At 61.2% G+C, this 228296-nt stretch carries 196 protein-coding genes and 4 tRNA genes (2 of these 200 running past the window's edge); 116 read left to right on the top strand and 84 right to left on the bottom strand.

The window, feature by feature from the left end; genetic code table 11:
- The 3 genes from mutY to ACZ3GY_RS00540 form a co-directional block, all read right to left on the bottom strand.
- Positions 1-545: the 5' portion of an A/G-specific adenine glycosylase gene (mutY, locus tag ACZ3GY_RS00530; protein WP_465908562.1), read on the bottom strand. Its footprint begins 523 nt before the window's first position; the window shows 545 of its 1068 coding nt (coding positions 1-545); the start codon lies at positions 543-545; the stop codon falls past the left edge of the window.
- Positions 542-2773 carry an AsmA family protein gene (locus ACZ3GY_RS00535; RefSeq protein WP_465908563.1) on the bottom strand — a complete coding sequence of 744 codons (2232 nt, stop codon included), beginning with the start codon at positions 2771-2773 and terminating at the stop codon, positions 542-544. Before ACZ3GY_RS00535 ends, mutY begins: the two co-directional genes overlap by 4 nt.
- A gap of 67 nt (positions 2774-2840) precedes the next feature.
- Positions 2841-3947, bottom strand: coding sequence for an NAD(P)/FAD-dependent oxidoreductase (locus ACZ3GY_RS00540; protein ID WP_465908564.1), 1107 nt, complete (start codon positions 3945-3947; stop codon positions 2841-2843).
- Between the two features lie 360 nt (positions 3948-4307).
- On the opposite strand from ACZ3GY_RS00540, the gene ACZ3GY_RS00545 reads away from it, so the two are divergent.
- From ACZ3GY_RS00545 to ACZ3GY_RS00585, 9 genes are all read left to right on the top strand, one after another.
- Positions 4308-5966: an OFA family MFS transporter gene (locus ACZ3GY_RS00545; RefSeq protein WP_465908565.1), complete on the top strand. Its 1659-nt coding sequence runs from the start codon at positions 4308-4310 to the stop codon at positions 5964-5966.
- 184 nt (positions 5967-6150) lie between these two features.
- Entirely contained in the window at positions 6151-6744 is a 594-nt protein-coding gene (gene hisB / locus ACZ3GY_RS00550; protein WP_042555462.1) for an imidazoleglycerol-phosphate dehydratase HisB, read from the top strand.
- Positions 6744-7382, top strand: a complete 639-nt coding sequence (hisH, locus tag ACZ3GY_RS00555; RefSeq protein ID WP_465908566.1) for an imidazole glycerol phosphate synthase subunit HisH — start codon at positions 6744-6746, stop codon at positions 7380-7382. The genes hisB and hisH overlap by 1 nt, the downstream gene beginning before the upstream one ends.
- Positions 7382-7636 carry a DUF2164 domain-containing protein gene (locus ACZ3GY_RS00560; protein ID WP_465908567.1) on the top strand — a complete coding sequence of 85 codons (255 nt, stop codon included), beginning with the start codon at positions 7382-7384 and terminating at the stop codon, positions 7634-7636. Before hisH ends, ACZ3GY_RS00560 begins: the two co-directional genes overlap by 1 nt.
- A 38-nt stretch (positions 7637-7674) precedes the next feature.
- Complete coding sequence (hisA, locus tag ACZ3GY_RS00565; RefSeq protein WP_225835664.1) at positions 7675-8412, top strand: 1-(5-phosphoribosyl)-5-[(5-phosphoribosylamino)methylideneamino]imidazole-4-carboxamide isomerase; 738 nt, start codon at positions 7675-7677, stop codon at positions 8410-8412.
- Positions 8413-8454: 42 nt separating this feature from the next.
- Complete coding sequence (locus tag ACZ3GY_RS00570) at positions 8455-8751, top strand: chorismate mutase (protein WP_225835663.1); 297 nt, start codon at positions 8455-8457, stop codon at positions 8749-8751.
- A 22-nt stretch (positions 8752-8773) separates the two neighbouring features.
- A complete protein-coding gene (gene hisF, locus ACZ3GY_RS00575; protein WP_131179645.1) occupies positions 8774-9544 on the top strand; it encodes an imidazole glycerol phosphate synthase subunit HisF in 771 nt (256 codons plus the stop codon).
- Positions 9545-9757: 213 nt separating this feature from the next.
- A complete protein-coding gene (locus ACZ3GY_RS00580; protein WP_465908568.1) occupies positions 9758-10513 on the top strand; it encodes a substrate-binding periplasmic protein in 756 nt (251 codons plus the stop codon).
- A 187-nt stretch (positions 10514-10700) separates the two neighbouring features.
- Positions 10701-11453 (top strand): substrate-binding periplasmic protein, encoded by a 753-nt coding sequence (locus tag ACZ3GY_RS00585; protein WP_463563467.1) that lies wholly within the window; start codon positions 10701-10703, stop codon positions 11451-11453.
- A gap of 270 nt (positions 11454-11723) precedes the next feature.
- On the opposite strand, the gene ACZ3GY_RS00590 is transcribed toward ACZ3GY_RS00585, so the two are convergent.
- The 3 genes from ACZ3GY_RS00590 to gpmI all read right to left on the bottom strand — a co-directional run bounded on the left by ACZ3GY_RS00590 (position 11724) and on the right by gpmI (position 16109).
- Positions 11724-13037, bottom strand: a complete 1314-nt coding sequence (locus ACZ3GY_RS00590; RefSeq protein ID WP_463563468.1) for a S41 family peptidase — start codon at positions 13035-13037, stop codon at positions 11724-11726.
- A 32-nt stretch (positions 13038-13069) separates the two neighbouring features.
- Entirely contained in the window at positions 13070-14314 is a 1245-nt protein-coding gene (locus ACZ3GY_RS00595; RefSeq protein ID WP_463563469.1) for a murein hydrolase activator EnvC family protein, read from the bottom strand.
- A 259-nt stretch (positions 14315-14573) separates the two neighbouring features.
- Positions 14574-16109, bottom strand: a complete 1536-nt coding sequence (gene gpmI, locus ACZ3GY_RS00600; protein WP_465908570.1) for a 2,3-bisphosphoglycerate-independent phosphoglycerate mutase — start codon at positions 16107-16109, stop codon at positions 14574-14576.
- Positions 16110-16324: 215 nt separating this feature from the next.
- Between gpmI and ACZ3GY_RS00605 the strand changes: the two genes are divergently transcribed.
- Genes ACZ3GY_RS00605 through secB form a run of 3 tightly spaced genes read left to right on the top strand, consistent with a single transcriptional unit; the run spans position 16325 to position 17506 of the window.
- Entirely contained in the window at positions 16325-16738 is a 414-nt protein-coding gene (locus ACZ3GY_RS00605; protein ID WP_463563471.1) for a rhodanese-like domain-containing protein, read from the top strand.
- A gap of 1 nt (position 16739) precedes the next feature.
- Positions 16740-16994: a glutaredoxin 3 gene (grxC, locus tag ACZ3GY_RS00610; protein ID WP_463563472.1), complete on the top strand. Its 255-nt coding sequence runs from the start codon at positions 16740-16742 to the stop codon at positions 16992-16994.
- Between the two features lie 47 nt (positions 16995-17041).
- Entirely contained in the window at positions 17042-17506 is a 465-nt protein-coding gene (gene secB / locus ACZ3GY_RS00615) for a protein-export chaperone SecB (protein WP_463563473.1), read from the top strand.
- A 158-nt stretch (positions 17507-17664) separates the two neighbouring features.
- Here the strand turns inward: secB and trmL are convergent, their stop codons facing one another.
- A complete protein-coding gene (gene trmL, locus ACZ3GY_RS00620) occupies positions 17665-18120 on the bottom strand; it encodes a tRNA (uridine(34)/cytosine(34)/5-carboxymethylaminomethyluridine(34)-2'-O)-methyltransferase TrmL (RefSeq protein WP_465908571.1) in 456 nt (151 codons plus the stop codon).
- On the opposite strand from trmL, the gene ACZ3GY_RS00625 reads away from it, so the two are divergent.
- The gene (locus ACZ3GY_RS00625) at positions 18119-18559 is read left to right on the top strand and encodes a hypothetical protein (protein ID WP_465908573.1); all 441 of its coding nucleotides are present in this window, start codon (positions 18119-18121) and stop codon (positions 18557-18559) included. The two genes, trmL and ACZ3GY_RS00625, sit on opposite strands and share 2 nt — an antisense overlap.
- Positions 18560-19184: 625 nt before the next feature.
- Here ACZ3GY_RS00625 and ntrC read toward each other — a convergent pair.
- From ntrC to glnA, 5 genes are all read right to left on the bottom strand, one after another.
- Positions 19185-20621, bottom strand: coding sequence for a nitrogen regulation protein NR(I) (gene ntrC, locus ACZ3GY_RS00630; RefSeq protein WP_463563476.1), 1437 nt, complete (start codon positions 20619-20621; stop codon positions 19185-19187).
- Positions 20618-21703, bottom strand: a complete 1086-nt coding sequence (glnL, locus tag ACZ3GY_RS00635; RefSeq protein ID WP_465908574.1) for a nitrogen regulation protein NR(II) — start codon at positions 21701-21703, stop codon at positions 20618-20620. Before glnL ends, ntrC begins: the two co-directional genes overlap by 4 nt.
- Before the next feature lie 446 nt (positions 21704-22149).
- Positions 22150-22776 (bottom strand): DUF4124 domain-containing protein, encoded by a 627-nt coding sequence (locus ACZ3GY_RS00640; protein WP_465908575.1) that lies wholly within the window; start codon positions 22774-22776, stop codon positions 22150-22152.
- 5 nt (positions 22777-22781) lie between these two features.
- Positions 22782-23309 carry a DUF4124 domain-containing protein gene (locus ACZ3GY_RS00645; RefSeq protein ID WP_465908577.1) on the bottom strand — a complete coding sequence of 176 codons (528 nt, stop codon included), beginning with the start codon at positions 23307-23309 and terminating at the stop codon, positions 22782-22784.
- 170 nt (positions 23310-23479) lie between these two features.
- Positions 23480-24886 (bottom strand): glutamate--ammonia ligase, encoded by a 1407-nt coding sequence (gene glnA / locus ACZ3GY_RS00650; protein WP_070880561.1) that lies wholly within the window; start codon positions 24884-24886, stop codon positions 23480-23482.
- Between the two features lie 330 nt (positions 24887-25216).
- On the opposite strand from glnA, the gene thiI reads away from it, so the two are divergent.
- The 4 genes from thiI (at position 25217) to ACZ3GY_RS00670 (ending at position 33584) form a co-directional block, all read left to right on the top strand.
- Positions 25217-26671 carry a tRNA uracil 4-sulfurtransferase ThiI gene (thiI, locus tag ACZ3GY_RS00655; protein ID WP_465908578.1) on the top strand — a complete coding sequence of 485 codons (1455 nt, stop codon included), beginning with the start codon at positions 25217-25219 and terminating at the stop codon, positions 26669-26671.
- A gap of 173 nt (positions 26672-26844) precedes the next feature.
- A complete protein-coding gene (typA, locus tag ACZ3GY_RS00660) occupies positions 26845-28665 on the top strand; it encodes a translational GTPase TypA (RefSeq protein WP_465908579.1) in 1821 nt (606 codons plus the stop codon).
- A gap of 294 nt (positions 28666-28959) precedes the next feature.
- On the top strand, positions 28960-32217 hold the full coding sequence (locus ACZ3GY_RS00665) for a DUF2339 domain-containing protein (protein WP_465908580.1): 3258 nt from the start codon (positions 28960-28962) through the stop codon (positions 32215-32217).
- Positions 32214-33584 carry a DUF3999 domain-containing protein gene (locus tag ACZ3GY_RS00670; RefSeq protein ID WP_465908581.1) on the top strand — a complete coding sequence of 457 codons (1371 nt, stop codon included), beginning with the start codon at positions 32214-32216 and terminating at the stop codon, positions 33582-33584. Before ACZ3GY_RS00665 ends, ACZ3GY_RS00670 begins: the two co-directional genes overlap by 4 nt.
- Positions 33585-33641: 57 nt before the next feature.
- Here the strand turns inward: ACZ3GY_RS00670 and ACZ3GY_RS00675 are convergent, their stop codons facing one another.
- The 3 genes from ACZ3GY_RS00675 to ACZ3GY_RS00685 form a co-directional block, all read right to left on the bottom strand.
- The gene (locus ACZ3GY_RS00675) at positions 33642-34700 is read right to left on the bottom strand and encodes a serine hydrolase (protein ID WP_465908582.1); all 1059 of its coding nucleotides are present in this window, start codon (positions 34698-34700) and stop codon (positions 33642-33644) included.
- Between the two features lie 10 nt (positions 34701-34710).
- Positions 34711-35781 (bottom strand): serine hydrolase, encoded by a 1071-nt coding sequence (locus ACZ3GY_RS00680; RefSeq protein ID WP_465908583.1) that lies wholly within the window; start codon positions 35779-35781, stop codon positions 34711-34713.
- Positions 35782-35878: 97 nt separating this feature from the next.
- On the bottom strand, positions 35879-36271 hold the full coding sequence (locus ACZ3GY_RS00685; RefSeq protein ID WP_042554281.1) for a YkgJ family cysteine cluster protein: 393 nt from the start codon (positions 36269-36271) through the stop codon (positions 35879-35881).
- Between the two features lie 361 nt (positions 36272-36632).
- Between ACZ3GY_RS00685 and ACZ3GY_RS00690 the strand changes: the two genes are divergently transcribed.
- The 5 genes from ACZ3GY_RS00690 to ACZ3GY_RS00710 are packed head-to-tail and all read left to right on the top strand — an operon-like array spanning position 36633 to position 40837.
- A complete protein-coding gene (locus ACZ3GY_RS00690; protein WP_465908584.1) occupies positions 36633-38321 on the top strand; it encodes a histidine kinase N-terminal 7TM domain-containing diguanylate cyclase in 1689 nt (562 codons plus the stop codon).
- Positions 38322-38356: 35 nt separating this feature from the next.
- Positions 38357-39367 (top strand): class 1 fructose-bisphosphatase, encoded by a 1011-nt coding sequence (locus tag ACZ3GY_RS00695; protein ID WP_463563487.1) that lies wholly within the window; start codon positions 38357-38359, stop codon positions 39365-39367.
- Between the two features lie 8 nt (positions 39368-39375).
- The gene (locus ACZ3GY_RS00700; RefSeq protein ID WP_463565987.1) at positions 39376-39975 is read left to right on the top strand and encodes a DUF924 family protein; all 600 of its coding nucleotides are present in this window, start codon (positions 39376-39378) and stop codon (positions 39973-39975) included.
- 44 nt (positions 39976-40019) lie between these two features.
- Entirely contained in the window at positions 40020-40274 is a 255-nt protein-coding gene (locus ACZ3GY_RS00705) for a lipoprotein (protein ID WP_042554284.1), read from the top strand.
- Positions 40274-40837: a lipocalin family protein gene (locus ACZ3GY_RS00710; protein WP_463563488.1), complete on the top strand. Its 564-nt coding sequence runs from the start codon at positions 40274-40276 to the stop codon at positions 40835-40837. The genes ACZ3GY_RS00705 and ACZ3GY_RS00710 overlap by 1 nt, the downstream gene beginning before the upstream one ends.
- 96 nt (positions 40838-40933) lie before the next feature.
- On the opposite strand, the gene ACZ3GY_RS00715 is transcribed toward ACZ3GY_RS00710, so the two are convergent.
- Positions 40934-41365, bottom strand: a complete 432-nt coding sequence (locus ACZ3GY_RS00715; protein ID WP_465908585.1) for a hypothetical protein — start codon at positions 41363-41365, stop codon at positions 40934-40936.
- 102 nt (positions 41366-41467) lie between these two features.
- Between ACZ3GY_RS00715 and pip the strand changes: the two genes are divergently transcribed.
- From pip to ACZ3GY_RS00780, 13 genes are all read left to right on the top strand, one after another.
- Entirely contained in the window at positions 41468-42439 is a 972-nt protein-coding gene (gene pip / locus ACZ3GY_RS00720) for a prolyl aminopeptidase (RefSeq protein WP_465908586.1), read from the top strand.
- Complete coding sequence (gene dtd, locus ACZ3GY_RS00725) at positions 42436-42873, top strand: D-aminoacyl-tRNA deacylase (RefSeq protein WP_465908587.1); 438 nt, start codon at positions 42436-42438, stop codon at positions 42871-42873. Before pip ends, dtd begins: the two co-directional genes overlap by 4 nt.
- A gap of 351 nt (positions 42874-43224) precedes the next feature.
- The gene (locus tag ACZ3GY_RS00730) at positions 43225-44016 is read left to right on the top strand and encodes a transporter substrate-binding domain-containing protein (protein WP_225835610.1); all 792 of its coding nucleotides are present in this window, start codon (positions 43225-43227) and stop codon (positions 44014-44016) included.
- A gap of 85 nt (positions 44017-44101) precedes the next feature.
- Positions 44102-45064 (top strand): amino acid ABC transporter permease, encoded by a 963-nt coding sequence (locus ACZ3GY_RS00735; RefSeq protein ID WP_465908588.1) that lies wholly within the window; start codon positions 44102-44104, stop codon positions 45062-45064.
- Positions 45057-45791, top strand: a complete 735-nt coding sequence (locus tag ACZ3GY_RS00740) for an amino acid ABC transporter ATP-binding protein (protein ID WP_073263853.1) — start codon at positions 45057-45059, stop codon at positions 45789-45791. The genes ACZ3GY_RS00735 and ACZ3GY_RS00740 overlap by 8 nt, the downstream gene beginning before the upstream one ends.
- A 279-nt stretch (positions 45792-46070) precedes the next feature.
- Positions 46071-46571, top strand: a complete 501-nt coding sequence (gene rloA2, locus ACZ3GY_RS00745) for a retropepsin-like aspartic peptidase RloA2 (protein ID WP_465908589.1) — start codon at positions 46071-46073, stop codon at positions 46569-46571.
- 106 nt (positions 46572-46677) lie between these two features.
- Positions 46678-48708, top strand: coding sequence for a methyl-accepting chemotaxis protein (locus ACZ3GY_RS00750; RefSeq protein WP_465908590.1), 2031 nt, complete (start codon positions 46678-46680; stop codon positions 48706-48708).
- 754 nt (positions 48709-49462) lie between these two features.
- Positions 49463-50140 carry a two-component system response regulator CreB gene (gene creB, locus ACZ3GY_RS00755; protein ID WP_463563494.1) on the top strand — a complete coding sequence of 226 codons (678 nt, stop codon included), beginning with the start codon at positions 49463-49465 and terminating at the stop codon, positions 50138-50140.
- A gap of 30 nt (positions 50141-50170) precedes the next feature.
- Positions 50171-51592, top strand: coding sequence for a two-component system sensor histidine kinase CreC (gene creC, locus ACZ3GY_RS00760; RefSeq protein ID WP_465908591.1), 1422 nt, complete (start codon positions 50171-50173; stop codon positions 51590-51592).
- Positions 51593-51683: 91 nt separating this feature from the next.
- Positions 51684-52121 carry a CBS domain-containing protein gene (locus tag ACZ3GY_RS00765; protein WP_463563496.1) on the top strand — a complete coding sequence of 146 codons (438 nt, stop codon included), beginning with the start codon at positions 51684-51686 and terminating at the stop codon, positions 52119-52121.
- A 192-nt stretch (positions 52122-52313) separates the two neighbouring features.
- Entirely contained in the window at positions 52314-53666 is a 1353-nt protein-coding gene (gene creD / locus ACZ3GY_RS00770; protein ID WP_463563497.1) for a cell envelope integrity protein CreD, read from the top strand.
- Positions 53667-53712: 46 nt separating this feature from the next.
- On the top strand, positions 53713-54015 hold the full coding sequence (locus ACZ3GY_RS00775; RefSeq protein ID WP_463563498.1) for a hypothetical protein: 303 nt from the start codon (positions 53713-53715) through the stop codon (positions 54013-54015).
- Positions 54012-54218 (top strand): hypothetical protein, encoded by a 207-nt coding sequence (locus ACZ3GY_RS00780; RefSeq protein ID WP_463563499.1) that lies wholly within the window; start codon positions 54012-54014, stop codon positions 54216-54218. Before ACZ3GY_RS00775 ends, ACZ3GY_RS00780 begins: the two co-directional genes overlap by 4 nt.
- Before the next feature lie 82 nt (positions 54219-54300).
- On the opposite strand, the gene ACZ3GY_RS00785 is transcribed toward ACZ3GY_RS00780, so the two are convergent.
- Positions 54301-55005, bottom strand: coding sequence for a 3'-5' exonuclease (locus ACZ3GY_RS00785; RefSeq protein ID WP_465908592.1), 705 nt, complete (start codon positions 55003-55005; stop codon positions 54301-54303).
- Complete coding sequence (locus tag ACZ3GY_RS00790; RefSeq protein ID WP_463563501.1) at positions 55002-56933, bottom strand: putative nucleotidyltransferase substrate binding domain-containing protein; 1932 nt, start codon at positions 56931-56933, stop codon at positions 55002-55004. The genes ACZ3GY_RS00785 and ACZ3GY_RS00790 overlap by 4 nt, the downstream gene beginning before the upstream one ends.
- A 245-nt stretch (positions 56934-57178) precedes the next feature.
- Between ACZ3GY_RS00790 and ACZ3GY_RS00795 the strand changes: the two genes are divergently transcribed.
- Entirely contained in the window at positions 57179-58219 is a 1041-nt protein-coding gene (locus tag ACZ3GY_RS00795; RefSeq protein WP_465908593.1) for a glycoside hydrolase family 5 protein, read from the top strand.
- 86 nt (positions 58220-58305) lie between these two features.
- Positions 58306-59349, top strand: coding sequence for an acyltransferase family protein (locus tag ACZ3GY_RS00800; protein ID WP_465908595.1), 1044 nt, complete (start codon positions 58306-58308; stop codon positions 59347-59349).
- Between the two features lie 152 nt (positions 59350-59501).
- Here the strand turns inward: ACZ3GY_RS00800 and ACZ3GY_RS00805 are convergent, their stop codons facing one another.
- Positions 59502-61679: a malate synthase G gene (locus ACZ3GY_RS00805; RefSeq protein WP_465908596.1), complete on the bottom strand. Its 2178-nt coding sequence runs from the start codon at positions 61677-61679 to the stop codon at positions 59502-59504.
- Positions 61680-61992: 313 nt separating this feature from the next.
- Here ACZ3GY_RS00805 and ACZ3GY_RS00810 point away from each other — a divergent pair, with 313 nt between their 5' ends.
- Both ACZ3GY_RS00810 and ACZ3GY_RS00815 read left to right on the top strand, forming a co-directional pair.
- Positions 61993-62439 (top strand): GNAT family N-acetyltransferase, encoded by a 447-nt coding sequence (locus tag ACZ3GY_RS00810; protein ID WP_465908597.1) that lies wholly within the window; start codon positions 61993-61995, stop codon positions 62437-62439.
- 23 nt (positions 62440-62462) lie between these two features.
- Positions 62463-62981 (top strand): glycine cleavage system transcriptional repressor, encoded by a 519-nt coding sequence (locus tag ACZ3GY_RS00815; RefSeq protein ID WP_465908598.1) that lies wholly within the window; start codon positions 62463-62465, stop codon positions 62979-62981.
- 77 nt (positions 62982-63058) lie between these two features.
- Here the strand turns inward: ACZ3GY_RS00815 and ACZ3GY_RS00820 are convergent, their stop codons facing one another.
- The 7 genes from ACZ3GY_RS00820 to ACZ3GY_RS00850 form a co-directional block, all read right to left on the bottom strand.
- Complete coding sequence (locus ACZ3GY_RS00820; RefSeq protein ID WP_463563505.1) at positions 63059-65515, bottom strand: TonB-dependent siderophore receptor; 2457 nt, start codon at positions 65513-65515, stop codon at positions 63059-63061.
- Positions 65516-65601: 86 nt separating this feature from the next.
- On the bottom strand, positions 65602-66573 hold the full coding sequence (locus ACZ3GY_RS00825) for a FecR family protein (RefSeq protein WP_465908599.1): 972 nt from the start codon (positions 66571-66573) through the stop codon (positions 65602-65604).
- Positions 66570-67091, bottom strand: coding sequence for an RNA polymerase sigma factor (locus ACZ3GY_RS00830; RefSeq protein WP_463563507.1), 522 nt, complete (start codon positions 67089-67091; stop codon positions 66570-66572). Before ACZ3GY_RS00830 ends, ACZ3GY_RS00825 begins: the two co-directional genes overlap by 4 nt.
- 165 nt (positions 67092-67256) lie before the next feature.
- Positions 67257-68141, bottom strand: coding sequence for an EamA family transporter RarD (gene rarD / locus ACZ3GY_RS00835; RefSeq protein WP_465908600.1), 885 nt, complete (start codon positions 68139-68141; stop codon positions 67257-67259).
- A gap of 89 nt (positions 68142-68230) precedes the next feature.
- Positions 68231-69205, bottom strand: a complete 975-nt coding sequence (locus ACZ3GY_RS00840; RefSeq protein ID WP_465908602.1) for a serine/threonine protein kinase — start codon at positions 69203-69205, stop codon at positions 68231-68233.
- A 212-nt stretch (positions 69206-69417) separates the two neighbouring features.
- Entirely contained in the window at positions 69418-71382 is a 1965-nt protein-coding gene (locus ACZ3GY_RS00845) for a methyl-accepting chemotaxis protein (RefSeq protein WP_465908604.1), read from the bottom strand.
- Positions 71383-71609: 227 nt separating this feature from the next.
- Positions 71610-73223 (bottom strand): diguanylate cyclase, encoded by a 1614-nt coding sequence (locus tag ACZ3GY_RS00850; protein WP_465908605.1) that lies wholly within the window; start codon positions 73221-73223, stop codon positions 71610-71612.
- 341 nt (positions 73224-73564) lie between these two features.
- Here ACZ3GY_RS00850 and ACZ3GY_RS00855 point away from each other — a divergent pair, with 341 nt between their 5' ends.
- The 8 genes from ACZ3GY_RS00855 (at position 73565) to ACZ3GY_RS00890 (ending at position 79963) form a co-directional block, all read left to right on the top strand.
- On the top strand, positions 73565-74632 hold the full coding sequence (locus tag ACZ3GY_RS00855; RefSeq protein ID WP_465908606.1) for a DUF2333 family protein: 1068 nt from the start codon (positions 73565-73567) through the stop codon (positions 74630-74632).
- Positions 74633-74635: 3 nt separating this feature from the next.
- Entirely contained in the window at positions 74636-75169 is a 534-nt protein-coding gene (locus ACZ3GY_RS00860; protein WP_465908608.1) for an NUDIX hydrolase, read from the top strand.
- Positions 75170-75308: 139 nt separating this feature from the next.
- The gene (locus ACZ3GY_RS00865) at positions 75309-75680 is read left to right on the top strand and encodes a translation initiation factor Sui1 (RefSeq protein WP_463563514.1); all 372 of its coding nucleotides are present in this window, start codon (positions 75309-75311) and stop codon (positions 75678-75680) included.
- A gap of 135 nt (positions 75681-75815) precedes the next feature.
- Positions 75816-77729: an arginine decarboxylase gene (gene speA / locus ACZ3GY_RS00870; RefSeq protein ID WP_465908609.1), complete on the top strand. Its 1914-nt coding sequence runs from the start codon at positions 75816-75818 to the stop codon at positions 77727-77729.
- Positions 77730-77950: 221 nt separating this feature from the next.
- The gene (locus ACZ3GY_RS00875) at positions 77951-78370 is read left to right on the top strand and encodes a DUF4174 domain-containing protein (protein WP_465908610.1); all 420 of its coding nucleotides are present in this window, start codon (positions 77951-77953) and stop codon (positions 78368-78370) included.
- A 96-nt stretch (positions 78371-78466) separates the two neighbouring features.
- Positions 78467-78916: a GNAT family N-acetyltransferase gene (locus tag ACZ3GY_RS00880; RefSeq protein WP_465908611.1), complete on the top strand. Its 450-nt coding sequence runs from the start codon at positions 78467-78469 to the stop codon at positions 78914-78916.
- Complete coding sequence (locus tag ACZ3GY_RS00885; protein ID WP_465908612.1) at positions 78913-79527, top strand: FMN-dependent NADH-azoreductase; 615 nt, start codon at positions 78913-78915, stop codon at positions 79525-79527. Before ACZ3GY_RS00880 ends, ACZ3GY_RS00885 begins: the two co-directional genes overlap by 4 nt.
- 4 nt (positions 79528-79531) lie before the next feature.
- Positions 79532-79963, top strand: a complete 432-nt coding sequence (locus ACZ3GY_RS00890; RefSeq protein ID WP_465908614.1) for a carboxymuconolactone decarboxylase family protein — start codon at positions 79532-79534, stop codon at positions 79961-79963.
- Between the two features lie 191 nt (positions 79964-80154).
- Here the strand turns inward: ACZ3GY_RS00890 and ACZ3GY_RS00895 are convergent, their stop codons facing one another.
- Both ACZ3GY_RS00895 and ACZ3GY_RS00900 read right to left on the bottom strand, forming a co-directional pair.
- Positions 80155-80865, bottom strand: coding sequence for an NUDIX hydrolase (locus ACZ3GY_RS00895; protein ID WP_465908615.1), 711 nt, complete (start codon positions 80863-80865; stop codon positions 80155-80157).
- The gene (locus ACZ3GY_RS00900) at positions 80862-81443 is read right to left on the bottom strand and encodes an adenylyltransferase/cytidyltransferase family protein (RefSeq protein WP_465908616.1); all 582 of its coding nucleotides are present in this window, start codon (positions 81441-81443) and stop codon (positions 80862-80864) included. The genes ACZ3GY_RS00895 and ACZ3GY_RS00900 overlap by 4 nt, the downstream gene beginning before the upstream one ends.
- A gap of 99 nt (positions 81444-81542) precedes the next feature.
- On the opposite strand from ACZ3GY_RS00900, the gene ACZ3GY_RS00905 reads away from it, so the two are divergent.
- From ACZ3GY_RS00905 to nadE, 3 genes are read left to right on the top strand one after another with little or no spacing between them, the layout of a single operon-like run.
- A complete protein-coding gene (locus ACZ3GY_RS00905; RefSeq protein ID WP_465908617.1) occupies positions 81543-82196 on the top strand; it encodes an isochorismatase family protein in 654 nt (217 codons plus the stop codon).
- The gene (gene pncB / locus ACZ3GY_RS00910) at positions 82189-83394 is read left to right on the top strand and encodes a nicotinate phosphoribosyltransferase (RefSeq protein WP_463563523.1); all 1206 of its coding nucleotides are present in this window, start codon (positions 82189-82191) and stop codon (positions 83392-83394) included. The genes ACZ3GY_RS00905 and pncB overlap by 8 nt, the downstream gene beginning before the upstream one ends.
- 16 nt (positions 83395-83410) lie before the next feature.
- On the top strand, positions 83411-84238 hold the full coding sequence (gene nadE / locus ACZ3GY_RS00915; RefSeq protein WP_465908618.1) for an NAD(+) synthase: 828 nt from the start codon (positions 83411-83413) through the stop codon (positions 84236-84238).
- Positions 84239-84296: 58 nt separating this feature from the next.
- Here nadE and ACZ3GY_RS00920 read toward each other — a convergent pair whose 3' ends face one another.
- Entirely contained in the window at positions 84297-85061 is a 765-nt protein-coding gene (locus tag ACZ3GY_RS00920; RefSeq protein WP_465909206.1) for a TOBE domain-containing protein, read from the bottom strand.
- A 57-nt stretch (positions 85062-85118) separates the two neighbouring features.
- The gene (locus ACZ3GY_RS00925; protein ID WP_463563525.1) at positions 85119-85856 is read right to left on the bottom strand and encodes a ComFC family protein; all 738 of its coding nucleotides are present in this window, start codon (positions 85854-85856) and stop codon (positions 85119-85121) included.
- Positions 85857-85938: 82 nt separating this feature from the next.
- Here ACZ3GY_RS00925 and bioB point away from each other — a divergent pair, with 82 nt between their 5' ends.
- From bioB to ACZ3GY_RS00975, 10 genes are all read left to right on the top strand, one after another.
- Positions 85939-86991 carry a biotin synthase BioB gene (bioB, locus tag ACZ3GY_RS00930; protein WP_463563526.1) on the top strand — a complete coding sequence of 351 codons (1053 nt, stop codon included), beginning with the start codon at positions 85939-85941 and terminating at the stop codon, positions 86989-86991.
- A gap of 68 nt (positions 86992-87059) precedes the next feature.
- A complete protein-coding gene (bioF, locus tag ACZ3GY_RS00935) occupies positions 87060-88238 on the top strand; it encodes an 8-amino-7-oxononanoate synthase (RefSeq protein WP_465908619.1) in 1179 nt (392 codons plus the stop codon).
- Positions 88231-88950 carry an alpha/beta fold hydrolase gene (locus ACZ3GY_RS00940; protein WP_465908620.1) on the top strand — a complete coding sequence of 240 codons (720 nt, stop codon included), beginning with the start codon at positions 88231-88233 and terminating at the stop codon, positions 88948-88950. Before bioF ends, ACZ3GY_RS00940 begins: the two co-directional genes overlap by 8 nt.
- Positions 88934-89725, top strand: a complete 792-nt coding sequence (gene bioC / locus ACZ3GY_RS00945; protein ID WP_465908621.1) for a malonyl-ACP O-methyltransferase BioC — start codon at positions 88934-88936, stop codon at positions 89723-89725. The genes ACZ3GY_RS00940 and bioC overlap by 17 nt, the downstream gene beginning before the upstream one ends.
- The gene (bioD, locus tag ACZ3GY_RS00950; RefSeq protein ID WP_465908622.1) at positions 89722-90405 is read left to right on the top strand and encodes a dethiobiotin synthase; all 684 of its coding nucleotides are present in this window, start codon (positions 89722-89724) and stop codon (positions 90403-90405) included. The genes bioC and bioD overlap by 4 nt, the downstream gene beginning before the upstream one ends.
- Positions 90406-90495: 90 nt before the next feature.
- The gene (locus tag ACZ3GY_RS00955) at positions 90496-90762 is read left to right on the top strand and encodes a hypothetical protein (RefSeq protein ID WP_225835535.1); all 267 of its coding nucleotides are present in this window, start codon (positions 90496-90498) and stop codon (positions 90760-90762) included.
- 44 nt (positions 90763-90806) lie between these two features.
- Complete coding sequence (locus ACZ3GY_RS00960; protein ID WP_465908623.1) at positions 90807-91550, top strand: putative metalloprotease CJM1_0395 family protein; 744 nt, start codon at positions 90807-90809, stop codon at positions 91548-91550.
- A gap of 159 nt (positions 91551-91709) precedes the next feature.
- Positions 91710-93515: a phenylacyl-CoA dehydrogenase gene (locus ACZ3GY_RS00965; protein ID WP_463563533.1), complete on the top strand. Its 1806-nt coding sequence runs from the start codon at positions 91710-91712 to the stop codon at positions 93513-93515.
- 178 nt (positions 93516-93693) lie between these two features.
- A complete protein-coding gene (locus ACZ3GY_RS00970) occupies positions 93694-94983 on the top strand; it encodes a GGDEF domain-containing protein (protein ID WP_465908625.1) in 1290 nt (429 codons plus the stop codon).
- Between the two features lie 107 nt (positions 94984-95090).
- Positions 95091-96869, top strand: coding sequence for an acyl-CoA dehydrogenase C-terminal domain-containing protein (locus ACZ3GY_RS00975; protein WP_465908626.1), 1779 nt, complete (start codon positions 95091-95093; stop codon positions 96867-96869).
- Between the two features lie 314 nt (positions 96870-97183).
- On the opposite strand, the gene ACZ3GY_RS00980 is transcribed toward ACZ3GY_RS00975, so the two are convergent.
- Entirely contained in the window at positions 97184-97744 is a 561-nt protein-coding gene (locus ACZ3GY_RS00980) for an NADPH-dependent FMN reductase (RefSeq protein WP_465908627.1), read from the bottom strand.
- A 211-nt stretch (positions 97745-97955) separates the two neighbouring features.
- Between ACZ3GY_RS00980 and ACZ3GY_RS00985 the strand changes: the two genes are divergently transcribed.
- The 9 genes from ACZ3GY_RS00985 to ACZ3GY_RS01025 all read left to right on the top strand — a co-directional run bounded on the left by ACZ3GY_RS00985 (position 97956) and on the right by ACZ3GY_RS01025 (position 107874).
- On the top strand, positions 97956-98114 hold the full coding sequence (locus tag ACZ3GY_RS00985; protein ID WP_042553324.1) for a YqaE/Pmp3 family membrane protein: 159 nt from the start codon (positions 97956-97958) through the stop codon (positions 98112-98114).
- Between the two features lie 429 nt (positions 98115-98543).
- Positions 98544-99698 (top strand): mandelate racemase family protein, encoded by a 1155-nt coding sequence (locus ACZ3GY_RS00990; protein WP_463563537.1) that lies wholly within the window; start codon positions 98544-98546, stop codon positions 99696-99698.
- Positions 99699-99767: 69 nt separating this feature from the next.
- Complete coding sequence (locus ACZ3GY_RS00995) at positions 99768-101381, top strand: ABC transporter substrate-binding protein (RefSeq protein WP_465908628.1); 1614 nt, start codon at positions 99768-99770, stop codon at positions 101379-101381.
- A gap of 65 nt (positions 101382-101446) precedes the next feature.
- On the top strand, positions 101447-102484 hold the full coding sequence (locus ACZ3GY_RS01000) for an ABC transporter permease (RefSeq protein ID WP_225835503.1): 1038 nt from the start codon (positions 101447-101449) through the stop codon (positions 102482-102484).
- Positions 102485-102697: 213 nt separating this feature from the next.
- Complete coding sequence (locus ACZ3GY_RS01005) at positions 102698-104308, top strand: ABC transporter substrate-binding protein (protein ID WP_465908629.1); 1611 nt, start codon at positions 102698-102700, stop codon at positions 104306-104308.
- 58 nt (positions 104309-104366) lie between these two features.
- Positions 104367-105281, top strand: a complete 915-nt coding sequence (locus tag ACZ3GY_RS01010) for an ABC transporter permease (RefSeq protein WP_465908630.1) — start codon at positions 104367-104369, stop codon at positions 105279-105281.
- 9 nt (positions 105282-105290) lie between these two features.
- The gene (locus tag ACZ3GY_RS01015) at positions 105291-106130 is read left to right on the top strand and encodes an ABC transporter ATP-binding protein (protein WP_465908631.1); all 840 of its coding nucleotides are present in this window, start codon (positions 105291-105293) and stop codon (positions 106128-106130) included.
- A 10-nt stretch (positions 106131-106140) separates the two neighbouring features.
- The gene (locus ACZ3GY_RS01020) at positions 106141-106905 is read left to right on the top strand and encodes an ABC transporter ATP-binding protein (protein ID WP_042553331.1); all 765 of its coding nucleotides are present in this window, start codon (positions 106141-106143) and stop codon (positions 106903-106905) included.
- 234 nt (positions 106906-107139) lie between these two features.
- On the top strand, positions 107140-107874 hold the full coding sequence (locus ACZ3GY_RS01025) for an oligogalacturonate-specific porin KdgM family protein (protein WP_465908632.1): 735 nt from the start codon (positions 107140-107142) through the stop codon (positions 107872-107874).
- A gap of 249 nt (positions 107875-108123) precedes the next feature.
- Here the strand turns inward: ACZ3GY_RS01025 and ACZ3GY_RS01030 are convergent, their stop codons facing one another.
- Entirely contained in the window at positions 108124-108867 is a 744-nt protein-coding gene (locus ACZ3GY_RS01030) for a FadR/GntR family transcriptional regulator (RefSeq protein ID WP_465908633.1), read from the bottom strand.
- A 251-nt stretch (positions 108868-109118) separates the two neighbouring features.
- A complete protein-coding gene (locus tag ACZ3GY_RS01035; RefSeq protein WP_084305362.1) occupies positions 109119-109622 on the bottom strand; it encodes a GspH/FimT family pseudopilin in 504 nt (167 codons plus the stop codon).
- Positions 109623-109779: 157 nt separating this feature from the next.
- Between ACZ3GY_RS01035 and ACZ3GY_RS01040 the strand changes: the two genes are divergently transcribed.
- The 7 genes from ACZ3GY_RS01040 to thiO all read left to right on the top strand — a co-directional run bounded on the left by ACZ3GY_RS01040 (position 109780) and on the right by thiO (position 116586).
- The gene (locus ACZ3GY_RS01040) at positions 109780-110226 is read left to right on the top strand and encodes a GspH/FimT family pseudopilin (protein WP_465908634.1); all 447 of its coding nucleotides are present in this window, start codon (positions 109780-109782) and stop codon (positions 110224-110226) included.
- Positions 110226-110717: a type IV pilus modification protein PilV gene (gene pilV / locus ACZ3GY_RS01045; RefSeq protein WP_084305125.1), complete on the top strand. Its 492-nt coding sequence runs from the start codon at positions 110226-110228 to the stop codon at positions 110715-110717. The genes ACZ3GY_RS01040 and pilV overlap by 1 nt, the downstream gene beginning before the upstream one ends.
- A complete protein-coding gene (locus tag ACZ3GY_RS01050; protein WP_084305123.1) occupies positions 110704-111417 on the top strand; it encodes a PilW family protein in 714 nt (237 codons plus the stop codon). The genes pilV and ACZ3GY_RS01050 overlap by 14 nt, the downstream gene beginning before the upstream one ends.
- A 10-nt stretch (positions 111418-111427) precedes the next feature.
- Entirely contained in the window at positions 111428-111904 is a 477-nt protein-coding gene (locus tag ACZ3GY_RS01055; protein WP_244158162.1) for a pilus assembly PilX family protein, read from the top strand.
- Between the two features lie 22 nt (positions 111905-111926).
- A complete protein-coding gene (locus tag ACZ3GY_RS01060; RefSeq protein WP_465908635.1) occupies positions 111927-115034 on the top strand; it encodes a pilus assembly protein in 3108 nt (1035 codons plus the stop codon).
- A gap of 11 nt (positions 115035-115045) precedes the next feature.
- Complete coding sequence (locus ACZ3GY_RS01065; protein WP_279615855.1) at positions 115046-115426, top strand: type IV pilin protein; 381 nt, start codon at positions 115046-115048, stop codon at positions 115424-115426.
- Positions 115427-115488: 62 nt separating this feature from the next.
- On the top strand, positions 115489-116586 hold the full coding sequence (thiO, locus tag ACZ3GY_RS01070; RefSeq protein WP_465908636.1) for a glycine oxidase ThiO: 1098 nt from the start codon (positions 115489-115491) through the stop codon (positions 116584-116586).
- 60 nt (positions 116587-116646) lie between these two features.
- Here the strand turns inward: thiO and ACZ3GY_RS01075 are convergent, their stop codons facing one another.
- From ACZ3GY_RS01075 to ACZ3GY_RS01090, 4 genes are all read right to left on the bottom strand, one after another.
- Positions 116647-117987, bottom strand: coding sequence for a sigma-54-dependent transcriptional regulator (locus ACZ3GY_RS01075; RefSeq protein WP_463563551.1), 1341 nt, complete (start codon positions 117985-117987; stop codon positions 116647-116649).
- 4 nt (positions 117988-117991) lie between these two features.
- A complete protein-coding gene (locus ACZ3GY_RS01080) occupies positions 117992-119584 on the bottom strand; it encodes a two-component system sensor histidine kinase NtrB (RefSeq protein ID WP_463563552.1) in 1593 nt (530 codons plus the stop codon).
- Entirely contained in the window at positions 119574-119816 is a 243-nt protein-coding gene (locus ACZ3GY_RS01085; RefSeq protein WP_465908637.1) for a PP0621 family protein, read from the bottom strand. Before ACZ3GY_RS01085 ends, ACZ3GY_RS01080 begins: the two co-directional genes overlap by 11 nt.
- Before the next feature lie 139 nt (positions 119817-119955).
- Entirely contained in the window at positions 119956-120957 is a 1002-nt protein-coding gene (locus tag ACZ3GY_RS01090; RefSeq protein ID WP_465908639.1) for an outer membrane protein assembly factor BamD, read from the bottom strand.
- A gap of 147 nt (positions 120958-121104) precedes the next feature.
- On the opposite strand from ACZ3GY_RS01090, the gene rluD reads away from it, so the two are divergent.
- The 3 genes from rluD (at position 121105) to clpB (ending at position 125551) form a co-directional block, all read left to right on the top strand.
- Complete coding sequence (gene rluD, locus ACZ3GY_RS01095; RefSeq protein ID WP_463563555.1) at positions 121105-122079, top strand: 23S rRNA pseudouridine(1911/1915/1917) synthase RluD; 975 nt, start codon at positions 121105-121107, stop codon at positions 122077-122079.
- Positions 122076-122816 carry a peptidoglycan editing factor PgeF gene (gene pgeF, locus ACZ3GY_RS01100; RefSeq protein WP_465908640.1) on the top strand — a complete coding sequence of 247 codons (741 nt, stop codon included), beginning with the start codon at positions 122076-122078 and terminating at the stop codon, positions 122814-122816. Before rluD ends, pgeF begins: the two co-directional genes overlap by 4 nt.
- 170 nt (positions 122817-122986) lie before the next feature.
- Positions 122987-125551: an ATP-dependent chaperone ClpB gene (gene clpB / locus ACZ3GY_RS01105; RefSeq protein WP_465908641.1), complete on the top strand. Its 2565-nt coding sequence runs from the start codon at positions 122987-122989 to the stop codon at positions 125549-125551.
- 329 nt (positions 125552-125880) lie between these two features.
- Here clpB and ACZ3GY_RS01110 read toward each other — a convergent pair whose 3' ends face one another.
- From ACZ3GY_RS01110 to ACZ3GY_RS01125, 4 genes are read right to left on the bottom strand one after another with little or no spacing between them, the layout of a single operon-like run.
- Positions 125881-126510 (bottom strand): ABC-type transport auxiliary lipoprotein family protein, encoded by a 630-nt coding sequence (locus ACZ3GY_RS01110; protein WP_465908642.1) that lies wholly within the window; start codon positions 126508-126510, stop codon positions 125881-125883.
- The gene (locus ACZ3GY_RS01115; protein WP_463563559.1) at positions 126507-127424 is read right to left on the bottom strand and encodes an MlaD family protein; all 918 of its coding nucleotides are present in this window, start codon (positions 127422-127424) and stop codon (positions 126507-126509) included. Before ACZ3GY_RS01115 ends, ACZ3GY_RS01110 begins: the two co-directional genes overlap by 4 nt.
- A complete protein-coding gene (locus ACZ3GY_RS01120; RefSeq protein WP_465908643.1) occupies positions 127424-128206 on the bottom strand; it encodes an ABC transporter ATP-binding protein in 783 nt (260 codons plus the stop codon). Before ACZ3GY_RS01120 ends, ACZ3GY_RS01115 begins: the two co-directional genes overlap by 1 nt.
- Complete coding sequence (locus ACZ3GY_RS01125) at positions 128203-129333, bottom strand: MlaE family ABC transporter permease (RefSeq protein WP_465908644.1); 1131 nt, start codon at positions 129331-129333, stop codon at positions 128203-128205. Before ACZ3GY_RS01125 ends, ACZ3GY_RS01120 begins: the two co-directional genes overlap by 4 nt.
- 272 nt (positions 129334-129605) lie before the next feature.
- Here ACZ3GY_RS01125 and ACZ3GY_RS01130 point away from each other — a divergent pair, with 272 nt between their 5' ends.
- Both ACZ3GY_RS01130 and ACZ3GY_RS01135 read left to right on the top strand, forming a co-directional pair.
- Positions 129606-130208, top strand: a complete 603-nt coding sequence (locus ACZ3GY_RS01130) for a nitroreductase family protein (RefSeq protein ID WP_465908645.1) — start codon at positions 129606-129608, stop codon at positions 130206-130208.
- Positions 130209-130322: 114 nt separating this feature from the next.
- Entirely contained in the window at positions 130323-130745 is a 423-nt protein-coding gene (locus ACZ3GY_RS01135; RefSeq protein ID WP_465908646.1) for an HPF/RaiA family ribosome-associated protein, read from the top strand.
- A 121-nt stretch (positions 130746-130866) separates the two neighbouring features.
- Here the strand turns inward: ACZ3GY_RS01135 and ACZ3GY_RS01140 are convergent, their stop codons facing one another.
- Entirely contained in the window at positions 130867-131370 is a 504-nt protein-coding gene (locus tag ACZ3GY_RS01140; protein WP_225835455.1) for an ATP synthase subunit B family protein, read from the bottom strand.
- 404 nt (positions 131371-131774) lie between these two features.
- Between ACZ3GY_RS01140 and ACZ3GY_RS01145 the strand changes: the two genes are divergently transcribed.
- Together ACZ3GY_RS01145 and ACZ3GY_RS01150 are read left to right on the top strand one after the other, a co-directional pair.
- On the top strand, positions 131775-132938 hold the full coding sequence (locus tag ACZ3GY_RS01145; RefSeq protein WP_465908647.1) for an iron-containing alcohol dehydrogenase: 1164 nt from the start codon (positions 131775-131777) through the stop codon (positions 132936-132938).
- An 87-nt stretch (positions 132939-133025) separates the two neighbouring features.
- Entirely contained in the window at positions 133026-133460 is a 435-nt protein-coding gene (locus ACZ3GY_RS01150) for an acyl-CoA thioesterase (protein WP_465908648.1), read from the top strand.
- A gap of 40 nt (positions 133461-133500) precedes the next feature.
- Here the strand turns inward: ACZ3GY_RS01150 and ACZ3GY_RS01155 are convergent, their stop codons facing one another.
- From ACZ3GY_RS01155 to ACZ3GY_RS01180, 6 genes are all read right to left on the bottom strand, one after another.
- Positions 133501-133935 (bottom strand): glycine zipper domain-containing protein, encoded by a 435-nt coding sequence (locus ACZ3GY_RS01155; protein ID WP_465908650.1) that lies wholly within the window; start codon positions 133933-133935, stop codon positions 133501-133503.
- 203 nt (positions 133936-134138) lie between these two features.
- Positions 134139-134858, bottom strand: coding sequence for a TorF family putative porin (locus ACZ3GY_RS01160; RefSeq protein WP_463563566.1), 720 nt, complete (start codon positions 134856-134858; stop codon positions 134139-134141).
- A gap of 357 nt (positions 134859-135215) precedes the next feature.
- The gene (locus ACZ3GY_RS01165) at positions 135216-137537 is read right to left on the bottom strand and encodes an FdhF/YdeP family oxidoreductase (protein ID WP_465908651.1); all 2322 of its coding nucleotides are present in this window, start codon (positions 137535-137537) and stop codon (positions 135216-135218) included.
- Positions 137538-137539: 2 nt separating this feature from the next.
- The gene (gene fdhD, locus ACZ3GY_RS01170) at positions 137540-138385 is read right to left on the bottom strand and encodes a formate dehydrogenase accessory sulfurtransferase FdhD (protein ID WP_465908652.1); all 846 of its coding nucleotides are present in this window, start codon (positions 138383-138385) and stop codon (positions 137540-137542) included.
- Positions 138386-138534: 149 nt separating this feature from the next.
- The gene (locus ACZ3GY_RS01175) at positions 138535-138879 is read right to left on the bottom strand and encodes a PilZ domain-containing protein (RefSeq protein ID WP_465908653.1); all 345 of its coding nucleotides are present in this window, start codon (positions 138877-138879) and stop codon (positions 138535-138537) included.
- A 9-nt stretch (positions 138880-138888) separates the two neighbouring features.
- Positions 138889-141192 carry a DUF1631 domain-containing protein gene (locus ACZ3GY_RS01180; protein WP_465908654.1) on the bottom strand — a complete coding sequence of 768 codons (2304 nt, stop codon included), beginning with the start codon at positions 141190-141192 and terminating at the stop codon, positions 138889-138891.
- A gap of 209 nt (positions 141193-141401) precedes the next feature.
- On the opposite strand from ACZ3GY_RS01180, the gene ACZ3GY_RS01185 reads away from it, so the two are divergent.
- From ACZ3GY_RS01185 to ACZ3GY_RS01195, 3 genes are all read left to right on the top strand, one after another.
- Positions 141402-141477: transfer RNA gene (locus ACZ3GY_RS01185), tRNA-Asn, on the top strand.
- Between the two features lie 10 nt (positions 141478-141487).
- A tRNA-Pro gene (locus ACZ3GY_RS01190) sits at positions 141488-141564 on the top strand.
- Between the two features lie 5 nt (positions 141565-141569).
- Positions 141570-141645, top strand: a tRNA-Lys gene (locus ACZ3GY_RS01195).
- A gap of 422 nt (positions 141646-142067) precedes the next feature.
- Here the strand turns inward: ACZ3GY_RS01195 and ACZ3GY_RS01200 are convergent.
- The 7 genes from ACZ3GY_RS01200 to pilB form a co-directional block, all read right to left on the bottom strand.
- Entirely contained in the window at positions 142068-143366 is a 1299-nt protein-coding gene (locus tag ACZ3GY_RS01200; RefSeq protein WP_465908655.1) for an NAD(P)/FAD-dependent oxidoreductase, read from the bottom strand.
- 251 nt (positions 143367-143617) lie between these two features.
- The gene (locus tag ACZ3GY_RS01205) at positions 143618-144124 is read right to left on the bottom strand and encodes an MOSC domain-containing protein (protein WP_465908656.1); all 507 of its coding nucleotides are present in this window, start codon (positions 144122-144124) and stop codon (positions 143618-143620) included.
- A 161-nt stretch (positions 144125-144285) separates the two neighbouring features.
- Positions 144286-144486: a DNA gyrase inhibitor YacG gene (gene yacG, locus ACZ3GY_RS01210; RefSeq protein WP_225835420.1), complete on the bottom strand. Its 201-nt coding sequence runs from the start codon at positions 144484-144486 to the stop codon at positions 144286-144288.
- Positions 144483-145091, bottom strand: coding sequence for a dephospho-CoA kinase (coaE, locus tag ACZ3GY_RS01215; protein WP_463563573.1), 609 nt, complete (start codon positions 145089-145091; stop codon positions 144483-144485). The genes yacG and coaE overlap by 4 nt, the downstream gene beginning before the upstream one ends.
- Before the next feature lie 177 nt (positions 145092-145268).
- Positions 145269-146141, bottom strand: a complete 873-nt coding sequence (locus ACZ3GY_RS01220; RefSeq protein WP_465908657.1) for a prepilin peptidase — start codon at positions 146139-146141, stop codon at positions 145269-145271.
- 2 nt (positions 146142-146143) lie between these two features.
- The gene (locus tag ACZ3GY_RS01225; RefSeq protein WP_465908658.1) at positions 146144-147364 is read right to left on the bottom strand and encodes a type II secretion system F family protein; all 1221 of its coding nucleotides are present in this window, start codon (positions 147362-147364) and stop codon (positions 146144-146146) included.
- A gap of 2 nt (positions 147365-147366) precedes the next feature.
- Positions 147367-149073 carry a type IV-A pilus assembly ATPase PilB gene (gene pilB / locus ACZ3GY_RS01230; RefSeq protein WP_465908659.1) on the bottom strand — a complete coding sequence of 569 codons (1707 nt, stop codon included), beginning with the start codon at positions 149071-149073 and terminating at the stop codon, positions 147367-147369.
- 260 nt (positions 149074-149333) lie between these two features.
- Here pilB and ACZ3GY_RS01235 point away from each other — a divergent pair, with 260 nt between their 5' ends.
- Together ACZ3GY_RS01235 and ACZ3GY_RS01240 are read left to right on the top strand one after the other, a co-directional pair.
- Positions 149334-149777, top strand: a complete 444-nt coding sequence (locus tag ACZ3GY_RS01235; RefSeq protein ID WP_465908660.1) for a pilin — start codon at positions 149334-149336, stop codon at positions 149775-149777.
- Positions 149778-149954: 177 nt separating this feature from the next.
- Positions 149955-151832, top strand: coding sequence for a sulfatase-like hydrolase/transferase (locus ACZ3GY_RS01240; protein WP_465908661.1), 1878 nt, complete (start codon positions 149955-149957; stop codon positions 151830-151832).
- Between the two features lie 500 nt (positions 151833-152332).
- On the opposite strand, the gene ACZ3GY_RS01245 is transcribed toward ACZ3GY_RS01240, so the two are convergent.
- The gene (locus tag ACZ3GY_RS01245) at positions 152333-153916 is read right to left on the bottom strand and encodes a peptide chain release factor 3 (RefSeq protein WP_465908662.1); all 1584 of its coding nucleotides are present in this window, start codon (positions 153914-153916) and stop codon (positions 152333-152335) included.
- A 154-nt stretch (positions 153917-154070) separates the two neighbouring features.
- Between ACZ3GY_RS01245 and ACZ3GY_RS01250 the strand changes: the two genes are divergently transcribed.
- The 5 genes from ACZ3GY_RS01250 to ACZ3GY_RS01270 all read left to right on the top strand — a co-directional run bounded on the left by ACZ3GY_RS01250 (position 154071) and on the right by ACZ3GY_RS01270 (position 157583).
- On the top strand, positions 154071-154508 hold the full coding sequence (locus tag ACZ3GY_RS01250) for a DUF192 domain-containing protein (protein ID WP_465908663.1): 438 nt from the start codon (positions 154071-154073) through the stop codon (positions 154506-154508).
- Positions 154509-154647: 139 nt separating this feature from the next.
- Positions 154648-155265 carry a GTP cyclohydrolase II gene (gene ribA / locus ACZ3GY_RS01255; RefSeq protein ID WP_225835397.1) on the top strand — a complete coding sequence of 206 codons (618 nt, stop codon included), beginning with the start codon at positions 154648-154650 and terminating at the stop codon, positions 155263-155265.
- On the top strand, positions 155262-155678 hold the full coding sequence (locus ACZ3GY_RS01260; RefSeq protein WP_465908664.1) for an MFS transporter: 417 nt from the start codon (positions 155262-155264) through the stop codon (positions 155676-155678). Before ribA ends, ACZ3GY_RS01260 begins: the two co-directional genes overlap by 4 nt.
- On the top strand, positions 155678-156475 hold the full coding sequence (locus tag ACZ3GY_RS01265) for a helical backbone metal receptor (protein WP_465908665.1): 798 nt from the start codon (positions 155678-155680) through the stop codon (positions 156473-156475). Before ACZ3GY_RS01260 ends, ACZ3GY_RS01265 begins: the two co-directional genes overlap by 1 nt.
- Positions 156476-156572: 97 nt before the next feature.
- Positions 156573-157583 (top strand): AI-2E family transporter, encoded by a 1011-nt coding sequence (locus ACZ3GY_RS01270; protein ID WP_225835394.1) that lies wholly within the window; start codon positions 156573-156575, stop codon positions 157581-157583.
- 210 nt (positions 157584-157793) lie between these two features.
- Here ACZ3GY_RS01270 and ACZ3GY_RS01275 read toward each other — a convergent pair whose 3' ends face one another.
- From ACZ3GY_RS01275 to ACZ3GY_RS01290, 4 genes are all read right to left on the bottom strand, one after another.
- Positions 157794-160034, bottom strand: a complete 2241-nt coding sequence (locus ACZ3GY_RS01275) for a methyl-accepting chemotaxis protein (protein WP_465908666.1) — start codon at positions 160032-160034, stop codon at positions 157794-157796.
- A 98-nt stretch (positions 160035-160132) separates the two neighbouring features.
- Positions 160133-162019, bottom strand: a complete 1887-nt coding sequence (dxs, locus tag ACZ3GY_RS01280) for a 1-deoxy-D-xylulose-5-phosphate synthase (RefSeq protein ID WP_465908667.1) — start codon at positions 162017-162019, stop codon at positions 160133-160135.
- Between the two features lie 120 nt (positions 162020-162139).
- Entirely contained in the window at positions 162140-163027 is an 888-nt protein-coding gene (gene ispA / locus ACZ3GY_RS01285) for a (2E,6E)-farnesyl diphosphate synthase (protein WP_465908668.1), read from the bottom strand.
- Positions 163024-163266, bottom strand: a complete 243-nt coding sequence (locus ACZ3GY_RS01290; protein WP_225835389.1) for an exodeoxyribonuclease VII small subunit — start codon at positions 163264-163266, stop codon at positions 163024-163026. Before ACZ3GY_RS01290 ends, ispA begins: the two co-directional genes overlap by 4 nt.
- 141 nt (positions 163267-163407) lie before the next feature.
- Here ACZ3GY_RS01290 and ACZ3GY_RS01295 point away from each other — a divergent pair, with 141 nt between their 5' ends.
- Both ACZ3GY_RS01295 and ACZ3GY_RS01300 read left to right on the top strand, forming a co-directional pair.
- The gene (locus ACZ3GY_RS01295; RefSeq protein WP_465908669.1) at positions 163408-165363 is read left to right on the top strand and encodes a DNA topoisomerase III; all 1956 of its coding nucleotides are present in this window, start codon (positions 163408-163410) and stop codon (positions 165361-165363) included.
- A gap of 842 nt (positions 165364-166205) precedes the next feature.
- Entirely contained in the window at positions 166206-167618 is a 1413-nt protein-coding gene (locus ACZ3GY_RS01300; protein WP_463563588.1) for an amino acid permease, read from the top strand.
- A 72-nt stretch (positions 167619-167690) separates the two neighbouring features.
- Here ACZ3GY_RS01300 and ACZ3GY_RS01305 read toward each other — a convergent pair whose 3' ends face one another.
- Positions 167691-168743 (bottom strand): gamma-aminobutyric acid-binding protein, encoded by a 1053-nt coding sequence (locus tag ACZ3GY_RS01305; protein ID WP_463563589.1) that lies wholly within the window; start codon positions 168741-168743, stop codon positions 167691-167693.
- Between the two features lie 318 nt (positions 168744-169061).
- Between ACZ3GY_RS01305 and ACZ3GY_RS01310 the strand changes: the two genes are divergently transcribed.
- A complete protein-coding gene (locus ACZ3GY_RS01310; protein ID WP_465908670.1) occupies positions 169062-169985 on the top strand; it encodes a LysR family transcriptional regulator in 924 nt (307 codons plus the stop codon).
- A 356-nt stretch (positions 169986-170341) separates the two neighbouring features.
- On the opposite strand, the gene argE is transcribed toward ACZ3GY_RS01310, so the two are convergent.
- From argE to ACZ3GY_RS01335, 5 genes are all read right to left on the bottom strand, one after another.
- A complete protein-coding gene (gene argE, locus ACZ3GY_RS01315; RefSeq protein ID WP_465908672.1) occupies positions 170342-171505 on the bottom strand; it encodes an acetylornithine deacetylase in 1164 nt (387 codons plus the stop codon).
- Positions 171498-172175: a DUF1028 domain-containing protein gene (locus ACZ3GY_RS01320; protein WP_465908673.1), complete on the bottom strand. Its 678-nt coding sequence runs from the start codon at positions 172173-172175 to the stop codon at positions 171498-171500. Before ACZ3GY_RS01320 ends, argE begins: the two co-directional genes overlap by 8 nt.
- A gap of 10 nt (positions 172176-172185) precedes the next feature.
- The gene (locus tag ACZ3GY_RS01325) at positions 172186-172611 is read right to left on the bottom strand and encodes a RidA family protein (protein ID WP_042554711.1); all 426 of its coding nucleotides are present in this window, start codon (positions 172609-172611) and stop codon (positions 172186-172188) included.
- Positions 172611-173912 (bottom strand): flavin-containing monooxygenase, encoded by a 1302-nt coding sequence (locus ACZ3GY_RS01330; protein ID WP_465908674.1) that lies wholly within the window; start codon positions 173910-173912, stop codon positions 172611-172613. Before ACZ3GY_RS01330 ends, ACZ3GY_RS01325 begins: the two co-directional genes overlap by 1 nt.
- Before the next feature lie 194 nt (positions 173913-174106).
- Complete coding sequence (locus ACZ3GY_RS01335) at positions 174107-175642, bottom strand: sensor domain-containing diguanylate cyclase (protein ID WP_465908675.1); 1536 nt, start codon at positions 175640-175642, stop codon at positions 174107-174109.
- 658 nt (positions 175643-176300) lie between these two features.
- Between ACZ3GY_RS01335 and ACZ3GY_RS01340 the strand changes: the two genes are divergently transcribed.
- Both ACZ3GY_RS01340 and ACZ3GY_RS01345 read left to right on the top strand, forming a co-directional pair.
- A tRNA-Ile gene (locus ACZ3GY_RS01340) sits at positions 176301-176377 on the top strand.
- 217 nt (positions 176378-176594) lie between these two features.
- Positions 176595-177230, top strand: coding sequence for a LuxR C-terminal-related transcriptional regulator (locus ACZ3GY_RS01345; protein WP_465908676.1), 636 nt, complete (start codon positions 176595-176597; stop codon positions 177228-177230).
- Between the two features lie 3 nt (positions 177231-177233).
- Here ACZ3GY_RS01345 and ACZ3GY_RS01350 read toward each other — a convergent pair whose 3' ends face one another.
- Positions 177234-178865 (bottom strand): hybrid sensor histidine kinase/response regulator, encoded by a 1632-nt coding sequence (locus tag ACZ3GY_RS01350; RefSeq protein WP_465908677.1) that lies wholly within the window; start codon positions 178863-178865, stop codon positions 177234-177236.
- Positions 178866-179157: 292 nt separating this feature from the next.
- Between ACZ3GY_RS01350 and ACZ3GY_RS01355 the strand changes: the two genes are divergently transcribed.
- Entirely contained in the window at positions 179158-179454 is a 297-nt protein-coding gene (locus ACZ3GY_RS01355) for a hypothetical protein (protein ID WP_465908678.1), read from the top strand.
- 180 nt (positions 179455-179634) lie between these two features.
- On the opposite strand, the gene glyA is transcribed toward ACZ3GY_RS01355, so the two are convergent.
- Together glyA and ACZ3GY_RS01365 are read right to left on the bottom strand one after the other, a co-directional pair.
- Positions 179635-180888 (bottom strand): serine hydroxymethyltransferase, encoded by a 1254-nt coding sequence (gene glyA / locus ACZ3GY_RS01360; RefSeq protein WP_225835335.1) that lies wholly within the window; start codon positions 180886-180888, stop codon positions 179635-179637.
- A gap of 137 nt (positions 180889-181025) precedes the next feature.
- Positions 181026-185204 carry a sensor domain-containing protein gene (locus ACZ3GY_RS01365; RefSeq protein ID WP_465909207.1) on the bottom strand — a complete coding sequence of 1393 codons (4179 nt, stop codon included), beginning with the start codon at positions 185202-185204 and terminating at the stop codon, positions 181026-181028.
- A 474-nt stretch (positions 185205-185678) separates the two neighbouring features.
- Between ACZ3GY_RS01365 and ettA the strand changes: the two genes are divergently transcribed.
- From ettA to ACZ3GY_RS01385, 4 genes are all read left to right on the top strand, one after another.
- The gene (ettA, locus tag ACZ3GY_RS01370; RefSeq protein WP_465908679.1) at positions 185679-187343 is read left to right on the top strand and encodes an energy-dependent translational throttle protein EttA; all 1665 of its coding nucleotides are present in this window, start codon (positions 185679-185681) and stop codon (positions 187341-187343) included.
- 268 nt (positions 187344-187611) lie between these two features.
- Positions 187612-188946, top strand: coding sequence for an NADP-specific glutamate dehydrogenase (gdhA, locus tag ACZ3GY_RS01375; protein ID WP_465908680.1), 1335 nt, complete (start codon positions 187612-187614; stop codon positions 188944-188946).
- A 266-nt stretch (positions 188947-189212) separates the two neighbouring features.
- Positions 189213-189677 carry a hypothetical protein gene (locus ACZ3GY_RS01380; RefSeq protein WP_463563610.1) on the top strand — a complete coding sequence of 155 codons (465 nt, stop codon included), beginning with the start codon at positions 189213-189215 and terminating at the stop codon, positions 189675-189677.
- Positions 189678-189922: 245 nt separating this feature from the next.
- Positions 189923-192445 (top strand): PepSY domain-containing protein, encoded by a 2523-nt coding sequence (locus ACZ3GY_RS01385; protein ID WP_465908681.1) that lies wholly within the window; start codon positions 189923-189925, stop codon positions 192443-192445.
- Here the strand turns inward: ACZ3GY_RS01385 and ACZ3GY_RS01390 are convergent.
- From ACZ3GY_RS01390 to ACZ3GY_RS01415, 6 genes are all read right to left on the bottom strand, one after another.
- Entirely contained in the window at positions 192442-193410 is a 969-nt protein-coding gene (locus tag ACZ3GY_RS01390) for a peptide ABC transporter ATP-binding protein (RefSeq protein WP_465908683.1), read from the bottom strand. The two genes, ACZ3GY_RS01385 and ACZ3GY_RS01390, sit on opposite strands and share 4 nt — an antisense overlap.
- Positions 193410-194384 carry an ABC transporter ATP-binding protein gene (locus tag ACZ3GY_RS01395; protein WP_465908684.1) on the bottom strand — a complete coding sequence of 325 codons (975 nt, stop codon included), beginning with the start codon at positions 194382-194384 and terminating at the stop codon, positions 193410-193412. The genes ACZ3GY_RS01390 and ACZ3GY_RS01395 overlap by 1 nt, the downstream gene beginning before the upstream one ends.
- A gap of 129 nt (positions 194385-194513) precedes the next feature.
- Positions 194514-195422, bottom strand: a complete 909-nt coding sequence (locus tag ACZ3GY_RS01400) for an ABC transporter permease subunit (RefSeq protein WP_225835321.1) — start codon at positions 195420-195422, stop codon at positions 194514-194516.
- 127 nt (positions 195423-195549) lie between these two features.
- On the bottom strand, positions 195550-196560 hold the full coding sequence (locus ACZ3GY_RS01405) for an ABC transporter permease subunit (protein ID WP_465908685.1): 1011 nt from the start codon (positions 196558-196560) through the stop codon (positions 195550-195552).
- Between the two features lie 150 nt (positions 196561-196710).
- The gene (locus ACZ3GY_RS01410; protein WP_465909208.1) at positions 196711-198300 is read right to left on the bottom strand and encodes an ABC transporter substrate-binding protein; all 1590 of its coding nucleotides are present in this window, start codon (positions 198298-198300) and stop codon (positions 196711-196713) included.
- Positions 198301-198476: 176 nt separating this feature from the next.
- Positions 198477-199043: a cupin domain-containing protein gene (locus ACZ3GY_RS01415; RefSeq protein WP_465908686.1), complete on the bottom strand. Its 567-nt coding sequence runs from the start codon at positions 199041-199043 to the stop codon at positions 198477-198479.
- Between the two features lie 187 nt (positions 199044-199230).
- On the opposite strand from ACZ3GY_RS01415, the gene ACZ3GY_RS01420 reads away from it, so the two are divergent.
- Entirely contained in the window at positions 199231-200460 is a 1230-nt protein-coding gene (locus ACZ3GY_RS01420; RefSeq protein WP_465908687.1) for a M24 family metallopeptidase, read from the top strand.
- 278 nt (positions 200461-200738) lie between these two features.
- Here the strand turns inward: ACZ3GY_RS01420 and ACZ3GY_RS01425 are convergent, their stop codons facing one another.
- Positions 200739-202337 carry an ABC transporter substrate-binding protein gene (locus tag ACZ3GY_RS01425; protein ID WP_465908688.1) on the bottom strand — a complete coding sequence of 533 codons (1599 nt, stop codon included), beginning with the start codon at positions 202335-202337 and terminating at the stop codon, positions 200739-200741.
- 244 nt (positions 202338-202581) lie between these two features.
- Positions 202582-203292: an SIMPL domain-containing protein gene (locus ACZ3GY_RS01430; RefSeq protein ID WP_463563618.1), complete on the bottom strand. Its 711-nt coding sequence runs from the start codon at positions 203290-203292 to the stop codon at positions 202582-202584.
- 252 nt (positions 203293-203544) lie between these two features.
- Between ACZ3GY_RS01430 and ACZ3GY_RS01435 the strand changes: the two genes are divergently transcribed.
- Positions 203545-204804 carry an ATP-binding protein gene (locus ACZ3GY_RS01435; RefSeq protein ID WP_463563619.1) on the top strand — a complete coding sequence of 420 codons (1260 nt, stop codon included), beginning with the start codon at positions 203545-203547 and terminating at the stop codon, positions 204802-204804.
- Positions 204805-204819: 15 nt separating this feature from the next.
- Positions 204820-205380, top strand: coding sequence for a response regulator transcription factor (locus ACZ3GY_RS01440; protein WP_463563620.1), 561 nt, complete (start codon positions 204820-204822; stop codon positions 205378-205380).
- 34 nt (positions 205381-205414) lie between these two features.
- Here ACZ3GY_RS01440 and ACZ3GY_RS01445 read toward each other — a convergent pair whose 3' ends face one another.
- Positions 205415-206350: a LysR family transcriptional regulator gene (locus tag ACZ3GY_RS01445; protein WP_465908690.1), complete on the bottom strand. Its 936-nt coding sequence runs from the start codon at positions 206348-206350 to the stop codon at positions 205415-205417.
- A 140-nt stretch (positions 206351-206490) separates the two neighbouring features.
- Between ACZ3GY_RS01445 and ACZ3GY_RS01450 the strand changes: the two genes are divergently transcribed.
- Positions 206491-207705 carry a cation:dicarboxylate symporter family transporter gene (locus ACZ3GY_RS01450; protein ID WP_465908691.1) on the top strand — a complete coding sequence of 405 codons (1215 nt, stop codon included), beginning with the start codon at positions 206491-206493 and terminating at the stop codon, positions 207703-207705.
- Between the two features lie 19 nt (positions 207706-207724).
- Here ACZ3GY_RS01450 and ACZ3GY_RS01455 read toward each other — a convergent pair whose 3' ends face one another.
- Genes ACZ3GY_RS01455 through ACZ3GY_RS01465 form a run of 3 tightly spaced genes read right to left on the bottom strand, consistent with a single transcriptional unit; the run spans position 207725 to position 211178 of the window.
- Positions 207725-208261 (bottom strand): hypothetical protein, encoded by a 537-nt coding sequence (locus ACZ3GY_RS01455; protein ID WP_465908693.1) that lies wholly within the window; start codon positions 208259-208261, stop codon positions 207725-207727.
- A 41-nt stretch (positions 208262-208302) separates the two neighbouring features.
- Positions 208303-209901, bottom strand: coding sequence for an argininosuccinate lyase (locus tag ACZ3GY_RS01460; protein WP_465908694.1), 1599 nt, complete (start codon positions 209899-209901; stop codon positions 208303-208305).
- Positions 209902-209936: 35 nt separating this feature from the next.
- Positions 209937-211178, bottom strand: coding sequence for an OprD family porin (locus ACZ3GY_RS01465; protein ID WP_465908695.1), 1242 nt, complete (start codon positions 211176-211178; stop codon positions 209937-209939).
- Positions 211179-211465: 287 nt separating this feature from the next.
- Between ACZ3GY_RS01465 and ACZ3GY_RS01470 the strand changes: the two genes are divergently transcribed.
- From ACZ3GY_RS01470 to ACZ3GY_RS01510, 9 genes are all read left to right on the top strand, one after another.
- Positions 211466-212407, top strand: coding sequence for an AEC family transporter (locus tag ACZ3GY_RS01470; RefSeq protein ID WP_465908696.1), 942 nt, complete (start codon positions 211466-211468; stop codon positions 212405-212407).
- A gap of 345 nt (positions 212408-212752) precedes the next feature.
- Complete coding sequence (locus ACZ3GY_RS01475) at positions 212753-213508, top strand: YfaP family protein (RefSeq protein WP_465908697.1); 756 nt, start codon at positions 212753-212755, stop codon at positions 213506-213508.
- A gap of 30 nt (positions 213509-213538) precedes the next feature.
- Complete coding sequence (locus tag ACZ3GY_RS01480) at positions 213539-215182, top strand: DUF2138 domain-containing protein (RefSeq protein WP_465908698.1); 1644 nt, start codon at positions 213539-213541, stop codon at positions 215180-215182.
- Between the two features lie 26 nt (positions 215183-215208).
- Complete coding sequence (locus ACZ3GY_RS01485) at positions 215209-215841, top strand: DUF1175 domain-containing protein (RefSeq protein ID WP_463565991.1); 633 nt, start codon at positions 215209-215211, stop codon at positions 215839-215841.
- Positions 215838-220367, top strand: a complete 4530-nt coding sequence (locus tag ACZ3GY_RS01490; protein WP_465908699.1) for an alpha-2-macroglobulin family protein — start codon at positions 215838-215840, stop codon at positions 220365-220367. Before ACZ3GY_RS01485 ends, ACZ3GY_RS01490 begins: the two co-directional genes overlap by 4 nt.
- A 52-nt stretch (positions 220368-220419) precedes the next feature.
- Positions 220420-222018, top strand: a complete 1599-nt coding sequence (locus ACZ3GY_RS01495; RefSeq protein WP_465909209.1) for a DUF2300 domain-containing protein — start codon at positions 220420-220422, stop codon at positions 222016-222018.
- Positions 222019-222022: 4 nt separating this feature from the next.
- The gene (locus tag ACZ3GY_RS01500) at positions 222023-222820 is read left to right on the top strand and encodes a YfaP family protein (protein ID WP_465908701.1); all 798 of its coding nucleotides are present in this window, start codon (positions 222023-222025) and stop codon (positions 222818-222820) included.
- Positions 222821-223159: 339 nt separating this feature from the next.
- Complete coding sequence (locus tag ACZ3GY_RS01505) at positions 223160-224293, top strand: HPP family protein (protein ID WP_465908702.1); 1134 nt, start codon at positions 223160-223162, stop codon at positions 224291-224293.
- 89 nt (positions 224294-224382) lie between these two features.
- The gene (locus tag ACZ3GY_RS01510) at positions 224383-225243 is read left to right on the top strand and encodes a LysR family transcriptional regulator (RefSeq protein WP_465908703.1); all 861 of its coding nucleotides are present in this window, start codon (positions 224383-224385) and stop codon (positions 225241-225243) included.
- Between the two features lie 225 nt (positions 225244-225468).
- Here the strand turns inward: ACZ3GY_RS01510 and ACZ3GY_RS01515 are convergent, their stop codons facing one another.
- The 3 genes from ACZ3GY_RS01515 to gatA form a co-directional block, all read right to left on the bottom strand.
- Complete coding sequence (locus tag ACZ3GY_RS01515; protein ID WP_465908705.1) at positions 225469-225840, bottom strand: septal ring lytic transglycosylase RlpA family protein; 372 nt, start codon at positions 225838-225840, stop codon at positions 225469-225471.
- 65 nt (positions 225841-225905) lie between these two features.
- Positions 225906-227354: an Asp-tRNA(Asn)/Glu-tRNA(Gln) amidotransferase subunit GatB gene (gatB, locus tag ACZ3GY_RS01520; RefSeq protein WP_465908706.1), complete on the bottom strand. Its 1449-nt coding sequence runs from the start codon at positions 227352-227354 to the stop codon at positions 225906-225908.
- 14 nt (positions 227355-227368) lie between these two features.
- Positions 227369-228296: the 3' portion of an Asp-tRNA(Asn)/Glu-tRNA(Gln) amidotransferase subunit GatA gene (gene gatA, locus ACZ3GY_RS01525; protein WP_465908707.1), read on the bottom strand. It continues 524 nt past the right edge of the window; the window shows 928 of its 1452 coding nt (coding positions 525-1452); its start codon lies beyond the right edge, outside the window; its stop codon occupies positions 227369-227371.

Consider the following 228296-nt stretch of genomic DNA (forward strand, 5'->3'; position numbering starts at 1 on the left):
TGGGTGTAATGGTTGACGCGCTCCTCGGGCAGGAAGCGTTCGGCCACGGCCCACAGCTGCTTGGCCACTTTGGGCTCGCCCGGATAGCCTTCCTGGGCCACGTAGCGGGCCAGCACGCGTTTTACGTTGCCATCGAGAATCGGCGCCCGCAGGCCCATGCTCAGGCTGGCGATGGCGCCGGCCGTGGAGCGGCCGATGCCGGGCAGTTCGATGAGCGCTTCGATGTCGCGGGGGAATTCGCCATCGTGGTCGCGCATGACGATTTGTGCGGTCTTCTGCAGGTTGCGTGCGCGGGTGTAGTAGCCCAGCCCCGTCCACAGGTGCAGCACTTCGTCTTCGGGGGCTTCGGCCAGATCACGCACGGTGGGCAGTGCGCTCATGAACCGGTCGAAATAGCCGAGCACGGTACTGACCTGGGTCTGTTGCAACATGATTTCCGACACCCACACGCGATACGGCGTGATGTCCTGCTGCCAGGGCAGATCCTTGCGTCCGTGCGTGTCGTACCAGCGCAGTACCGCGCTGGAGAATTGCTCGGGTGTCATCGGTTGAACAGGCCCTTGAGTGCGTCTTTCAGTTCAGGGCTGACCTTGTCGCCAAGCTTCTCTTCGAGTTTCTCGTTGATACGGTCACCGGCCAGTTTGGCGGCGACCTTGCCCAGGCCTTCCTGATCCAGGCGGCAGGCCTTGGCGCCGAGTTCCAGCGGGCCGCGGCAGTGCAGCGGCCAGGCGATGCCAACGTAGCGGCTGTTGACCTCGCAGGCGGGGTCGGGCATTGCGCGCTGGTCGCCTTCGATGGTGATGCCTGCGCGGTAGTCCAGGCCCAGCACGCGCAGGTCGAGGTCACCTTCGCCGGTCACGCTGAGACCCGGGATGCGCGCTTGCAGATCCGGGTTGCTGGCCACGCCGTTACGGATGTTGAGACTGCCTTGCAGGCGCTCGAATGGCGTGTCTTTGCTGCGCGGATCGCTGCTCAGGGTTTTGCGGTTGAGGGTGGCGATGCCGCGGCACAGTTGCTGTTCGAGGTTGGCGTCGACCAGTACGCCGTCTTTGAGCAGGAAGCTGGCGGTGCCGTTGAGCGCGTCGATCCAGGCCTTCTGACTGTTACCGCTGGTGGTCAGATCGCTTTTCAGGTCAAGCAGGCCCTTGAGCGGTGAGGGGCGCTGTTCGTCCTTGAGGAATGGCTCGACCGGGATGCCGTTCAGTTGCGTATGCAGGCTGAGCACCGGCACGGCCGGGCGTACGTCGGCATCAGCCTTGAGGGTGAAGCTGCCGTTGCCGAGGTTGCCGCGCAGTTCTTCCAGATTCAGGGCGCCGCCCTGGCTGCGCGCTTTCAGGCTGACATTGCTGAGCGCCTGTTTTTGCAGCGTCATCTGCTCGAGGGTCAGGTTGGTTTGCAGGTCTAGCTTGCGCAGGGTCGGGATCGGCAGCACTTCGCTGGAGCTCCAGGCCTGCTGGGTCGGCGCGTTGGGCACTGGTGTTGTGCCGGCCTGGCCTGCGTTGGCGACGGTTTCGCGCACTTCGGCCTTGCGAGCTGTATCGCTGTCCTTCTTGTCCTTGCTCGCCGGTGGCAGGTAGCGGTCGAGGTTGAGCTTGTCACCCTTGAGTTGCACGCGCAGCGCCTGCTTGGCGAAATCGGCGACGGCGATCTTGCCGGTAAAGGTGCTTTCGTCGAGCTTGAGGGTCAGTTCATCCAGCGACAGGCTGTTTGGCGTGCCGCCGAGCTGGGTCACCAGTTCGAACTGCGACAGGGTCTTGTCGTCGCTCATCGGCGGCAGCTTCTGGCCAAGGCTGGCGAGGAATTCACGCAGGTTGACCGGGGCTATGGACAGGCCGCCGGACAGCTTGGGTTCGCTCTGCAGATCGCGAATCTTCAATTCACCCAGGGCGCGCAGTTGGTTGGCCGAGAGCTTCAGGCCGTTCCACTCGGCCACTTGGGCCGCCAGGTCGACCAGCAGTTGGCCCTGGGCTGCGTAGGTGAGGGTCTGGCCATTGAACGGCTCGCCGGAGGCTTCACCGGACAGGCGCGCGTCTTCGAGCTGGTAGCGCTTGAGTGCGCGGTCGAAGCGCAGCTCGCCTTGCAGTTCAGTGCGTGCGCGCATTACTGGCTGGTTGCTGCCGAAGAAAGCACTGAGTTTGATCGGTACGCCTGCGCCTTCGCGAATCGCGCCGGTGGTGAGCTGGATACTTTCGGCGCTGAATTGCTGGCCCTTCTGGGCGTCGCGGTAGTCCACACGGGCGCCGTTGACGATCAGGCTGTCGATGTCCAGTTTGATCGGCTGGGCGCTGCTTCCTTGGGCGGGTGCGGATTCTGGCTGCTGCGGGTCATTGGCTGCGGTCTGCTCGGCCGGCGTTTCGCCAGGCTTGGCGGCAGGGCGGCCAACGTCTTCCCAGTTGCCGTGGCCATTTTCGTCGCGCTGCAGGTCGAGGTTGAGGCCGTCGACGCGGATATCGCTCATCTGTACTTCTTTGTGCAGCAGCGGTAGCACACGCACTGACAGACCGAGCAGGCGCAGGTTGGCGAAGGGTTTGTCCGGCGTGCTGGCGCTGGCCAGGGTGGCGTCGGTCAGCTCCAGGCCCAGCCAGGGGAACAGGCTCCAGCCGATATCGCCGTTGAGGGTCAATTCGAGGTTGGCCTTGTCCCGCGCCAGTTGGCGGATTTCATCCTTGTAATCGTTGGGATCGAACAGATGAGTCAGGGCAAAGCCCAATGCCACGATGATCAGCAGCAGTCCGAGGAAGAACAGACCCAGGATTTTGCCGAGCGCTTTCATGGACGAGTCCTTTGCAGTGACGAGAAATTTGAAGCCGCGAGTATAACGCGCGACGGCGTGGCTAGGGCTAAAGCCTGTGGGCGATGCGTTCGGCGATGGCCAGGCTGGCAGTCAGGCCAGGCGATTCGATACCAAACAGATTCACCAGCCCTGGTAGACCATGATCTGCCGGCATTTGCAGCATGAAATCTTCCGCCGTAGCGCCAGGCCCGCTCAGTTTTGGTCGTATGCCGGCGTAGCCGGGTACCAGGCGCGTGCTGTCGAGCGTCGGAAAGTAGCGGCTGATAGCGCTGGCGAAGGCGTCGCGCAAGGCTTCGTCGACGCAGTAATCGATGCTGCTTATATAGCGTGTATCGGGGCCGAAGCGCAGTTGGCCGGCCAGATCCAGGGTAGCGTGCACGCCAAGACCGCTGGTGTTGGCCTCCGGCATTGGGTAGACCAAATGGCTGAACGGCGATTTGCCGTTGTAGTTGAAGTAGTTGCCCTGGCACATGTGCAACGGCGGAATTTGTTGTGGCGCCAAGCCTTGAGTGCACAACGCTAATTGCTGGGCGAACAGGCCGGCAGCATTGATCACGCGCTGGGCTTTCAGGCTGAACGGCTCGCCAGCGCTGGTGCCGCTGGCGATCCAGCCATCACCGTCATGGGTGAGGCTGTCGACGCGGGTCTGCAATACCAGTTCAGCACCTTGGCGTTCGGCGCAGGCGAGTAGCGATTGCAGATAGGCGTGGCTGTCGATGATGCCGGTATTGGGCGAGAGTAGGGCGGCAACGCCCCGCACTGCGGGCTCCAGGACGCTGAGGCGAGCACTGTCGATGGGCTGCAGCTCGTCCACGCCACTGGCCAGGGCATTGTTGGCCAGGGCATCGAGCTTGCCGCGCTCCTGGTCGCTCACTGCCACCAGCAGTTTGCCGAGGCGCCGGTAGGGCACCTGCCATTGTTCGCACCAGGCATACAGCCGCTCGCGGCCTTCCAGGCACAGTTCGGCCTTCAGTGAGCCAGGCGGGTAGTAGATGCCGGCGTGGATGACTTCCGAGTTGCGGCTGGAGGTGTGGCTGCCCACCAGGGTTTCCTGCTCGACGATCAGCGTACTGCGCCCAGGTTCTGCCAGGCGCGCGGCACAGGCCAGGCCAAGGACGCCTGCGCCGATTATCAGGGTGTCGATGCTGTCCATGGCTACCTTCCTGTTGGTGTGAGGTGCAGGGCTGATCGATCCGATTCAATCGTCATGACGCCGATTGTTATACCGCCTCGGCGCTGATTGGGGGGCAATGATCGATCATCACCAGTGCCAGCAATTGCCGGCTGTCGGTAAATTCATTGGATAAGGCTGAGAAAGGCGTCGCAGACCGCCAAAAGTGCTGTTTGGGTAGGTGCACAAGCACTATGGCTATGTGACACAATGCCGCGGGAACTCTAGCATTCTGCTAGCTGCGAATGACTCGCCGAGCAATATTTGCTGTTAAACGCTGTTTTTAAAGGCGTATGCAAAGAATCGTATGTGTTTGCCAACCTAAAATTCAGAGAAGAAAAAATGACTGACGCCATCGTGCAAAACGGTGCTTCAGCGACTCCTGCGTTCCTTTCCAAGGCGCGCATCATCGCGAAGCCCGGTTTCAACCGCTGGCTGGTTCCGCCAGCTGCCCTCGCTATTCACCTGTGCATCGGCATGGCCTACGGATTTTCCGTATTCTGGCTGCCGCTGTCGAAAGCCATCGGCATCGATGCTGCTGTCGCCTGTGCGCCGGATATCGGCTTCTTCGAGCAGATATTCGCCAGCAACTGCGACTGGCAGATCTCCATGCTGGGCTGGATCTACACCCTGTTCTTCGTATTCCTGGGTTGTGCGGCTGCCGTGTGGGGCGGCTGGCTGGAACACGCGGGCCCGCGCAAGGCCGGTCTGGTTTCAGCCGTGTGCTGGTGTGGCGGTCTGCTGATTTCCGCGTTCGGTATCTACACACACCAGATCTGGTTGATGTGGGTGGGTTCCGGCGTGATCGGTGGTATCGGTCTGGGCCTGGGCTATATCTCCCCGGTATCGACCCTGATTAAGTGGTTCCCGGACAAGCGCGGTATGGCCACCGGCATGGCCATCATGGGCTTCGGTGGCGGTGCGATGGTCGGTGCACCTCTGGCTGCAGCGCTGATGGGCCACTTCTCCAGCGAAACTGACGTCGGTGTATGGCAGAGCTTCGTTGTGATGGCGGTGATCTATTTCGTCTTCATGGTCGGTGGCGCTCTGTCCTACCGCGTTCCGCCAACTGGCTGGAAACCGGCAGGCTGGGTTGCTCCGGCAGCTAAGGCCAATAACGCGATGATCACCAAGGGCCACGTACACGTGAACACCGCGTGGAAAACCCCGCAATTCTGGCTGGTCTGGGCCGTTCTGTGCCTGAACGTATCCGCTGGTATCGGCATCATCGGCATGGCTTCGCCCATGCTGCAGGAAGTATTCGGCGGCAAGCTGATCGGCGTTAACGTGCCTTTCAGTGAGTTGAGCAAAGATCAGCTGATGCAGATCGCGGCAATCGCTGCCGGCTTCACCGGCCTGCTGAGCCTGTTCAACATCGGTGGCCGCTTCTTCTGGGCATCTTTCTCCGACTTGATCGGCCGTAAAGCGACCTACTTCGTGTTCTTCGCGCTGGGTTTCACCCTGTACGCGCTGGTTCCGTGGACCGGTCACCTGGGCAGCATCGCGCTGTTCGTGTTCGCCTTCTGCCTGATCTTGTCCATGTACGGCGGCGGCTTCGCAACCGTTCCGGCCTACCTGGCGGATCTGTTCGGTACCCAGATGGTTGGCGCCATTCACGGTCGCCTGCTGACCGCTTGGGCGTTCGCTGGCGTGCTGGGTCCGGTGCTGGTGAACTACCTGCGTGAATATCAGCTGAGCATCGGCGTCGAGCGCGCAGCTGCCTATGACATCACCCTGTACATTCTCGCCGGCCTGCTGGTTCTGGGCTTCGTCTGCAACCTGCTGGTTCGCCCAGTGGATGCCAAGTACTTCATGACCGAAGAAGAGCTGGCCGCTGAGCGTGCCCATGGCGAGAAGTCCGCGCCGAGTGCCGCAGAGCTGGAGTGGGCTGCCGATCCGTCGAGCAAGCCGCTGGTGATCGCTGCCTGGCTGGCCGTGGGTATCCCGCTGGCCTGGGGTGTGTGGGTAACCCTGCAGAAGACAGTCGTCCTGTTCCAATAACAGTTCGTCGTTCTTGAAAATCCCGCTGGCGCCCCGTGCGCCAGCGGGATTTTTTATGTCTGGTGCTTTTGGGCCGCCGGGCCTCGAGCGTTTTTCGTCCATTTTTGCCGTGTGCCTTTATAGGTTCGCTGCTTATCAGCCTATAATGGCGGCCCTTTCGCCCAACGATTTTGTGGAGCAGGTGATGGCCGAACGTACGGCATCCGTCGAGCGCAATACCCTGGAGACCCAGATCAAGGTCTCGATCAATCTGGATGGTACCGGTAAGTCCAAGTTCGATACCGGTGTACCGTTTTTCGAGCACATGCTTGACCAGATCGCCCGCCATGGCTTGATCGACCTCGACATCTTCTGCAAGGGTGATCTTGAGATCGACGATCACCACACCGTCGAAGACGTCGGTATCACACTCGGCCAGGCGTTCGCCAAAGCGGTCGGCGACAAGAAGGGCATGACCCGTTACGGCCATTCCTACGTCCCGCTGGATGAGGCGTTGTCGCGCGTGGTCATCGATTTTTCCGGTCGTCCGGGCCTGCAGATGCACGTGCCGTTCACCCGCGCAGTAGTCGGCGGCTTCGATGTCGATCTGTTCCAGGAATTCTTCCAGGGCTTCGTCAACCACGCCCAGGTCAGCCTGCACATCGATAACCTGCGTGGCGTGAATACCCACCACCAGATCGAAACCGTGTTCAAGGCCTTTGGCCGCGCGCTGCGCATGGCCGTGGAGCTTGATCCGCGCATGGCCGGGCAGATGCCGTCTACCAAGGGCGTGCTCTGATGCAGACGGTTGCAGTCATCGACTATGGCATGGGCAACCTGCACTCGGTGGCCAAGGCCCTGGAGCACGTCGGTGCTGGCCGGGTATTGGTGACCAGCGACGCGCAAGTGATCCGTGAAGCGGATCGCGTGGTGTTCCCCGGTGTCGGTGCGATCCGCGATTGCATGGCCGAGATCCGCCGCCTGGGCTTCGATGAGCTGGTGCGTGAAGTCAGCCAGGATCGTCCGTTCCTGGGTATCTGCGTCGGCATGCAGGCGCTGCTCGAGCGCAGCGAAGAGAACGACGGCGTCGACTGCATCGGCCTGTTCCCCGGCCAGGTACGCTTCTTCGGCAAAGACATGGTCGAAGATGGCGAGCCACTCAAGGTACCCCATATGGGCTGGAACGAAGTGAGCCAGGCGGTCAATCACCCTCTGTGGCACAGCATTCCGGATCTGGCGCGCTTCTACTTCGTGCACAGCTATTACATCGAAGCCGGCAAGGCGCAGCAGGTCGTTGGCCGTGGGCATTACGGCAAGGATTTCGCTGCTGCCCTGGCCGATGGTTCGCGCTTCGCCGTGCAGTTCCACCCCGAGAAGAGCCACACCCACGGCCTGCAACTGCTGCAGAACTTCGCCGCCTGGGATGGTCGCTGGTAATGGCCAGGCTCAAGAGCCCGATACTCACGCTCACGCCCGAGCAGGAAGGCGATGCGGTGCACAAGCTGCAGCGCTTCCTGGCTGACCGCTACGAGCTGGAGCTGGGTTCCTTCGAGGTGCTAGAACTGCTCGAACTGTTTGGCCGCGAAGTGGCGCCGCATTACTACAACCGGGCGGTCAACGACGCGCACGGCCTGCTGCGCGAGCGCTTCGAAAGCCTCGAAGTCGACCTGTGGGCGCTCGAGAAAGATTGATTCCAGCCAACGCTGATTGAACTGAACAAGGTGTACAGATGCTGATTATCCCCGCTATCGACCTCAAGGACGGCGCCTGTGTGCGTCTGCGTCAGGGCCGTATGGAAGACTCCACGGTGTTCTCCGATGATCCGGTGAGCATGGCTGCCAAGTGGGTCGAGGGCGGCTGCCGTCGTCTGCATCTGGTCGACCTCAACGGCGCGTTCGAAGGCAAGCCGGTCAATGGCGACGTGGTCACTGCCATCGCCAAGCGCTACCCCAACCTGCCGATCCAGATCGGCGGTGGTATCCGCTCGCTGGAAACCATCGAGCATTACGTCAAGGCCGGCGTCAGCTACGTGATCATCGGCACCAAGGCGGTAAAAGATCCGCAGTTCGTGACCGATGCGTGCAAGGCCTTCCCGGGCAAGGTCATCGTTGGCCTGGACGCCAAGGACGGCTTCGTCGCCACCGACGGCTGGGCTGAAGTCAGCACCGTACAGGCTACCGATCTGGCTCGCCGCTTCGAGGCCGATGGCGTCTCGGCGATCGTCTACACCGATATCGCCAAGGACGGCATGATGCAAGGCTGCAACGTCGAGGCCACCGCGGCCCTGGCTGCCGCCAGCCGTATTCCGGTGATCGCCTCGGGCGGCATCCACAACCTGGGTGATATCGAGAAGCTGCTGCTGGCCCGTTCGCCAGGCATCATCGGTGCCATCACCGGCCGCGCTATCTACGAAGGCACCCTGGACGTCGCCGAGGCTCAGGCTTTCTGCGATTCCTTCAAGGCTTGACGTTACCTCAGGCGACAGCCTAGCTCGGACAAGGAACTTGCAATGATCGAATGCCATTCAATCGATGAAGTGCGTACGCAGATCGATGCCCTTGATCGGCAGATCGTCCAGTTACTGGCTGAGCGCGGTGGCTATGTGCGTCAGGCCGCTCAGTTCAAAGCTGACAGCGATGCCGTGCGTGCGCCGCAGCGGGTCGAAGAGGTGGTTGCCAAGGTCAGAGAGCTGGCGCGTGATTCGGGGGCCTCTCCCGAGGTGATCGAGCACGTCTACCGTGCCATGATCGCTGCCTTTATCGAGACCGAATTGACCGAGCATGCAGGCCTGAACCCATCCGCCTGACGTCGTATTCCGGAGAAACCCCATGGCATTGGCCAAACGCATCATCCCCTGCCTCGACGTGGACAACGGCCGTGTGGTCAAGGGCGTCAAGTTCGAGAATATCCGCGATGCCGGTGACCCGGTGGAGATCGCTCGTCGTTACGACGAACAGGGCGCCGACGAGATTACCTTTCTCGATATCACCGCCAGCGTCGATGGTCGTGATACCACGCTGCACACCGTCGAACGTATGGCCAGCCAGGTATTCATCCCGCTGACCGTGGGCGGCGGCGTGCGTACCGTGATGGACATCCGCAACCTGCTCAATGCCGGTGCCGACAAGGTATCGATCAACACCGCTGCGGTATTCACCCCCGAGTTCGTCGGCGAGGCTGCCTCGCGCTTCGGCTCGCAGTGCATCGTCGTCGCCATCGATGCCAAAAAGGTCTCCGGGCCAGGCGAAACGCCGCGCTGGGAAATCTTTACCCACGGCGGTCGCAAACCCACCGGCCTCGACGCTGTGGCCTGGGCGCAGAAGATGGAAGGCCTGGGCGCAGGCGAGATCCTCCTGACCAGCATGGATCAGGACGGCGTCAAGAGTGGTTACGACCTCGGCGTGACCCGTGCCATCAGCGAAGCCGTGGGCATTCCGGTGATCGCCTCCGGCGGCGTCGGTAACCTGCAGCACCTGGCCGATGGCATCATCGAAGGCAAGGCTGCTGCGGTATTGGCAGCGAGCATCTTCCACTTTGGTGAATACACCGTGCCCGAAGCCAAGGCCTACATGGCCAGCCGCGGTATCGTGATGCGTTGAGCACCTCATGCGCCGGCTGGATGTGTCATGCGTCCAGTTTGGTGCATTTGCGCTTTTGGATGCCCGCTAATGGCGCTAAGCTAGCACCCGTGTGACAGGGATTGGTCGAGTCAGGGCGTCTAGCCCGGTATTTCCGATTGAATCGTCTGGTCGCTCCGGGCGTGACCTTTCTGGCCGCCCGTCAACGCTTTGAATTGACAGGTAGTCGAGTACATGTGGAAACGTCTGTGGTTGGCAGCGGCGGGCGCCCTGCTTTTGATGACATCGGCAGCACGCGCCGAAATCGACCCGAACTACAACGTGGTGTTGCTAACGGAAAACTTCCCGCCGTACAACATGGCCATCAATGGCAAGAACTTTGCGCAGGAAGACAATATCGACGGTATCGCCGCCGATGTGGTGCGCGAGATGTTCAAACGTGCTGGCGTGTCCTACAGCCTCACTCTGCGTTTCCCCTGGGATCGCATCTATAAACTCGCCATGGAAAAGCCCGGCTACGGTGTGTTCGTAACCGCCCGGCTGCCTGAACGCGAGGAACTGTTCAAATGGGTCGGCCCGATCGGCCCGGACGACTGGATATTGCTGGCGCGTGGCGACAGCAGTCTGGTGGTGAACAACCTTCAGCAGGCCAGGCAGTACCGTATCGGCGCCTACAAGGGCGATGCCATCGCCGAGCACCTGGAGAAACAGGGGCTGCAGCCGATCACTTCGTTACGCGATCAGGAAAATGCCAAGAAGCTCGAGAGCGGTCAGATCGACCTGTGGGCTACCGGTGATCCTGCCGGCCGTTATCTGGCGCGCCAGGAAGGTGTCAGCGGCCTGAAAACCGTGATGCGTTTCAACAGTGCACAGCTCTATCTGGCCCTTAACAAGGACGTGCCGGACGAGGTGGTACAGAAGCTGCAGTCGGAATTGGACAAGATGCGCGCTGAGGGCTATGTCGACAAAATCCTCAACAGCTATCTTTAGGCATGAAGGTCATTTAGCTGCACGCCGCGAGCGCTACCGAGGGGGCGCTCGCGTGGTCAAGATCTGGCGTTCATGCTGCATGCAGTGTGCCTTCGGCACGCGGTAGTCATTGCCATGGAAGGTGATGGTGCGGGGATTCGGCAGGAAGCCGCCAACCATAATCATAACCACGCGGCGGGGACGACTGATGTTGAACACTTTGAAAGCGCTTGTGCTGTTACTCACTTTTGCGGCCTCTGCCGCCAGGGCCGAGTTGCCACCTGACTACAAAATGGTGTTGCTGACCGAGAATTTCCCGCCGTTCAACATGGCGGTCGACGACAAGAACTTCGCCCGTGATGACGGTATTGACGGTATCAGCGCCGAAATTGTTCGTGCGATGTTCAAACGCGCCGGCATTGAGTACACCCTGACCCTGCGCTTCCCCTGGGATCGCCTCTACAAACTGACTCTCGACAAGCCAAACTACGGCTTGTTCTCCACCACCTTTACGCCTGAGCGTCAGCCGCTGTTCAAGTGGGTCGGCCCACTGGCCAAGACTGGCTGGGTACTGCTTGCCGCGCCCGGCAACAACCTGACCGTCAACAGCTTGAAGGAGGCCAGTCAGTACACTATTGGCGCCTACAAGAACGATGCGGTCAGTCAGCACTTGGAAAGCCAGGGCCTAACGCCAGTCAACGCCTTGCGTGACCAAGAAAACGTGAAGAAACTCACCAGTGGCAAGATCGACCTGTGGGCAACCACTGATCCGGTCGGTCGCTATCTGGCCAAGCAGGAAGGTGTCAGCGGCCTGAACACCGTACTGCGTTTCAACGATGCCGAGCTATACCTGGCGCTGAACAAGGACACCCCGGACGAAGTCGTGCAGCGTTTGCAGAAAGCGCTCGACGAACTGCGCAACGAAGGCTTTATCGACGAGATGACCAACAGCTATCTGTAAGAGTGTCGCCAGTAAAACCGGTATATGACCAATGCCGATCAGAAACGCATCTGTTGATGCAGGATCGCCTGCGCAGGTTCGGTAAGGCGAGGAGCCCACTTGCGGGCGATGCGATGGTGGTCATTGCGCAATTCGCGCCATGGCTGCCACTCGCCGGCAAGGGCTAGGCGCCCCCCGGCTCCTACACGGTCGGATGTGTCACCAATCTATAGCCAAGAAAAAGCCCCAGTGCAGTCGCCTGTACTGGGGCTTTTTCGTTGCGTCTGACGCTTAGTCAGCGCGGGTGACGTTCAGGCCTTTGAGCAGGTTCAGCGCCTGGCTCAGTTGGTAGTCGTCATCCTGCGGGCGAGCTGGTTTGCCGGTATTGCCCTGGCTCGGCCGGTCGGCGCCGCCGTTGCCGTTGCCCAGGTGACCTTGCAGGTCGGCTTCCTTGAGGCTCGGGTCGTCGCTCTCTCGGGTCAGCTTGGCACGCGCCACCTCTACGTCCGGGACGATGCCCTGAGCCTGAATGGAGCGGCCGTTGGGGGTGAAGTACAGCGCGGTGGTGATCTTCAGCGCGCGGTCGTTGTTCAGCGGCAGCACGGTCTGTACCGAGCCCTTGCCGAAGCTGTCGGTGCCCATTACCACGCCGCGTTTGTGATCCTGCAGGGCGCCGGCGACGATTTCCGAGGCAGACGCGCTGCCGCCGTTGATCAGCACCACCAGTGGAACACCTTCGCTGGCGTCGAGCGGATCGGCGGAGAAGCGCAGCTCCGAGTTGGCGATGCGGCCTTTGGTGTAGACGATCAGGCCCTTCTTGAGGAAGTGATCCGCTACCTCGACAGCTGACTGCAATACACCGCCCGGGTTGTTGCGCAGGTCGAGCACCATGCCGCTGAGCTTTTTGCCGTTCTCTTTACGCAGTTTATTCAGCGCTTTGCCCACTTCCTCGCCGGTGTTGACCTGAAACTGGGTAACGCGAATGTAGCCATAGCCCGGGTCGATCATCTGGCTACGCACGCTGGTGACCTTGATCACCGCACGGGTCAGCTCGACGTCGAACGGTTTGCCGCCTTCGCGCACCAGGGTCAGGAGGATCTTGCTGCCGGCCTTGCCGCGCATTTTCTCCACGGCTTCCATCATCGACAGGCCCTTGGTCGGCTGGCCATTGATCTTGATGATCAGGTCACCGGGGTGGATGCCGGCTTTGGATGCCGGGGTGTCGTCAATCGGCGATACCACTTTGATGAAGCCGTCTTCAGTGCCGACTTCGATTCCCAGGCCACCGAACTCGCCGCTGGTACTTTCCTGCAGCTCGGCGAAAGCCTTGGGATCAAGGTACGCCGAATGCGGGTCAAGGTTGCTGAGCATGCCTTTGATGGCATTCTCCAGCAGTTCCTTGTCGGTGACTGGTTCCACGTAGGCGGCTTTGATGCGATCCATCACCTCGGCGAAGGTGCGCAGCTCGTCGAGCGGCAGAGGCGCTACGCTTTCGTCGGCGGGCGGCGCTGGGCTGATCGGCGTCTGATCAGCATGCAGCACAGGTGCGCCACCGAGCAGGGCTATCGCCAGGGCCAGGGAGGTGAGGCGGGACAGTTGCGGCATATCGAACTAACTCCTACGGAATGAGGTGGCGCTTATCCTTGCGCTCGACACCATTGTGCCGGATCGCTGGCACGGCCCTGCTGACGAATCGCGAAATACAGGGCCGGTGTATCCTGCCCGCCGCTGGTACCAACGGTGGCGATGGGGTCACCGGCTTTGACGATGTCTCCGGCATCTTTGAGCAGACTCTGGTTGTGCCCATACAGGGTCAGGTAACCATTGCCATGGTCGAGGATGACCAGAAGCCCGGAGCCGCGCAACCAGTCTGCGAAAACCACACGACCGCCATGCACGGCGCGTACCTGACTACCGGCAGAGGCGCCAATTAGCACGCCATCCCACTTAGTCCGAGCGTCTTCGCCGCGAGGGGTTCCATATCTCGCCACCAGGCGGCCATTAACCGGCCATGGCAGTTTACCCTTGGCGTTGGCGAAGGGGCCGCCATAGCTGGCGCCGGAGCTGACCAAAGGGCCATCAGCCTGGGGCTTGGCGGCTGGCGCTGCGGGCCTTTCACGAGCAGCGGTGAGGGCGCGCTGGCGCTCCTGCTCGGCTTCGCGGGCTTGGCGTGCGAGGGTTTCCTCGATGGTCTTGAGTACCCGGCCGAGCTCGGCCTGTTCCTGTTCGCGGGCCTTGAGGCGCTCACCGCGGGCGGCGTAATCCTTGTTCAGCTTGGCCAGGGTGATCTGGCGTTCCTTGCGTACGGCCGCCAGCTCGTTACTGCGCGTATCCAGCTGGCTTTTCTGTTCCTGCAACTGCGCCTGGTGGTGCCCGATGTCTTTCTCGACGTTGGCCAACTGGCGTAGCGTTTCGTTGAAGGCCGTCAGTTGTTCCATGCGGGCTTCAGCGAGGTAATCGTAGTAGGTCAGGGTGCGGGAGAACTTCTCTGGATTCTGCTGGTTGAGCAGCAGCTTAAGGTATTCCTGACGACCACCCTGATAGGCCGCCCGAGCCTGGATGCCGATCAAACGCTGCTGCTCAACGCGCGCGTCCTGGAGTTTTTTTTTCTCCTGATCGAGGCGCTTGAGTTCCTCTTCGCTCTCTTGCAGCTCGTCACGCAGGCCCTTGACCTGGTTTTCCAGTTCGCCCATTTCGGTTTCTGTGGATTTGAGCTGCTTCTGGACGCCAGACTTTTCCTGCTGCAGTTGCTCCAGCAGTTTCTTCAACTCGCCGACGTCGGCGCGCGCTGCCTCGAGCTGTTTTTGCGTGTCGGCTTTCTGATCGGCGAAAGCGGGCACCAGCAGGCTGGTCAGAAGGATAAGGGCGAGGGCACGAAACATGGGGCAGGCGGTACCTGGCGGGGAACATTAGGGGCTGTTGATGTTTCAGCGTACGCCGCAGGGCTCGGCGCTGTCGCGCTGAAACGTCGACAGGCCCTAGTATGCCCTTGGTGCGGGGTAAAAAAAACGCCTTGAGTGGCGAATGCCGACTCAAGGCGTCTGGTGGTCGACCGGTGGGTAGCGCGGGCGATGCTTTTCATCTCGCTCCACTACCGCAGGCGGTGCGTTGAAGCGCTATTCGCCCAGGTCGATGCTGTGCTCAGTTGAAGGTGACGATACTGGTGCCGGTCATTTCCTTCGGAATCGGCATGCCCATCAGTGTCAGCAAGGTCGGCGCTACGTCGGCGAGTACGCCACCTTCGCGGATGCTGACATCGCGCTTGCCGACATAGATGAACGGTACGGGCTCGCAGGTGTGGGCGGTGTGCGCCTGGCCGGTGCACTCATCCTGCATCTGCTCGACGTTGCCGTGATCGGCGGTGATCAGCGCCTCACCACCGACCTTGTCGAGTGCTTCGACGATGCGGCCGACGCAGGTGTCCAGGCACTCCACAGCCGCCACGGCGGCCTCGAATACACCGGTATGGCCGACCATGTCGCCGTTGGCGTAGTTGACCACGATGACGTCGTAACGCTGGTTGTCGATGGCATCGACGATTTTGTCGGTGACTTCGGGAGCATTCATCTGCGGCTGCAGATCGTAGGTGGCGACATTCGGCGACGGGATGAGGATGCGCTCTTCGCCGGGGAACGGCTCTTCACGGCCACCGGAGAAGAAGAAGGTGACGTGCGCGTACTTCTCGGTTTCGGCGATGCGCAGCTGGGTCTTGCCGTTGTTGGCCAGGTACTCGCCAAACACGTTGACCAGCGGTTCTGGCTTGTAGGCGCTCGGCGTGTCGATGCTCGCTGCGTACTGGGTGAGCATGATGAAGCCGGCAGTCTGCGGCACGCGGGCGCGTTCGAAGGCATCGAAGCCCGGCTCGACGAAGGCGCGGGTCAGTTCGCGGGCACGGTCGGCCCGGAAGTTCATGAACACCACGGCGTCGCCGTCTTCAACGCTGACCGCTTCGCCGATGCTGGTGGCTTTGACGAATTCGTCACTCTCGCCACGAGCGTAGGCGGCTTCCAAACCAGCGACTGCTGTCTTGGCGCTGAACTGGCTCTGCCCGGCGGCAATCAGGTTATAGGCCTGGGCAACACGATCCCAGCGGTTGTCGCGATCCATGGCGAAGTAGCGGCCGATCAACGAGGCGATGCGACCCTTGCCGAGCTTGGCGAAGGTGGCGTCGAGCAGCTCGATGGAGCCCTGTGCGCTTTTCGGCGCGGTGTCACGGCCATCTAGAAAGGCGTGCAGATAAATCTTCTCGGCGCCGCGGCGGGCCGCCAACTCTGCCATCGCCACGAGATGATCCTGATGGCTGTGTACGCCGCCATCCGACAGCAGACCCAGGATGTGCACGGCCTTGCCTACACCGACTGCCTTGTCTACCGCTGCGGTGATCGTCGGGTTCTCGAAGAAATCGCCATCGCGAATCGCCTTGGTCACGCGCGTGAAGTCCTGGTACACCACACGCCCAGCCCCAAGGTTCATGTGACCGACCTCGGAGTTGCCCATCTGCCCGTCCGGCAGGCCAACGTCCATGCCGCTGCCGGAAATCAACCCGTTGGGCTGAGTGGCGCGCAGGCGGTCATAGACCGGCGTGTTGGCGGCGAAGATGGCATTGTGTTCGGGCGTGTCGCTGTGGCCGAAGCCGTCGAGAATGACCAGAACCAAGGGTTTGGGCGTTGCGCTCATACTGGGCTCGCTCTGCTTGAGTGACCAAAAGATTGCCGGCAGCGACTTTCACGTCGCCCGCGACGATCCGGGGGATGCGCGCCAAGAATGGCGATACACCAAAAAAGATCAGACATTCTACGGCCAAGGAAAGATCCCGTCACCGCCGTACGGCCTTTGGTGGACTTGCGGGCCTGTGTATACTGGCCGGCATTTTACAGCCCCGGAAACGCGTGATGCTTGCCAACCTGATTGAATTCGCCACGACCCATTTCATCCTCAGCGGTCTGTTCGTCATCATCCTCGCGCTGCTGGTCTTCACCGAGCTGCGCAAGGGTGGACAAAGCCTGAGCAGCCGCGAGCTGACCGCGCTGATCAATCGCGACGAAGGCGTGGTGATCGACATCCGCAACAAGAAGGACTTCGCCAGCGGCCATATCGTTGGCGCCCTGAATATCCCCAACGACAAGCTGACTTCGCGCATCACCGAGCTCGAAAAGCACAAGGCCAAGACCCTGATCATCGTCGATGCTCTGGGCCAGCAGGCGGGTTCTGTCGCGCGTGATCTGAAGAAGGCCGGTTATAACGCGGCCAAGCTGGGCGGTGGTATCGCCACTTGGCGCAGCGACAACCTGCCTGTGGTGAAGTGATATGACCAAGGTCGTCATCTACTCCAGCGACTGGTGCCCCTACTGCATCCGAGCCAAGCAGCTGTTGACCAATAAAAGCGTGTCGTTCGACGAGATCCGCGTCGACGGAAAACCGGATCTGCGGGCAGAAATGACTCGCAAGGCCGGCCGCACTTCGGTGCCGCAGATATGGATCGGTGAGACCCACGTGGGTGGCTGTGATGAGCTGTATGCCCTGGAACGGGCGGGCAAGCTCGATGCGCTACTCCGTGCCTGATAGACCCAGAACCTTTCTTTAAGTCCATACAGCAGAAGGCTTTGCCCATGACCGAACAAGTTACCGGTGCCGCCCAAGGCGAGCAGAATCCACAGTTCTCCCTGCAACGCATCTACGTGCGTGACCTGTCCTTCGAGGCGCCTAAGAGCCCTGAGATCTTCCGCCAGGAGTGGACACCGAGTGTTGCGATGGATCTCAATACACGGCAGAAGCCCCTGGAAGGCGACTTCCATGAAGTGGTGTTGACCCTGTCGGTGACCGTGAAGAACGGTGAAGAAACCGCGTTCATCGCTGAAGTACAGCAAGCGGGCATCTTCCTGATCAAGGGGCTGGACGCCGGCTCCATGAGCCATACGCTGGGTGCGTTCTGCCCGAACATCCTGTTCCCATACGCGCGCGAAACCCTGGACAGCCTCGTGGTACGCGGCTCGTTCCCAGCGCTGATGCTGGCGCCGGTGAACTTCGATGCGCTGTATGCCCAAGAGCTGCAGCGTCAGCAAGCGGCCAACTGAGTCATCGGTCTTTGCAGAAAAACGCCCTTCGGGGCGTTTTTTTATGGGCTCACCCAGGTCTCCGCAAAGTCGTAGCCTGCGGTTGAGCGAAGCTATACTCAGGGATGCCGTTCCCGGGTATCGCTTCGCTCAACGCCGGGCTACCAAGGCTGCTCAGCTCATTTGAAGCCGTGCTGCCGCCAGGCCTCGTAGACCGCCACCGCTACGGTATTGGACAGGTTCAGGCTACGACAGCCCTCGCGCATCGGTAAGCGGACACGCTGGTGCTCTGGCAGGGCGTCGCGAACCTCCTGAGGCAGGCCGCGGCTTTCCGGACCGAACAGGAAGGCGTCACCCGGCTGGTAGGTAACTTCGTGGAAAGGCTGCGAACCCTTGGTGGTGAAGGCGAATACGCGTGGCTGATCGAGGCTTTCCAGGCAAGCTTCCAGGCTGGCATAGCGCTGCAGCGTGGCGTATTCGTGGTAATCCAGCCCGGCGCGGCGCAGGCGCTTGTCATCCAGTTCGAAGCCGAGCGGTTCGATCAGGTGCAGGTGGCAGCCGCTGTTGGCACAGAGCCTGATAATGTTGCCGGTGTTGGGCGGAATTTCCGGTTGAAAAAGGATTACATGAAACATGCACGGCTCCGAGCCAGAAGACGGTGCGTATTCTACGCCCGATAAGCCATCAAGACCGCGTCCGTGGCTTCGGGTCATCTGCTCGCTGGCGATCTTCGGCTTTCTGGTCGGTTTGATGATCGGTCGTCTGTTCCATCCCGATGCGATGCATCTTAAGGATGTGGAGGCGGGCGATGATCAGTTGGTGCTTTGGTTCAACGTCGAGCCGCAGGTGCAGGTCCGGGATTTCCAGGGCACGTTCCTGCTACGTTTCGAGGGGCTGGGGCGTGAGCAGCAGGGCCAGCTGCAGGTCGCTGGGCGAGCCGCCAATTGGCGCGTGGTGCGTGATGGACGAGAGCTTGAAGTGCGTATCCTGGCGGCTCGCCCATTGCGGGCTGAATTGAGGGCCGAGGAAGTCGATGGTCGCTGGCGCCTGACGATTCGTATGGCGCCGCGCTAGTCAATAAAAGAGGGAGCACTCAGCCTGCCTGTACCAAGGCTCCCGAAGAAAAGGGGGATTCTCTGATCTGCCTGTACCAGAGTCCCCGAAGAAAGAAGGGAGTTCTCGGCCTGCCTGTACCGAGGCTCCCAAAGAAAGAGGGGAATCCCCGGCCTGCCTGTACCAAGGTCCCCGAAACTGGGTTATCTACACCAATGCAGATGGCGTGCCAGTTTCTTGTTTTCTTCTGTATGCACCGTGATTACTGAGCTGTGGCCTGCAAGGGCAGTTTCCGACCTGCATATGGCGCGTGTCTGGATGTTCCGCGCGGGTGCATGAGCTCGCACACAGTGCGCTGATCGCGTGCATTTTTATCGCTGGCTTGCCGCCACGTAGGGTGGGAACCGATTCATCGTTCCACCCTCGATGTCATACGGTTCATGACTATCGCAGCTAGAAAACGCCACTGCGGCGGCAGAAATCTCCTGTAGCACGGGTCGAGCGCAGCGATACCCGGGAAGGTTGCCCTGGGTTTCGCTGTGCTCAGCCGCAGGCTACGGTGCCAGGTTCTGTCGCTGAGAAAGTACAGGCCATAAAAAAGCCGCGCCCTGTTCAGGGCGCGGCGTTCTGTTGTTACGGCAGCGACTCAATTGTCGTCGCTGTCGTCTTCTTCGGAGCCGTCGACGTTCATGCCCAGCTCTTTGATCTTGCGGGTCAGGGTGTTGCGCCCCCAGCCTAGCAGGATGGCTGCATCACGCCGCCGCCCTGCGGTGTGTTTGAGAGCCGTCTCGATCATGATTCGCTCGAATGCCGGTACGGCACTGTCGAGCAGGTTCGACTGGCCACGGCCCAGGGCCTGATCAGCCCACTGGCGCAGTGCCTGTTCCCAGTTGCTGACCGGTGCGTTGTCCTGGGGCTGGACGAGCAGCTCTGGCGGCAGGTCGTCGACATGCACTTCGCGCCCCGAGGCCATCACCGTGATCCAGCGGCAGGTGTTCTCCAGCTGGCGGACGTTGCCCGGCCAGGGCAGCTGTTGCAGATAATCCTCGGTTTCACTCTTTAGCAGCTTGGGCTCGACCGCTAGTTCGGTGGCGGCGCGGCTAAGGAAGTGCCTGGCCAGGGTCGGGATATCTTCGCGACGATCCGACAGGCGCGGGATATGAATGCGGATGACGTTGAGACGGTGGAACAAGTCTTCGCGAAACTTGCCGGCGGTTACCAGGCTTTCCAGGTTCTGGTGGGTGGCGGCAATGATGCGTACGTCCACCTTTACCGGTGTGTGCCCGCCGACCCGGTAGAACTCGCCGTCGGCCAGTACGCGCAGCAGGCGGGTCTGGGTATCGGCCGGCATGTCGCCGATCTCGTCGAGGAACAGGGTGCCGCCGTCGGCCTGCTCGAAGCGCCCGCGGCGCTGGTTGGCTGCGCCGGTGAAGGCGCCTTTTTCGTGGCCGAACAGCTCGGATTCCATCAAGTCTTTGGGGATCGCTGCCATGTTCAACGCAATGAATGGCGACGCCGCCCGTGGGCTGTGGCGGTGCAGGGCGTGGGCGACCAGCTCCTTGCCAGTACCAGACTCACCATTGATCAGTACGGTGATATTGGAGTGCGAGAGTCGGCCTATCGCGCGGAATACCTCCTGCATCGCCGGCGCTTCGCCAATGATTTCCGGGGTGCGCGCTTGTACTACCGGCACGTGCAGGCCTTGCTGCTCTTGAGCATGCTGGTTGGCGCGCTTGACCAGCGATACCGCTTCGTCGACGTCGAAGGGCTTGGGCAGGTATTCGAAGGCACCGCCCTGATAGGACGCCACGGCGCTATCCAGATCCGAATGGGCGGTCATGATGATCACCGGCAGGCGCGGGTGCATTTCGCGGATTCTGGCCAGCAGCTCCAGGCCGCTGGAGCCGGGCATGCGGATGTCCGAGATGATCACGTCCGGCTGCTGACGGGTCAGGCGGCCGAGTACGCCATCGGCGCTGTCGAAGCTCTGGGTGGTCATGCCCTCTTGTTGCAGGGCTTTTTCCAGTACCCAGCGGATGGAGCGGTCGTCGTCAACGATCCATACGGTTTCACTGCGGCTCATGTCGGAGTTGCTCCTTGTTCCAGCGGCAGAAAGATCGAGAACACGGTGTTGCCAGGATGGCTCTCGCATTCGATCAGGCCTTGATGCTGACTAATAATGTTCTGAGTGATCGACAGGCCCAGACCTGTGCCGTCGGCACGCCCGCTGACCATGGGATAAAAGATGGTTTCCAGCAGATCTGTCGCAATGCCTGGGCCGTTGTCGATAATCTCGATCTTGGTCACCAGGCGATGGCGAATGTAGCCAATGGTGAACTGCCGCAAAGTGCGCGTGCGCAGGGTGATGCGCCCGGGGCGCAGATCCGGCTTGGAGCCGATCGCCTGCATGGCGTTGCGCACGATATTGAGCACGGCCTGAATCATCTGTTCACGGTCGATGACCAGATCCGGAATGCTCGGGTCGTAGTCGCGCACCAGTACGATACTGCCCTGACTTTCGGCCTCGACCAGGCTGGCGACGCGCTCCAGCACTTCGTGCACGTTGGTAACCGCCAGGGATGGCAGCTTGTTGGAGCCGAGCATGCGGTCGACCAGGTTTCGCAGGCGATCCGACTCTTCGATGATGACGTTGGTGTAGTCCTTGAGGCTTTCTTCCGGTAGCTCGCGGGCCAGCAACTGGGCCGCACCGCGAATGCCGCCAAGCGGGTTCTTGATCTCGTGGGCCAGGCCGCGTACCAGCAGTTTGGTGGTCTCCTGCTTGGAGAGCTGGGCCTCTTCCTTGGTGATGCGCAGCAGGCGATCACGCGGATGCACCTCGAGCAGCAACATGGTTTCGCCGCGGCTGAGTACCGGCGTGACCGCGTAGTCTACGGTCAGGCTCTGCCCGGTCTGGGTGGTCAGCACTGCCTCGCGCTTGTTGAACGGGTGGGCCTCGGCGACTGCCTGGCGCAGGGCGCCCAGGGCTTCGCGGGTTTCCGTGAACAGCTCGCTGATGAACTGGCCATGACTGCGTTGACCGCTGACTGCCAGAAGCATTTCCGCGGCAGGGTTCATGTACTCCAGGCGCAGGTCGGCATTGAGCAGCAGCGTGGCTGTGGTCAGGTTGTCGAGCAGTAGGCGGTGTAGGGCGTCATTGATGATCATTGGGCGGGATCCGCAAGCCAGCCATCGACGCGCCTCTGAATCAGAGAGGTCGCGGCAAGGCTATGGTCGTTGTCTGGCAACGGGGCGCAGCAGGGTGTGTCTCGTTGCGTATGTGGACCAGCCAAAAGTCATTCCTCGTGCGGTGTTCTGCAGCAGAAGGGCCGGTTGGGTATGGCGGTCGAGGCGCACCTCGGCCATCCGGCAGTGCGGGAGAAAATGCAAGAAGCAAACCAAAGCCCTCTAAAGACGCGTGCAAAGACGCAATGGGCCGGATTTGGCAACTTTTCGGCGCAACGATGAAAATCGTTGTGTGCCAATTTGGGACGAGTATAGAAATGGGTGCGCCGTTGCGCACCTCATTGGTGCGTATTGCTTTGTAACGAAGGGCGTGCGGAGCTGGGGGGGTTAGCGCTGCCCACATGCAGCGCTTTGTTCTGGCGGGAGAATTACAGGAAGGGGAGGATGCTGATGATGCCCTTGTCTTCTTCCTTGGGCTTGTCCTTGAGTGGGCATTCCGGGCGCACGCCGTAATCGTCCTTTTCACAGGGGCGAACCTTGCGCTTCTGGGCAAGGGAAACACGCTTCATGTGGAAGGGCTGGCTAGGCGTGCGTTCGACGATGATGCCGCCCTCGGTGATGATTTCCACCGCAATGTGGTGTGTACCACGGTCGACGTTTTCCAGCGGGAACACCGGGCTGCGCCCGGCGCTGCCGACTGGCTGGCCGTCCAGCAGCAGGCGGTAACTGTGGCCTGGATGCAGGGCTGGTTCGCTGTTGACGGTTACGATCAGGTTGCCGGCGTTGTCGTTGATGGTCGCATCCGGTTGTGGAATGGTGATTCTCAACAATTCGTAGCTGAGTACTGGCAGAGTCGGCGCGGCTGGAGTCGACGGAGCCATGCTGCGCGCTTGCGGCGGCTCGATGCGGTTGGACGGCGCCATCTGCACCTGTTGGGCATTGCCGTCTCGCGGTTTATCGGTGAACACGCGGTTACCCTCGGCATCCACATAGGTGTAAACCTGGGCGAAGCCTGGCAGGGCGATCAACAACAGGCCGAATAGCAGGGTGCGCATGCTGATCACTTGCCTCGGGCCGGGCTGTTAGTGCTGACGCGTTGCACCGTAAAGGTGCGCGTTTCGCTTTGCTGGATAATCTGCTCGCCCCGAATGACGGCAACCGACAAGCTGTGTTCGCCTCGATCAATTTCGTTCAGTTGCAGGCGTGGCACGTTGCTACGCGGGCCGTAGGGTTTTCCATCCAGTATCAGTTGCAGGCTATGGCCTGGGCTCAGGCGTGGCTCGATGGTAACGCCGACCGAGAAGGTGCCGTTGTTGGCGCGCATTGCTTCGTCGTTGGGCAGGTCTCGCAGCTCGAGCACCTGATAAGGGTTCTGGGGCATCTCGCTCATTCTGGGCGTGCTGGGCTGCGCAGGCGCGGCTGCCGGCTCCGTGGTATTGATCGGCTTCAGCTCGACACTCTCGGCCTTGGTGCCCTCAGGTGGCTGATTGGTGAATACCGTGTTGCCATTGGCATCGGTGTACTTGTAGATCTGTGCGCTGACCGGTAGGGCCAGTATCAGCAACAGGCAAGCGAGCGTGCGGCGCATTGGGCCGGTCTCCGATCTGGATAATGTCGATAGCCTTGCACTGCGGCGGCGTACTGGCAAGCGCGCCGCGCCAAGGATTTGCACTCGCCCATGAAATGCGAGCCATAAAAAAACCTCCCCGGCAGAACCGGGGAGGTTTTTATCGCGCTGCTATCTGCAGCGAGGCTGGCTTAGACGCTGTAGTACAGGTCGTATTCCAGCGGGTGCACGAAGGTGCGCACTTTGATTTCTTCTTCCGATTTCAGCTCGATGTAGGCATCGATGAAGTCGTCGGAGAATACGCCGCCCTTGGTCAGGAACGCACGGCCCTTGTCCAGCTCTTCCAGGGCTTCTTTCAGGCTGCCGCAAACCTGCGGGATCAGCTTGCCTTCTTCCGGCGGCAGGTCGTACAGGTTCTTGTCCGCAGCGTCGCCAGGGTGGATCTTGTTCTGGATGCCGTCCAGGCCGGCCATCAGCAGAGCTGCGAAGGCCAGGTACGGGTTGGCAGCCGGATCCGGGAAGCGAGCTTCGATGCGGCGGGCTTTCGGGCTGGAAACGTACGGGATACGGATCGAGGCGGAACGGTTACGAGCCGAGTAGGCCAGCATGACCGGCGCTTCGAAGCCTGGAACCAGACGCTTGTAGGAGTTGGTCGACGGGTTGGTGAAGCCGTTCAGGGCCTTACCGTGCTTGATGATGCCGCCGATGAAGTACAGGGCGGTTTCGGACAGGCCGGCATAGCCTTCACCCGCGAAGGTGTTCTTGCCGTCTTTGGAAACCGAGATGTGTACGTGCATGCCCGAACCGTTGTCGCCATACAGCGGCTTCGGCATGAAAGTAGCGGTTTTGCCGTAGGCATCGGCCACGTTGTGCACGCAGTACTTCAGGGTCTGAGTTTCGTCAGCCTTGGCTACCAGGGTGTTGAACTTCACGCCGATTTCGTTCTGACCGGCAGTCGCCACTTCGTGGTGGTGAACTTCGATGACCAGGCCCATTTCTTCCATGGCATTACACATGGCAGTACGGATTTCGTGGTCGTGGTCGCACGGCGGAACTGGGAAGTAGCCGCCTTTTACGGCAGGGCGGTGGCCCTTGTTGCCGCCTTCGACGTCCTGGTCGGTCATCCAGGAACCTTGTTCGGAGTAGATCTTGAACATGGAACCGGAGATATCGGACTTGAACTTCACTTCGTCGAAGATGAAGAACTCAGGCTCCGGGCCAACGAATACGGTGTCACCGATACCGGTGGTCTTCAGGTATTCCTCGGCGCGACGAGCGATCGAGCGCGGGTCACGATCGTAGCCTTGCATGGTGCTCGGCTCGATGATGTCGCAGACCAGGATCAGGGTCGGCTCTTCGGTGAATGGGTCGAGCACGGCAGTGCTGTCGTCCGGCAGCAGGATCATGTCGGAGGCTTCGATGCCTTTCCAGCCATGAATGGAGGAGCCGTCGAACATCTTGCCGACTTCGAAGAATTCGTCGTCCAGGGCATCACGGGCCGGCATGGTCACGTGGTGCTGCTTGCCCTTGGTGTCGGTGAAGCGCAGGTCAACCCACTTCACGTCGTGTTCTTTGATCAGTTGAACAGCCTTAGACATGTTGTCCTCCAGGTGGATAGGGTCTTCTATTAACCCTTCTTTGAGTTCGTGACGCCGGGCAAGATGGTCTGCCAGGACACCCTGCCTCACAAGGGAGCAATTTGCATGCCAGTGCCCCGTGATGGGCTCATGCCCTGAAAACCAGCGCTGGCGCGGGTATCCTCGCATTGACGAGGTGCATGAGGGCTCTCTATTGGTGCGAATTAATGATGCTGTGCTCTTATTTGGTGCGCGCTAGGAATGTTTTAGGATTTTTGATCAAAGCTTGAGCAATTCCCGCTATAATCCGCGCCCCTGTTTTTCAGGCACTGGTGCCCGACATTTGCTCCCATGAAACTGATCGTCAAAGTCTTCCCAGAAATCACCATCAAGAGCCCGCCGGTTCGCAAGAACTTCATCCGGCAGTTGGCCAAGAACATCCGTGCAGTCACGCGTGATCTCGATCCGCAACTGCAGGTGACCGGTGTCTGGGACAATCTGGAAGTGAAGACCGAGGTCACCGAGCCCAAGCTTCTGCACGAGCTCGTCGAGCGACTGAGCTGCGTGCCGGGCATCGTGCATTTCCTGCAGATCGACGAGTACCCGTTGGGCGACTTCGACGATATCGTCGAAAAGTGCAAGCTTCATTACGGTGACCTGCTGCCAGGCAAGATCTTTTCGGTGCGCTGCAAGCGCGGTGGCCGGCATTCGTTCTCCTCTATCGATGTCGAGCGTCATGTCGGCAGTCAGTTACGCCAGCAATGTGGCGCTGCCGGTATCGACCTGAAGAAGCCGGAGATCGAAGTTCGCATCGAGATCCGCGATCAGCGCCTGTTCGTCATTCATCATCAGCATCCGGGCATGGGTGGTTATCCGCTGGGTTCGCTGGAGCAGACCCTGGTGCTGATGTCCGGTGGTTTCGACTCCACCGTTGCTGCTTACCAGATCATGCGCCGCGGGTTGATGACCCATTTCTGCTTCTTCAATCTCGGTGGTCGTGCCCACGAACTGGGTGTGATGGAAGTCGCCCATTATCTGTGGCAGAAGTACGGTCGCTCACAGCGCGTGCTGTTCATCAGCGTGCCGTTCGAGGAAGTGCTCGGCGAGATTCTCGGCAAGGTCGACAACAGCTACATGGGTGTGACCCTCAAGCGTATGATGCTGCGCGTCGCCAGCCAGCTGGCCGAGCGTCTGCAGATCGACGCCTTGGTGACCGGCGAAGCGATCAGCCAGGTATCCAGCCAGACGCTGCCAAACCTCTCGGTGATCGATTCGGTCACCGACAAGCTGGTGCTGCGCCCGCTGATCGCCAGTCATAAGCAGGACATCATCGACACCGCCGAGGCCATCGGCACCGCCGAGTTCGCCCGGCACATGCCTGAGTACTGCGGCGTGATCTCGGTGAACCCGACCACCAAGGCCAAGCCGCAGCGTGTCGTGTACGAAGAAGAACAGTTCGACATGGCGGTACTCGAGCGTGCGCTGGAGCGGGCGCGCCTGCTGCCGATAGACCGGGTGATCGAAGAGCTGGGCCAGGATATTCAGGTCGAGGAACTGGCCGAGGCACTGCCCAGCCATGTGGTCATCGATATCCGTCACCCGGATCTGGTCGAGGACGAGCCGCTGCAACTGGCTGGCGTAGACGTGCAGGCCATGCCGTTCTATGCACTGAACAACCGTTTCAAGGAGCTGGATGCGAGCCGCCAGTACCTCCTTTACTGCGACAAGGGCGTGATGAGCCGCTTGCATGCTCATCACCTGCTGAGCGAGGGACATGCCAATGTGCGCGTTTATCGTCCGGCATAAAACGCCTGGGCTGAATGGCGGCAGTATCCGCCACCGACCTCCCGACCCGATTCGCGGCGGCATTGTCGCCACACATTGTTAACGTTCTGCCTTTATCCTTAATCCCGATTTTTCGCGTTGGGCCGCTGAATGCAACTGCTGGGTAGCCCGACCCAACCTACGAGACCACTACTGTGATCGAGAATCTACGTAACATCGCCATCATTGCCCACGTTGACCATGGCAAAACCACCCTGGTTGACAAGCTCCTGCGCCAGTCCGGCACCCTGGAGCGCAACGAGCTCAACGACGAGCGCGTGATGGACAGCAACGACCAGGAAAAAGAGCGTGGCATTACCATTCTCGCGAAGAACACCGCGATCAACTGGAACGGCTACCACATCAACATCGTCGACACCCCCGGCCACGCCGACTTCGGCGGTGAAGTAGAGCGCGTGATGTCGATGGTCGACTCCGTACTGCTGCTGGTCGATGCTCAAGACGGCCCGATGCCGCAAACCCGTTTCGTGACCAAGAAGGCCTTCGAAGCCGGCCTGCGTCCGATCGTGGTGATCAACAAGGTCGACCGTCCAGGCGCGCGTCCTGACTGGGTTCTGGATCAGATCTTCGACCTGTTCGACAACCTCGGTGCCACCGAAGAACAGCTGGACTTCAAAGTCGTTTACGCCTCGGCCCTGAACGGTATTGCCGGTCTTGACCATACCGAAATGGCTGAAGACATGACTCCGCTGTACCAGTCGATCGTCGACAACGTACCTGCGCCGAAAGTTGACCGTGACGGCCCGTTCCAGATGCAAATCTCGGCACTGGACTACAACAGCTTCCTGGGCATCATCGGCGTGGGTCGTATCGCCCGTGGTCGCGTCAAGCCGAACACCCCGGTGGTCGCCATCGACGCCGACGGCAAGCGCCGCAATGGTCGTATCCTCAAGCTGATGGGCCACCACGGCCTGCACCGCGTTGACGTCGAAGAAGCCTCTGCCGGCGACATCGTGTGCATCAGCGGTATGGATCAGCTGTTCATCTCCGACACCCTGTGCGACATCAACACTGTCGAAGCGATGAAGCCGCTGACCGTCGACGAGCCGACCGTTTCCATGACCTTCCAGGTCAACGATTCGCCGTTCTGCGGTAAAGAAGGCAAGTTCGTCACCAGTCGTAACATCAAAGAGCGCCTGGACAAAGAGCTGCTGTACAACGTGGCCCTGCGCGTTGAAGAAGGCGACTCGGCTGACAAGTTCAAGGTCTCCGGCCGTGGTGAGCTGCACCTCTCGGTACTGATCGAGAACATGCGTCGCGAAGGCTTCGAAATGGGCGTAGGTCGTCCGGAAGTGATCATCCGTGAAGTCAACGGTGCCAAGCACGAGCCGTTCGAAAACGTCACCATCGACATCCCTGAAGAAGCGCAGGGCAAAGTGATGGAAGAGATGGGCCTGCGTAAGGGTGACCTGAGCAACATGGTGCCGGATGGCAAGGGCCGTGTACGCCTGGAATACAACATCCCGGCGCGTGGTCTGATCGGTTTCCGTAACCAGTTCCTGACCCTGACCAACGGTGCTGGCATCCTGACCTCGATCTTCGACCGTTACGACGTGATGAAGTCGGGCCACATGTCCGGCCGTCAGAACGGCGTACTGGTGTCGATCGATACCGGCAAGGCGCTGACCTACTCCCTGGAAACCCTGCAGGCGCGCGGCAAGCTGTTCGTCGAGCACGGTCAGGAAATCTACAACGGTCAGATCGTCGGCCTGAACAGCCGCGACAACGACTTGGGCGTCAACCCAACCAAAGGCAAGAAGCTCGACAACATGCGTGCTTCGGGTAAAGACGAAACCATCGCCCTGGTTCCGCCGGTTCGCTTCACCCTGGAACAGGCTCTGGAATTCATCCAGGACGACGAGCTGTGCGAAGTGACCCCTAAGTCGATCCGTCTTCGCAAGAAGATCCTCGACGAAGGCGAGCGTACCCGTGCTGCCAAGAAAGCCAAGAACTGATCCAGTTCTAGCTGACTAGAAAGCCCCCGCCGGCGCGAGCCTGCGGGGGCTTTTTTGTGGACGGTGATGGCTCTGGCAACGGCAAGCGAGCTCGGAAATCTTACGCGCTGCCATGACAAAGCGCCGTCCTCGTTGTCAGTATCGGTGCGAAAAAACTGCCGGTTTTTTGCGTTCGATTGCCGTCGTCCACAATTGTGAGCGACTCCATCATCTGAACGCGTGAAGCCCATATACTGCGGGTTCTGTCAGGCCCGCGCCCGGCATGGATGATTTTCTCTTCAAGGATTCGAGTGCATGCAGTGGATTTTCATGCTGGTCGGGCTGGTGCTCGGGGCGCTGATACTGGGCGCGACAAATGGCGAGGCGATGGCCGGGGCGGCGCTGGGGGGCTTGCTTGGGCTGGCGGCAGGGCAGGCGTTCGCGCTGCACGCGTTGAAGCTTCAGCATGAGGCGCTGCGTAAATCTCTGGCGGAGCTGATTGCCCGCTTCAACCATGGCACCGGCGACCTGCACGAGCGTCTCGTGCGTCTGGAGCAGGGCGTTGCGCAGCCGCGCACCGATGAGCTGCCCGAACAGACCGACGTACCGCCGGTTCAGGCCCCTGTGGAATCTGCTGCAGCGGCGCCGGTCGAGTCGACCGTGGAGCATGAGTGGGAGCTCGAGCTGGAACTGCCAGCTGTCACGCCGACCGCGCCGCTTGCACAGTCGAGCCCCGAACCAGCCTTGGAGCAAGCTGCTGCTGCGCCGCCTCCGTCCGCTGCAGCGCGGGTTGCCGAGCCGCCAGCGCCGACCTGGCTCGACCGTGGCATCGCTGTTGCGCGGGGCTGGCTGCTCGGCGGCAACACCGTATTGCGCGTGGGCCTGGTACTGCTGTTCCTGGGCCTGGCCTTCCTGCTGCGCTACGCCTCCGAGCGGGTAGTGGTCGCCATCGAGTTGCGCTACGCCGGTGTGGCGCTGGCGGCGATCGCTCTGCTGGCGCTGGGCTGGTGGCTGCGTCAGCGGCGCCCGGCCTATGCCTTGCTGATGCAGGGCGGCGGTATCGCCGTGTTGTATCTGACGGTATTCGCGGCCATGCGTCTGCATCCTCTGCTTTCCCCGCAGGTGGCGATGGCGCTATTGGTGGTGGTGACCATCTGCTCGGCTGTGCTGGCCATCCTGCAGGACGCCCGTGGCCTGGCCGCTGCTGCGGCGCTGGGCGGTTTCGCCGCGCCGATCCTGGCCTCCAGTGGTGGCGGCAGTCACGTGGCGCTGTTCAGCTATTTCACCCTGCTCAATGCCGGGATCTTCGCCATCGCCTGGTTCAAGGCCTGGCGCGAGCTCAATCTGATCGGTTTCATCGGCACCTTCGGCATCGGCCTGGCCTGGGGGCTGCGCTCCTACACCACGGATCTGTGGCCCAGCACCCAGGCCTTCCTGCTGTTGTTTTTCCTGATGTACGTGGCTATCGGTCTGCTGTTTGCCCGGCGGCGTCTGCTCGAAGCACCGACCGGGCCGGAAAACGATTCGCGCGAGGCGCTGCTCAAGTGGACGGCGCGTCAGACCGGTTACGTCGACGGCAGCGTGCTGTTCGGCACACCATTGGTGGGCTTAGGCCTGCAGTACGCGGTGGTTCAGCACTTGCCCTTCGGCGCGGCGTTCAGTGCTCTGGCCATGGGCCTGCTGTACATGCTGCTGGCCCGGCTACTGGTTGCGCGTGCGCCAGGGCGTGCCGTGCTGCTGATGGAGACCTGCCTGGCGTTGGGCGTGATCTTTGCCACCCTGGCCATTCCATTGGGCCTGGATGCTCGCTGGACTTCCGCCGCCTGGGCGGTCGAAGGCGCTGGTTTGTACTGGTTGGCGCTGCGTCAGCAACGGCTATTCGCGCGTCTGTTCGCCCTGCTGCTGCAGGTGGGCGCAGCAGTGGCATACCTGTGGAGCGTGCGCTCCGGCGATGAGACCTTGCTTGAGGGGGCGGCACTCGGCGCACTGATGCTGGGTGTAGCACTGCTGTTCAGCTTTCTGCAGTTGCGCGGTGCGGGAGACCAGGTGGCGGATCGCGAGCGGCGGTTGCAACCCGTGCTGGCCTATGGCGGCCTGGCATTCCTCTACCTGATGGCTCCACTGAGCTTCGGCCCCTACGGCACTGCAGCCGCCTGGGCCGTGGCGGGTGTGGCGACGCTGCTCGCCGGGTTGCATCTGGGCGCGCGCAGTGTGCTGATCAGTGCATTCGGCGTGCAGGTGCTTGGTGGGATGATCTACCTGACTTTCAGCGACGGCCTCGATCAGGCCGTGGTCGCCGAGGCCCTGCGGCCGCTGGCCCATCTGACGTTCTGGGCACCGGTGCTGCTGGCGCTGGCGGGCCTGCTCTGCGCCTGGCGCCTGCATCTCGCGTGGCGCGTGGCCCGCTCCGATCTGCTGCCGCTGGATTTGCAGGAACTGTCACACGTGGCGCTGTTCTGGTGCGCAGCCTGGTGGCTAATGGCGGCGCTGAGCGAAATTTCGCGCTTTGTGCCTGACGACCTGCAGGGGCATGCATTCCTGCTGGTTGCCGTGGTCAGCCTGGCCCTCACCACTCTGTTCGCCCTGCGTCAGCGCTGGCCGGCACTGGCGGTGTTCAGCCTGGCGCTGGTGCCGTTGGGATTCGGCGCCCTGTTGCTCACCTGGCACCTGGGTTATCACCCATTGGCGGCGCTCGGCTGGCTTGCCTGGCCAGCGCTGTTCGCCCTGCATTTCCTGATGCTGCGCCGCATTGAGGGGCTGGCCCCGGAGGCGTTGATCCGGATCGGCCACGTGCTCGGTTGCTGGCTGCTGCTAGGCGTACTGGCGTTGGAGTTGCGCTTCCTGTTCTTCGCCCTGGCCGAACATTACAACGCCTGGCGTTGGTTAGGCTGGGTGTTGGTACCGTGCGCTTACCTGGTGCTGATGAGCCTGCGTTGCGCGCTGCCTTGGCCCGTTGCTGCCTATCAGCGGGAGTACCGCAGTTACGCGGCTTTACCGTTGGCCGTCCTTCTGCTGGGCTGGTTCTGGCTGGTCAATCTGCTCAGTGACGGTTCTGCCGAGCCGCTGCCTTATGTGCCGCTGATCAATCCGCTGGAACTGGGCATGCTGTTCGTGCTCTTTGCCGTGCACCGCTGGGCTCGAGACGGATTGTCCACGCTGGCCATCGAGCCAAGGCAGATGCAATTGGCAACCCAGGCGGTGCTCGGCGCCTCGTTGTTCGCGCTGTTGACCATGATGGTTTGTCGTACTGCATTCCATTGGGGGCAGGTGCCGTTCCAGGTGGATACATTGATCGATTCGCGGCTGGTGCAGGCCGGTCTATCCATCGTCTGGACGCTGATCGCCCTGAGCCTGACCATCGCCGGGCACCTCCGCGCTCGCCGTGATCTGTGGATGGCCGGCGCGGCGCTGATCGGTGTGGTGGTCGTGAAGCTGTTCTTCGTAGACCTGGGCAACAGCGGCAGCCTGGAACGGATCATCTCCTTCATTGGCGTCGGCGTACTGTTGCTGGTGGTGGGCTATTTCGCCCCGCTGCCGCCGCGCCAGCAGCGTGAAACGCAGGTGTCGGCATGAGCCTGCGTATCGCGGGTGCGCTGGTCATACTGGGCGTGAGCCTCTCTGCACCGGCAGCTGAGGTAAGAGAAAGTCCCGCTGACTATGCCGTTGCTGTACCGCTGACCTTGAGTGGAGAGGGGCCCTGGTATCGGATGCAATTGCCGATGGAGGCCCATCTCGCCGCCAGGTATGCCGACTTTCGCGACCTGCGCGTATTCAACGAAGAAGGCGAGCGCCTGGCCTACAGCCTGATTTCCGGTGCAGAGCGCTTCGCCGAGAGCCAGCAACGTGCCGATCTGCGGCTGTTCCCCTTACGTGGCCCGGCGGGGCGCCGCACTGCTGGGCCGACATTGCGCGTGCAGCGTGGTGATGACGGCTCGATCATCGAGCTCAACGCTGACACCGAAGCCTCTGCCACTGCCGATGTATTGCGAGGTTGGCTGCTGGATGCCAGTGCCACCGACTTTCCCCTGCAGCGCCTGCATCTGCAGTGGAGTGCCGAGAGCGAGGGTTTCCAGCGCTTCAGCATCGAGGCCAGCGATGATCTTAACCATTGGCGGCCACTGGGCGAGGGGCAGGTCGCTCAGTTGAGCTTCAATGGCGAACGCATCGATAAGAGCGACGTGGAGTTGCCGGCCACCCGGGCGCGCTACCTGCGTCTGCTGTGGCTGGTCCCGGAGCAGGCGGTGAGCCTGAGCGCCGCCAGCGTCAGCGGCACACGCAGCACTGCCGAACCGGCAGCGCTGATTTGGTCTGCAGCGCTGAAAGGGCAGGCAAGTGAGCAGGGCGTTACCTGGGCATTGCCGCTGGCCTTGCCCCTCGAGCGTCTGCGTATCGAGGTCGAACAACCCAACAGCCTGGCGCCGGTGTTGCTGCAGGGGCGTCGGGATAGCACGGCGTCGTGGACGCCGCTGGCGAGCTCGGTTCTCTACCGTTTGCCCGTCGATGGCCGCGAGATGGTGCAGGATCAGATCGAGCTGCCGCAATCGCCGGTCAGTCAGTTGCGCTTGCAAGTCGATAGCCGCGGTGGCGGTCTGGGGCAGAGTGAGCCGCGTCTGAGCGTGGCCATGCGCGCTACCGAGCTGCTGTTTCTGGCGCGCGGCAATCCACCTTATCAGTTAGCCCTTGGCCGGGTGAATGCCCAGGCTGGTAGCCTGCCGGTCACCACCCTGGTACCCGGCTTCACCCCGCAGCGCCTGGAGGGCATGGGCCAGGCCGCTATCGGCGGCGTGATCCCGGAAGTCGAGGTGGCGCCCGCGGCCGTTCCTGCAAAGCCTGGGGCCGACTGGAAGCGCATTGGCCTGTGGGCTGTATTGCTGGTTGGCGTCGGCGTGCTGGTGCTGATGGCGTTCAGCCTGTTGCGCGCGTCCGCAAAGCGCTCCTGACAGGGGTATCAGGAACGCAAGGCGGGATCGCTTTTGCATGGTTGGAGCGCGCGATGATCAGGCTCTGCTGGGGGCGTCGTTCAGCAGCAGTTCCTGAATCACCTTACCAACTTGCTCGAATAGCTTGCCGGCTTCGTCGTTCTCATCGAGATCCTCGGCGCAGGCGACGATGACCAGAGCGCTTTCAGTCTGCGGATTGGCGATACCCATGTGGCAGGCGCGGTGCTGCTGGGTGCCGGTTTTCTGTATGAAGGGCAGGTCCTTGTTCAGGCCAGCCTCCAGGCGATAGGCGTCGTAACCACCCAGCCCCATGATGTCGTACAGCAATGTCGAGCTGTCGTTGCTCAGCAGATCGCCTTTCGCCAGTTTGCTCAGCAACTGACCGTAGGCGACCAGGGTGGCGCTGTTCAGGCCGCTGTCGTAGTAGCGGGTGTAGGCTTCATCGAGGTCGCTGATCTCGAGCTGATCGATTTTCAGGTCGAGCACATTGGCCACCGCCTCGACACGTTGGGGGCCGAGCGGGGCTGCGGCGATTTCGACGATCTGGCGGTTTTCCAGCGAGCGGGCGGCCGGATGCAGCTTTCCGTACAGTTCGTGACGCACCCGCAGCAGCGTGGTGATCTGGCCGAAATCGCCTCCTGCCGCGTCGTTGATGCGACGGTTTAGTGCGTCCTCGCCGACCACGCGAATCAGCATGTCTGCGGCGGTGTTATCGCTCTCCTGGAGCATTTCGCGGATCAGCTCGCGCACGCTATAGCGGGCACCCGCGTTCTCCCAGACCAGGCCGCCGGAGCCGTCCACGCGGTCAGCTTCTTCCAGAGTGATCTTCTGGTCGAGCTGCAGGTTTCCCTCATCGACCTCCTGCAGCACGGCAATGGCTATTGCTGCCTTGGTCGCCGAAGCCAGGTACCAGGCGCGATCCGCATGGTAGTTCAGCTCGCTACCGTCGGCGGGGCGTAACAGGTAGACGCCTAGCCGTCCGGGGGATGCCTCATCGAGTTCGCTCAGGCGCTGCTGCAGTGCGTCGAATCGTTCGTCGTGTTGAGGGGCAGCCCAGAGCCACAGGGAAACGGCCGCGCAACCGAGCAGAGCAGTATCAGCCAGCCATACCTTCACGGGGATATCCTCAATTGAGTGCGTCACGTTGCAGCACGCCGGACTCGGTCAGTGCTTCACCAACCTGACGCAGGCTGCGTTCTGCCTTGGCCAGTGATGGTTCGCCTTGTACACAGGCAACGATCAGTACCGGTTCGGCCGAGCCGCGATCAGGCGTCTCGATCAGCCCTGAGTCGCAGATGCGCGCGCGCTGGGTGCCGGTCTTGTGGGCGAAGCGTGCGTCGTCTGGCAGGCCGGCGATGATGCGTTTGCTGCCGGTTTTCACCCGGCCCATGATGCCGAGCAGGTATCTGGTTTGTTCGGCGCCCAATGCCTGGCCGTCGGCCAGTCGCTCCAGCAGCTCGCCATAGGCGCTGAGCCGCGCGGCATTCAGGTTGCTGCGGTAGTAGTTGGCGTAGGCGGTATTCAGGCTGATGGGCGCCAACTCCTTGCGTGGCACGCCGAGCAGCGATGCGAGCCTGTCCAGCCGTTCACCATCCTTGCGGGCCTGGCGCAGGCGCAGCAGGTCGCGCCCGCCAAGGTGCTCCGCCGAAGGGTGCAGCTCGCGATAGATATGCCGGCGCACATCCCCCAGCGTGGTGATGGGCTCGAAGCCTTCGGACACCAGTTCGCCGACCAGTGCGTTCACAGCATCCAGGCCAGCCAGGCGGATAAGGCGGTCGGTGGCGGTGTTGTCGCTGTAGATGATCATCTGCTCAAGCAGAAAGCGTACGCTCAGGCGCTCGCCCGGCCCGTACTGATTAGTGCTCCCGGCGCCGTCGACGAAGTCATCGGCGGCCAGTGCCAGGCGGGTATCGAGGTTCCAGTCGCCACGCTCCACGCCCCTCAGTACGGCGATGGCCACCGGCACCTTGATGCCGGAGGCCATGTACCAGAGTTCTTCGGCGTGCAGCGTTACGGCCAGGTTGCTGTGCAGATCCTTCACATAAACGCCGAGTTCGCCGTCCTGTTTGGCGGCCACTGTCTGCAAACGCTCCAGCAGCGGCTCCTGCCAGCCCGGCCGTTCGCTGTCAGCCGACGCAGTGCCGGTCAGCAGGGCTAGGGCGACGAGCGCGGGGTATATGAGTGGGTGGTGGCGCATGCGAATCCTCCGGGTGGCGGTGCGAGCCGGGTGTGGAGGATTCGAGGCGCTAGCGCGCCGGGGTGTTCAAGCAGGCGGGTAACCGGAAGTTGCAGACCTACTTCGGTCGCCAGGCGCAGTAACCCGGGCGTGGGCCGATTTTAGGGTGATTGCGGCAGGTATCCGGGCGACGTTCGTAGATGGTGCACAGCCGGCTCTTGCGATCCAGATAATAGCAATCGTTGTTGCTCATGCGCGTCAGGGTGAAGATCCCGGTCTTCTGGCTGAAGCGCTCGACCAGGCCATCTTTCTGCAGGCGCTTGGCGATGTTCTTCGGTGGGTCGCCACGCTCGAATTCGTCGACCACGCCAATGCGGATCAGGTCGGCGATGCGTACCTCGACCGGCAACTGACAGCAGCTGGAAATGCAGCTGTGGCACATGTCGGCGGTATAGCGCGCCCAGGTATCGAGGCGGTCTATTTCCGCTGCGGCAATCAGATTGCTTTTCATCTAGAGAGGTTTCGCGTGGTGGGCGGCGCGCGATAATAACGATGTTGGCGAATTTGTGAACAGGCTTCCGCCGGTTGGTTGCCCCAAGCGCGCATTTTCGGGCCGGCGAAATGAGAAAAACCTCCTGAAAAGCATGATATTTGCAGTATCTTAGTGCGCACGTTCTGCCGTACCGATCTGTCGTCCCAGAGGCCCGTAATCTGGATGGGCGATACTGCGCCAGACCCTGTGCGCTGCCCTCTATCCCGAGCCGTGTTGGAATGGAAACTTCTTCCTTGCTTGCCCCCATATCGCGCCGGTCAGGCCACAACACTTCATGTCCAGTCGTCGTTCGCTGTCGCCTGGCAGATGAGGGTGAGGCATGAACGCCTGCATCAATTCAGCCTGGCAATTCAACGCTGCAGTGCTGCTGACCGCGGTGGTGTGCATAGGTGGCGTGCTGCTCGCACGTTGGGTCATTCATCAACGGGATTTCCCTGGCCGCGACACCTTTATCCTGATGCACCTGGCGAGCATGTGGTGGATGGCCATGGCCGGCCTCGAGGTCGCATCGGTTGCGCCCGACTGCAAGCTGTTCTGGGCCACCATGTCCTGGCCGGGGATCGTCTCCGTACCGACGTTCTGGTCGGTGTTTCTCTGGCAGTACGTGAGTAGCGTACGCAAGCCACTGCCGCGGCATTCGGTACTCGGCTTGATGGTTGCGCCGGTGCTGATCTGGTTGGTGGTGCTGAGCAACCCGTGGCATGGCCTGTTCTATGGCGCTGAAACCGGGCCGGTGTCTGCCGAGCTGGGCGCGCCGATTCGTTATCAGCATGGCCCGCTGTTTTACGCCACGGCGGTGTACGTCTACCTGTTCATGAGTTTCAGCCTTGGCGTGGTGCTGCGCGCGGCGCTTACCAGCCACGGCGTACACCGGCGCCATTACCTGGCGTTCGTGCTGGTTACTGCGGTGCCCTGGTCGGCGAATATCGCCTATGTAGGTTTTGGCGCGGTGGTATTCGGCGTCGACCCCACGCCCTTCAGTTTCGTCTTCACCCTGGTCGCGTTCTCCTGGTTGATTCTCGGCGTGCGCCTTTTCGACCTGCTCCCGGTGGCGCGGCACCTGTTGCTCGAAGCGTTGCTTGACCCGGTTCTGGTCATCGATACGCAGGGGCGGGTGATCGAGGCCAATCAGGCAGCGCTCAAGTTCGGCGGGCTCGATCCTGACTGGCAAGGCCGCAAGCTGCAGGAGTGGCCGGTGTTTGGCCGTGAGTTGCAGGCGCTGTTGCTGGAAACCAGTACGCAGCAGGAGCAGTTGCTGGCATTGCCTGAAGCGCAGCTTTACTTCGAGGTGCGTGTGCGCGCCATCGAGCGCCTGACCCGCCAGGGCACCTTGATATTGGGGCAGATGCTTTACTTGCGTGACGTTACCCAGCGTCAGCTCAGCAAACTGAAGCTGGCCGAGGCGCTGGCCCTTAGCGAGGAGCGTTTGCGCACCATCACCAGCCTGCACGAGCAGTTGCGCGAACAGGCACTTTGTGACCCGCTGACCGGTCTCTACAATCGGCGTTATCTGGACGAATTGTTCGGCCGGGAACTGGCCCGCGTCAGGCGTGAAAACGCGCCCTTGTCGCTGGCGCTGATCGATCTGGATCACTTCAAACAGCTCAACGACGAGCATGGCCATCTCGACGGCGACGATGTGCTCAAGAGCGTGGCGCAGCATCTGCTGGTGAACTTGCGCAGTTCCGATACGGTCTTTCGTATCGGCGGCGAAGAGTTCCTGCTGATTCTGCCCGGAGCCGATGCGCTCGAAGCGACCAAACGCCTCGAAGCCATATGCCTGGGGCTGGCAAAAAAGCCGATCGAAACCCGTAGTGGCGTGCGTCAGGTAACCCTGTCGGCCGGTCTTGCACTGTGGCCCGATCAGGGCCAGGTGCTCGACGAATTGCTGCGGGCAGCCGACGCCGCCCTGTACGAAGCCAAACGTGGTGGGCGTAACCGTGTATGCAGCCTGTTGCCGCGCGCTGCGTCGCCAGCTGCTGAGGCGCCCGTTTCTGGAAAGGGTTAAACTCCTTCCGATTACCTTCCTTCCCGGAGTCCTTCATGTCCCGCGTTACCCTTAGTCGCTACCTCATCGAGCAGACCCGTAGTCAAAATACCCCGGCCGATCTGCGCTTCCTGATCGAAGTAGTGGCGCGTGCATGCAAGGAAATAAGCCATTCGGTATCCAAGGGTGCCCTCGGCGGCGTGCTCGGCAGCATGGGTACCGAGAACGTGCAGGGTGAAGTGCAGAAGAAGCTCGACGTGATCTCCAACGACATCCTGCTCGAAGCCAACGAGTGGGGCGGTCACCTGGCCGGCATGGCCTCCGAGGAAATGGACAACGCCTACCAGATTCCCGGTAAGTACCCGAAAGGTGCCTATTTGCTGGTATTCGATCCACTGGACGGCTCCAGCAACATCGATATCAACGCACCGGTTGGGACTATCTTTTCGGTGCTGCGTTGCCCGGATCAGTACATATCTCAGAACGACAGCCTCGACGAGAAAGCCTTTCTGCAGCCAGGTACCCGGCAGGTGGCTGCCGGGTACGCGATCTACGGCCCACAGACCATGCTGGTGCTGACCCTGGGCGACGGCGTCAAGGGCTTCACCCTGGATCGTGAAATGGGCAGTTTCGTACTGACCCACGAAAACATGACTATTCCGGCGGCTACTCAAGAATTCGCGATCAACATGTCCAACCAGCGTCACTGGGAGGAGCCGGTTACCCGCTACGTGAGCGAGTTGATGGCCGGTGAAGAAGGCCCGCTGAAGAAGAACTTCAACATGCGCTGGGTGGCCGCGATGGTTGCCGACGTGCACCGCATCCTGACCCGTGGTGGCCTGTTCATGTACCCGCGTGACAGCCGCGAGCCATCCAAGCCGGGCAAACTGCGGCTGATGTACGAAGCCAACCCGATGTCTTTCCTGGTTGAACAGGCGGGCGGTGCCTCCACCGACGGCCACCAGCGCATCCTCGACATCCAGCCTGAAGGCCTGCACCAGCGCGTGGCGGTATTCCTGGGTTCCAAGGAAGAAGTCGAACGTGTGACGGGCTATCACAAGGGCTGATCATGCAGATGCAGCTTTGGCAGCCATTGCTGGATTGGTGGTTTGGCCAGTCGACCTCGGCGGTAGAAGCCGCTAAAGCGCATAACACGCTGTGGTTCGGCAAACGTGACGAGCAGGATGCCGAGGCGCGTGAGCGCTTTGGTGTGCTGGTCGAACAGGCGCTCGCTGGCGGGTTGCAGGAGTGGTCGGCCGATCCACGCGGTTGGCTGGCCAAGGTGCTGCTGCTCGACCAGCTACCACGCATGATCTACCGCGACACGCCGCTGGCCTTTGCCGGTGATGCGCTGGCACAGCCGCTGGTCGAGGAAGGCGTCACTCTGGGCTGGGATCGGCAGTTGCCGTCGATCCAGCGAGTATTCATCTACCTGGTTTTCGAGCACGCCGAGAGCGTCCCTCAGCAGTTGCGTGCCATGCAGTTGTTCGGCGAGCTGAGCGAGTCAGCAGCGGACGCCGAGCGTGAGCTGTTCGCCGGCTTTCTCGACTACGCTGAACGGCATCTGCGCATCATCGAGCGCTTCGGGCGCTTCCCCCATCGCAACGAAACCCTCGGGCGCAGCAGTACCGACGTGGAGTTGCGCTTTCTGCTGGAACCGGGCTCGAGCTTCTGACGTCGAACCGGCATGTGACAACTGGACTACTGGAGTTACCCCTCATGCGCTTGCGTTCTCTCGTGCTACTGGCGACCTGTGTCGTTCTGGCGGCCTGCGGCAAGGTCAATCAGGATAATTACGCCAAACTCTACTCGGGCATGACCAAGGCAGAGGTCGAAGACTTGCTCGGTACCGCGACGGAATGTTCCGGCGCGCTGGGCATGTCCAGCTGCACCTGGGGTGACCAGGTCAGCTTCATCAGCGTGCAGTACGCCGGTGACAAGGTAATGATGTTCTCTGCCAAAGGGTTGAAGTGATGAACAAGTTTGCGATGGGTTGCCTGGCGCTGGGCGCCGTACTGTTGGTCGGCTGTGCCAATTCGGGCACTGGCGTGGCGCCACCGAAGACCGTCGAGTCGGTCGACCTCGAGCGCTATCAGGGCACTTGGTACGAAGTGGCGCGGCTGCCGATGTTCTTCCAGCGCAACTGCGTTGAGTCCGAGGCGCGTTACGGCCTGCAGGACGATGGCAGCGTCTCGGTGACCAATCGTTGCCGCAATGCCGACGGCGAGTGGCAGCAGGTCGAAGGTCGCGCCGTACCTCAGGTCGAGGGCAAGACCGACAAGCTCTGGGTGACCTTCGACAACTGGTTCAGCCGTTTGCTGCCGGGCGTGAGCAAGGGCGAGTATTGGGTGCTGGATCTGGATGATGAGTATCAAACCGCACTGGTCGGCCATCCGAACCACAAGTACCTGTGGCTGCTCTCGCGTACCCCGAAAATTTCCGATGAAGTTCGCGACGAGCTGCTCTCTGTGGCCCGCACCCAAGGTTATGACACCGACAAGCTGATCTGGCGTGAAGGTGCCAAGCCGGCAGAGTGAGATAGCTCTCGGTAGCCCGGGTCGAGCGCAGCGACACCCGGGATCGCTTCCTGGCTATCGCTGCGCTCTACTCAGGCTAAGGGACTGCTTTCTGCCTCACTCCCACTCCAGCCTTGCCAGCTTCCATTCGCCGTCGTCCTGCCACCATTCGAGCTTCACGCTGAAATGCCGCGCGCTGTCTGGGATCAGCCCCTCGGCGCCGGTCAGCGCCACCTGCGCGTCGGTGTAGCCTTTGTCGCGGTAAGTCGTATCGATACGACTGTTCTTGCTCAGCGCGAGTACCTTGACGTTGTTGTGGCGCAGGAACAGCAAGGTCATGGTGCGTTTCGCCCAGTCCCGATCATTGACCTGCTGGGCGAGAAACTCGCCGTGCAGTCGATCGAGCACGGCAGCGGTCTTCTTTGCCTCCAGGTTGTCCTGCAACTGCTGTACGGCTGCTTCGAGCGAAGCCTGTGGGTCATCGTCTGTGCGGCACCCGGCCAGTAGCAGGGCGAACAGCAGGGGCAGGGCAAATTTCCGCATCGGCATGCTGAATTCCTTTTTCATGGTTATGATGCCCGGAAGAGCGCAACAGCCCGTTCGACGTGCGGGCGGCCCGAGCCTACCTCAAATCTTCCTCAGGAGCGCACCATGCAGACGCTGTACCCGGAGATCAAACCGTACGCCCGTCACGAGTTGGCGGTAGACGCCCCGCACGTTCTCTATGTCGATGAGAGCGGCTCGGCGGATGGTCTGCCGGTGCTGTTCGTGCATGGTGGCCCGGGCGCCGGTTGCGATGCGGCGAGCCGCCGCTACTTCGACCCGAACCTGTATCGCATCGTCACCTTCGATCAGCGCGGTTGTGGCCGTTCCACGCCCCACGCCAGCCTGGAGAAGAACACCACCTGGGATCTGGTCGCCGACATGGAGCGTATCCGTGAGCACCTGGGTATCGACAAGTGGGTGCTGTTCGGCGGTTCCTGGGGCTCGACCCTGTCGCTGGCCTATGCCCAGGCTCACCCGGATCGGGTGCATGCGTTGATCCTGCGCGGTATCTTTCTGTGCCGCCCGCAGGAGTTCAAATGGTTCTACCAGGAGGGGGCCAGCCGACTATTCCCCGATTACTGGCAGGATTACCTGGCGCCGATTCCCGCCGAGGAGCAGGGCGACCTCATGCAGGCGTTCTACAAGCGCCTGACTGGCGCCGACCAGATCGCCCAGATGCACGCGGCCAAGGCCTGGTCGTGCTGGGAAGGGCGCACCGCCACGCTGCGGCCCAACCCGCAGGTGGTCGACCGTTTCGCCGAAAGCCTGCGCGCACTGTCGATCGCACGGATCGAATGCCACTACTTCGTCAACGATGCTTTCCTCGAACCCGACCAACTGCTGCGCGACATGCCGAAGATCGCCCATCTACCGGGCATCATCGTGCATGGCCGCTACGACGTGATCTGCCCGCTGGATAACGCCTGGACGCTGCACCAGGCGTGGCCCAACAGCGAGCTGCAGATCATCCGCGAGGCAGGCCATGCGGCCGCCGAACCAGGCATCGCCGATGCGCTGGTGCGCGCCGCCGACGAGATCGCTCATCGCTTGCTCGACCTGGCACCGGACGAAGCATGAAGGCACTGCTGCAGCGCGTCGCCAGCGCCCGGGTCGATGTCGCCGGAGAAACCGTCGGCGCCATCGACCAAGGCCTGTTGGTGCTGGTCGGTGTCGAGCCGCAGGACAGCGAAGCCAGTTGCGCCAAGCTGCTGCACAAGCTGCTCAATTACCGGGTGTTCAGTGACGAGGCGGGCAAGATGAACCTGTCGCTCAAGGATGTCGGTGGTGGTCTGTTGTTGGTTTCCCAGTTCACCCTGGCTGCTGACACCCGCAGCGGCCTGCGCCCCGGCTTCTCCACCGCGGCACCGCCCGCCCAGGGTGAGGCGCTGTTCGATCATCTGTTCGAACAGGCCCGCGCGCAGCATCCACAGGTTGCCAGCGGGCGTTTCGGCGCAGACATGCAGGTGCACCTGATCAACGACGGCCCGGTAACCTTCCTGCTGGAAACCTGAATTCTCTGCTACTGCCTGGCCTGCTTCTTGCCTTCTCGTTCGCCGCTGGCTGGCACTGTTTGTCGCTGATCAGGCGTTGATATCTCGCTATCGGCGTCGATCACGGTTAGCATGCCGCGCCGCCTTTCCGCCCATGGCTTGTCGCCTGCACCAGTGCGGTGCGTGACCCACTCCGGGCGCCTGGAACTTGTTCAAAGTCTGCTGCGCGTCGGCACTGCTGCGTTAAAAACAGGCTCGGAATGCTCATGTACAAAAGTACACTCCGCTTCCTCGCCTGTTTTTGCCTTGCATTGCTCTAGCTCGCTAGACCTTGAGCAAGCTCTTATAACTGTCTGCCCCTCAGGAGCAAGAATGAAAAAGCTTGTCGCCTCACTGTTGTTATCCATCTGCGCCTTCACCGGCCTCGCTCAGGCTGGTGTCATCGACGACGCGGTCAAGCGCGGTACCCTGCGCGTGGGCATGGACCCGACCTACATGCCCTTTGAAATGACCAACAAGCGTGGCGAGATCATCGGCTTTGAAGTCGACCTGCTCAAAGCCATGACCAAGGCCATGGGCGTCAAGCTGGAGCTGGTTTCCACCTCCTATGACGGCATCATCCCGGCACTGCTGACCGACAAGTTCGACATGATCGGTTCGGGCATGACCCTGACCCAGGAGCGCAACCTGCGCATCAACTTCTCCGAGCCCTTCATCGTGGTCGGCCAGACCCTGCTGATCCGCAAGGAGCTGGCAGACAAGGTCAAGAGCTACAAAGACCTGAATAGCGCCGATTACCGCATCACCTCGAAGATCGGTACCACCGGTGAGATGGTCGCCAAGAAGCTGATCGCCCAAGCCAAGTACAGCGGCTTCGACAACGAGCAGGAAGCGGTGATGGACGTGGTCAACGGCAAGGCCGATGCCTTCATCTACGATGCGCCGTACAACGTCGTTGCGGTGAACAAGGCCGGCGCCGGCAAGCTGGTGTTCCTCGACGAGCCCTTCACCTTCGAGCCGCTGGCTTTCGGCCTGAAGAAGGGCGACTACGACAGCATCAACTGGATCAACAATTGGCTGCACCAGATCCGCGAAGACGGCACCTACGATCGTATCCATGCCAAGTGGTTCAAGAGCACCAATTGGCTCAAGGATATGGAATAGGGCCTACACGCTCTGTTCCGCTGTACCCAGCGCGCGGCTTGTCCGCGCGCTGTCATGTTTGCAACTCAATGGGTAGACACTCGCCGTGGCTAAACAGAAGAAAGCCCAGTGGCCCTGGCACCTGCTGACCGGTCTGATCCTGGTCGTGGGCGCCCTGCTTATCTGGTATTCCACCTCGCTGATTTCCTATGAGTGGCGCTGGAATCGCGTTCCCCAGTATTTCGCCTATCACGCTGAAGATGCGCAGCGGGCTGCTGACTACAGCCGTGTCGAGAGCGTCAGCCGGCAGGGCGACGACGCACTGGTCACGCTGCTTGGCGAAAGCGGTGAGCAGCAGCAACTGAGCGTGGCAAGCGACAGCCTGCAGTTCAGCGAAGGTGATGATGTAGCCGAGGGCGATGTCGTCGGTGTCAATCGTCACTGGGCCGCCGGGCCGCTGCTCTGGGGGCTCTGGACGACCTTGTGGATATCCGTGGCGGCGGGTGTGTTCGGCCTGCTGATCGGGTTGATCACCGGTCTGTGCCGGCTCTCGGCCAACCCGACGCTGCGTCATCTGTCGACGGTCTATGTCGAGCTGGTACGCGGCACGCCTTTGCTGGTGCAGATTTTCATCTTCTATTTCTTCATCGGCACGGTGTTGGATCTCTCCCGAGAGTTCGCCGGGGTGGCGGCGCTGGCGCTGTTCACCGGTGCCTACGTGGGCGAGATCGTGCGTGCTGGCGTGCAGTCCATCGTCCGCGGTCAGGACGAGGCGGCTCGCTCTCTTGGGCTGAGCGCTGCGCAGTCGATGCGCCACGTGATTCTGCCGCAAGCCTTCAAGCGTGTACTGCCACCCCTGGCTGGGCAGTTCATCAGCCTGGTCAAGGACACCTCGCTAGTCTCGGTGATCGCCATCACCGAATTGACCAAGAGCGGCCGCGAAGCCATTACCACCTCGTTCTCCACGTTCGAAATCTGGTTCTGCGTGGCCGCACTCTATCTGGTGATCAACCTGCCGTTGTCGCAGATCGCCAACCGCCTGGAACGGAGGCTTGCGCAAAGTGATTGAAGTTCGTGATCTGATCAAGGTATTCGACGCCCGAGGCCAGCAGGTTCGCGCCGTCGACGGTGTGACCACCCAGGTGGCGCGCGGTGAAGTGCTGGTGGTGATCGGCCCGTCTGGCTCCGGCAAGTCGACCTTCCTGCGCTGCCTCAATGGCCTGGAAGAACTGGATGAAGGTTCGGTGAGCATCGACGGCCTTGACCTGGCCAACCCGAAAACCGATATCAACGCCTACCGCCGCGAAGTCGGCATGGTGTTCCAGCACTTCAACCTGTTCCCGCACATGACCGTGCTGGAAAACCTCTGCCTGGCGCAGAAAGTGGTGCGTAAGCGTGGCAAGGCCGAGCGCGAGGCCAAGGCCCGTGCGTTGCTGGACAAGGTCGGCATCGGCCAGAAGGCTGGCGAGTTTCCGTCGCGGCTGTCCGGCGGCCAGCAGCAACGTGTGGCCATCGCCCGTGCTCTGTGTATGGATCCCAAGGTGATGCTGTTCGACGAGCCGACCTCGGCCCTCGACCCAGAAATGGTCGGTGAGGTGCTCGACGTGATGAAGCAACTGGCCGTTGAAGGCATGACCATGGTCTGCGTTACCCACGAAATGGGCTTCGCCCGTGAAGTGGCGGATCGCGTGTTGTTCTTCGACCACGGCAAGTTGCTGGAAGATGCACCACCTGCCGAGTTCTTCGCTCAACCGAAAGACCCGCGCGCGCAGGCTTTTCTGCGTCAGGTGCTGTAGCGCGACGGCCAGGGTCGCTTTAAGGCAGAAGCGGCCGGTCGCGATCTTGTGGGAGGGGCCGGGCGGCGATCCGCTTTAGCCGCGAGCTCTTTGCTCTTCAATAGAGCTCGCGGCTAAAGCCTCTCCTACAAAAAGAAAGCTCTGCATCCACCGGCCGCTTCTGCCTTGTTGCGGCCCCTCAGGCGCCGCTTCGAACACATATTGCCCAAGTAGGTTTTTAGAACCATCCGCTCCTGCCTCAGTCCCAATGCTCTCTATTCAGCATAAGGACTCTCAGGCGTGAAAACCGCTCTAGCTCTGTTGGCAGTTGCCGTTACTCTGCCGGCAATGGCCAATCAACCGACCTTGTACGGTCGCTACGAGTACATCCAACTGCCGCAGATCGGCCAGACCCTCAAGGCCAAGATGGACACGGGGGCGATGACCGCATCGCTGTCGGCTCGCGATATTGAACAATTCCAGCGTGATGGTGAGGACTGGGTACGCTTTCGTCTGGCCATTGACGAAGCTGATGACCAGCTCTTCGAGAAGCCCGTGGCCCGCGTCACCGAGATCAAGAACCGTGCTGAAGAGGGCGGTTCCGATGAGCCGTCGTATTCCTCGCGGCCGGTAGTCGATATGGACATCTGCCTGGGCGAGGAGAAGCGCACCATCGAGGTCAACCTGACTGATCGCAGCCATTTCGACTATCCCTTGCTGATCGGCGCGAGTGCCATTCGCACGCTGGATGCCGCCATCGATCCAGCCAATCGCTATACCGCCGAGCGGCCCAAGTGTTGAATCACTAGTCCGCACTTCCATTATTGGTTATCCGGTGTGATTCTTGCCTCGAAATGGCACATTGCCACAGCGTTGTGTGTCTGTGGCACCTGTTTCGAGGTGGGATATGTGGGGATTGCTCAAGCCGGGTGTACGCGTGTTGGAGCGCGTCAGTTTTGCCCGCAAGTTCCAGTTGCTGTTCGTACTGTTCGTCATTCCGCTGGGCTATGCGCTCTGGGTGATATTGAGTGCCAGCCTGGAACGCATCGAGGTTCTGAACCGCGAATTTGACGGCATGCAAGGTGTTAATGCGCTTGGTGCGGTTGAGCAGGAGCTACTCGAACAGCGCTTTCTGCTGGCCCGCTGGAAGGGCAACGACAAGGCTGCCGAAGGCCTGCTGCGTGAGCGCAGCAGCAAGCTCGGCGAGGCTCTGGCCGCAGCCTCCGAGCAACTGAAACTGACTCCATTGAGCGAAGAAACCGAGCGCCAGTTGGACGCGCTGCGCGCGTCGCTGGCTGAGTTGGATCTGAGCGTGCTGGGTAAAATGGCGCTGCTCGATGCCTTGGAGCGTTACCAGAACACCCTCTCGCGTTTGGTGGTGCTACGTGAGCTGGTTGCCACCGACAGCGGGCTGATACTCGACCCCTATCTCGATACTTATCTGATGATGGAGCAACTGACATTTACCCTGCCGCGCCTGGCAGAAAATCTCGGCAGTTTCGCCAGCCAGGGTTACGGCTCGTTGGTGGCACAGCACTTCACTCTGCAGAACCGCGTGCTGGTACGTGACCTGCGCCGCTCGCTGGAACAATCCGGTGCGCAGATGGCTAAAGCGCGCACTGCTTTGGAGCGCACCTCGGCGACCGCCATGGTTCGTTTGCAGCAGCCTTTCGCACAAGCCGAGCAGGGTCTGCAGAGCTTCCTCGGCGAGATCGACCGTGACATGTTCGAGGCCAGCCCCATGGTGATGCAGCCTGCACAGTTCGTGCAGCACGTGCAGACCCTGCAGGAGCAACTGCTGGCGCTGCGCCAGGCGGTGTTCGAGCAGTTCAATGCGAGCCTTGGTGATTATCAGGGGCAAGCCCGGCATGACATGCTGCAAACCGTATTGATCTTCGCGGCGCTGACCATCCTGGCGCTGTATCTGCTGCTCTGCCTCAACGCCTCGATCCGCCGCAGCACCACGGGCATCATCCAGGCCACCGAAGGCCTGCGCGACGGTGATCTGCGGGTTCGCATGCAGGTACACGGTGCCGACGATCTGGCTGCAATCTCTACGGCGCTGAACAGCGCGGTCGCCCAATTACGCGACTCGATGCAGGGCGTCGGCCGGGAAGGTCAGCAGCTCGACCAGACGGTTCAGGGCCTCGGCAACCAGGCCAGCAGTTCCTTGGCCGCGGTCGAGCAGCAGCAGGCGCAGATGAGCCAGATCGCCACGGCGGCCACGCAGATGGCGGCTACCGCCCAAAGTGTTGCGCAGAGCTGTGAGCAGGCCGCTCAGGAAGCCGGTCAGACCCGTGAGATCGCCAACCAGAGCAACCAGCGCAGCGCCCGTACCAGTGCCAGCATGCGTGAACTCAGTGGTCGTTTGGCGGGAAGCGCGACCACCCTGCAGCAACTGCGCAAGCAGACCGAGCAGATCACTCGAGTGGTCGACGTGATCAAGGGCATCGCCGAGCAAACCAACCTGCTGGCGCTCAACGCTGCCATCGAGGCCGCACGCGCGGGCGAGCAGGGTCGCGGCTTTGCCGTGGTCGCCGACGAGGTGCGTTCGCTGTCGCAACGCACCCAGAACTCCACGGCGGAAATCGCTCAGACGGTGGGCGATCTGCACAAGGTGGTCGGCCAATCGGTCGCCGAAATGGAGCAGGCCATGCAGCAGGCCGAAGGCGATGTGGGCAATGTGCTGGCCATGAGTGCGGATCTCGATGGCATCGTCGAGTCGGTACAACGGGTCAGCGATCGCCTGGCGCAGATCGCTACGGCTGCCGAGCAGCAGGCCGCTACCGCTGATGAGGTCAGCCACAATATCCAGCAGGTCGACCAGGCGGCCAGTGCGCTGCTTGACGGCGCGCGGATGGTCAGCAACGCCAGCGAGCAACTGCGCCGAGGCAGCGAGACCCTGGCGCAGAACACTGGGCGTTTCCGAGTGGATTGATGGTGCGAGTTCTGTTGCTCGAAAAGTGATCGACGCGCTGCAGGCCATAGCTACTATGGCCTGCAGCGACTGTTCCTAAGGTTGTCCACAGATTCATCCACGGTAACTGTGCATGACACTAAAGCTTGCTCAGGGCTTATTCAGTCATCTGAATGATCAATGAAGTCAAGGGAATACAGCCGGTTACAAGGGGGGCGAAAGGGCTGTTCGAATAATGATCAGTTTCTTGCAGGCCACGCCAGCTATGCCTTGGCCATTGCTTTCCAAGGCTTATCCACAGGTTACTCCACCGCAACTGTGTATAGCTATGTAGGTGGTTTGGCGTTCGCAGAGCGGCTTAGTGGGTAAATTTGAAGTTCTTGCCTATTTTCATTGGGTTACCTTCGCTGGTCATAAAACGTACAACGCTTTACAGGCAGCGTACTGCGTGGTGTAGCGACGTTCATACAAGGATTATCCACAGCTTCGTCCACGTAAATTGTGCACCGATACATGATGCGAAAGATGCATTTATCTATTGACTAAAATTCTTTGATTACAGTGGCTTGCCCCAAATATGTCTGTGGGTAAGTCGTTGATCAAATAATGATCTCAGGGCTGTAGGTTCCTGTTTTCGAGGGCTGCAGCGCTTCATGCCGAGCTTATCCACAGATTGATCCACGCCTTTTGTGTATAGCCGTTCGAGGTACTGACTATTGACGAGGACAGTGTGCTCACGCAGGCTCCGCAGCCCACGTGCCGCAAGGATGCCACCATGGCGACCATCCTGATCGTCGAAGATGAAGCCGCAATTGCCGATACCCTGGTGTACGCCCTGCAAGCCGAGGGCTTCGCTACTCGCTGGTCGACCCTGGCCGGTGAAGCACTGACGCTGCTGGAGCGTGAGGCCTTCGATCTGGTGATTCTCGATGTTGGGCTACCGGATATCAGTGGTTTCGAAGCCTGCAAACGGCTGCGGCGCTTTTCCGAGGTGCCGGTGATGTTCCTCACCGCGCGCAATGATGAAATCGACCGCGTGGTGGGCCTGGAAATTGGCGCCGACGATTACGTGGTCAAACCCTTCAGTCCCCGTGAAGTGGCGGCGCGGGTCAAAGCCATTCTCAAGCGAGTCAGCCCTCGACAGGCGCCCGCCAAACCAGCCGAAGGGCCGTTTCGGGTCGACAGCGAGCGGGTGCGTATCGATTACCACGGACAAACGCTGAGTCTCACCCGACTGGAGTATCAATTGCTGCAATGCCTGCTCGGGCAGCCGGAGCGCGTGTTCAGCCGCGAGCAGTTGCTCGACGCCCTGGGAGTGGCGGCGGAGGCCGGTTACGAGCGCAATATCGACAGCCACATCAAGAGCCTGCGCGCTAAGCTGCGACAGATCGCGCCCCAGGCCGAGCCGATCCAGACGCACCGTGGCCTGGGCTACAGTCTGAAGCTGGAGTAGGCCGATGCTCACCTCTCAGGAGTTTCGCTGATGCCGCTCGGGGTGCGTATCTTCCTGGTGTATTTCCTGTTCGTCGGTTTGTCCGGCTGGTTCGTGCTGAGCACGGTGATGGACGAAATCCGCCCTGGCGTGCGTCAGTCCACCGAGGAAACCCTGGTCGACACCGCGCACCTACTGGCGGAGATTCTCCGTGAAGACGTCAAGTCAGGTCACCTGACCCAGGGTCGACTGCCCGAACTGCTCAAGGCCTATGGGCTGCGTCGGCCCCAGGCCCAGATCTGGGGCGTACCGAAGAACCAGGTCAACCATCGCATCTACGTCACCGACGATCAGGGCGTCGTGCTGCTCGACTCCAGCGGCCTGGCGGTGGGCCAGGACTACTCGCGCTGGAACGACGTCTACCTGACGCTGCAGGGGCGCTACGGTGTGCGCTCGACGCGCGAAGATCCCAGCGATCCGGATTCTTCGGTGATGTATGTGGCAGCGCCGATCATCGACGGCGGGCGCATTCTCGGCGTGGTGTCGGTGGCCAAGCCGAATCGTACGCTGCAGCCTTACATCGAGCGGTCACAGCGGCGCCTTGGCTGGCTGGGTGCCGGGCTGATCGGCTTGGGTTTGCTGATCGGCGGTCTACTCAGTTGGTGGCTCAGCGGTTCGCTGCGTCGCCTGACCCGTTATGCACAGGCGGTCAGCGAGGGGCAGAGAGCAGAATTGCCTTCGGTGCGCGGTGGTGAGCTCGGGCAACTGGCCCAAGCGGTGGAGCGCATGCGCACCGAGCTGGAGGGCAAGGCCTACGTCGAGCGCTACGTGCATACCCTTACCCATGAATTGAAAAGCCCCCTGGCGGCGATCCGTGGCGCAGCCGAGTTGCTGGAAACCGATATGCCCGAAGCCCAGCGTCAGCGTTTCGTGGCCAATATCGCGGAGGAAGGTGAGCGTTTGCAGAACCTCATCGAGCGCCTGCTGCATCTGGCTCAGGTCGAGCAGCGCCAGGGCCTGGAGGAGCGCGTGGCGGTAGCGCTGCAGCCGCTGATCGACAGCCTTGTGCAGGCGCAGATGGCGCGTATCGAGCGCAGCGCCCTGCGTGTGGATAACCTTGTGGCGGCCAGCCACGCAGTGCCAGGCGAGCATTTTTTGCTGCGCCAGGCGCTGGCCAATCTGCTCGACAATGCGCTGGACTTCACGCCTCCGGGCGGGCTGATCCGCTTCTCGGCCGAAAGCGACGATAACCACCTGCAGGTGCGTTTGTTCAACCAGGGGCCGGCGATTCCCGACTATGCGTTACCGCGTCTGACCGAGCGCTTCTATTCGCTTGCGCGGCCGGCTACCGGACGCAAGAGCACCGGCCTGGGGCTCAATTTCGTGCAGGAAGTGGCCGATCTGCATGACGCGACGCTGAGTATCGCCAACGTCGAGGCTGGTGTGCAGGTGTGCCTGACATTTCCACGCTGATGCTGTGACCCGCTGCCGTTAACCGTGCACAAACGCGTGTTGTTTAGCTATGCTCATGGCCCGTCAATCTTCCGATACAAGAAGAACGCGCATGAAAAAAACCGTCGCCGAAGTATTGAAAAGCAAGCCCATTTCCAACGTGTACAGTGTCGCTCCCGAAAGTAGCGTGTTCGCTGCCGTGAAGCTCATGGCCGAAAAAGGCATCGGCTCCCTCGTGGTGCTCGAGGGCGAGCGCCTGGCTGGCATCGTCAGCGAGCGCGACTATGTGCGCAAGGTGGCTGTGCAGGAGCGTTCTCCGGCCAACATGAAAGTCAGTGACATCATGACCAGCAAGGTGATCACCGTGACTTCAACGGAGGACAGTCGACACTGCATGGAACTGATGACCAGCAACCGGCTTCGCCACCTGCCGGTGGTCGACGATGGTCAGCTGGTTGGTCTGCTGTCGATTGGTGACCTGGTGAAGGACATCATCAGCGCCCAGGAAGACCTGATTCAGCATCTGGAACAGTACATCCGCGGTGAGTGAATTTCGCCCTCGCCAGAGGTCTGCGATCACCTGGATTTCCTGACGGTGGGTCGTCGGCAAGCGGGTTCCCGCTAGAACCGTTAGGCGCCTGGCGGCTCCCACAATTGCCACACAATCTCCATATTCACTCCACGCTGCCTCCACGGGGCGTGGCCAGACTGCGTGCATCCCAACTGCACGGAGCGCTGTGCCATGAACCGAAGCCTGATGTTGAAACTGGGCACCATTGCCCTGCTGATTCTGTTGTTGATGATTCCCCTGTTGCTGATCGATGGCCTGGTCAACGAACGCCAGAACCTGCGCAACGACGTGCTGCGCGATATCGCCCGCAGCTCCAGTTACGCCCAGCAGATCACCGGGCCGATTCTGGTGGTGCCCTATCGCAAGAGAGTGCTGACCTGGAAAACCCGCAAGGACAGCGAAGAGCGTTATCAGGAGGAATCGATCGAGCAGGGCCGCCTGTACTTCCTGCCGGAGCGTTTCAGCCTTGATGGTGACGTGCGCACCGAGCTGCGTTATCGCGGTATCTATCAGGCGCGCCTGTATCACAGCGATAGCAAGGTAAGCGGCGAGTTTCGGGTTCCGGCCAACTACGGTGTCAGCGACGTCGAGGCGTTTCGTTTCGGCGATCCTTTCGTGGCAGTCGGCATCAGCGATGTGCGGGGCATCGGCAATGACCTCAAGCTGCAGCTCAACGGCACCAGCCTGAGCTTCGAGCCGGGCAGCGGCGACGAAAGTTTCGGCAGTGGCGTACACGTACCGCTACCCACGCGTGACAGCCGTGACGAGCAGGCCTACACCTTTGCCTTCGACCTGAAACTGCAGGGCACCGAGCAACTGAGCATCACCCCGGTCGGCCGCGAAAGCCAGGTCACCCTGCGTTCGGACTGGCCGCACCCCAGCTTCGTCGGGGAGTTCCTGCCCAGCCAGCGCAAAGTGACCGAGCAAGGTTTCACCGCCAACTGGCAGACCAGCTTCTTCGCCACCGACATGCAGGATGCCTTGAGCAGTTGTGTCAGTGGCTCCTGCTCGGCCATGCAGAGCCGGTCCTTCGGGGTGAGCTTTATCGAGCCGGTCGACCAGTACCTCAAGGCCGACCGGGCGATCAAGTACGCGCTGCTGTTCATCACCCTGACCTTCGCCGTGTTCTTCCTGTTCGAGGTGCTCAAGCGCCTGGCCGTGCACCCGGTGCAGTACGCCCTCGTAGGTCTGTCGCTGGCGCTGTTCTACCTGCTGTTGCTGTCGCTGTCCGAGCATCTGGGGTTCGCCATTGCTTATGGATTGTCCGCTCTGGGCTGCGTGGCGCTGAACACCTTCTACGTCAGCAGCGTGTTGCGTAGCTGGTCGCGTGGTGCTGCCTTTGGCGTTTTGCTGGCGGCCTTGTACGGGCTGCTCTACGGCCTGCTCGGTGCCGAAGACTACGCCCTGCTGATGGGCTCGCTGCTGGTGTTTGGCGTACTGGGCTGCGTGATGGTGCTGACCCGCAAGCTGGACTGGTACGGCGTGGGCCGCCCAGCCACCAGCGAAACCCAGCCAACCCTCTGATCAACCTTGCCGGGGCGTGCGGCTCGCACGCCCCCTGGAGACTGCTATGCGCCTCTTACTGCAATTTTCCGCCTGCTTCGCCCTTGGCCTGTGCATTGCCGGCGTGCTGCTGATCGCCATGATGTTCATCGGCCGCTTCGACTGGATCGAGCTGCTGATGCTCAGCGGCTGGCCCTTCGCACAGCTTGGCCTGCAGCTGTTGCCCGAGCCGTTCTGGAACACGCTGACCGGCGTGACCGATGCAGCAGCCAACAGCTCCGTGCAGTCGTTCCTGCAACTGTGCGTGGCGATGATGCAGATCGCCCTGCTGTTCGGGCTGGGCTTCTTCCGCCTGTGGTACCGGCGATGAGCGGGCGTATCGGGCTGCGCGAGGAACGCAGCGCGGGGCGGCAACTGGCACGCTGTATCGCCCAGTTGTTTCCCGCAGCACCATGGTTAGCCCTCAGTGAAGGCCACGTGGTGTTTCTGCCGGTGCCGGCCGACCTCGAACTACCCGCTCGCCTTCCTTACAGAAGTACCTCCTGGGTATCGCTGCGCTCAACCACAGGCTAACAGGCAGCGCTAATCCCCTAGCCTGGGTGGAACGCAGCGATACTCGGGGGCGATTGCGGATTGGGTGAGGCCTCAGGGGCGATTACAACGACGGCGCCTGCTGCCGTCTGCGCCAGCCGGCCAGGCTTTGTTCCAGGGCCTTGAGGCTGTCGATTTGCTGCTTGCGGGCCCGGCTGAACAGGATCAGTGCCAGTTCGGCAGTCACCAAGGCATCTGCGCTGGCGTGGTGGCGTTGCTGCACCTGCAGGCCGAAATGCTTTGTCCAGTCGTCCAGGCCTCCGTTGCGGATTTCTGCCTGGGGGCAGAGCAGGGGGGCCAGTTCGGCGACGTCGAAGAAGGGATGACGCAGGCGCAGATTCAGGGTCTCTTTCAGGGCGCGGGCGAGCATGCGCTGGTCGAAACCGGCGTGGAAGGCCAGCAGCGGGCTGTCGCCAAGAAACTCCATGAATGCCAGCAGCGCTTCACCCGGCTCGATGCCGGCGGCAATGGCGCTGGGTGCCAGGCCGTGGATCAGCACACTGGCGCTGACCCGATGATCGTCGCGCTGCAGGGTGCATTCGAATTGCTGGCCAAGCTGGATGGCGCCGTTGTCGATGACCACAGCACCGATCGACAGCACCTGGTCGCGCTTCATGTTCAAGCCGCTGGTTTCCAGGTCGAGTACCACCAGGCGCTGTGCGCTCAGGGGGGCGTCATCGTGCGCGGCGGGCTTGGGCAGCGCGTCACGGCGGCGTTGCTGCTCGGCGGGCAGGGTGAGGCGGCGGGTAAGCCAGGTGAGTGCATTCATAACTGGTAGCGCAACGTCAGGCTGCTTTGCAGGCGCTGGGCCTGGCGAAAAGATTCACGCAGGATGCGCCGATCCAGATGGTTGAGGCTGTCCGGGTCGAGGCGGTTGGAGTACGGCTGGGACTGGCGTGCCTGCAGTTGGTGCTGTTGCAGGCGCGTCTGCTGGATGAAGTGATAGGCCTCTTCATACGCGGCGCCATCCAGCGGCTCGATGATTCCGCGCTCGGTCAGTTCGCGCAGCCGCTGCTGGGTGTTGCAGGCCTTGATGCCGTGTGCAAGGGCAAGCAAGCGGGCGCCATCGACGAAGGGTGTCAGGCCTTGGGATTTGAGATCCAGGGTGTCTTTTTCGGCGCCGCGACGGGCTACCACGAAATCCCGAAAGCGCCCAACGGGGGGGCGCTGACGCAGGGCATTCTCGGCCATCATGCGTTGGAACAAACTGTTGTCGGCGATTTGCCCGAGCAGTTCGTCACGTAGCGTCTCGCAGCCGCTGGCATCCCCCCAGACTGCGCGCAGGTCGAAATAAATGGTCGAGGCCAGCAGGTTTTCCGGCGAGGCTTCGCGTACGAACCCGGCGAGGCGCCGTGACCACTCCTGGCGCGACAGGCACAGCTGCGGGTTGCCGGCCATGATGTTGCCTTTGCACAGGGTGAAACCGCAGTGCGCCAGGCGTTGATTGATCTCTATGGCCAGGGGCAGCAGGCGGCCGCGGATCGCTGCGGCTTCTGCGCCGTCTGCTGCCTCGAAGAGAATGCCGTTGTCCTGATCGGTGTGCAGGGTCTGCTCGCGCCGGCCTTCGCTACCGAAACACAACCACGTGAAGGGCACGCCAGGGTCGCCCAGCTCTTCGAGAGTCAGCTCGATGACCCGGCACACGGTGTGGTCGTTGAGCAGGGTGACGATATGGGTGATCTGACTGGAGCTGGCACCGTGGGCGAGCATGCGGTCGACCAGTTGGCGGACGTCTTCACGCAGCGCCGCGAGTGTTTCAACCCGGCCGGCATGGCGAATGGTGCGGGCCAGGTGCACCAGATCGACGCGCTGCAGGGAAAACAGGTCGCGTTCGGAAACCACGCCGCAGAGCTTGCCCTGTTCCACCAGGCAGACGTGGGCGATATGCCGCTCGGTCATGGCGATGGCGGCATCGAAGGCGCTGGCGCTCGGCGGCAGGTGGAAGGGCGCCTGGGTCATCAGGCTGTCGATCGGCAGCTCCAGCGAACTGCCGTCCGCCACCGCACGGCGCAGGTCACGCAGGGTGAAGATGCCCTGTGGGCGCAGGCCGGGATCGACGATGACGATACTGCCGACTTGCTGTTCGTGCATCAGCCGCACGGCATCACGCAAGGGCATATCCGGTGCGCAGGAAATCGGTTGGCGCATGGCCAGCTCGCCCAGGCGGGTATCCAGCGAATACTGCGAGCCGAGGGTTTCCACCGCGCGCATCTGCACCTGCTGGTTGACCTGGTCGAGCAGGCTGCTGACGCCGCGCAGGGCGAAATCCCGCAAGGGTGTGGACTGCGCGAACAGGCGGGAGAAGGCGGCTTTGTCGAGCAGCAGGCAGAAGGTGTCTTCGGAGGCCAGGTGTGCGGTGCGCGTGGCCCGTTCACCGATCAGCGCGGCCATGGGGAAGCACTCGCCGCTGGTGATCTCGAAAGTGGTTTCCGTGCCGCGTCGCGCCGAGTGCGGGCGCTGGCCGTGCACCCGGCCCTGCTTGACGATGTAAAGGTGCTGCACCGGGCCATCGTCCGGGTGGATGATGGTGTCGTCCTCGCCATAGAAGCGCAGTTGGCAGTGTTCGACCAGATAGGCGAGGTGTGCGGTATCCATCTGGTTGAACGGTGGAAACTTCTGCAAAAACTCCATGGTGCCGTAGATGTTCTGCTGCACCGCAGTCTTGCCGGCCAGGGCGAAGTCGTCCGCTGCTTTCATCGCTCGCATCCCTTTTGTTCTTGTGGCGACATGGTGGTGGTCTGAGCCAGGAATCGACATAGGACGTAAGTCTAGAACGCTCTGCTGGTCTCCTGCGTTTATCGATTGTCACGAGATTACCGCGGCCACTCGTGAACCTCTGCGGTCAATTGGCGTCCTGTTCTGTCTGGGACGCATTTTGTCTGAGACGCATTTTTATCGCATTCGGATGGTTTCGTTGATTCCGGAGACAGAGGAGAGCATCAATGAGTGGCACTTTTCTTAGCCGAGCCATGACCTTCGGGCTTGGCGTGATTCTGAGCTGCAGCGTCAGTGCGCAGCAGAAGCCTATCGAGCTGATCGGCATCAACGTCGCCGGCGCGGCATTCGCCAGTTCTCACATTCCCGGCAAGCACGGCACCAACTTCTTCTTCCCGCCACCCGGCTACTACACCAAGTGGCAGCAGAAAGGCATCAGTTGGATACGGTTTTCCATCCAGTGGGAGCGTTTGCAGCCCAAGGCCAATGGCGAGTTCGACGAAAGCTACGCCAAGCTGATCGACAAGACCCTGACCGAAGCCCACCAGAGCGGCATCGAGGTGATGCTCGACGTGCACAACTACGGACGTTACTACGGCAAGGTGATCGGCACCGACGATGTGCCAATTTCCGCTTACAAGAACCTGATGGAGCGCATTGCCTCGCGTTGGGGCAACAACCCTGCAGTGTATTCCTACGACCTGATGAACGAGCCCTACGGCGCGGCCAACAAGTTCTGGCCGGAGGTGGCCCAGGCCGGCATCGACGGGGTGCGCAAGCACGATTCGAAGAACGCGGTGTACGTCGAGGGGGCGCAATATTCATCCGCGACCCAGTGGCCGAAACTCAACGATGCGCTGCTGGATCTGAAGGACCCGGCGAACAACATCGTCTATTCCGCACACATGTACATCGACCCTGACAGCAGTGGCAGCTACAAGCAGGCCCTGGCGCCCAATCTTGACCCGCAGATTGGCGTCAAGCGCATCGAGCCGTTCGTCAACTGGCTGATCAAGCACAACAAGAAGGGCCATATCGGCGAGTTCGGTGTACCTGCCGATGATGAGAGCGGCCTGAAGGCGCTGGATCAGACCCTTGCCTATCTGCAGAAGCACTGCATTCCGTTCACTTACTGGGCGGCGGGGCCTTCGTGGGGCAAGCACAAACTGTCGATCGAGCCGATCAAGGGTGTCGACCGGCCGCAATGGGCGGTCTTGCAGAAGTACCTGGGTGGCGGTAACTGCACCAGCATCGGCCCGGGAACCTGAGGCTCGCGTTGGTGCTCTGATGGGCGGGGCGACACGCTTGCTGTCGCTACCGTCCCCTCGCTGTACCTCATCTCAAGGATGCACACATGACAAACCGCAATCTGTGGGTGGATTACGCCAAGGCAATCGGCATTCTGCTGGTGGTCTATGGCCATGTGGTGCGCGGCCTGCTCAATGGTGGAATCATCACCGAGAACGTGGCCTTCCATGAGCTGGTGGACAGCATCATCTACACCTTTCACATGCCGCTGTTCTTCTTCCTCTCCGGGTTGTTCTTCTGGCATTCGCTGAGCAATCGCGGCAGTGGCGGGCTGTTCTGCAACAAGATCGATACCATTTTCTATCCCTTCGTACTGTGGTCGCTGCTGCAGGGCAGCATCGAAGTGGTGCTGGCGCGCTACACCAATGGTGGCGTCGGGATGGGCGAAGTGCTGGCGCTGCTGTGGTCGCCGCGGGCGCAGTTCTGGTTCCTGTATGCGCTGTTTGCCGCTTTCTGCCTGGCGATCCTGCTCTATCGCCGTTTTTCCACGCGGGCTTTCCTGCCGCTGCTGGTGCTCAGTGCGCTGTTCTATCTGCTGCAACAGTGGACGCCGCGTGTCGCCGCGCTGGTATTCCTGGCGCAGAATTTCGTGTTCTTCGCGCTGGGCGTCTGGTTCAACCAGATCCGTGATGGCATCGAAGCGCGTGCTTCGGCATTCACGCTGGGCAGCGGCCTGGCTTTCGTCGTGGCGCAGTATCTGTTCCACGGCCCGCTGGGGCTGACCTACGCGGATCGCGGTGCGGCATCGCTGGTGGTGGCGTTCATCGGCATTCTGTTCACCGTCAGCCTGTGCATGGTGCTGGCGCGTCGGCCGCTGGGCTGGGTGCTGACCCTGGGCGCGCTGTCGATGCCGATCTTCCTCATGCACATCCTCGCCGGCAGTGGCATGCGGGTGATCCTGAGCAAGTTTCTGGGCATCAACGACGACACCCTGCACATCGTCGCCGGCTGCTTGGCAGGCGTGGTACTGCCGATCATCGCAGCGAAGATTCTCCAGGCGCTGGGCATCAACTGGCTGTACGAAGCACCCAAGCGGTTCTCCGCCTATCGCTGGCAGCAGCGGCGTGTGGCTACGCAGCCAGTGGTATGAAAAAACTGGGTATCGCTGCGCTCAACCACAGGCTACGGAGCGATTTTGTAGCCCGGCGTCGAGCGAAGCGATACCCGGGTTAGTGACGACGCGAGCCTTGCTGGACGCAAAAAGAAAACCGCCTTTCGGCGGTTTTCTTTTTGCGTGGGCGCTTAGCGTGCCTGGCTGGCTTTCAGCTCGCGGCGGCGGCGGTGCAGTACGGGCTCGGTATAACCGTTAGGTTGTTTTGTGCCTTCCAACACCAGTTCCAGAGCAGCCTGGAAGGCGATGTTGCCGTCGAAATCTGGCGCCATCGGGCGGTACAGCGGGTCGCCTGCGTTCTGCCGGTCGACCACCGGGGCCATGCGCTTGAGGCTTTCCAGCACCTGCTGCTCACTGACCACGCCATGGCGCAGCCAGTTGGCCAGCAACTGGCTGGAGATGCGCAGGGTGGCGCGGTCTTCCATCAGGCCTACGTCGTTGATGTCTGGCACCTTGGAGCAACCGACGCCCTGATCGATCCAGCGCACCACGTAACCGAGAATGCCCTGGGCGTTGTTGTCCAGCTCGTTGCGGATTTCCTCGGCACTCCAGTCGGTGCTTGGCGCCAGCGGAATGCTGAGGATTTCGTCCAGCGAGGCCGGCGTGCGCTTGGCCAGTTCGGCCTGACGGGCGAACACGTCGACCTTGTGGTAGTGCAAGGCGTGCAGGGTGGCAGCGGTCGGCGAGGGCACCCAGGCGGTGTTGGCGCCGGCCAGCGGGTGGCCGATCTTCTGTTCGAGCATGGCGGCCATCAGGTCGGGCATGGCCCACATGCCCTTGCCGATCTGCGCGCGGCCCTGCAGGCCGGTGGCCAGGCCAACGTCGACGTTGTTATTTTCGTAAGCGCCGATCCACTTCTCGGTCTTCATGGCGGCTTTGCGCACCACGGCGCCGGCCTCCATGGAGGTGTGGATCTCGTCGCCGGTGCGGTCGAGGAAGCCGGTGTTGATGAACACCACACGCTCACTGGCGGCGGCGATGCAGGCCTTGAGGTTGACGGTGGTGCGGCGCTCCTCGTCCATGATGCCGACCTTAAGGGTGTTGCGCGGCAGGCCCAGCACCTGTTCGACACGGCCGAACAGCTCGCTGGTGAACGCCACTTCCTCGGGGCCGTGCATCTTTGGTTTGACGATGTACACCGAGCCGGTGCGGGTGTTGGCGCGGCTGCTGTTACCGTTGAGGTTGTGCAGCGCGGCCAGGCTGGTGCACAGCGCATCGAGAATGCCTTCCGGCAACTCGTTGCCACTGGCGTCGAGCACCGCCGGATTGGTCATCAGGTGGCCGACGTTACGCACGAACAGCAGGCTGCGTCCGTGCAGGGTCAGCTCGCCGCCATCCGGGCGGGTGTAGACGCGATCCGGGTTCATGGTGCGAGTGAAGGTGCTGCCGCCCTTGCTGACCTCCTCGCTCAGGTCGCCCTTCATCAGGCCCAGCCAGTTGCGGTAGACCAGGGTCTTGTCGTCGGCATCGACGGCGGCAACCGAGTCTTCGCAGTCCATGATGGTGGTCAGTGCGGACTCCATCAGCAGGTCTTTCACGCCGGCAGCGTCGGTGCTGCCGATCGGGCTGTTGGCGTCGATCTGGATTTCGAAGTGCAGGCCGTTGTGCTTGAGCAGAATGGCGATTGGCGCACTGGCTTCGCCCTGGAAACCGACCAGTTGGCTGGCATCGCGCAGCCCGCTGATATCACCATTGTTGAGAGTGACCAGCAGCTTGTCGCCTTCGATGCGATAGCCCGTGGTATCGACGTGGGAGCCGGTCGCCAGCGGCGCGCTTTCATCGAGAAAGGCGCGGGCGAAGGCGATGACCTTGTCACCACGCACCCGGTTGTAGCCCTTGCCCCGTTCGGCACCGCCTTCCTCGCTAATCGCGTCGGTGCCGTACAGCGCGTCGTACAGCGAACCCCAGCGTGCGTTGGAAGCGTTCAGCGCGAAGCGTGCGTTCATCACCGGCACAACCAACTGCGGGCCTGCCATGCGGGCTATTTCGTCATCGACGTTTTCGGTGCTGGCCTGCACCTGATCGGGCTGCGGCTGCAGGTAGCCGATCTGCTCCAGAAATGCCTTGTAGGCCACCGCGTCGTGGGGCTTGCCGGACTGCTCACGGTGCCAGCCATCGATCTGCGCCTGCAACTGATCGCGCTTGTCGAGCAGGGCACGGTTTTTCGGTGCCAGGTCACTGAACACCGTATCGGCGCCGGCCCAAAAGGCATCGGCCGTGACGCCGCTGCCGGGAATGGCTTCGTCATTGATGAAATCGAACAGCACCTTGGCGACCTGCAGGCCACCGACTTGAATACGCTCAGTCATCTCTCGCCTCTCTGCTTCGCTTAGCCACTGTATCGGCAGGGAACCCTCGGTGCTGCGCAGACAGACCGCTATCGGGGGCCGTTGTAGACGGCTGCCCGGGTCGAGGCGGTTTGTCCGGAGATGCTTCGTGAGCGGGGTTTTCCACAACCAGCAGGACTGGGATTGAATTTATGTAGTGGTTTTTCACAGATACTACATGAACGAATCGGGAAAAACAGTCCAGAAATGGTCGTCACTACCTTGGTCGTACTCGAGTCTCCGGTTCGAATCGAGGGAACGGCCTATACTGCAGGGCACCTGCAAGGAGTCGATCATGCCGATAAGCACCGCCGCCACTGCCGATCTCGATGACCTAGTGCCGCTGTTTGCGGCTTATCTGGATTTCTACAGCGTGGACAAGGCCGTCGCAGAAGTCCGCGGTTTTCTGGCCGCGCGTCTTGAGCGGGGCGACTCCACTATCTTCATCGCACGTGACGAACAGCGCGTCGCTCAGGGCTTCGTGCAGCTCTACCCGCTGTATGCCTCGCTGGCTTTGCGCCCAAGCCTGTTGCTGAGCGATCTGTACGTCGCCGATCACGCGCGGCGCCAGGGCATTGGCGAACAGCTGCTCGACGCTGCTCGGCAGCATGCACTGGACACCGGCGCCTGCGGGTTACAGTTGGAAACGGCAAGAACCAACCTGGCGGCGCAGTCCCTCTACGAACGCCTCGGTTATGTCCGGGATGCGGTTTACCTTACCTACTGGCTCGACCTGAGCTGAGTACCAACGACGAGGACGTGAGCATGGATCATCTGATACTGACCATTATCGCCCAGGATCAACCCGGCCTTGTCGAGCGTGTCGCCCAGTGCGTGGCCAAGCATGACGGCAACTGGCTGGAAAGCCGCATGTCACGGATGGCCGGGCAGTTCGCGGGAATCCTGCGGGTGGATGTCCCGGCTGCCTCCCATGGCGCGTTGATGGAGGCGCTGAGCGAGCTGAGTGCCCAGGGCATCCGCGTACAGCTCGCGTCGGCTGGCGCCGAGCCGGATTGCACCTGGAAATCGATCCATCTCGATCTGCTGGGCAACGACCGCCCGGGTATCGTGCGCGATATCACGCAACTGCTGGCGGCCAACGGCGTCAACCTGGAAAGCCTGGTTACCGACGTGACGCCTGCGCCCATGAGCGGCGAGCCACTGTTCCACGCACAGGCAACCCTGGCAGTACCGGAAGGGCTGCCACTGAGTACGTTGCAGACTTCGCTGGAAACCCTGGCGGACGATTTGATGGTGGAGCTGAAGTTGCGGATGGAGGACTAGTCCTGCGTCATCAATGAGGGTGATCAAAACGACAAGGCCGCCTAGTGAGCGGCCTTGTCGGTTACAGGGCTAGCGGATCACCATTTGTAGTCGACGCTGGCGATCACGCTACGAGGGTCGCCGTAGTAGCAGTAGGTTCCGTCACAGGTCGACAGGTATTCCTTGTCGAACAGGTTCTTGGCATTCAGTGCAACGCTGGCACCCTCCAGAGTGCTGCTGAATTTGCCCAGGTCATAGCGCACTGCAGCGTCATAGACGCTATAGGAGCGGGTATGTCCATCCGATCTGCTGGCTACGAAGGCCAGGTTGCCGACACCGATATTGTTGGTTTCGCCTACATAGCGCACGCCAAAGCCTGCTCCAAAGCCGTCTAGGAAGCCGTTGTTCCAGGTGTAGTCTGCCCAAAGCGATGCCTGGTTTTCCGGAGTCAACGGCAGCGGACGGTTCTTGTCGGCAGGGTCGCCGACCTTGGTCATTTTGCTGTTCGCGTAAGTGTAGGCAGCGGTGATCTTCAGGTTCTCGGTAACGTTGCCAACAGCTTCAAGCTCAAACCCACGGACTGTTACTTCGCCCACTGGAGCGGTCACGCCCAAGGTATTGGTGGTGATGATGTTTTGTCTTGTCAGGTCGTATGCGGCTGCAGTGAAGAGTATGTCGCTGCCCGGCGGCTGGTACTTGATCCCGAGCTCATACTGCTTGCCTGTGCTGGGGCGGAAGGTCTGGCCGTTGCTGCCGCCTGCTTCTGCCTGGAAGGACTCTGCATAGGAGACATAGGGTGTGAAGCCGGAGTCGAACATATAGCTGAGGGCAGCATTGCCGCTGAACGCGCTATCACGGCGGTCATCCTTGGTGCCTCCGTTCACATTATAGAACTCCGAGTCGGTGCTCACCCAATCCTGGCGTCCTCCCAGAGTCAGGCGCCAGTTATCCAGTGCAATCTGATCTTGGATGTATAAGCCTGTGCCATGGCGTTTCTGGTTGTAATCCTGCAAGGCGAAGTAGGAGACGTTGCTGAAGTCCTGGCCATAGATCGGGTTGATTATGTTGCTGGTAGGCGCTTCGCCGAAAAGCCACCGATAGTTGGTGTTGACCCGCTGGTAATCCAGGCCCAGCAGTACGGTGTGCTTCAGCGCGCCGGTATCGAAGTCTGCTTGCAGGTTGTTGTCGACGGCGAACTGGCTAACGTCTTCGTCGACCACATTGGCACCGCGGCGCAAGGTTCCGTCATCGTCTATAACCGCTTGGTCGGGGAAGTTAGGGAAAAAGAATCCGCCCGCCGTAATGCTCTGAAACGCCAGATCGCTCTTGGTGTAACGCAAGTTCTGGCGGAACTGCCACATATCGTTGATACGATGCTCGAAGGCGTAGCCCAGCGCGTAATAGTCCTTGTCATAGAACTCCCAGTCCGGATCGCCGAGATTCTTGTGGTAGTCCACCTTGCCAGCCGGTGTGGCCAGCTTGGTGCCTTGCAGCGGCAGGAACTGGCTGGTGGTGCCGGTATCGTCACGGTTGAACTGGCTGAGGAAGGTCAGCTTGGTGTCGTCGGCTATGTTCCAGGTCAAGCTGGGCGCGATGTTGAAACGTTGATCGTCGATATGCTCGATTGCCGTACCGCTGTCGCGCAGTACACCGCCGATACGGTAAAGGAAGCGCCCCTCGTCATCGAGGCGGCCGGTGCTGTCGAAGCTGATCTGCTTGTGCTGGAAGGTGCCGACTTGCAGCTGTATCTCGTTGCTGCTGACATCCTCCGGGCGCCGACTGACCATATCCAGCAGACCGCCGGGAGGTGTTTGGCCGTAAACCGAGGAGGCCGGGCCGCGCAGCAGGGCGACGCGCTCCAGGTTCCAGGTTTCCAGCTTGGGCATCACGTAGGTGCCCTTGGGCAGCGGCAGGCCGTCGAGCATCTGGATTGGCTCGAAGCCACGAATCTTCATCCATTCAGCGCGGCTGTCACTGCCATAGCTGCTGGCGATCACGCCGGGCATGTAGCGCACGGCATCATCCAGATTCTGAACCTTGCGATCCTGCATCTGCTCACGTGTCGCCACGGAGATGGAGCGCGGTGCTTCGAGAATCGACGTATCGGTCTTGGTACCCGCCGCCGTGCGGGTTGCCAGATAGCCCGTGGTCGGCCCCCAGGCACTTTCCACGCCGCTGCCGGCGCTGATGGTGGTCTCAGGCAATGCCACCGCGGCATTGTCCGCCACGGGCTGCACGCTGTAAGTGCCTCCCGTACCGGGTACCAGCATCAGGCCCGTTCCGTAAAGTGCCTGACGCAGGGCGCCAGCCGTGTCGAACTGGCCTTGTACTGGTTGCGCGCTCTTGCCGGCGGTCAGGCCTGGGTCGATGCTCAGCACCACACCGGCCTGGCCGGCGATCTGATTAAGGGAGCTGGCCAGCGGTGCTGCGGGCAGCTGGTAGGTGCGCACGCTGGAGTCAGCCGACTGGGCCAGACTGAGGGCGGGCAGGCTGGCCAGCGCCATGGCGGCGACCAGCATGCTCGGACGGAACGGGGTACGGCTGAACATCTGCATCGCAGGTGGCTCCTACAGGGAAATGAGTCTCGATTTCCTATTGCCGAAGCAGATGCAGAAAGTGATAGGGCCCGCGCGAACTATTTTTATTGCGGCGTTTGCGGCTGTGGCACGACCTTTATCCACCAATTGGTATAGCGCTCCACGCTTACCGGCAGGCTGGCGGGTAGCGCGGCGAGTGCCAGATCCAGGTTACGCAGCGGAAAACTGCCGCTGATGCGTAGATCGGCGATGCTGTCGTCGATACCCAGATGGCCGTTCTGATAGTCGCCGAGGCGCTCCAGCAGGTCGGCCAGGCGCACGTTTTCCACCACCAGCATGCCGTGCATCCAGGCGTCTGCGGCGGCCGGCGCCGGCTGACTGACACCCAGAGTGTCGCTGCTCATCAGCGCTTGCTGACCCTCCGGGATCACCCGCTCGTCGTTGGTGTGCCGTGGATGTGCAGCCACTGCGGACTGCAGCACGATCAGTTGGGTGCCCCGATCTTCCTCGCGCACCAGGAAGCGGGTGCCCAGGGCGCGCAGGGTGCCGTGTCTGGTCTCGACCAAGAACGGACGCGGATCGCCGTGAGCAGTTTCCACGAGAATTTCGCCGCTGCGCAGGAACAGCCTGCGCTCTTCGGGATTGAAATCGATATCTACGGCACTGCGACTGTTGAGGCGCAACCGACTGTGATCTGCCAGTTGCAGTTCGCGCTGTTCGCCAGCAGCGGTCACTTCATCGGCCAGCCAGTCGCTTAGCGGGCGCTGCTGGTTGAGCAGGCCAAGGCCAAGCACGCCGGCCAGCAATACACCGAGCAGGCCGCTCACGTTGCGCCGCTGGCTGCCCGCCGGGCGACGCAACAGGGCCTTGCGCGCTGCGGGTGCCGCCGCTACAGCGAGTTGCTGATCCAGGCCGGTCAGTTGTTTCCAGGCGCGCACATGTTCGGGGTCGCTGGCCAGCCAGCGCTGGAATTCGACTTTCTCCCGCTCGCTGGCCATGCCCGAGTCGAGGCACAGCTGCCAATGGATGGCGGCTTCCAGTACCCGATTGCTGACCGGCGCGGTGGCGGCGATCATGCCGTCGGCTCTCCGTACAGGGCGATGTAGCACTGCCGCGCCGCCTGGGCGAGATACTGGCGCACGCGCGGAACCGACACGCCGAGACGCTCGGCGATCTCGGCGTGACCGAGGCCGTCCAGGCGGTTGTAGAGGAAAGCACTGCGCGCCTTGAGCGACAGCGTGCCGAGCAGACGATCGATTTCGCGCAGGGCTTCGAGCACCAGCGCCTGTTCTTCCGGGCTGGCGTGCACCGCTTCAGGGGTATGACTCAGCTCTTCCAGGTAGGCGCGTTCCACGGCGTTGCGACGGAAGTGATCGATCAGCAGCCCGCGGGCAATGGTGCCGAGCAGAGCGCGGGGTTCGCGCAACTGTTGCAGATCCGGCTTGCCGAGCACACGGACGAAGGTGTCCTGGCTGAGGTCTTCGGCTCGCTGTGGGCAGCTCAGGCTTTTACGCAGCCAGCCGAGTAGCCAGTCGCGATGATCGCGATAGAGCTGGCCCGTCAGTTGCTGATGCGTGGATTCCCCGACCGACACAAGTAGCTCCGCGAATAAGGAGAAATAAAGCAATAACTATTCGCATATGATTGCAGGATGCAACTACGCCCTGCAATCGCTTGTGGTCGGTTTTGTGTGTAAGGGATCGTTTTCGACATGCGGCAAGAACCTGCAGGTGCAGATTCTTGCCCTCGACAGTGCTGGCTAGCGCTTGCGCAGAGTCAGCCAGGCATCGACGCTATACACCGCCAGGCCCGCCCAGATGAACACGAAGGCGACGATCTTGACCGGGTCGAGGTGCTCGTCGAAAACGAACACGGCCAGCAGCAGCACCAGGGTCGGCGCCACGTACTGCAGAAAACCCAGAGTGGTGTAGGGCAGGTGGCGCGCGGCCGCGTTGAAGCACACCAGGGGAATCAGCGTGACGGGGCCGGCCGCCATCAGCCACAAGGCCTCGGTGGTCGTCCAGAATGCCGGCTGGTTGCTCATCGCTGCAGGGTGCAGAAGAATCCAGCCAATGGCCAGCGGCAACAGTAGCCAGGTTTCCACCACCAGCCCCGGTAGCGCAGCGACGGGTGCTTTCTTGCGGATCAGGCCGTAGGCGGCGAAGCTCAGCGCCAACGCCAGCGACACCCAGGGCAGGCTGCCGACTTGCCATAATTGTTGCGCGACGCCTGCCGCTGCCAGCGCGACGGCTACCCATTGCAAGCGTCGCAAGCGCTCACCGAGGATCAACATGCCGAGCAGCACATTGACCAGCGGGTTGATGTAGTAACCCAGGCTGGCTTCGAGCATACGTCCGTTGTTCACCGCCCAGACGTAGACCAACCAGTTGCCGGCGATCAGCGAGCCGCTGATGGCCAGCACGGCGAAGCGTTTGGGGTGGTCGATCAACTCGCGCAGCCAGCCCGGGTGCTTCCATACCAGCAACAACAGTGCGCCGAATACGGCAGACCAGAGCGCCCTGTGGACGATGATTTCCAGCGGCGGGACAGCCTGGATCGCCTTGAAATAGAGCGGAAAAAGGCCCCAGATTACATAGGCTGAGAGGCCCAGGATGTAGCCGCGGCGCAGGTCTGCGGTGGCCATGTAAGTCCTTGATACGGCAGTGGAGGGTTGCACCATTCTAGTGCTTGAGTTGTCCGCATGTTCAGCTTTTTATGGCTGGCGCAGGTTGCTCAAAACAATTTCAACGGTTCTTCGTTCAAGGCTGCGATTTGTTCGCGCAGCATCAGAATCTGCTCGCCCCAGTACCGCTCACTGCCGAACCAGGGGAAGCTCTGTGGAAAGGCCGGATCGTCCCAACGCCGCGCCAGCCAGGCGCTGTAGTGCATCAGCCGCAAGGAGCGAAAGCCCTCGATCAGTGGCAGCTCGCGCGGGTTGAAATCGTGGAATTCCTGATAGCCGTCGACCAGCTCGGCGATCTGGCCAAGCCGCTCGTGGCGCTCGCCAGCGAGCATCATCCACAGATCCTGAATTGCCGGGCCCATGCGGCAGTCATCCAGGTCGACCATGTGAAAGGTATCGTCGCGACACAGCAGGTTGCCCGGGTGGCAGTCGCCGTGCAGGCGAATCGCTTTCACCGGATTTTCCGCGAACAGCTGATCCAGGCGTTTGAGCAGATCACGTGCTACCGACTCGTAGGCCGGCAGCAGGCTGCGCGGTACGAAGTTGCCCTCCAGCAAGGTCGCTAGGGAAGCATGGCCGAAGTTGTCCACTCGCAGGGATTCGCGATGGGCGAACGGGCGCAGTGAACCGACCGCATGCATTCGTCCGAGCAGTTGGCCGAGTCGATAGAGTTGATCCAGGTTGCCGGGCTCCGGCGCGCGGCCGCCACGGCGCGGAAACAGCGAAAAGCGGAAGCCGGCATGCTCGAACAGGGTTTCGCCATCGCGCTGCAGCGGCGCCACCACGGGTACATCGCATTCGGCCAGCTCGGCAGTGAAGGTATGTTCTTCGCGGATCGCCTCATCGCTCCAGCGATCCGGTCGGTAGAATTTGGCGATCAGCGGGGTTTCCCCTTCGATGCCTACTTGGTAGACGCGGTTCTCGTAGCTGTTCAGCGCCAGCACGCGGGCGTCGCTGAGGTAGTTCAGGCTCTCGACGGCATCCAGAACCAGGTCGGGGGTGAGGGCGGCGAAAGGATGAGACATGGGCAGCTCCGTCGGTTGGCCGCAGAGTGTAACGCCTGGGGCCATTCGGCACGGTCACTATTCGTATTGCCTAACCAAGAGGTATGGTTTGTTGGGCTGAAACGAATCACCTTTCGGGGGCAATGTTTGCGCCTTTCGAGGCCAGTTGGACCGTATCGGCAATGGCCCAGGTACCCATTAGGTGAGCTTCAGGCCATCAGGGCTCAATTGTTTTACACGCGAAATGCCTGCACTGCCTGGTTCAGTTGGCCACTCAGTGCCTGCAGCTCGCCGCTTTGGGCGCGTCCCTGGCTGATGCGCAGCAGGTTGTCGCTGCCCAGTTGATGGATGCGTTCGCTATGGTCGCGAATTTCGCTTACTGCGCCGCCCTGATAAGCGGTGGCGTCGGCGATGCGCCCGGCCATGCTGGTGATGGTACGTATTGCGCTGACGATTTCATCCAGGGCACCGTCTGCCGTACGTGCCTGGTTGGCGGTTGCTTCGGCGTGTTCGACCTGGCTGCGCATTGCGACCAGCGACCCATTCGCCGCCTTTTGAAGGCGCCCGATCACATCCTGAATCTGCGTGGTGGCCGCGCTGGTGCGCAATGACAGCGTGCGTACTTCGTCCGCCACTACGGCAAAACCGCGACCAGCCTCGCCGGCTCGGGCTGCTTCGATGGCGGCGTTGAGGGCGAGCAGATTGGTCTGCTCGGCGATGCTGTGGATAACCGTCAGCACGCTGCCAATAGTGCCCGTTTCCTCGGCTAGGCGCTCGATGGACTGGGCGTTGCTTTGCACTTCCTCAACCAGGGCATGCAAGCCAGTCAGGCTGTTGCCGATCACCTGCTGACCCTGTGCTAACGCTCTGTCGGCGTCGTGGCTGGCGGTCGCGGTCTGGCTGGCGTCGTCAGCGACCTGAAGGATGGTCGCTTCCAGTTCGCCAAGTGCGTCACGAATCTGCGCGGTATCGCTGGCCTGGCGTTCGGCGCCGTCGTGCAGGCCGCCGCTGAGATCGGCTAGCGTGTGGCTGGAGGCCGACACCTGGCCGGCGTGCAGGTGAATGGTGCCGACTAGGTCGACCAGGTAGGCGCGCAGGCGATTCAGCGACTCCTCGATATCACGCAGCTCGCGGGTGTTGGTGGCCAAGTGAATCTCGCGGCTGAAGTCGCCAGCTGCCCACGCCGAGAGTGCTGGCACCAGGCGCTCGAGCAGGCGGCTGAGGCGGCGCTGCAGGGTATCGATGATCAGCGCGATAAGCAGGATCAGTGCGACCATGGCACCAAGGATCAGGCGTACTTCGCCCTGGATACGGCCATGCTCGGCACGCACTTGCGGCTCCAGCGTGGTGAAGGACTGTTGCACCGCATCCAGCCGAGTGCGGGTGGCGGCGGCCAGCTGGCTGCGCTGCTCAATCAGCGTTCGGGTACGCGCCAGCTCGCCCGGGTAGCGGCCTATCAGGCTATTGAGCTCACGTTTCAGGGCGATTCCGCGATCTTCCACTTCGTTCTCCTGGCTGTCAGTGTCCAGGCCCATCAGCGAAGCGAAGGCGTTACCGCCTGATGCCGCTTCATCGGTGACGCCGAGCAGTGCCAGGTTGTCGATGGTTTTCGCCAGCTCCTGCAGCGAAAGCACTTCGCGCTCTACGTCCGCGGCCAGTTCGCTGCGCCCGCTGCTGACCAGCTTGTCACGTGCCAGTGCCAGGCGGGCGAGGTGCTGGGAGGCCTCGAACAGCGGGCGGCCATAGGCTTGTGCCGCTTCGCCCTGACCTTCATCGGCATACTTGGCGATTTGTGATAACGCGCCGGCTATTTCCCGCTCGGACTGGATCAGTAGCCCTTGGGGATCACCGGACAGTTTGCCGGCTGCGAGCAGTTCATCAGCCGTGAAGGTTTTCAGGTCATTCAGGTTGTTACCGAGATCACCTGCGAGGTTGGCAGGCAGTTGGGCGATGTTTTGCTGTAAAGCATCGACGCCCTGCAGGGCGGCGCTGTGGCGCAGGGCGTCACCGCTTTCCAGGTAGCCTAGGATGTTGCCTGCGGCCTCACGTTGGAATTGCTGGGAAAGGCCCAGATACTGCTCCATCAGTACATAAGGGCGCTCCAGTGCTCGCTGTGACCACCATAGCGTGCAGGCCAAGGTGATACCGACACTGACCAGCAGCAGGGTGTTGAGATTGGTAAGTGATTTAAGGCGCATGGGACTCGACCGACGACTGAACGGTGGTGGCACTGCGCCATGCAGTGCTGCGGTGTCGGTAAGTTATTGCACCTTCATGACAGGGGTGTGACGCCGTGCGCTGGGTCACAAAGAGGGCGCCATCCACATGACGGGCGGCGGTGGTGGTGATCCTGCAGGTGTGATCGCGTCAGCCGTTAGCGCAACATGTGGGGCGTCGAACTGACGTGCCTGATCCAGGCATCACCTCAGTCGTACACCTCGACGCGGTTACGGCCGCCATTCTTGGCGCGGTACAGCGCCTCATCGGCGCGCTGTGACAGGTTCTTGCTATCCAGATCGTCACGTAGTTCGGCGATACCGCAGCTGAAGGTACAACTGAGATCCTGAGGATGCGCGGGGTAATGGATTTCGGCGAAGCGCTTGCGCACTTCATCGATCACCTTGGCGGCGGTGCGTGCGTCGGTATTAGGCATCACCACGGCGAACTCTTCACCGCCATAGCGGCCGATGCAGTCGCTCTTGCGTAGCCGCTGCTTGAGGAACAGCGCCAGGCTCTTGATCACCCGGTCGCCCATGGGATGGCCGTAGTTATCGTTGACCTTCTTGAAAAAGTCGATATCGATCATGGCGAAGCTCAGCGGCTGCAAGTCGCGCTGGGCACGGAAGCGCTCATCTTCGAGCAACTGCAGTGTATGGGTGTGATTGAACAGGCCTGTGAGGCTGTCACGCACCATGCGCGCCCTGAGGTTGCGGGCACGATCGGCACGGTTGCGTACGGTGGCGATCAGGTGCCGCGGTTTGATCGGTTTGGTGAGGAAGTCGTCGCCGCCTTCGCTCATGGCATCGAGCTGCTTGTCGAGGTCGTCTTCGGCAGACAGATAAATGATCGGTACGCTGACGTAGCGGTCGTTGTGGCGAATCACCTTGGCCAGCTCGGTACCGCTGCAGGCCGGCATGTACATGTCGAGGATGATCAGATCCGGCTGGAATTCGGCCAGTTCGGCCATGGCCTGAATCGGCTCGGTGAGGGTACGGGTGACGATGCCGGCACTGTTGAGCACTCGCTCGGTGTGGGTAGCCTGGGCGCGGGAGTCATCGATGATCAACACGCGGTACGGTTCGTACTGGGCGACGTGGGTGAGCACCTCGATGCGTTCCAGCAGGCTTGAGGCGTCCAGCGTACCGGTGAAGAATTCGCGTCCGCCAACGCGTACGGCAGCCAGACGGGTTGGTGTGTCGGTATCTTCATGACTGTAGAACAGCAGCGGAATCTTCTCTTGTAGCCCTTCCTGGACATCTTGCGCCAGGAGCAGGCCGTTGCCGCTGCCGGCAAAGTCGATTTCCATCAGAATCGCCGCTGGGTGGCGTTCGAGCATGGCGGCGCGGAAGGCATTGGCGGTGTCCAGCGGCCTGGCGTTCATGCCGAAGAACTCCAGTTGTTGGGCCAGGCGCTCGGCTCGCTCCAGGTGTTGCAAAGCGAGGTAAACCGGTTTGCGCAGCGGCGGCAAAGTGGTTTGCTCGAAGCGGTCGCCGTGGCGCAGGCCTGTGCGCGAGAGGCGCTGCATCAACTGATTGAGCTCGCTGATCACCTCACTGTTGAGTCGCCCACGATTGGCATCCACTGCGCTCAGGCAGGCGACGATGCGTTGCGCCAACTGGCGGTGCTCGACCTGCTCGAAACGCTCGGCATAGCGCTGCAGCAGTTGTGCCGCTTCATGCAGCTCCTGCATACCCGCATCGTTCCATTCGGCGTGCTGCAGGCGCTGCCAGACTTCCAGAACCTGGCGAGCCTGGTGGATGACGCGCTGGGCGAAGTGCTGCTTGAGCCGGTCGCGGCTGGGATCTTCGTGCTCGGTCATGGGCCTTTAATCTGCGTGGGGCGGCGAATCGCTACCGAGTGGTGGCGTCATGCTATCACCGGGTGATTATTTTGCCATTCCTTTGGCATTAATGCTGTGAATCGCCCCGCACGATGGGTCATGTTGAACAAACAGCTTTATGCCGACCTACTGGTGTGGTGATGGTTCCTGCGCGTTGTCACGTCGTGAACAGGTTGCGACGCTGCGCAGCGCAACAGCCTTCCCTTATAGTGAACAGCGTAGGCTTGCTAGGGAGCTCGTTGGGTCGCAAGTATTAGCGCAACCCTCCTTTCGGCCTGTGGTCGAAGCTCAGATATGTTGCAGATCAAAGGATAATCGCCATGCTTGATTGGAAGAACCGCACCTCCGGTACGCACAGTGCCAACGATGGCGCTACCGCTGGATCACGCCGCCGTGTCGGTGGTCGACTAGGCGGGATCATTGCCGTCCTGCTGGGTGTTTACCTGCTAGTGACGCTGGTCGTCGGCTGGTACTGGAGCCAGGAACCGGACATGTTCCCGGTGCAGCAACGCGTGCAGGCTGCAGCCGAAAGCAGTCAGCGTCAGGTGGTCAACGGTTATACCTCGGTGGAAACGCTCAAGCAGGTCGCCGAGACCCTGCTCGACAAGCCGGGCGGCTTCCTGTCCAACGACCTGGCGCCGCCGGGCCTGTGGCTCGACAACATGCCGAGCTGGGAGTACGGCGTGCTGGTGCAGGTACGTGACTTCTCCCGTGCGCTGCGCAAGGACTTCGCGCGCTCCCAGTCGCAGTCCACCGAAGATGGCGACCTGGCCCGCGCCGAGCCGCGCTTCAACTTCGATCACCGTAGCTGGGCGCTGCCTGCTGCCGAATCGGAATACCGTGACGGCATCAATTCTCTGGATCGCTACCTGGCTCGTCTGTCCGAGCCGGGGCAGGGTGGCGCACGTTTCTACACCCGTGCCGATAACCTGAACAACTGGTTCGGCGATGTCGCCACCCGTCTCGGCTCGCTGTCACAGCGGCTGTCGGCCAGCGTTGGCCAGGTGCGCCTGAACACCGAAATCACCGAGACCACTCAATTGGCGGAAGGTCAGGTGCCTGAGGTGACTGAGCGCACCTACGAAACGCCATGGCTGCAGATCGACAACGTGTTCTATGAGGCACGTGGTCAGGCCTGGGCGCTGTCGCACCTGCTGCGTGCCATTGAGGTTGACTTCGCCGACGTGCTGGCCAAGAAAAATGCCACCGTCAGCGTGCGGCAGATCATCCGCGAGCTGGAGGCGGCCCAGGCCACGCTGTGGAGCCCGATGGTGCTCAATGGCAGTGGCTACGGCATCCTCGCCAACCACTCGCTGGTGATGGCCAACTACATATCGCGTGCCAACGCGGCGGTGATCGATCTGCGCCAACTGCTCTCCCAAGGCTGATTGGTGGTTATCGCCGAAACCGAGGTGGCGCACCGCGCCGCCTCGGATGCCGAGCTGATCGCCTGGGTCGACGAGCAGGATCAGCTGCTGGGCGCGCTCCCTCGCGCCGAACTGCGCAATCGCGGCCTGATCGGCCGCGGCACCTTCATCTTGCTGTTCAATTCGGCCGGTGAGCTCTGCGTGCATCGACGTACCCTGAGCAAGGCCGTGTATCCCGGCTACTGGGACGTGGCGGCGGGCGGCATGGTCGCGGCTGGCGAAGAGTATCTGGCATCGGCCGCGCGCGAGCTGGCGGAAGAGCTGGGCATCCGTGATGCCGTTCTGCGTGATCAAGGCCGATTCTTCTTCGAGCAGCCGGACAACCGCTTGTGGTGCGCAGTGTTCTCGGCGGTATCCGATGCGCCCTTGATACTGCAGCCTGAAGAGGTGCTGGAGGCCCATTTCGTCACGGTGCAGGCCGCATTGCTCGATACGCAGAGCAAACCGTATTGCCCCGACTCGCTACAGGCCCTGCAGCACTATCTGGCCAATCGATAGCAAGGCGATGAGGATTGCCCGCGCTACTGATCGGGCGCGGGTCGCCAATCCATCAGCCTGTGGCGCATTTCGGTTCTTAGCATGGGCCGGCTTTGTCGTTACACTGCGCCGCTTCGCCAATCCACTGAGGAAAAATGCGGTGGCCAATAAAACCTCTTCATTCGCTGGGCTCGGTGGCCTGGTGTATTCCACTGACGCCGGCCGACATTGTCCGGATTGTGGGCAGCCAGTGGATGCCTGCATCTGCTCGCGCACGGCGATCCCTGAAGGCGATGGCATTGCTCGGGTACGCCGCGAGACCAAAGGCCGCGGCGGCAAAACGGTGACCACCATCAGTGGCGTGCCGTTGGCCGAAGAGCCGCTCAAGGAGCTGGCGTCTGTGCTGAAGAAGCGTTGTGGCTGCGGCGGCTCCCTGAAAGATGGGGTGATCGAGATTCAGGGCGACCACGTGGAATTACTTCTCGCCGAACTGCTCAAGCGCGGCTTCAAGGCGAAGAAATCCGGCGGCTGATGGCCGCCGACAGGCAACTTTCTAAACTTACCGATGGCTCGGCCAGTCCACTGCCGAGCATTCGTCATTTCCAGGCTTTATGCTCGCTCGACTCTATTCGACAGCATCAGCTCATTTGCAACAAGGGAGACCTCAATGGCCGCACGACGTACACGCAAGGACGATGGGAGCCAATGGACGGTGGCCGACAGCCGCAGCGTCTATGGTATTCGCCATTGGGGCGCGGGTTATTTCTCCATCAATGAGGCCGGCCGTGTCGAGGTTCGCCCCAACGGGCCGGGCAGCACGCCCATCGACCTCCACGAGCAGGTCGAAGAGTTGCGCCAGAGCGGTCTGTCGCTGCCATTGCTGGTGCGTTTTCCGGACATCCTGCAGGATCGTGTGCGTAAGCTGACTGGCGCCTTCGACGCCAGCATCGCGCGGCTGGAATACAACAACCGCTACACCGCGCTGTATCCGATCAAGGTGAACCAGCAGGAAGCGGTGGTGGAAAACATCATCGCGACGCAGAACGTCTCTATCGGCCTTGAAGCCGGTTCCAAGCCAGAACTGCTGGCGGTACTGGCGTTGGCACCGAAGGGCGGCACCATCGTCTGCAACGGTTACAAAGATCGCGAGTTCATCCGCCTGGCGCTGATCGGCCAGAAGCTCGGCCACAACGTATTCATCGTCATCGAGAAGGAATCGGAAGTCGCCCTGGTGATCGAGGAGGCCGCTGAACTCAAGGTAGCGCCGCAGATCGGTCTGCGTGTGCGTCTATCGTCCCTGGCATCCTCGAAGTGGGCTGATACCGGCGGTGAGAAGTCCAAGTTCGGCCTGTCTGCAGCGCAGCTGCTGTCGGTGGTCGAGCGCTTCCGTGAGGCCGGGCTGGATCAGGGCATCCGGCTCTTGCATTTCCATATGGGCTCGCAGATCGCCAACATCGCCGACTACCGCAAGGGCTTCCGTGAAGCCATCCGTTATTACGGCGAGCTGCGCGCGCTCGGCCTGCCGGTCGATCATATAGATGTCGGCGGCGGCCTGGGTGTGGACTACGACGGTACCCACTCGCGCAACGCCAGCTCCATCAACTACGACATGGAAGACTACGCCGATGCGGTAGTCGACATGCTCAAAGAGTTCTGCGACCGCCAGGAAATCCCCCATCCGCATATTTTCTCGGAAAGTGGCCGGGCGATGACTGCGCACCACGCGGTGCTGCTGGTGCAGGTGACCGATGTCGAGCGCCACAACGACGAGGTGCCGGAAATCGACCGCAGCGTCGAGCAGCCGGAAGTGCTGCAGGTGCTGATCGACCTGCTCGGCGACAGCGATCCGGAAATGGTCGCCGAAAGCTACTGGCGCGCCACTCACTACGTCAGTGAAGTGGCTGCGCAGTATTCCGCCGGCAAGCTCGACCTGCCGCAGAAGGCCCTCGCCGAGCAGTGCTACTTTTCCATCTGCCGCCGTCTGTACAACCAGTTGAAGGCGCGTCAGCGTTCGCACCGTCAGGTGCTCGACGAGCTCAACGACAAGTTGGCCGACAAGTATATTTGCAACTTCTCGGTATTCCAGAGCCTGCCTGACACCTGGGCGATCGGCCAGATCCTGCCGATCCTGCCGCTCAATCGCCTCGACGAAGAGCCGCTGCGCCGTGCCGTGTTGCAGGATCTGACCTGTGATTCGGATGGCAAGATCAACCAGTACGTGGACGAGCAGTCCATCGAAACCAGCCTGCCGGTGCACGAACTGCGCGACGGTGAAGATTACGTGCTGGGTATCTTCCTGGTCGGTGCTTATCAGGAAATTCTCGGTGACATGCACAACCTGTTCGGTGACACCGATTCGGTGAACATCTACCAGAACCAGGACGGCAGCGTTTACCACGCCGGTATCGAAACCCACGACACCATCGAGGACATGCTGCGCTACGTGCACCTGTCGCCCGAGGAGCTGATGACTCATTATCGCGACAAGGTGGCCAGCGCCAAGATCAGTGTGCGTGAGCGTACCCAGTTCCTCGACGCCCTGCGTCTGGGCCTGACGCGCTCCTCGTACCTGTCGTACTGAGAACCGGCGATTTGCCGCGGCTCGCTTGCGAGTGGCGGCTGTTCTGCAAGCCGGCGTGATGGTGACCAATCGCCGGCAAGCCGGCTCCTACGGGATCGTATAGGTTGCGAAACTGTAGGAGCTCGCTTGCGTGCGATTCGATCGTAGCCGTTCTGCGCGAATGGTCACTGATCCCGCAGTCGGGCGCCTGTATTCCGATCACCTGTAAAGGAGGCATCGCGATGAAAGCCATTCTGGCTCTACTGCTGTCGGCACTCGCCATCACTGCTCACGCTGCCGACGATCCTCTCCAGGCCGAGCTCTGGAAAACCCGCCCGTTGATCCTGCTCGCCGACGATGCCAGCGATCCGTTGCTCGTCCGGGTGCGAGAAGCCTTGGCGCAGCCTGCCAACCGTGAAGCTTTCGTCGAGCGCGACATGGTGCTCTACACCGTTGTGGGCAAGCAGGGGCAACGCAATGACCAGCCCCTGGATGCCATCGCCACCAAGCGCCTGCTGCTGGCGCTGGATGCCGGCAGTGAGCGGCCACAGATCATTCTGGTCGGCAAGGATGGCGGTAAGAAGATCCAGCAAGGCGCCGATGCGGACTTGCAGGAAATCTTCGCCACCATCGACCGAATGCCCATGCGCCAGGGCGAATGATCCGCTGATGGATCAATGATTTTTACCTGTCTTGGCTCTATGGGTAGGGCCAAGCCGCCTTTAAGGTAGCGTCCATCTGATGCAGAGGACGCCAGCATGTCTCAACCTGTCACCCTTCGTACTGTGCAAGGCAATGCCGAGTGCCTGGCCTGCTTTCCTGTCATGCGCGAACTTCGGCCGCACCTTGACGACGCCCATGCGTTTGCGTGTCAGGTGCAGCGTCAAGCTTCCCAGGGGTATCGCCTGCTCGCCGCTTGGCGAGGAGATCAGGTCGTTGCGCTGGCCGGCTATCGGCTGCAGGAAAACACCCTCTACGGACGTTTCGTCTATATCGATGACCTGATTGCACTGCCCGACGAGCAGCGTGGTGGCCTCGGCCAGTTGCTGATCGAGGCGGTGCGGGCGCACGCCATCAGTACGGGCCATGCCTACCTGGTTCTGGACACCGCGCTGGGCAATGCCCTGGCCCAGCGGTTCTATTACCGCCATGGCCTCCTGGCGCGCGGCATGCACTTCGTTCAACCGCTGTTAGAGGAGGTCGTATGAAACGTATTTTGCTGCTTGAGTGCAGCCCGCATCGGCAGAAGGCCTGCGGCAGCCAGGTGGCGCGGCAACTGATAGCGCGGCGCTGGCCAAGTGCTGACGTAATAGAGCGCGATCTGGCCGGTGAGCCGCTACCACCGCTCAGTGCCGAATATGCATCGGCGCTGACCGGCTCCGCACCCTTCGATGATCCTGCCTTCGCCTGCTCCGAGGCCTTGATTGCCGAGCTGGAGGCCAGCGACTGCCTGATCATCGTCACCCCGATGCACAACTTCAGCGTGCCCGCAGCGCTCAAGCTGTGGATCGATTACGTGCTGAGAATCCATCGCAGTTTCACCACCTCGGCGCAGGGCAAGGTCGGTTTGCTGCAGGATCGGCCCACTCTGGTGCTGGTGAGTGCCGGCGGCTTCTATCATGGTGAGCAGGCACGTCAGTCGGATTTTCTCACTGCTTACCTGCGCCATGTGCTGAGCACTCTGGGTATCACTCAGGTTGAGTTCATCCATCAGCAGGGCATGGCCCTGGGTGCCGAGTCGTTGCAGGCGGCCCTGACCGGGGTGCTGCCACAGTTGGAAAAAACAACAAATTTCTTCTCTAGCCCTCCACGGAGATAACGCCATGACCACCTTGCGCCTGCCCTACAGCCAGCTCTCAGCCGACGCCTACAAAGGCCTGCTGGCCACCAAGAACGCCCTGGCTGCCAGCAGCCTGGGGCTGCCGCTGATCGAGCTGGTGTACCTGCGCATTTCGCAGATCAACGGCTGCGCCTTCTGCCTGGAAATGCATGCCAAGGCGCTACGCCAGGGCGGAACGCCTGAGGCGAAACTCGACAGCCTGGCCGGCTGGCGCATCAGTGGGCACTTCAGTGATGCCGAGCGGGCTGCGTTGGCCTGGGCCGAGTCGCTGACCGACATCGCGCAGACTCACGCGCCTGATGAGGTCTTCGAGCCGCTCAAGGCGCATTTCGACGATACGCAGATCAGCGACCTGACCTTCGCCATCTCGCTGATGAACGCCTTCAATCGTCTGGCGATTGGGATGCGCCAGTAGCCCGCAGACGCTAAAAGGCAGAAGCGGCCGGTCGCGATCTCGTGGGAGGGGCTTTAGCCGCGAGCTCTTTACGCCTAACTAGGCAAAATCGAGGCTAAAGCCTCTCCCACAAAATCCTCTGCTCACCGTCCGCTTTCGCCATCCTGCCGCCCTTCATATAAGCAGCATCCCAGCCGCTCCGAGCAGCAGTATCAAATACCTGTCCGATCCGCCAGCAGGCTGCGGTCGAACACGAACACGCCGTCGGCCTGTTCGGTCAGTTCCCAGAGCTGCTGAGGGCGGCCCATTTTCGGGAAGTTCTTTTCCCCGGTGTCGCGAATCCAGCCGGCTTCCTTCATGCGCTCCAGGCGCTTGCGCAGCGAGGTGTTGTTGATCGTCGTACCCAGGCAGGCCTGGGCTGCATTCAGGGCGTCGAGCACGGTGAAGCGTGGCGGGGCCAGGTACAGGGGCAGGCTGGTGTATACCGATTTGCCCGCCAGGCGCTCCAGGCTGAGGCGCACCAGATCCCCGTGGTCAAAGGGCAGGGCGATGCGCCCGTCCAGCACCTCGTCCAGTGGCACGAAACGCAGGCCATCATCGGCCGTTTCAGTGTCCGAGGCCAGCAGCGCCAGGTAGTAGGTGCTCATCGACCAGCCACGTGGATCACGGTTGGCGCTGCCCTCGGTGCCGACCTGTTCCAGGTGCCGTGGTACAACCTGGGCCTTGTCGCGCAGTACGCGGTGGGCGGCGGCCTCCAGGTTCGCATCCTGGGTGCTGCCATTGACGATCACCCCCGGTAGCGCCCATTGCCCGATGAAGGGCTCACGCTCGCGGCGGTGCAGCAACAGGTGCAACTGCCGGCTCTCGGCATCCATGCGCAAGGCGATCAGGTCGACACTCGCCAGTACTTCAGCAGAACTCACATCGCCCTCCTGTAAATCGTCATGTCGGCCTGGATTTCCGGCAGTTGCCAGGCCTCAGGGATCGTTTGCCCGGCAGCGATCATCGCGCGAATCGCGCTGCTGTGCACGGTCATCTCCTCATCTGCCACCAGCAGGCCGAATTGCTGGCGCAGGTCTGCTGCGCGGTAAAAGGTGGTCAGCCGATCGAGGTTGTCTTCGCCGATTACCAGCGCCAGGCGCTGCGGTGACTGGTGGTGCTCTTGAGCGATGTGGCTCATCAGGTCGTAGCTGTAGACCACCTTGCCGTCGGCACCCAACTGACGCTCCACGGCCGAGCACACTACGCGTTCGCCGAAGCGCTCCGCCAGCCGTTCGACCCAGGTGCAACGCAGCTCGAAGCCCGCCATGCGCTTGGCATCGGCGTGCCGGTAGCTGGGCACTACCACCACTCGATCCGCCACTTCCAGCGTGCGCTGGATGACGCTGGTGTGACCGGCATGGGGCGGATCGAAGGCACCGCCGTATACAGCCAGGGCGAAATGCTGCGGCGTTGGCTCGGCACTTGCGGCGGCGTAGGTCTGGAGTGATGACGACAGCATCGTGAATCTCCGCGTGGGTGGGTGTTGACAGATATAATACACCTGGTGGATTATGTGTCCACCCCGCAGCGATGCGGCTCCACCAGCAGGAGGTGTCAGATGAAGATCGCCACGTTCGATGTCGATGCGCAAAAGGGCTTCACCAGCCTGTGCCCCGATGAACTGCCTGTGACCGGCGGTCACGAGATCGCCGCGCCGCTCAACGACATGGCGCGTCGTGGCACCCTGCGCCTGGGCAGCAAGGACGCCCACGCCCCCAACGCCATCTGGGTGGTGGAAAGCCATGCCCAGATGCTCCAGCCGCTGAGCCATGCCAACGCCGACCTGACCTGGGTCAGCCACTGCGTACCGGGCACGCCTGGCTTCGAGCTGCTGGACGAGCTGCCGGCGCCGATCGACTACGACTTCTTCGTCTGGAAGGGCGTCGAGCCCGATCTGCACCCTTACGGCGCCTGCTTCCACGACCTGGCTGGCAAGCGCAGTACGGGCGTCATCGAATACCTCAAGGTCGCCGGTGTGGAGGCGGTGGTGGTCGGCGGCCTGGCCCTGGACTTCTGCGTGCAGAACACCGCATTGCAATTACGCGGCGCCGGCTTCCAGGTGTTGCTGTATCTTCCGGCTTGCCGGGCCATTTCCGAAGCCGGCGCAACGCAAGCCATCGACCAGATGCGCGCGCAGGGCATCACCATCTGCGCCGACAGCGGAGCGCTCGACAGCGAGCTGGCCCGCTTCGAGGAGAATGACCATGAGTGAGAGCGTATTCGCCCCCAGCATCATCCAGAATCTGCTGGATACCGACTTCTACAAGCTGACCATGATGCAGGCGGTGCTGCACAACTACCCCAACGCCGAAGTGGAGTGGGAGTTCCGTTGCCGTAGCAGCGAGGATCTGACGCCGTATCTGGCGGAAATCCGCTATCAGATCGAACAACTGGTCAACACCTCGATCACTCCGGATCAATTGGCTTATCTGGAGAAGATTCCCTTCATCAAGGCTGACTTCATTCGCTTCCTCAGCCTGTTCCGTTTCAACATGCGCTACGTGCACGTCGGCACCGACGCGGCCGGCCAGCTGGCGATCCGCGTGCGCGGGCCCTGGTTGCATGTGATCCTCTACGAGATCCCGTTGCTGGCCATCGTCTCGGAAGTTCGCAACCGCTACCGTTACCGCGAAGTGGTGATCGAGCAGGTGCGCGAGCGGCTTTACGAGAAGCTCGACTGGCTCAAGGGTGAGGCATCGGCCGCTGAGCTGGCAGACTTTCAACTGGCTGATTTCGGCACCCGTCGGCGCTTTTCCTACCGCGTGCAGGAAGAGGTGGTGCACATCCTCAAACGCGATTTCCCGGGCCGCTTTGTGGGTACCAGCAACGTGCACCTGGCCCGTGAATTCGACCTCAAGCCGATCGGCACCATGGCCCACGAATGGTTCATGGCGCACCAGCAACTCGGCCCGCGGCTGATCGATAGCCAGAAAGTGGCGCTGGAATGTTGGGTCAAGGAATACCGCGGTCTGCTCGGCATCGCCCTGACCGACACCATCGGTATGTCCAGCTTCCTAGAAGATTTCGATCTGTACTTCGCCAAGCTGTTCGATGGGCTGCGCCACGATTCCGGTGATCCGCTGCAATGGGCCGAAAAGGCCATCGCGCACTACGAAAAACTGGGTATCGATCCGCAGGGCAAGACGTTGATCTTCTCCGATGGTCTGACGCTGCCCAAGGCGCTGGAGCTGTATCGCGCGCTGCATGATCGTATCAATGTCAGCTTCGGCATCGGCACCAACCTGACCTGCGACATTCCCGGTGTGGAGCCGATGAACATCGTCATCAAGATGATCGACTGCAACGGCCAGCCGGTGGCGAAGATCTCCGATACACCCGGCAAGACCCAGTGCCGCGACCCGAACTTCGTGACCTATCTCAAACATGTTTTCCGCCTCGACGCGAACTGACCAAGGGAGAGACACCATGAGCAACCGACAAGCCGAAATCGCCACCGCCCTGGGCGTCATCGCCCCGTTCTCCTCGCAGGCCGATGTGGACGCCGAGATCGCCAAGCGCATCGCGTTCATCAAGGCCACTCTGGCCGCTTCGCACACCAAGGTGCTGGTGCTGGGAATCAGCGGCGGCGTTGATTCTTCCACCGCCGGGCGCCTGGCACAGCTCACCGTCGAGCAGTTGCGCAGCGAAAAGCAGGATCAGGGCTACCGTTTCGTCGCCATCCGCCTGCCGCACAATGTCCAGCACGACGAAGCCGATGCCCAGGCCGCGTTGGCCTTCATCGCCGCGGACGAAGTGCTGACCATCGATATTGCGCCTGCAGTCGCTGGCCTGGCCGGGCAGATTCCCGAGCTGGGCGGGCTGGCCTCATCGCGTCGTGACTTCGTGCTCGGCAATACCAAGGCGCGCATGCGCATGCTGGCCCAATACACCGTGGCCAACGCGCGCAACGGCCTGGTCATCGGTACCGACCATGCGGCGGAGGCGGTAATGGGCTTCTTCACCAAGTTCGGTGACGGCGCCTGCGACCTGGCGCCGTTGAGCGGTCTGGTCAAAGGCCAGGTACGGCAGATCGGCGAGCGTCTTGGCGCCCCGGCGGCGGTGTTCGCCAAGGTGCCGACTGCGGATCTGGAAGACGAACGCCCGGGCATTCCCGATGAGCAGGTGCACGGCGTCAGCTACGACGATATTGATGCATTCCTGCAGGGCAAGCCCGTCAGCGAATCGGCCTACCAGGCCATCGTGCAGACCTACGACAAGACTCAGCACAAGCGCGAGTTACCGCTGGTGCCTTGAGCTCAGGCCGGCAAACCAGCCCGCTGCCCTGTCAGCGGGCTTTTATGTGCGCCCGTTGTTAGGCCTGTGTGCCCAGCAACACATGGCTGGCGGCGAACTGCGCACGTACCAGGCTGCCCACCATCAACCCCTGTTTGGCTAACTGCTCGCTGGGAGCCAGGGCGCACAGCGTTTGCCCGTTAGGCAGAGCGATGCGTACTTCGCTGGGGCCATCCGTTTCGCTCAGAATCTGCTCGATGGTTCCTTGTAGTTCGTTGAGTTCTGCATCAGCGTTTTGGCTAGGTGGACTGAGCTGTAACCAGCCAGCCTTGATCAACACCATCAAAGGCGCGCCGGGCTGCAGCTGCAAATGCTGGGTACTGCTGCGGGTGATCTGTGCCTGGATCGGCGAGCCGCCGGGCAACTCGATAGTGATCAGGTCATTGCACCCTTGGGGCTGGATGTTGCGTACGCGCCCGCTCAATTGGTTACGCGCGCTGGTGCGCAGCATCAGGCGGCCGAGCACCTGCAGGTCGGCATCATGTTCGGCGGCGTGCAGCACGTCAGCCTGAATCGCCTGCAGGCGCTGGTGCAGGTGCAGCAAGCGCTCGCCGGCCGGAGTCAGCCGCGCGCCACCACCGCCTTTTCCGCCGACGCTGCGTGCCACCAAGGGCTGCTCGGCCAGGTTGTTCAATTCGTCGATGGCATCCCAGGCCGCTTTGTAGCTCATGCCTGCCGCCTTGGCTGCACGGGTGATCGAGCCTTGCTCGGCGATCTGTTCGAGCAGGGCGATACGTTGCGGGCGGCGGGTGACGTGCTGGGCGAGCAGGGAGAGGTTGGTCATTGGCTGGGCGGCGGAATTCACGACGGCCGCTCACTGTGCGTGACGCTCCAGCCTCCGTCAATGATCGCCCGGCGCAGGTGTACGGGCCAGGCAGTAGACGTCCACGCGCGTTGCCCCAGCTCTGATTAACAGGCGTGCCAGTTGCTGCGCGGTGGCGCCGGTAGTTAGCACGTCATCGACGAGCGCCACATGCCGTGCGGCGATCTGCGCATTGGGCTGGATCGCAAAGGCGCCGCGCAGGTTACGTCGGCGCGCTGCCGCATCGAGTTTCTGTTGCGCCGGGGTTTCGCCGATTCGCTGCAGCCAGTCGCTGTGCCGAGGAAGTTGTAGCGTTTTGCCGACCACCTCGGCGAGCATCTGCGCCTGATTGAAACCGCGCTGGCGCTGACGTTTGGGTGACAGCGGCACAGGCAGTAACAGGTCTGGTCGGGGCAGCCCTTCGTTAAAGGCATGGGTCAGGTGGCGAGCGAGCAAATCGCCAAGCAGGCGGCCCGTGGGCCAACGAGCCTGGTGTTTGAAACGATTGATTAGCGCATCGACAGGAAAGCCATAACGCCACGGTGCCTCGACCCTGCTGAACGCAGGTGGGCGTTTCAGGCAGTTGCCACAGCTCAGTCCGTCGACAGCCAGGGGCAGGGCGCATATCTGGCAGTGCGGGCCGAGCCAGGGGAGTTCGGCATCGCACTCTGCGCATAGCGGTAGGCAAGAGTCGACCGGGTCAGAGCAGAGCGAACAGGTTTGTTTTATTTTTAACCAGTTGTAAACCTTTAAAAAAGCTGAAGGTTGACAGCGCATAAGGCTTCCTTAACTATGCCGCACATCCGTGTTGGGTCTGCTTGGACTGTAGCAGGCCGCCTGTAGATAAGGACTTGCCCCCATGAGCGCTAGTACCGCCGCCCTGCGTCACGATTGGAGCCTGAAAGAAGTTCGGGCGCTGTTCGAGCAGCCGTTCAATGACCTGCTGTTCCACGCCCAGACCGTGCACCGCGCGCATTTCGATGCCAACCGTGTGCAGGTCTCGACGCTGCTGTCGATCAAGACCGGGGCTTGTCCCGAAGACTGCAAATACTGTCCGCAGTCCGGTCATTACAACACCGGCCTGGACAAGCAGAAGCTGATGGAAGTGCAGAAGGTGCTGGAGGCCGCCGCCGAGGCCAAGGCTATCGGTTCGACCCGGTTCTGCATGGGCGCGGCCTGGAAGCACCCGTCCGCCAAGGACATGCCTTACGTGCTGAAGATGGTCGAAGGCGTGAAGGCCCTGGGCTTGGAAACCTGCATGACCCTGGGCAAGCTCGACAAGGAGCAGACCGCTGCCCTGGCCGAGGCAGGCCTCGACTACTACAACCACAACCTCGATACCTCGCCGGAGTTCTACGGCAGCATCATCACCACCCGCACCTACTCCGAGCGTCTGCAGACCCTGGCTTACGTGCGCGACTCGGGTATGAAGATCTGCTCCGGCGGCATCCTCGGCATGGGCGAGTCGCTGGATGACCGTGCCGGCCTGCTGATCCAGTTGGCCAACTTGCCGGAGCACCCGGAGTCTGTGCCGATCAACATGCTGGTCAAGGTCGAGGGCACGCCGCTGGCCAACGAAGAGGACGTCGATCCCTTCGACTTCATCCGCATGCTGGCGGTGGCGCGCATCATGATGCCGAAATCCCATGTGCGCCTTTCCGCTGGGCGTGAGGCGATGAACGAGCAGATGCAGGCCCTGGCGTTCTTCGCAGGCGCCAACTCGATTTTCTACGGCGAAAAACTGCTGACCACTGCCAACCCTCAAGCCAGCAAGGACATGCAGCTGTTCGCACGCCTCGGCATTCAGCCCGAAGCGCGCGAGGAGCACGCCGACGAGGTGCACCAGGCCGCCATCGAGCAGGCGCTGGTCGAGCAGCGCGACTCGCGGCTGTTCTACGACGCCGCGGTCTGATAGTTGCCGCAGGTCTCGGGCCGGCAAAGACGTTGCCTGCCCGACGCCTGCCGCCCGGAGCTTTTCTGATGCCTTTCGATCTTGCCGCTCGCCTGGCCGAGCGTCGTGCCGCCGATCTCTATCGCCAGCGCCCCCTGCTGGGCAGCCCGCAAGGGCCACTGGTGGAGGTGGATGGTCGCCAGTTGCTGGCGTTCTGTTCCAACGATTATCTCGGCCTGGCCAACCATCCGTTGGTGGTCGAAGCCTGGCGTGCCGGTGCCCAGCGCTGGGGCGTCGGCGGCGGCGCCTCGCATCTGGTGATCGGTCACAGCACGCCGCACCATGAACTGGAAGAAGCCCTGGCCGATTTCACCGGGCGACCCCGTGCATTGCTGTTTTCCACCGGCTATATGGCCAACCTGGGCGCCGTCACGGCGCTGGTCGGCAAGGGTGACACGGTGCTCGAAGACCGCCTCAACCATGCTTCGTTGCTGGATGCGGGCCTGCTCAGCGGCGCGCGTTTCTCGCGCTACCTGCACAACGACCGCGGCAGCCTCGCCACGCGCCTGGACAAGGCCGAGGGCAATACTCTGGTGGTTTGCGACGGCGTCTTCAGCATGGATGGCGATATCGCGGATCTACCTGCGCTGTGCGCCGAGGCGCGTCGCAAGGATGCCTGGCTGATGGTCGATGACGCCCATGGTTTCGGCACCCTGGGCGCAACGGGCGGTGGTGTGGTCGAGCATTTCGGCCTCGGCATCAGCGACGTGCCGGTACTGGTCGGCACCCTTGGCAAGGCGTTCGGTACCGCTGGCGCCTTCGTCGCCGGCAGCGACGATCTGATCGATACGCTGGTGCAGTTCGCCCGGCCGTACATCTACACCACCAGCCAGCCGCCGGCGTTGGCTTGTGCCACCCTGAAGAGTCTCGAACTGCTGCGCAGCGAGCACTGGCGACGTGAGCACCTGGCCGCGCTGATCCGTCGATTCCGCGAGGGAGCCGCGAACATCGGCCTACAACTGATGGACAGCGACACGCCGATCCAGCCGATCCTGATCGGCGACAGTGGCCGCGCCGTCGCTTTGTCTCAGGCGCTGCGCGAGCGCGGCATTCTGGTCACCGCGATTCGCCCGCCGACCGTGCCAGCAGGCAGCGCGCGGTTGCGGGTCACCCTGTCGGCTGCCCACGAACTTGCCCAGGTCGACCGGCTGCTGGAGGCACTCGCCGATTGTTGGGCGCAGATGTCGGGAGAGCGCGGTGATGGCTGAAAGACTGATTCTGCTACCCGGCTGGGGGCTTGGCAGTGCGCCATTGCAGCCGCTTGTCGATGCACTCGGCTCGCAGTTGCAGGTCGATATCGAGCCGCTACCACCGCTCGAACATGGGCGACTGGAGCTGTGGCTCGACCACCTGGACGAGCGCCTGCCCCGGGGTGCCTGGCTGGGTGGCTGGTCACTGGGCGGCATGCTAGCCAGCCTGTTAGCTGCACGACGCGCTGCGGACTGCCCTGGCCTGCTGACACTGGCCAGCAATGCCTCCTTCATTGCCCGCGCGGGTTGGCCGGCAGCGATGCCGACGGCTACCTTCGAGGCGTTTCACGAGTCGTATCGCCAGAACCCGAGCGCAACCCTCAAGCGCTTCGCCATGCTCTGCTGTCAGGGTGCTGCCGATGCTCGGGGGCTGTCCCGCACATTGCTGGCGCAAGCTGGCGGCGTCGGCTCGCTGGCCGGGCTCGACCTGCTTGCTACCCTCGATACCCGAGCCGCACTGCTGCAGTTCCAGGGGCCGCAACTTCACCTGTTCGCCACTGCCGATGCGTTGGTACCGGCGGCTGCCGCTGCTGCTGTTCAGGCATTGCAGCCTGCTGCCCAGGTGCGCAGTGTCGAGGGCGCGAGCCATGGGTTCGCTGTGGAGCAGGCCGAGCACGTAGCGGCCATGCTGCTCGGTTTCATGGAGGCGCAAGGTGAACGAGCGGCCTGACAAGCGCCGGGTGGCGGCATCTTTTTCCAGAGCCGCTGGCAGTTATGACAGCGTCGCCGAATTGCAGCGCGATGTGGGGCGCCGATTGTTGTGGCGGCTGCCACTGTCCACGCAGCCAGGGCGATGGCTCGATCTTGGCTGTGGTACTGGCCACTTCAGCCGGGCGCTGGGCGAATGGTTTCCCCTCGCACAGGGTATCTCTCTGGACATCGCCGAAGGCATGCTGCAGCACGCTCGGCAACAGGGCGGCGCGCAGTGTTACGTGGCCGGAGACGCCGAGCAGTTGCCTCTGCGCGATCAGAGCTGTGATCTGATTTTTTCGAGCCTGGCCTTGCAGTGGTGCGCCGACTTCCAGGCCGTGCTCAGCGAGGCACGCAGGGTATTGCGACCGGGCGGTGTGCTGGCGTTCAGCAGCCTGTGCGTCGGCACCTTGCAGGAGCTGCGTGACAGCTGGCAGGTCGTTGACGGCTTCGTGCACGTCAACCGCTTCCGCCGCCTAGAAGACTATCAGGCGCTGTGTGCCGCCAGCGGTATGCAGGTGCAGGCGCTGCAGCTTCAGGCGCACCGCCTCCACTACCCGGATCTGCGCAGCCTCACCCACGGCCTCAAGGCGTTGGGGGCGCACAATCTCAACGATGGCCGCCCAGCCGGGCTGACCGGGCGCGCTCGCTTACGCGCGCTCGCCGAGGCTTACGAACAGCTGCGTCAACCAGAGGGGCTGCCCTGCACCTACCAGGTCATCTATGGCGTACTGCAAAAGGAGCAGCGTTCATGAGTGCAGCCTATTTCGTCACGGGCACCGATACCGAAATCGGCAAGACCACCATTGCAGCCGGCCTGTTGTATGCGGCGCGCGCCGCCGGGCTGTCGACGGCTGCGGCCAAGCCGGTCGCCTCCGGCTGTGTGCTTACCGCAGAGGGGCTGCGTAACGACGACGCGTTGGCACTGCTTGCCCAATGCAGCCTGCCGCTGCGCTATGACGAGGTGAACCCCAATGCCTTCGCTCCGGCGATTGCGCCGCACTTGGCGGCGCGCGACGAAGGGGGGCTGCTCGAGGTGCCAGCTTTGAACGCCGCGGTTCGGGTGATTCTGGGCAAAGGTGCGGACTTCACGCTGGTCGAAGGTGCTGGTGGCTGGCGCGTACCACTGACCGGCGCGGCCAATCTGTCGGATCTGGCTCGTGCGCTGGAGCTTCCGGTGATTCTGGTGGTCGGTGTACGCCTGGGTTGCATCAACCATGCGGTACTGACCGCCGAGGCGATCCTGGGTGATGGCCTGCCGCTGGCTGGCTGGGTGGCCAATATCGTCGACCCGCATGCAGCGCGGCTGCAGGACAACCTCGATACGCTGAGAGAACGGCTTCAGGCACCCTGTATCGGCCAGGTGCCGCATCTATCATCGGCCTCGCCGGAACAGGTGGCACAGTACCTCGATTTATCGCGAATGATGCTATAAAGCCAGCTCATGCATTATTTTTGGCTGTACATTTTTTAAGCGGCTTCTGCTTAAATACACGCCATGTAGTTGCTGCAGCAGGAGACGTCCATGCAGATTTCATCCACCAGTGCATTTACCTCTGGTATCAACACCATTCAGTCCGGGCAGCGCCGTGTCGAACAGGCCGCCGGCGAGATCGCCAGTGCTCCAGTGACTGCCGAGCGTGCCCAGGCCAACGAGCCGTCCGCCGCCCGTGCCGATATTGCCGACAACATGGTCGAGATGCGCGTCGGTCAATATGAAGCCCAGGCTGGTGCTCGTGTCGTGCAGACTGCGGACAAGGTGCTCGGCACCTTGATCGACGTCACCGCCTAATCGCAGCGCCTTTTTAGGCGCTCGACTCCAGGAGGGAGAACGACATGCAAGTTGCTGGTTTTTCCTCCTCTTACTATCCCTCCCTGCCGTTATCGGCTGCCGCACCTCGCCCTGTCGAATCCGCCAGTTCTCCTGAGTTGGCCCGCGCCGTTTTCGCGCCCGTGGCGCCTGGCGCTGAGCCTGAATCATCCAACGCTGCAACGGCGCAGGAAGAGCAGGACAAGCCAGAAGAGTCATCGACCACCACCGCGCCAGGCGAGCCTCGTACCCCTCAGGAAGAGCAGGAGTTGCAGCTCGTCATCTCCGAACTTTCCAATCGTGATCGTGAAGTGCGCACCCACGAGCAGGCACACGCTGCGGTGGGCGGTGTGCATGCTGGGGCGCCCACCTATACCTACACCCGCGGGCCGGACGGCAAGCGCTACGCCTCCGGTGGCGAGGTAAGCATCGACGTTGGTGCGGTCGCCAATGATCCGCAGGCCACGCTGAGCAAGATGCAGATCGTGATACGGGCTGCATTGGCGCCAGCGGAGCCTTCGGCTCAGGATCGCAGTGTGGCCAGTCAGGCCCAGGCGCAAATGGCCGTCGCTCGCGCCGAACTCGCTGTCATGCAGCGTGGTGAGGTGGAAGAGTCGAAGGCGCCTGCCGACGAAGAGGCTAAGGAAAGCGACGACCCGTCAGTCACGGCAGACGCTCCAGCAAAGCCGCCAGCGCCAGCTGGCATCAGCCTTTATGCCGCATCAGCGGCTGATCAAACGCCATCCGGGTTGCTCGATCTTCGCGCTTGAGTCAGCAGAGGCGGCCTTGACAGTGATTGGGCGTAAACGTATGTTTCAAACATGTGTTTGAGTCGCTGCACTGGCAGCCGACTCCATATATGGCCATCCTGCACACGACCGCCCATCGGTCATCCCAAACATAAGAGACCACCCGCAGAGGTACCCGCTATGCCTGAATACAAGGCCCCCTTGCGTGATATCCGTTTCGTTCGTGACGAACTGCTCGGCTATGAAGCGCACTACCAGAGCCTGCCCGGCTGCCAGGACGCCACGCCAGACATGGTCGATGCCATCCTCGAGGAAGGCGCCAAGTTCTGCGAGCAGGTGCTCTCTCCACTGAACCGCGTGGGCGATACCGAGGGCTGCACCTGGAGCGAGTCCGGTGTGAAAACGCCGACCGGTTTCAAGGAAGCCTACAAGCAGTTCGTCGAAGGTGGCTGGCCGAGCCTGGCGCATGACGTCGAGCACGGCGGCCAGGGCCTGCCTGAGTCGCTGGGCCTGGCTGTCAGCGAAATGGTCGGTACCGCCAACTGGTCGTGGGGCATGTACCCGGGCCTGTCCCATGGCGCGATGAACACCATCTCCGCGCACGGCACGCCCGAGCAGCAGCACACCTACCTGACCAAGCTGGTCTCCGGCGAATGGACGGGCACCATGTGCCTGACCGAAGCCCACTGCGGCACCGACCTGGGCATGTTGCGCACCCGTGCCGAACCTCAGGCGGACGGCTCCTACAAAATCTCCGGCACCAAGATCTTCATCTCGGCCGGTGAGCACGACATGGCCGATAACATCGTGCACATCGTGCTGGCTCGCCTGCCGGATGCACCGGCTGGTACCAAGGGTATCTCCCTGTTCATCGTGCCGAAGTTTTTGCCCAGCGCCGAAGGCGGCGTCGGTGAGCGCAACGCGGTGAACTGTGGCTCCCTCGAACACAAGATGGGCATTCACGGCAACGCCACCTGCGTGATGAACTTCGACGCGGCCACCGGCTTCCTGATCGGCCCGCCGAACAAGGGCCTGAACTGCATGTTCACCTTCATGAACACCGCCCGCCTGGGCACTGCTCTGCAAGGTTTGGCGCATGCCGAACTGGGCTTCCAGGGCGGCATTAAATACGCCCGTGATCGCCTGCAGATGCGCTCGTTGACTGGCCCGAAAGCGCCGGAAAAAGCCGCCGATCCGATCATCGTGCACCCTGATGTTCGCCGCATGCTGCTGACCATGAAAGCCTTCGCCGAGGGCAATCGGGCGATGGTCTATTTCACCGCCAAGCAGGTGGACATCCTCAAGTACGCTCAGGATGAAGAACAGAAGAAAGCCGCAGACGGCCTGATGGCTTTCCTGACGCCGATCGCCAAGGCGTTCATGACCGAGGTCGGCTTCGAGTCCGCGTCCCACGGCATGCAGATCTACGGTGGTCACGGCTTCATCAGCGAGTGGGGCATGGAGCAGAATCTGCGCGACTGCCGTATCTCGATGATGTACGAAGGCACTACCGGCGTTCAGGCCCTCGATCTGCTCGGCCGCAAGGTACTGATGACTCAGGGCGAAGCGCTCAAAGGCTTCACCAAGATCGTCCACAAGTTCTGCCAGGCTAACGAAGGCAACGAAGCGGTCAAGGCATTCGTCGAGCCGCTGGCCAAGCTGAACAAGGAGTGGGGCGAGCTGACCATGAAGATTGGCATGGCCGCCATGAAGGATCGCGAGGAAGTCGGTGCTGCCTCGGTGGATTACCTGATGTACTCCGGTTACGTCTGCCTGGCTTACTTCTGGGCTGACATGGCGCGCGTGGCTGCCGAGAAGATCGCCTCGGGCGAGGGTGACCAGGCTTTCTACAAGGCCAAGCTGCAGACCGCGCAGTTCTACTACGCGCGCATCCTGCCGCGTACCCGCACTCACGTTGCGACCATGCTCTCCGGCGCAAGCAGCCTGATGGACATGAACGAGGAAGACTTCGCTCTGGGCTACTGATACCCCTTGCGTTGAAAGAACCGCGGCCCATTAGGTCGCGGTTTTTTTATGGCTGCTATTTTCCACACCGTCCTTGATTGCTGCAGTTGCCTTTCGCAGTTATGTGCGCAGATGCCGTGCGTTAGTTGCTGAATACAGGCAAAATGCCAGTCCCTCACGATCGATAGTGGAGTCGCTCTTGTCGCGCCTAACCGCCCTGCGCTTGGGACACTTTCTACCGGCTTTGTTATTGCTTGGCTGTGGATTGCTGGCTGCGACTCTGCCAACGCTGACCGACTTCTTCACGTCCCTCTTCAATGTGCTGCCTACCCTGTTGTTGCTGCTGGGCGGCACGTTCTGCGTGGTCTATGGCCGGCAACGCGAGCTGTTCCTGCTGCTGGTGCTTTATCTGGGCTACTTCGTGCTCGACGAACAGGCCGATCATTACCGCGATTTTGGTCAGGTACGCGATGATGCGGCACTGGTCTTTCACCTCAGCAGCCTGCTGTTGCCGCTGCTCTACGGGTTGTTCGCACTGTGGCGCGAGCGCACCCACTTGATCCAGGATCTGATCGCCCGCGTTGCGGTACTGCTGGCGGTTTGCGCCGTGGCTGCAGCGCTCGCGCGGCGTTATCCACAGGCGCTCGAACAGTGGTTGTCGGTGATCCGCTGGCCCGCGCTGCATGCCGAATGGATGAGCCTGGTGCAGCTGGCCTATCCGCTGTTCCTGCTTGTGATCGTCGCGCTGCTGGTGCAGTACCTGCGCACGCCGCGCCCGGTACACGCGGTGCAGTGCGTCGGGGTGATCGCCCTGTTATGGATGCTGCCTAATACCTTTATCCAGCCCCATGCACTGCAGGTGATGTCCAGCGTGGTGATGTTGATGATCGTCGTCGGCGTGGCGCACGAGGCCTACCAGATGGCCTTCCGAGACGAGCTCACCGGGTTGCCGGGGCGTCGGGCGCTTAACGAGCGACTGCAGCGGTTGGGGCGCAGTTACGTGCTCGCCATGGCGGATGTCGATCACTTCAAGAAATTCAACGATACCCATGGTCACGATGTCGGCGATCAGGTGCTGCGTGTGGTCGCCAGCCAACTGAGCAAGGTCGGCGGTGGCGGCAAGGTCTACCGCTACGGTGGTGAGGAATTCACCCTGGTGTTTCCCGGCAAGACCATCGAGCAGTGCCTGCCGCATCTGGAGGCCATACGTGAGGCCGTCGAGCGCTATCAAATTCAGTTACGTGATGGTCAGCAGCGCCCGAGTGATGATCAGTTGGGGCGTCAGCGCCGCCGGGGTTCTGCAGCTACTCATGTGTCAGTGACGGTGAGTATCGGCGTGGCCCAGCGTGGTGATGAACAGCGCAGTGTGGAAGAGGTGCTCAAGGCTGCCGACAAGGCGCTTTACGGCGCCAAGAGCGCGGGGCGTAATTGCGTAAGCAGTCAGGTGCAGCGGCGAGGTGCCGTCAAGCTGAAGGCTGGTCGCGCCTGACTGTATGTGTGATCGATCAGTGGCTGATCGGTCACGACACGACCCTATGTGTCTGAAAAGTTGTTGGGCTAGACTCGGGGTCTGAACGTGCTACCGAGAGATTTCCCATGGCCGATTACAAAGCTCCCCTGCGTGACATGCGCTTCGTGCTCAACGAGGTTTTACAGGTTTCCAAACTGTGGGCGCAGCTGCCGGCCCTGGCCGAGGTCGTCGACGAAGAGACCGCCAACGCGATCCTCGAAGAAGCGGGCAAGATCACCGCAGGCATGATCGCGCCACTGAACCGGGCGAGCGATGAAGAGGGTTGTTCCTGGGCCGATGGCGTGGTGACCACGCCAGCCGGGTTCATCGAGGCCTACAGGGCGTATGCCGAGGGCGGCTGGGTCGGTGTAGGGGGTGATCCGCAGTTCGGCGGCATGGGTATGCCCAAGGTGATCTCTGCCCAGGTCGAGGAAATGGTCAACTCGTCCAGCCTGTCGTTCGGCCTCTATCCGATGCTGACCGCGGGCGCCTGTCTGTCGATCAACGCGCATGCCAGTGAAGAGCTGAAGCAGGCTTACCTGCCAAACATGTATGCCGGCGTCTGGGCCGGTTCCATGTGCCTGACCGAGCCGCATGCCGGTACCGATCTGGGCATTATCCGCACCAAGGCCGAGCCTCAGGCCGACGGCAGCTACAAGGTCAGCGGCACCAAGATCTTCATCACCGGTGGCGAACACGATTTGACCGAAAACATCATTCACCTGGTGCTGGCCAAGCTGCCCGACGCACCGGCTGGGCCCAAGGGCATTTCGCTGTTTCTGGTGCCCAAGTTCATGGTCAATGCCGATGGCTCGCTGGGTGAGCGAAACGCGCTGTCCTGTGGCTCGATCGAGCACAAGATGGGCATCAAGGCGTCGAGCACCTGCGTGATGAACTTCGATGGCGCCACCGGCTACATCATCGACGCGCCGAACCGCGGCCTGGCTGCCATGTTCACCATGATGAACTACGAGCGCCTGGGCGTCGGCATTCAAGGGCTGTCGACCGGTGAGCGTTCCTACCAGAGCGCCATCGAGTACGCTCGCGAGCGCATCCAGAGCCGTGCGCCAACTGGTGCCGTGGCCAAGGACAAAGTGGCCGACCCGATCATCGTCCATCCGGACGTGCGCCGCATGCTGCTGACCATGAAGGCGCTCAACGAGGGCGGGCGTGCTTTCTCCAGCTACGTTGCCATGCAGCTCGACACCGCCAAGTTCAGCGAAGAGCCGACCACCCGCAAGCGCGCCGAAGAGCTGGTGGCGTTGCTGACCCCGGTGGCCAAGGCGTTCCTCACCGATCTCGGACTGGAAACCACCATTCACGGCCAGCAGGTTTTCGGTGGGCACGGTTACGTACGTGAGTGGGGCCAGGAGCAGCTGGTTCGCGACTGCCGAATCACGCAGATCTACGAAGGCACCAATGGTATCCAGGCGCTGGATCTGGTCGGTCGTAAGGTGGTTGGCAGTGGTGGCGCCTTCTCCCAGCATTTCACCGATGAGATTCGTGCCTTCGCCAGCGCCGCGGATGCACCGCCTGCCGAGTTCAGCGAGCCGCTGCTGGCTGCAGTCGCCATCCTGGAGGCACAGACCACGGCACTGCTCGAGCGTGCCCGCAGCAACCCCAACGAGATCGGCGCAGCCTCGGTGGAGTACCTGCACCTGTTCGGTTACACCGCCTACGCCTACATGTGGGCAATGATGGCCAAGGCGGCGCTGGGCAAGGAAGGGCAGGAGGATTTCTACGCCAGCAAGCTGGGCACCGCACGTTTCTATTTCGCTCGCCTGCTGCCACGCATCCATTCCCTGAGCGCGTCGGTGAGCGCTGGCAGTGAAAGCCTGTACCTGCTCGATGCCGAACAGTTCTGACAAGCTGTAGGCCTCGGATTTACTGGAGTGCCGCGTGTAGGTGATTGCTTACGCGCGGTTCTGCTTTTAGCCACTATTGGCACTCAAAGGCGGAGCGTAATCTTCACTTCAAGGACTTAGCGCAGGAAGCGCACTGAACAGACAGGGATACGTGGGACGCGGCCAGGATGCTGCGCTGATCAAGGATGTCAGAATTGAGTCTGTAAAAACCCCGCCTCGGCGGGGTTTTCTTTTTGTGGCAGATAAGCGTGCTGTGCCTTGTGAAGCGCTCTCGCCCGCCAGGAACCGACAGTCTGGTTCCTGGCTGACGCCGATCAGCCTTTGGCGGTCTTCTCGATCCAGGCGGCATAGGTGTCGATGAATGTCTGCAGGAACGGCTTGATGCCGTCGCTCAGCTTGCCGCTTTTATCGAAGAAATTACCGGCACCACCCAGGTAGGCTTCCGGCTGTTGCAGCAGCGGCATGTCGAGAAACACCAGCGCCTGGCGCAGTTGGTGGTTGGCGCCGAAACCGCCGACGGCACCCGGCGAGGCGCTGACCACGCCAGCTGGCTTGCCGCTGAATACGCTCTGGCCGTAGGGGCGCGAGCCCACGTCAACGGCATTCTTGAGAGGGGCGGGGATCGAGCGGTTGTATTCCGGGGTGATGAACAGCACGGCGTCTGCCGCTTTCAACTGCGCGCGGAAGCTGCTGTACGCAGTCGGTGCCGGATCGACGTCGATGTCTTCGTTGTACAGCGGAAGATCACCAATTTCGACGATTTTCAGGCTCAGGTTCTGCGGTGCCAGCTCGGCCAGCGCCAGGGCGAGTTTGCGATTGATAGATGCCTTGCGCAGGCTGCCGACCAATACGGCCACGTTATAGGTCTTGCTCATGAGGATTCCCTTGATTAGGAGTGGAAGGGGGTGTTGGCAAGTCAGAACACTATAGCTGCCTCTTGGTTGCTACGTGATACCTGCTCAAGGAGGCGCGGCAGGGCATTGCACGGGATTGATGGCAATGTGATTTTCCTTGAACCGGATGCCGATGGCGCCAGTCGATTGTGGGGTATCGCCCAGCCGGGCCAACTTCTATAGGACGTACACCATGGACCTGATCCGCATTCTGATCGCCATTCTTCTTCCGCCTCTCGGCGTTTTCCTGCAGGTCGGCTTCGGCGGTGCCTTCTGGCTGAACATCCTGCTGACGCTGTGCGGCTATTTCCCGGGTATCATTCACGCGGTGTATATCATCGCCAAACGCTGACTCCAGGCTGCACCAGAAACCGCGCTCTGCGCGGTTTTTTTGTGCCTGCGATTCCCAGCATGTGAATCCTTGCTGTACGACAACCTGTCTAGGTTGTCCTTTTTCGGCGGACTTCCTTAACCCTGCTTTTTCGATGGAAATCCCGCTTTTACAAAAAAATGTTGGCAGGCAGGCGTTGCAGGGTACTTGCCAGTAGCCGCTTTTTATTCAGGGTTATAGATAATTAAATTATTGAATTTATTGTATTTTATATTTTTTATATCAATGGGGCTCTGTTTCCATGATGGCCATTTCGCATGATTGTGAGCGGTGATTTTCTTCTTTACAGGTTCTTGACAGCGTTTGGGATTGGCGCAATTATCGGCTCATTCGCTGTATGACAACATACATCGGGCCACTCAAATAATCACAAGATCCAAGGCGCGTTCAATGAAGATCACTCAGGTCAATGTCGAGGTTTTCACCTATCCCACTCGCCGCAGCGTCGACGCTGCCGGTCATGCCCACCCAGGCGAAGAATCCCTGGCCAAAATGGCGTTGCTGCGCATCGCCACTGAAGACGGCACCGAAGGTTATGCCTTCGGCGCTCCCGAACTGATTCGTCCGCACATCATCGACAGCTTCGTGCGCAAGGTGCTGATCGGGCAGAACGTCATGGATCGCGAGAAGATCTGGCAAGACCTCGCCCACTGGCAGCGCGGCAGCGCTAGTCAGTTGACCGACCGCGCGCTGGCGCTCGTCGAGCAGGCGCTGTGGGATTGGGCAGGGCGCAAATTCAAGCAGCCGGTGCACAAGCTGATTGGCGGCTATCGCGACAAGGTGCTGGCCTACGGGTCGACCATGTGCGGCGATGACCTGCCGGGCGGTCTTTCGACGCCGGAAGAATACGGCCGCTTCGCCGAGCAACTGGTCGCCCGCGGCTACAAGGCGATCAAGCTGCACACCTGGATGCCGCCGATCTCCTTCGCGCCGGATCCGAAGATGGACGTGCGCGCCTGCGCCGCTGTGCGCGAGGCGGTCGGCCCGGATATCGCTCTGATGCTCGATGGCTATCACTGGTACAGCCGCACCGACGCGCTGTACATCGGCCGCGAGCTGGAGAAGCTCAACTTCGCCTGGTTCGAAGAGCCGATGATGGAAGAGTCCGCCGAGTCCTATGCCTGGCTGGCGGCCAACCTCGATATCCCGGTGCTGGGCCCGGAATCCCTTGGTGGCAAGTACATGAGCCGTGCCAGTTGGGTCGGGCAGGGCGCCTGTGACATCCTGCGCGCCGGCGTGGCCGGGGTCGGCGGTATCGCGCCGTGCCTGAAGGTCGCGCACCTGGCCGAATCCTATGGCATGCACTGCGAGATTCACGGCAACGGCGCCGCCAACCTGGCGGTGGTCGGTGCGATCAAGAACTGTGACTGGTACGAGCGCGGCCTGCTGCACCCGTTCCTCAACTACGACGATGTGCCTGCTTACCTGAACAGCATCGTCGACCCTATGGACAGCGACGGCTACGTACACCTGCCAGATCGCCCGGGCCTGGGCGAGGACATCAATTTCGCCTATATCGAGACGAACACCGTCAACCGGTACTGATGCACCGGCGCGCAGCCGCACGCGGCTGCGCTGTTTCTGAGAGTCGAATAACTATAAGAAGGCTATCTCATGATCAAACCAATTCCGCATCTGGTAGCGGGCCTGTTGGCCGCTACCCTGGCCCTGGGCTCCGTGACCACGGTGCAAGCCAAAACCCCTGCCGATCAACTGATCGTCGGCATGAGCATGATCAATCTGCTCTCCCTCGACCCTGCGGCTGCTACCGGCCTGGACGTGTCCGAAGTCAACGCCAACCTGTACGACATGCTGCTGGTGCAGGACGCCGCCGCACCGGACAACCTGGTGCCGGCCCTGGCCGAACGCTGGGAAATCAGCGATGACCACAAGACGCTGACCTTCCATCTGCGCAGCGGCGTCAAGTTCCACTCCGGCAACGAACTGACTGCCCAGGACGTGATCTGGTCGTTGCAGCGCGTGCTCAAACTCAATCTGGCGCTGGCCTCGACCTGGAAGGCCTACGGTTTCACTGCCGATAACGTCGAGCAGCAGATCCGTGCCCCTGACGACCACACCGTGGTGGTCGAGCTGGCACGCCCGACCGATCCGATGCTGGTGCTCAATACCCTGGCCACCTCGCCCAGTGCATTCATCCTCGATAAGAAAGAGGTGCTCAAGCACGACAAGAACGGCGATATGGGCGGTGCTTGGTTGACCACCAATGCGGCGGGCAGCGGGCCATTCGTGCTCAATGCCTGGCGCGCCAACGACGTGATTCTGATGACCCGTTTCGAGGAATACTGGGGCGGCCCGGCCAAGCTCAAGCGCGTGGTGATGCGCAACATGACCGAGTCGCAGTCGCTGCGTCTGATGGTCGAGCGGGGTGACCTGGATATCGCCCGTGGCATGTCCGCGCCGGACATCACGGCCCTGAGCAGCTCGGACAAGGTCAAGACCCAGACCGTGCAGCGCGGCACTCTCTACTACGTGGCGCTGAGCACCAAGCAGCCGATGTTCGCCGACGCCCGGGTGCGCAAGGCGGTGCGCTCGCTGATCGACTACCAGGGCATCAACGATGTGGTGATGCCGCATTACGGCACCCTCAACCAGCGTCCGATGCCGCTCGGCCTGCCCGCGCGTCTGGATGATCCTGGCTATCGCCTGAACGTCGAGGAGGCCAAGAAGCTGCTGGCCGAAGCCGGCTACCCGGACGGCTTCCAGACCACTATCCGTGTACTCGCGGAACCCCCGTTCATCAACATCGCCTCCAGCGTGCAATCGACCCTGGCTCAGGCCGGCATCAAAGCGCGCATCGTTACCGGCACCGGCACTCAGGTGTACGGCTCGATGCGTGAACGCACCTTCGACATCATCGTCGGCCGCGGCGGTGGCGGCGCTGAACGTCACCCGCATTCCAGCCTGCGCACCCTGGTTTACAACCCGGACAACCGTGACGAAGCCAAGCTGAGCAACTTCCAGGGCTGGCGTACCTCGTTCTACAGCCCCGAGCTCAATGCGCTGATCGAAAAGGCCGAGGTAGAGCCGGACAAGCAGACCCAGATGGATATGTACCACCAGTTTCAAAACCTCTACGACGAGCAGGTCGGCGCCATCATGCCGATTTCGCAGATGACCGACACGGTGGTGATCTACCACGACGTGGTCGGCTACATCGGTCACAGCGCGGCGACCACGCGCTACAAGGATGTGCACAAGGATCGTTGAGCCGCCGGGCGGCGTAGCGCCGCCCCTGCTTAGACGAACGAGCTGCGATCAATCGGGAGCCTGTTATGTTTGCTTCAACTGCGTCTTTCTTTGGCACGCGGATGGGCGGTACTTCACGCCGTTTCGGTGCGGTGCTGATGACCCTGCTGGGCTTGCTGGCGATGACCTTCTTCATCGGCCGCGTGATGCCACTCGATCCGGTGCTGGCGGTGGTCGGCCCGGATGCCGACAGTTCCACCTACGACCAGGTCTATCAGGCCATGGGCCTGGATCGGCCGCTGCTGGTGCAGTTCGGCTACTACCTGCGCGACCTGGCCCAGGGCAATTTCGGGAATGCGCTGCTCACCGGTCACCCGGTCATCGAGGACATCGCCCGGGTGTTCCCGGCGACTATCGAGCTGGCCACGCTGGCGATCATCTTCGGCGTGGTGCTCGGCTTGCCGCTGGGCGTCTTCGCGGCGGCCAACCAGGGCCGTGTCGGTGATCACCTGGCACGTGTGGTGACCCTGTTCGGTTACTCCACGCCGATCTTCTGGCTCGGCATGATGGGCCTGCTGGTGTTCTATGCCTGGCTCGGCTGGGCGGGTGGCGCCGGGCGCATCGATCTGGCCTACGACGGCATGGTGCCCTCGGTGACCGGCATGCTGCTGATCGACAGCGCCCTTGCCGGCGACTGGGATGCCTTCTCCAGTGCCCTCAAACACATCCTCCTGCCGGCACTGATCCTGGGCCTCAACTCGGTGGCCTACATCAGCCGCATGACTCGCAGCTTCATGCTCGAGCAGCTTTCCCAGGAATACATCCTCACCGCTCGGGTCAAGGGCCTGTCGCGGCGCAAGGTGATCTGGGGCCATGCCTTCCGCAACATCCTCGTGCAACTGCTCACCGTGGTGGCGCTGGCCTATGGCTCGTTGCTCGAGGGGGCGGTGCTGATCGAGACGGTGTTCGCCTGGCCCGGCTTCGGCCAGTACCTGACCAGCAGCCTGCTGCTCGGTGACATGAACGCGGTGATGGGTTGCGTGTTGGTGATCGGCTTCATCTTCGTCGGTCTCAATCTGCTCAGCGATGCGCTGTACAAGGTGTTCGACCCGCGCACCCGATGACTGGGGTCTGTAGATGTTTCACTCACGGCCCTGCGGGTTGCGCGAGAAATCTCGCCACGCGTTGTTGGAGGACTTGGCAAGGGAGCAACCATTACCGGCGTCCTCCGCCTAGCCTGGCGAGATTTCTCGCGGCAACGCGGCTCGTGATGAAACGTCTACAGACCCCAATGCAATCGATTGCAGCCCTTCAATAATTACAATAGGGACATCCGCATGAAATCGTTTCGCTCCACGCTGCTCTGCGGCGTGCTCGGTGCGCTGCTGTGTACCGCTCCGCTGCTGACCGCCCAGGCCAAGACCCCGGACGATCAACTGATCGTCGGCATGAGCATGGCCAATCTGTTCTCCATCGACCCGGCCAACGCGCCTGGGCTCGATGCCTCGGGCATCAACGCCAACCTGTACGACACCCTGGTGTTGCGCAAGGACGGCAGCCCCGATGCGCACATCCCGCAATTGGCCGAGCGCTGGGACGTCAGCGAAGACGGTCGCCGGCTGACCTTTCACCTGCGTGATGACGTGCGCTTCCATTCCGGCAATGCGCTGACCGCCGAAGACGTCGCCTGGTCGCTGTATCGGGTGCTGAAACTCAACTTTGGCCTGGCCACCACCTGGAAGGCCTACGGCTACACCCTGGACAACATTGGGCAACTGATCCGCGCCGAGAACGATTCGACGCTGGTCATCGAACTGCCGCAGCCGACCGACCCGCTGCTGGTGATCGACACCCTGGCCACTTCGCCAAGCGCCGTGGTGCTGGATCGCAAGACCGTGCTCGAACATGAAAAGGACGGCGATCTGGGCGCTGCCTGGCTGGTCACCAACGAAGCGGGCAGCGGCCCGTTCACCCTCAGCTCCTGGCGTGCCAACGACACCCTGGTGATGACCGCATTCGCCGATTACTGGGGTGGCGCCACTAAGCTCAAGCGCGTACTGATCCGCCATATCACCGAATCGCAATCGCTGCGCCTGATGCTCGAACGCGGTGACCTGGACATGGGCTACGGCATGGCCGCATCCGACGTCCAGGCGCTGGCCGCCAAGGGCAACATGCAGATCCAGACCCTGCAGCGCGGCACCATGTACTACGTCGCCATGAGCATGAAGCAGGCGCCGTTCGACGATATCCGTGTGCGCAAGGCCGTGCGTTCGCTGATCGACTATCAGGGCCTGGACAAGGTGGTGATGCCTTATTACGGCAAGCTCAACCAGCAGCCCATGCAACTGGGGCTGACGGCGCGCCTGCCGGATCCTGGCTACACGCTCGACGTCGACGCCGCCAAGGCGCTGCTCGCCGAGGCCGGTCACCCGCAGGGGTTCAAGACCACCATCCGCACCCTGGCCGAGCCGCCGTTCGTCAACATCGCCTCGAACCTGCAGTCGACTCTGGCCCAGGCCGGCATCCAGGCGAGCATCGTCACCGGTACTGGTAATCAGGTGTACGGCGCCATGCGTGCGCGCAACTTCGAGATCATCGTGGCCCGCGGCGCCGAGCGTTATCCGCATCCGTACTTCAGCCTGCGCACCTTCGTCTACAACCCGGACAACCGCGATGACGCCGGCATCGCCAACTTCCAGGGCTGGCGCGCGGCGTTTCAGGACGACGAGCTCAACAGCCTGATCGACAAACTCGGCGTGGAGCGCGACGACGCCGCCAAGCTGAGCATGTACCACCGCGTGCAGCAGCGTTACGACGAGCTGGTGGGGCCGATCATGATGATTTCGCAGATGACCGATCCGGTGGTCAGCGCGGCTGACGTCAAAGGATTCCAGGGTGCCGACGCCGAGGCGACGCGTTACCTGGGTGTGTACAAGCAGCGTTGAGTGATCGGGCGCGGCAGCGCGCCCGGTATCGACCCGAACCGAGTTCCGGAGGCATACGATGATTGCCAACATTTCTTCATCTTCATCCATCAAGCGCACGGGCGAGCAGACACCTGTCTCGGCGTTCCAGGCGTTCTGCCACAGCAGCGTGCGGGTGATGCAGCACCTGCTGCGCAACCCCATGACGCTGATGGGTTCCAGCGTGGTCATGCTGTTGATCCTGGTGGCCGCCTTCGCGCCGTGGATCGCCACCCACGACCCGATCGTGCAGAACCTCAGCAACGCCCTGCAGGCGCCGAGCGCGGCACACTGGTTCGGCACCGACGAGTACGGCCGCGACGTGTTCAGCCGGCTGGTCTACGGCTCGCGTATCACCCTGTACATCATCGGTCTGGTGACCATCATCGTCGGCCCTATCGGCTTGCTGGTTGGTACCATTTCCGGCTACTTCGGTGGCTTCGTGGATGCGCTGTTCATGCGTATCACCGACATCTTCATCTCGTTCCCCAGCCTGGTGCTGGCGCTGGCCTTCATCGCTGCACTGGGCCCAGGCCTGGAGCACGCGGTCATCGCCATCGCGCTGACTTCCTGGCCGCCCATTGCGCGCCTAGCCCGGGCGGAAACCCTGTCGCTGCGCAACGCCGATTTCGTGGTCGCGGTACAGCTGCAGGGCGCCTCGTCGTCGCGCATCATCTTTCGCCACATCATGCCGATGTGCATGTCGTCGGTGATCATCCGCCTGACCATGAACATGGCCAGCATCATTCTCACCGCCGCTGCGCTGGGTTTCCTCGGCCTCGGTGCCCAGGCACCGCTGCCGGAGTGGGGCGCGATGATTTCCACCGGTCGCCGCTACATGCTCGAGTGCTGGTGGCTGGTAGCCGTTCCGGGGGCGACCATCATGCTGGTCAGCCTGGCGTTCAATCTGTTGGGGGACGGTCTGCGCGACGTTCTCGATCCGCGCAGCGAATAAGGAGGCCTCATGTCCGCTATCAAACTGGAAGTAAACGACCTCTGCGTACGCTTCACCAGCGGCCGCAAGGAGGTCGACGCGGTCCGCAACGTGTCCTTCAGCCTGGGCCGTGAAAAACTGGCCATCGTCGGTGAGTCCGGCTCTGGCAAGTCCACCGTGGGGCGTAGCCTGCTGCGCCTGCATCCGGCCAGCGCGCGTATTACCGCGAAGACCATGACGCTCGGCGAGGTCGACCTGCTCGGTGCCAGCGAAAAGCAGATTCAGGCGATTCGCGGCAAGCGCATCTCGATGATCATGCAAGACCCCAAGTACTCGCTAAACCCGGTGGTGCGTGTCGGTGAGCAGATCGCCGAGGCTTACCTAGCGCATCACCGCGCCAGCCGCGCGGACGCCCGCGAACGGGTGATGGACATGCTCGACAAGGTGCATATCCGTGATCCCAAACGGGTCTACGGGCTCTATCCGCACGAAGTATCCGGCGGCATGGCGCAGCGCATCATGATCGCCATGATGGTGATCACCGACCCGGAAATCATCGTCGCCGACGAACCCACCTCGGCGCTGGACGTTTCGGTTCGACGCCAGGTGCTGAGCGTGCTCGACGAGCTGGTCGGGCAGCGCGATCTGGGCCTGATCCTGATCAGCCACGATCTCAACATGGTGCGCAGTTTCTGCGACCGGGTGCTGGTGATGTACGCCGGCCGCGTGGTCGAGGCACTCGATGCCGCCGACCTGGACAACGCCAAGCATCCCTACACCCAGGGCCTGCTGGCTGCTTTGCCGAACATCGACCGACCTCGTCCGCGCCTGCCCAACCTGCAGCGCGATCCCCTCTGGCTGACCCATTGAGTACGCACCCATGGCCATGATCGAAGTGGATTCACTCAATCTCAGTTTCGGCGTCAGTGCGGCGCGCAATCAGGTGCTCTACGACGTCGCCCTGCGCGTCGAAGAGGGCGAATCGTTTGGCCTGGTCGGCGAGTCCGGCTCGGGCAAGACCACGGTGCTGCGCTGCCTGGCCGGTCAGTACCGGCATTGGGAAGGGCATCTGAGCGTTGCCGGACGGGGCCTGCGTCACAAGCTGGATTTGGCACACTTTCGTCAGGTGCAGATGGTCTTTCAGGACCCCTACGGCTCGCTGCACCCGCGTCACACCATCGACTCGGCCCTGAGCGAGCCGCTCAGCGTGCACGGCATCGGTGATCGCGGGGATCGGGTTACCTCGATCCTCAACAAGGTCGGCCTCAACGACAGCTTCCGCTACCGCTATCCCCACCAGTTGTCCGGTGGCCAGCGTCAGCGGGTTGCCATCGCCAGGGCGCTGATCCTCGAACCGCGAGTGCTGCTGCTCGACGAACCGACCTCGGCCCTCGACGTGTCGGTGCAGGCGGAGATCCTCAACCTGCTCTCCGACCTGCGCGAGCAGGAGGGGCTGACCTACCTGCTGGTGACCCACGACCTGGGCGTGGTCGCCCACCTCTGTGACCGGGTTGCCGTGATGCAGCACGGGCGCATCGTGGAAACCCTCGACACCGGCCTGCTGGCGCAGAACCGTGCCGAGCACGCCTATACCCAACTGCTGGTCGATGCCAGCCGTGACATCGGTGCCGTTGCACCGCCTTGATGACGTAACCCGCAAGCCTCAGGTGCCCACCGAAACCTGAGGCTCTGCACCGCGCAATAGCGCGAGCTCCCCTGCCGATTTTCTGAAACGGGCTTCCAGGCCCGCGACACGGACTCGCCTGCGCGATGGCAAACACAGCAATTCGAACATGCGGACAAAGCGCTGCAGGGCGGCGCTTTGCCTGAAAACCGGGCAACACAAACTCAACCCATAGAAAACAACAAGAAGATCATCATGAATAAAAACACTCTCACTCTGCGTCTACTCGTTTGCCTGCTGTCCACTGCCGCTGCGGGCAGTGCTTTGGCCGACAGTGCCTCGATCAACTATCGCCACCAGTTTCTCGACGATGACCGTATGCACTCCGACCGGGTCAAACTCTCTTACCGCATGGACAACGGCCTGGGTTTCGAAGGCGAGCTGAAGTACCGCACTGCTGGCGATCGCAAGGACGTCGCCTTCGATAACACGGTGTCTAGCGGCCACGAACTGACCACCAGCTACCAGTACAAATACAGCGCGATGTCGACTTGGCAGCCGGCGATCCAGCTGGACAGCAACGAGAACGGCACGACCTACAAGTTCGGCCTCAAATACACCCGCAAGCTCAGTGACCAGTTCTATGTCGCCGCCCGCTACCGCTTCGATGCGCTGAAGCTGAATCGTGACCGGATCGATGAGGACGTACCGGATCGCGGCTCCGACAACCGCAATACGCAGCGCTACGAGGGTTGGCTCGGCTACACCCCGGCCGGCAAGCTGTCCTACGAATACCAGTACATCTACTTCGACACCGACTACATCCGCTACGACAACAAGAAGAGCGACTACGAGCAGAACCTGGCTGTTAAGTACAAGCTAGACAAGTCCTGGGCTCCCTTCATCGAAATCGGTGATATCAAAGTCAGTGCCACTGATGATGATCGCCAACTGCGTTTCCGGATCGGGGTGCAGTACAACTTCATGTAAATGAAAAACGCGCCTAGGTGCGAATAACGGACGCCCGAGGGCTCTGCATCGTGAGATGAAGAGTCCGGAGGCGTCCGTTTTGCGTTTTGCCTGTGATGAGCTGGGCGTATAGCCGCCAATGTAGGAGCCCGCTTGCGGGCGAGGCGATGGTGGCCGCGCCCAGATATCGAGGTTGCCGATTTATTCGCCGTGGGGGGCGGCGCCTTGATTCAGAGGCAGGCCGTCGCTTTGTGCAGCACGCGCGGTGTTTCAGGCGCGGCGCTGAGCCCTGAGCAAGCGTTCACGGCTGTTGATCAAGTGCAGTTGCATGGCGGCCCGGGCGCAGTCGACATCGCCACGGGCGATGGACTCGTAGATCATCTCGTGCTCGATGCTCAGGTTTTCCTTGTACGCCTCGCCGTCCTCGTGGGCCTTGTAGGCCGAGTTGAACTTGTTGCGCGGGATCTGCTTGGCCCCGAGGTGCTTCATGATGTCGAGCAGGTGAGAGTTCTGCGCGGCCTTGGCGATCTTGATATGAAACTGAAAGTCCGCGCTGATTGGCAGGCCAGCCGGCAATTGCACAGCGCCCTGCTGCAGGGCATCCAGTGCGATACGGATCTCCAGGAGTGACTCTGGCGTGCGTCGTTGCGCAGCCAACCCTACCGCGGCCACCTCCAGGCTCATGCGCAGCTCCAGCAGTTCCAGTACATCCTGGGCCGTACTGATCGTCGCAGGCCCAAGCTGCAGCTCCGGCGCTGCCGGCATATCGCAAACGAAGGTACCGACACCCCGGCGAGTCTCCACCAGTCCCGCCACCTGCAGGCGTGACAGCGCATCACGCACCACCGTCCGGCTGACCCCCTCGGCCCTCATGATATCCAGCTCGGCCGGCAGCTTCTCGCCGCGCTTGAGCGTACCGTCGCGCATATGCTGGGAAATCTTCACCACCAGGTCTTCAGCCAGGCGGCTGCGCTGCTTGCGCGGTGGAAGCGTCCAAATCGGGTTGTCCTGCATCATCGATCCGTTGTTGTTTCGTTATCGGCATACGACCCCAGTACTGGCAATTTGGTCGCATCGAATGACAGGCGGAGATAGTAGCAGTACTACACGCTGGAAGGTGCTGTAGTACTGGCGCGTTGCTCGCTATTCGTCAGGACGATCTGTATCGCATGGATCCGTGCCGTATTGACAATCAAGACCTCTGTAGTGAGGAGGATGGGCGAAACGGATACCCGCCATTTGGATACATCTGAATTGTTTCCTGGCTATGGGCATCCTGTTTTCATTGCACTCATTCTCAGGCGTCCGCCGCTAGCTAAAATCAACTTCGAAGATTTCGTCTCGACCCGAGGTGAGCAGACGACCAGGCTTCCGGCTTGAAAGGCACCGCTCTTCTGATTTGGAAAGCCTTGCGCTGAAAAGTGGATATAACGTGCCATCGATCCATTGCCCTGGATCTGTACCCGATTGGCCAATTTGCGTTCGATGAACATCGGCCCGGCATCATCTCGTGAAATGTTGCGGTAGCGGTCCTGGAAAATTACCCAGCCGTTACCCCAGTCGTCCTCCAGCGCCTTGATGGTTACCCCGGTTTGTTCGACCACTGCTCTGGTGCGTGCATAGCGGATGGCCGTAGCGAGATCACGAGTGGTGTTTTCCAGCCGATGTCGATCAAGCATGCCTGCGAATGCGGGCATCAAGGACATGAGTAGTGCGACCAGTGCAAGGCCGATCAGTACCTCAGGCAGTGTCATTCCGTTCTGTTTCATCTTTTTCCCATCCTTGGGCTAATGCTGAAAGCGAGTGCCATTCGCGAATCGTGGTGCGAGAAGCGCTCATGCTCCAAAAACGACCGTATGTCCATGCCGGTCATACTGGCGGCGATCTGCCTCTATATAGTAGCCAAGTAATTTATGGAGGAAGCCCATGAGGCGTTTTTTGCACGGGTTCACGCTGGTGGAGTTGATGGTGGCGCTAGCGTTGGTGGGGATTCTGGCGACTCTCGCCGCGCCTGCATTTCAGGGGGCGATGGAGCGATCCAGGGCCGATTCGGATATCAATGAGTTGAGAACAGCGCTTAGTTTCGCGCGCCTTGAGGCCATCAATAAAAGCCGCTCGATTACTGTCGCTGCCGCAAACGAGGGTTGGGCGGCGGGAATGACGGTGAAGCAGGGTGATACCGTTGTTCGTGAGTTTTCGGCGATGAAAGACGGCGCTCAATTGGACGCTGAGGACGGCGAAACCGAACTCATTTTCGATAATCTCGGTGGTGTAGAGGATGATGGAGTGAACTTTGATTACACTCGGGGCAGTACCACTAAAATTTTAAAACTTTGCCCTACCGGACGAATCCTGATGGCGGGAGATTGCTAATGGCCGGCTCTCTTAATTATGGGCGTGAGCGTGGCGTTACATTGATTGAAGTAATGGTGGCCGTTTTTATTACCGCCATTGGTTTGCTCGGGGCGGCGGCTTTACAACTGAATGCGTTAAAGTACACGGACAGTGCCCGTACAACCTCTCAAGCTACTTTTATAGCCTACGATATTTTGGATCGCATTCGGGCCAATGCAGACTCAAGCACTCTGAATAATTACGATATGACGAGTATAGCGAGCCCCCCTTCAAGTCCTTCGACTATTCTCGAGCACGATCAGGCCGACTTCGCCACCAATGTCGGTAATCTTACTGGGGGAGAGGGCTCTATCGCAGTTACTGGCACTACGGTTACGGTAACCATTACATGGTCGGAGTCGCGCGCCAATAAGGCAGCTGGCGGAGGAAACTCCGGTGAGCAAGGGCAGATCCAGATTACATCCGAAGTTGCAGTGCCGGCGGTGGGAGCATCGAATGAACAAGGCTGAAAAAGGCTTCGGTCTGGTTGAGGTGATGATTGCGGTGACCCTGGGTATCGTAGTGGTATTGGGCATTACGCAAATATTTGCCAGCGCCAAACAATCCTATTTGACTCAGGACGCCAGTTCGCGACTCCAGGAAGACGCACGTTATGTGCTAAGCCGCATGGTTCAGGACATACGCATGGCTGGAATGTTCGGCTGCCTGCCTGTCAGTGCGCTGGCCAACCCACAGGATGATTTTGCCTTTCCCATTCAGTGGAATGAGAGCGAGAAAAAACTTAGCCTGGTTACAGCCAGTGTGGCAGACGGTCTAGCAGGCAGTTCCAGTTCGACCTGGACGATAACGACGGATTGCCTGACAGCGGGAACAGTGCATGACGGCTCGGCAAATCCAGGAGCAGGAGAGCTTGCATTTCCCATCAGGAAATTAGCATACGAGTACGACGCAGATTCTGACACGCTGTTCGTTGCTTCTGGTTCAAGTCAGGCTCAGCCTTTGGTGAGCGGCGTATCTGACTTTTCCGTCAGTTTTGGGTTGGCGCCTAATGCAGGCGATACTTATGTAACGGGTACTTATACGGGCACAGTAAGTGATGCTGCGTTGATACGCAGTGTTCGCCTTTCGTTGACGATGACTGATGCCGATGGTCGCGCGTCTAATCAGACTTACACTGTTGTGGCCGCGCTACGTAATCGCCTGCCTTAAGGTACACACTATGAAACGTTCAATGAATAAACAGAATGGTATGGCGCTGTTCGTCAGTCTCATTTTTTTGTTGTTGCTGACTATTATCGGTGTTGCTGCGATGCGGGGCGCGGGCATGCAAGAAAAGATGGCAGGTAATACCAGGTTGAAAAACCAGAGCTTTCAATTAGCCGAAGCAGCGCTACGTGAAGGTGAAGGCGTAGTTGCAAATGGAAACCCCAGCTGTAGCTCCTGTGGAGATAATGGTTGCAGGGGGCCTGATACGACAACTATAACTTCCAGCGCTGCTGGTTCTAGTGCCGCTTGCGATACATGGTTCACGGTTTCGGGAAATAATACATATTATTATATACAGCTGCTCGGGACATCTTCGCGGGTTGCCAGTCGCGTTAATGCCAGTGGGGGATCAGCAACGCTTTATCGAATAACAGCTGTCTCCGATGTGGGCAATGCACGCACCGTACTGGAAAGCGTATATGCAAGATAATTATTTTCGGGGAATTCGAATCATGAAGCGTTCATTTTTAGTGGGGATTGGCTTTTTATTAACGGCTTTCCTGTCAGCGCCTCTCTATGCGTTTACTCCTGTTCAGGCGCCCATTCTAAGTGCGACGGCGGTCACGCCGAACGTGATGATCCTGCTCGATAACTCCGGCAGTATGGATAGCATTATTTGGCATTCTGGCTACGTTGACAGTACTACGTATGCGTCGATAGATCGTTGTGTTGGTACAAATAACCGGGGGGCATGTAACAACTGGGGAACGGTTACGGTTGATGATACTTACTACCTCGGCAGCGTCTTGCAGTCGACCTGCTCTACGGGATACCGGTTGTTTCGCACTGGTAATACTCAGCGTTGCATGCTGATGCCAGATCCTGTTGGCGGTGGTAGTACTCGATACAAGGGTAATTATCTTCGTTATCTGGTAGTAAATAATATTGCGGCGTCAGCTATCCCGACGGATTATCGAATGAACGTGGCGCGTAAGGTTACGACCGACATCGTCACGAATAATCGTGGCCTGCGTTACGGACTGATCACCTTCAATGCGCCCGCCGGTCAAGACAGCGGGCCAGGCGGTAGTCTTCGCCGTGAAGTGCTGGACTTTTCGCGTTCCGTAGGACCCAGTGGGGCAGAGCTGGTCAGCCAAACCCAGGCACAAAACAACTTTGATGCATTCAAAACTACGGTTGCTGGCGTAACGGCCACTTCCAACACACCGCTTGCGGAAACTTACTATGAAGCTACGCGGTATTTTCGTGGTTTATCCCGTTTTCAAGGGATAACCACTGTCGGTGTGGAGAATAATCTTTATAAAAGCCCCATTCAGTACCGTTGCCAGGCTAATTTCGGCGTCGTGGTGACTGATGGGTTGCCTACCTTCGATCAGACTTTTCCAACCAACGATCCCCAAACTACGGCTCGTACTGGTGCGGGCAGCCTGCCTAACTGGGATGGTGTGAATAACGACGGCACTGGCGGTGACGGTGAAGGTGGGACGCTGTACCTGGATGATATCGCCAAGTTTGCTTATGACATTGACTTGCGTAATACCACGGATAAAGACTTGGCAGGCAAGAGTTTCAATGCTGCACCTTTCCAGAAGCAAAACATGAAAACCTATACAGTGGGTTTTGCGACCGCGAACCAGATGCTTTCGGACGCGGCACGGTATGGCCAGGGGCGTTACTTTACTGCAAACAACGCTGACCAACTTAACGCAAGCCTGAGTCAGGCCATCAATGAGATTGCGGCTACTGCGGGGTCTGGTGGTGCTGGTGCTTCGAGCTCCGCTACTCTGACTACGTCTACTTTTTACTACAAGACGCTCTATGATCCCAAGGATTGGCGCGGAACGATCGAGGCGTATAAGCTGGATCCCAAAACAGGGCGAGCAGCGGCTGCTCCTATATGGACGACGGATACGACCATTACACCAGCTAAGAATGGAGCTAAGTACCAGACATACAAAAGTGGAACAGGCGCTAGTATCGTTTCACTTAGCTACAATAACCTTTCCGCTCCACAAAAGGCTCAAATTGATGCCACGGTTACCTCTCCTCTGAACGGTGCGAGCCTGATTGAATGGCTGAAGGGTACCAATGCGACTGGGTTGCGAAATCGTACGGTTTTGCTTGGTGATATCGTCAACTCCACTCTGGAGCGCGCTGCGCCTGAGGATAAAACGGCTTCGGGGGACAGCACCTACACGGCTTATCTCGAAACTAAAAAAAGCAGCATGACCAGTAGCTTACTGGTCAATGGTAACGATGGTCTCTTTCATGTAATCAATGCCAATAACGGCAGCCATCGCTATGGCTATATGCCCTCGGCGCTGCTGTCATCCTTGAGCATAGTGGCAAAGGAGAACTATGCGACCAGTGGCTCGCACCGATTCATGGTGGATGGCCAGATTACTGTTGGTGATGCACAACTCAATAATAAATGGTCGACCGTAGCGGTCTCCGGAATGGGTGCCGGTGGCAAAAGCATGTTTGGTGTGAAACTCTTCGGGGCCGATGGTGGCGACACCGTTGAGGCACTCTGGGAAATCTCCCCACCGGCGACCAATACGCCATCCAATAAGCTCAATGACCTAGGTTATACCTACTCTAAACCGCTGATTGCGCGTAACAAAGAGAATGAGTGGGTTGCGGTATTTGGTAATGGTTACGGAAGCTACGATGGCAAGGCGGTACTTTATGTTGTCAAACTGTCCGATGGCTCTGTATTGAGCAACGTTGTTGTCGATGCGAATGACAAAGGCACTGCTGCGGAACGTGCCAGCGGCAATGGGCTGTCTTCTCCACAGGCTGTTGTCAACGCCCAAGGTCAAATTGAGAAGATTTACGCAGGCGATCTTCGCGGTAACATGTGGGAGTTCAATGGGGCCGCATTCACAGCTTCCAAGTTGTTCGAGGCGGGGGCTGGGCACCCTATCAGCGCGCAGCCGCTCATTGTCGATCACGAAGAGGGGGGGCACCTCGTGTTGTTCGGTACGGGCAAGTTCAATGAAGTGGCAGATAAGGTAGACAAAACGCAGCAGGCTTTCTATGCAATCTGGGATCCATCCAATTCTGTGGGCGCCATTCAGAAAAGCGAGCTGCTGGCTCAGTCTATTACCAAAGAAATTACCGAAAATAATGAAACTTATATAGAAACCAGCGAGACCCCAGTGGACTGGAGTGCGCATAAAGGCTGGTATTTGCCTTTGCAATATGGCAACACGCAGCAGGGGGAGCGTGTGATTTATCCGGCTCTCACCACCTTGGGGCGCGTGGTGTTCGTCACGGCCAAGGTCGACGCCAATGATCCTTGCGAAAGCAATGGTTCGGGTCGTTTAGTTGAATTGGATCTCTTCAGTGGCTCGATGCTTAATTATGCGGTGCTTGATACTAATGGCGATGGAAAAGTCGACGATAAGGACAAAAGGGTTTCCGGTGTTAATCTTGACGGTGGCTTGCCTGGTTTGCCAGTAATTATCGACCAGGGCGATGAGAAGACAACTCAAACCAAGATCATTTTGCTGTCCAGCGGCGCGGTAAAGACCCTTGACGAAGCCGGGCGCCGCTCCTCAGTGAGTGGGCGTATCATGTGGCGTCAATTGCAATGAGGCGAGTATCGATGTCCCAGAAAGGATTTACGCTTATCGAGCTGATGGTGACGGTGGCTATCATCGGTATTCTCGCTGCGATCGCTTATCCGAGTTACACCGAATATGTGAAAAAGACCCGGCGTGCCGAGGCCGCCAGTTTATTGCTCAATACAGCCCAACTGGTAGAGCGGCATTACTCGCAAAATGGCGCTTACACTGACGCCATCCCGGATGAGGGGATTATAGACGGTATCTTCACCGTTACCTTTGGCGATGGGGAGGCCGGTGATGGTGGTTACTTGCTGACAGTGACCTCAGCCGGCGTATTGGGCGGAGACGATTGTGAGTCGATGACCATCAATGCCATTGGGGCCAAAACGCCTGATAACGATAAATGCTGGCGTCGTTAAAGCTGTAAGCTCGGTTTGATCTAGGGGAGGCATTGCCTCCCCTTTTGTTTTTCGGGGATGAGATGAGTGGTAGTCGCGTTTTGGTCGTCGGTGCGGGTGCAATTGGCCTGCTTTCGGCCTATTTATTGGGCCGTGCGGGTATTCCGGTCAGCGTTCTGGATGCTCAGGGTGCGGGGCAGGAGGCTTCCTGGGCGGGGGGCGGTATCGTTTCTCCCTTGTATCCGTGGCGTTACAGCCAGCCGGTAACGGCCTTGGCGCATTGGTCGCAGGATTTCTATGCACATTTTACCGAGGAGCTGGTTCCGATCAGTGGGATCGATCCCGAGGTTTATGTTACCGGCCTGTATTGGCTTGATCTCGACGATGCTGACCAGGCGCTGAACTGGGCAGCTCGTGAGGGGCGAGTTTTGCTCGATGTGCCGATTGCCGAGGTTGAGGCTGCCGTTCCCTTGGGAGCTGGTTTTTCCCATGCGCTGCACATGCCAGGCGTTGCTAATGTGCGTAATCCACGACTGGTTCGTTCGCTGCGCGAGGCATTGTTGAGAATGCCAAATGTCTCTCTACATGAACATGTGCCGGTCACCGACTTTATCCGTGAAGGGCGCCAGGTAGTTGGCGTACGCAGTCCTTCTGGTGACCACTATAGCGAGCGGATAGTGGTGGCGGCAGGCGCATGGAGTGGTCAGTTGCTGGCGCAGCTTGGGTTGCATTTACTTGTCGAGCCAGTGAAGGGCCAGATGATCCTGTTCAAATGCGCGGAGGGTTTTCTGCCAAGCATGGTGCTGGCCCGCGGGCGCTATGCCATTCCGCGTCGCGATGGCCATATTCTGATTGGCAGTACCTTGGAACACGTTGGCTTCGACAAAACGCCTACCGAGGGCGCGCTGGCCAGCCTGCGCGCGTCCGCCGAGGAGTTATTGCCGGCGCTGAAGGAGGCCGAGGTGGTGGGGCACTGGGCGGGCTTGCGGCCTGGATCGCCCGAGGGCATTCCCTTTATTGGCGAAGTGCCTGGTCACCAGGGGCTGTGGCTGAACTGCGGGCATTACCGCAACGGGTTGGTGTTGGCGCCGGCGTCCTGCCAGTTACTGGTGGATCTGATGCTGGGGCGTGAGCCGATCATCGATCCTGCTCCTTATGCACCGTCCGGGCGGTTGGCGTAGCGCCGTCAGGCACGATCGTCCTGGGTATCGCTGCGCTCAATCGCAGGCTACGGTCGTTAGCTAGTCGATCCCCAGCTTCTTCAGACGATAGCGCATCGAGCGAAAGCTCAGGCCCAGGCGCTGAGCGGCGGCGGTGCGATTCCAGCGGGTTTCTTCGAGAGCCTGCATGATCAGTTTGCGCTCGACGTCTTCCAGGTAGTCTTCGATGTTGTCGATCTGCGCCAGGCTGGCATCGCCGTTTTCGCCTGCCGGTGCGGCGTCGGCCAGGCGCAGGTCGTTGGCGCAGATCACGTCGCCCTCACACAGTGTGTAGGCGCGCTCCAGCATGTTTTCCAGTTCGCGCACGTTACCGGGAAAGCGGTAGCTCTTCAGCTTGTCGAGGGCTGGGCCATCGAGCTTCACGGGGGGCAGGCCAATGCCTTCGTTCAGGCGTTTGAGCATCACATCGGCCAGCAGCGGAATGTCCTCGCGACGTTCGCGCAGTGGCGGCACGCGCAGTTCGATGACGTTGAGGCGGTAGTACAGATCCTGACGGAAGCGCCCGGCAGCGACTTCGGCGGCCAGATCCTTGTGGGTGGCGCAGAGGATGCGGGTATCGACCACTACCTCCTGCTGGCCACCGACGCTGCGGATGGCTTTCTCCTGGATCGCGCGCAGCAGTTTGACCTGCATGGTCAGCGGCAGATCGGCCACTTCGTCGAGGAACAGGCTGCCGCCGTTGGCTGCCTGAAACAGGCCCTGCTTGTCTTCGATGGCACCAGTGAAGCTGCCTTTCTTGTGACCGAAGAACTCACTTTCCATCAACTCCGACGGAATGGCACCACAGTTGACCGGTACGAAGGCGCGTTCGCGGCGTGGCCCTTGTTCGTGAATCAGGCGCGCTACCAGCTCCTTGCCGCTGCCGGACTCGCCGCTGATATACACCGGTGCCTGGCTGCGTGCCAGTTTTTGGATCTGTGCCCGCAGGGTGCGCATGGGAGGGGATTCGCCGAGCAGCCTGCTGGCGCCGGGTTGTGCGTCGTCATCGTCACCTTCACGCAGGCGTAGGGCGGTGGTCACCAGTTCGCGCAGGCGGCCGAGATCGACAGGCTTGGTGAGAAAGTCAAAAGCGCCAGCCTTGAGGGCGTTGATCGCGGTATCCAGGCTGCCGAAGGCGGTGATCATGGCCACAGGTGTTTGCGGATAACGCTGCTGGATGTGTAGCACGATATCCAGGCCGGTACCGTCCGGCAGGCGCATGTCAGTCAGGCACAGATCGAAGGGTTCCTTGGCCAGCCATTCGCGCGCCTCCTTGACGTTACGGGCGCTGCGCGTATCAAGCTTCATGCGCCCGAGGGTGATCTCCAGCAACTCGCGGATATCGGGTTCGTCGTCGACGATCAGGGCTCTCTGGCGGTTCATCGGTTCAGCTCATCTTTCGCGGATGCGCGAAGGTAATGCGGAAACATGCACCGCTGCCTTCGCGTGATTGGTAGTGAAGGTGAGCCTGATTGCTTTCGCAAAGCTCGCGGGAAATATACAGGCCTAGGCCGGTGCCTTTGTTTTCCGTGGTGTAGAAAGGCTCGAAGATGTGATGCAGTTGGTCTGGCGGCACGCCCGGGCCGTCATCGAGCACCTCGAGCACGGGCAGATCACTGCGCTGATCGCGGAACAGTTTCAGCCATACCTGGCCCTTGGGATTGTGCTGGGCGCTGTAACGCAGACCGTTTTGTACCAGATTGGTGATTACCTGAGTCAACTGGTTGGGATCCATGCGGGTCTGGATGCTACTGCCTTCGATGGCCAGGTGGAGGACTTTCGAGGCCGGCGCCGTGCTGCGAAACTCCGCGGCGAAGCGATGCAGCCAGTATTTGAGATCCAGCAGTTGTGGCTCTGCCTGACGCCGCCGGGACAGCTGCAGGACGTTCTCGATGATCAGGTTCATGCGCCGGGAGTGATCCTGGATGATCTGTGCCAGACGCAGATCCGGCCCATGCAGGTCTTCGGATTCCTGCAGCAGTTGTGCGGCGTGGCTGATGGCGCCCAATGGGTTGCGAATTTCGTGAGCGATACCGGCGGTCAACCGGCCCAGTGCGACCAGTTTGAGCTGCTGGGCTTGCTGGGCGATCTGTGAAATATCGTCGAGTAGGATCAGCGTATGGCGCTGCCCACCTCGTTGCAGGGCGATGAAGCTGGGTTGCAGAGTCGGGCCGTCGGCGCGCGCCTGCAAGCTGGCCGGGCGTAGGCTGGTGTTTTCCAGCCAGTACTGCAGGCGTTTGACCAGCTCGGTGCAGTGCGGGTCGAGAATCTTGCCGGACAGGTGTTCTTGTCCAAGCAGATCCAGGGCGGCCTGGTTGGCCAGCAATACGCGATGCTGTTCGTCCACCACCAGAATGCCGGTACGCATGCGCTGCAGGATCAGGTTGTTCAGGGCTTCGAGATCGGCTACATCCGCGGCACGTTGCTCGGCGAGGTTCTCACTGACTTGCAGGCGCCGGGTCACACCTTGTACGAACAGCGCTGCAGTGAAGCACAGAGCACCCAGTGCGCCAGCTTGTACGTACTGACTGCTGGCCTGCGGGTGGCCGAGGCTGAGATAGAAGGTCAGGTAGATCAGGCCTATCGCCGCGCTTGCCGCGATCAATATGCCGATTCGGCCACGCAAGAGGATATTGGCGATCGCCACCGCAACGATCAGCAGGTTGCCAATACCACTTGGTGTTCCGCCGCCTGCATAGAACAGGGCGGACAGCAGGATCACGTCGGCCAGGGCTACGCCAAACACTTGAACCAGGCTGCGTGGGTTATGAGCGATCAGCGCGACAAAAATGTTTAGGATTAGATACAGCCAGCTAGCGCCCCGGAATAGCGGCACGTGCGCGAGCTCGAGCAGTTCTGCATCCAGGTCTGCGGAGACAAGCAGAACCAGCAAAACGCCGATCAACAGCCGATAAAAGTGATACAGCCTGAAAATACGCCGGCCCTGAAGGCCGCTTAGCGCAAGAGCTCTAGTGGGCACCGGGCTTCGGGCCTTGTTCGAGGTGAGCCTGGCTGCAGTACCAGCGCTGTGCCAGTTGTATCGCGTGCTGCTGCGGCGTGTGCACGCCGCAGTAGGCGCAGCGCACCATGGGTGCCGTGGTTTCTGTGGGCGGAGGCGTCTGGCGCCGACGTCCACCACTGACGTAGCGGCGCCACACCCAGATAGCGGCAAAAATGATGGCAATCCAGAACAGCAGGCGGAACAGGCCCATGACGCTCTCTTCATATAGAGGAATGCGCCAGTTTAGCTAAGGAAGGGAACGGCGGACAGTTGCTTGGTCAGCGTTTTTGCACCGCCGAAATGCAAGATGCCAGTCTGTTGACTGGCATCTTGCTGCGTATGGCGCTTATTTAGTCGAACAGGCCGAACGTCATGTAGCTGAACCAAGAGCGCTTGCTGCCTTGTGGCTCTTCGCTTTGCTCGCCCTGATTTTCCGGCTTCAGTTCAGACGGAATCTGATCCGCAGCTTCTTCGTACTGACGAATCACGTCTTGGCTCGCCTGAGTTTGGCTCGGTGGCGGCGGCACGTCGCTTTCGATCAGGCCCAGCGTGGCCTTGGCCAGCCAGGAGCGGTTGTCGGCATCTTCTTCGCGTGGCACGAATTGGCCGTCGACCAGGCTCGAATGATCCGGGTAGTTGAGCTTGAGGGTTTCCAGGCTGGTGGCTGCCAGGTCATCGAGGGTCAGGCGTTGATAGGCCTCGACCATCACCGCCAGGCCGTCACCAACGGCTGGCGTTTCCTGAAAGTTCTCCACCACGTAGCGGCCACGGTTGGCGGCGGCGACGTAGGCTTCACGGCTCAGATAGTAGTGGGCCACGTGAATTTCGTAGGCAGCCAGCAGGTTGCGTAGGTAGATCATGCGCTGCTTGGCATCTGGCGCGTAGCGGCTGTTCGGGTAGCGGCTGGTGAGCTGGGCGAACTCGTTGTAGGAGTCGCGGGCGGCACCTGGGTCACGCTTGGTCATGTCCAGCGGGAGGAAGCGCGCCACAATGCCGCGATCCTGGTCGAACGAAGCCAGGCCCTTGAGGTAGTAGGCATAGTCGACATTCGGATGCTGCGGGTGCAGACGGATGAAACGCTCAGCGGAGGCGCGCGCGGCTTCCGGCTCGGCGTTCTTGTAGTTCGCGTAGATCAGCTCGAGCTGCGACTGCTCGGCATAGCGCCCGAACGGGTAGCGGGACTCCAGGGCCTTGAGCTTGGTGACGGCGCTGGTGTAGCTGCCGTTATCCAAATCTTGCTGAGCCTGCTGATAGAGTTCTGCCTCGCTGAGGTTTTCATCCAGGACTTCCTTGGACGAACAGGCGGCGGTGAGTGCGAGGATGGCGATCAGCAGCAGGTGTTTCACTTGCATGGCGGCTTGCGTCCCTGGGACGGCGGCTGTCTTGGGCAGGGCCGTCCTGTTATGATGAGCGCCCCCGGTACCCCTGGGGCAAAGACGCCGTATTTAACCACAAGCGTGTAGCTGAAACCAAAGGCTATGCCCCCTCCGTTGCCGAGCATGTCATCTATTAATAAGCAGGCTATTCAGTTATCCGCCGAGGTGCCCTACGATCTGGGCGGTCAACGCCTCGACCAAGTCGCCGCCCAGCTGTTCGCCGAGCACTCGCGCTCGCGCCTGTCCGGCTGGATCAAGGAAGGCAATCTGACCGTCGATGGTCAGGTGCTACGCCCCCGTGACATCGTTCACGGGGGCTCCGTGCTGGCCCTTTCTGCCGAGCAGGAGGCCCAGGGTGAATGGGTCGCCCAGGACATTGCGCTCAATATCGTCTACGAGGACGAACACATTCTGGTGATCGACAAGCCCGCAGGGCTGGTCGTGCACCCGGCTGCCGGTCATGCCGATGGCACCTTGCTCAATGCGCTGCTGCACCACGTACCGGACATCGTCAACGTGCCGCGGGCGGGCATCGTGCATCGCCTGGACAAGGACACCACCGGTCTGATGGTGGTGGCCAAGACCATCGAGGCGCAGACTCGCCTGGTCGATCAGTTGCAGAAGCGTACGGTCAGCCGCATTTACGAATGCATCGTGATCGGCGTGATCACTGCAGGCGGCAAGATCAACGCGCCTATCGGTCGTAGCTCCTCGCAGCGCCAGCGCATGGCCGTTTCCGATGGCGGCAAGCCGGCGGTCAGCCATTACCGCGTGCTCGAACGTTTCCGTTCGCATACCCACAGCCGGGTCAAGCTGGAAACCGGGCGCACCCACCAGATTCGCGTGCACATGAGCCATATCGGCTACCCATTGGTCGGCGATCCTGTGTATGGCGGGCGCTTCCGCATCCCGCCTGCGGCCAGTCAGACCATGGTGCAGAGCCTCAAAGAGTTTCCGCGTCAGGCCCTGCACGCCCGTTTCCTCGAGCTGGATCATCCGCTTACCGGTGAACGGATGAAGTGGCAATCGCCTTTGCCCGATGATTTCGTCTGGTTGCTGACGCTGCTGCGCCAGGATCGCGAGGCGTTTATTGGATGAGTGACAAGGCCCATGACTGGCTCACGCCGCATTGGCCCGCTCCCGAGTGGGTACGCACCTGCGTGACCACTCGGGCGGGTGGCGTGAGTGCGGCGCCCTACGACAGCTTCAACCTCGCCGCGCATGTCGAGGATGATCCGCAGGCTGTGGTCAAGAATCGTCAGCGGCTCCTGAGCCAGCTGGGTTGCCGCCCGGCCTGGTTGCAGCAGGTGCACGGCATCGCTGTCGCTCAGGCTGACCCGGAGAGCGTCGAGGAAGCCGATGCCAGTTGGACGGCTACGACGGGCGTCGCCTGTACGGTGATGACCGCCGACTGCCTGCCTGCATTGTTCTGCGACCGCGCAGGCACTCGTGTGGCGGCCGCTCATGCTGGCTGGCGTGGGTTGGCCGGTGGTGTATTGGAGGCCACGCTCGATGCGCTTGCCATCGAGCCTGAGGAAACTCTGGTCTGGCTGGGCCCGGCCATTGGCCCGCAGTCATTCGAGGTCGGCGCCGAAGTGCGCGAGGCTTTCGTCAGCCTGCATGCCCAGGCGGCCAGTGCCTTTGTGCCGAGCGAGAATGCCGGGCGCTTTATGGCGGATATCTACCAGTTAGCGCGCATTCGGCTTGCCGCACGCGGTATTAGCGCGGTGTATGGCGGGGGATTCTGCACCGTCAATGACTCACGCTTCTATTCCTACCGTCGCGCCGCCCAGACCGGCCGCTTCGCCTCGCTGATCTGGTTGGCAGATCGCTAAGGCAGGCCTCCCGGGTATCGCTGCTCAACCATTCAGCACTCATCTGACCCTTATCAAAATCACCCCGCTTGAAACGCGCACAATCGGCCTCATCTATTCTCCATCTCGGCAGGTTATTGGTTTAGGCGCATGCACCGCGCTGGCCTGCCCTATAAAGGAAGGATGACGCTATGCGAATCGACCGTTTGACCAGCAAGTTACAACTTGCCCTTTCCGATGCCCAGTCGCTGGCTGTCGGCCATGACCATTCCGCCATCGAGCCGCTGCACCTGATGCAGGCGCTGCTCGACCAGCAGGGTGGCACCATCCGCCCGCTGCTGATGCAGGTAGGCTTTGATGTGAACAGCCTGCGCGAAGCCTTGAGCAAAGAGCTCGATCACCTGGCCAAGATCCAGACCCCCACCGGCGATGTGAGCCTGTCCCAGGATCTGGCACGTCTGCTCAATCAGGCCGACCGCCTGTCGCAGCAGAAAGGTGACCAGTTCATCTCCAGCGAACTGGTGCTGCTCGCCGCCATGGACGACAACACCAAGCTGGGCAAGCTGTTGCTCGGCCAGGGTGTTAGCCGCAAAGCTCTGGAGAACGCAGTCAACAACCTGCGTGGCGGCGATGCCGTGAACGACCCGAATATCGAAGAGTCCCGCCAGGCGCTGGATAAATACACCGTCGACCTGACCAAACGTGCCGAAGAGGGCAAGCTCGATCCGGTGATTGGCCGTGACGATGAAATTCGCCGCACCATCCAGGTACTGCAGCGGCGTACCAAGAACAACCCAGTGCTGATCGGTGAACCTGGTGTGGGCAAGACGGCCATTGCCGAAGGTCTGGCGCAGCGCATCGTTAACGGTGAAGTACCGGACGGGCTTAAAGATAAGCGGCTTTTGTCATTGGACATGGGCTCGTTGATTGCCGGCGCCAAGTTCCGCGGTGAGTTCGAGGAACGCCTCAAGGCCGTGCTCAATGAGCTGTCCAAGCAGGAAGGCCGCGTCATCCTGTTTATCGACGAGCTGCACACCATGGTCGGCGCCGGCAAGGCCGAGGGCGCCATGGACGCCGGCAACATGCTTAAACCGTCGCTGGCGCGTGGCGAGCTGCATTGCGTGGGTGCCACTACCCTGAACGAGTACCGCCAGTTCATCGAAAAGGATGCCGCGCTGGAGCGTCGCTTCCAGAAAGTGCTGGTCGATGAGCCGAGCGAGGAAGACACCATCGCCATCCTGCGCGGCCTCAAGGAACGCTATGAGGTACACCACAAGGTGGCGATCACCGACGGCGCGATCATCGCTGCGGCCAAGCTCAGCCACCGTTACATCACCGATCGTCAGTTGCCGGACAAGGCCATCGACCTGATCGACGAAGCGGCCAGCCGCATCCGCATGGAAATCGACTCCAAGCCGGAAGTGCTCGACCGCCTGGATCGTCGTCTGATTCAGCTCAAGGTGGAGGCTCAGGCGTTGCGCAAGGAGGAGGACGAGGCTGCCAAGAAGCGCTTTGCCAAGCTGCAGGACGATATCGCCAAGCTGGAGAAGGAGTATTCCGACCTCGATGAAATCTGGAAGTCGGAAAAGGCCGAAGTCCAAGGTTCGGCGCAGATCCAGCAGAAGATCGAACAGTCGCGCACCGAACTCGAAGCGGCGCGCCGCAAGGGCGACCTGAACCGCATGGCCGAGCTGCAGTATGGGGTGATTCCCGATCTGGAGCGCAGCCTGCAGATGGTCGACCAGCATGGCAAAACTGAAAACCAGTTGCTGCGCAGCAAGGTGACCGAGGAGGAGATTGCCGAGGTGGTCTCCAAGTGGACAGGCATCCCGGTGTCGAAGATGCTCGAAGGTGAGCGCGACAAGCTGCTGAAGATGGAGGGGCTGCTGCACCAGCGCGTTATCGGTCAGGATGAGGCAGTGGTTGCCGTGGCCAATGCGGTGCGTCGTTCACGCGCTGGCCTATCCGACCCGAATCGCCCAAGCGGCTCGTTTCTGTTCCTCGGCCCGACCGGCGTCGGCAAGACCGAGCTGTGCAAGGCGCTGGCCGAGTTCCTCTTCGATACCGAGGAGGCACTGGTGCGCATCGACATGTCCGAGTTCATGGAGAAGCATTCCGTGGCTCGCCTGATCGGTGCGCCGCCAGGCTACGTTGGCTACGAGGAGGGCGGCTACCTGACCGAAGCGGTACGCCGCAAGCCCTATTCGGTGGTGCTGCTCGATGAGGTCGAGAAGGCTCACCCGGATGTCTTCAACGTATTGCTGCAGGTGCTCGAAGATGGCCGCCTGACCGACAGCCATGGCCGCACCGTGGATTTCAAGAACACGGTGATCGTGATGACCTCCAACCTGGGGTCGGCGCAGATTCAGGAGCTGGTCGGCGACCGTGAGGCGCAGCGTGCGGCGGTGATGGATGCGGTGGGTAACCACTTCCGTCCGGAGTTCGTTAACCGCATCGACGAAGTGGTGGTGTTCGAGCCGCTGGCCCGTGAGCAGATCGCCGGTATCGCGCGTATTCAGCTCAGCCGTCTGCTGGAGCGTCTGGCCGAGCGTGAGCTGAGCCTGGAACTGTCCGATGAGGCCATGGATAAGCTGGTCGCCGTGGGGTATGACCCGGTATACGGTGCGCGGCCTTTGAAGCGTGCAATCCAGCGCTGGATCGAAAACCCGCTGGCGCAGATGATTCTGGCGGGCAAGTTCAATCCGGGTAGCACCGTGATCGGCAAGGTCGAAGGCGAGGAAATCGTCTTCGCCTGACGTCTGCGGTAGCGGCAAAACAAACGGCCGGTGTGATCGCTCACATCGGCCGTTTTGTTGTGACGTCACGTAGAACCGTAGCCTGGATTAGCCGTAGGCGTAATCCGGGAGCGATCTATGACATTTGCATTCATTGGCGGTAAACGACGGATTACGCTTCGCTAATCCGCCCTACGATATTCGTGGCGCGACGCGTAACCCGCCAGGCGATAGCCGGTGCTGCACCCATGGTGGGTTAAGGTGCTGCGGAAAATCTATGTCCTCAGGTTGTGTGACAAGCACCTAACCCACCCTACGGTTTAGGTTTGGCATGCAATGCCGTGCACTGCTCAAGGCTTGCTGGTATTCGGTGCGTTGCGCTGGCCTTGCTCAATTACCCAGTCGATCAACTGGCGCGAGAGCTGGTCGTTGGCGGTACCGAACGTTTTTACGACCGACTCCACGGCGACATCGCTTGCGATCTGGCGCACTTCGAAGCGACGGCTGGCGAGAATGCGCTGGTTGCCTCCCTGTACCAGCCGGGCGTCGAGCAGAATGTGCACCTCCGGCCGGCCATTGCGGTATTCGGTCTGAAACGCACGCAAATCACTGCTCAGTTCGAGGTCGGCCTGCAGGCGGCCTTCGTCGCTGCTGACGGCGCCGACGCGGCCATCATCGAGAAAGGCGCCGATCAGCCGATCACGAAACAGGGCGGGGGCACGGTCGCTCCAGCGTGCGCCTTGATAAGCGCTGATCAGATCGCCCTCGGGCAACACGGCAATGCGTGGGCTGTCGAGCAACTGGCTGCTTTGCGGGCGGTTGACCCGCAGGGACCAGTCCTGCTGCAGCGCATCCGAGGCGCGTACCGGCAGGTTACTGGGCAGCAGGTAAACGTTCAGCGCTTCGCCCGAGGGAAGAATCGAGCAGGCGCTGAGCAGACCGGTCAGCAACAGGGCGCCAGCGGTGGCGAATGCTTTCATGGTTGGAACTCCTTGATGCTGTCGCTGCGCAGCAAGTAGCCGGCGGGATCTTCTTCCAGTCGCCGCGAGAACGAGCGCAGCGAGCCGAGGGTGTCACGCAGTTCGTTGATGGCCGGGCCCAGCTCGCCGATGCCCTGCATACCGCCGTCGAGGGCGGCGCGGTTGTCCTGCAGCAGTTGTTCGATGTTGGTGCTGGTACGCTCCAGCGAGGTCACCAAGCGCTCGGCACTGTCCAGGGTGTTCTGGGCCGGGCCGGTAAACAGCTGGTTGGCGTTTTTCATCAGGGCAGCCGCTTCGCGCCCGGCGGTGCTCATCTGGGTCAGCGCTTCACGCAGCTCGTCGCGTTGCTCGGATACGCTGGCGGTGATCTGCTCGAGGTTGCGTAGGGTCTTGGCGATATTTTGGGTGTTCTCACGGGAAAACATGGCGTTAGCGCGATCCAGCAGGCGAGTGACGCTCACCATCAGGTCTTCGCCGTTGGCCATCAACCGTGACAGTGGCGAGCGGTCGGCGATGATCACCGGCGTACCACCATTGCTGGCTTTCAAAGGCGGGCTCTCGGGCGAGCCGCCGTGCAGCTGGATCACCGCACCACCGGTGATGTTGGTGATGGTCAGGCGGGCGCGGGTGTCTTCCTTGATGGGGGTCGCGCTGGTGATGCGGATATTCGCGTGCACCTTGCGCGGGTCCTGCGGGTCGAGCGTCAGGCTGGTGACGTCACCGACGCGGATGCCGCTGTACTGCACGGCGCTACCCTGAGACAAACCGCTGACCGCTTCCGCGAAAATCACTTCGTAATAGTTGAACTGCTTGTCGGCGCTGGATTTACCCAGCCACAGGGCGAATAGCAGGATGGCGCTGACTATCGCCACCGTGAACATCCCGATCAGTACGTGATGGGCGCGCGGTTCCATTAAAAGCTCCTAGGCACAGCGGCCTGCTCGGCAGCGCGTCCGCGCGGCCCGTGAAAATAGTCGTGAATCCATGGGTCGTCTGTAGCGGCCACCACGTCAAGCGTATCGGCCACCAGTACGCGCTTCTGCGACAGCACTGCAACTCGGTCACACAAGGTGTAAAGCGTATCCAGATCGTGGGTGACCAGGAAAACACTGAGGCCCAGGGCATCGCGCAGGGTGCGAATCAATTGATCGAAAGCTGCGGCGCCAATCGGATCGAGGCCTGCAGTCGGCTCGTCGAGAAACAGGATGTCCGGCTCCAGCGCCAGGGCGCGGGCCAGTGCGGCTCGCTTGATCATGCCGCCAGACAGTTCGGTTGGGTACTTGTCGCCAGCATGGCTGGGCAGGCCGACCAGCGCGACCTTGGATTCGGCCAGGCGCTCGGCATGAGCGCGGCTGAGCCCGGCATGTTCGATCAGCGGCAGAGCGATGTTTTCCAGCACGGTGAGTGAGGAGAACAGGGCGCCTCGCTGGTAGAGCACACCGAAACGACGTTCCAGTTCGGAACGACGTTGCGCCGATAGCGTCAGCAGATCTTCGCCGAATACCCGCACCGTGCCGGCGTTGGGCTGGCGCAGGCCGACGATGGTGCGCAGCAGTACCGACTTGCCAGTGCCCGAGCCGCCGACCACACCGAGCACTTCGCCGCGGTACAGATCCAGGTTCAGGTGCTGATGCACCACCTGTGGGCCGAACTGATTGGTCAGGTCGCGGACCTGAATGATCGCGTCGTCACTCACCAGCCCATCTCCATCAAAAACAGCGCGGCCAGGGCGTCCACCACGATCACCACGAAGATCGATTGCACCACGCTGGACGTGGTGCGCTCACCCACGGACTGCGCGCTGCCAGTGACCTTGAAACCTTCCAGGCAGCCGATCACGGCGATCAGAAAGGCGAAGATCGGCGCCTTGAGCATGCCCACCAGGAAGTGATTGATCGGGATATTTTCCTGCAGCACGTTGATGAACATCGTCAGCGAGATATCCAGCGTCAGCATGCACACCATGGCGCCGCCGATCATGCCGCACAGCATGGCAATAAAAGTCAGCAGCGGCAGGGCGATGAGCATGGCGAACACCCGCGGCAACACCAGAAGTTCCATGGGATTGAGACCCAGGGTGCGGATCGCGTCGATTTCCTCGTTGGCCTTCATCGAGCCGATCTGTGCGGTGAAGGCGCTGGCCGTGCGACCGGCCATGAGAATGGCGGTGAGCAGCACACCGAATTCGCGCAGGAACGAGAATGCCACGAGGTCGACCGTGTAGATGGTCGCGCCGAAGTCGGTCAGGATGGTCGCGCCAAGGAATGCCACCACAGCGCCCACCAGAAACGTCAGCAGGGCGACGATGGGCACCGCATTGAGGCCGATCTGTTCCAGGTGCGAAGCCAGGGATGTCAGCCGCCAGCGGCGCGGGTTGAGCAAAATCAGCAGCATGCTGCTGAGCGTTAGGCCAACGAACCCCAGCAACCCGACGGCCTTGTGCCAAACACCTTCCACCACTTCGCCGATATGGCCGAAGAACTCACGGTAGGTCGAGTGGGTGGGATGCTCAGGAGCCTGCTGATCCTGTTGCATAGCCGTGGCAACGGTGTGTAGCAAGGCGCGGCGTTCGTCGCTGAGTGCTGCTTTGGGCAGTAACAGGATCAGACGTTCGGCGCCGAGCAACTCCACCAGCAAGCTGGCGCCGGCGGTATCCAGGGCGTCCAGTTCGCTGAGGTCTGCATGCAGATCATTCGCCAGGTTGCGCCTGATAGCGTCTACCTGAACCACCAGCGCGCCGTAATGGGCAAGCGTCCAGTCCCCCGCCACCTTGAGTGTGGCAGCGTCGGCAGTGGGAGCGGAGATGTAAGGCGGGTGGGTCATGGTCGACAGCTTAACGCTCGAACGTTCCTATGGAACAGCCGTAATAGAGCCTCAAGGGATATCTTGTAAACCCTTGCCGTAACGGAGGCGGCTCAATGCACCCGCAAGGTAGGCGCTGACTGCAGGTCATGGGTAATCGACTGGCTAAGCCGAGTGGGGTTCGAATAAATCGTTGCAGGCGATGAATTGCATCGCAAAAGCCCGGTGGCTTTGTCTCGGCTGCTTACCTAGCATGGCGGAGAGTTTTTCCATCACCGTTTCCGGAGTTATCCATGCATATCGACGAAGCCATCCGCAGCCGCCGCGCCATCAAGGGTTACGACGCCGGTTTTACCCTCAGCAACGAAGAGAAGAGCGAGCTGTTGCAGCTGGCTCTGCTCGCGCCGTCAGCTTTCAACCTGCAGCATGTACGACTGGTCGAGGTCAGTGATCCGGCGTTGCGTCAGCAGATCCGTGAAGCCGGCTGGGGCCAGGCGCAAATGACCGATGCCTCGATGCTGGTGGTGATTTGTGCGCAGGTCGATAGCTGGGAAAAGAATGTCAGCCGCGTGTGGGAAGGCGCGCCGGTGGAGGTGCAGCAGTACATGGCGGGTGCCATCGACACCTATTACCGCGACAAGCCCCAGGTACAACGCGATGAAACCATGCGCAGCTGTGGCCTGATGGCGCAGACGCTGATGCTGGCCGCGCGTGGCAAGGGCCTGGATTCCTGCCCCATGGACGGCTTCGATTTCGACGCTGTGGGCAAGCTGATCAACCTGCCGGACAACCACGTGATCGGCCTGATGGTCGCGGTCGGCAAGAAGGCCATCGACGCCAAACCGCGGATCGGCAAGCTGCCGTTCGATGAAGTGGTTATCCGCGATCGCTTCTGATCATCCTTTCACTGTTTGCCCTTGCTGCGTATCTTGGCGTTAGGGCAAACAGCAGGAACCTAGTTCTGATCTGTTGCCTCCAAGCTTGTAGACCCGTCAAAAGCGAGGAATCACATGCAAGTTCAAGTGAACAGCAACCATATCGAAGGCAGTGCGCGTCTCCAGGAATGGGTGGGCGCATCGGTGGCGGATCGGCTGGAGCGTTATGAGGAGTTTCTGTCGCGTGTCGAAGTGCACATCAGCGACGAGAACGGCAGCAAGAGCGGCGCCGATGACAAGCGCTGCCAGATCGAAGCGCGGCCCAAGGGCCATCAGCCGCTTTCGGTCACCCACAAGGCCGAATCGCTGGATCAGGCTGTAGAGGGCGCCGCCGAGAAAATGCGCCACGCGCTGGAGCATCTGGTCGGCAAACTGGAAAGCAAGGCGGTCGGCACCGGGCATCTCGAGCAGGAACTGGATGCCAGCGAAGCGGAGAACTCCGATGCGCTGCTGCAGGAAGAATTTCTGGAGCGTCAGGAGGCGCTCGGCAAGGAGTGATCCTTCGATGCGCTTACTCCCTTGAGTAAGCGCATGATCCTCAAAGCTCTATCCCGCATATAAAAAACAGGCCCTTTGTGGCGTCGCTTGGTGTGACGCTACACAGGGCCTGTTTCGTTTATCAGGCAACCAGGCTACGACCGATAAAGTCTGGTGACTCGGTCTGCCGGTAAGTCGAGATGGCTTGCTCGGCTAATCGCGGGCTGACCTGATAACCGTTGCTGGCCGCTGGAACAGTTTCCAGCTGCGTCCGCTGCCTTGCCAGACTCTCGGCCGAGAGCGGGTTGAGCGCTTCCTGACGCTGTTCCTGCAGAGCCTCAAGGCGCTGTTCACGTAGCTGCTCGTTGAGCGCTTGCACTGCGTCTTGACGTTCCTGGCGTAATTGCAGGGCGCGTTCTTGCTGTTGATCCTGCTGGGCAATGCGCTCGTCACGCGCCTCACGCAGTTGCTCCTGACGATCCTGTTCAAGACGCTGGCGTTCCAGCAAGCGCTCCTGAGCATCGTCCAGCCGCTGAGTAGCAGGTGCCACTCGCTCCAGTTGATTGGTTTGCAGACCATTACCAACGTTGCCGACTGGGCGATAGCTGTACTGCCCGATATTCATGCCGTCGATAGAAAGGGGCATGAGTCACCTCCATCTTCGTTTCGATGTTTCCAGTCTAAGCCCGGAGAAACGTCTTCCTTAGGCGGATGTGTCATAACCCCAAGAACCGGATGGACTAGCACTTTTTCGGCAGCAGAATGTCGCCCAACGGCGTCGATATATGTCGATGCGCGCCAAAGGCGCATGGTTACTGGGCTGTGGCGCTCCAGCCAAAATGCAAAGGCAAGATGCTTGAAAGACTGCGTGCGGCCACCTGGCCTGTTAGCCAGCATGAAGTAGTCGACGAGCGGCAGCTAAGGCGGGCTCCACGAGGCAGATGATGTTTCCCGACCTACTATGAGTACATGGGCCTTGCCAGGGTGACAGCACAAGGAGCATGGCCTTCACGCGCACATTCGCGCGCATCACAAGAAGAGGAAAGCGTCATGCAGCCATTTAGTTTTGCTACAGCCGCCCATCTCATCTGCGAACCGGGAGCCGTGCAACGGCTCGTTCCCTTGTGTAGAGCATGGGGAGCGCGCTCGGTGGTGCTGATCACCGATGCCGGTGTAGCGCGGCTCGATTTTTTCGAAGAGGTACGGGCAGCTTTCGCAGGCAGTGACGTGGCGCTGCACGTATTCGACGGTGTGACGGCCGGTGCCCCGGAGAGCGTGGTAAGCAGTGCGGCGCAATTCGCCAAGAACGTACAGGCGAGTCTGATCGTCGGCTTCGGTGGTGGCAGCTCGCTGGATGTGGCCAAGTTGGTTGCCTTGTTGGCGCACCCGGATTGCCGGCAGTCGCTAAGTGATTTGTATGGTGTCGACAAGGCCGTTGGGCAGCGGTTGCCGTTGATCCAGGTGCCAACTACTGCAGGTAGCGGCTCCGAAGTTACGCCCATCGCGGTGGTTACCACGGCCCATTCAACGCGTATTGCGGTGGTGTCGGCTCGTCTGCTGCCAGATCTGGCGCTGCTCGATGCCGATCTCACTCTGCAATTGCCTGCACCCGTAACCGCAGCCTGCGGCATGCTGGCGATGGGGCATGCGGTGGAGGCCTATACCGGCGCGCGGCGCAAGAATCCGCTGTCCGACATGCTCGCTCGCGAGGCTTTGCGATTGCTCGGTGCCAATCTCGACGAAGCGGTACATAACGGCGGCAGTCTCGAGGCCCGGCAGGCCATGCTGCTGGGTTCCTGTCTTGCCGGGCAGGCGTATGCCAATGCGCCGCTGGCAGCCGTACATGCTCTGGCGTATCCCCTCGGCGGGCATTGCCAGGTACCGCACGGCGTGAGTACGGCGGTGCTGCTGCCCCATGTGCTGGGCTTCAACGCATCTGTCGCCGCGCCGCTCTATGAAGAGCTGGCACCGCTGCTGCTGGGCGAGCGCCTTCGTGCGGGCGATGCTACGGATCACACCGAGCAGTTCATCATCGAACTGGTCGATCTCAGCGAGCGCAGTGGCCTGCCTGCGCGTCTGCGCGATATAGGCGTTGACCAGTCTCTGCTGCCGCGCTTGGCGACCGATGCCATGCTGCATGAGCGTCTGCTGGCCAATAATCCCCGGGAGATGACCCAGGCCCATGCGCTGGCGATCTATCAGGTCGCTTACTAACCGAGCTGCGCGTCTCTCGCTGTAGGTTGTCAGCGTCGATGAGGGCCGGCACCATGCCGGCTTCTCTCTTATCCGAGGCGTCGTCCCATGCAGCAGCCGCAGCACCTGCGCGAGCACTATCGCCACTTCCAGCCGATCACTACGCGCTGGCATGACAACGACCTGTACGGGCACGTCAATAACGTCACCTATTACGGCTATTTCGACAGCGCGGTGAACACCTACCTGATCGAAGTGGGGGGGCTGGATATTCATCGCGGTGAAATCGTCGGGTTCGTGGTGAGTTCGAGCTGCGACTACTTCGCGTCGATTGCCTTTCCCGAGCACATCGAGATCGGCTTGCGAGTCGGCAATCTGGGCAACAGTTCGGTGCAGTACGAGCTGGCGGTATTCAAGGAAGGGGAAGAGCAAGCCTGCGCCGCTGGGCGCTTCGTGCATGTGTTCGTCGACAGGTCGAGCAACCGGCCGGCTGCGATACCTGAAACATTGCGGTTGGCGATGGAGGCGTTGAAGGTCTCTTGAACGACCAAGGGCGCTGAAGGCGCCCTTGGTTGTATATGGATTAACGGTGACGGTGTTTGTGATGGCGTTTGTGGTGCTTCTTGCCATGACGATGGCCGTTATCGCGGTAGCGGGATTCGTTGCGGTTGCTGTCGGCCATCTCGTTGGCCAGAGCACCACCGGCTGCACCACCCAGGCCTGCGCCAATGGTCGAGGCCGTGCCGCCACCGAACTGGTTGCCCAGCACGGAGCCGGCGGAGGCACCCAGGCCGCCGCCCAATGCAGCTTCGGTCTTGTTGCGTGAGCTGATGGCGCCACCGGCAGCACCGCCGAGGCCGGCGCCGATCGCGGCACCTGTGCTGCCGCCCAGATGCTGGCCGACGATATTGCCGAGCGCGCCGCCGACACCACTACCAATCGCGGTCTTGGTGGTATCGGCGTTGGCCAGGGGAGAAACCAGTGCACTGAAAGCGAGTGCGGTAAGGAATGTACGCATCGCGCAACCCTCGAAAAATACCCTTGCGGGCGTAGTCATGGCAGTGCCATGGATCATGCGGTCGCCATTACTGTGCGGCGACACAAGCTTAGAGCCTGATCTGCAAGGAAATTCCCGAGATGGGGATTAAAGATACATGGGTGAATGTATCAAGATGTGTGCGGTGCAGGCCCGGCCCAGCGCGGCCGCGGGTGGGCGGCTGTTTAGAACAGCGAGCGCGATGCTTTGATCAGGAACCAGCCCTCACACTCGGTGTTATGGCCTGAATAGGCAGAGCATGCATCACCGCTCAAGCTGGAATCCGAGTAGGAAAAATCGAAGTCGATTCCTTTCCAGGGCCGCGACAGACTCAGCGACCAGTCGTTGAAGGAGCTGACCTGCCCACCACCGGAAATATTTTTAGGGTTGTCGAGCAGGTGATTGCCGTAGCGCACGACGACGGCCATGCCCAGCAGGCTGACACGGCCAAGGTCGGCCAGCACCGTACTGTTGAAGCGGCTTGGGTCATTGCTGAAGGAGAAACCGAAGCGGCGCGCGTCATACGTCAGGCCTGCGTAAACGTCCTGACTGTCGAGGTAGGTGTAGCCCGGATGGCTGTAGCGAATCGTGCCGACTTCGTAGCCGAGCGAATCGACGAACTGCTGTCGATAGCCGACATAGCTGTTGAGCTCCATGCGACTACCCGGGCTGATCCCCAAGTTGGGTGACCATTGACCGAGGTACCAGCCGCTCGGGTGGCTCAGGTCGAGGCCGCCGTGGAAGGTACCGCCACTCTCTGGCTTGACCAGCCCCTGAGCCATGCTGCGACTTGGCGTGGTGCCCAGATTGAGTTCGTAGTCACCCAGTTCCCGCTCCAGGATCGCCGCCTGGGCTTGAATGCTCAGCAGAGCCGCCCCTAGCAGGACGGCAGATGGAAAACGCATGGAATTCCTCCCGTTGCAGGCGAATGACGTCAGCTGCAGAGCTGCTCAATGGCGCGGCTCGGCGGATCATTCGCACGGTGTTGCTCGTCTGGCAGAAACCCGAAGGGCCACATCGTGGCTTGGGCAAGAAACGCTATGCGCTTCGGTTGAGCGCTTGGTCTGGCACGTTAACTGACGAAAGTAACGGCAAAGGGACATCAGTGGGTATTTTTACCAATGTGTTTGGCAGATTCCGACGAAATGCAGCAACTTCGGCCGCTATTCGGTGCCACGCCACGCCGAAGGGGATGCTTCGGCTGAGTGTCGCCTCCATCTCACCCAGGTCGAGATGCCTGGGCGAGATGGAGGCGTTACCGATTACAGGATGCGCGCAGTCTGCTCGGCAGCGTGCAGGCGAATGGCAACGAACTTGGATGTCGGTGTGTGGCTGCCCAGACCGACGCTTTCCAGCGGCACCAGTGGGTTGGCCTCGGGGTAATAGGCTGCCGCCTGGCCGGCTGGAATGTCGAATGCCAGCAGGGTAAAGCCAACCACTTTGCGCTCGATACCGTCGTCCCACAGCGAAGTGATGTCGACTTTCTGCCCGTGCTTGTAGCCAAGTCGCGTAAGGTCGGCCTCGTTGACGAACAGCACGTCACGCTGACCCCGAACGCCGCGGTAGCGGTCGTCGAGACCATAGATGGTGGTGTTGTACTGGTCGTGGGAACGCATGGTCTGCAGGATCAGATCCGGCGTTTGACCACTGTTACGCACCTGCGGCGGCAGCAGATCGGCGAGCAAGGTGTTGGACTTGAAGTTGGCCTTGCCGGTGGTAGTTTTCCACTGACGGGCGCCAGCCGAGTTCCCCAGGTAGAAACCACCTGGGTGCTGCACGCGCTGGTTGAAATCCTGGAAGCCGGGAATGGTGTCGGCGATCAGCTCTCGGATCTGGTCGTAGTCGGCGATCATGGCGTCCCAGTCGACCGGATGGTTACCCAGTGTGGCTTTGGCAATGCCGGCGACGATCGAGGGTTCCGAACGCATTTGTCGGGACAGCGGCTCCAACTGGCCGTTGGACGCGTGGATCATGCTGAACGAGTCTTCTACGGTTATCGCCTGCGGGCCGGTGGCCTGATGATCGATATCGGTACGGCCCAGGCACGGCAGGATCAGCGCATCGGTGCCGGTGGTCAGGTGGCTGCGGTTGAGCTTGGTGCTGATCTGTACGGTCAACTCGCAGTTCTGCAGCGCTTTATGGGTGCGCGGGCTGTCTGGCGTAGCCTGGGCGAAGTTGCCACCCAGGGCGATGAACACCTTGGCATGGCCGTCGACCATGGCGTTGATCGCTTCGACGGTGTTGTGGCCGTTTTCGCGGGGTACCTTGAACTGGAAGCGCTTCTCGATGTTGTCGAGCAGCACCACCGGCGGGCGATCATTGATGCCCATGGTGCGGTCACCCTGCACGTTGCTGTGACCACGTACCGGGCACAGGCCAGCGCCGGGGCGGCCAAGGTTGCCACGCAGCAACTGCAGGTTGACGATTTCCTGGATGGTAGCCACTGAGTGCAGGTGCTGGGTGATGCCCATTGCCCAGCACATGATGACCTTCTCGGCGCGGCGATACATCAGCGCTGCTTGCTCGATGTCTTCCAGGGTCAGGCCTGACTGTTCGACCAGCGACTGCCAGGATGTATCATCCAGCACCGCCAGGTAGGCGTCGACACCATCGGTGTGTTCGGCGATGAAGGCGTGGTCGAATACCGGCTTGTCACCCTTGGCGACCGCTTCGCGCTCCCATTGCAGCAGGAACTTGGCGATGCCGCGCAGCGCCGCCATATCGCCACCCAGTGCCGGGCGGAAGAACGCGGTGTTGAGTGGCTCGGAACCGTTGGTGAGCATTTCCAGAGCGTGTTGCGGATGCTGAAAGCGCTCCAGGCCACGCTCCTTCAGTGGGTTGAAAGCAACGACCTGGGCGCCACGCTTCACCGCCTCACGCAGCGGCTCGAGCATGCGGGGGTGGTTGGTGCCTGGGTTCTGGCCAAGGACGAAGATCGCATCGGCGTGCTCGAAGTCGGCAAAGGTCACGCTGCCTTTGCCGATACCGACGCTCTGGGTCAGTGCGACACCGCTGGCCTCGTGGCACATGTTCGAGCAGTCGGGGAAGTTGTTGGTACCGAATGCCCGCACGAACAGCTGATACAGGAACGCCGCCTCGTTGCTGGCCCGGCCCGAGGTGTAGAACTCGGCCTGGTTGGGGCTTTCGAGGTTTTTCAGGTGTTTGGCGATCAGGCTGAAGGCATCGTCCCAGGAGGTGGGCACGTAGCGATCGGTGGCGGCGTCGTAGCGCATCGGCTCGGTCAGGCGGCCCTGATACTCGAGCCAGTAGTCGCTTTGCTCACGCAGCTGGCTGACGGTGTACTTGGCGAAGAACTTCGCGTCGACACGACGTTTGGTGGCTTCCCAGTTAACCGCCTTGGCGCCGTTCTCACAGAACTTGATGTGGCCGTCTTCCGGGGAATCGCCCCAGGCGCAGCCGGGGCAGTCGAAACCACCGTTCTGGTTGGTCTTGAGCAGCGCGCGCAGGTTCTTGAACGGCTGTTTACTGTCCAGCCAGAACTGGGTGACGCTGATCAGCGCACCCCAACCGGCGGCAGCGCCTTTATAGGGTTTGTAACGCGGGTTAACGGGTTGCAGGCTCATGGTTATTCTTCTCTGGCAGGCGGCGCGGGGCTGTAGACCCGGGGCGCGCTGTGGTGGGGCAGATGGATCAGGTTGAGGTTGTGCCGGCGCGCCCATTGCACGGTAAGGGCGGTCGGGGCCGAAAGGCTGACCAGGTTGCCGATGCCGGCTCTGACCGCCTTGTGAATAAGCTCCAGGCTGCAGCGGCTAGTCACCACCGCGAAGCCCTGGCGTACATCCTGGCGCTCGCGCAGCAGTGCGCCGATCAGCTTGTCCAGCGCGTTGTGCCGGCCGATGTCTTCCCGGCAGGCGCGTATCTCGCCACTGCCATCGACATACAGCGCGGCATGCAGTGCGCCGCTACGACGGGCCAGATCCTGCACGGCGGCGATCCGCTCGCGTAGGTCAACCAGGTGCGCCGCCTCGGGCAGTTCAGCCTGGGGCAGCGTGGCCAGTTGCGGCAGCGCCTGATCGAGCGCTTCCACGCCGCACAGGCCGCAACCACTGGTACCGGCTAGTTGACGACGTTGTTGTTTCATCGCCCAGAAGGCGCGGCTGCTGATCTCGACATCTGCATTGATCGACGCGCCGAGGTGGCGCAAGCGGATGTCATAAATATCGTCGATGGAGTCAACCACTGCGCTTGTCACGCTGAAGCCGGTAATGAAGTCTTCCACGGCCGTAGGTGAAACCATCATCACCGCATGGCTGATGCCGTTATAGCTGATGGCCAACGCGCTTTCCTGCGCCAGAACGGCAGAATCAGTGGCTTGTGGGTTACCAAGCTGCGCAAAGGCATAGCCTTCCGGCTGCGGTGCAGCGGGCTCGTTGGAATCAGGAACGGTAGATATCTCGGCTAACCGGGGCACGGCAAGCTCCCCTGCGACGGATTGACACAGAGAAGCCTAGGCGCTTGCTCCGGCGGCGTCTAATCGCTGTTACCGATATGCTGATCGACGCGATCTATCGGCTTGCTCGCCCAGGCTCTGCAATAAGGGTTTTGGGGCGGCTCAGCCGTTTACGCTGACGCCTTAAAGTGCTGCAACAGCGCGTTCAGCGCTTCCGTGTTGGGCTGATCGATATCGATGATGCGATAGCCGGCCCAGCATTGCTGGCCCGGCTCGCCCATACGGCTCCACAGGCAATCGCCGATAAAGTGCAACTCGCCAACACCGTTTAGCGGTATCGAGCAAACCAGTTGGCACTCCACCAGCGTATCCGCAGGCTGAGGTGTCGTGCAGCAGAGCATAAGGCCGTCTTTGGAAATATCAGCGACGCGCCCGAGGTAGCGCCCACTGTGTTGCTCGAATACCTCGAGCAGCGAGGTGGTTGGGTAGCGGCTGTGCTGGCGACGATCATCCATACGCGGTTCTCAGTGAGTACGGCCGGTGAGCTGTTGCAGAACACGATAAACGGCGGTTAGCGCGCGATCGACCATCGGCGCTGCCCGATCCGGCTTACTGAAACGGGCTGTGCCCTGTTCCATTTCCTGGGCCAACTGGCTGACCGATTTGACCGCAGCACGCTGACCGTTCGGGTCAACGAACATGTAGTTGTGGGTTGTCGGGCTGTACCAGGACAACTTCAGCGTTTGGCGTTTATCGCCGTTGATGAACTCGAACCACGTACCGAATTCGACCTTCTCGAGCTCACGCACCAGGCGCTGGCCATTTTGTGAAAGCGTGGTGTTGGCCAGGGAAGGGTCGAGCAGCGCCGCCTCATCTCCCAGCATGGCACCCAGTTGGCTGGGGCTGGGCGGCAATGTCATGCCAGAGGCGAGTTCGGGTTGTCCCGCCTGAACGGCATGCTGACAGGCGACCAGATCCTGAAGTAGACGGCGGATGTCATCTTCGTGGTAGCCGCCTAGCAGCATCAAGCCTTTGCGCAACTCTTCGAGCATCTCTATACGCAGATGCTGCAGTCGATCACGTTGCGTGGCGTCGAGCGGTATTCCGCTCCAGGCCAGCTGCTCGGCCGTTTCGCTGGCGCGCTGCCATTCGTTGCTGGATGAGCCATGGCGTAACTGAATGAACACCAGTACATCAATCCAGGTGCGCTCCAGGAAGTGACGAATGATCGGCGGCGGTGAGCGTTTGGCCAGGCTTTGAGCGATGACCTGGGCAGACCGGTGTCGGGCGGCCAGCAGTTTGTCGCGGCCCTTGGCTGTTTCTACCGTCCGCCGTTCCTGGAGATCTACCCGCTGCTTGAGTGTGCCGGTGAGCTCATTGAATTCCTTGAGCAGCTCGTCGAACAGGCGCAGGTCGCCGCTGAAGTGCTGAATCACTTGCTTCACCACCCAATGTACCTTGGCCAGCAGGCCGTGGGCTTCATCCGGTGCACCATAGAGAACACCAGCTTTAGCCATGGCATTGATCAACTGGCGCGCTGGATGGTGTTGCTGGGTGAACAGGGCTTTATCCAGCAGTGCCACTTTCAGGTAGGGCGTGTGCAGGTGGGAGAGGGCTATCTTGTAGGGCTGCGGCAGATTGTCGTCATCGAGGATAAAGTCGAACAGCATGCCCACCAGGTCGATGACATCGGTTTCCCTGTTGCCCAGTCGATGCTGTTGTGGCTCCTCGCTATGGCTGGCCAGTTGTCGCTGCAGGTCGGCCTTCAGCCCGGCAACCTGCTGCGGTTGTTCCAGCCGCTGGGCCAGCTCGATGGCGGACGTTTGCTGCATGCGATTCAGGGCTGCCAGCAAATCGGCCGCATCATAAGTGCGCCTGGCGCCTTCGGGCGCGAAGCTGGCCATGCTTGGCGTACTGCCGGGCTGGCTAAGGGTGCTCTGTTGCTTGCGATATTCGGCGAGCAGGGCGCCTAGACCTTCGACCAGTAGCTCCATGTTGGCGGGTGGGGCGGCATCAAGATCGAGCAGCGGGGGCTCGTCATGCGCTTCACTCGTCGGGGTGTTGGCGGTGTGTGGCGTCATCTTCGTCTGCGAAGACGGGGGCGCCTGCTCTGGCGTGCGTGCTGAGGTGTATTTGAGGTTGGGCAGCACGCCTGCATCTATCAAACGCTGATTGAGCGCGTCATAGAGTTTGTCCAGCTCGTGCATGAGCTGTTTGTCGAACAGGCTGTACAGCACCAGTTTGATTCTCAGTGGCAGCTCGCAGGGGCCAAGGGCCGTGAGAAATGCCTGGGCTATCGTTTTGGGTGCGAGCGGATTGCTGCCTTCCGGCAGCGGTTGGCCGTTATTGAGAAGCGCAAGGCGCTGCTCTAAAGCGAACAGTGCCTGGGCGCAGCGGGCCTGAACCCGGCTGGCCATATTGGTCACCTGGAGGATTTCTTCGTAGTCCTCGTTCTGCACCAGCGCCAAATCCTCGGCGTGTATATCCGTAGGCGATACAGCGCTAGCAACCAGCTTGCCGTCGAGAAAGTCGGCAATGCTCTGAGAAATGCTCAGGTGGTAGTGGCGTTCAATCTGCGGACGCAATGTGCGGATGCTGCGCATGCTTTCGAAGAACAGTGCCTGAACCTGATTGTTCTCTGCTTTCTCTGCGCACTGAAAGAGGGTGTCGTCGACTTGGGCGAAGGTGCGCGCCAGATTGTCCGCTAGATGATTGAGTACCAGCTTGCGACAGCTTTGCCCCAGCTCACTGAAGCGTGGCTGAATGCCTCGGCTTGCCAGTGTGCGCGAACCATTTTGGTGGGGCGGCGGCGTGCCTTGAGTGGTCATCGGTATTCCTGGGTGAGACCTCACTGCGGTGCTTCAAACAGTGCAGGTATTCGGTGAAGGTATAGCAAATGGCCATTCTTTCGCAAAGCATTGTCATAAAAGCAATTTAGGGGGTTGACAGTAGCTCGCGGAACCGTAAAATGGCGCGCCTCTGCAGCGGCAATTGGCGAAAGCCAAAAGCTAGTAACAGAGACTGAAAGAAGCATAGTTCCGCGATAGCTCAGTCGGTAGAGCAAATGACTGTTAATCATTGGGTCCCTGGTTCGAGTCCAGGTCGCGGAGCCAATCTTTCCTTCGGGGTGTAGCGCAGTCCGGTAGCGCGCCTGCTTTGGGAGCAGGATGTCAGGAGTTCGAATCCCCTCACCCCGACCATTTTTGGGTCGTTAGCTCAGTTGGTAGAGCAGTTGGCTTTTAACCAATTGGTCGTAGGTTCGAATCCCACACGACCCACCATTTCAAGCTCTGCTTGAGTAAGAAACCCGCCTAGTGCGGGTTTTTTGCTTTCCGGGCCATGCACATAACATTTCTAGAGCCATCTTTAAGAAGGGCGCCGAGGTTGTCACTCGGCGCCCTTCTTAGGATCAATGCAGCTTTAGTCGCGGATCGGTACTGCGCCCGATACGGTCGCTAAGCATCAGCAGGGACGTAGGGTGGATGACGCTCTTTTCATCCACCATCGCGGCCGCGGAGCGGTGGACGGATGAAGCGTCGTCCACCCTACGACAGGCCGCTCTCAGGATTAATGCAGCCGTAGGATGGGTGAAACCCATCAATTGCTGGTGGGTTTCACCGCCTGGCCCGACCTATCCTGCGATCTACGAGGGGCCGCTCCCGCCTTCATGACGCCGAGCATACTGCCCGGCGCCCCCTCGGGATCAATGCAGCTTTAGTCGCGGATCGGTACTACGCCCGATACGGTCGCTAAGCATCAGCAGCAGGGTGCGGAAGGGGCCATAGAGCGCCATCTGGTGCATGCGATACAGCGATATGTAAAACATGCGAGCCAGCCAGCCTTCCAGCTTCACGCTGCCCATCAGGTTACCCATCAGATTGCCAACGGCGCTAAAGCTCGACAGCGAGATCAGCGAGCCGTAGTCCTTGTAGGTGTAGGTGGGCAACGGCTGCTTCTGCAGGCGTAAGGTGAGCGACTTGACCAGTAGCGAAGCTTGCTGGTGAGCCGCCTGCGCACGCGGCGGTACGTTGCGCTCGCTGCCATCACCCATCGGGCAAGCGGCGCAGTCACCGAAGGCGAAGATGTTCTCGTCGCGGGTGGTTTGCAGGGTCGGTGTGACCACTAGCTGATTGATCCGATTGTTTTCCAGGCCATCTAGATCCTTCAAAAAGGCCGGCGCACGGATGCCCGCCGCCCAGACCTTGAGGCTCGCAGGAATATGCTCGCCACTGGCGGTAAGCAAACCGTCGGCAGTCACCTCTTTCACCGCAGCGTTGGTCATCACGGTTACGCCGAGCTTCTGCAAGGTGCGGTGAACGGGGGCGCTGATGCGTTCCGGCAGGGCCGGCAGCACGCGGGGGCCCGCTTCGATCAGAGTGATGCGCATGTTCTCGGGGCGAATGCGATCCAGCCCATAGGCCGCTAATTGATGAGCGGCGTGGTGCAGCTCGGCTGCCAGTTCCACGCCGGTGGCGCCGGCGCCGACGATGGCGACGCTGATCTGGTCGTTGTCACCGTTACCGGCATGAGCGCGCAGGTAGTGGCTGAGCATCTTGCGGTGGAAGCGTTCGGCTTGTTCGCGGGTGTCGAGGAAGATGCAGTGGCTGGCCGCCCCTTCGGTGCCGAAGTCATTGGTGGTGCTGCCTACCGCGATCACCAGAGAGTCGTAAGCGAGTTCGCGTGCAGGCACCAGTTCGCGGTCGTCCTCATCCAGCGTTGCGGCAAGCTGGATGGTTTTTCGTTCGCGATCCAGTCCACTCATGCGGCCGATCTGGAATTCGAAGTGGTTCCATTTCGCCTGAGCAACATAGTTGAGCTCGTTCTCCGTGGAGTTCAGCGAGCCGGCGGCGACTTCATGCAGCAGCGGTTTCCAGATGTGTGTCAGGTTGGCGTCGGCAAGGGTGATATGGGCTTTGCCACGCTTGCCCAGGGTTCTTCCCAGGCGTGTGGCGAGTTCCAGGCCGCCGGCTCCGCCGCCAACGATTACGATTCGATGGGTCATCGATACTTCTCACAAGGCTAAAAAAAAGGTGTTGAGTCCGGGCGAGCAAGGCTCGAAGCGCCAGGCAACTCAGGGGTGCGGCTCGGCAGATCGGATCAATCTGACGCACGATACGATGCTGAGAAACACTCAGGTAGTCATCGACTCGACGTTGATCGCCAAGGTTCAATCGGCCGAGCATGAACCTCGCAAAATGCGCTCAGTCTAGCAGGGCGCCACTGAGCGCGGATCGCGATATAGGCTGGCTGCCGCTATTCGAACTGTTCCAGGGGCTCGACTTCGAGCGAGTCGCTCAGGCGAATAACTCCACCCTGTAGTACGCGTGCGGTGATGCCGCCATGGCCGCGTACGGCCTGGAAAGTCCCAAGGCCCAGGCGTTCCTCCAGGCGTGCGCAGGGTTGGCACCAGCCGGTGGTTTCCAGAATCGCCTGGCCAATACGAAAGCGCCGGCCTTTGAGGCTGAACAGGTTGATACCGCTGATGGCGATATTGCGCCTGAGATCTTCGGGCTTTATCGCGTGCTGTGGATCGCGACCCAGTAGCGCGCTGACCACGGCCAAGTGCTCCCACTGAATCAGCGTGACCTGTCTTGCGTTGCGCGGCCCCGGCCGAGCGTGATCGCCAGTCAGCCCTGCTTCGCGGCGTGCTTCCACAGCCTCGAGTGCGAGCATCTCGCCGCGTGACGCCGGGCGGACGCCGATCCAGCGTACTTGTCCGCGTTGCGGCACGGCGGCGAGGAGGGTTTGCAGGGGGCTCATGGTTGTTCCGCCAGGTGATCTGTGTTGTCGCCGATTCCGCTCGGCGGATTATGCCTTCGGCTAATACGCCCTACGGGTTGAAGCCCCCAGGATGGATCGGGATCGGAGCGCGTAGCCTAGCGAAGCGTAATCCGTCGTTTGCCTAAAGTGCGGTCATTAAATCAATGCTGACGCGGCGGCAGATCATCGGAAAACAGATCGTCTTCCAGCTCATTTCCGGGAATCGCATGTTCTTCCGAAGCCCAGGCGCCAAGGTCGATCAGTTTGCAGCGCTCGGAACAAAAGGGGCGACTCGGGCTTTGCGGGCCCCATTCCACTGGGGCGGCGCAGGTCGGACAGGCGACGAGGGTAGGGGTGCTCATGGTTGGCCTCCATTCAAGGTCAGATAAAAGGCATGCAGGCGTTCGACTTCGCTTCTTATCCACGCCATGTCACGGTCGTTGGTCAGCACGTCATCGGCATGGCGCAGGCGTTCCTCGCGCGTTGCCTGAGCGGCCAGAATCGTTTGCACCTGTTCAGCCGACAACTGATCTCGGCGCATGGTGCGTTCGATCTGCAGTTGCGTGGGCACATCCACCACCAGCACGCGCTGCGTCAGCTTGTATTGGCCGGACTCGATCAGCAGCGGTGATACCAGAATTGCATAGGGTGATGTGGCGGCGTTCAGGAATTGGGCGACCTCTTGGGCGATCAGCGGGTGCAGTAGATTTTCCAGCCAACGGCGCTGTGCGGGGTCTGCAAAAATTCGCTCGCGCAGTGCCGAGCGATTCAGCTGGCCGTCCGCTTGCACAACCTGCTCGCCAAAATGTTCGGCAATGGCCGCTAACGCCGGTCGGCCAGGCTCCACGACCCAGCGTGCCGCCTGGTCTGCATCGATCAGATCCACGCCCAGTTCGACGAAATGCTCGGCAACGGCGCTCTTGCCGCTGCCGATACCGCCGGTAAGGCCGAGCGTCCAGGGTTTCATGGTGTGCGCGTGCCCCTGCAATCAATAGGGGCGGCATTATAAAGGAGTGAGGGGGTGGTGGTGAAAGCCTTGGCGGCTGGTCGATGAAAAGTGATCTAACGGTTAGCCTGCCAGATCGTAGCCTGGGTATCGCGGAGCGATACCCAGGGTGCAGTGCACTGCATAATCCTTCGGCCGCTAATTAAAGCCAGCAAACTGCAAATAACCGTCGGTAATCTGCTTGCCCCAGAGCAGCGCGATAAACCCTGCAATGGCTAAGTAAGGGCCAAACGGAATAGGCGTGCTGGTATTCGCATCGCGTAGGCGCAGCAGGATCACACCCAGCACTGCGCCGACTACGGAAGACAGCAAAATGGTAAGCGGCAAAATCTGCCAGCCGCCCCATGCGCCGAGCATGGCCAGCAGCTTGAAGTCGCCGTAGCCCATGCCTTCCTTGCCGGTCACCAACTTGAACAGCCAAAACACCGACCACAAGCTCAGGTAGCCAGCCACTGCGCCCCACAGGGCATCTTCAAGGCTGGTGAACAGACCAAAGTGGTTGACGATCAAGCCCAGCCACAACAGTGGCAGTACCAAGGAATCGGGTAACAGCTGATGATCCGCATCGATCAGGCTCATGGCCAGCAACCCCCAGGCCAGTACCAGCATGCTGCCTGCCTGCCAGCTAAAACCAAAATGCCAAGCGATATACGCCGATAGCAGTCCGCAGCTTAGCTCGACCAGTGGGTAGCGCAGGCTGATTTTCGCCTTGCAGCCCGAGCACTTGCCACGCAGAAAGAGGTAGCTGATAACCGGGATATTCTCCCAGGGGCGAATTTCATGGTTGCACTGTGGGCAGCTGGAGTGGGGGAGTACCAGGTTGTAAGTCTCACCCTCCGGTTCCGCCGATAGTTCCAGCACCTCGCGCGCCTGATTACGCCAGTCTCGAAACATCATCTTGGGCAAGCGATGGATCACGACGTTGAGGAAACTGCCGACCAGCAAGCCCAGCAATAGCACGCAGAAAACAAAGGCCGGCGTATTGCCGGCCAAAAACTCGATCACGGTCATGGTTAGACGACAGCGCCCAGTTGGAAGATTGGTAGGTACATGGCGATGACCAAGCCACCGACCAATACGCCAAGCACGGACATGATCAATGGCTCCATCAGTGCGGTCAGGCCATCTACGGCGTTATCTACTTCCGCCTCGTAGTAGCTGGCCACCTTGTCGAGCATGGTATCCAGTGCACCGGACTCTTCACCAATGGCGGTCATCTGCACAGCCATGGCGGGAAACACATTGGTCGAGCGCATGGAGAAATTCAGCTGCATACCACTGGTTACGTCCTGTTTGACCTTGTTAACGGCATTACGGAACACAACGTTGCCTGTAGCGCCTGCCACCGAGTCCAATGCTTCGACCAGCGGTACGCCTGCCGCGAAAGTAGTGGAAAGTGTGCGGGCATAGCGCGCGACGGATGATTTGTAGACGATATTGCCAACAATCGGCGCTTTGAGCACGACGCGATCCAGGCCGTCTCGGAATTTCTCCGAGCGCTGCTTAGCCTGAATAAACGCGTAACCAACCGCCACGAGCGCGATTATGAAGATAAACCACCATTCCTGAAGGCCTTCAGATATATCAATCACGAACAAAGTAAAGCCGGGTAACTCTGCGCCGAAACTTGAGAAAACATCCTGGAATTGCGGCACCACTTTGATCAGCAAAATACAGGTCACGATTACGGCAACTGCCACTACCGCAATGGGATAGTTCATCGCCTTCTTGATCTTGGCCTTCAGTGCCTCGGTTTTTTCCTTGTAGGTGGCCACCCTGTCCAGCAGCGTTTCCAGAGCACCTGCTTGTTCGCCCGCTTCAACCAGATTGCAGAACAGATCATCGAAATATTGAGGCTTGGTGCGCAGCGCTGCCGCGAAACTGTTACCGGCTGCCACATGCTGCTTAATTTCATCGACCAGCTTGCGCATATTCGGGTTTTCGAGACCATCGGCGATGATGTCGAAGGACTGCAGCAGCGGAACGCCGGCCTTCATCATCGTTGCCATTTGCCGTGCGAAAAGGGCAATGTCCATTGGCTTGATTTTTTTGCCCGCTCCGAACAGCGACATGCTCTTTTTGCGCACTTTGGTCGGGTTGATACCCTGCTTGCGCAGTTGCGCCTTGACCAGGGCTGGGTTCTGCCCGTTGAGCTCGCCTTTGACCACGGATCCCTTACGATCCTTGCCTTCCCAGACAAATGTGCTGGTCTTCGCTGCCTTTGCTGCTGCCATGGTTAATCCTTGGTCACGCGGTTGACTTCTTCAAGGCTGGTAACGCCTTGCATGGCCTTCAGCAGGGCCGAGGTACGCAGGTCGTTGAAGCCGTCTTTTCGCATTTGCGTGGCAATATCGATGGAATTGCCTTCCTCCATAATAATCCGCTGCAGGCTCGGCGTGTTTTTAACTACTTCATAAATACCGACACGGCCTTTGTAACCGTTCTTGCAATTTTCACAACCGACCGGGCCATAGAGCTTGAAGGTGCCAAGTTTGTCTGCAGGAAATCCTTCCTCCAGCAGAGCCTCGTTGGGGATGGGTACTTCCTTCTTACAGCTGTTGCAAAGCTTGCGCGCCAGGCGCTGGGCGATGATCAGGTTCACCGAGGTCGCGATGTTGAAGGAGGGCACGCCCATATTGCGCAGGCGGGTCAGGGTTTCAGCCGCACTGTTGGTGTGCAGGGTGGACATCACCATATGGCCAGTCTGCGCCGCCTTGATAGCAATGGAGGCCGTGTCCAGATCGCGAATTTCGCCGACCATGATGATGTCAGGATCCTGGCGTAGGAATGCACGAAGTGCTTGTGTAAAGTCCATGCCCTGCTTGGGGTTGACGTTAACCTGGTTGATGCCCTCCAGGTTGATCTCCACCGGGTCTTCCGCTGTGGAGATATTCACGTCCGGGGTGTTGAGGATGTTCAGACCGGTATACAGCGACACGGTTTTCCCCGAACCCGTAGGGCCGGTTACTAGAATCATTCCCTGCGGCTGCTTGAGTGCTGCCATATACAGGTCTTTCTGGCTTTCCTCGTATCCCAGGGCATCGATACCCATCTGCGCGCTGGCGGAGTCGAGAATCCGCATCACGATCTTTTCGCCCCACAGGGTGGGCAAGGTATTGACGCGGAAATCGATGGATTTGCTCTTGGATATGCGCATCTTGATACGGCCATCCTGCGGCTTGCGTCGCTCGGAAATATCCAGCCCAGCCATGACCTTCAGGCGTGCACTGATGCGCGGTGCCAATTGAATCGGCGGGCGTGCCGTCTCATGTAGAATACCGTCTGTACGAAAGCGTACACGGTAGGTTTTTTCGTAGGGTTCGAAGTGCAGGTCGGAGGAGCCGCCTTTGATGGCATCGAGCAGCATCTTATTAACGAAGCGCACCACCGGCGCGTCGTCGGCATCCTGGCCGCCGCCGTCGTTGATCTTCTTGTCATCATCGCCGGCTTCGGTCTCCAGGCCATCCAGATCCACGTCGCCCATATCTTCCAAGCCGGTATTGCCGGTATCGAAGAATTTGTCGATGGCATCACCGAGCTTGTCGTCTTCGACCAGCAAGGCTTCGGTGGAAAGACCGGTGCTGAACTGGATGTCCGTAACCGCCTGATGGTTGGACGGATCGGAGATGCCCACGAACAGCTTATTGCCGCGGCGCCACAGTGGCAGAGTGCGATGCTGGCGCACCAGTTTTTCACTGACCAAGTCCCTAGGCTGGCTTTCCTTATCCAGCGCATTGAGGTCGAAATAAGCCACGCCAAACTGATCCGCTGCTAGCTCCGCCAGAGCGCGACTCTTAACCAGTTTATTTTGTGCTAGGTAGGTGACCAGCGACAATTTATTTCGCTTGGCCTGGGTTTGCGCCTGCTGAGCGGCCTTCTCGTCCAGTAACTCAGCCAGTACCACCTGCTTGGCCAAGCCGGAAAGGGGAATATTGTCGCTCATGGACACCTCACGCATATCGAATGGGTGCGTTATAGCGCAGATGGCAGTTGCTGCCAAACGGCCAGTACCTGGGTGACGAAAATTGTCACAAGGTGCGGAGAATCGCGGTGCGGATGCTTGGCATTACTCATCCACCAGGTTCCGTTTTGTGAGGCGATTCTCGTATTTCATAGTGTTCTTGAGGCTTGGGTGTGTTGGCACGCCTTCTGCTTAGTCACCAGCAGGCTTGTCTGCCTAACACTTAATGACTGGAGAGTTATATGAAAGCTCAAATGCAAAAGGGTTTTACCCTGATTGAATTGATGATCGTTGTTGCGATCATCGGTATCCTGGCCGCTATCGCTCTGCCGGCTTATCAAGACTATACCGGCCGTGCTCAGGCTTCCGAGGCCCTTACAGCTACAGCAGGTATTCGCGCTGATATTGGCGTGAATTTGGCCGAAGAGGGCGCTTTGGGAACCAATGCTACTTTGGATGACACTGCAAGTGCCCTAGCAGGTAAGTATTTTGACGCGGGTAATGTAACTGTAAGTAACGTGGGTGTTGTTTCTGTCGAGTTTTCTTCCGGTGTTCATAGTGGCGAGACTATGACACTTACCCCAATTCCTAACAGTACTGCCACGCCGACTCAAATTAGCCGCTGGGAATGTGATGGTTTGGATGATAAGTTCCTGCCTTCTGCTTGCCGTCCTGCTACTACTTAATTTGTTGCAGTCTCAAGCTTCTAGTGTTTCATGAGATAATCATGACGCTAGAGGTCTGTAAAGCGCCCCGCATTTGCGGGGCGTTTTTGTAATATTTCTCTGCAGGCATATTTCTGTCTAGGCAGAAATTACCTTGTTGTCAGGTTCTCTCAGGTTTTAGATTGCGGAGCAATTTTGTTGGAAGAAAATTTCCGGGTTGTGACGTTTCGTTGGATGATGTTGCTCACTGAAGCTGTTCTGTGGGCGCTTCCTCCGTTGATTTTTCTTTGTGTATATATCGGTTTTCTTGATGCGCCTACTAGTATTCTGGTTCCTCACCTGAAAATAATTGTTGCCATCTGGCTCGGAGTGGGCGGGGTAAGACTTTTAAGTTGGCGATTTGTAAGGGCAGGGCTGTTGCAGAGGGTAGCCGCTGCGGTGCTCCTTTTATTGCCGCCGCTACTGCTGGTGATTTGGTATGTGTGTGTATTGATTGGTTTGATGTCTTGGGGGCGAGTCGCTACGTGGTCGATGTTTAAAGTTTACTTGCTGCAAGGGGGATACCTTTTTGATGTTCTTGGTATATCCAGCTTGACGGTATTTGCCGTATGCTTTTTGCTTCTCTTATTCTTCGGGTGCGCGTATTTTTTTATTAGGGTACTTGATATCTCTCGGCAGGTATCTGCTCGCTTAAGTTTGCTGGGCTTGCTTTTTATATCTTTGCTTGGTATCACATCGGCTTTTGCCTTGACTATGTATCTTCCGGGTCAAGTTTATAGCCATCCGCAGGAACCTATCGGGGTCAGTTTTTTCCCAGGCAGAGCATCGGCTCTGCAAAGCCATGCTGTCGCCGTTTCGCCGAGGATTGATGCTGCTGAGAATGACGCGGTTCTGTCTTACCATCCTTCTCAGGTATTCAAGAATCGTAATGTGGTTTTAATCGTTGGTGACGCTCTGCGATCGGATCACATGGGGATATATGGCTATGATAGAGATACCACTCCTTATCTTGCTGCCTCAATACTCAAACATCAGACTCTGTGGGCTCGTAGTACTAGATCAGTGTGCGCAGAGTCATCCTGCGGCTTAATGGCGTTAGCCTCATCTCGCCCATTGCATTTATTACCTAGTAAGCCAATAACTTTGCATAGTGTGCTTCGGCAACATGGATATAAGGTTAATTTGATGTTGAGCGGAGATCATACGAATTTTTATGGGCTTAAGGAGGCGTATGGAACGGTTGATGAGTATTTTGATGGGTCACAGCAAAAGGTACGCTATGTAAATGATGATTTACTTCTAGTTGATCACGTCGCTTCGCTGCCGCGGTATGATGGCCAGCAATCTGTGATGTTCCAATTTCATCTTATGTCTACACACGGCCTCGGTTTGAGGCACAAACGAGAAGATAGCCTCGAGCCAGCAGTTAATTATTACAGTTGGCCTTCTGGGAAGGGGCGAAAAGCACCCTCGTTAGATGAGGTTCCTAAGGCGGTTAATTATTATGATAATGGTGTTGTTCAATTCGACTTGGTGGCTGATAAGATATTGAAAGAGTTGGAGTCTAAGGGTTATCTTGATAATGCAGTGGTCGTTGTTACTGGCGATCATGGTGAGATGTTGGGGGAGAAAGGGCTTTTTGGTCATCAGTATCGTGTAGATGAGGAGGTCTTGCGAATTCCGTTTGTCTTGCAGCGCCGCGGTTACGATGGCGATAATTTTGGTGATTGGCGGTTGGCGTCACAGGTGGATATTGCACCGACTATTCTCCGAGAACTAGAGATTGATTCACCGCCCGTTTGGCGTGGGGTTCCATTGCAGTCGCAATCCAACTCTCGAATTATCCACTTTCAACAGGCCCCGCAGGTTGGTCTGTATATATCCGATGGTTCCCTATCGCTGCTGAAATACTGGAGGGATATTTCTACTGGGGAAGAGTATGTTTTTGATATACAGAAAGATCCGCAAGAAACAGAGAATATTTCTGGAACGATTGATTCGACGGTGATTGCAAACTGGAGAGTTGCCGCTGCAAGTAGCGCAGTTTCTGGCGTGAGTGACTTCTCTGATGAATAAAACGCGGTAAGACGGGATCACTCATAGGGTGGATTAGCGAAGTCGTAGCCCGTTGTTTACCGCGAGCCTGCTGCACCCGACGCCCCGCCTTGTGCGGGGCGTTTTGCTGTCTGGGTTTCGCTTGGCTGCGAATCGTATGGCCGATTACATCTGCGGCTAATACGCCCTACGGATTTGAAAATCTTCGGCGTAGATTTCCTGACGATCTAGGTTGGTAAATAAAACACGGTAAGGCGGATTAACTCCGTATCGCGGTACGGCGACCGTAGCCTGGATTAGCCGCAGGCGTAATCCGGGGGCGAAGCCCGAAGGCGTAATCCGTCGTTTACCGCGAATCTGCCGTACCCGCTGCTGTAACTGAACGCCCCGCCTTGTGTGGGGCGTTTTGCTGTCTGGATTTCGCGTTGCTACGAGTTATGCGGCGGATTACGCCTTCGGCTAGGCTGCGCGCCCCGATACGCCCTACATTCTATATATAACCGAAGGCTCGTCCGCACCAATCAATGATGCTCGCGGGTCGCCCTGAACTTCACGTCCGGCCAGCGCTCTTCCATCAGGCTCAGGTTGACGCGGGTGGGCGCCAGGTAGGTGAGGTGGCCGCCGCCGTCGAGGGCGAGGTTTTCCACTGCCTTGTTGGAAAATTCTTCCAGCTTCTTCTTGTCGCTGCATTCGATCCAGCGGGCTGACCAGACGGTAATGGGCTCGTAGCCGCACTCGACCTTGTATTCCTCTTTCAGGCGGCTGGCGACCACGTCGAACTGCAGCACACCGACGGCGCCGAGGATGATGTCGTTGCTGCGCTCGGGGAAGAACACCTGGGTGGCGCCTTCTTCGGCGAGCTGCTGCAGGCCTTGGCGCAGTTGCTTGGACTTGAGTGGATCCTTCAGGCGCACGCGGCGGAATAGCTCCGGAGCGAAGTGCGGGATGCCGGTGAAGCCCAGGGTTTCGCCTTCGCTGAAGGTATCGCCGATCTGGATGGTGCCGTGGTTGTGCAGGCCGATGATGTCGCCGGCCCAGGCCTCTTCGAGCATTTCACGTTCGGAGGAGAAGAAGGTCAGGGCGTCGCCAATGCGCACGTCCTTGCCGGTGCGCACGTGGCGCATCTTCATGCCTTTCTCGTACTTGCCCGAGCAGATGCGCATGAAGGCGATACGGTCGCGGTGTTTGGGATCCATGTTCGCCTGGATCTTGAACACGAAGCCGGTGAACTTCTCTTCCACGGGTTCCACGGTGCGCTCATTAGCGACGCGAGCCAGCGGACGCGGGGCCCAGTCGACCACGGCATCGAGTACATGGTCGACCCCGAAATTGCCCAGCGCGGTGCCGAAGAACACCGGGGTCAACTGACCATTAAGAAATTCTTCCTGATTGAATGTGTGGCAGGCGCCCTGCACCAGCTCCAGTTGCTCGACGAAGCGATCGTACTCATCACCCAGGTGGGCACGGGCTTCGTCGGAGTCGAGTTTTTCGATGATCTTGGTCGCGGTGCGCTCGTGGCCATGGCCAGGCGTGTAGACGATGATGTAGTCATCGGCCAGGTGGTAAACGCCTTTGAAATCGCGGTAGCAACCAATCGGCCAGGTGATCGGCGCGGCCTTGATCTTGAGAACCGCCTCGATCTCGTCGAGCAGTTCGATAGGGTCGCGGATATCGCGGTCCAGCTTGTTGATGAAGCTGACGATTGGCGTGTCGCGCAGCCGGCAGACGTCCATCAGGGCGATGGTGCGTGGCTCGACACCTTTACCGCCGTCGAGCACCATCAGCGCCGAGTCCACCGCGGTCAGGGTGCGGTAGGTGTCTTCGGAGAAGTCTTCGTGGCCGGGGGTGTCGAGCAGGTTGACCATGTGCTCGCGGTAGGGGAACTGCATCACCGAGGTGGTGATGGAAATCCCGCGCTGCTTCTCCATTTCCATCCAGTCGGAGGTCGCGTGGCGGTCGGATTTACGCGACTTGACCGTACCGGCCACGGCGATTGCCTGCCCCATCAGCAGCAGCTTTTCGGTGATGGTGGTTTTACCGGCGTCGGGGTGCGAGATGATGGCGAAAGTACGGCGCTTGGCGACTTCGGCGGCCTGAATGGTCATGGATACGTGCCTGCTTGAAAGCGTTGGCGGGCCGAGTAAGCCCGTAAAAAGGCGCGATTATAGCGGGAAATGCATGGTCGCTGGGGCCATCTGCAGTGCCGCAAACGGACGCTTGTCGGTAGGATCACCTCTTTATTCAGGTTCGAGGTCACTCATGGCACGTCGGGTTCTGCGCAGCATCATGATTGGCGCCTTGGGGCTCACGTGTTCTGTAGCCCAGGCGGGCCTGCCCGAGTGTCACATCAGTTTCCCCAATGGCATGAGCTTGGCTTTGCCGCTTGCAGCGACAGCCGAAGCGCGCACGGTGGGGCTGTCTGCCCGTGACGATATCGGCAGCGGCATGCTCTTCGCCTGGCCGGAGGAGGGGATGCGCGAGCTGTGGATGAAAGATACCCGTGTGCCCCTTTCGGCGGCCTTCATCGATGCCCGCGGCGTGGTACGCAGAGTGGTCGATATGCAGCCCTATAGCCTGCAGCGGCATGGCTCGAAGGAGCCTGCGCGCTACATCATCGAGGTGGGCAAAGGCGGCTTCGGCGAACTTGGCGTGGTGGTGGGCAGCCGTGTCGGGATCGATTGCCCACAGGGTGGGTAAGACGTTAAACAGCTGAAAAGATGGCGCACATATTCGCCCGATCCTTTTGATCGGTAATTCGGCTGACGGTCCCGTAGGCGCTGCTGTTACACTATCACCCCTCGCAAATTCGCATCCTTTCCGATACCAGGAGCATCCGGTGCCTGTCGTGTTCGTCGCCGCCTCCCAACTGCCGACCCCGTTCGGTGTGTTCACCATGCATGGCTTTCTCGAAGAGGCTACTGGCAAGGAGCATGTCGCTCTGACCTTCGGCGATGTGGCCGACGGCGAGCCGGTGCTGGGGCGCCTGCATTCCGAGTGCCTGACCGGCGATGCGTTGTTCAGCCTGCGCTGTGATTGCGGCTTCCAGCTGGAAGGTGCGCTGCGCGCGATCTCCGAAGAGGGGCGCGGCGTACTGCTCTACCTGCGTCAGGAAGGCCGCGGTATCGGGCTGCTCAACAAGATCCGTGCGTACGAGCTGCAGGACGCTGGCGCCGATACCGTCGAAGCCAACGAGCGTCTGGGCTTCGGCGCGGACATGCGCGACTACGCGATCTGCCTGCCGATGCTGCAGCATTTGGGCATCTCTTCGCTCAAGCTGATGACCAACAACCCGCGCAAGGTCAAGGCGCTGGGCGACATGGGCATTCCAGTGGCCAATCGCGTGCCGCTGCAACTGGGCCAGAACCCGCACAACAGCAAGTACCTGGCCACCAAGGCCGGTAAGCTCGGGCACATGCTCGGCAAGCTGCACCAGGGTGAGGTCGAGCGGCCTTGACCCGTGCCGCGGTCAAACGCCGGTTGGCCCTGTTCTGGTGGCGGCAACTGGCACTGACCCTGGCTCCGCTTCTGCTGATCAATTTTGCTTTTGGGGCTGGCCGCCAACCTGGTGTGCTGGCCATGCCGCTATTCGTCGCGGGATTGGCTTCGCTGTTCGTCAGCCTGCCGCTGTTCGGTGGCTACAAGCGCGCCCTGTTCGCCACCGCAAAGGCGCTGGACACCGCTGACGAGCCCGCCGCCTGGCTGACGCTTGCCGAACGCCGTCGCGCCGCCTTTCTTGGCGCTGGGCTGCCGGCCTGGATCGCCGCCCTCGCGGTATTTGCAGGCCTGGAAGCCGTGCCACTGGTGTTGCTGGCGCTCGCCAGTGTGGTGCTGCTCTATCTCTATCGAATTCCTCGGCAGCTGGGCTGATGCTGCGCTTTTTACTTGCGCTGTTGATGATGCAGATGGCGCCGCTGTCGGCTGCCGAGCGTGTGGTCAGTCTGGCGCCATCGCTGAGTGAAATCGTCCTCGAACTGGATTCCGCCGACCTGCTGGTTGGCGTGCTCGATGGTGGCGAGCGCCCGGCGGCGCTGGCGCATCTGCCGTCCGTAGGGCGCTATGGCCAACTCGAAATGGAAACCCTGCTGGCCCTGCAACCCGATTTGCTACTGTTGTGGCCGGGCAGTGTCAGCGCCGCGCAACGCGAGCAACTGAAAGCTTTTGGTATTCCCATGCTGGTGCTCGAGCCCCACTCGCTGGATGAGCTGGCTCGGCAGTTCGTGGAGATCGGCGAACGCCTTGGCCGGGCGGAGCAGGGGCAGCGCCTGCATCAGCGCTTCGTTGCCGGGCTTGCCGAGTTGCGTGAGCGCTACCGCCGTGAGCGCCCCGTGCCCGTGTTCTATCAGGTGTGGGATGCGCCGCTGTATACCCTTGGTGGTGGGCAGGTCATCAGCGACGCGCTGCAGGCCTGCGGTGCGCGCAACGTGTTTGCCGATCTGCACCTGCCGGCCCCGCAGGTGAGCGTCGAATCTGTTTTGCAGCGCGACCCGGCGGTGATCATCGCCGGCGACCGCAGGCAACTGCAGGCCTGGCAGCGCTGGCCGCAGCTTTCGGCCGTGCAACGCGAGCAGTTGCTGGTGTTGCCGGACAAGGGCCTGGAACGCCCCAGTTTCCAAATGCTCGACGCCACAGCCAAGCTCTGCGAGCTGCTGGCCCCCACTCGGTGATGGCCGTCACAACGCCGCTGTCGCCGGCAAGCGATGACGCTGGTAAAGCGTGCTGGCAACTGGCAGATTGTCTGCCTTCCTGGTTGTTGCAGATGTTATGAAAGCCCCTGTCTCCCCTTGGTTTTCCCCCGCCAGCGCAGTGATCGTTGGCGCCGCGCTACTGTTGGTCTTCCCGCTGAAACTGCTGCCGAGCCTGCTGGCCGGTTTGCTGGTGTTCGAGCTGGTCAACCGTCTGGCGCGTCCCATGCAGCGGCTATTCGCCGGGCAGCTCGGGCGTTTGCTGGCGGTTGGCCTGCTCAGCGTGCTGGTGATTGCCGTGCTCGGGTTGGTGTTCGCCGGTGGTTTTTCGCTGGTGATGCACGAGCTGAATAACCCTGGGCGATTGATGGGCAAGTTGCTTGGCGTGATCGACCGCGCCCGCGAGCAGTTGCCGGAAGCGCTGGTGGCTTATCTTCCAGCCAACGTCGACGATATCCGTATCGCGCTGCACGACTGGTTGCGCGGGCACATCAGTGAGCTGCAACTGCTCGGCAAGGGCGCAGTGCACATGTTCGTCACCATCCTGATCGGCATGATTCTCGGCGCGGTGATCGGCCTGCAGAACGTCCCCGAGCCGAGCCAGCTCAAGCCGTTGGCCGGTGCGTTGCTGATTCGTGTCGGACATTTTGTCGATGCCTTTCGCAACGTGGTGTTCGCGCAGATCAAGATATCCCTGCTCAATACCACCTTCACCGCGATTTTCCTGATGGGTGTGCTACCGCTATTCGGTGTGCACCTGCCGCTGACCAAGACGCTGATCCTCATCACCTTCGTGGCCGGCTTGTTGCCGGTGGTCGGCAACCTGATCTCCAATGCGGCGATCTTCGTGGTCGGCCTGTCGCTGTCGATCTGGGTGGCGCTGGGTGCGCTGGCGTACCTGATCGTTATCCACAAGGTCGAGTACTTCCTCAATGCCCGTATCGTCGGCGGCCAGATCAAGGCGCGCGCCTGGGAGCTGCTGCTGGTTATGCTGGTGTTCGAAGCCGCGTTCGGCATTGCCGGCCTGGTCGCCGCGCCGGTTTACTACGCCTACCTGAAGAGCGAGCTAAAGGCTCAGGAGTGGGTCTGACTCGTGCTCGATGATGTGCCGGGCTCTACATTCGTAGCCCGTGGTTGAGCGCAGCGATACCCGGGAGAAGGCAACCTGGGTAGCGCTTCGCGCAACCCTGGCTACGGGTCTCTGACTTTCGAAAGCGACCTCCCTGTAGGAGCCCGCTTGTGGGCGAGCCCGCGATCCGCAGCCAGACTCAAGCGTGCCATCTCCTACGAGCCTGCAGCGCTAGTGCGCAATGGCGCTGAACTTGAACGCAGCAGCCTGACCGAAGGCCGGCGCGCCGGGTGATGCGCTGTTGCCGCCGAGGTTCTCCTGGCGGCTGAGTCTGCTGGCGGTTTTGTGCAAGTCGAGCACCAGTTGCGCCAGTGACTGTGCCGCCTGCAGCGTTTCATCGGCGCTCTGGCTGCTGCGCTCGGCGGCCCCGGTGATTGCCTGAGCCTGCCCGTTGACGGCCTGCACCTGACTCAGTTGCGACTTCATGGCCTGGCTGATCTGGTCGAGTCGCCCCTGCATGCCTGCCACTTCCTGCTGAATGCGCTCGAGTGCGTCGGTGGCTTCGCTCGAGCGCGTCACGCTGCGTTGTGCGGCCTCCTGGCAGCTCTGCATGGCGGCCTGGGTATCGAGTGTCTGCTGGCGCACGCTGCCGAGCGTCGTGGCGATCTCTTCGGTGGCCTGTGCGGTTCGCCTGGCCAGGTTGCGCACTTCGTCGGCCACCACTGCGAAGCCGCGCCCGCTGTCGCCTGCCCGAGCAGCCTCGATGGCGGCGTTGAGGGCAAGCAGGTTGGTCTGCTCGGCAATGCTGCGGATCGCTTCGGTGATGTGCTGGATTTCCTCGGTCTTTTGGCTCAGGGCTTCGAGTGCCTGGCTCGATTGTTCGATGCGGCTGGCCAGTTGCGCGACATCTTCGGCGTTCTGCTGCACGGCCGCGCCACCTTTCTGGGTCATGGCCAGGGCCTGGCGCGAGGCGCTTTCGCTGTCGACGATATGCTGGGTGGCTTCGCCGATGCTGTGGTTGACGTCGAGCATCGCGCGCGCCGTGGACACCGCCGCCGCCTGGCCCTGGGCCGCGCACAGGCTGGCGTTGGCTGACGTTCGGGTCAGCCCCGTAGACGTCTGCTGCAGGGCGCTGCCGGCGGTGACGATGCCTTGCATGGTGTGATCCATCTTGTCGACGAAACTGTTCACCCAGCCGGCCAGGGCGCCTGCCTCGTCACTGGAAAAACGCTCTAGCGCCAGCCGGTTGCTCAGCGGCGCACCACACTCAGCGGTATCCAGAAAGAAGTCCGAGAGCGACTGCAGCGTGCGGGTGCGGCGGCGCAGGCTGAAGGCCCAGAAACCGAACAGCAGCACGCCGGCTGCGGCGAAGGTCAGTGATGCAGCATGCTCTTGCAGATACTGTTCCAGCAGCCATTGCAGGCCGCCCAGCAGAAACAGGCCGCCGAGTAACTGACTGGACAACGAATAGCTCAGGCTGCGCTGGCGGTAGACCTCCTCCAGATCGCCCTCGCACATCATGCCCCAGGTATCCGGTGAGCCGGGCAGGCGCAGCGTCAGGCCGGCGCCGATCACCGGCACATGGCGGTAATCGGGATAGCCTGGGTAGAGCACGAACAGGTTGCTGCCATGGCGAATGGTTTCGCGCACGCCAGGATGCAATTCGCCGCTCGCCGGCGCGGTGAAGCGCAGCTCGAACTCAGTGTGCTTCTGCACACGAACGGTGCCGAAGGGCGTTTTCACGCCCTGTTTGAGGTTCTCGCCACCGGTGAACGCGCCATCCTCGAAGCGTGAGCGCGACAGGGCGGTGCCTGGGCTTATCTTCGGGTCATGGGCGCTCTGCACCATGAACAGATAGTTATCGCCGGAGTCGCGGTAGACGTGCCCAGCTTCGCGCTGAATCAGGTCGCTCATCACATCGTTGGGGATCCGTGCGCACAGGCAACCGACCACTTGCCCGCCGTGGCTGAGTGGCTGGTGAAACAGCAGCGTGACGGCATCGTGGAACTTAGACGTGGTCGGCCCGAGTTGCTGGGTCAGCTCATCGATATAGGGGCCAAGCAGAAACTGCCCCTTGAGCCCGGCTGCCAGAGCTCCGGTATCGTGACGCTGGCCCTGGCGTGGTGTATGGGTCGAAGCGAGTATGCGTCCGGCGGTGTCGACCACGAACAGTTCGGACACTTCGGGCATATGCGCCAACGCCCGCTGCAGTACGGCATCCGGCAAGGCCGGCCACGCTGGGGTGAGTGCAGCACTCAGCAGTTCGAGCTCCTGCCAGTGCTGGCGTGCCCAGTTGGTGAGCAGGTCGACGCGGGTCAGCGCCAGGCCGGAGAAGGTTTTCTCAACCCGTTCGGCCTGACCGGCATTGAGCAACCAGGACCAGCGCATGGCCAGCTTGCCTGCCTTGCCGAACCAGGGCAGCCAGCGGCGCTCGCGGCCCTTGAAATCCATCTTGTGGCTACGCAACTGCATACGAGCTCCCGGCCGCTATCGGCGGACCATACATGCTCAATCCCAACTGGAGATTACTGCAATATATGGGCCGACGATATATGCCGGTCGGGGGAGTATCAGCGTGCCAGTTTTGCTCGTATGGCCGCTTCGATCCCGGCTTCGTCCAGGCCACACTCGGCGAGCATCTGCTCTGGGCGCGCGTGCTCCACATAGCTGTCGGGCAGGCCCAGGTGCAGCATTGGCGTCAGTGCGCCGCTGCTGGCGAGGAATTCGCTGACCGCGCTGCCCGCACCGCCCATCACGCTGTTTTCCTCGATGGTGACCAGTAGCTCGTGGCTGGCGGCCAGTTCGCTGATCAGCGTTTCGTCCAGCGGTTTGACGAAGCGCATGTCGACCACCGTGGCGTTCAGCGTTTCGCCGACGCGCAGGGCCTCACTCAGTTGCACGCCAAAGACCAGCAGGGCGACGCCGCTGCCCTGGCGGCGGATTACGCCCTTGCCGATCGGCAGGGCGCTCAACTGACTGTCGATCGGTGCATTCGGGCCACTACCACGGGGGTAGCGCACCGCTGCCGGGCCGGCGAACTGGTAGCCGGTAGTCAGCATGTGGTGCAGCTCGTTCTCGTCACTCGGCGTCATGATCAGCATGCCGGGAATGCAGCGCAGGTAGGAGAGGTCGAAGCTGCCCGCGTGGGTGGGGCCGTCTTCGCCGACCAAGCCGGCGCGGTCGATGGCGAACAGCACGTCGAGGTTCTGCACCGCGACATCGTGAATCAGCTGATCGTAAGCGCGCTGCAGGAACGTCGAGTAGATCGCCACCACCGGTTTGGCGCCTTCGCAGGCCATGCCGGCAGCGAGGGTCACCGCGTGTTGCTCGGCGATGGCCACGTCGAAGTAGCGATCGGCATAACGCTCGCTGAAGGTCACCAGATCGGAGCCTTCCTTCATGGCCGGGGTGATCGCCATCAGGCGTTCATCGCTGGCCGCCATGTCGCACAGCCACTGGCCGAATACGCTGGAATACTTCGGTCCGGACGGCTTTTTCGCCTTGGCTGGCGCGTTGATCGGCTCCAGCTTGGTGATCGCGTGGTAGACGATCGGGTCGACCTCGGCAGGGGCGAAACCCTTGCCCTTCTTGGTCACCACATGGAGGAACTGCAGGCCCTCCAGGTCGCGCATGTTGCGCAAGGTGGCCAGCAGGGTCGGCAGGTCATGGCCGTCGATGGGGCCGATGTAGTTCCAGCCCAGCTCCTCGAACAGCGTGCCGGAGACCAGCATGCCCTTGGCGTGCTCTTCGGTCTTGCGGGCGATTTCCCAGGCACCGGGTAGTTTGGACAGCACTTTCTTGCTGCCCTCACGCACGTTGGCGTAGGTGCGGCTGGATAGGATCTTGGCCAGGTAGTTGGACAGGCCGCCGACATTCTTGGAGATCGACATGTCGTTGTCGTTGAGCACGACGAGCATGTTGGCTTTAACGTCTGCCGCGTGGTTGAGCGCTTCGAACGCCATGCCGGCAGTCAGCGCGCCGTCACCGATCACCGCGACCGACTTGCGCTTGCTGCCTTGGCGCTGGGCGGCGATGGCCATGCCCAGTGCGGCGCTGATCGAGGTGCTGGAGTGACCGACGCCAAAGGTGTCGTACTCACTTTCCGAGCGGCGCGGAAAGGCGGCGATGCCGTCCTTCTGGCGCAGGCTGCCCATGCGCTCGCGGCGCCCGGTGAGGATCTTGTGCGGATACGCCTGATGGCCGACATCCCACACCAGGCGGTCATCGGGGGTATCGAAGACGTAGTGCAGGGCGACGGTCAGCTCGATCACCCCGAGGCCTGCGCCGAAGTGCCCGCCGGTCTGGCCGACTGTGTAGAGCAGGTACTGGCGCAATTCATCCGCCAGGGTCTCCAGCTCGGCCTCGCCGAGGCGGCGCAATTCATCCGGCGTATTGGCGCGGTCGAGCAGCGGCGTCAGCGGGCGTTCGCGGGGAATCTCGTGGAAGGTCGTCGGCATCAGGCGAGTCGTTATAAGAATTCAAATAATGGGGCAGTTTACCTGATGCGATGATCCGTGCCCAAGGTGGGGATGGATCACCGTAACGGTCGTGCCACATGAGACAACGAGGGCGTGGTTTCAGTTGCGCCTTTCTACGATGTAACGGGCCAGCTCGCGTAGGGGCTCGGCGGCATTATCGAACGGGCGCAGGGCATGCAGGGCCTGATCACGCAGTTCGAAGGCGTAACGCTTCGCCGCATCCAGGCCAAGCAGGGCCGGGTAGGTGGGCTTGTCGTTCGCCTGGTCTTTGCCCTGAGTCTTGCCCAGCGTGGCGGTATCGCTTTCCACGTCGAGGATGTCGTCCTGCACCTGAAAGGCCAGGCCGATGGCGCGGGCATAGCTGCTCAGCGCCGCCAGGGTGCGCTCGTCGGCGCGGCCGCTGGCCAGGGCGCCGAGGCGCACGCTGGCTTCGATCAGCGCGCCGGTCTTGTGGCGATGCATCACTTCCAGAGCCGGCTGCTGCAGTTGTTGGCCAACCGAGCCGAGGTCGATGGCCTGGCCACCGACCATGCCGGCGGGGCCTGCCGCTTCAGCTAACGCACTGAACATGCTCAGGCGGATTTCCGCGCTGTGCGGATTGCGCTGTTCGTTGGCCAGCACTGCAAAAGCCAGGCTCTGCAGGCCGTCGCCCGCAAGAATCGCCGTGGCTTCGTCGAAGGCCTTGTGCGTGGTGGGCTGGCCGCGGCGCAAGTCGTCATCGTCCATGGCCGGCAGGTCGTCATGTACCAGGGAATAGGCGTGGATCAGCTCCACCGCGCAGGCCGCACCATCGGCCTGCTGCGCAGCGCCGCCGAGGGCTTCGCAGGCAGCGTAGGCCAGCAGCGGGCGAATGCGTTTGCCACCGTTGAACACGCTGTAGCGCATGGCGGCATACAGGCGTTCGAGCTCGACTCGCGGCGCCGCGAACAGCGGCTCCAGGGCGGCGTCGACCTGCTTCTGGCAGCGTGCCTGGTAGCTGGCGATCATAACGGCTCGTCCGTTTCGAACGGTGCCGCCTGCAGTTCCCCGTCGCGCTCGAGAAGAATCTGCACTTTCTGTTCGGCCTGAGTCAGTGAGGCCTGGCAATCGCGGGTCAGGCTGATGCCTTGTTCGAAAGCGCTCAGCGATTCCTCCAGTGAGAGCTCGCCGTTCTCCAGGCGCTCGACGATGGTTTGCAGGTCGGTCAGGGATTGCTCGAAATCGAGCGCGGCTTTCTTACGGGCCATGGTCAGCAGGTCTCAGGCGGGGTTCGCGGTCGCCGCGACACTAGCAGAGCCCCCGCCTATGGGCAAATCAGCACAGGCGTAGGTGATTTGTATGGATATACAGTACTCTGGTGCCTGTCCAACTCATCGTGCCGATGCCCTATGCGCCTGTTTCTCTGCGAAAAGCCCTCTCAAGCCAAGGATATCGCCAGCGTGCTCGGTGCCACGCGGCGTGGTGATGGCTGTTGGCTGGGCAGCGGCGTGACAGTGACCTGGTGCATCGGCCACCTCCTGGAAACCGCGCCGCCGGATGCCTACGACGCGCGCTATAAACGTTGGGTACTGGACGATCTGCCCATCGTGCCGCAGCAGTGGAAGATGCGCGTCAAACCCAAGACTGCCGCGCAGTTCAAGGCGGTCAAGCGGCTGCTCGGTGAGGCCGACGAACTGGTGATCGCCACCGATGCGGACCGTGAGGGCGAGATGATTGCCCGCGAGTTGCTCGACCATTGCCGCTACCGCGGGCCGATCCAGCGCCTGTGGTTGTCGGCCCTGGACGATACGTCGATTCGCAAGGCGCTGGCTGCGCTCAAGCCCGGCGCCAGTACCTACAACCTTTATCAGTCGGCACTCGGTCGCTCGCGGGCCGACTGGTTGATCGGCATGAACATGAGCCGCCTGTTCACCCTGCTGGGGCGCAAGTCCGGTTATCAGGGCGTGCTGCCGGTCGGCCGCGTGCAAACGCCGACCTTGCGGCTGGTGGTGGATCGCGACCGCAGCATCGCCGCCTTCGTGCCCGTGCCGTTCTGGGCGATCGATGTGGTGCTCGACGGCAACGGCACGCCCTTTACCGCCCAGTGGCGTGCCCCTGAAGCGCAGTGCGACGAGCAGGGGCGCTGCCTGAAGCAGGAGGTCGCGCAGCGCGCCGCTGCAGATATCCAGGGCGCCGAGCAGGCGCTGTTGCAGCAACTGAAGACCGAGCGCATGCGCGAAGCGCCGCCTCTGCTCTTCGACCTCGGCACGCTGCAGCAGGTGTGCTCGAAAAAACTCGGCCTCGGCGCCCAGGAAACCCTGGATATCGCCCAGAAGCTCTATGAGACCGACAAGCTGATCACCTACCCACGCAGCGACTGCGGCTATCTGCCGCTGAGCCAGCACGCCGAGGCGCCAGCCATTCTGGCCGCCCTGGGGCAGGCTGATCCGGGCCTGCGCGAGGTACTGGCGCATACCCAGACGCAGCGCCGCTCACGGGCGTGGAACGACGCCAAGGTCAGTGCGCACCACGGCATCATTCCTACCTTGGCCGCGGGTGGGCTGGCACGCTTGAGCGGCCGCCCGCGAGCCGTCTACGAGCTGATTCGCGCCCGCTACCTGGCGCAGTTTCTGCCCAACCATGAATACGATCGCACCCAGGCCGACTTCGACTGTGCCGGGCACAGCTTGCGTGCGGTCGGTAAGCAGATCGTCGAGCCCGGCTGGAAGCGGGCGCTGCCCGAAGCCCTGGCGCCAGCCAAGGGGCGTGAAGCTGCGGCGCCTCAGGCTTTGCCGAGTCTGCGCGAAGGGCAGCAGTGCGTGGTGCGCGAGGTTTCGCTGAAGGATCAGCATACTCAGCCGCCCAAGCCGTTCACCGAGGGCGACCTGATCCAGGCCATGAAGAACGTGGCACGGCTGGTCGAAGACCCACGGCTCAAACAGAAGCTCAAGGACACCACCGGCATCGGCACCGAAGCCACCCGCGCCGGGATCATCCAGGGGCTGCTCGACCGCGGCTACCTGATCAAACAGGGCAAGACCCTGGCCGCGACCTCGGCGGCGTTCGGCCTCATCGACGCGGTGCCGCGGGCCATCGCCGACCCCGGCACCACGGCTATCTGGGAGCAGGCGCTGGACATGGTGCAGAGCGGCGAGATGCCGCTGGAAGAGTTCGTCACCAAGCAGTCGACCTGGATGGGCAAGCAGATCGAACGCTGCCTCGGCCTGCAACTGAATATCAGCGGCCCGCCTCCCAGCAACGGCCGTGGTGCTCCCTGGAAGGGCAAGCGCAAGGCCGCCTCGCGTAAAGGTGCACCCGCCAAACGCACGGGCACTCGCCCCGCAAAGGCCAAGCCAAAGCAGTAGTACGGCTGCTGCAAAATCACTGATGGTACCCACGCTCCGGCGTGGGTACCCGTGCTTTGGGCGCTCCGCGCCCGCTTTGTGGTCGGCTCAGGCGCGTGGTGCTGGACGCGGAGCGTCCTCCGGAGGCGTTCCCACGCGGAGCGTGGGAACGACCTGAGTCTCCCGATGGCTTCCATGTTCCAGCCATGTCGGGTGGATCGGGGGCGTAGCTGGCGCTGTTCTCAGCCACCGCTAGGGTTGCCGATTGGTGGACGGGTGAAGCGTCGTCCACCCTACGCCCTGGTTGGCCGAAGCGTGCCGCACGCGGAGTGCGGGGAGCGGCCTGAAAGGATGCCGCCCATCCGTTCTTTACACGGGCGGAGTATTCCCAAAAGCAGATTTTCCGTTACCATCCGGCGCGTTGAATTTAATGAACAGGTTTCATTCGCCTGCTCGACGCTTGGACATACCCTTCCATTCGTCGGATTTTCTGGGGGTAATCCCTCTAGAGCGGTGCATTTAGCCCTATCAATAGTTTGGGTTCGGCTCTCCTCGGGCTGGGCTGGTTGTGGAGTAAAACGAACATTCAAGCCGGTGGGCCGGGTTTTCTTCTGGCTACACCGCTGCAGTAATGGCTCAGAACGTCACGCGAGTGAGGCTGGGTCGTCCTCTGATTCAACCGGATGGATTTCGGCAAGGATTGTTGCCCGAGACCGGCCTACGCCGGATCCGGAAACGCTGATAGGGAACGCGATCACGACAACGCCTGCGTGTGGCAGGCCCGTTGCCGCGTTTCGTGCATCTGGAGCAGAGACGACCTGGCCTCAACGGTTTCCAGCAAAATCAATAAGAGGTAGTCCTTTATGGATGCGGTATCAGCCGACAAGGCAAAGCAGGAGCACGAGAGCAAGCTCAGTGCATCATTGAAGCCCCGGCACCTCACCATGATGTCGATCGCCGGTGTCATCGGCGGCGCGCTGTTCGTCGGCTCCGGCAGCGTGATCCACAGCGCGGGCCCAGCTGCCGTACTGGCCTATCTGGCCGGTGGCATTCTGGTGGTGCTGATCATGCGCATGCTCGGTGAAATGGCGACTTCCTCGCCGGACACTGGCTCCTTTTCCACCTACGCCGAGCGCGCCATCGGCCGCTGGGCCGGCTTCACCATCGGTTGGTTGTACTGGTGGTTCTGGGTCATTCTCATGGCCTGGGAAGCCTACGTAGCGGGCACCATCCTCAATGGCTGGTTCCCCGAAGTCAGCGTCAACGTCTTCGTGCTGGCTACCACGCTGCTGCTGATAAGCATCAACTTCTTCAACGTCAAACACTACGGGGAGTTCGAGTTCTGGTTCGCGCTGATCAAGGTGGTGGCGATCATCTGCTTCCTGGTGGTCTGCAGCATGGCCGTGCTCAGCCTGTGGCCGACCGGTGAAGTGCGCGGCTTCAGCAACCTGACCGCCCAGGGCTTCATGCCCAACGGTATCCAGGCTGTAGTAGTGGCCATACTCGGGGTGATGTTCGCTTTTCTTGGCGCGGAGATCGTTACCATCGCCGCCTCGGAAGCCAAGGATCCGTCGACGCAGATCGTCAAGGCGACCAACTCGGTGGTCTGGCGCGTATGCCTGTTTTACATCGGCTCGATCTTCCTGATCGTCTGCCTGGTGCCATGGAACGACCCGCTGATGGCTCAGTCCGGCTATGGCTCCTACCGCCGTACCCTGGAGCTGCTGGGCATCCCGTATGCCGAGCTGCTGATGAACTTCGTGGTGTTGACCTCGGTGAGCAGCTGCATGATCTCGGCGCACTACACCGCCTCGCGCATGCTGTTCTCGCTGTCCACCCGTGGTGATGCACCGCGATTCCTGAAGATCACCCGCTCGGGGACTGGCGTGCCGGTGTTTGCGATCATCGCCTCCTGCTCGGTGGCCATCTTCGTGGCGCTGATCAACTTCAGCGAAACCCTGCGCCCGAAAGACGTGCTCGACACGTTGATGAACACCACCGGCATGATCGCCCTGCTTGTCTACCTGGTGATCGCCTTCTCGCAACTGAAGATGCGCCGCAAGCTGGAAACAGAAGGCAAGGACATCCGCCTGAAAATGTGGCTGTTCCCCTGGCTGACCTACCTGGTGATCGTGTTCATCGTCGGCTGCCTGGTGACCATGGCATTCGTCGAGGAATACCAAGTGTTGGTCATCTCCACCGGCGCGGCTGCGGCCGTCGTCGTGGCATTGGGTGTCATGGTTCACATGCGCGCGGCGAAGAAGCTGGCTCGCTGATCACGTCGGCATGAGCGAAAAGGGGCGCACTCGTGAGAGGGCGCCCCTTTTTTCATTTCTGCCGCCGTCTGATCAGCGCGCCGCCCAGCCATTGAAGCGCTCTTCGAGCTCTTCGCCGTGGTCGATCCAGAACTCGGCGTTCACCAGTTGGGCGCCGGCCATGTTGGCTTCGGCGGTTGGCAGCTGCGCCTGCACATCTGCGGGCAGTTGCGGCAGGGTCTGCTTGTGTACCGGGCCATACGGAATCTGGCTGGAGAACACCTTCTGGGTGTCCGCCTGGCTGGCGAACTTGATGAAGCGCTCGGCCAGTGCCTTGTTCGGGCTGCCTTTGACGATGGCCCAGTGCTCCGGGTCGTACAGGCTGCCGTTCCAGGAAATCTTCAGGTTGGCGCCTTCCTTTTGGGCCACGCCAATGCGGCCGTTGTAGGCGGCGGACATGGCCACGTCACCGGCCAGCAGCCATTGCGGCGGTTGGGCGCCAGCTTCCCACCACTGGATGGAGGATTTGATGGCGTCCAGCTTCTTGAAGGCGCGGTCGACGCCTTCGGGCGTGCCCAGCACTTCGTAAAGCTGGTCGCGGCTTACGCCATCGGCCAGCAAGGCCGCTTCCAGGGTGTACTTGGCGCTTTTACGCAGGCCACGCTTGCCCGGGAATTTCTGCAGGTCCCAGAAGTCGGCCCAGGAGGCCGGCGCGGTTTTCAGTTTGTCGCCGTTGTAGGCCATCACCATCGACCACACATAGGTGGCCACGCCGCACTCACTGACGGTGCCCGGAATGTACTGGCTGGTGTCGCCGAGAATGGCCGGATCCAGGCGCTCGAACAGGCCTTCTTCACAGCCGCGTTGTAGTTCCGGGCTTTCCAGTTCGACCACGTCCCAGGTCACCTGGCCGACGTCGACCATGGCTTTGACCTTGGACAGTTCGCCGTTGTACTCGCCAGCGATTACCTGACCGGCACCGCTCTGCTCGAAGGGTTTGAAGTAGGCGGCGGTCTGCGCGACCTTGGTGGCACCACCGAAGGAAATTACCGTCAGGCTGGATTCGGCCTGTGCCGAGGCGCTGGCCCCGGCCAGGATGGACAGGCCGATGGCGGCCCGGATGCATGGACGCAAGTGCTTGAACATGGAAACTCCCTCGCTTTTTTACGTTGTAGGTCTGAGGCAGTAATGGCCGAATCGGCGAACCTGCGCGTCGTATCACGCGTCAGGAGATCTCTGTTGTTATGGGCGTCCGCTCGGTTGGGGGAGCGTGAACGGCAATTCGCTCAGGTCGTCGTGGCGACCCGTGGGTTGTTCGAGTGAGGGCCATGGTGCGTCAGTCTGGCGAGAAGGAAAATTAGTAAAAATATGCTCGAGACATATGAAAAAACTTTGCAAGCGGCGGCCCCGTAACAGCGCATTACTGGAGTAAGGTGCAGGGAGTAATGGCGTTGAGATCGACACGTGGCTTCCTACACCCTCCGGCAACTCAAGTACTTCGTCACCACAGTGGAAGCCGGCAGCGTGGCCGAGGCCTCGCGGCAGCTGTACATTGCCCAGCCGTCCATCTCCACGGCGATCAAGGGGCTGGAAGAAAGCTTCGGCGTGCAGCTGTTCATCCGCCACCACGCCCAGGGTGTATCACTGACGCCCAGCGGCGCGCGCTTCTACGAGAAGGCCCAGCAACTGCTGCGCATGGCCCGCGAATTCGAGCAGAACGCCTTGGCCGACAACGACATCGTCGCCGGGCAGATCGATATCGGCTGCTTCGAAACCGTGGCGCCGCTCTACCTGCCACAGCTGATCGCCGGCTTTCGCGAGCGCTATCCGGGGGTGGACATCCGCATCCGCGATGGCGAGCAGCAGGAACTGGTGCAGGGCCTGACCGCCGGCTCCTTCGACCTGGCCTTTCTGTATGAGCACGACCTCGATGGCACCATTGCCACTGAGCCGCTGATGCCGCCGCAGAAGCCCTATGTGCTGTTGCCCGAGCACCACCGTTTCGCCGGCCAGGCACAGGTGTCGCTGCGCGATCTGTGCCTGGAGCCGATGATCCTGCTCGACGTGCAACCCAGCCGTACCTATTTCGTCAGCCTGTTCCACGAGCTGGGGCTGACCCCCAATATCGTCTTCAGCTCACCGTCGATCGAGATGGTGCGCGGCATGGTGGGCCAGGGCTTCGGCTTCTCGCTGCTGGTCACCAAGCCGCACTCGGAATGCACTTACGACGGCAAGCGCGTGGTCACCGTGGACATCACCGAACCTGTCGCCACCTCCGGCCTGGTGGCGGCACGCCTCAAACGTGGGCAACTCACCAAGCCAGCGCAATTGTTCGTCGACTTCTGTCGGGAGCGGTTGAGCCAGCTTAGCGAGAGTGCCGGGCTGTAGAGCCGGGGAAACGCGGATATTGGCTATCGCCACTGTGGGAGCAGGCCAATCGTGGTTGATGCACGGTGGACGGGTGACGCGTCGTCCACCCTGCGATTCGCTCGTAGGGTGGCGCTTTAGCCCACCGTTGCGGGGTTGGGTTCGCGCTGACTTGCGAGATTCTGGTGGGCTGAAGCCCACCCTACGCCACGACGTCACTCTCTCCTCTGCTGTGGGGGCGGGCCATGCCCGCGATTTCGCGCGCATGGTGCGCTCCCACAGTAAGAGGGCCAATCGTGGTTGGTGCCTGGAGGACGGGTAAGGCGTCGTCCACCCTACGCTACGCTCTCTTCTGTGGCCCACCAAACAACCGAATCTCAAACCGGCTCGCGCAGGTAATCCACCAGTCTCGAAAGCATTGCATCACAACCCTGGAGCTGTTCCACGCTGACGAACTCGTCAGGCTTGTGGCCCTGATCCATGCTGCCAGGGCCGCAGACCACGGTTGGGATGCCGGCGCCGTCGAACAGGCCGCCTTCGGTGCCAAAGGCCACGGTGCCGAAATCACTTGACCCGCAGATCCTCGTCAGCAGGCGCGCGGCCTCGCTGTCGGGCGGTGTGGCGAGGCCGGGGTAGGCGCTCAGCGCTTGCAGGCGGATGTCGCTGGCGGCGCTCACCGCCTGCATCTTCGGCAGCAGTTGCTGGGCGGCGTAGCTTTGCAATTCATCCGCCACGCTCTGTGCGTTGAAGCCCGGCAACGCGCGCACCTCGAAATCGAACTCGCATTCCGCCGGTACGATGTTCAGCGCGCGGCCGCCCTTGATCAGGCCGGTCTGCACGGTGGAGAAGGGCGGGTCGAAGCGCGCATCGTGGTGCTCGGGCTGGGCCAGGCGCGCGCCGATGTCGCCCAGGTGGCCGATCAGCCGTGCCGCGTATTCGATGGCATTCACGCCGTAGGGCGCGTACGCCGAATGGCAGGCGGCGCCGTGCACTTCGCAGCGCATCGCCAGCTTGCCCTTGTGGCCGAGCACGGGCTTGAGTTCGGTAGGTTCGCCGATCAGGCACAGGGTCGGTTTATGTGGGCGTTTTTCCAGTTCGGCGAGCATGGAGCGCACGCCGAGGCAGCCGACTTCTTCGTCGTAGGAAAACGCCAGGTGCACCGGTACCTGCAGCGGGCGTTGTACGAGGTTCGGCACCGCCGCCAGCACGCAGGCGATAAAGCCCTTCATGTCCGCCGCACCGCGGCCGTACAGGCAGCCGTCCCGCTCCGTCAGCTGGAACGGGTCGAGCGTCCAGGCCTGGCCGTCCACCGGTACCACGTCGGTGTGGCCGGACAGCACCACGCCGCCGCGATCCGTCGGGCCAATGGTGGCGAACAGATTGGCCTTGGTGCCTTCGGCGTTGTGGAACAGCTCGCTGTCGACGCCGAAGCCCGCCAGGTAATCGCGGATGAATTCGATCAGTTGCAGGTTGGAATCACGGCTGACCGTGGCGAAGCCGATCAGCCGCTCGAGCAGGGCGCGGCTGCTGGGCTCATTCATCGCCCGGCACTCCATAACTTGGCGCGGCCGTGGGGTCTAGGGCGCGGCTCAGGTAATCCTGCATCTGCGGCCGGTAAGCTTGCCACAAGCCATCCAACTGGCCGATGGGGTCTTCGTCCGCCCAGTCGACCCGCAGATCGATGATCGGCCAGACCAGGTCGCCCACCACCTTGAGCGCAGCCGAATGCACCGGGCCGGCTTCGCCGCCGGCGGCCATCGCCCCATGCATGGCCGCGAGCAGGCGATCAGCCAGTTGCCCGCTGGCGTTTTCGAATGCCTCGACCATGGCCTGGATCACTGCTTCGCCCGACAGCAGATTACCCGCCGCCACGCACTGCTCACCGGCCACCGCGTTGTACAGCCCCAGCGCTTCCTTGCCGCTGAACAGCGCGGTACGGCCGTGGCTGTCGATCACCGTCACCTGGCGGTACTGGCTCCAGCCATTGGCGCTCAGCGCGCGCTGCAGGGCGTCGCTCGGCTCCAGCGTCTGCTGTTCCAGCAGGTCGAGAATCTGCGGGCCGAGGGCGGGCAGGGTGACGTTCTGGGTGGCAACCGCCCCTACACCGGCACGCAGCCAGGGGCAACGCGCGCCCACGGCGATGCTCGACGAGCTGATGGCGATGCCCAGTTGACCGGTTTCCGGGCAGCGCCCGACGATGGAAAAGGTCATGCCTGCCTCCTTATTTGGCTTGCCAGTCGTCCGGGATCACGGCGATCACGTCGATCTCCATCAGCCACTGCGGCTGGCCAAGGGCCGACACCACCAGGCCGGTGGAGATCGGGAATACGCCCTTCAGCCACTTGCCGACTTCCTTGTACACCGGTTCGCGGTAGCGTGGGTCGATCAGGTAAGTGGTGGTCTTGACGATGTGCGAGAGGTCGCTGCCGGCTTCTTCCAGCAGTTGCTTGAGGTTCTTCATCGCCTGCTCGGTCTGTGCCTGCGGGTCGCCAAGGCCGACCAGATTGCCGTCGAAGTCGGTGCCGACCTGGCCGCGTACGTACACCGTGTTGCCGGCGCGCACGGCTTGGCAGAGGTCATTGTCCAGGGACTGGTTGGGGTAGGTGTCCTTGGTGTTGAACATGCGGATGCGGGTATGAGTGGGCATCATTTGACTCCCTGCAGGCGGGTGATGGGGGCTTCTGCCTGGCGCTGCTCGGCATCGCGATAGGCGGTGTATTTGCGTTGTGTGGCGATGTGATCGGCGACGTGCTTGGCGTCGTGCCACACGCCCCAGATGAACGACGAGCCCCGGCGCGACAGCCACGGCAGGCCGAGGAAATAGATGCCCGGCTCGCGCGATACGCCGCGCTGATGCTGCGGCTTGCCGTTGGCGTCGAAGGTATCGGCCTCCAGCCAGGTGAAGTCGGTGGCGAAGCCTGTGGCCCAGATGATCGACGTCACGCCGGCCTCGATCAGATCCAGCTCGCGCAGCGGCTCGGTCATGCACGCTGGGTCGGCGGGGATGCGCCGCGCTTCCGGCTCTTCTGGCAGATCCAGGCCGTTGCGGGCGATGTAGGCATCCGCGGCATCGAGCAGCGCCAGGTAGTTCTCGTCGCCACGGCGGACGTTGTCGACCAAGTCGTCGGCAAACTGCACTACGCCGTTATCGAACGAGCGGGTCAGGCCAACCAGTGTCATGCCTTCGTGGGCCAGGCGGCGGAAGTCGATGGTTTTGCCGCCACCAGCGCCGCTGACAGCGATAGTCACGTGTTCGCGGCCGGCCTTCGGGGTTTCCTGATCCCACTCGCCGAGCACGCCCAGCCACCAGCAGAAATCACGGTCGCGATAGCTGCGTGGCGGCCGATCATGGGCACCGACCGACAGGTACACCTGGCGGCCTGCCTGCATCAGCTCATCGGCGATCTGCGTGCCCGAGGAGCCCGCGCCAATCACCAGTACCGCACCGGCTGGCAACTGCTGCGGATTGCGGTATTCAGCGGAGTGGATCTGTGTCAGGCGCTCGTCTTTTGGCGCGATGGCCGGGATCACCGGGCGCTGGAACGGTCCGGTAGCGGCGACCACACGGTTGGCCTCGATCACGCCCTCCGAGGTTTCGATGGTGAAGCCGGGGCGATTGGCGTTGCGGCGTACCTTCTTCACTTCCACGCCGGTGCGAATCGGCGCGTTAAAGGTGCGCGCATAAGCTTCGAAGTAGGCGGCTACCTGCTCCTTGGCGGGAAAGGCGTCATCGTCGATGTCGAATTCCAGGCCGGGAAAGCGGTCATGCCAGGCCGGCCCGTTGGCCACCAGCGAATCCCAGCGCATAGTGCGCCAGCGTTCGGCGATGCGGTCGCGCTCCAGCACCAGGTGCGGCACGCCCAGCTTGGTCAGGTGCTCGCTCATCGCCACCCCGGCCTGGCCTGCGCCAACCACCAGGGTATCTATTTCGATTTTCTCGACAGTCATCTCTATGTCCCTCTGAAGGAGGCCGGGCGCCTTTCGGCCAAGGCTGGCCTTGGGCACATCGCGCAAGCCGCTCGTGCATTGGGGCCATTGTGTTCAGAGGCAGGGGATAGCGAAATTAGCGTTTTTGTAGTCGTTGACCAGCAAAAAGCTGGGTACTGCCGCAGGGGGCGGTGCGGCGGCCCTCGACGGCTCAGTCAGACGGGGTTGTCGCCGAGCGTCACGCGGTTGCGGCCAGCGCCTTTGGCTGCGTACAGGGCGACATCCGCAGCCGCGACCAGTGCGGCGGGTGTCGGCATATCTCGCCCTGGCACGCAGGACGCGACGCCGACGCTCAAGGTCAGGTTGGTGTAGGGCGAACCCTCATTGGCTATCGCCAAGGCTTCGACATCCGCGCGAATTCGCTCGGCCACAGCCAAGGCTGACGCGCTTTCTGCGCCGGGGAGAATCAGCGCCATTTCCTCACCGCCATAGCGTGCAGTGGTATCTGCACTGCGCTTGGCATGGCGCTTGAGTACTGCGGCCACCTGCTTGAGCGCTTCGTCACCAGCCGGGTGGCCGTACTGATCGTTGAAGCGTTTGAAGTAGTCCACATCGACCAGCACGAAAGACAGCGGCTGCCCCTGGGCTGCCGCAGAGCTGAAGGCCGCCTGCAGCGCTTCATCCAATCGGCGACGTGTGGCCAGGCCCGTGAGGGCATCTTCGCCGGCGATGATCTCCAGCGCGTGATTGGCTTCTGCCAGATCACGGTGCATACCCTTCAGGCTGGCTTCCATCTCGCCCTGGCGCCCGAGCGCACGCCAGATCAAACAGGCCATCGACACGAACAGCAACAGCACGATGCCGCTCAAGACCCAGGTCTGCTGTGCACGGTGTCGCCAGGCCTGCAGCGCCTGTTCTTCCGACACCGCCGCAGCCACCACAATCGGGTATTCGGCGCTGGAGTCGAAGCCATAGATACGCCTCACGCCATCGAGCATCGCCGTCAGCACCATGTTGCCGCGTGTCACGCCATCGTCGTTGATCATGCGCAGCACTGGGCTTTTCGATACGTTGACCGCATAGCTCTCGGTGGACAGCTGCGACCTGGCGAGGATGGTGCCGTCGCGCTTGACCAGGCCGATGACGCCCTCGCTACCCAGGTCGATGGTCTGGTAGAAATCGACGAAGCGTTCGATCAGCAGCGTTGCCAGCACCACGCCGCGGAACTCGCCGTTGGCATCGTTGAGGCGCAGCGACAGTGAAATCACCCATTCGCCGGTCATGCGGCTCTGAATGGGCGCGCCGATAAACAGACCGTAGTTCCTGTTCTCGCGATGCAGGGCGAAGTAATCCCGGTCGGCGGCGCTATAGGTCGTATTGGGGTCGGGAATCGTGGTGATCAGCGCCCGACCATCCGGGCCGACCACGGTGAACCCTTGAACATCGCGCAGCACCCCCAGTTGGGCCCGTGATACCTCCAGGACCTCTTGCAGGTTTTCAGGGCCATAACCGGCAATCTTCAGCTTGCGTTCGATGCCGATCAGCACCGTATGCGCATCGCGGATCGTCGACTCGGCCTGCCTGGTCAGTGCCGTCGACAAATTCTGCATATCGTCGACATTATTCCTCAGCGCCTCGCGTTTATCCCACTCCACCTGCAGATAGGTGAGCAGCAGAAAGGCCATGCTCACAACGCCAGTCATGATCGCGACCAGGCGCCTGAGGTGACCGATTTTGGATGTCTGACTCATCAAATTTGCAGACCTGGCTGAGGCGGTGTTGAGCGTGTATCGGCCTTCACCATTGGCAGCGCAAGGGCGCTGGATGAATACGCTAGCTTGCCAATGATAGAGAGCGGTAATGGGATTATGAACGATCAGGCCGCTTCGTGGCGCCTTCTGCTGGGCACAACCTTTCGGTGCATGGATCAAATCAGCACACGGATCAAACGCGCTCGAGCCATCGGGATGTGGACGTTCCGTGAACGCAAAGGCGCAGTAGAAACGGATTTGTCGAGTGTATAAAAACACGAAAGCCTCGCAGTGCGAGGCTTGTGTAGCGGGCACTACGACTGTCGCTAGGCCGTGGCACGACGGCGGCTGCGCCAAGGAAATCTCCCAGGCATCAGAAGGTGTCATTCATGGCATTACTAGTCTGTGAGCCGATTAGCCACCCTATTCGGCTCGATTAGTGAGCCGAATAATGAATCTATTCAACTCAAAAAGTGACCCTCAGGCTGCGCTCAGACACATCGTATTTCTTCAGGGGCGCGGAGCACGCTCCTGCAGTCGTCTCGGTATTTTTCTCGGGATTGGAGACGCTGCACAGTGTCGTTGCGATGTTTCCAGACACGCAGCGCATCGGATTGGCGCTCGGCCAGGTGCATCGGTATAATCCGCCGGCCTCTGAGGGCCTATAGCTCAGTTGGTTAGAGCAGAGGACTCATAATCCTTTGGTCCACGGTTCGAGTCCGTGTGGGCCCACCACCTTTAAAGCCGCGCACTGCGCGGCTTTTTCATGTCTGCAATTCCAGGCCGAATCCGCCACGTAGGTCAGGATCTTTCATAGCGGCTGAGGGTCTATGTCGTTTGATCGGCGTCTGCACCTGATCAATGAGCCGGCCCCATCGGCCCAGACTGAGAACCAGATGCTAGCGCCCCCATGGATATGACCTTAGTCTGAGCCCATGATGAAAACGTCCTTATGATCGAACAACCTCAGCAAGACCGCATTATCGTGGCCGATGATCATCCGGTTTTTCGTGAAGGCCTGAGCCGCATCGCGCAGCGCGTCTTTCCCCATGCCTGCATTCTCGAGGCGGGTGACATGGACGAGGTGCTCGCCCTGGCTAGTGCTGGTACGGCGCCCTGCTTGTTCATGCTCGATCTGCTGTTTCCGGGGCAGTCTCCGCAAGCCATTGGTGCGTTGCGCCAGCGGTTTCAGCGCAGCTCCATCGTGATCGTGTCGATGGTCGACAACCGCGAGCTGATCGACGAGGTGATGGTGGCTGGTGCCGATGGCTTTATCGGCAAGGCGACGCCGCCCGACGAAATTGCCGCCGGGCTGCTGGCGGTGCGTGCGGGGGATTTCGTCCTCAGTCTGGGCCCGGCCGGGGTGCCGGCCTTTACCGAGGGCAGGCAACTGCTCGAGCAACTGACGCCGCGCCAGCAGGACGTGTTGCGGTTATTGGTTCGCGGCCTGTCGAACAAGGAAATCGCCCGCGAGCTAGACATCTCTCCCTTTACCGTGCGTATTCATGTTTCTTCGCTGCTGCGCACGCTGGATGTCAGCAGCCGTGCAGCTGCAGCCGCCAAGGCGGCGCAGGCTGGGTTGCGTTAATCGTCAGGCTGCTTGCGATCCGAGTTTGAGCGCCACCAGCAGCGAGCGCAGCTCGGCGGGCTGCACGGGCTTGGACAGGATTGGAATGTTCTCGTCAGCCAACTGTTCCTGGACGCGGCGCACGTCGTGGCCGGTCATGATGATGGCAGGCACGTTGCGGCCGCTGAGTGCACGCACATGGTTGATGCAGTCGGCCCCATGCGCTTCGAGGCCGAGGTCGAAGTCGGTGACCACCAGATCGAAGTCCGCCGGCACGTCTGGTAGCGAGGTGAAGGTGGTGACGTCACAGCCCCATTTCGTCAGTAGGGTGGCGGTGGCCAGTAGCACGTTCTGATCATCCTCGATGAGGCATACCCGCAAGCCATCCAGCATGCGCGGCGCCAGGGTATTGCTCTGTGCCGGGGCAGGGCGTTCGACAGGTGCCGCTACCGGCTGCAGGCCGTCGATGGCTGCGAGTGTGCCCCGGCCCTCAACGGAGCGAATGCGAATGCGCAGATCCATCAGCGTGCCTAGTCGCCTGACGATGGTCAGCCCCAGCCCCATTCCGTCGACATCAGTGTCGCGCGCCTGGCGCACGCGGTAGAACTCTTCGAAGATATTGTCGAGATGCGCGTCGGCAATACCGCGGCCCTTGTCGTACAGCTCGATGGACAGGCCCGTGCCTTTGCGCCGGCAGCCGATCAGCACGGGTTTCCCGGGGGCGTACTTCAAGGCGTTGGAGAGCAGGTTCTGCAGCATGGTGGTGAGCAGGGCGTGATCGGTACGCACGTAGACTGGCGGGCAGTGCAGGCGAATATCCACTCCGGCCCAGCGGGCTGCCTCGGTGTTCTGCTGGATCAGTTGCTGTAGCAGAGTGTGCAGCGGCAGGGTCTCCATTTGTGCCGCCACCTTGCCGCTGTCCAGCGAATACATGTCGAGAATCGAGCGGAACAGGCGGGCAACGCTGTTCAGCGATTTGTCGATGTTCTCCACCAGGCGTTTCTGCTCGCTGTCCAGGCTGCTGTCGCGCAGGCAGGCGGTGAACAGGCTGATGGAGTGAATGGGCTGGCGCAGATCGTGACTGGCCTGCGCCAGAAACTGCGACTTGGCCAGGTTGGCGGCCTGCTCGGCTTCAGCGGCGAGGCGCGAGCGCTTGAGCAGGGTGTGTATATAGGCGGGCACCATCAGGGTGGTGAGCAGCAGGGTGATGATCAGATAAGGTTGCGACTGCCAGTAGGCCGAAGTGCTAGCGATGATTAGCAGCGAGAGCGTGGCCATGACAGTTGCCAGCAACAGGTAGCCCGATCTGTAGCGCAGGCCGTAGCCGACCGTCACCCAGAGCAGGACGGCATAGATCGGCAGCATCGGTGCGCCACCTGCGGAAATGACCAGCGTGATGGTGGTGTAGTCGATGAGCATGGTCAGCACTCGCCGTGCCGGTCGGTTGCCGGGGCGGCGGCGGATGTCGAGCCAGAGCGCCAGAGCGGCGGCACAGTAGGCCGACTCGTAGAGGAATATGTCCCAGGCCACCTCTGCCTCAAGCATGGAGAGCTGGTAGAGCACCAGTGCATAGCTGATGGCGATGGGCGAGATGATCAGACGCACCACCGCCTGAGCACGCTCGACGTCGTACGCGCGTGGCGCGGTCACGGACATGTAGATTTCCTACGAGCTAGTTGATTCGGACACTCGTACACCATAGGCCGCCGGCCTTTGCAGGCGCAAGGCAGCAGCAAACGCACAACGTGCCTCTAGCACACCCGTACTATTTCGCCGCGACTATACCCTTCTTAAAATCGCGGGCATCGCTTCGGCAATGGGTCGAAGGCAGGTCGTCGAGGAAGAATCTCACATGAGCATCAAAGGAACGCTTGGGGCTCTGCTCATTGCCCCGATGCTGGCTACTCTTGCCGGGTGCCTGCCGCAGAATACGCAAAGCCAGGGCCTTATGAATAACACGCAGGCGGCCAATGCCAGCGGTCCCTGCACGCCGAGCACGTCCGATAACCTGATCTCGACTGGCCGCAGCCTGTTGAGCATTGCGAACTCCGTGCTGGAAACTCAGCAGAGCTTCCAGGGTGACTCGACCACCTACGCTTCGCGCATGCAGGCGGCGGAGAAGGCCCAGAAGGTCAACCAGGGCAATGACGTGCTCAACAACGTCGAAAGCATGACCGCCGGCCTCGGTGCCAGCGCTCCGTGCACTGCCACCGCTACTGCCGCACCGGCCGCTGCATCGCGTTGATTGCGCCAGGGGCATGAGTGCCTTTCGGGAAACCGAGCAGGCCCGCTACCAACGAAGAAGCCGCGCACTGTGCGGCTTCTTCGTTTGCGGCATTTGCTCACTGATCCACGGCCTGTGATTTTTTCGCCGGAATGAAAAAGCCCGGCATTGGCCGGGCTTTTTCGTTTACAGCGCTGTCGCTTATTTGCCGTAAACCGGCAGTTTGGCGCAGATGGCTTTGACCTTCTCGCGAACAGCGTCGATCACCGCTTCGTTATTCAGGTCGGCCAGGATGTCGCAGATCCAGCCAGCCAGTTCCTTGCACTCGGCTTCCTTGAAGCCACGAGTGGTGACTGCCGGGGTGCCGAAGCGCAGGCCGGAGGTCACGAACGGGGAGCGTGGGTCGTTCGGCACCGAGTTCTTGTTGACGGTGATGAAGGCTTTGCCCAGTGCGGCGTCGGCGTCCTTACCGGAGATTTCCTGCTTGATCAGCGAGAGCAGGAACAGGTGGTTTTCGGTGCCGCCGGAAACGACGTCGAAGCCACGCTCGATGAACACGCCGGCCATGGCCTGGGCGTTCTTCACGACCTGCTGCTGGTAAGTCTTGAACTCAGGCTGCAGCGCTTCCTTGAAGCAGATCGCCTTGGCAGCGATGACGTGCTCCAGCGGGCCGCCCTGGGCGCCCGGGAAGACGGCAGAGTTGAGCTTCTTCTCGATCTCGGCGTTGGCCTTGGCGAGGATCAGGCCGCCGCGCGGGCCGCGCAGGGTCTTGTGGGTGGTAGTGGTGACCACGTCGGCGAACGGTACCGGGTTCGGGTACACGCCAGCAGCGACCAGGCCTGCGACATGCGCCATATCAACAAAGAGCAAGGCGCCTACCTTGTCAGCGATGGCGCGGAAGCGTGGGAAGTCGAGAATCTGCGAGTAGGCGGAGAAACCGGCGACGATCATCTTCGGCTTGTGCTCGACAGCCAGGCGCTCGACTTCGTCGTAGTCGATCAGGCCGTTGCCGTCGATGCCGTACTGAATGGCGTTGTACAGCTTGCCCGACGAGGAAACGCTGGCGCCGTGGGTCAGGTGACCGCCGTGGGCCAGGCTCATGCCCAGGATGGTGTCACCGGCGCTCAGCAGGGCCAGGTAGACAGCAGCGTTGGCTTGCGAACCCGCATGCGGTTGAACGTTGGCGTAATCGGCGCCGAACAGCTCTTTGGCGCGGTCGATGGCCAGTTGCTCAACGATATCCACGTACTCGCAGCCACCGTAATAGCGCTTGCCCGGGTAGCCTTCGGCGTACTTGTTGGTCAGCACGGAGCCCTGGGCTTCCATGACGGCCGGGCTGGTGTAGTTTTCCGAAGCGATCAGCTCGATGTGCTCTTCCTGGCGCAGAGCTTCTTGCTGCATGGCTTCGAAGAGCTCGGCGTCGTACTTGGCAATGGTCAAATCACGGCTGAACATGGCAATCCCCTGAGAATCAGCTGGGCGGATGAAATAGGGTGCGGATTCTAACGCATCCGAGCTGGCCAGGCATATGAAGCGTGATCATGGCCAGGATAAGCGGCGCTCACGTCTCGCCCGCGCCGCGTGCAGCGACGTTATTCGAGTGTGAACGGGTGCTGGCTGCCGAACTGCGCCTCGAATTGGTGGGCGGTTATCGGCCGGCCGAGCAGGTAGCCCTGCACCTCGTCGCACGCGTGGTTGCGCAGGAAGTCGAGCTGCTCCTGGGTTTCCACGCCCTCGGCGATCACCGTCATGTTCAGGCTGTGGGCCATGGCGATGATGGCGCGGGCGATCTGCCCGTCCTGCTCGCCCTGGGGCAGGCCGTCGACGAAGCTGCGGTCGATCTTCAGCACGTCGATAGGGAATTGCTTGAGGTAGTTGAGCGACGAATAGCCGGTGCCGAAGTCGTCGATGGCGATGCACAGGCCGAGGTTCTTCAATACGGTCAGGGTCTGCATGGCGGCTGCCACGTCCTGCATGAGGATGCTTTCGGTCAGCTCCAGCTCCAGGCAGGCGGCGGGGATGTCGCTCTGGCTGAGGATGCGTTCGATACGCTGGTGCAGGTCGCCGTCGCTGAACTGACGGGCGGACAGGTTCACCGAAACCCGGGGTACGTGGATTTTGTTGTTGTGCCAGGTGCCCAGCTGGCGACAGGCTTCGGCGAGCACCCATTCGCCGACCTGCACCACCAGGCCGAGCTCTTCGAGCACCGGGATGAAGGCGTTAGGGGCGACCAGGCCGCGTGTGGGGTGTTGCCAGCGTAGCAACGCTTCGACGCCGGTCAGCAGTTTGCCGTCGCCGGAGAACTGCGGTTGGTAGTGCAGCAGGAATTCGCCCTGTTCCAGCGCGTGGCGCAGGTCGCCTTCCAGCTCCAGGCGCTCCAGAGCGCTGGCGTTCATGTCCGCCTGGTAGAACTGGAAGTTGTTCTTGCCGCGCTCTTTGGCGTGGTACATCGCGGTGTCGGCGTTCTTCATCAACTGGCTCAGTTCGTGGCCGTCCTGCGGGCTGAGGGCGATGCCGATACTGGCGGTGACGAAGAATTCGCGGCCTTCCAGCACAAAGGCGCGGGCCAGGCTGGCGAGAATCTGTTCGGCGACGTGGATGGCACGGTGCAAAGCGCCTTCGCGGCTGCCATTGGATTGCAGCAGCAGGGTGAATTCGTCGCCGCCCATGCGTGCCACGGTATCGTCTTCGCCCACGCAGGCGGCCAGACGAATGGCGACGTCCTTGAGCATGCGGTCGCCAGCCGCGTGGCCGAGGGAGTCGTTGATCGGCTTGAAGCGGTCGAGGTCGAGGAACATCAGCACCACCCACTCGCGATGCCGCTCGGCATGCTGCAGGGCGGTGTGCAGGCGATCCTGAAACAGGGTGCGGTTGGGCAGTTGGGTCAGGGCGTCGTAGTAGGCCAGCCGGTGGATGCGCTGCTCACTGGCCTTGCGCTCGCTGATGTCACTGAAGAAACACACGTAGCTGACCAGGTCGCCTTCTTCGTCATGTACCGCGGTGATGCCGACCCAGGCCGGGAAGTTTTCGCCGTTGCGGCGCCGCAGCCAGATCTCGCCTTCCCAGGAACCGCGCAGGTGAAGCTGGGACAGTACGTAGTTCAGGTGATTGTTTTTCTGGCTGTCGGCGGTGAGCATGCCCGGCAACTGGTCGAGCACTTGCTCGGAGCTGTAACCGCTGACCAGGCTGAAGGCGTTGTTGACCTGAACGATGTAGCCCGCCGGGTCGGTGACCAGAATAGCTGCCGTGGAGTGCTCGAATACCGTCGCCGCCATGCGCAGGTCTTTCTCGGCACGGCGCTGCTGCCCAATGTCGCGGCCCACGCCGAGCAGGCCCTCGAAGCGCCCGCTGTCGTCCCACATGGGTACCAGGCGCAGCTCCACCGGAATTTTTCGACCATCGGCGCGCAGGCAATCGAAGACGCACAGTTGCGGTGTCAGGTTCTGCCGCAGTTCGTGCATCTGCTGCGGTACACCCATGGCAGCGCGGATGCGGGCGAGCAGAGCGAAGACGCCACTGAGTTGCTGCGGGTTGGTGGCCAGGCCCTCGAAGCCATGCTTCTGCACCCACGGCACCGAGTAACCGAGCACCGTTTGCACCGAAGGGCTGATGTAGTTGAGGTCGAGCTGACTATCAGTGGAGAAAATGACGTCGCTGATGCTCTCGGCCAGCAGGCGGTAACGCTGTTCGTTGTCACGTAGCGATTCGTTGCGGGCGATCTGCTCGGTGATGTCCTTGGCCACGCCGATCAGGCGGCTGACCCAGCCATTGCTGTCCCGCGAGAGCGCCTGTTCGGTGATGCTGAGCCAGCGCCAGGAGCCATCCTGGTGTCGTGCACGGAACTGCGACTCGAGCAGTACGCCGTCGCTCAGCACGGTTTGCAGGTTACGCACGCGCCCGTACAAGTCGTTGTCGTCGGGATGCACGATGCGTTTCCAGAAACCGTCGCCCTGGGCCTTCACGAAGGCGGCGTCGTAACCCAGTTTGACGCCGATGTCGTGGTTGCTGAACAGCAGGGTGCGCGACGGAATGTCGTTGACGTAGAGGGTATCCGGCACCGCACGGACGACTTCTGACCAGAAGCGCTCGCGCTCGACCAGCGACAACTCCATGCGCTTGCGGCTGGTGATGTCACTGATACTCAGGGCTACGGCGTGCAGATCTTGTGCGCTTTCCGGCAGGCGCATCACCAGCCACAGGTGGCGGACGCTACCGTGCGGGCCTTCAATATGGCTTTCCAGTTCGAGGTGGCCGCCGCCGTCGAGTAGGGCGGCACTGAGCTGGGCACGGAAACCGTGCGGGTTCACGTCACCCCTATTGATCAGTTGTTCCCTGGCCTGCTCGGGCGTGTTCACGCCGAGCAGGCGTAGGGCGACCTGATTGGTTTCGGTGATGCGTATGTGCCTGAGCAGTTCGCCATGACGCTGCGGATTACGTTGCAGCCATGGCTGCAGTTGGGCACCGCTGCTCAGCCCTTCTTCGTGCAGAAAGTGGTACAGCCCGGCGAGGTCGAGCACGCAGAGGGCGGTGCCGGTGCCGTCGAAGATGTCCTGATAACGGCGCCGGGCTTCCTGCAGCACGCGGGTGGCTTGTTGCTCTTCGGTGACGTCACGCAGTACCCAGACAAACCCCAGGTGGCGAGCTTCGTCACCCAGGTCGCTGCGGGTGATGGTAAACAGCCGCACATCACCGTCCTGAAGGATTTCCACCAGATCCGGCCCCAGGTCACTATGGAAGGCCGTGGCGTGTAGCAGTAACGGATCGAGGCGCGGCAGTAGCTCCAGCAGGTGCCATTCGCTGGCGTGCCGGTTGGTCAGGCCGAACAGTGCTTCGGCCTGTGGGTTGAGGTAGGTCAGGCGGCCGTTGCTGTCGGTCACCAATACCCGCTCTTCGATAACGCTCAAAGCACTGGCGGCTTGATGCAGAGAGCGCCGCGACGCTGCGTTGAGCGCGTGCAGATGGCTTTGCTCACGTACCAGGCGGTAGAGGGCGAACAGGGTGAGCAGGGCGCAGAGGGTGAACAGCAGGAATTTTCCGGCTATTTCCGGTAGCACCTGGGCTTGCAGCTTGCGCTCGTTGAGCATGGCGCGAAGCTGCCAGTCGGAGCCGGGCAGGGCTTGCAGGAAAATGGTTTGCGCCTGGTTGGCTGCGGTGACCATCGGGTAGCTGGGTTCTTGCAGGTTTTTGCCGCGCGAGTCGGTGATCACCCGTGCGCTGATGGCATCCTCCAGCAACCAGGGGAAGTCGTTCTGGCGGCTATGCAGTAGCCAGCTCGTCAGGGCACTGGCGTTCAGACGCAGTGCCCAGTAACCATCGCCATTGGAGGCGTGCAGCAGGAGATAGATGCGTCCGTCACCCAGGGGGTCGAATGCGTAATGATAGCCCTGGCTGGCGCTGCGCCCGGTCAGTTCGGCAAGCAATTGATAGTCGGTGCTGTGCGGCGCAGTGTCATGCAGCAGGCGCCCGGCGTTATCCAGGCGGGCGATGCTGTGCAGGGACGGGAATACGATGCGCAAGTTGTTCAGGTAAGCAGCATGCGCCGGGCCTGCAGCATCTTCGGGTTCGTGCGTCGCATTGAGCACGGCCCGTCCGGCGTTGGCCATGGATCCCATGTTCAGGCTCAATTGCTTGGCCAACTGCTCGCTCACCGCCAGGTTGAGGGAGCGCTGGTTATCCTTCAACTGCTTGAATTCGAGCTGCAACTGCCACAACAGCAACACCAGAACTCCCAGCACCAGTACCACCAGAGCGCCCTTGAATGAGCGGCGCATGGGCACAATCTGTGGGTCGCGGTAGGGGGGCTTGGTGTTGGGCGCTGACACGTGATGAAGTCCTGCAACAGCGAGATAAAGAAGACCGGTGATGCTACTGCAAAGGCTAGTTAAGCAGGACGTCCGCTTCCCAAGGGCGGCTAGCATGCCACAACTGTGGCGAAGTGCCAGCTTGACCGACGAGCGTCCTGCGTTTACTGGCTCTTTCTAGTCGCCGCGAGATCGCCGAAAATACATCAGGGTTGGTTCGCTGCCGTCATACGAGGCTTACCCCTCTATTTAGTGCCAACTGGTTTTCTTCGGGCTACGCGCAACCGTGCTCGAGTGCCATGAGCTAGTCTTGCCGTTCCAGCGAGCGGGCTGTCGAAATCAGCTTGATCGGTTCGCCCGGCGCGACATTTCTCCGTTTGCGTGACGCACCGTCTTGGCATAGGGTGCGCGCCATCGTTGCCATTTATGAGTGAGGTCTGAATTTTGGCTCAATACGTCTACACCATGCATCGGCTAAGCAAGGTTGTGCCGCCGAAGCGCGAGATCCTCAAGAACATTTCCCTGTCGTTCTTCCCGGGCGCCAAGATCGGCGTGCTCGGCCTCAACGGTTCGGGTAAATCCACTCTGCTGAAGATCATGGCTGGCGTCGACACCGAGTTCGACGGCGAAGCCCGTCCGATGCCCGAGCTGAATGTTGGCTACCTGCCGCAGGAGCCGCAGCTCGACCCGAGCAAGACCGTGCGTGAAGTGGTCGAGGAAGCCGTGAGCGGCATCAAGGATGCCCAGGCGCGTCTGGACGAGGTGTACGCCGCCTACGCCGAGCCGGATGCCGACTTCGACAAGCTGGCCGCCGAGCAGGCCAAGCTGGAAGCCATCCTGCAGGCCAGCGATGGCCATAACCTGGAGCGCCAGCTGGAAGTCGCCGCCGACGCCCTGCGCCTGCCTGCCTGGGATGCCAAGGTCGAGCACCTCTCCGGTGGTGAGAAACGCCGTGTAGCGCTGTGCCGCCTGCTGCTGTCGGCCCCTGACATGCTGCTACTGGACGAACCGACCAACCACCTGGACGCCGACTCTGTCGCCTGGCTGGAACGCTTTCTCCATGATTTCCCCGGCACCGTGGTGGCCATCACCCACGACCGTTACTTCCTCGACAACGTCGCCGGCTGGATTCTCGAGCTCGACCGCGGCGCGGGTATCCCGTACGAAGGCAACTACTCCGGCTGGCTGGAGGCGAAGTCGTCCCGTCTGGCGCAGGAGTCCAAGCAACAGTCGGCCCATGAAAAAGCCATGAAGGAAGAGCTGGAGTGGGTGCGCAAAGGCGCCAAGGCCCGCCAGTCCAAGTCCAAGGCTCGTCTGCAGCGTTTCGAGGAAATGCAGTCCCAGGAATTCCAGAAGCGCGCCGAGACCAACGAGATCTACATCCCGGCCGGTCCGCGCCTGGGTGACAAGGTCATCGACTTCAAGAACGTCACCAAGGGCTACGGCGACCGTGTTTTGGTCGAAGACCTGTCGTTCAGTGTGCCGAAAGGCGCCATCGTCGGCGTCATCGGTGGTAACGGTGCCGGTAAGTCGACCCTGTTCCGCATGCTGATGGGCAAGGAAACGCCGGACTCTGGCAGCATCGAGATTGGCGATACCGTGCAAATGGCCTGTGTGGATCAGAGCCGTGACGACCTGGATGGTAGCAAGACCGTCTGGGAAGCCGTTTCCGATGGCATGGATCAGATCAAGATCGGTAACTACGAAGTGCAGTCGCGTGGTTATGTGGGCCGCTTCAACTTCAAGGGCGCCGACCAGCAGAAGTTCGTCAAGGATCTCTCCGGTGGTGAGCGTGGCCGCTTGCACCTGGCGCTGACCCTGAAGGAGGGCGCTAACGTTCTGCTGCTCGACGAACCGTCCAACGACCTCGACGTGGAAACCCTGCGCTCGCTGGAAGATGCGTTGCTGGACTTCCCTGGCGCCGCCATTGTGATCTCTCACGATCGCTGGTTCCTGGATCGCGTGGCGACCCACATCCTCTCCTACGAGGACGACGGCGTGCTGTTCTTCGAAGGTAACTACACCGAGTACGAAGCCGACCGCAAGAAGCGCCTCGGCGACGCCGCCGCCCAGCCGCACCGGGTACGGCACAAGAAGCTGGCGCAGTAAGCGCTGTAAACGAAAAACGGGGCCGAATGGCCCCGTTTTTCATTATGGCCGTCAGCGCCAGCCTTTTCTCTTGATGGGTGTTTTGGTGCGTAGTGCGTTTTATTTTGGTGCGAAATTTTCGGGGCTATAAGCCGTTTTCACGCATTACTTTATGTATAGGCACCAAAAACTTTCATAAAAGCGTCATTTTGCCCTTTTTTAGGGCGCGTCGTTCTTGCTAGAGTCGCGGCCACTTTATTTCGCGGCGCAGGGACGCCAGGAGCTTTTCATGACGCTTTCCGTAGACCGTTTTCTCGACCGCCTGAAGCAGCGCGACCCCGATCAGCCTGAATTCCACCAGGCGGTGGAAGAGGTGCTGCGCAGCCTGTGGCCGTTCCTCGAGGCCAATCCTCATTATCTGGAGGCGGGAATCGTCGAGCGCATCGTCGAGCCCGAGCGGGCAGTGCTGTTCCGGGTGCCGTGGGTGGATGATGCGGGCAAGGTGCAGGTCAATCGCGGTTTCCGTGTGCAGATGAACAGCGCCATCGGCCCGTACAAAGGTGGCCTGCGCTTCCATCCGTCGGTGAACCTCAGCGTGCTCAAGTTCCTGGCCTTCGAGCAGACCTTGAAGAATTCCCTGACCTCGCTGCCCATGGGCGGTGGCAAGGGTGGCGCGGATTTCGATCCCAAGGGCAAGAGCGATGCCGAAGTGATGCGCTTCTGCCAGTCGTTCATGAGCGAGCTGTACCGCCATATCGGTGCGGATCTCGACGTGCCGGCCGGTGATATCGGCGTTGGTGCCCGCGAGATCGGCTATATGTTCGGGCAGTACAAGCGGTTGGCCAACGAGTTCTCCTCGGTACTCACCGGCAAGGGCCTGAGCTACGGCGGCAGCCTGATCCGCCCCGAAGCGACCGGCTATGGCTGCGTGTATTTCGCCGAGGAAATGCTCAAGACCCGTGGCCGCAGCTTCGACGGCCAGCGCGTGGCGATCTCCGGCTCCGGCAATGTGGCGCAGTACGCGGCGCGCAAGGTGATGGATCTGGGTGGCCAGGTCATCTCCTTCTCTGACTCGGAAGGCACGCTATACGCCGAAGGCGGCTTCAGCGAGCAGCAGTGGCTGGACGTGATGGAGCTGAAGAACCGCAGGCGCGGTCGCCTCAGTGCCTTGCAAAGCAGCGATCTGCGCTTCCTGGCTGGTCAGCGGCCGTGGAGCCTGGCGTGCGATATCGCCCTGCCATGCGCGACCCAGAACGAGCTGAATCTGGACGACGCCCGCACGCTGCTGGGCAATGGCTGCGTGTGCGTCGCCGAAGGCGCCAACATGCCGACCACCCTGGACGCCGTGGATCTGTTCATCGAGCACGGTACCCTGTTCGCGCCCGGCAAGGCATCCAATGCTGGTGGTGTTGCTGTCAGTGGTCTGGAGATGTCGCAAAACGCCATGCGCTTGCATTGGAGCGAAGGCGAGGTGGACGAGAAGCTGCACGGCATCATGCAGTCCATCCACGCTGCCTGCGTGCGCCACGGCGAGGAAAACGGCACCATCAACTATGTGAAAGGCGCCAATATCGCCGGCTTCGTCAAAGTGGCGGATGCGATGTTGGCCCAGGGCGTGGTTTAAACGCAGCACGCGCAGCAGGACAATCCTGCTGCGCTATCCCACCCCCTCGTCAGGCAGGGCCATTGCCCTGATCGATCTGGCAGCCAAAACATCTTCTGTTGGATCCAGCACAACGGCCGTTCCGTTATGGGTTCTGACTCGCAAAAAACACTCAACCATCTCCACTGTCACGACTCTTACACACAAGAGGATGAAAATGCCTCCCCGTTGCGGCAGCAGGATGTCGTCGCGGGTCAGAACAACACTGGATTAACGAGAGTCGTGTAATGAAATCGATCCCTGGAATGCTCGAAGGCGCAATGGCCGTCCGCTTCTATCAAAGTGTGAATGGCCCTTTCCCCATCGAAGTCGGCGCCGCCGTGCCTGGCTCGAGCATGTCCGCCATCGTCAAACCGACTGTCGAGCTGGCAATGCTCGACCCCGTGAGTGAAGAGGAGCTTGGGCTGTCGCTTCTGGAAGCCGAAGCCACCGGGTTGCTGCCAGAAAAGGTCTGTGACCAGCTCAATGCTTTTCTCGGCGGGCACCGGGTCAATTGCACCAGTACGGCCGAGGTCGAGGCTATCACCCATCTGTTCCGAGCCTGCGCCATCGAGCCGGAGTTTCAGCTGGCGACGCTGGATGCTGCCGCGCTGTATCTGCCCAAGGCACCGCCGGTGGATCAGTACCCGGAAACCATCGCCCGGGATCTGTTCATACTCGCCAAACCGTTCGAAGCGCGTCGGCTGCGCTAAGCAGCGCCTCGGGTCTTTACATAGGTAAAGATGCGAATATCTGTTGCATGATAATCACTATCGAATAGACTCCCGCCTCAAATGGCCCGCTTGATTCGGCGCCATACCAGTCGGCTGACCAGCCCCGCCCATGCTTCGCGCTGGCGGGGTTTTGTGTGTTCTGGGAATGAGTTCGCTCCCTGACCGCGTCCTCGGCAGCCCACTGACTTCCTCCACTGCGGCGCGTGTTTTCAGAGTCGATTCCGGTGTTCAAGAAAATCCTCTTCCAGTTGCACTGGTTTTTTGGCATCACTGCCGGCCTGGTGCTGGCCCTGATGGGCGTGACCGGCGCGCTGTACAGCTTTCAGGAAGAGATCCTGCTGGCGATCAACCCGCAGATGGCGGTGACGGCGCAGCCGGGATTGGTACTCGAACCCGGCGAGATGATCGAGCGTTTGCAGGCCCAGGGCATCAGCGTGTCCGGCCTTTACGTGGATACCGAGGGCGGCCAGCCAGCGCGGGTTTTCCTGACACCGCCGCCGGGCGAGCGACGCGGCGGTGTGCGTTTCGTCGACCCCTACACCGCCGAATCACTAGGCGAGCCGCGGGGCATGGCGTTCTTCGGTCTGATGCTGCAGCTGCATCGCTTCCTCGCCATGGGCCAGACGGGCCGGCAGATCACCGGCGCCTGTACCATCGCTCTGGTGTTCTTTTGCCTGTCCGGGCTTTATCTGCGTTGGCCGCGACGGGTGTTCAGCTGGCGCGCCTGGCTGACGTTCGACTGGGCCAAGAAGGGCCGTGCCTTCAATTGGGATCTGCATGCAGTGGTCGGCACCTGGTGCCTGCCGCTTTATCTGTGTGCGGCGCTGACGGGCCTGTATTGGTCATACGACTGGTACCGCAGCGGCCTGGAAACCCTGCTCAGCGATACGCCGCGTGAAGCAGGTGAGGGGCGCGGACGACGCGGCCCGCCACCCGATGGCCAGCCAATGCCTGAGGTGAACTACGCGAACCTCTGGCAAGGCATTCAGCGAACGGCGGGCGACAAGCTCGGCGTTTACAGCCTGCAACTGCCCAATGCGCTCGGCCAGCCGGCGCGGGTGTTCTTCATGCTGCGCGACGCCGAGCACACGCGCGCCTTCAATCAGATGCAGCTCGACCCACTGACCGGCGAAGCCAAACAGGTCGAGCGCTACGCCGACAAGTCGTTCAAGGCGCAACTGCTGGCCAGCGTCTACGCCCTGCACACTGGTGAGTACTTCGGCATGATCGGGCGGGTGTTGATGATGGTCGCCAGTCTGCTGATGCCCTTGTTCTTCATTACCGGCTGGTTGCTGTATCTGGACAGGCGGCGCAAGAAGCGTGCGGCGCTGGCGGCGCGCCAGGCGCTGGTTGGCGGCGAAGGGGGGGAATCCTGGCTGGTGGGGTTCGCCAGCCAGAGTGGCTTCGCCGAGCAACTGGCCTGGCAGACCGCCGGGCAATTGCAGGCCGCCGGCATGACGGTGGAGGTGCAGCCGCTGGCGCGCATCGATACCGCCAGGCTGAGCGTCACACCCCGTGCACTGCTGGTTGTCAGCACCTTTGGTGATGGTGAGGCGCCGGACAGCGCGCGCGGCGTCGAAAGACAATGGCTGGCGGCGACGTTGGATTTACCGCACCTGCGCTACGCGGTACTGGCCCTCGGTGATCGGCAGTACAGCCAGTTCTGCGGCTTCGCCCGTCGCCTCGACGACTGGTTGAGCAGCCGCGGCGCCCAGCGTCTCGGCGAGCGTGTCGAGGTTGACGGCGATGATGAGCAGGCACTGCTCGGTTGGCAGCGGCAACTGGCCGACCTGACCGGGGTGCAGCCGCTGCCCGTGCAACAGGTGCCCTTCGATGGCTGGACGCTGCGCGAGCGTACCTGCCTTAACCCCCTCGGCCAGGGCCAGAGCACCTGGCTGATCGGCTTGCAGCCTCCGCCCGGCGCCTTGTGGGAGGCTGGCGATATCCTGGAGATTCTGCCGCGCAATGGCGAAGCGCAGGTCAGTCGTTGGCTGCACGAGCATGGCTTGCAGGCACTCGAGTCCGTGGTCATCGAGCCGTTGGGCCACACGCTCGGCGAGGCACTGAGCGCCCGCCAGTTACCGTACAGCGCCAGCCATCTGGTTGGTCTGCATGCCCAGGCGCTGCTCGATGCGCTGGTGCCGCTGCCGAGCCGTGAGTACTCCATCGCGTCCTTGCCCGAGGACGGCAAGCTGGAGCTGATCGTGCGCCAGCAACACCTGGCTAATGGGCAGTTGGGTGCGGGCTCCGGCTGGTTGACCGAGCACCTGCCGGTTGGCACACAGCTGCTGGCGCGGGTGCGGCGCAACAGTGGTTTTCATGCGCCCGCGGATGATCGGCCGGTGATCCTGATCGGCAACGGCACGGGCTTGGCCGGTCTGCGCAGCCTGCTCAAAACACGCATCGCGGCCGGTCATACGCGCAACTGGCTGCTGTTCGGCGAGCGCAGTGTCGAGCACGATTTCTACTGCCGTGACGAGCTGCAGGGCTGGGTGAGTGGCGGCCAAGTGCAGCGTCTGGATCTGGCTTTCTCCCGCGATCAGGCGCAGCGCATCTACGTGCAGGATCGCCTGCGCGAGGCTGCCAACGAACTGCGTAGCTGGGTGCAGGCCGGCGCTGCTGTGTACGTATGCGGAAGCTTGCAAGGGATGGCGGGTGGCGTGGATGTGGTGTTGCGCGAGGTACTGGGCGATGAGCCTGTCGACGCCCTTGTCGAGCAAGGGCGCTACAGGCGGGACGTTTATTAAGCCAACTGCTCCGCGTGGTGGCACGCCACTTCGCGGCCATCGAGCGGACGCAGCAGCGGTAGCTCTTCCTGGCAGCGCTCGGTGGCATAAGGGCAGCGCTTGTGGAAGGCGCAGCCCGATGGCGGGTTCAGCGGGTTGGGCAGCTCGCCGACGATCTTGATCTTCGGCTTGGCCGGATCCGGATGGATGGTCGGCGTGGCCGACAGCAGCGCCTTGGTGTACGGATGCAGCGGGCGTTCGTAGATACGCTCGCTGGGGCCGATTTCCGCCGGACGGCCGAGGTACATGACCAGTACATCGTCCGCCACGTGGCGCACCACCGAGAGGTTGTGGGAGATGAACACGTAACCGGTCTTGAACTCTTCCTGCAGATCCATGAACAGGTTGAGCACCTGGGCCTGGATCGACACGTCCAGCGCCGAGGTCGGCTCATCGGCCACCAGCACCTTGGGGGTGAGCATCATGGCGCGGGCCAGGGCGATGCGCTGGCGTTGGCCGCCGGAGAACATGTGCGGGTAGCGCTGGTAATGCTCGGGGCGCAGGCCCACCTGGCTCATCATCGCCTGAACTTTCTCACGTCGTTCAGTGCGTGACAGGCTGGTGTTGATCACCAGTGGTTCGGCCAGTTGATCACCGATCTTCTGCCGCGGATTGAGCGAGGCGTAGGGGTTCTGGAAGACCATCTGCACATCGCGGCGCAATTGCTTGCGGGTCTGTGCACTGGCGCCATTCACCTCATTGCCGGCGATCTGCAGCGAGCCCGAGGAGGGCTCTTCGATCAGCGTCAGAGCGCGCGCTAGGGTGGATTTGCCGCAGCCGGATTCGCCGACCACGGCCAGGGTCTTGCCTGCCTCCAGCTGGAAAGACACGCCGTTGAGCGCCTGTACTGTGGCGTTGGGTTTGAACAGCCCTTGGGACACGGCGTAGTGACGCGTCAATTGGCGTGCGGTCAGGACGGTCGTCATCACGCCACCTCGGCATTCAGATTGAGCGGGAAATGGCAGCGCACGGCGCCACGCTCGTGGGGTTCCAGTGCCGGGCGGCGTTCATGGCAGCTCGGCTGTACGTAGGGGCAGCGTGGCGAGAGTAGGCAACCTTTGGGCCGGTCATAGCGCCCAGGCACGATGCCGGGCAGAGTCGACAGGCGCGTGGCGCCCAGGCTGTGTTCGGGAATCGCCTTGATCAGCGCTTCGGTGTAGGGATGGGTCGGCGCATCGAACAGCGTCGGCACCTGGCCCAGCTCCACGGCCTGGCCTGCGTACATCACGCAGACCCGGTTGGCGGTTTCGGCAACCACGGCCAGGTCGTGGGTGATCAGTACCAGGCCCATGTTCTGCTCGCGCTGCAAATCGAGCAGCAGCTCCATGATCTGCGCTTGAATCGTTACGTCGAGGGCGGTGGTGGGTTCGTCGGCAATCAGTAGTTTGGGCTCGGCGGCAATCGCCATGGCAATTGCCACACGCTGGCTCATGCCACCGGACAGCTGATGCGGATAAGCCTCGAGGCGGCTGGCCGCACCCGGAATCTCTACCCGTTCGAGCAGTTGCAGGGCACGCTGACGAGCTGCCTTGCCCTTGAGGCCGAGGTGCTGGCGCAGCACTTCTTCGATCTGGAAGCCGACGGTGAAGCTGGGGTTCAGCGCGGTCATCGGATCCTGGAAGATCATCGACAGATCCTTGCCGACGATATGACGCCGCTGCCGACCCTTGAGGGTGAGCATGTCGGTGCCGTCGAATACCAGGCGATCTGCGCGGACGATGCCAGGTGCGTCGATCAGGCCCATCAGCGCCATCATGGTCACCGATTTGCCAGAGCCGGACTCGCCGACGATGGCCAGCACTTCTCCCTTGTCGACGTTCAGGTCGAGACCATCGACCACCGGCACGGCGTTGGCGTCGCCGAAGCGCACGCTCAGGTTGCTGATTTCCAGCAGGCTCATCGGGCGGCCTCCATCGAGTAGCGTGGCGCCGGATTGGCCGTCTCACGTAGGGTGAACCGGGGCACGCAGCTGACGCCACCCGTCCACCGGGGCATTGGCACGGATTGGAGGTTGTTCATGGTGACCTCCTCAGATCGCGTTCTTGAGCTTGGGATCCAGCGCATCGCGCAGGCCGTCGCCCATCAGGTTGATCGCCAGCACGCTGAGCAGAATCGCCAGCCCTGGCAGCGTGACGACCCACCAGGCACGCTCGATATAGTCGCGGGCCGACGCCAGCATGGTGCCCCACTCGGGTGTTGGCGGTTGCACGCCCAGGCCGAGGAAGCCCAGGGCAGCGGCGTCTAGGATTGCCGAGGAAAAACTCAGGGTCGCCTGCACGATCAACGGTGCCATGCAGTTGGGCAGCACGGTGATGAACATCAGGCGCGGCAGGCTGGCGCCGGCCAGGCGTGCGGCGGTGACGTAGTCGCGGTTCAATTCGCCCATCACTGCAGCGCGGGTCAAGCGGACGTAAGACGGCAGCGAGACGATGGCGATGGCGATCACCGTGTTGATCAGCCCTGGGCCGAGGATGGCGACGATGGCCACGGCCAGCAGCAACGACGGCAGGGCCAGCATGATGTCCATCAGGCGCATGATCGACGGGCCCATCAGGCGCGGGAAGAAGCCCGCCACCAAGCCCAGCAGTAACCCGGGAATCAGCGAGATGATCACTGAGGCGAGGCCGATCAGCATCGACAGGCGAGCACCGTGGATCAGCCGCGAAAGCAGGTCGCGGCCCACTTCATCGGTACCCAGCAGGAACTGCCATTGTCCGCCTTCGAGCCATACTGGCGGGGTCAGCAGGGCATCGCGAAATTGTTCGCTGGGCGAATAGGGCGCGATCCATGGGGCAAACAAGGCGCAGAACACAATCAACACCATGAAGCCGAGACCGGCCACGGCGCCCTTGTTATGGCTGAAGGCGCTCCAGAATTCCTTCATCGGTGACGGGTAGAGCAGGCTCTGGTCGAGAGGCGTGGTGGTGGTCGAGGTCATGGGCGCGCCTCATGGGTATTTGATTTTGGCGTAGCCCGGGTCGAGCGAAGCGACACCCGGGACAGGGCAGGGGTGCTGGCAGGAAATTCCCAGCAAGCCAAAGGCAGGGACATGGAAAGCTCCTTTATTAGCGCTGGTGGCGGATGCGTGGGTTGGCCAATCCATAGAGGATGTCCACCACGAAGTTGACCAGGATCACCAGGCAGGCGATCAACAGGATGCCGTTCTGCACCACCGGGTAGTCGCGTGCGCCGATCGATTCGATCAACCATTTGCCAATCCCCGGCCAGGAGAAGATGGTTTCGGTCAGCACGGCGCCTGCCAGCAACGTACCGACCTGAAGGCCAAACACCGTCAGCACCGGAATCAGCGCGTTGCGCAGGCCGTGGATGAACACCACACGGGTGGGCGAGAGGCCCTTGGCGCGTGCAGTGCGCACATAGTCTTCGCGCAGCACTTCGAGCATTGCCGAGCGGGTCATGCGGGCAATCACCGCCAGTGGGATGGTACCCAACGCGATGGCTGGCAAAATCAAGTGGCGCAGGGCATCGACGAACGCGCCGTCTTCATCAGAAAGCAGGGTATCGATGAGCATGAAGCCGGTTACCGGCGGTATGTCGTAGAGCAGGTCAATGCGCCCGGACACCGGTGTCCAGCCCAGCCATACCGAAAAGAACATGATCAGCAGCAGGCCCCACCAGAAAATCGGCATCGAATAGCCAGTGAGTGAGATGCCCATCACGCCGTGATCGAACAGAGAGCCGCGCTTCAGTGCAGCGATAACCCCGGCGATCAGCCCCAGGGTGCCGGCGAATAGGAGCGCGGCCAGGGTCAGTTCCAGGGTGGCGGGAAACAGGGTGGTGAATTCGTCCCAGACCGGCGTGCGAGTCCGCAGCGATTCGCCCAGGTCACCCCGCGCTAGTTGGCTGATGTAGTCGATGTACTGAGCGTACAGCGGCTTGTTCAGGCCCAGGCGCTCCATGGCTTCGGCGTGCATCTGCGGATCGACCCGGCGTTCGCCCATCATCACTTCCACGGGGTCACCAGGAATCATGCGAATGAGTGCGAAGGTCAGCAGGGTGACGCCAAAAAAGGTGGGAATCAGCAGGCCGAGGCGGCGCGCAATGAAACTCAGCATGGGGGTGGGTAACTCCTAATCAGGACGGCATCGAGCAGCAGGGAATTCTGGCGATTCCTTCGCTTACTTGCAGGTTAGCTGTTCGACCACGACGTGCCCCGGGTGTTTTACCCGGGGCACGTCGTTCTGGGACGGTTGCGCGACAGGCTATCAGTCGTTGCTCACGCCGATGAAGCTGTTGCGACCGAAAGGGCTGATCTGGAAGCCTTTGACGCTGGTGCGCATCGGTTGGTAGACCGTGGAGTGGGCGATCGGGGTGATCGGCACTTCACGCTTGAGAACCACCTGAGCCTGACGATACAGCTCGCTGCGCTGCTCCTGATCGGTGACGCGCTTGGCGGCTACCACCAGCTTGTCGTACTCGGCATCGCACCACTTGGAGAAGTTGTTGCCGTCTACCGAGGCGCAGCCGTACAGGGTGCCGAGCCAGTTGTCGGGGTCGCCGTTGTCACCGGTCCAGCCGATCAGCATGGCGTCGTGCTCGCCGGCATGGGCGCGCTTGATGTACTCGCCCCACTCATAGCTGACGATACGAGCCTTGATGCCGACCTTGGCCCAGTCGCTCTGCAGCATCTCGGCCATCAGACGGGCATTGGGGTTGTACGGGCGTTGAACGGGCATGGCCCACAGGGTGATCTCGGTGCCTTCTTTCACGCCGGCAGCCTTGAGCAGTTCCTTGGCTTTTTCCGGGTTGTAGGCGGCGTCCTTGATCGATTCGTCATACGACCACTGGGTCGGCGGCATGCCGTTCACGGCAAGCTGGCCGGCGCCCTGGTACACGGCGTCGATGATCGCTGACTTGTTCACCGCCATGTCCAGCGCCTGACGCACTTCGAGCTTGTCGAATGGCGCGCGGGTGACGTTGTAGGCGATGTAGCCGACGTTGTAGCCAGGCTCGGTCGGTACGTTGAGATTCTTGTCCGCCTGCAAGGCCTTGAGATCGGCCGGGCGCGGGTTGAGGGTCACGTGGCACTCACCGGCGCGCAGCTTCTGTGCACGTACCGAAGCATCGGTGTTGATCGAGAAAATCAGGTTGTCGATCTTCACCAGCTCGGGCGCCCAGTATTCCTTGTTGCCCTTGAAGCGGATCACCGCGTCTTTCTGGTAGCGGCTGAACACGAAAGGGCCGGTGCCGATCGGCTGCTGATTGATGTTCGCGGCCTTGCCGGCCTTGAGCAACTGGTCGGCATACTCGGCCGAATGTACGGCGGCGAAGCTCATCGCCAGGTTCTGCACGAAAGCAGCGTCCACGGCGTTGAGGGTGAAGACCACGGTCTTGTCGTCGGTCTTTTCGACCTTGGCGATGTTCTTGTCCAGGCCCATGTCGGTGAAGTACGGGAACTCACTCGGGTACGCCTTGCGGAACGGGTGGTTGCGATCGAGCATGCGCTGGAAGGTGAACAGCACGTCGTCGGCATTGAAGTCGCGGGTCGGTGTGAAGTAGTCGGTGGTGTGGAACTTGACCCCTTCACGCAGATGGAAGGTGTAAGTCAGGCCGTCTTCGCTGATGTCCCACGAGCTGGCCAGAGACGGTTGCGCCTTGGTGCCGCCGCGCTCGAATTCCGCCAGGCGGTTGAATATGGTTTCCGAAGCCGCATCGAAGTCGGTACCGGTGGTGTACTGGCCGGGGTCGAAACCGCCCGGGCTGCCTTCGGAGCAATACACCAGGTTACTGGCCTGGGCGAACGAAGCACTGGTGAGCAGTCCTGCGGTGAGCAGAGCCTTACACAGGGGAGACATGCGCATGCGAACCTCTTTTTCTTTTTGTTCGCGCCTGGGTTCAGCGCGAGCTCGGAATGCGGTGAAGGCGGATAGCCCACCGGGTCGAACTCGAAATTAAGTCATGCTGAAATTTCGGTCAACAAAAATTAAGCAGCACTAACATTGCGCATAATTGCCCTGAATTGGGGCGAAATTCACTCGTTGGCAGGGCGGTCGTCGAAAAGCGCCATGGTGGTCATGGTCAGTACTTCGGCAGGAGCATCTGCAGCATTGGCCAGGCGGTGCAGTTTGCCCGCGTCGAAATGCACCGAGTCGCCCGGCCCGAGGGGATAGTCGCGCCCCTCGATGGTGTAGACGATCTGCCCGGTAAGCACATAGGAGAACTCCACGCCCTCGTGGGCGATCAGCTCCGACTGGTAGCCCACCGGGATGTTCATCTTCACCGCGTTGATCGAGTTGCCGGGAAACGAGCTGGACAGGCGTTCGTAGGCCAGCAGCTGGCCGCCCACGGTATAGCGAACCCGCTCGTTGACGTGGGAATCCGGCTGCGCCTGGGCAGGCTGATCGAACAGGACGTTGAGCGGTACATCGAGGGATTTGGCGATGCTCGCCAGGGATGACAGCGACACGCCGGTGAGGTTGCGCTCTGCCTGGGACAGGAAGCTGGCGGTCAGTCCGGCATCTGCCGCTACCTGGTTGAGGGTCTTGCCGGCGGCCCGCCGGTAACGGCGCAAGCGTTCGCCAATGCGATCTGCGGTCATGAAAGGGGCTCGCTGTTCGGATCGCCGCAGTATACCCATGAGCTGCAGGGACTTCAGCTTGAGCGTCATGTCCTTTTTAAGTCTGACTGAAAAATACTTTGACCAAAATTTAAGCTGCACTTAAATTCTGCCGTAGCGAACGACCTGTCGACGATGCCCGTTGCAGGCCTAAGAAGAGGATGCGCAGATGACACTGGGAGTGGGCGGCAGCACGCCAGAGCAGGCGTTGGCACGTTTGCAGGACATGACGGCCGGCAGCGTGCCGATCAGTGATGCGGAATACCAGGCACGCATCGCGCGGGCTCAGGTACTGATGCGTGAGCAGGGTATTTCCGCTCTGTTCCTCTCGGCAGGTAGCAACCTGCAGTACTTCACTGGCGTTAAGTGGAACCCCAGCGAACGAATGGTTGGGGCGATTTTGCCGGCAGATGGCGTGCTGGAGTATCTGGCTCCCACATTCGAGGAAGGCACCGTGCTCGACTTTCAGGTCGTGCCGGGCGTCATCAATACCTGGGAAGAGCATGAAAGCCCTTATGCGCTCCTGCTGAGGTGCCTACGGCGCTTGGGCGTAGCGCCCAATGATGGTGCGCCACCTCAGGTAGGTCTTTGTTCTTCTTTGCCTTTTTTCATGTTTGAAGGCATTCGCCAACTGACCAACGGTTACCGTTTCGTCGATGCCGGGCGTATCACCACGGCCTGTCGGCAGCATAAATCAGCGGCGGAAATCGCTCTGATGCAACGCGCCAAGGACATGACCCTGGAAGTGCACAAAGCTGCCGCGAGCATTCTTCGCGAAGGTATCAGCACGACCGAGGTGACCGAGTTCATTCGCCAGGCCCACTGCAAGGTCGGCGCGCCGGGCTCGATCTTCTGTATCGTGCTGTTCGGGCCGGCCAGTGCCTTTCCGCATGGGGTCAAGCACGCGCAGCACCTCAAGGACGGTGACATGGTGCTGATCGACACCGGCTGCCAGGTGCACAGCTATCTGTCGGACATCACCCGCAGCTACGTGTTCGGTACGCCCAGTGCGCGTCAGCGCGAGCTCTGGGACAAGGAGAAGGTTGCCCAGCAGGCCGCGTTCGAGGCCGCCGTAATCGGCGCGTCGTGTGCCTCCGTGGATGCCGCTGCGCGGCGCAGCCTGGAAGCTGCCGGGCTTGGCCCTGGCTACAAATTGCCAGGCTTGTCGCACCGTACCGGTCACGGCATTGGCCTGGACATCCACGAGGGGCCCTATCTGGTCGGTGGCGATGATACCCCGCTGGCCGAAGGCATGTGCTTCAGCAACGAGCCGATGATCTGCGTGCCGGGCGAGTTTGGCGTTCGCCTCGAAGATCACTTCTACATGACCGCCAACGGCCCACGCTGGTTTACCCAGCCGAGCCATTCGGTGGACGACCCGTTCGGGCTGAACGCCTGAACCGTCCTTAGAACCGATCTTTTTAGGCGACGTAAAGAGACTGCTATAGGCAGGAGCGGACGGTCGCGATCTCGTGGGAGGGGCTTTAGCCGCGAGCTCTTTGCTCTTCAATAGAGCTCGCGGCTAAAGCCACTCCTACAAAAAGAAAGCTCTGCTCACCGTCCGCTATCGCCACCTTGCAGGCAAAGCGCTGAAGTCGATCCTGAAGATTGTGAGCAGGGTCTCAGAAACGAAAACGCCCGGCCAATTGGCCGGGCGTTTTCATTCAGGCAGATGCGTTACTCGATGCTTACACCGTAGAAAGAGTTGATCCCGAAGGGGCTGATCTTGAAGTCCTTAACCCGGATGCTCATCGGCTGATACACCGTGGAGTGGGCGATGGGCGTGTTCTGCACGTCGGCCTTGAGCAGGTGCTGGGCCTGCTTGTAGAGCACGGTGCGTTCTTCCCGATCATTGATCGCCTTGGCCTTCTTCAGCAGCCCGTCGAACTCCTTGTTGCACAGGCGGCTGTAGTTGTTACCGCCGATGGCGTCGCAGCCGTACAGCACGCTCAGCCAGTTGTCGGGGTCACCGTTGTCGCCAGTCCAACCGATCAGCAGGGCGTCGTGTTCGCCGGCCTTGGCGCGTTTGTTGTACTCGCCCCATTCGTAGCTGACGATGCGCGCCTTGATGCCGATCTTGGCCCAGTCGGCCTGGAGCATCTCGGCCATCAGCTTGGCGTTGGGGTTGTACGGGCGCTGCACGGGCATGGCCCACAGGGTGATCTCGGTGCCTTCCTTCACGCCCGCAGCCTTGAGCAATTCCTTGGCCTTTTCCGGGTTGTAGGGGGTGTCCTTGATGGTGTCGTCATAGGACCATTGGGTCGGCGGCATGCCATTCACGGCAATCTGCCCGGCGCCCTGGTACACGGCATTGATGATCGCCTGCTTGTTAACTGCCATGTCCATGGCCTGGCGCACTTCCAGCTTGTCGAACGGCTTGTGCTCGGTGTTGTAAGCCAGGTAGCCAACGTTGAAACCGGCCTGCTCGGGCATCTGCAGTTTTGGATCCTTTTTCAGGGCCTCGAGGTCGGCTGGGCGCGGGAATACGCTGACGTGGCACTCGCCGGCACGCAGCTTTTGCATCCGTACGGATGGGTCGGTGTTGATGGCGAAGATCAGGTTGTCGATCTTCACGTCCTCGGGCAGCCAGTACTCGGTGTTGCCCTTGTAACGAATCTGCGAGTCTTTCTGGTAGCGGCTGAACACGAATGGCCCGGTGCCGATGGGCTTCTGGTTGATGTCGGAGGCTTTGCCAGCCTTGAGCAACTGCGCCGCGTATTCGGCCGAATGAATCGAGGCGAAGCTCATGGCCATGTTCTGAATGAAGGCCGCATCGACGGTGTTCAGGGTGAAGCGCACCGTGTGCTCGTCGACTTTCTCGAGTTTGGCGATGTTCTTGTCCATGCCCATGTCGGTGAAGTAAGGGAACTCGGTGGGGTAAGCCTTGCGGAACGGATCATCCTTGCTGAGCATGCGATTGAACGTGAACAACACGTCGTCGGCGTTGAATTCGCGGCTCGGCTTGAAATAGTCGGTGGTGTGGAATTTCACCCCTTCGCGCAGGTGGAAGGTGTAGGTGAGGCCGTCATCGCTGATGTCCCACTTCTCTGCCAGCCCGGGTACGACGGCCGTGCCGCCGCGCTCGAACTGTGAAAGGCGGTTGAAGATGGTTTCTGCACCGGCATCGAAGTCGGTACCCGTGGTATAGAGCCCAGGGTCGAAGCCGGCTGGGCTGCCCTCCGAGCAGTACACCAGGGTGCTGGCAGCCATGGCGAACGGTGCACTGGCGATCAGCCCCGCGGCTACAAAAGCCTGAATAACGGCATTCTTACGCATGCTTACCTCATGTCTATTATGGTTTTGGTGAGGGGTCTTCAAGAGCAACAGATGCATTCTCCAAATCGTGGAGATGCGTCCGTTAACACTAGACCTTGTTCAGCTCTATGCACGGGATATGCCGAATATGGGGAGGGAAAATAATTCTGCGGAGAATAGGTGACACGACGGTGAGTAAAGGCCGTATTTCGGCGGTGATGCCGCGCAGGCACCGCTGTCGAGTGACAGCGGTGCCTGCTCCGTTTCAGGGCATCTGAATTTCAATAACGCCGTCAGCGCTAAGGGTTACCTGGCTAGTACCGGCTTCGACTTCCGGGGTCACGCTGTCGCTGGAGAACGATGCGGCCTTCATGGCTTCCATGCGCATCGGTGGGCGCACGAAGCCGCCACTGTTGAGGCCCAGGCTGACCAGCTTGTAGCTCTTGCCGCCCAGAGCTTCGGTGGTCAACTGCGCACGTTCCTTGAAGGCCGCAACGGCGTCCTTGATCAGCGCGTCCTCTTCTTTCTTACGCGTGGCGTCGGCGATGCTGAAACTCATGCCGCCCATTTTCAGGGTCTTGAGCATGTCGCCGGTCAGCTTGGAGAGGGCAGCGAAGTCGGCGCTTTCCAGGCGGATCTCGGCACGCTCGCGCCAGGCACTGATTTCCTCACCCTTCTCGTTGTAGACCGGATAGCTGTTGCGGCTGCCTTGGGAAACGCTGACGCCTTTCACACCTCGGGCCTGGGTCAGCCCGGCATTGAGGATGCGGGTGATTTCCGCGGCGAGGGCGGCAGGATCCTTGTGCTGGGCCTCGGTGTACAGGGTGACCTGCATCAGGTCGTGGGCTACTTCATGGCTGACCTGGGTGCTGAGGGAAATCTGGTTGTAGCGGGGCTCATCGGCCTGGGCGGCAATGCTGAACAGGCTAGCTGTGGTGAAGGCCAGAGCAGTGGCGAGGCGGGACAGTGGCTGCATGGTGGTTCCTTATCGATGACGTGTACGGCTGAACGGCCGTGTTCATGAGGGTAGACGAGGCGACTTGGCGATTCGGGTTAAGCTCAGTTGAAAAAATATCTGCCCATCTCTGACCGCTATTTTCGGCAGGTGACTTTTTTATCAGGTGCCTGGGCCGGCAATCATCGTACGACTGCGGCGCGTTGCCGCATCAGGCCGTTGGCGGGCTTGGTTATACTCGACAGGCTCGCCAACGAGCATAGAGGAGTATAGATGCTCGCCCCCGTACAACTGCTGTCCGCCAGTCGCCAGAACCTGTGGCGTTTGACCCTGATCCGTTTCCTGGTGCTGGCTGCGCAGGCCGGTTCGGTTGGTCTTGCCTACAAGTCCGAGTTGCTGCCGCTGCCCTGGCTGCAGTTGAGCATCACCCTTGGGGCCTCGCTGGTGCTGTGCCTGCTCACCGCGTTGCGACTGCGTGGCCCCTGGCCGGTGACCGAGGCCGAGTACGCAATCCATCTCGGTTTCGACCTGATCATTCACAGCGTGCTGCTCTATTATTCGGGCGGCTCGGCCAACCCCTTCGTTTCCTATTATCTGGTGCCGCTGACCATTGCCGCAGCGACACTGCCGTGGCTGTTCACCATGACCCTCGCGGGCATGGCGCTGGCCTCCTACACGCTGCTATTGATGTGGTCGCACCCGCTGCAGTTGCCGGTCGGGCCGCGGGAAAGCCTGCTGGTCTACGGCATGTGGCTGAGCTTCGCCCTGGCGGCGGGGCTGATCACTTTCTTTGTCGCCAAGATGGCCGAAGAACTGCGCCAGCAGGAAAAACTGCGCGCCGAGCGTCGTGAGCAGGGTATGCGTGATCAGCAACTGCTGGCCGTAGCCACCCAGGCCGCTGGCGCCGCTCACGAACTCGGTACGCCCTTGTCTACCATGAGCGTGCTGATCAAGGAGCTGCGCCGCGAGCACCAGAACCCACTGCTGCAGGAAGACCTGGCGCTGCTCCAGGAGCAGGTCAAGCTGTGCAAGGAAACGCTTCAGCAACTGGTACGCGCCGCCGAAGCGGATCGCCGCCAGGCCGTGGTGGAAATGTCCTCGGTGGACTGGCTGGAAACCACCCTGAATCGCTGGCACTTGATGCGGCCTGAGGCCAGCTATCGTTATGAGTGCCTGGGTGTCGGCAAGCCGCCACAATTGATGCCTCCGGCAGATCTGACCCAGGCGCTGCTCAACTTGCTCAACAACGCCGCCGATGCCTGCCCGGAGAACCTGCAGATTTGCCTGGACTGGGATCATCAGTGGGTACGGCTTGCCATCCGTGACTACGGTGCGGGTGTACCCTTGGCCATTGCCGAGCAATTGGGCCGGCCGTTCTTCACCACCAAAGGCAAGGGCAAGGGATTTGGCCTCGGGCTGTTCCTCAGCCAGGCCAGCGTGACTCGCGCCGGTGGCACGGTGAAGCTGTATAACCATCAAGAAGGCGGCACGCTCACCGAGCTCAAGCTGCCACGGGCTTACGTTCGGGCCTGAGTTAAGGAGTGATGTATGAGTGACGAAGCGCTGCTGGACAGTGAAGAACAACCCCATCTGCTGCTGGTCGATGATGACCCTACCTTCACCCGCGTGATGGCGCGGGCCATGAGCAGTCGTGGCTTGCGTGTAACGACCGCTGCCTCCGCTGAGGAAGGCCTGGCCATCGCCACGCAGGACTTGCCGGATTACGCCGTGCTCGACCTGAAAATGGAAGGCGATTCCGGCCTGGTGCTGCTGCCCAAGCTGCTGGAACTGGATGCCGAAATGCGCGTGGTGATTCTCACCGGCTATTCGAGCATCGCCACTGCAGTGGAGGCCATCAAGCGCGGTGCCTGCAACTACCTGTGCAAGCCCGCGGACGCCGACGACGTGCTCGCCGCGTTGCTGACTCAGCATGCCGACCTCGACACCCTGGTGCCGGAAAATCCCATGTCGGTGGATCGCCTGCAGTGGGAGCACATCCAGCGCGTACTGGCCGAGCACGAAGGTAACATCTCGGCGACTGCCCGTGCCCTCGGTATGCATCGCCGTACCCTGCAGCGCAAACTGCAGAAGCGCCCCGTTCGTCGCTGAGTACCGTGTGTTGCCATGAACGCTTGCGGTGCGCTCAGTTCGTGAGTGCGATCTGTTCCTTGCGGTACAGGCTGCTCAACTGACGAGCCAACTGGATGAAATTGCCGGTAGCCGGTGACTGATTAAAACTCCGGCTCGCCAGCGTGATTGGTGCAACCAGGCGGGGTTTGGCATCGCGGATTCGGCGATAGGCGACGCTGTCCACGTGAAAGCCTTTCATGGATGCCGGCACCACTGAAATGCCGGCGCCAGCAGCAACCAGGCTGACGTTGGTCAGCATGCGTTCGATTTCAAATGCTATCTTCGGTTCGAAGCCCGCGTTGCGGCAGGCTTGCATCAGATTGGCATACATACCCGGTGCGCCAGGTCGACGAACCAGAATGAAGTGCTCGCCGGACAGGTCTTTCAGAGCGATGGATGCTTCGCCAGGCCCCTTCAGTTGGGGATGGCCAGCCGGCAAGACCAATAGCATCTCCTCATTGAACAGCCGATGAAACTGCACGCCCTGCGGGCTCGATACCGGTGCGCGGAGGATGCCGACATCGACCCGTTCGTTGGTGACCTGATCGGTCAGATCGCCCGCGTTTCCTTCGTGCAGCGTGATGTTCACGCCTGGATAACTTTTCCGGTATTCACGAATTATTCGGGGAATCAAAGGGTGCGATGCGGCTGAGCTGGTGAATCCGACACTCAAAGTACCCACAATACCCTGCGCCGTGTGGGCTGCCATGGTGGTGGCCCGCTCCACGTGCTGCAAAATCTCCTTTGCTTCACGTAAGAAAATCTCGCCACCGGTCGTGAGGTCGACCCCTTTGGCGTGACGCATAAACAACTCGAAGCCCAGCTCTTGTTCGAGCGCCCGAATCTGCTGACTCAGCGGCGGCTGTTGTATACCCAGTCGGGTTGCGGCGCGTGTGAAGTGCTTTTCCTCTGCGACCATAACGAAGTAGCGAAGGTGGCGGAGTTCCATTCAGTGTTCGCCTCGAGAAAAATTGATAGGGCCACTGTGCGACGGCGACACACAATATCGAATCGATTCCTGGTGGGATAGGATGGGGGCAACATGCTCGGTGCTCTACCGTAAGCGAATAATAAAAATATCAGGCTCCGATGATCGTTCGTCTTGCCCGTTCCCGCGTTACCCTAATCGTGCTGGCCGTTTCGTTTGGCGGCTTGCTGGGTGTCTGGCGGCCAGCGCTGGCCACTCAGATGAAACCTCTCAGCGACCTGTTCATTACCAGCGTGGGTCTGGTGACGCCGGTTGTCATATTCGTGCTGATCTGTTCGAGCGTGGCACGTATGCGGGGTGATGGCGCGACCCTTCACCTCGGCCTCAAGGCAGTTGCCTATTGGCAGCTGATGTCTTTGCTGTCGTTGGCTTGTGGGTTGTCCGTGGCTGCGTTGTTGCGGCCCGGCGGCGATGCCATGGCCGGCGCCGAAGTCTCTGCGGTGGATATGGCGCCGATCAATATCCAGTTCTTTGCGCAGATTCCGGCTCTGCTGTGGGCCGCATTCGCCCAAAGCATCATTCTCAAGACGCTGCTCGCCGCATTTCTGGTGGGCGTGTTGCTGGGACGTGCCGGCGAGCGAGGGCTGGTGTGGCGGCAAGCGCTAGATACCTCGGTCGGCCTGGTCTTCAGGCTGATGCGCGTTATTGTCCTCTTCGCTCCTTTGGCGGCGTTTGGGGCCATTGCATTCACCATCGGCAAGCACGGTCCAGGCGCAGCCGTTCCGCTGCTCAAGTTCGTCGGCGTTGCCTATGCCACCTGTCTGCTGTTCATCGCGCTGGTGATGGCGTTGATGGCCAGGCTGGCTGGAGCGAGCCTGCTGCGTCTGATCGTCCATGTCAGGGAGGAGCTGCTGCTGGTGGCCGCAACGGGTTCATCCGTTGCGGCACTGCCTCGCTTGATCGACAAGCTGGAAGCGGCCGGTTGCGACAGTCAATTGGTGCGTCCGATCCTCACGGCTGGCTATAACTTCAACCTCAATGGCACCAACCTTTATCTGGGCGTCGCCGTGCTGTTCCTCGCACAATTGGCTCATGTCGACCTGACTATCCAACAGTTGCTCACTCTGCTTTTGGTCAGCCTGTTCACTTCCCTGGGGGCGACCAGCGTAGCGGGTTCGGCGTTCATCACGCTTGCCGCGACGCTGAGCGTGGTTCAGATAGTGCCGCTGGAGGCGCTGGGTATTCTCGTCGGCGTCGAGCGGCTAATGAAGTGTCGCTCGTTGACCAATGTGTTGGGCAATTGCGTCGCGTGCCTGGTGCTCGCCCGCTGGCATGACGCTCAGGATCGCGCAAGATTGAGCCGCGTGCTGGGCTGAGTCTTCGCAAGCAGCTGAATCATTGCCATGCCTCAAGTGACAGGTCAGGCCGTTGTACATGAAGGTGCTGCAGTTTGGCGCCGATGCCATCGCCCAGCAGGATTATTTCGCGCAAGGCAGGGAAGTGCCGACGTCGCTCAAGATGATTGATCAGGCCACGCAACACGCTTAGCGCGGTTATTCCATGATATCCGGCGGTCGACGCCTCGCCGCGGCTCCAGCCGTCAGCGTGCCAGCCAGGCATGTCAGGCTGCAGACGTTGGTCATCGGCATCGAGAAAGTGCACGGTAAGGAGCAGGATCTGATGCAGGTCTTGCTCGGGAGGATGAGCTGTTGTGCTCTGTAGTCGTACCACTACCTGCCGAATGTCTGTGGGCGGGTTGTACAGATCGGCACTGGCGCTGACCAGCAGGGCGAAAGTGTGGCCCTCGTCGGCCAGACGCAGTATCTGAACTGACTTCATATTCGCCGAAGCAGGCTTGGCGGTTTTCACCGCTGCGCCGTTAAGCGCAGCGATCGATACGAGCAGCGCTGTGAGCAGTGCTTGGCGGAACATCGCTCAGTCGGCAACCGGTAGTGGCCGGTCGCCGCTCCGTGTCAGTTAGCGTCACGTGCCAGCTTGCCGAAGGCGTCGTCCAGCGCCTTGTCTGCATCCAGCAAGTGTTGACGGCGCTCCTGCATCCAGGCCTGGTCTGTATCTAGCGATTGACCTGCCTCGGTCAGCATGCGCTTGACTTCGGCTGGCTGGGGGCCGCCAGTGCCCTTGCGTGTTTCTACCATGGTGCGCGGTGACAGCGTGGCTCGGAAGGCCGCCTCGTCCAGCGGCAGCCGCTCGGTTTTCCATTTGTATTGCTGCGCGGCTTTGGCGTATAGCCGCTGTGCATCGGTGTAAGGAAAATCTTTCGGCAGCAGCCCCTTGTCGCGAGCTTCTCCGACAATCAGAGAGGCGAAACTGTGGCCGATACGGAACGGCACCTTGTGTTCGCGTTCCAGGGTATCGGCCAGCTCCATGGACGTCGTCCAGTCCGCGTCGAGCTCCTCCATGGCGCGCTCGGGATTGATTACCAGTGCGGCCAAAACCTTGTCCAGTCGCTCGAACATGTCCGTGGCCGAGGTAAATAGCTCCAGAGATTCGAAAGCCGCCTTGTAGTCGGTCATGCCGGTCGTGACATTGTGCGCGCGGAGAGTGGTCGCCCCTGCCAGGCCGACCACGTCTGAGGCTGATTCGCGGGTACGCATCAGCAGGCCCGGATTGCGCTTCTGCGGCATGGCGCTGCTGCTGTAGGTCGAGCTTTCATCGAGTAGCAGCCACGGGCGCGTCTGGTGGTACTGGGTGTGGATGTCGCCAATCAGCGCCCCGACGCGAATCGCCGAGGATGACGCGATGCCTGCGGCCTCCAGAGGAATGTCAAAGGTAGAGATCTGCCCGGCATCCAGGGAGTTTTCCCGTACGCCGTCGAAGCCCAGCAGTTCGCCCAGGCGTTCTCGATTCAGCGGCCAGCCGGAGTTGGCGAGAACCGCTGTGCCCATTGGGCTGAGATTCAAACGAGCGTAGAGCTGGCGAACGCGCTCGGCGTCGCGCTCGAAGGATGCCGCGAAAGCCAGTAGGTAGTGCGCGTAGCTGATCGGCATCGCCTGCACGCCGTTGGTGTAGGCAGGAACCAGGGTGTCGACATGGTCTGCGGCGATCTTCAGCAGGCTGCTGCGGGTGGCATTCAACGCGTCGCTGTAGTCCAATATTTGCCCGCGCAGCACGGCCAGGCGATAGGTGGCGTACATGTCCTGGCGGCTGCGTCCTGAGTGGATCAGCGACGCTTCGGGGCCAATCTTGTCGATCATGATCTTTTCCACCTGCAGCACATCACTGGGGCGTTTGCCGTGCGGCTGTCGCGCCTGGTCGATAACGTGCTGCACGCCGCCAGCGATTCGCCGACCTAGCGGCGCATCGACGATTCCCTCTTCGGTAAGCATGACGATCGATGCTTTGTTGATGCGGTTCATCCAGTCGAACTGGTCTTCGTAAGCACCGCCTTTGGGGGCTTTTCCATCGACGGTGGCGCCGATCTTTTCCGCCTGCGCCGCACACTCTGCCGTGGTTCGGCAGGGCAGGTCAGCGGTGTTGGCTGCTTGCACGCCGTGGGCGAAAAGCAAGGCATAAGCCACCGATAGGGCAATGAGGGTTTTTCTGGGTTGCATGGCGTTTTCTCCGGTCGGATCGCAGTGAGGTTTTGTCAGAACAGCGGCAAGGTGTAGCTGATGATCAGGCGGTTCTGGTCCACATCGTTGCCGCCATTGCTGCGGTAGCTGCCATTACGCCACTTGATGCCTAGATTTCTCAGGGCACCGGTTTGCACCACGTAACCGATGTCTGTGTTGCGCTCCCACTCTTTACCCTCGCGACCGCCTGCGCGCTCGAAATTGTCGCCGCTTAAGTAACGGGTCATGAAACTCAGACCGGGAATGCCGAGAGCGGTGAAGTCATAGTCGTAGCGTGCCTGCCAGGAGCGTTCGTTGGGGCTGGCGAAGTCCGCTGAGATCATCACGTAGTTGACCAGGTAGGAGTTGGTACCCTCGATATGCGGGAAGCCCGTTTCGCCATCCATCTGCTGGTAGGCCATGCCAAAGGAGTGCCCGCCCAGGTTGTAGGTGAACTTGGCACCGAATGCCTTGTTGTCGACATTGCTGTTGCCGTCGTTGCTTGAGTGGGCGTAGCGGATGTCGCTGTCTATGGATTGATCCCCTGACAGGGGAAGGCGGTGCCTGAGATTGACGATGTGCTGTTTGTAGTTCTGGTCGAGGTGGCCGTAGTTGTAGGCTGTAGTGAGGTTCTTATTCCACTTGTAGCTGGCTCCGCCGAAGTTGAACTCGTCGCTGGCCCGGCCTCCGCTGATTCCTTTACCGGCGACCAGCATGTCATCGCTTGCGCTGGCATTGCGCAAGCTGTTCTGGGTCAGGCGACCAAGATCCAAGGTAAGGCCAGCGAGCTCTTTCGATTGCAGTTGCGTGCCGCGAAAGGTCTGCGGCAACAGGCGCGAATCGCTGGGTAGCACAGTCGGCAGCTTGGGGATCAGGGTGCCGACGTGCAGGGTGGTTTTCGACAGGCGAGCCTTGGCTGCCACGCCCAGCTGGCTGTAGTCGTCCGGGGCCTTGTCGTTACCTACAGGTAGCAAGCCGGTGTTTTGCCTATCCGGGCCCGAGTCCAGCTTCAGGCCGAGCAAGCCCATTGCGTCGACACCGAAGCCTACCGGGCCCTCCGTAAAGCCCGACTGGTAATTGAGCAAAAAGCCCTGAGCCCATTCATCTCGCTTGGGCTGGCTGGCACCATCCTGGCGGAAGTCATGGTTGAAGTAGAAGTTGCGTAGTTCGAGGGTGGCTTTGCTGTCTTCGAGAAACGCTGCCTGAGCGGCGAGTGGCAGGGCGAGGGTCGTACCGGCTGCGAGCGCAGCGGTCAAACGCGAGGCGCATCTGATCATTTTGAAGGTCTCGATTCATTGTTGTTATTCGTATGTCGCCAGTCGAGTGGCGGCGCACTGCAGATTAAAAGCAACAAGTCGAGATTAAAAATATATATAAGGTATCGGGTTGATACTTTTAAAGTTCTGCCTTGCCGCGCAAGAAAACGGCCGTCGCTTGAGCGATTATTGCTGCCTTGGAGGCCCGCATAGCGCTTGCTTTGCTATGATTAGCAGCCCTACCGACGTGCCTGATGCTCAGGCGCGCTGTCGGTTGCAGCCGCCACCTTTCCGCTCCCGGGACTTCCATGCTCGCCGTGCTTCAGCAAACCCTCGGCATTACTGCTCCGGTTTTCTCCATGCTGTTTCTCGGCGTGCTGCTCAAGCGGCTGCGCTGGATAAACGACGCATTCATCGACACCGCCTCGTCTCTGGTGTTTCGCGGCACCATGCCGGCGCTGCTGTTCCTCAGCATCGTCAAGGCGGATCTGGGCACGGCGCTCAAGCCAGCGCTGATCGGTTATTTCGTATTGGCCACCCTGATCAGTTTCGTCATCGCCTGGGGCTGGGCGATCTGGCGCTGTCCGATGGCCGAACGCGGCATCTACACCCAGGGGGCGTTTCGCGGTAACAACGGCATCGTCGGTCTGGCGCTGGCCGCCAGTATGTATGGCGACTATGGCCTGTCGGTCGGCGCGGTGCTCGGCGGCGTGGTGATCGTTTGTTACAACGTGCTTTCGGCGATCGTTCTGACTGTCTATGCACCAGGTGTTAAGGCTGACTGGCGGGCGCTGTGCAAGGGCATCATCACCAACCCGCCGATCATCGGCGTGTTGTTGGCCATCCCGGTTGCCTACTGGCAAATTCCGCTGCCGCATTGGGCGATGGTGTCTGGCGAGTACTTTGCACAGATGACCCTGCCGCTGGCGTTGATTTGCATCGGTGGCACCTTGTCGCTGACTTCGCTGCGTGAAAGTAGTGGCGTGGCAGTCGGTTCGAGCCTGATGAAAATGGTCTGGCTGCCGCTGTTCGCGACCCTGGGGGCCTGGGCATGCGGTTTTCGTGACGCCGATTTGGCGATCCTTTTTCTGTATTTCGCCAGCCCCACGGCCGCCGCCAGCTTCGTTATGGCGCGGGCAATGAACGGCAACTATCAGCTTGCGGCCGCGATCATCGTCATCACAACCCTGGCGGCAGTGATCACCACCAACGTCGGGCTGCTGCTATTGCGGTGGTCGGGGTGGATTTAGTGATCACCTGTTCATAACGAGCGGCGCTAACGGCGCGCTCTGGTCTGTGATCCAGTGCCGATTCGCGCGTGCCACGATTGTTAGTTGTGGGGTAAATGGTTAGCATCCTTTGCCTGCGTGTAACCTCATGTGACGACGCCTCGGCAGTGTTTGATCGTCGATGAAGGTGCGCTGTCGCCTACTAATGAGCCTACGATGTGAAGTGCGGATGCCAGGCTGTCGAGCCTGAGCCAGCACAAGGAGTGCAGTGCAGTGGTTCGTCCATATTCGCGACGAGGGTCGTTTCGGCTCGTTCGGGCCCATGCCCGGCTTGTGCGTCGCGTGCTGCTTCTGTGCGTTGTCCTGATGCCTCCCATGACCCAGGCCGACCCCTCTGTATCGCTGCAAGGCCCCAGCGGCGGCTGGCGTTATCACGGCCTCAATGACGGTGCCGACGAAGCACGCGTCGCGTACCCGACTCCGCCCATCGACCGTGGCGCCCAGCGTGGCCGCAGCATGATCGAGGGCACTCTGCAGAACATCGGCCAGTTGCGCCCGCCCCATCGGCTGGTGGTCAATGGCAACCCACTGCCGCTGTACACCGACGAGCAGGGGCGCTTCGCCCGGCCCTATGCCTTTGGCGCCGGCTCCAACAGCGTCGAGCTGGTGGCTGGCGAGGGGCAGTCGCTCAAACGCATTCAATTCTATGAAGCCAATAACCTGCGCACGCCAGCGCGCATGCGCATCGTGCTGGGCTGGGACGATCCTAAGGCCGAACTCGATCTGCACGTAGTCACCCCGGATGGCCAGCACGCCTTCTGGAGTCGACCGGTGCTGACCAACGGCGGCGGCCTGGATGTCGACAGCGTGGATGGCCCCGGCCCGGAAATGTTCACCATGACCGCGCCGCTGCAGGGCACCTATCTGATCTACGTGAATTACTGGGGCAACCTGGGCAGCGGTGGTTACAACTTCGAGGCTGGCAGCAACCAGAACGAGATCATCACCGCGCAGATCAACCTGATCTTCAACGAGAACACCGTCAACGAAAAGCGCGAGACGTTCCTGGTGCCGCTGCGCGCCATTGGCGAGCTGCTTTTCGTCAAATCTTTCAATTATTGAACCCGATGCTCGGATGAACTGGGACTTTTTATGAACCGGATGATCACCGCCCACTTGCAGCGCGTCTCTACACTGGCGCTGGCTGTGCTGCTTGCCGCCTGCGGCCAGGATTCCCGCGAGCTTGGTGAACGCAGTGCCCTGGGCCTGGACCTGCAGCACCCCGATGCACTGATCGAGAGCGCCTCGCTCAGCCGTCTGCCCAAGGATCTGCTGGCGGTGCCGCTGCTGCGCGACACCCTTACCGAAGACTTCGTCTTCTACTACGAGCACAACGCTGACCGCCTCGGGCTGGTTGGCAGCCTGCGGCGGATCATCTACGAGCGCGACCTGAAGCTGCGTGACAACCTGCTCGACGAGCTGCTCGACCAGCCCGCCGACGTCGCTCTGTGGAAGGGCGCCGACGGCAAACTCAAGCATTTCCTGATGGTCATACAGCGCGGCGGTTTGGCCAAGGTGCTGGAACCGTTGGCCCATATCGCGCTGGACGACAGCCAGCTGAAGCAGGCTGGCGAACTGCGCGTCGATGGCAGCAGCGTGCCGCTGTATCGTCTCAACTATCTGGGCGACCGTGCGCTGCTGCTGGCCAGCCATGGCGACAAGCTGTTGGTGCTTTCTTCACCTGGCATGCTGCTCGGCGAGGACGACAAGCTCGGCCGCGAAGCCGTGGAGTCGGTGGAGTCGTTGCTCGACGGAGATAACCCGTTTCCCAAGCGCTTCGGCCTCAAGGCCCGCGAGTCCGAGCAGCAACGCATTTCCCTGAGCGGCGAATACGTCGCCCTCGGCTACCAGCGCTTCTTCCCGGCCTTCGCCGGTCTGCGTTTCGAAAAAGGCGAGGGCGGCTGGAGCAGCTTCCTGGCCCTTAACGAAGTCGATAACCAGCCGGGGCTGGATTTCACGCCGATCTGGAAAGCCATGCCGATGGGCGCCAGCGCCTGTGTGGCGGTTCCCGTGGCGCCGGGCAGTGCCGAGCGGCTGCTGACCCGTATCGGTGCCAGCAAGGAAGTCAGCGAAGATCTCGAAAAACGCCTGGGCAGCACCGCCGGCCTGTGCTGGTACGCCGACTCACGACTGCATTCGCCGTTGCTCGTCACTCACCTCGACGAAGCCGTCACGCCTGAGCTCGATCAGGCCATCGGTGGGCTGTTCGAAGGCATGATCGGCGCGTTCGAACCCAATGCCGAAAACGGCCGCTTCCCGGTGGAAAGTCAGAGCACCGCCGACGGCCATACCTGGCGCCGCGAGGTGGGCTCCAATTTCGGCCAGTACCCGGCCGAGCAGAGCGCGGTAGCCGATGCCATGGTCTCCCGCAGCTTCTTCCGCGTGAGCCTGGCGCGTCAGGGGCAGACGCTGCTGTTCTCGCTGGATGACCGGTTGGTGGACAAGGCGCTCGATACGCTTGGTAAACGCTTTCCGCCGCTTGCCGAGGTGCTGCCTGCCGATGGCCTGGTGCCCGGCTATCTGGCACCCGAGGGTCTGTCGCGTCTGCTCGAACAGGAAACCCTGGACAGTTTGCCGGCCAACTACGAGCCAGTATTTCGCAACGCCGCCGACACTCACCTGCTGCCCAAGCTTCGCGCCATGGGCCGCTACGGCCAGTTCGCGCTGACGCTGCCGGCAGGCACCGAGGCGGATGATGACTGGAAGTGGATTCCGCTCGAGTGGCGCGCCCTTTGATCATTTCCGTTCCCGGATGGCGCGCGCTGCTGGCCGCTGCATTACTGGCGCTCAGCTTTGCCGCCCGCGCCGAGCCCGCGCCGGTATCTACGGAAGGGCTGAACCCCGAGCAGTCGCAGATATTCCGCGCCTGGTTCGTGCGTATCGCCCAGGAGCAACTGCGCCAGGGGCCGAGCCCGCGCTGGCACCAGCAGGACTGTGTTGGCCTGGTGCGCTTCGCCGCCAACGAAGCGCTCAAGGTGCATGACGCCAAGTGGCTGCACGCCAATGGCCTGTCCAATCGCTACCTGCCGCCGGAGCTGGAACTGGACGACGCCCAGCGCCGTCTGGCGCAGAACTGGCAGCAGGGCGGCGGCAAACAGGGCCCTTACGTCAATGCGATCAAGATGATCCAGTTCAACAGCCAGTTGGTCGGTCGCGATCTGAACCAGGCCCGCCCCGGCGACCTGATGTTCTTCGATCAGGGCGATGACCAGCACCTGATGATCTGGATGGGCCGCGACATCGTTTACCACACCGGCACCACCACTCCCACGGATAACGGCATGCGTGCCGTCAGCCTGCAACAACTCATGACATGGAAGGACACCCGATGGATACCCGACGACGCCAACCCCAACTTTATCGGCATCTATCGGCTGAATTTCCTCGCGCGATGAATCGCCTACTGGCTGTCGCGCTGCTGGCCTTGTTGCCCCTGGCCGCTCAGGCGGAAGACGAGGTGCCGGCGAGCAATTACACGCCGCTGGCCGGCGAGTCGTTCTTCCTGCTCGCCGATTCGAGCTTTGCCGCCGATGAAGTGGCCACCGTGCGCCTCGAAGCGCCGGGCCGCGACTACCGCCGCTATCGCATGGAAGGCTACGGCGGTGTCGACATGCGCCTGTACCGCATCGACCAGCCGCTGGAGTTTCTCAAGCGCCAGAAGAACCTGCACCGCGTGGTTGCCGAGGGGCAGTTCAAGGGCGAGGGGCTGTCCAACACCCTGTCGTACCTGTGGGACAACTGGTACCGCAAATCCCGCCGGGTGATGCAGCGCGCCTTCTCCTACGAGTCGCGCAAGCAGGTCACCGAGGAAGCGCCGGAGCTGAAGATGGGCAGCGCCATCGCGGCGCCCACCGAGTTCACCCCGCAGGTGCAGTTCGCGCCGATGAAGGGCCTGCCGCTGGTGGCCGAATTCCGCTATCCGCTGTGGGAGGCCAAGCCAATCGAGCCACCTGCCGGCGTCGACCTGTCTGGCTCGTCGAGCAACTTCGTCAGCGTCGCTTCGGGCAACGTCTATGTGCCGCTGGGCAAGCTGAAGCCGGGCCTGTACCTGGCCGAGGCGATCATCGGCAAGTACCGCGCCACTACCGTGGTGTTCGTTTCCAACACCGTGGCAGTGAGCAAGATCGCCGGTGGCGAGCTGCTGGTGTGGACGGCTGACAAGCATCAGGGCACGCCGGTCGCTGGCGCCCAGTTGCTGTGGAGCGATGGCCTGGGCGTGATGACCAGCGGCAAGACCGACGCCCAGGGCCTGCTGCGCCTGGGCCACGCCAGCCCGGAGCGCTCCTACGTGATCGGCGAGGACGCCGATGGCGGTGTGTTCGTCTCCGAAAACTTCTACTACGACAGTGAAATCTACGACACCAAGCTGTACGCCTTCACCGACCGCCCGCTGTATCGCCCTGGCGATTGGGTCGAGGTAAAGATCGTTGGTCGTGAGTTCAAGAACGCCCGCGAGTCGGTGGCCGCCAACACTGCGCCGATCAGCCTCAGCGTGCTGGATGCCAACGGCACCGTGCTGCAGACCCAGAAGGTCGACTTCGACGGTGTCAGTGGTGGTCAGGGGCGCTTCCAGCTGCCGGACAATGCCGTCGCCGGCGGCTACGAACTGCGCTTCGCCTACCGCGATCAGCTGTACAGCAGCGCCTTCCGGGTGGCCGAGTACATCAAACCGCACTTCGAAGTGTCGCTGGATCTGGACAAGCCGGACTTCCGCACCGGTGAGCCGGTCAAGGGCGCTCTGGTGCTTCTCTACCCGGATGGCAAACCGGTGGTGGATGCCAAGGTGCAGTTGAGCCTGCGTGCCCAGCAACTGTCGATGGTCGACAACGAGCTGCAGTACCTCGGCCAGTTCCCGGTCGAGCTGACCAGCAGCGAAGTGAGCACCGATAGCCAGGGCCGCGCCGTGCTCGACCTGCCGGCCGCCGACAAGCCCAGCCGCTACCTGCTCAGCGTATTCGCCAGCGATGGCGCCGCCTACCGGGTCAAGACCAGCAAGGAAATCCTCATCGAACGGGGTGCTGCCCGCTACCGCCTGAGTGCGCCACAGCGCTTCAGCGCCGCCGGTCAGGCAGTCAACTTCGCGTATCAGAGCGAAGGCGCCAGTGAGCGCAAGCCAGCCCGTTACGAGTGGGTGCGCCTGGAAGACCAGAGCACCGGCAACGGCGAGCTGGCGGCGGATGCCAAGGGCTTCGAGGTGAACTTCGAGCGCCCCGGCACCTACAGCGTCACCCTCAAGGACAGCAGCGGTCTGATCCTTGGCGCCACTGGCCATTCGGTCAGCGGTGAGGGCGTCAAATCGGTCGCCGGCACCATCGAGATCGTGCTCGACAAGGCCGAGTACCAGGCCGGCGAAGAAGCCCTGGCCCTGATCACCTTTCCCGAGCCGGTCAGCGACGCGCTGCTGACGCTGGAACGTGACAAGGTCGAGGCCACTGCGCTGCTCTCCAAGGGCGGCGACTGGCTCAAACTCGAGCGCCTGTCCGATACCCAGTACCGTGCGCGGATTCCTGTCGGCAATGATTTCTCGCCGAACATCACCTTCTCCGCGCTGTACACCCGTGGTGGTGATTACAGCTTCCAGAACGCCGGCATCAAGGTCGCCACGCCGCAGATCGACATCGCCATCAAGACCGACAAGGAAGTGGTGCAGCCGGGTGATCTGGTCACCGTCGAGCTGAGCACCCTGTTCGAAGGCAAGCCGGTGCCGACGCGTCTGACGGTCAGCGTTGTGGACGAGATGATCTACGCCCTGCAGCCGGAAATCGCCCCGGGCATCGACCAGTTCTTCTACCACCCGCGTCGCAACAACGTGCGCACCAGTGCCAGCCTTTCATTCATCAGCTATGACTTGGCCTTGCCGGGTACGCCGAGCGCACCGGGCCGCGCCAACCGCAGCGAGCGGGGTGTCAAGGTACTGGAGCGGCCGCGCCGTGAAGAGGTCGACACCGCTTCCTGGCAGCCGGATCTGGTCACCGATGCCAATGGCAAGGCGAGCTTCAGCTTCCGCATGCCGGACTCGCTGACCCGCTGGCGCATTACTGCCCGGGCGGTGAGCGCCGATGGCGACGTGGGCCAGAAGCGCCAGTTCGTGCGCTCGGAAAAACCGCTGTACCTGAAATGGAGCGGCCCGAGCCGTTTCCGTGTCGGCGACAAACCCGCACTGGGTCTGTTCGCCTTCAACCAGGGCGAAGAGGGCGCCAAAGCAGAATTGCTGATCCGTCATGGCGAACAGCAACAGCGCCGTGAAGTGTTACTGGCCAAGGGCATCAACTACCTGCCCGTCGAGGAAGCGGTGATCGCTGCTGGTGATTTCAGTGCCGAGCTGCGCCAGGGCGACAAGGTGGCCGATGCGCTGGCGGTGAATCTACGCACAGTCGCCGCGGGCTGGCAGCAGGTGCGCAGCACGCGCCTTTCGGCTTTCCCGGGCAGCACGGCGCTGCAGTTGCCTGCCGATGCCAGCCAGGTGCAAGTGCGCCTGGACGACAGTGGTGCCGGCCTGTTCGGCGCAGCCCTGGATGACTTGCTCGCCTATCCCTATGGCGGTGTCGAGCAAACCGCCAGCCGTCTGTTGCCGCTGAGCCTGGCTTACCCGACCCTGGCAGCGGGCGAGCCGCGGATCAAGGATCGCCTGCGTCTGGTCATGCAGAACAGCCGCCTGCGCCTGGTGCAGATGGCCGGGCCGGAAGCGACCTTCACCTGGTGGGGCGGCGATGCCGATGGCGACGCCTTCCTTACCGCCTACGCCTATTTCGCTGACTGGCACGCCAGCCGCGCGCTGCAGATCCAGTTGCCGCCGGAGCACTGGCAGCGTCTGCTGGAACTGTATGCCAAACGCGCTCAGGACACGCCATTGCTGCAACGCGCGCTGGTCATCGCGTTCTCCCGTGATATGGGCTTGCCGGTGAAAACCCTGCTCGAGGGGCTGGTGTATGACCTGGCCGCGGCAGGAGAGGGCGAGGAAGCGGTGCTCGGTGAAGGTGACAGCCTGGTGATGGCTGCACCGGATTCCGCGCTCGGTCTGGCGATTGCCCGCGAGCTGGGCGTCAAGCTGGCGCAGCGCGCTGGCGTGCCGGTATCAGATGAGCTGCTCGCGCAGATGGATGCTGTTCGTGGGCGTCTCGCTGAGAGCCAGTCACCCTTCGTCGACGCCGTCGGTCTGTATCTGGATGGCCCGGATCGCCAGCGGGCTCAGCGTCTGCTCGGCGAGCTGGCGCCTGCCCAGGCTGGCCTGGAGCGCGCTTTGGCGCTGACCTGGCTGCAGCCGTCGCTGGATCTGCGTAGCACGCAGCCCGCGTTGGTGCTGGAAGGCGACTGGCGGACCGTGGAAGGCACGACTGGCGAAACCTACTGGCAGTGGAACGGCGCTCAGCCGCCCCAGGCGTTGGTGCTGGCCGGTGATCTGGATCAGCCGAGCGAGGTGCGCATCGATTACCAGAGCGCACAGGCAGTGCCGAGTGCTGTGCCAGTGACCATCAAACGCCGCCTGCTGGAGTTGGTCGAGAGCGATGAAGCCTTCGTGTTCAGCGCCCATGAAGTAGGCAAGGACGATATCTCCAGCTCCAGTCTGTATCTGGACGAGATCACCCTGAGCAGCGAATCGGAACAGACCTTGCGCTACGGCATGCTGGAGGTGCCGCTGCCACCGGGCGCCGATGTCGAGCGCACCACTTGGGGCATCCAGGTAAGCGGCCTGGGCGGCGATGAAGCCTCGGCGCTGGAAAAGGCGCGCAACGAGCCGGGCGAGCTGAGCTACGCCGTGCCGGTGGACAGCCTGCAGGGCGAGCTGGTGTTGCGCCACCTGGTGCGCTTCTCGCAGAAGGGCGAGTTCGTGCTGCCGCCAGCCCGTTATGTGCGCTTGTACGCGCCGGGCCAGCAGGCGCTGGAAGCCAAGCAAGCCCTGCAGAAGGTCACCGTTGAGTAAGCGTTCTATCCTCGCTTCGCTGGCATTGCTGGCCGCCGTTGGTGGTCCGGCAATGGCCAGTGAGGCGCCGCTGTCGCTGGCCTGGCAAACGGCCGACGGCAGTGAACTGCTGCGCCTCGACGGGCAGCGGTTGATCAGTCGTGAGCCGCTGCCCGCTACGCTGCAGGCGCCGCTGGGCAGTCTGTGGAAACTGTTCGTGTATGCCTATCTGGTGGACACCAAGCAAACTGACAACGGCTATCAGTGCCGCGGTCAGAGCAAGGAAGAGGTCTACTGCTGCAACCCGGGCGAGAGCATCGACCGCGATCAGGCGCTGGTGAAATCCTGCGGCCTGTACTTTGAACAGGACAATCTGCAATTGGCCGAGGGCGACTGGTCGCGTTACTGGCAGGCACGCCAGGCGCCGGCTTGGATCACAGAGCGCAAGCGCCTGATACCGGAAACCCGCGTACCTGTTCAGCAACTGCTCGCTCAACTCGCGCAACTGCCGGCTCAGGCGGATGCGCGCAAGGTCTTGCTGGACGTGATTGTCAGCAGCGCTGACGGTTCTGCTGTCAGCGCCCTGGGTAGCCGGCTGCGGGTGAAAACCTGGAGCTGGCTGGCCGATGGTGATCCCCTGGCGCGCCAGGGTGGTTTCGCCGGCTGGCTGACCGATGGCACACCGGTCTGGGCTGGTGGCTCGGGCACCAGCATGATGGTGCTCAAGCGCTACGCCGAGCCGCTCGGCCAGGTGCTGCCCACGCCCTGGCCGAGCGAAGCCGGCAGTTGTGTAGAGGTGCGTCTGTTCGCCCGCTATCCGCTGCACCAGCTCAGGCGCGAGGGCAGTGATGGGGTGGTGGAGCCGGGGTCGCTCAATGGCCGCTACGAGGTGGAATTCGCCAACGGCAATCGCCTGCCCATCGAAAGCCATGGCGAGCTGTTTCTCGAACGTACGGGCGAGGGGCTGCAGCTGACCGCTCACCTCGATCGTGAGGACTACGTCGCCCGCGTGCTGGATCGCGAAGCCTCGGCGCAGCCCGCCGAAGCCGCCAAGGCATTGGCCATCGCCGCCCGTACTTACTTGCTGCAGAGCGCCGGGCGTCGCGGCGAGTGCCTGCGCATCGACGACAGCAGCGCCAGTCAGCGGGTGGCGCCGCGCCCGGCCAGTCAGGCCGCACGGGATATCGCCGCGTGGACGGCCGATCTGGTGCTGGCCGGCGCGCCGGTGACCTATCACACCTCTCAGCCCGGCCCTGATCGCCTGGCCTGGACGCAGGCCGTCGAGCAGGCTGGTAGCGGCCTGCGTTATGACGCCATCCTGGCCCGCGCCTTCCCGCGTGCCACGCTGAGCCGCTGGGACAAGCCGGTAGCCGCTTGCCAACCGCTTGCCGCCGCCGAGCAGTGGCTGCGCAAGCAGCGCCGCGACTGGCGCCCGCGTCTGGATCGCGAGCCTGGGTACGAGGAAATCCAGCAGTTCACCGTTTGCCAACTGGCGTCCGGCCGGCCCTATGTGGATCGCGAGCGGCAGCGCATCTTCGTGCGCGGCTTTTTCTCGCTGCAAGACCGCCTCGACCTGACCCACGAATACTTGCACCTGGCGTTCGTCGCTCACCCCAATGGACAGGACGAGGCCTATGTCGAAGGCCTCGCCCGCACCCTGTTACTGGAATGACACCATGGCCCTGATCAATCCCCGTTTCGCTCTCTGCCTGACCCTGCTGCCGCTGTGCGCGCTGGCCGAGGTGCAGCTCGATACTCCCCGCAGCGGCTGGCGCGTCGGCGGTGGCGACGGCGCGCAGTTCATGCAGCAGGTCAACTACCCGGCATCAAGCGTCAACAGCGCCGCCAATCAGGCCGATACCGCCCGCATCAAGGGCGCGATCAGCAAGCTGGAAAAGGACGGCAAGGTGCCCGGCCGGCTGGTGGTCAACGGTGTCAGCATGCCGCTGAAGATCGCCGAAGACGGCAGCTTCGACCGGCCCTTCGTGTTTTCCGAAGGCAGTAACAACGTCGAGGTGCGCAGCCCGGATGGCGGGCAGCGTCGCCGCGTACAGTTCTACAACAACGGCAGCGGCGAAACCCCGGCGCGCTTGCGCGTGGTGCTGTCATGGGACAGTGACAACACCGACCTCGACCTGCATCTGGTGACCCCCGATGGCGGCCACGTCTGGTACGGCGAGCGCTCCCTGGCCAACGGCGCAGCCCTGGATGTCGACGTGACCACCGGCTACGGCCCGGAAATGATCGCCACCCCAACGCCGCTCAAGGGCCAGTACCTGGTCTACGTGAATTATTACGGCGGTGGATACAGCTACGACGAAAGCGGAGAGAGCAGCGCCCAGCAGATTCTTACCACCGGGCAGATCACCGTGATCAGCGAAGAAGGCACGGTCAACGAAAAGCAGCAGAGCTTCCTCGTACCGATGCGTACACCGGGCGAGCTGACGCTGGTGAAAAGCTTCAGCTATCCGTAAGCGGCTGCTATCCAGAGGTAGCCTGGGTTGAGCATAGCGATACTCAGGGTTCGATCTTCCTGGTATCGCTGCGCTCAACCCAGGTTACAAGCCGGCGTTTCACCGTCGCCATCGTTTGATATCAAAAAAAGCTTATCCATCCTTCATTATTATTCGTTTGATGAAGTTTTCCTCGGTCGTCACACTCCGTTTCATTGTCCGAATCAGTTTCTCTGCTGAGGCGGGCAAGGTTGCACGCAGACGATTCCATCATCCAGGGACGGATACTCCTGCCAGCCGCCTGTGGCGGTACACAGCGGGCCTTTCACTTGAGAGGCTCGATCTTTTCGACGATAGCCGATGAAATCCCTAGCGCACTTCCCCCAGTGGCTGTCTGCCTTACTGCCTGATTCTCTGCATACCCGACCTCGTGAATGGAGCCGCGCCGCGCTTGGTGCCGCGACGGGTTTTCTGTTCAGCACCTGGGTGTGCAGCCATCTGTTCGGCCTGCACATGACCGTGCATTTTTCCGGGCCACTGGCGGCCTCGGCCGTGCTGTTGTTCGCAGTCTCTTCCGGCGCGCTGGCGCAGCCCTGGTCGATCCTCGGCAGCTACCTGTGTGCCTCGGTGGTCGCCCTGACGGTCACCCACTTCATCGATCACAGCCTGGCTGGCGCCGCGCTGGCGTTGGGCCTGAGCCTGTTGCTGATGTGCCCGTTGCGTTGCTTGCATCCGCCAGCGGGTGCCATCGCCTTCTGCATGGTGTTCGCCACGCCGGCGCCCGGAGAGCCATTCTGGCAGCCGGCGCTGGTGGCGATGACCGCCGGCCTCGGCCTGCTCGCCTGCGCGCTGCTCTACAACAACTTGACCCGCGTGCCTTATCCCCGGCTGCATCCGGGAGCATCTGCGGCGCATCACACCCGCGATCCGTTACCCAGTGAGCGCGCAGGCTTCAACGCTGACGATCTGGATCACGCGCTGGACGAACTGGGCTCCTTCGTCGATATCACCCGCGAAGACCTCGAACTGATCGTGCGCAGTACCGAGAAGCACGCGCTGCGCCGTAGCATGGGCGACATTCGGGCCGGGCAGATGATGTCCCGCGACCTGATCTACGCCACGCCGGAAACGGCCGTCGCCAAGGGCCTGTACCTGCTCACTCATCATGGCCTCAACGCCTTGCCGGTTCTCGACAAGAGTAAGCAGTTGGTCGGTATCGTCAGCCTGGTGGATCTGGTCGGTGCCATACGTGCCAACCGTTTCAACCTGCGCGCGATTCTCGGCCTGGAAAAGAAGCAGGTGCTGGGCGAGTTTATGACCTCGCCCGTGCAGTCGGTGGGTGTCGATGCCCATGTCGTCGACCTGATCGCGCTGCTCTCGGATGATGGCCTGCATTGCCTGCCGGTTTTGGATAACGGAGGGCTGGTCGGGATGATCACCCAGACCGATCTGGTCGCGGCACTGCATCGGGATCTGCTCAGGCACCTCGACTGATCCATCGAATGATTCGCCTTGCCCCCTTACACTGCACATCGGATCAGGCTTGAGGAGAGGCCCGCGCCAACCGCGCTGGCTCAGCAAAGATGGATATCGACCTTACCCGCACCTTTCTGGAAATCGTCCGCAGCGGCAGCTTCATTGCCGCTGCCGAACGCTTGCATGTCACCCAGACAGCAATCACCGCGCGTATCCAGAAGCTCGAAAGCCACCTTGGCAGCACGTTGTTCGTACGCAACCGTGCGGGCGCGCGACTGACTGCCGATGGCGAGGCGTTCGTCACCTATGCCAACCAGATTCAACAGACCTGGGAAGCGGCGCAGCGTGACCTGCCGCTGCCGGATGGTTATCACAACGTCATCCACATCGGCGGCGAGGTCAGCCTGTGCAACCCGCTGATGCTGCGCTGGGTGAGCGCGATTCGCGAGAACATCGACGGTTATGCGGTGCGTGCGCAGATCGCCGAAGGAGCGAGTCTGTTACGGCAGGTAGAGCTGGGCGTGCTGGATGCGGCATTGGTCTACCAACCCACGTACTGGGCCGGTATGCAGGTCGAGCAGGTGCTCGAGGAGAAGCTGATCCTGGTGAAGGCGGCGAACCCTGAGCCCTATGTCTACATCGACTGGGGCGACAGCTTCCGCGCGCAGCACGACCGCGCCCTGCCGGACAAGGCACGTGCGCCGGTGTCGTTCAATCTCGGCCCGTTGGCGTTGCAGTACATTCTGGAACACGGTGGCTCCGGTTACTTCCGTACCCGGGTGGTTCAAAGTTATCTGGACAGCAAGGTGCTGGAGCGGGTGAGCAAGGCGCCGGAGTTCAGTTATCCGACTTACCTGGTCTACTCCCGTGAGCGCGATTCGGCTGCTCTGCAGCAGAGCTTCGCTCTGCTGCGCGAGATCGCCGGCCAGGATACCGACTGGTCACAGCGCTGGGATCCGGCGTTGTAAGCGTCTGTTCACGATCTTTCGGCTCGAATTCAGCGCTTTGCCTGCAAAAAGGCGATAGCGGCCAGCCGCGTAACTCGTAGGAGGGGCTTTAGCCGCGAGCTCTTTGCACCCCAAAAAAGCTCGGGGCTAAAGCCCCTCCTACAAAATAAACTCTGCTCACCGCCCGCTTCTGCCTTGTAGCAGTCTCTTCATGCCACCTAAAAGATCGTGAACGTACCCTTCGTCTTACTTCAGGCTTTCCACCCGCACCGGCACCACGCCGGAACGAATCATGTCCAGTGACTCTGCAGCCTTGCGCGACACATCGATGATCCGCCCGCGAGCGAAGGGACCACGGTCGTTGATGCGCAGCACCACGCTGCGGTCGTTATTGAGGTTGGTGACCTTCACCCGGGTGCCAAAGGGCAGGGTGCGATGGGCGGCGGTCATGGCGTTCTGGTCGAAGCGCTCGCCGCTGGCGGTCTTGTTGCCGTGGTGCGCCTTGCCGTAATACGAGGCCTTGCCGTCAGCGCGGTAGTCACCGGGTACACCACCTCCAAAGCTGCTACAGCCGGCGAGCAGGCTGAACTGCACCAGCAGAACCGATAATCGACGCATTGCTTCTCTCCATACTCATACGTCAGACACAAAAACGCCGGGAAAACCCGGCGTTTTCAAATCGCTCAGCCTTCGAGCTTTTTCTTCAGCAGTTCGTTCACTTGCCCCGGGTTGGCCTTGCCCTTGGAGGCTTTCATGGCTTGGCCGACGAAGAAGCCGAACATCTTGCCGCGCTTGGCTTCGTCGCTGGCGCGGTACTGTTCGACCTGCTCGGCGTTGGCGGCCAGCACGTCGTCGAGCATCGCTTCGATGGCGCCGGAGTCAGTGACCTGCTTGAGACCTTTCTTCTCGATCACGTCGTCCGCCGTTGCGCCTTCACCAGCGGCCAGTGCTTCGAAGACCATCTTGGCGATCTTGCCGCTGATGGTGTTGTCCTTGATGCGCAGGATCATGCCGCCCAGTTGCTCGGCGGAAACCGGCGACTGATCGATCTCCAGGTTGTCCTTGTTAAGCAGGCTGGACAGCTCGCCCATCACCCAGTTGGCTGCCAGCTTGGCGTCACCACAGGTTTTTTCGACCACTTCGAAGTAGTCGGCCAGCTCACGGCTGGCGCTCAATACGCTGGCGTCGTAGGTAGACAGCGCGTACTGGCTTTCGAAGCGCTCGCGTTTTTGCGGTGGCAGTTCGGGCAACTTGCCGCGCAGGTCATCGAGGAAGCTCTGCTCGATCACCACCGGCAGCAGATCGGGGCAGGGGAAGTAACGGTAGTCGTTGGCTTCTTCCTTGCTGCGCATGGAGCGCGTCTGATCCTTGTTCGGGTCGTACAGGCGGGTTTCCTGAACTACCTTGCCGCCATCTTCGATCAGTTCGATCTGGCGCTGCACTTCATGGTTGATGGCTTTTTCGATGAAGCGGAACGAGTTGACGTTCTTGATCTCGGCGCGGGTGCCGAACTCGGCCTGGCCTTTCGGGCGTACCGACACGTTGCAGTCGCAGCGCAGCGAGCCTTCGGCCATGTTGCCGTCGCAGATACCGAGGTAGCGCACCAGGGCGTGGATCGCCTTGACGTAGGCCACCGCCTCCTTGGCGGAGCGGATGTCCGGCTCGGAGACGATTTCCAGCAGCGGTGTGCCGGCACGGTTCAGATCGATGCCGCTCATGCCCTGGAAGTCTTCGTGCAGGCTCTTGCCGGCGTCTTCTTCCAGGTGCGCGCGGGTGATGCCGATGCGCTTGACGGTGCCGTCTTCCAAGGTGATGTCGAGGAAGCCCTTGCCGACGATGGGGTGATCCATCTGGCTGGTCTGGTAGCCCTTCGGCAGATCCGGGTAGAAGTAGTTCTTGCGGGCGAAGACGTTGCGCTCGGCGATCTCGGCGTCGATGGCCAGGCCGAACTGGCAGGCCATGCGCACGGCTTGCTCGTTGAGCACCGGCAGGGTGCCAGGCATGCCGAGGTCGACCAGGCTGGCCTGGGTGTTGGGCTCGGCGCCAAAGGTGGTGGCGCTGGCCGAGAAAATCTTCGATTGAGTGCTGAGCTGAGCGTGAATCTCGAGCCCGATCACTGTTTCCCATTGCATATCTTGATCCTTCCTCAGAAGCCGCTCGGTGCTTGTTTATGCCAGTCGCTGATCTGCTGGTACTGATGTGCGACGTTCAGCAGGCGGCCTTCCTGGAAGTAGTTGCCAAGCAACTGCACGCCGACTGGCAGGCCGTCGACGAAGCCCGCAGGCATCGACAGGCCGGGGATGCCGGCGAGGTTGGCGGTGATGGTGTAGATGTCTTCCAGGTAGGCCGACACCGGATCCGCGTTCTTCTCGCCCAGTTTCCAGGCCAGGTTCGGCGTGGTCGGGCCGAGGATCACGTCGACTTCCTTGAAGGCTTTGAGGAAGTCGTTCTTGATCAGGCGGCGGATTTTCTGCGCCTTGAGGTAGTAGGCGTCGTAGTAGCCGGCGGACAGCGCGTAGGTGCCGACCATGATGCGGCGCTTCACTTCTGCGCCGAAGCCTTCTTCGCGCGAGCGCTTGTACAGGTCTTCGAGGTTGGTCGGGTTTTCGCAGCGGTAGCCGAAGCGCACGCCGTCGAAACGCGACAGGTTGGAGCTGGCCTCTGCCGGTGCGATCACGTAGTAGGCGGGAATCGCGTGTTGCATGTTCGGCAGGCTGATGTCCTTGATCGTGGCGCCGAGGTTTTTCAGCTCCTCGACCACGGCCATGACTTTTTCGCCGATGCGGGCATCGAGGCCGGCGCTGAAGTATTCCTTCGGCAGGCCGATGCGCAGGCCGGCCAGCGGCTGGGCGAGGGCGGCGAGGTAGTCATCCACCGGTTGATCGACGCTGGTCGAATCCTTCGGGTCGAAACCGGCAATGGCGCCGAGCAACAAGGCGCAGTCTTCGGCGGTGCGGGCCAGTGGGCCACCTTGGTCGAGGCTGGATGCGTAGGCGATCATGCCCCAGCGTGAGACGCGACCGTAGGTCGGCTTGATGCCGGTGAGGTTGGTCAATGCAGCCGGCTGGCGGATC

The sequence above is a fragment of the Pseudomonas sp. PME37.24/006 genome, from assembly GCF_055556635.1.

Bases quoted from the DNA above. Each gene is read 5' to 3' on its own strand.
- ACZ3GY_RS00535 (WP_465908563.1), bottom strand. From the start codon at position 2,773: ATGAAAGCGCTCGGCAAAATCCTGGGTCTGTTCTTCCTCGGACTGCTG.
- ACZ3GY_RS00540 (WP_465908564.1), bottom strand. From the start codon at position 3,947: ATGGACAGCATCGACACCCTGATAATCGGCGCAGGCGTCCTTGGCCTG.
- ACZ3GY_RS00545 (WP_465908565.1), top strand. From the start codon at position 4,308: ATGACTGACGCCATCGTGCAAAACGGTGCTTCAGCGACTCCTGCGTTC.
- hisB (WP_042555462.1), top strand. From the start codon at position 6,151: ATGGCCGAACGTACGGCATCCGTCGAGCGCAATACCCTGGAGACCCAG.
- hisH (WP_465908566.1), top strand. From the start codon at position 6,744: ATGCAGACGGTTGCAGTCATCGACTATGGCATGGGCAACCTGCACTCG.
- ACZ3GY_RS00560 (WP_465908567.1), top strand. From the start codon at position 7,382: ATGGCCAGGCTCAAGAGCCCGATACTCACGCTCACGCCCGAGCAGGAA.
- hisA (WP_225835664.1), top strand. From the start codon at position 7,675: ATGCTGATTATCCCCGCTATCGACCTCAAGGACGGCGCCTGTGTGCGT.
- ACZ3GY_RS00570 (WP_225835663.1), top strand. From the start codon at position 8,455: ATGATCGAATGCCATTCAATCGATGAAGTGCGTACGCAGATCGATGCC.
- hisF (WP_131179645.1), top strand. From the start codon at position 8,774: ATGGCATTGGCCAAACGCATCATCCCCTGCCTCGACGTGGACAACGGC.
- ACZ3GY_RS00580 (WP_465908568.1), top strand. From the start codon at position 9,758: ATGTGGAAACGTCTGTGGTTGGCAGCGGCGGGCGCCCTGCTTTTGATG.
- ACZ3GY_RS00585 (WP_463563467.1), top strand. From the start codon at position 10,701: ATGTTGAACACTTTGAAAGCGCTTGTGCTGTTACTCACTTTTGCGGCC.
- ACZ3GY_RS00590 (WP_463563468.1), bottom strand. From the start codon at position 13,037: ATGCCGCAACTGTCCCGCCTCACCTCCCTGGCCCTGGCGATAGCCCTG.
- ACZ3GY_RS00595 (WP_463563469.1), bottom strand. From the start codon at position 14,314: ATGTTTCGTGCCCTCGCCCTTATCCTTCTGACCAGCCTGCTGGTGCCC.
- gpmI (WP_465908570.1), bottom strand. From the start codon at position 16,109: ATGAGCGCAACGCCCAAACCCTTGGTTCTGGTCATTCTCGACGGCTTC.
- ACZ3GY_RS00605 (WP_463563471.1), top strand. From the start codon at position 16,325: ATGCTTGCCAACCTGATTGAATTCGCCACGACCCATTTCATCCTCAGC.
- grxC (WP_463563472.1), top strand. From the start codon at position 16,740: ATGACCAAGGTCGTCATCTACTCCAGCGACTGGTGCCCCTACTGCATC.
- secB (WP_463563473.1), top strand. From the start codon at position 17,042: ATGACCGAACAAGTTACCGGTGCCGCCCAAGGCGAGCAGAATCCACAG.
- ACZ3GY_RS00625 (WP_465908573.1), top strand. From the start codon at position 18,119: ATGCACGGCTCCGAGCCAGAAGACGGTGCGTATTCTACGCCCGATAAG.
- trmL (WP_465908571.1), bottom strand. From the start codon at position 18,120: ATGTTTCATGTAATCCTTTTTCAACCGGAAATTCCGCCCAACACCGGC.
- ntrC (WP_463563476.1), bottom strand. From the start codon at position 20,621: ATGAGCCGCAGTGAAACCGTATGGATCGTTGACGACGACCGCTCCATC.
- glnL (WP_465908574.1), bottom strand. From the start codon at position 21,703: ATGATCATCAATGACGCCCTACACCGCCTACTGCTCGACAACCTGACC.
- ACZ3GY_RS00640 (WP_465908575.1), bottom strand. From the start codon at position 22,776: ATGCGCACCCTGCTATTCGGCCTGTTGTTGATCGCCCTGCCAGGCTTC.
- ACZ3GY_RS00645 (WP_465908577.1), bottom strand. From the start codon at position 23,309: ATGCGCCGCACGCTCGCTTGCCTGTTGCTGATACTGGCCCTACCGGTC.
- glnA (WP_070880561.1), bottom strand. From the start codon at position 24,886: ATGTCTAAGGCTGTTCAACTGATCAAAGAACACGACGTGAAGTGGGTT.
- thiI (WP_465908578.1), top strand. From the start codon at position 25,217: ATGAAACTGATCGTCAAAGTCTTCCCAGAAATCACCATCAAGAGCCCG.
- ACZ3GY_RS00665 (WP_465908580.1), top strand. From the start codon at position 28,960: ATGCAGTGGATTTTCATGCTGGTCGGGCTGGTGCTCGGGGCGCTGATA.
- ACZ3GY_RS00670 (WP_465908581.1), top strand. From the start codon at position 32,214: ATGAGCCTGCGTATCGCGGGTGCGCTGGTCATACTGGGCGTGAGCCTC.
- ACZ3GY_RS00680 (WP_465908583.1), bottom strand. From the start codon at position 35,781: ATGCGCCACCACCCACTCATATACCCCGCGCTCGTCGCCCTAGCCCTG.
- ACZ3GY_RS00685 (WP_042554281.1), bottom strand. From the start codon at position 36,271: ATGAAAAGCAATCTGATTGCCGCAGCGGAAATAGACCGCCTCGATACC.
- ACZ3GY_RS00690 (WP_465908584.1), top strand. From the start codon at position 36,633: ATGAACGCCTGCATCAATTCAGCCTGGCAATTCAACGCTGCAGTGCTG.
- ACZ3GY_RS00695 (WP_463563487.1), top strand. From the start codon at position 38,357: ATGTCCCGCGTTACCCTTAGTCGCTACCTCATCGAGCAGACCCGTAGT.
- ACZ3GY_RS00700 (WP_463565987.1), top strand. From the start codon at position 39,376: ATGCAGCTTTGGCAGCCATTGCTGGATTGGTGGTTTGGCCAGTCGACC.
- ACZ3GY_RS00705 (WP_042554284.1), top strand. From the start codon at position 40,020: ATGCGCTTGCGTTCTCTCGTGCTACTGGCGACCTGTGTCGTTCTGGCG.
- ACZ3GY_RS00710 (WP_463563488.1), top strand. From the start codon at position 40,274: ATGAACAAGTTTGCGATGGGTTGCCTGGCGCTGGGCGCCGTACTGTTG.
- ACZ3GY_RS00715 (WP_465908585.1), bottom strand. From the start codon at position 41,365: ATGCCGATGCGGAAATTTGCCCTGCCCCTGCTGTTCGCCCTGCTACTG.
- pip (WP_465908586.1), top strand. From the start codon at position 41,468: ATGCAGACGCTGTACCCGGAGATCAAACCGTACGCCCGTCACGAGTTG.
- dtd (WP_465908587.1), top strand. From the start codon at position 42,436: ATGAAGGCACTGCTGCAGCGCGTCGCCAGCGCCCGGGTCGATGTCGCC.
- ACZ3GY_RS00730 (WP_225835610.1), top strand. From the start codon at position 43,225: ATGAAAAAGCTTGTCGCCTCACTGTTGTTATCCATCTGCGCCTTCACC.
- ACZ3GY_RS00750 (WP_465908590.1), top strand. From the start codon at position 46,678: ATGTGGGGATTGCTCAAGCCGGGTGTACGCGTGTTGGAGCGCGTCAGT.
- creB (WP_463563494.1), top strand. From the start codon at position 49,463: ATGGCGACCATCCTGATCGTCGAAGATGAAGCCGCAATTGCCGATACC.
- creC (WP_465908591.1), top strand. From the start codon at position 50,171: ATGCCGCTCGGGGTGCGTATCTTCCTGGTGTATTTCCTGTTCGTCGGT.
- ACZ3GY_RS00765 (WP_463563496.1), top strand. From the start codon at position 51,684: ATGAAAAAAACCGTCGCCGAAGTATTGAAAAGCAAGCCCATTTCCAAC.
- creD (WP_463563497.1), top strand. From the start codon at position 52,314: ATGAACCGAAGCCTGATGTTGAAACTGGGCACCATTGCCCTGCTGATT.
- ACZ3GY_RS00775 (WP_463563498.1), top strand. From the start codon at position 53,713: ATGCGCCTCTTACTGCAATTTTCCGCCTGCTTCGCCCTTGGCCTGTGC.
- ACZ3GY_RS00780 (WP_463563499.1), top strand. From the start codon at position 54,012: ATGAGCGGGCGTATCGGGCTGCGCGAGGAACGCAGCGCGGGGCGGCAA.
- ACZ3GY_RS00785 (WP_465908592.1), bottom strand. From the start codon at position 55,005: ATGAATGCACTCACCTGGCTTACCCGCCGCCTCACCCTGCCCGCCGAG.
- ACZ3GY_RS00790 (WP_463563501.1), bottom strand. From the start codon at position 56,933: ATGAAAGCAGCGGACGACTTCGCCCTGGCCGGCAAGACTGCGGTGCAG.
- ACZ3GY_RS00795 (WP_465908593.1), top strand. From the start codon at position 57,179: ATGAGTGGCACTTTTCTTAGCCGAGCCATGACCTTCGGGCTTGGCGTG.
- ACZ3GY_RS00800 (WP_465908595.1), top strand. From the start codon at position 58,306: ATGACAAACCGCAATCTGTGGGTGGATTACGCCAAGGCAATCGGCATT.
- ACZ3GY_RS00805 (WP_465908596.1), bottom strand. From the start codon at position 61,679: ATGACTGAGCGTATTCAAGTCGGTGGCCTGCAGGTCGCCAAGGTGCTG.
- ACZ3GY_RS00810 (WP_465908597.1), top strand. From the start codon at position 61,993: ATGCCGATAAGCACCGCCGCCACTGCCGATCTCGATGACCTAGTGCCG.
- ACZ3GY_RS00815 (WP_465908598.1), top strand. From the start codon at position 62,463: ATGGATCATCTGATACTGACCATTATCGCCCAGGATCAACCCGGCCTT.
- ACZ3GY_RS00820 (WP_463563505.1), bottom strand. From the start codon at position 65,515: ATGCAGATGTTCAGCCGTACCCCGTTCCGTCCGAGCATGCTGGTCGCC.
- ACZ3GY_RS00825 (WP_465908599.1), bottom strand. From the start codon at position 66,573: ATGATCGCCGCCACCGCGCCGGTCAGCAATCGGGTACTGGAAGCCGCC.
- rarD (WP_465908600.1), bottom strand. From the start codon at position 68,141: ATGGCCACCGCAGACCTGCGCCGCGGCTACATCCTGGGCCTCTCAGCC.
- ACZ3GY_RS00840 (WP_465908602.1), bottom strand. From the start codon at position 69,205: ATGTCTCATCCTTTCGCCGCCCTCACCCCCGACCTGGTTCTGGATGCC.
- ACZ3GY_RS00845 (WP_465908604.1), bottom strand. From the start codon at position 71,382: ATGCGCCTTAAATCACTTACCAATCTCAACACCCTGCTGCTGGTCAGT.
- ACZ3GY_RS00850 (WP_465908605.1), bottom strand. From the start codon at position 73,223: ATGACCGAGCACGAAGATCCCAGCCGCGACCGGCTCAAGCAGCACTTC.
- ACZ3GY_RS00855 (WP_465908606.1), top strand. From the start codon at position 73,565: ATGCTTGATTGGAAGAACCGCACCTCCGGTACGCACAGTGCCAACGAT.
- speA (WP_465908609.1), top strand. From the start codon at position 75,816: ATGGCCGCACGACGTACACGCAAGGACGATGGGAGCCAATGGACGGTG.
- ACZ3GY_RS00875 (WP_465908610.1), top strand. From the start codon at position 77,951: ATGAAAGCCATTCTGGCTCTACTGCTGTCGGCACTCGCCATCACTGCT.
- ACZ3GY_RS00880 (WP_465908611.1), top strand. From the start codon at position 78,467: ATGTCTCAACCTGTCACCCTTCGTACTGTGCAAGGCAATGCCGAGTGC.
- ACZ3GY_RS00885 (WP_465908612.1), top strand. From the start codon at position 78,913: ATGAAACGTATTTTGCTGCTTGAGTGCAGCCCGCATCGGCAGAAGGCC.
- ACZ3GY_RS00890 (WP_465908614.1), top strand. From the start codon at position 79,532: ATGACCACCTTGCGCCTGCCCTACAGCCAGCTCTCAGCCGACGCCTAC.
- ACZ3GY_RS00900 (WP_465908616.1), bottom strand. From the start codon at position 81,443: ATGCTGTCGTCATCACTCCAGACCTACGCCGCCGCAAGTGCCGAGCCA.
- ACZ3GY_RS00905 (WP_465908617.1), top strand. From the start codon at position 81,543: ATGAAGATCGCCACGTTCGATGTCGATGCGCAAAAGGGCTTCACCAGC.
- pncB (WP_463563523.1), top strand. From the start codon at position 82,189: ATGAGTGAGAGCGTATTCGCCCCCAGCATCATCCAGAATCTGCTGGAT.
- nadE (WP_465908618.1), top strand. From the start codon at position 83,411: ATGAGCAACCGACAAGCCGAAATCGCCACCGCCCTGGGCGTCATCGCC.
- ACZ3GY_RS00920 (WP_465909206.1), bottom strand. From the start codon at position 85,061: ATGACCAACCTCTCCCTGCTCGCCCAGCACGTCACCCGCCGCCCGCAA.
- ACZ3GY_RS00925 (WP_463563525.1), bottom strand. From the start codon at position 85,856: ATGCGCTGTCAACCTTCAGCTTTTTTAAAGGTTTACAACTGGTTAAAA.
- bioB (WP_463563526.1), top strand. From the start codon at position 85,939: ATGAGCGCTAGTACCGCCGCCCTGCGTCACGATTGGAGCCTGAAAGAA.
- bioF (WP_465908619.1), top strand. From the start codon at position 87,060: ATGCCTTTCGATCTTGCCGCTCGCCTGGCCGAGCGTCGTGCCGCCGAT.
- ACZ3GY_RS00940 (WP_465908620.1), top strand. From the start codon at position 88,231: ATGGCTGAAAGACTGATTCTGCTACCCGGCTGGGGGCTTGGCAGTGCG.
- bioD (WP_465908622.1), top strand. From the start codon at position 89,722: ATGAGTGCAGCCTATTTCGTCACGGGCACCGATACCGAAATCGGCAAG.
- ACZ3GY_RS00955 (WP_225835535.1), top strand. From the start codon at position 90,496: ATGCAGATTTCATCCACCAGTGCATTTACCTCTGGTATCAACACCATT.
- ACZ3GY_RS00960 (WP_465908623.1), top strand. From the start codon at position 90,807: ATGCAAGTTGCTGGTTTTTCCTCCTCTTACTATCCCTCCCTGCCGTTA.
- ACZ3GY_RS00965 (WP_463563533.1), top strand. From the start codon at position 91,710: ATGCCTGAATACAAGGCCCCCTTGCGTGATATCCGTTTCGTTCGTGAC.
- ACZ3GY_RS00975 (WP_465908626.1), top strand. From the start codon at position 95,091: ATGGCCGATTACAAAGCTCCCCTGCGTGACATGCGCTTCGTGCTCAAC.
- ACZ3GY_RS00980 (WP_465908627.1), bottom strand. From the start codon at position 97,744: ATGAGCAAGACCTATAACGTGGCCGTATTGGTCGGCAGCCTGCGCAAG.
- ACZ3GY_RS00985 (WP_042553324.1), top strand. From the start codon at position 97,956: ATGGACCTGATCCGCATTCTGATCGCCATTCTTCTTCCGCCTCTCGGC.
- ACZ3GY_RS00990 (WP_463563537.1), top strand. From the start codon at position 98,544: ATGAAGATCACTCAGGTCAATGTCGAGGTTTTCACCTATCCCACTCGC.
- ACZ3GY_RS00995 (WP_465908628.1), top strand. From the start codon at position 99,768: ATGATCAAACCAATTCCGCATCTGGTAGCGGGCCTGTTGGCCGCTACC.
- ACZ3GY_RS01000 (WP_225835503.1), top strand. From the start codon at position 101,447: ATGTTTGCTTCAACTGCGTCTTTCTTTGGCACGCGGATGGGCGGTACT.
- ACZ3GY_RS01005 (WP_465908629.1), top strand. From the start codon at position 102,698: ATGAAATCGTTTCGCTCCACGCTGCTCTGCGGCGTGCTCGGTGCGCTG.
- ACZ3GY_RS01010 (WP_465908630.1), top strand. From the start codon at position 104,367: ATGATTGCCAACATTTCTTCATCTTCATCCATCAAGCGCACGGGCGAG.
- ACZ3GY_RS01015 (WP_465908631.1), top strand. From the start codon at position 105,291: ATGTCCGCTATCAAACTGGAAGTAAACGACCTCTGCGTACGCTTCACC.
- ACZ3GY_RS01020 (WP_042553331.1), top strand. From the start codon at position 106,141: ATGGCCATGATCGAAGTGGATTCACTCAATCTCAGTTTCGGCGTCAGT.
- ACZ3GY_RS01025 (WP_465908632.1), top strand. From the start codon at position 107,140: ATGAATAAAAACACTCTCACTCTGCGTCTACTCGTTTGCCTGCTGTCC.
- ACZ3GY_RS01030 (WP_465908633.1), bottom strand. From the start codon at position 108,867: ATGCAGGACAACCCGATTTGGACGCTTCCACCGCGCAAGCAGCGCAGC.
- ACZ3GY_RS01035 (WP_084305362.1), bottom strand. From the start codon at position 109,622: ATGAAACAGAACGGAATGACACTGCCTGAGGTACTGATCGGCCTTGCA.
- ACZ3GY_RS01040 (WP_465908634.1), top strand. From the start codon at position 109,780: ATGAGGCGTTTTTTGCACGGGTTCACGCTGGTGGAGTTGATGGTGGCG.
- pilV (WP_084305125.1), top strand. From the start codon at position 110,226: ATGGCCGGCTCTCTTAATTATGGGCGTGAGCGTGGCGTTACATTGATT.
- ACZ3GY_RS01050 (WP_084305123.1), top strand. From the start codon at position 110,704: ATGAACAAGGCTGAAAAAGGCTTCGGTCTGGTTGAGGTGATGATTGCG.
- ACZ3GY_RS01055 (WP_244158162.1), top strand. From the start codon at position 111,428: ATGAAACGTTCAATGAATAAACAGAATGGTATGGCGCTGTTCGTCAGT.
- ACZ3GY_RS01060 (WP_465908635.1), top strand. From the start codon at position 111,927: ATGAAGCGTTCATTTTTAGTGGGGATTGGCTTTTTATTAACGGCTTTC.
- ACZ3GY_RS01065 (WP_279615855.1), top strand. From the start codon at position 115,046: ATGTCCCAGAAAGGATTTACGCTTATCGAGCTGATGGTGACGGTGGCT.
- thiO (WP_465908636.1), top strand. From the start codon at position 115,489: ATGAGTGGTAGTCGCGTTTTGGTCGTCGGTGCGGGTGCAATTGGCCTG.
- ACZ3GY_RS01075 (WP_463563551.1), bottom strand. From the start codon at position 117,987: ATGAACCGCCAGAGAGCCCTGATCGTCGACGACGAACCCGATATCCGC.
- ACZ3GY_RS01085 (WP_465908637.1), bottom strand. From the start codon at position 119,816: ATGGGCCTGTTCCGCCTGCTGTTCTGGATTGCCATCATTTTTGCCGCT.
- ACZ3GY_RS01090 (WP_465908639.1), bottom strand. From the start codon at position 120,957: ATGCAAGTGAAACACCTGCTGCTGATCGCCATCCTCGCACTCACCGCC.
- rluD (WP_463563555.1), top strand. From the start codon at position 121,105: ATGTCATCTATTAATAAGCAGGCTATTCAGTTATCCGCCGAGGTGCCC.
- pgeF (WP_465908640.1), top strand. From the start codon at position 122,076: ATGAGTGACAAGGCCCATGACTGGCTCACGCCGCATTGGCCCGCTCCC.
- clpB (WP_465908641.1), top strand. From the start codon at position 122,987: ATGCGAATCGACCGTTTGACCAGCAAGTTACAACTTGCCCTTTCCGAT.
- ACZ3GY_RS01110 (WP_465908642.1), bottom strand. From the start codon at position 126,510: ATGAAAGCATTCGCCACCGCTGGCGCCCTGTTGCTGACCGGTCTGCTC.
- ACZ3GY_RS01115 (WP_463563559.1), bottom strand. From the start codon at position 127,424: ATGGAACCGCGCGCCCATCACGTACTGATCGGGATGTTCACGGTGGCG.
- ACZ3GY_RS01125 (WP_465908644.1), bottom strand. From the start codon at position 129,333: ATGACCCACCCGCCTTACATCTCCGCTCCCACTGCCGACGCTGCCACA.
- ACZ3GY_RS01130 (WP_465908645.1), top strand. From the start codon at position 129,606: ATGCATATCGACGAAGCCATCCGCAGCCGCCGCGCCATCAAGGGTTAC.
- ACZ3GY_RS01135 (WP_465908646.1), top strand. From the start codon at position 130,323: ATGCAAGTTCAAGTGAACAGCAACCATATCGAAGGCAGTGCGCGTCTC.
- ACZ3GY_RS01140 (WP_225835455.1), bottom strand. From the start codon at position 131,370: ATGCCCCTTTCTATCGACGGCATGAATATCGGGCAGTACAGCTATCGC.
- ACZ3GY_RS01145 (WP_465908647.1), top strand. From the start codon at position 131,775: ATGCAGCCATTTAGTTTTGCTACAGCCGCCCATCTCATCTGCGAACCG.
- ACZ3GY_RS01150 (WP_465908648.1), top strand. From the start codon at position 133,026: ATGCAGCAGCCGCAGCACCTGCGCGAGCACTATCGCCACTTCCAGCCG.
- ACZ3GY_RS01155 (WP_465908650.1), bottom strand. From the start codon at position 133,935: ATGCGTACATTCCTTACCGCACTCGCTTTCAGTGCACTGGTTTCTCCC.
- ACZ3GY_RS01160 (WP_463563566.1), bottom strand. From the start codon at position 134,858: ATGCGTTTTCCATCTGCCGTCCTGCTAGGGGCGGCTCTGCTGAGCATT.
- ACZ3GY_RS01165 (WP_465908651.1), bottom strand. From the start codon at position 137,537: ATGAGCCTGCAACCCGTTAACCCGCGTTACAAACCCTATAAAGGCGCT.
- ACZ3GY_RS01175 (WP_465908653.1), bottom strand. From the start codon at position 138,879: ATGGATGATCGTCGCCAGCACAGCCGCTACCCAACCACCTCGCTGCTC.
- ACZ3GY_RS01180 (WP_465908654.1), bottom strand. From the start codon at position 141,192: ATGACCACTCAAGGCACGCCGCCGCCCCACCAAAATGGTTCGCGCACA.
- ACZ3GY_RS01200 (WP_465908655.1), bottom strand. From the start codon at position 143,366: ATGACCCATCGAATCGTAATCGTTGGCGGCGGAGCCGGCGGCCTGGAA.
- ACZ3GY_RS01205 (WP_465908656.1), bottom strand. From the start codon at position 144,124: ATGAGCCCCCTGCAAACCCTCCTCGCCGCCGTGCCGCAACGCGGACAA.
- yacG (WP_225835420.1), bottom strand. From the start codon at position 144,486: ATGAGCACCCCTACCCTCGTCGCCTGTCCGACCTGCGCCGCCCCAGTG.
- coaE (WP_463563573.1), bottom strand. From the start codon at position 145,091: ATGAAACCCTGGACGCTCGGCCTTACCGGCGGTATCGGCAGCGGCAAG.
- ACZ3GY_RS01220 (WP_465908657.1), bottom strand. From the start codon at position 146,141: ATGACCGTGATCGAGTTTTTGGCCGGCAATACGCCGGCCTTTGTTTTC.
- ACZ3GY_RS01225 (WP_465908658.1), bottom strand. From the start codon at position 147,364: ATGGCAGCAGCAAAGGCAGCGAAGACCAGCACATTTGTCTGGGAAGGC.
- pilB (WP_465908659.1), bottom strand. From the start codon at position 149,073: ATGAGCGACAATATTCCCCTTTCCGGCTTGGCCAAGCAGGTGGTACTG.
- ACZ3GY_RS01235 (WP_465908660.1), top strand. From the start codon at position 149,334: ATGAAAGCTCAAATGCAAAAGGGTTTTACCCTGATTGAATTGATGATC.
- ACZ3GY_RS01245 (WP_465908662.1), bottom strand. From the start codon at position 153,916: ATGACCATTCAGGCCGCCGAAGTCGCCAAGCGCCGTACTTTCGCCATC.
- ACZ3GY_RS01250 (WP_465908663.1), top strand. From the start codon at position 154,071: ATGGCACGTCGGGTTCTGCGCAGCATCATGATTGGCGCCTTGGGGCTC.
- ACZ3GY_RS01265 (WP_465908665.1), top strand. From the start codon at position 155,678: ATGCTGCGCTTTTTACTTGCGCTGTTGATGATGCAGATGGCGCCGCTG.
- ACZ3GY_RS01270 (WP_225835394.1), top strand. From the start codon at position 156,573: ATGAAAGCCCCTGTCTCCCCTTGGTTTTCCCCCGCCAGCGCAGTGATC.
- ACZ3GY_RS01275 (WP_465908666.1), bottom strand. From the start codon at position 160,034: ATGCAGTTGCGTAGCCACAAGATGGATTTCAAGGGCCGCGAGCGCCGC.
- dxs (WP_465908667.1), bottom strand. From the start codon at position 162,019: ATGCCGACGACCTTCCACGAGATTCCCCGCGAACGCCCGCTGACGCCG.
- ispA (WP_465908668.1), bottom strand. From the start codon at position 163,027: ATGATCGCCAGCTACCAGGCACGCTGCCAGAAGCAGGTCGACGCCGCC.
- ACZ3GY_RS01290 (WP_225835389.1), bottom strand. From the start codon at position 163,266: ATGGCCCGTAAGAAAGCCGCGCTCGATTTCGAGCAATCCCTGACCGAC.
- ACZ3GY_RS01295 (WP_465908669.1), top strand. From the start codon at position 163,408: ATGCGCCTGTTTCTCTGCGAAAAGCCCTCTCAAGCCAAGGATATCGCC.
- ACZ3GY_RS01300 (WP_463563588.1), top strand. From the start codon at position 166,206: ATGGATGCGGTATCAGCCGACAAGGCAAAGCAGGAGCACGAGAGCAAG.
- ACZ3GY_RS01305 (WP_463563589.1), bottom strand. From the start codon at position 168,743: ATGTTCAAGCACTTGCGTCCATGCATCCGGGCCGCCATCGGCCTGTCC.
- argE (WP_465908672.1), bottom strand. From the start codon at position 171,505: ATGAATGAGCCCAGCAGCCGCGCCCTGCTCGAGCGGCTGATCGGCTTC.
- ACZ3GY_RS01320 (WP_465908673.1), bottom strand. From the start codon at position 172,175: ATGACCTTTTCCATCGTCGGGCGCTGCCCGGAAACCGGTCAACTGGGC.
- ACZ3GY_RS01325 (WP_042554711.1), bottom strand. From the start codon at position 172,611: ATGCCCACTCATACCCGCATCCGCATGTTCAACACCAAGGACACCTAC.
- ACZ3GY_RS01330 (WP_465908674.1), bottom strand. From the start codon at position 173,912: ATGACTGTCGAGAAAATCGAAATAGATACCCTGGTGGTTGGCGCAGGC.
- ACZ3GY_RS01335 (WP_465908675.1), bottom strand. From the start codon at position 175,642: ATGAGTCAGACATCCAAAATCGGTCACCTCAGGCGCCTGGTCGCGATC.
- ACZ3GY_RS01345 (WP_465908676.1), top strand. From the start codon at position 176,595: ATGATCGAACAACCTCAGCAAGACCGCATTATCGTGGCCGATGATCAT.
- ACZ3GY_RS01350 (WP_465908677.1), bottom strand. From the start codon at position 178,865: ATGTCCGTGACCGCGCCACGCGCGTACGACGTCGAGCGTGCTCAGGCG.
- ACZ3GY_RS01355 (WP_465908678.1), top strand. From the start codon at position 179,158: ATGAATAACACGCAGGCGGCCAATGCCAGCGGTCCCTGCACGCCGAGC.
- glyA (WP_225835335.1), bottom strand. From the start codon at position 180,888: ATGTTCAGCCGTGATTTGACCATTGCCAAGTACGACGCCGAGCTCTTC.
- ACZ3GY_RS01365 (WP_465909207.1), bottom strand. From the start codon at position 185,204: ATGCGCCGCTCATTCAAGGGCGCTCTGGTGGTACTGGTGCTGGGAGTT.
- gdhA (WP_465908680.1), top strand. From the start codon at position 187,612: ATGACGCTTTCCGTAGACCGTTTTCTCGACCGCCTGAAGCAGCGCGAC.
- ACZ3GY_RS01380 (WP_463563610.1), top strand. From the start codon at position 189,213: ATGAAATCGATCCCTGGAATGCTCGAAGGCGCAATGGCCGTCCGCTTC.
- ACZ3GY_RS01390 (WP_465908683.1), bottom strand. From the start codon at position 193,410: ATGACGACCGTCCTGACCGCACGCCAATTGACGCGTCACTACGCCGTG.
- ACZ3GY_RS01395 (WP_465908684.1), bottom strand. From the start codon at position 194,384: ATGAGCCTGCTGGAAATCAGCAACCTGAGCGTGCGCTTCGGCGACGCC.
- ACZ3GY_RS01400 (WP_225835321.1), bottom strand. From the start codon at position 195,422: ATGACCTCGACCACCACCACGCCTCTCGACCAGAGCCTGCTCTACCCG.
- ACZ3GY_RS01405 (WP_465908685.1), bottom strand. From the start codon at position 196,560: ATGCTGAGTTTCATTGCGCGCCGCCTCGGCCTGCTGATTCCCACCTTT.
- ACZ3GY_RS01410 (WP_465909208.1), bottom strand. From the start codon at position 198,300: ATGTCTCCCCTGTGTAAGGCTCTGCTCACCGCAGGACTGCTCACCAGT.
- ACZ3GY_RS01415 (WP_465908686.1), bottom strand. From the start codon at position 199,043: ATGACCGCAGATCGCATTGGCGAACGCTTGCGCCGTTACCGGCGGGCC.
- ACZ3GY_RS01420 (WP_465908687.1), top strand. From the start codon at position 199,231: ATGACACTGGGAGTGGGCGGCAGCACGCCAGAGCAGGCGTTGGCACGT.
- ACZ3GY_RS01425 (WP_465908688.1), bottom strand. From the start codon at position 202,337: ATGCGTAAGAATGCCGTTATTCAGGCTTTTGTAGCCGCGGGGCTGATC.
- ACZ3GY_RS01430 (WP_463563618.1), bottom strand. From the start codon at position 203,292: ATGCAGCCACTGTCCCGCCTCGCCACTGCTCTGGCCTTCACCACAGCT.
- ACZ3GY_RS01435 (WP_463563619.1), top strand. From the start codon at position 203,545: ATGCTCGCCCCCGTACAACTGCTGTCCGCCAGTCGCCAGAACCTGTGG.
- ACZ3GY_RS01440 (WP_463563620.1), top strand. From the start codon at position 204,820: ATGAGTGACGAAGCGCTGCTGGACAGTGAAGAACAACCCCATCTGCTG.
- ACZ3GY_RS01445 (WP_465908690.1), bottom strand. From the start codon at position 206,350: ATGGAACTCCGCCACCTTCGCTACTTCGTTATGGTCGCAGAGGAAAAG.
- ACZ3GY_RS01450 (WP_465908691.1), top strand. From the start codon at position 206,491: ATGATCGTTCGTCTTGCCCGTTCCCGCGTTACCCTAATCGTGCTGGCC.
- ACZ3GY_RS01455 (WP_465908693.1), bottom strand. From the start codon at position 208,261: ATGTTCCGCCAAGCACTGCTCACAGCGCTGCTCGTATCGATCGCTGCG.
- ACZ3GY_RS01460 (WP_465908694.1), bottom strand. From the start codon at position 209,901: ATGCAACCCAGAAAAACCCTCATTGCCCTATCGGTGGCTTATGCCTTG.
- ACZ3GY_RS01465 (WP_465908695.1), bottom strand. From the start codon at position 211,178: ATGATCAGATGCGCCTCGCGTTTGACCGCTGCGCTCGCAGCCGGTACG.
- ACZ3GY_RS01470 (WP_465908696.1), top strand. From the start codon at position 211,466: ATGCTCGCCGTGCTTCAGCAAACCCTCGGCATTACTGCTCCGGTTTTC.
- ACZ3GY_RS01475 (WP_465908697.1), top strand. From the start codon at position 212,753: ATGCCTCCCATGACCCAGGCCGACCCCTCTGTATCGCTGCAAGGCCCC.
- ACZ3GY_RS01480 (WP_465908698.1), top strand. From the start codon at position 213,539: ATGAACCGGATGATCACCGCCCACTTGCAGCGCGTCTCTACACTGGCG.
- ACZ3GY_RS01490 (WP_465908699.1), top strand. From the start codon at position 215,838: ATGAATCGCCTACTGGCTGTCGCGCTGCTGGCCTTGTTGCCCCTGGCC.
- ACZ3GY_RS01495 (WP_465909209.1), top strand. From the start codon at position 220,420: ATGGCCAGTGAGGCGCCGCTGTCGCTGGCCTGGCAAACGGCCGACGGC.
- ACZ3GY_RS01500 (WP_465908701.1), top strand. From the start codon at position 222,023: ATGGCCCTGATCAATCCCCGTTTCGCTCTCTGCCTGACCCTGCTGCCG.
- ACZ3GY_RS01505 (WP_465908702.1), top strand. From the start codon at position 223,160: ATGAAATCCCTAGCGCACTTCCCCCAGTGGCTGTCTGCCTTACTGCCT.
- ACZ3GY_RS01510 (WP_465908703.1), top strand. From the start codon at position 224,383: ATGGATATCGACCTTACCCGCACCTTTCTGGAAATCGTCCGCAGCGGC.
- ACZ3GY_RS01515 (WP_465908705.1), bottom strand. From the start codon at position 225,840: ATGCGTCGATTATCGGTTCTGCTGGTGCAGTTCAGCCTGCTCGCCGGC.
- gatB (WP_465908706.1), bottom strand. From the start codon at position 227,354: ATGCAATGGGAAACAGTGATCGGGCTCGAGATTCACGCTCAGCTCAGC.